Here is a 230,686-nt window from a genome sequence, read left to right as displayed (position 1 = left end):
CAAAAAGCCGTTCATAAGAACAGCTTTGTATATTTAATGAAGAACAATCAATCAGGTTATTTCCATTTAATATTGCAGCCCATACTTGGTCTCTGAATTTCTTCCTGAGGCTCTCCCGCTAAAAGATTTTCAAAAGCAATAATCAAATCTTCACCCGTCACATCCTTATTATTCCCCGGCCTTGAATCATCCATCTGCCCTCTGTAGATAAGATCAAGCTTATCATCGAAGAAAAAGAAATCCGGGGTGCAGGCTGCATCATAGGCTTTTGCAATCGCCTGGCTTTCATCATATAAATACGGGAAATCAAACTTTCTTTCAATCTGGAATTCAATCATCTTTTCAGGAGAATCTGCAGGATATTTTTCAACATCATTTGAGTTGATGGCTATAAATTCAATTCCTCTTTCATTATAATCTTCATACAGTTCATTTAACTTGTCGATGACATGAAGTACAAAAGGACAATGGTTACACATAAAGATTACTAAGGTACCTTTTTCTCCTTTCAGATCGTCCAGCGATTGCATTTCATTGCTTTTTGAAGGATTGGGCAGTTCAAAAAAAGGTGCTTTTGTGCCTAGATCAATCATATTTGAGGGCGTATTCATAACTTTTTATTTACTTACAAAGATAAAAGATTTTCTTGATTATTTGGATATGGAAGATGGATGCGGTAAGTTGGAAGTTATTAATTCAGCGTGACTATAAGCCTCATTAATTTTTACAATAATTAAAAGATAACAACTTAAAATCACCTTCAGCTCTCATTTTTCTAGCATCCGGCCAAATTAAAAATACGTTCAAAAGCCCTCTTTAAAAATTAAACTCCAAAATATGTTTGGAAGTTATATTAAAAAGTTTGTAGTTTTGCTAACACTGTTAGTAATATAAAATCATGGGCTTACATGAACGCCGACAAAGGGAAAAAGAAAATATACGTGCCAGTATCCTGGATGCGGCTTTTTCTTTGGCTAAAACCGAGGGCTGGGCTTCACTTTCCATGAGAAAAATTGCCGATGCTATTGAGTACAGTGCACCGGTAGTTTACGATCACTTTGAAAACAAAGAAGCTATTTTATATGAAATTTCATTGAATGGTTTCCATTGTTTACACATTGAATTGTTGAAAGCTCAGAGAGAACACGACAATCCTGAAGATCAGTTGAAAGCTATTGTAGATGCTTACTGGAAATTTGCATTTAAAAATAAAGAATACTATCAGCTGATGTTTGGTTTGGGAATGCAGTGTAGCGGAAAAGGAATGATGAAAGAAGAATTTTCATCTTTTCAGGATATGCTCTACGACTGCACGTATGAAATTATTAAGAAAAACGGATCCAATACTGATAATGCCTGTCACATGTCTCATGCATTATTTTCAGCGGTTCATGGATTAATTTCCATCATGATGATGCGTAATGATGATATTCCTTCAACGATGAATAAAACGACTTTGGATGAAACGGTTTCTGCTTTCATCAAGTCTTTATAATTTTTTTTTGAATTAAAAATTAACACTGTTAGGAATATTAACACTGAATTAATATAAATATTTCACTTTAAAAACATTAAAAAACTATCATGTAAAATTAGAATTATCTGTATTATTTGCAACTAAAATTAACACCGTTAGAAAAATTAACACATTAAAATCTAATCAACCTTTTCAAAATCATTATGAAAACAACTCTTTAAAGCAATATTAAAATTTCTGTATATATTTTTTAATAAATTATTAACACTGTTAGGAAATATAACAGATATTAAATTAAAAACTTTATTATTTTATTTAACACTTCATTAAAAATTTAAACTTAAAATGAAAATATTTGGAAAAACGAGGATTATCGTACTGATCGCAAGCATTATCCTTTTACAAAGTTGTACCCAAGCAGCAGAAGGATCAAACCCTGCTCCGCCACCTCCACAACTTCCGGTTTATACTGTTATCACTTCTCCTGCGACTGTTTATCAGGAATTCCCGACTGCTTTGGAAGGAAAAAACAATGTAGAAATAAGATCGCAGGTTGACGGTTATTTAGATAAAATCTATGTGGAGGAAGGTGCTTACGTAAGAGCCGGGCAGCCTTTATTTAAAATAGATTCAAGAAGTTACGGCGAGCAAATGAATATGGCAAGCGCTAATCTTCAGGTTGCCAACGCCAATATTCAGAAAGCAAAAGTTGAGGTTGACAGATTAGAACCACTTGTTGCTGCAAAAGTAGTTTCCGAGGTACAGCTGAGAACCGCAAAAGCCAACTACGCCGCCGCAGTTGCTGCAGCTTCACAGGCAAGAGCATCCGTTGGAAACGCAAAAATCAATGTAGGATTTACAACCATTACCGCACCGGTAAGCGGTTATATCGGGAGAATTCCGTACAAAAAAGGAAGCCTGATTTCAAGAACAGATCCTAATCCATTGACATTATTGTCTGATATCAGCGAGATTTACGCGTACTTTTCTTTAAGCGAATTGGATTTCATTGCTTTTCAGAATAAATATCCGGGAGCAACATTAAACGAAAAACTTAAAAATATGCCAATGGTAGATTTGGTCATTGCAGACAACAGCACGTATCCCGAAAAAGGAAGAATGAGCATTGTTGACGGACAATTCGATAAAACGACCGGAGCCATCAGTGTCCGTGCCGTATTCCCAAATCCAAATGGTGCATTAAGAACAGGAAACACCGGTAGGGTTCGTATGCCGCAATTATTTGATAAAACATTGGTTATTCCGCAGGAATCTACTTACGAAATTCAGGATAAAACGTATGTCTATGTAGTAGGAAAGGATAAAAAAGTAACGGGAAAACCGGTTACCATATCTGGAAAAACAGACAACTACTATTTTATTTCTGATGGATTATCTAAAGGAGACAAAATCGTATTCACCGGAATCGGAGTCTTAAAAGATGGTGTTGCCATACAGCCAAAAGCTATTTCTTCTGATAGTTTGTTGAAAGCAAGACCTTTGTAAAACCGCTTTTTGCTTTGGCTTTTCGCTTTTTGCTTCGATGCAATATTTAAAAATTACTAACTCAGAATCATTTTTTAGCCAGTGGCCAAAAGCTGATTGCTATAAGCAACTTAAAATTAAACTTCTTATGTTAAAACAATTTATAGAAAGACCGGTACTTTCAACGGTTATTTCCATCATACTCTTATTATTGGGTGCCTTGTCGCTCTTTAATTTACCGATTGCCCTGTTTCCGGATATTGCACCGCCGAGTGTTCAGGTGACTGCTTTTTATCCGGGAGCGAATGCGGAAGTGGTAGCCCGTTCTGTTGCAACTCCAATCGAAGAAGCAGTGAACGGAGTGGAAAACATGACCTACATGACTTCCAACTCCAGTAATGACGGTACCATGACCCTGAGCGTATTTTTCAAGCAAGGTTCCGATCCTGATAATGCTGCCGTAAACGTGCAGAACCGTGTATCAAAAGCCATGAGCCAGCTTCCACAAGAGGTTGTACAGGCGGGAATTTCGACACAGAAAGTACAGAACAGTATGATCATGTTTATGGGATTAACCAGTAATGATCCAAAACAATATGATGAACTTTTCTTACAGAATTATTTAAAAATCAACATCATTCCACAGATCCAGCGTATTCCGGGTGTTGCCCAGGCGCAGGTTTTCGGAACGAGAGATTATTCAATGAGACTTTGGCTGAAGCCGGACCGATTAGCTGCCAACGGACTTTCGCCTCAAGAAGTTTTAAATGCTGTAAAAGATCACAACTTAGAGGCTGCTCCGGGACGTTTGGGACAGGGAAGCAAGGAAACATATGAGTATATCTTAAAGTATAAAGGTAAATTAAACAAAAACGAAGACTACGAAAATATTGCCATTAAAGCCAACAGCGACGGTTCTTTCCTGAGACTGAAAGACGTGGCAAGAGTAGAATTCGGTTCTTATACGTATACTGCAGCCAACAGAGTGGATGGCAAGCCGGTTTCAGGGTTTGCGATTATGCAGACCGCAGGATCCAACGCCAACGAAATCCTGACTGAAATTGAAAAGCAGGTTGATCAGTTTAAAACTACCCTACCAAAAGGCGTTGAGCCCATCATCATGTACAATTCCAAAGACTTTTTGGATGCTTCAATCCATCAGGTAGTTGAGACGTTAGTGATTGCATTTATCCTGGTATTTATCGTCGTGTATATTTTCCTTCAGGATTTCAGATCGACATTAATTCCTGCAATTGCCGTTCCGGTTGCGATTATCGGTACGTTTTTCTTTCTACAGCTGTTTGGATTCAGTATCAACATGTTGACCTTGTTTGCGTTGGTACTCGCGATCGGTATTGTGGTGGATGACGCAATCGTTGTAGTAGAAGCCGTTCACTCGAAGATGGAACATACGGGAATGCCTGTGGAGCACGCAACCATGAGTTCGATGAGTGAAATTTCCGGAGCAATTATTTCCATCACGCTGGTGATGTGTGCCGTATTTATCCCGGTTGGCTTCATGCAGGGACCTGCTGGAGTTTTCTACAGACAGTTTGCTTTTACGCTGGCCATTGCAATTATGATTTCTGCGGTTAATGCATTAACACTGAGTCCCGCTTTATGTGCGATGTTCTTAAATGATCCTCAGGGTGAACACGGAGAACATGGCAAAAAAACTGGTTTCGGTGCAAGATTCTTCAACGCCTTTAATGTAAGCTTTAATAATTTAACCAAAAAATACATTTACAGCCTTAAATTTTTAATTAAAAATAAATGGGTAGCCGTTGGCGGATTGGTATTGATTACCGCAGCGAGTATTTTCTTAATTAAAAAAGCGCCATCCGGATTTATTCCTACCGAAGACCAGGGATTCATCCTGTATGCGGTGAATACCCCTCCCGGAAGTTCATTAGACAGAACCCACAGAGCCACAGAGCAGATTGACCAAATCATCAACGGTGAAAAGGCTAAAAATCACCTTTGGGTGGCAGACGGTCTGAACTTCATCAGTAACGCCAATGCATCACCCTATTCTGCCGGTTTTATTAAATTAAAAGATCATGACCAGCGTGGAGAAATAACCGATCCAGATCAGATTGCAGCGGGATTGACAGGGAAAGTTTCCCAAGTGAAAGACGCAAGTGCATTCTTCTTCAACTTCCCTACCGTACAGGGATTTGGTAACGTTTCCGGTTTTGAATTCATGCTTCAGGACAAAACGAACGGTTCTCTGGAAAATTTAGGAACAACCACTCAGGCATTCATCGGAGAATTGATGAAACGTCCAGAAATTGCTTTTGCTTTCACAACCTATGCAGCCGGAAATCCACAATTTACGATTGAGGTTGATAATGATAAGGCCAATCAGCTGGGAGTTTCCATTACAGAATTGATGCAGACGATGCAGATTTATTATGGAAGTAGCTTCGTTTCAGATTTCAACAGATTCGGAAAATACTACAGGGTGATGGCTCAGGCTGATATTCCTTACAGAACAGATGCCAATTCTTTAGAAGGAATTTATGTTAAAAATAAATCAGGAGAAATGGTTCCTGTAAAAACATTAGTGACCTTAAAAAGAGCTTTCGGACCTGAAACGGTAACAAGAAATAACCTCTTCAACGCAGTGACGATCAACGGAACGCCAAAACCTGGTTACAGTACCGGAGATGCGATTAAAGCTGTTGAAGAAGTGGCAGAAAAATCACTTCCGAGAGGATTCGGATACGAATGGACCGGGATTACCCGTGAAGAGATCAAAACAAGCGGACAGACCGCATTTATCTTTATGCTAAGTATTTTGTTTGTTTACTTCTTGTTGGCGGCTCAGTATGAAAGTTATATTCTTCCGTTTGCAGTTATTTTAACGATTCCGACAGGGATTTTCGGGGTATTTGCTTTCACGGGACTGGCTGGAATTGATAATAACATTTATGTTCAGGTTGGTTTGATTATGCTCGTTGGATTATTAGCGAAAAATGCGATCCTGATTGTAGAATTTGCCGTACAGAGAAGAAATGCAGGAAGGTCATTATTGGAATCTGCACTTCAGGCTTCAAGACTACGCTTAAGGCCGATCTTAATGACCTCATTTGCATTCATTGTCGGGATGTTGCCGCTTGTCTTTACGCAGGGTGCTTCTGCAAAAGGGAATCACTCCATTGGCTTCAGTACCGTTGGCGGAATGTTGACAGGCGTAGTATTCGGGATTTTCATTATTCCGGTAATGTTTGTGATCTTCCAGTATTTGCATGAAAAAATGCCGAGCAGAAAAAAGAAAAGACTTCAAAGACAAAAACTGGAAGCTGAACTTTTAGCTACTGCACATTAATAAAGAACAATTATAAAGATTTGAGAGTGTTTAAAATGCATTTGAACCATTAAGATTTTGATTAAGGAGTTAAGATTATTAAGATATGCTTCGCTTTAGCATAACGCTTATTAAATAAAATCTGTTTGATTTTTCTTAATTAAACTTAACTCCTTAAATGATTCTTAATGGTTCAGATCAACCAAAAGATTTAAAAATCATCCGGGGAAATTTGTGAAAAAACAAAAAGCAAAGCATTTCTCTTACTAAAGACAATTTTGCATCCACAAAAAAACTCTCAAAGTTTGTAATTCATTAAAATTAAATTATGAAAAAAGTAAAAAATATCATCATCACTTTCGGACTGGCTTTAGCATCGGTCTCCTGTGTGTCCAAACTGGCATACACGGAGCCTGAGCTGGACCTTCCCGAAACGTTTAAATATACTGCGACAGCAGATACCGCAAGTGTTGCGAACCTGGAGTGGAGACAGTTTTTCAGCGATCCGATGTTACAGTCATTGATTGAAAAAGGAATTAAAAACAACTATGATCTGCAGATTGCTTTAAAACAGGTTGCTTCATCTCAGGAAAAACTGAAACAGGCAAAATATCTTCAATATCCGGAGGTAGGTTTCGGGGTTGCTGCACAGATTTCAAGACCTTCCAAAAACAGCATGAACGGGCAAAGCCTGAATTTATTTTTAGGACAAAGCCATGTTGAAGATTACAATGCAGCGTTCAATCTATCCTGGGAAGCCGATATCTGGGGGAAAATAAAAAACCAGCAGGAAGTTTCAAGAATGCAGTACCTTCAGACGTATGAAGCAACAAAAGCCATTCAGACCCAAGTGGTTGCTGCCATTGCCCAGGGATATTACAATTTATTGATGCTTGATAAACAAATGCAGATTGCCCAATCTAATTTAGAATTAAGCAAAAATACATTGGCCCTTACAGAAAAATTATGGCAGAGTGGCGATACCACTTCTTTAGGTGTTCAGCAGGCAACAGCCCAGAAACAGTCCACAGAATTGTTGATTACGCAATTGGAACAGAATATTGCCATTCAGGAAAATGCATTGAGTATTCTGGTAGGGGAAAATCCGGGGAAAATCAGCAGAACAATTGAAATGTCTGAAACCTCTTTGCCACAGGATATTTCCGCAGGTCTACCGGCAGCCATGGTGAGCCGTCGTCCGGATGTCCGTCAGCAGGAACTGATGTTGCTTGAATCCAATGCAATCGTGGGAATTGCGCAGGCGAATATGTATCCTTCACTGAAAATTACAGCAAACGGTGGTGTTAACTCATTTAAAGTTGATAACTGGTTTCAGATTCCGGCTTCATTGTTCGGTTCTGTGTTAGGAGGTTTGACACAGCCTATTTTTCAGAAAAGACAACTGAAAACCGATTTAAATGTTGCTAAAATCCAGAGAGAGAAAAATGTACTGGCGTTCCGTCAGTCTGTTTTGAATGCGGTTGGTGAAGTTTCCGACGCACTGGTTTCCAACGAAAGCTTAAAAGTTCAGGAACAAAAAGCAGCAGAACAGGCTGCGACTTTAAAAAACGGAATTAAAAGTGCCGAAATGCTCTACAAAGGCGGAATGGCCAACTATTTAGAAGTCATAACAGCCCAGGGAAATTCTCTGCAGGCAGAGCTGAATCTGGCGTCCGTAAAAAGACAAAGGTTAAGCAGCATTGTAGATTTGTACCGGGCATTAGGAGGCGGTTGGAAGTAGTAAATTTAAATTATATTGTTAATGGAATGCGGTCTTTCGGGATCGCATTTTTTTGTTTGAATTAAATCTTTAAACGAATGCTTTTTCCGTTTTGTCATTCTGAACGAAACAAAGTGGAGTGAAGAATCTAACCTATTTGCAAAGATTCTTCCTTCGTCAGAATGACAATCTGCGAAAATTTTGAACCATTAAAAATATTTAAGGAGTTAAGTTTAATTAAGAAAAATCAAATTAGATTTTAATAAGCATTATTATACTAAAAGCAAAGCTCTTCTTAAATATTCTAAACTTCTTAATAAAAATCTTAATGGTTAAAAATAAACGCAAAGTTCTCCATAATAACCTGTGCAAATCTGTGAAATCCGTGGGTAATAAAAACTTATTTTAAAGCTTCTCCATTAATATACCCAATCAATCCATTAAAATCCTCCTGCGAATACCCCAACGGCAAATAATGAATATCATCTGCTTTTCTGTACCAGGTCAATTGCCGTTTGGCGTATCTTCTGCTGTTTTTCTTAATTTCGGAAACGGCAAAATCCAGATCCCATTCACCATCAAAATATTTAAATAATTCTGAATAGCCAACTGTATTCAAAGCCGTTAAATGCTTGAATTTTTCCAGGCTTTTCGCTTCTTTAAGCAGCCCTTTCTCCATCATGACATCCACCCTCCTGTTGATCCGGTCGTACAATTCTTCACGCGGCGCTTCAATTCCGATCCGGATCGTATTAAAATCCCTGGACTCTTGTGAAACAGCAATTTGTTCAGAATATTTTTTATTGGTCTGCCAGATTACATCAATTGCCCGTAAAAGTCTTCTGTGATTATGAATATCTACGACTGAAAAATATTCAGGATCGAGCTCTTTCAGGATTTCCTGAAGCTTTTCGATTCCTTCATCTTCAAAAATTTCCTGTAATTTCTTTTGATTTTCTTCATCCGCTTCCGGCAGGTCATTCAGACCTTCAATGACGGCTTTTTCGTACATCATGCTTCCACCCACCAAAATGACAGTATCGTATTTTTCAAAAAGTTCATGGAGCTTTTTTAAAGCATCTTCTTCATATTGCCCGATCGAATAATACTCTTCAACCGAAAGATTTCCTATAAAATGATGAGGTGCTTCCGCCAGTTCTTCTTCTGAAGGTGAGGCAGTCCCGATTTTCATTTCTTTAAAAAACTGACGGGAATCACAGGAAACGATCTCGGTATCGAAATGCTTGGCCAGATCAACAGCCAGTCTTGTTTTCCCGATTCCGGTAGGCCCAACAACAGAAATCAAATTTTTCTTTTTCACAGTGCTAATTTACGGAAAATTGATTTTTATGGTAACCGCAAAAGAGACAAAAGAAAATAGAGAAAATATTTAGTTTGTCAAAAGTTTACAAAAGCAGAATAAAAATTTTGCAAACTTTGAATATCTAAACACCTAAAAAATCTTTTGTCGCTTTTGCGGTAAAAATGGAATATAGTTAATACATACACTTAAATGTTTATCTTTGTAGAACAATAAAAAACTATGATTTTATCAATGACCGGCTTCGGTAGAGCCGAAGGTGTTTTTGAAGGCAAAAAGATTACCATCGATATTAAGTCACTGAACAGCAAAAGCTTTGATTTGAATATTAAAATTCCTTTACGATATAAAGAAAAAGAATTTGAAATCAGGAAAATCCTCAACGACAGGATTATCCGCGGAAAAGTAGACTGCTATATCAACCTTGAGAATCTTGAAGAATCTACGGATGTGAAAATTAATAAAAATTTAATTGATTCTTACATCAGTGAACTTCGCAACATCGCTTCAGACGGACCGGATTTTGAATACCTTAAAATGGCGGTAAGATTACCGGATGCCATTACTTCAAGACCCGATGAGCTTTCAGAAGGTGAATGGGAAGCATTGGCTAAAATTGTACATGCTGCCGTTGACCGGTTTGAAGAATTCAGAAAAACGGAAGGTAAAATCCTCCATGAAGAACTGGAAAGAAACCTACAAAATATCGAAAAGAGCCTTTCTGAAGTGATTCCTTTTGAAGAAGAACGAATTACTGCCGTAAAAGAACGTTACCAAAAATCTTTAAAGGAATTTGAAAATGTGGATGAAACTCGTTTCTACCAGGAAATGGCTTATTTCACGGAAAAGCTGGATATTTCTGAAGAGAAAGTAAGGCTCTCCCAACACCTGAAATACTACAAAGAAGTGATGGACAATGAAGATTTTAACGGTAAAAAATTAGGATTTATCTCCCAGGAGATCGGCCGTGAAATCAATACATTAGGTTCAAAAGCCAACCATGCACAGATCCAGAAACTGGTGGTAATGATGAAGGATGATTTAGAAAAAATCAAAGAACAAACTTTAAATGTGCTTTAATTCAAAGTTAGTGTTTAAAATTCAAGGTTTTTGACCAACTCTGAATGAAAAACATATTTTGAATCATGTAATAAACTTTAAACCCAAAACTAAAAACTTTGAACAATAAAGTTATCATATTTTCAGCACCGTCGGGAAGCGGAAAAACAACATTGGTAAAACATTCACTGGAAGTGTTTAAGGAGCTTCAGTTTTCCATCTCCTGCACCACAAGACAGCCGAGAGGAAGTGAAGTTCACGCGGTGGATTACCATTTTTTAACACCTGATGAATTCAGGCAAAAAATAGCGGAAGAGGCTTTTGTGGAGTTTGAAGAAGTGTATACGGATAAATATTACGGAACTTTAAAATCCGAAGTGGAGAAAATCTGGAATCAGGGGAAAGTAGTTATTTTCGATGTTGATGTGAAAGGCGGGATTTCCCTTAAAAAATATTTTGGAGAGCTGGCATTGTCGATTTTCATTGAACCGCCTTCCATTGAAGAACTGGAACGAAGATTGATCTCCAGAAACACGGACGATGCGGACACTATCAGAACCCGCGTGGCGAAAGCGGAAGAAGAAATGTCTTACGCAAAAGAATTTGACAAAATCGTGATCAATAATGATCTTGATGAAGCAAAAAAAGAAATAGAACGTTTAATAAAAAATTTTATTGGGAATTAAAGGATGGAAGCCTGAAGCTGGATGATGGAGGTTTGATGTATCATACAATTCAAACATTTCAAATTCTGATTTCTAATTTCTTACTTCTGATTTCTAATTTAAACACTGAGGTAAATATGAGTACCGAAACATTAGAAAAAGCCAAATCTGCAATTCCGGTAAGAGGATTTTTGGATATTAAAGATATTGCCATTCCTCAGGGAGAAGAGCTTGTAAAAGCAATTCTTGCATTAAAAAAAGAGAAAAATGCAGTGATTTTAGCGCATTATTACCAGCCCGGAGAAATTCAGGATATTGCTGATTTTCTTGGCGATTCGCTTCAATTGGCAAGACAGGCAAAAGATACCGATGCAGACATGATCGTCTTCTGCGGTGTCCATTTTATGGCAGAAGCTGCAAAAATCCTTAATCCTACAAAAAAAGTGGTTCTTCCGGACACCATGGCAGGATGTTCTTTAGCAGACGGATGCTCCGGAGAAGGATTGCGAAAAATGCGTGAACAGCACCCGAATGCTTTAGTCGCAACCTATATTAATTGCAACGCGGAGACAAAGGCTGAAAGTGACATTATCGTAACCAGCTCTAATGCTGAAACGGTAATTGAAGCGCTTCCGAAAGACCGCCCGATTATCTTCGCACCCGATAAAAACCTGGGACGATACTTATCCCAGAAAACAGGCCGCGATATGATTCTTTGGGACGGAAGCTGTATCGTACACGAAGCGTTTTCCATGGAAAGAATTGCGAAGCAGCTGGCCGACAATCCTGACGCCAAGCTTATTGCCCATCCGGAAAGTGAAGAGGCTGTTCTTAAACTGGCTCATTTTATAGGCTCCACTTCTGCCCTGCTGAATTATGTGGAAAAAGACGACTGCCAGAAATTCATTATTGCTACGGAAGAAGGCATTCTGCATGAAATGAAAAAACGGGCGCCTCACAAAGAGCTGATTCCGGCATTGGTATTTGATGAAACCTGCAACTGCTCGGAATGTTTCTATATGAAACGAAACACTATGGAAAAACTCTATTTGTGCATGAAATACGAGCTTCCGGAAATCATTATCGACGAAGAATTACGAGTAAAAGCATTAAAGCCTATCGAAGCGATGCTTGATCTTTCTAAAAGTATAAAATAACAACAAAAAGCCCCAACAAGTCAGACTTATTGGGGCTTTTTATTCTCATCGAATTCACAATTTAAAGATCATTAGGACCAGGAACATAACATTCAGAATTGATAAGAACACAGTTCCTGCAAAACTCCGAAAGCGCCCAATATTCATCACAGGTTAAGTTAGATCCCTGAGGACATTCGTTACAGCTTTTAGGACCTGCACCTCCATTCATCTGCTCTAGATTTCTTCTGCTTAATTTTTTTAAATTTTTCATAATAAATTGATTTTGTTTAGCTTATAAATATAATATTATTTTTGATAAATTATGATATCCTGAAAATAATAATGATGTTATAATTTTCTTGTTTCAAAATAATTTGTACATTTGTTCAAGTAACAATGATTTTTTTAAGAAACATAGCTGATATTTCTGCTCCGGATTTCTCGATTTCGGAAGGAATTCTTGTTTCTATTATTGCTACAACAACTACCACTACCCCATAACGGGGTAAATTTTCACATATCATTCACAGGCATGTACTCTTTTTCTGAAGAGTAAAATTCATTTTTCCTAACTCAAAATAAACATTATGAAAGTTTTAAAATTTGGCGGAACTTCTGTTGCCAATGCCCAAAATATACTGCAGGCTGAAGATATTATAAAGAAAGAATCCCTGAAAAGCAGAATTGTTGTTGTAGTTTCAGCGCTTCACGGCGTAACCGATCAATTGATAAAAGCAGCAGAATCAGCCTCTCAACATGATGAAAATTATCTTCAGCTTATTAAAAATCTTGAAAAAAAGCATTTGGATCTGGTTAAAGAATTAATTCCTGTTCTGGATCAAAGTTCATGGTTAAGCTTTGTTAAAAAACATTTTAACGACCTGGAAGATATTTGCAGCGGAATATTCGTATTAGGAGAATTTACCGATAGAATTAAAGACAAAGTTAGTTCTTACGGTGAATTTCTTTCATCAAATATTATTGCGGCAGGATTACAACACAAAGGACTGGATGTAATGTGGATGAATTCTGCTGAGTATATTCTTACAGACAGCAATTACACCAATGCAAAAGTACATTTTGAAGCCACAGAAAATAATCTGGTAAAATTTTTAGATAAAAATAAAAACCGGATTATTATCGCTCCCGGATTTATTGCCAAAGATGAAAAAGGCAACGCCACAACATTAGGACGAGGCGGTTCAGATTATACGGCTTCAATCATTGCTTCAAGCATCAATGCAGATGAACTTCAGATCTGGACAGATGTAAGCGGAATGATGACTGCCGATCCCCGGCTTGTTTCCAACGCAAAGCCAATACCTGAAATTTCGTATGCAGAAGCAATGGAACTTTCTCATTTTGGAGCAAAAGTTCTGTATCCTCCTACCATTCAGCCGGTCATGATGAAAAATATTGATTTAAGAATTAAAAACACTTTTAAACCAAATGAATCCGGAACATTAATTTCCCATCAGTTACAAAGATCCGATATTGAAAATCAGCAGATTGCAGTGGGAATTTCAAATATGAGCGACATTGCTCTATTAACTTTGGAAGGAAGCGGAATGATCGGAATTCCCGGATTTTCCGCAAAATTATTTCAATGCTTAAGCCATGAAAAAGTAAATGTTATTCTCATTACACAAAGTTCATCCGAACATTCCATTACAGTTGCTATTCATGAAAAAGATGTTTATAATGCAAAAAATGCTATTAATTCCGCTTTTGAAGATGATGTAAAACTCAACAGAATTGAGCCTGTGAAAATTGAAACCCATCTTTCAATTATTGCTTTGGTGGGTGAAAATATGAAGAGCAGAAGCGGTGTAAGCGCAAAAATGTTCGGATGTTTAGGGAATAACGGCATTAATATCCGTGCTATTGCACAGGGTTCTTCGGAGAAAAACATCAGTATCGTCATTTCAGAAAAAGATAGTAAAAAAGCCGTGAATGTTTTGCATGAAGAATTTTTCGAATCGGAAATAAAACAGGTTCATCTTTACATCTGCGGAACAGGAAACGTCGGAAAGAAATTAATTGAGCAAATCTTTGATCAGAACGAATATCTTAAAGAAAACCTTTTCATTAATTTAAAAATTGCAGGACTTTCCAATAGTCGTAAAATGATTTTCTCTGACAAAGGACTCTCAAAAAATGAATATAAAGATTTTAACCAAAATGGTGAAGAGGCTTCTCAAGAAAAGTTTGCCCTGGAAATTATTTCAAGAAACTTAAGAAATTCTGTTTTTGTAGATGTTACTGCAAGCTCGGAAGTTGCGGATATTTATGAAAAACTGCTAAAAAAGAGCGTGAATATTGTAGCTTGTAATAAAATTGCCGCTTCTTCCGATTTTCAACATTATAAAAATTTAAAAAATATTGCCCGAAACCACAACTGCAAATTTTTCTTTGAAACCAATGTAGGAGCCGGACTTCCCATCATCGGAACGATTAATGACCTGATAAGCAGTGGTGATAAAATAACTTCTATTAAAGCGGTATTAAGCGGGACTTTAAATTTTGTTTTTAACAATTATGATACAAAAAGGCCTTTTTCCGAAATTGTAGCACAAGCTCAAAAAGAAGGTTACACAGAACCCGATCCCAGACTGGATCTGGCTGGAACCGATGTTGCCCGAAAAATTTTAATTCTGGCAAGAGAAGCCGGCTATTCTTTAGAATTTAATGAAATTAAAAATGAAAGTTTCCTTCCTGAAGAATGCATGAAAGGTACCGTTGAAGATTTTTACCACGTCCTCGCCAAATATGAAAATCATTTTAAAAATTTATTTGAAAAGGCTAAAAATGATGGAAAAATTTTAAAATATGTAGCCGAATTTAAAGATGGAAAAGCAAAAGTCGGGTTACAGCATATTGACCCCGGAAGTGATCTTTTCCATTTGTATGGGAAAGATAATATTGTGATTTTTAAAACATTGAGATATTCCGAGCAGCCTTTGGTGGTAAAAGGTGCCGGAGCAGGCGCCGAAGTTACCGCAAGTGGAGTTTTCGCCGATATTGTTCGTTCTGTTTAAAAATTTAATTATGAAAAAAGTGAAATTACAAGCTCCTGCAACGGTTGCCAATTTGGTATGCGGATTCGATATTTTGGGAATGGCCATTCATGAACCGTATGATGAAATGGAAATCAGATTATTGGAAACCCCTGAAATTATCATCAGACATCTTGACGATTTCGGATTGCCGGAAGAACCTTCAAAGAACGTTGCGGGAGTCGTTTTATTAAAAATTCAGGAACATTTACATTTGAAAAATGGCTTTGAAGCCATCATTAATAAAAAGATAAAACCGGGAAGCGGGCTGGGATCAAGTGCGGCAAGTGCAGCAGGAGCAGCTGTGGGAGCCAATGCTTTGCTGGGAAATATTTTTAGCAGGGAAGAGCTGGTTTATTTTGCCATGTTTGGTGAAGAACTGGCTTCCGGCGTGAAACATGCGGATAATATTGCGCCCTGCATTTTTGGTGGAATAACTTTAGTGAAATCATCCCATCCTGTGGATATCATCCCGTTGAATGCTCCCGATTTATTCGTGACGGCAGTTCACCCGCAGGTTGAAGTAAAAACTTCCGATGCCAGACAGATTCTGAAAAAGAATATCCTTTTGAAAGATGCCATAGAACAATGGGGCAATATTGCGGGATTGGTAGCCGGAATTCAAAAAAATGATGTGGGGCTGATTGGTAGAAGTCTGAATGACGTGATTGTAGAACCGATCAGAAGTATTCTGATCCCGAAATTTAATGAAATTAAAGAAAAAAGCCTGAAGCTCGGAGCTTTAGGAGGAGGAATTTCAGGTTCCGGGCCATCGATTTTTATGCTTTCTGAAAAAGAAGAAACTTCACAAAAAATAGAAGAAATGATGAAATCTGTGTATGATGAAATCGTTATTGAAAGCTTCGTATATGTATCAAAAATAAATCCGACAGGAATCAAAATCATTGAAAATTAATTGAACAATGAAGTATTACAATTTAAAAGATAAAACAGAAGTTGTTGATTTTAAAACAGCTGCCATAAAGGGACAGGGAAAAGAGAAAGGTTTGTTTTTCCCTGAATTCATCCCGCAGTTTGATAAAGATTTTATTGAAAATTTATATCAATATTCCGATGAGGAAATTGCTTTTCAATGCATGAAGGATTTTGTGGGAGATACAATTTCATCTGATGTTTTGAAACAAATTGTTTCAGAAACCATCCATTTTGAAATTCCTTTAAAAAGAATTAACGAACAAATGTATTCACTGGAACTTTTCCATGGACCGACGCTGGCTTTTAAAGACGTCGGAGCTAAATTTATGAGCCGTTGTCTTTCCTATTTTATGAGCAATGAAAATAAAAAAGTAACGGTTTTAGCTGCCACTTCAGGAGACACCGGAGGCGCGGTTGCCCATGGATTTTACAAAACCAAAAATATTAATGTGGTCATTCTTTATCCTAAAAACCGGGTAAGTGAAGTTCAGGAAAAGCAATTGACGGCTCTTGGTGAAAATATTTCCGCTTTGGAAGTTGACAGTAGTTTTGATGATTGTCAGCGTTTGGTAAAACAGGCTTTTTCAGATGATGAAATAAGTTCAACCTTGTTTTTAACTTCGGCCAACTCGATCAATGTAGCAAGGTGGCTTCCTCAGCAGATTTATTACTTCTTGGCTTTGAAACAATGGAAGAAACTAGAAAAAGAAAATCCTGTTATCTGTGTTCCCAGCGGAAATTTCGGAAATATCTGCGCCGGAATCCTGGCTCATTTCAGAGGCCTTCCTGCTGAACATTTCATTGCGGCCTGTAATGAAAATGATGTGGTTCCACAGTATCTAAGAACACAAAAACTAGAAGCTAAAGAAACGATTGCTACCCTTTCGAATGCGATGGATGTAGGAAACCCCAGTAATTTCATCCGTATTCTTGAACTTTTCAATTATGAATTTAAGCAATTAAGGAACAAGATTTCAGGGTATTCTATTGATGATAAAAAAACATTGGAAACAATTAAGAAAGTATATGAAAAAGATCACTATCTGCTTGAACCTCACAGTGCGGTAGCGTACACCGCGATGGAACAGTATTTGAGCGAAAACCCCGGTAAAAAAGGCTTTATTCTGGGCACGGCCCACCCTGTAAAATTTCCTGATGCAGTGGAAAAAGCAACGCATGAAACAATAGACCTTCCTGAATCTTTAGAAAGCTTAATGAAAAAAGAGAAAAAAAGTATTGAAATACAACCGGACTTTGCAGAATTAAAGCGATTTTTGCTGTATAAAAATCAACAAGAATTATGAGCAAGATTTATCTTGAAGACGTAAAAATATATGCCTATCACGGGGTTTTACCGGAAGAAAACATCATTGGCACCTACTACCTGCTCAATGTGGAAATTCATACAGATCTTTGGAAAGCAGCAGAATCAGACGATCTTGAGGATACGATCAGTTATGCCGACATTAATGAAATCATTCATAACGAAATGAAAATCAAGTCTAAATTACTGGAGCATGTAGCCGGAAGAATCATTTCAAAAATCCACGAAAAATTCAAGGAAATTTCCTATATCCGACTAAAAATTACCAAAACTTCCCCGCCGATGAAAGGTGAAATGAAGGGAGCAGGCATTGAGCTGGAAAAAAGTTTTAAGCCCGATCATTAAAAATTTATTATTTTCGTTAAAAAACATAAGTATTGAAATTCATCAAGCTCCTATTTCTTTTAGCTGTTATAAGCATTTGCGGACAGACGAATACCGCCAGTCAGACACCTGCTTATAATTTTCCGAAGTTAAAATCCAGCATCACGATGCCGGTTACCATTCCCCTTTCCGAAATCAGCAACATGATTAATGCTTCCGTAAAAGAGCTTATTTATCAGGACGATTCTTATACCGATAACAACAATGACCAGTTCAAGGTAAAAGTCTGGAAAACACGCCCGATACGACTTGTAGGCGGCACTAACCAGAACATCCTGATTGAAGTGCCGTTGAAAATCTGGGCAGAAAAAGGCATCGGAACCCTCGGATTGTATACTTATCAAAACACGACTTTTGAAACGGTGATGTCTTTCAATACTTCCATCAGTTTAAAAAACAACTGGACAATTCTTACGCAGACCCGTCCCAATGGATTCAGATGGGTAACTAAACCTGTGCTTGATTTTGGAAAGATTGAAATTCCCATAACGTCGCTGGTAGAAAAAAGCCTTGTAGAACAGCAGAAGAAATTCTGCACTACGATCGACCAGCAAATGGCCGGACAGCTGAATTTCCAGAATTACGCTGTGATGGCTTGGAATGTTTTTGCAAACCCGTTTCAGATTTCCGAAGAATATAATACGTGGCTGAAGATTACACCGATTAATGTCCAGGTAACGCCGTTGCAGTTTTATGCGAATCAGATCAACACCAGTCTTGGGATAGATATTTACTCAGAAACTTTTACAGGTAATAAACCAATGCCTTCAGAGGTTGTAAAATCTGCTTCGGACTTTGCCTTTGCTGCTTCACTGGCAAATCAGTTCTTGCTTCAGACTACGGCTAATATTCCTTTTACGGAAGCAACCGCTATTGCCCGGAATATGTTCCTGAATAAAGAATATGATATACGAGGTTCTTCGGTAAAGATTAAAGATATAAAAGTGTACGGTGAAGACAACAGGGTGATGATAGAGGCGGAAACGGAAGGTTATGTTAACGGAACAGCTTTTATTTCGGGAGTTCCGGTATATGACGACAGCAAAAAGAAAATTGTGCTGTCCGAAACCAAATTCAGATTGAAAACATCCAATATATTACAGAAAACAGCTACCCTGCTGTTCCGCGGAAGAATTGTAAAAATGATTGAGGAAGAATATGGCATTCCAACCCAGGATCTGGAAAACAGTTCCCGGAGAAGTATTGAAGAAGCCTTCAACAAAGAATATTATAAAGGGCTGAAAATGTCTGGAAAAGTGTTTATTTTGCAACCGGGAAAAATCCTGATGAATCCATCCGGAATTACCGTCGTAATTGATACAAAAGCTACATTAAAACTTATAGTAAACGGAATTTAAAACTAATAAACGAGCATGAGAAAATATTTACGCGTAGTAGACAATAACAGAGCTACAAAATGGCAAAGATTTGCAGAGTACATTCTGGATAGAATCTTTATATAGGTCATTTTTTATGGAACTATTTTTATCTTTGGAATATTAAATGCCACTCTTTTTAATGAGAATATAGATGAAAGTTTTGAAGAGGAAAATACCAGTATGGATTTTGTTTTCATACTCATTTACCTTACTTACATATTCTCCTATTATTGTCTGATGGAATATTATCTGGGAAGAACACTCGCAAAATATATTACAGGAACAAAAGTTATCAGCATAGATGGAGAAAAACCGACATTCATGCAAATATTAGGTCGCACATTTTCAAGAATAGTACCTTTTGATGCCTTATCTTTTCTGGGCGAAAACGGATGGCACGACAGCTGGAGCGATACCCGCGTGATTGATATAAAAAAATATACGACTGAAACCCAGATGAAAAGAGAAATTGAAAACATCGGGGTGAAAGAAATCGCCTGAAAAATTTTTGTTGAATCAGATATTTTGTTATATTTGCACACCTAAAAATGGTAAAGACATGGTACTTTGGCCGAGCGGCTAGGCAGTGGTCTGCAACACCATCTACAGCGGTTCGAATCCGCTAGGTACCTCAAACCTCTCTAATCCCAGAGAGGTTTTTTGCTTCTTATACTTTTCGTTATCTAAAAATCAAGGATCACTATCAAACTATTAAATTTTCATAAATTTTTATCTTTATGATATAAAATTTAGTGACAAATCCCTAGCCGTAAGACTAAGGAAAAAAATATAGATCAATTGGATTGAGTGTGAAAATGAATCAAGTTTTTGTATTTTTGGAAAAACTAAAGAACTATGAAACTAACACTTAAAAGTCCCTATTTATTTTTCCCTAATTTTGAGAAAGAGCTACCGAATTTCACAGTTATTACGGGAAAAAATGGATCTGGTAAAACCAATCTATTAAAAGGAATAAAATCCCAAACTATTTCTAATGATATTACATCTAATGATTCCTTGATTACTCTATTAAACAACAATTCCTTTAATATAGCACAGGAGTCTTTATCAATGAATGATCCGGCCAGACATTATGATATTTATCAAATGTATAAAGGCAAGAAGACGGACTTTTTTCTTGAGCAAAAAGGACAAAAGGATTTTTTAAGAAAGACCGTTAACATTATTGCTAAAATGTCTGGTAAAAAAATTGACGAATTAACTGAAGATGATTTTATGAAATATACCCCAGTCAATAGTGCTAATATCAGAGGTGGTCTATACAATCTGGATTTTCTTTGGGATTGTTTGGAGTATGCTAACAAACTACATACAAATTCGTATAATGAATTTTTAAATACAAAGGGAAGAAACGTTTCCTTTCTTACCGATGAAGAATTTGCAGAAACTTTTGGTATTGCTCCCTGGGATTCTGTTAATAAAATGTTTGATTCTATGCAAGTAGAATATGAAATAGAAACTAGTGATGTAAGCGATTTAGATAATTTCCATGTATTTTTTGTACATAAAAAATCTAGAGAAAAAATGGTATTTAGTTCATTGTCATCTGGCGAGCAGGTTATTATTTTAACAATTCTGAGTATTTTCAATTTTAACTCAAATTTTAAAATTCCAAAGATATTGCTCATGGATGAATGTGATGCCTGGCTTCACCCTTCAATGATTAAAGATTTTCTAAAAGTCATTGAAGAAGTATTTGTAAATCAAAAAAACATAAAGGTTATACTAACAACACATAATCCAACAACCGTTGCTTTAAGTCCTGAGGATAGTATATATGTAATGGACCGCAATCAGGATGTGATAAAGAAAACAACAAAAGATGCTGCTTTAAAGATTCTGACAGAAGGGGTTCCATCATTTAGTGTAAACTATGAAAATCGAAGACAGGTTTTTGTTGAAAGCCAAAATGATGTTGATTATTATGAAAGATTATATCAAATTTATAATAAGGAATTGATTGACGAAATTTCCATAGCATTTATTTCTTCTGGAGAAAGCAGAACAAATAAAAATGGAACAAAGATTTCTAATTGTGAGCAGGTAATTAATATTTGTGATACTTTAAGAGGTAATGGCAATAGATTTATATTTGGTATCATTGACTTTGACAGCCATAATATCACAAATGAATATATAAAAGTTCTAGGAGAAGGAAATAGATATGCAATAGAAAACTATTTACTTGACCCTATCTTATTAGCAATCTTTATGTTAATTGAAGGTATAATACAACCAGATGAGCTTGGATTAAATACAAACGAAAATTATATAAGTTTTCAAAATTTTGACAATGACAGATTGCAGATTATTATTGATGCAGTATTAAATAAAATAAAAAAACACTGTAAAGTAGAAACTGAAGAAATGTTTAGCTGTGATTTGGTAAATGGACAAGTTGTAAATCTACCAAAATGGTTTCTACTATATAACGGTCATCAGCTAGAAATAGCGATTAAAAAAGCATTTCCGGAGCTAAATTCATATAATAAAGATGGAGATAAAACCTTGAAACTTGCTATTCTTAATAAAGTAATTGATATTTTCCCTGCACTTGCATCTGTAGATTTAATAAAAATTCTTCAAAACGTACAGGAATGAAATTGTTTATGTATTTCAACTTAGTGATCGATAAGGGAATTATAATTGCTTAATCTATAGAAACATAAAGACTGGCTCATACTAGTCTGTTTAATTTAAAAAGAGCAAGTTCGCTTCTGCTTTTCTCTTGAATTTAAATCTTTAAAATCTTTCCGACATATTTGTATAGCTGTTAAGAATTATTTTCTTATTCAATTAAAAAACCCCGGAATGATCCGGGGACTAAAAACTAATAACCATGAAAAACTCAAATTGATGAGCTGTATTTTTACAACTTTATATACGATACATTAATAAAGTTGGTTTTTTGGTGTGATAAAAAATGATAATAAAACAACAATATCCATCTTCCGGAGCTATTTAATGATAACTTAATAGTTAGCGTATAAGTTCTTGCACTGGCTTTGGCACTTTAAATATTCTGATATTATTTTAATAATATAAAAATGGGTAAGTAATTTTATGCAAGATATGATGTACTAAAAATCAAAAAATCCCCGGCCACGGCGGAGGATTAAAATGAAAAAATTAATATTTAAGTGATGGTGTTTCTTTAAAAATATTCTCAGATTTCTCCGAGAATATTGTAAGTTCCTTTAAGAATTTTTTAATAGTTGCGGTTAAGTATTCAACTACTATGCCAGTAAATATGGGAAAGTGTTAAAATTTTAATGAATATAAAATTTTATGATAATGACATTTATCTTTAAAATAAAAAAGCCCCTGAATAAACAGGGGCTAAAAAACTAATAACCATGAAAACTCAATTAAACATGAGAATCAATTGCAAATGTATACATAATTTTTATTATAAAAGATGATTATAATCTATTGTTTTTATAATCCGTATATTTTGTTTTATTACATTTGTAACAAAACCTATATGATGACATTTACTAAAGCTTTAAAACACAAAAAACTGATTCTTAAAAATTCAAGTGCTTTTACCAAAACTCTTTTCGATTATCTTATTATTCCTGCTATTGCAGAAGAGAGTCGGAAATTCCTTGATGATTTCAGAAAATCTCCATCATCGTTTACTGATGAGAGTTGTAAGCATTATAGCAGCAATTCCAGGTTTAAGATATTTTTATATTGTAAAAACCGGAATTAATCCGCACAGGATGGCATAGAAATAGTCTGGATATTAAAAATCCCCGTATTGCTACGAGGATAAAAACTAATAACCATGAAAACTCAAATTAAACATGAGTGACTGCAAATTTAAGAAATGTATTATTTTTTAAAAGCCTTTTAAAAGATTTATTTGTATCAATTAACAAATTTTATCAGTCATTTAAAATAACTTTAAGATGCGGTGATTCTCATGCCTCCTGTATTTAAGGGGGTTAAGATGCGATTTTCAAAATAAAATAACATATCTGAAAATTAAACAATCATTTAAAAAATGTTAAAATATAATAAAAAAGCTCTCATTTCTGAGAGCTTTGCTATATCATTTAAGGATGTTTTTATTCCTTAATAAATTTCTTCTGGGCAGTACCCTTTACATCATCAATATCAATAACATAAACACCATTGATCAACGTATGTACATCAATCTTATTGTTTAGGATAATCCCTGTCGATATGATTTGTCCTGTAGCATTATAGATTTTATAATTGGCTTTACCGCTGATATTTTTTACATTCAATACCGTTTTTACCGGGTTTGGATAAATCAGGATGTCTTCCTGATTTACAGGATTCGGTACAATCGGTTTAGAGATTCTTACGGTATAATCTTCTACTTCACCATTAGGAACAGTTGTACAGTTTACCGGAATTCCGTCTTTCTGAAGAGCAACGCGCATTACGACATATTTAAAGTCTGTAAGGCTGATAAACGCATCAATAGGCACAGAGAATGTTCCCGTTATCGTTTGCTCGTTATTAGGTCCTGAAACGAAAACTCTTTCATCGATATCAAAGTATCCGTTTCTGTTGAAGTCAATCCACACAGCAACCCCTGCATTAGTATTTCCAGAGATTTTTTTCTCAATGGTAATTTTATTATTAGGAGATCCCTGAATCAATTCAATGAATTTTGCCGTTACTCCTGTATAATCACTATAGTTGGAAGCTACGGATTGGTTTACCATTTCCGGTTTTCCGTTTGGCGTTACCGTTACTTTTGAAATATATTCAGAAGATGAAGTAGTAGCTGCCATCTGGCAATATACTATTGTAGGTGTTGTGAAGAGATACAATAATGTATAATTTCCTGTAGTACCACTACAAACATTTGCTACCTGCATTTCATATTGTGTAAGTTCCAAAAGACCTGTTAATGTAATGGTATTGGTATTGGATGTTACGGTTGTCCAGCTCGGAATACCTACTTTTCTGTATCTCAGCACATATGTTGCACCAGGGAAAGGATCCCAGGTAACCTGAGCCGTAGTTGTAGTAAGATTGGTAATCGTCAATCCGGGAGGAGCAATTTCGCATGTTCTTTCCGTAGTGAATACTTTAGGATTAGACCATGGGTTCATTGTATTTTCATTATCACACATATTGGCAATCTGTACTTCATAAGAAGTATATACATTTAATCCTGTGAGAGGGAATGTATTGGCAGGTGCTGCAGGCAAAGGGATATTTGCACTCCAGCCACCATTTCCGCTTCCTACGATTCTGTATCGGATAAAATAATGTGAGCTTGCTGCCAGCGGCGACCACGTAACTAAAGCCGAGTTCGTTGTAATATTACTGATGGTAACATTCGGAGGGGTAGGATCACATCTCGTAGTGAATGTATTATTGGAAGGCGTACCCTGATTACCGTTACATACTGCAATTACCTGTACTTCATATAATGTTGCAGATAAAAGGTTGTTTAATGTTGCTGTATTGGTAGGCTGCGGATAAGGAGCTGCCGCAACATTTGTTGTTTGCCAAGGCGCACCCGTTCCCTGCGGTCTGTAGTTGATGATATAACTTGCTCCACCGGTATCCTGAGGCCATGTTAATACTATTGAATTATGAGTAGGTGTTCCAAGCGTCACAACAGGAGTTGCCGTGCTGCAAACACGTACATTAATATTGTCAATTGCAACAGGAGGCTGTGTACCGCCAGATGAGTCATTTCTCCATTCAAAAACAAGACGCATGGTAGTTCCTGCAAAGCTTGAAATATTTAATGCCGGATTAAGAACAGTTTGCCATGTTGTCTGCTGATTATAATTGCCACCTACTTGTATTCTTCCTGTTCCTGCAGTGATCTGCGTTCCTGACGTAGGCATAAACGTAGCAGGTACAAGCCATACTCTCAGATAATCCCAGCTTGATTCTCCAGCCGCTTTCCAGTCAAATGAGAATGTAGCAGTAGTAGTATTTGCCGGAATTGCAATATCTCTATATGCATGAACCACACTTGATGATCCTGTATTGTAGGCATTAGTTGTTCCGTTTGTATTGGAAATATAAAGCGAATTTCCAGTATTTCCCGTTGCAGAGCCATATACCCATTTGTTAACCTGAGTTCCGTTGGTATATCCTAAATCACTTCCTGTAGTAAACTGTTGTATATAAGGAAGCGTGGCAGGAATCTGAGTTGTGGTAAAGCTTGGCCCCGCAACCCAGAAACTTCTGTCTGATCCCGCACACACCGAACGTACCCAGAAATAATAGGTTGTATTTGGCGTTAAAGGAGATAATGTTGCAGACGTTGTGGCTGAAGTTGAAGTCGGCGCAGTTGAGGCTATCGGAGGTACATTCGTTGTTGTAAGGTAAATCTGATATCCTCCTACAGGTGCTGGTGACGGAGCTGTCCAGCTTATAGATGCCGTATTAGAGCCTACGCTTGTTACCTGAACATTTATCGGAACTTTACATGTAGGAATACTTAAATTAATATTATCAATAGCAATAGGAGGTTGTGTTCCGCCTGAAGAGTCATTTCTCCATTCAAAAACAAGACGCATAACGCCTCCTGCAAAAGAACTGAGGTTAAGCCCCGTATTGAAATAATTTTGCCATGTTGTTTGTTGGTTCATATTCCCTCCTACCTGGATTCTTCCACCACCGGTGGTGATTTGGGTTCCTACAGTAGGCACAAAGCTTACCGGCACCATCCAAACTCTCAGATAGTCCCAGCTAGATTCACCATCTCCTTTCCAGTCAAACATTAAGGTAGCATCCGTTGTTCCCGCAGGAACAATAATATCTCTGTATGCATGAACAACACTTGATGATCCTGTGTTGTAAGCATTGGTAGTTCCATTGGTATTGGAAATATATAATGAGTTGGCAGGATTTCCTGTTGCAGAACCATATACCCACTTATTAACCTGAGTTCCGTTAGAAAGCTGCAGGTCGTTTGCAGTAGAGAAATTCTGTGTATAAGGGATTGTAGCCGGTATCTGAGTAGTCGAGAATGAAGGACCTGCTACCCAAACACTTTTATCACTGGTGCTGCAAATTGAACGTACCCACCAGAAATATGTAGTGGAAGTAGTCAACCCTCCCGGACTCACGGAAGTTCCTGCATTCGCAACTCCTGGTGTTGCAGCAGTAGGCGGTGTGTTAGTAGTACTCAGGTAATATTCATATCCTGATGCGGGTACAGGCGTAGGAGCATTCCACGTTAAAGTAGCACTGGTAGTTCCTACAGTTGGCACAGCCATACCGGAAGGCATAATACAAGTCGGAATACTGATATTAACATTATCAACCGCAATGGGCGGTTGTGTTCCGAAAATACCATCATTTCTCCATTCAAACACAAGTCTCATAGTTGATCCCGCATAAGTTGCGATATTCAGACTGGGATTACTATACGTTTGCCATGTAGATTGCTGATTAAACTCTCCTACCTGAACTCTTCCTGTTCCGGTGGTAATCTGAGTACCTACAGTAGGTGTAAATGTAGCCGGAACAAGCCATACTCTGAGGTAATCCCAACCGGATTCTCCTTCTCCTTTCCAATCAAATGAAAAATTGGCGATTGAGGATCCCGCAGGTATTGTGATATCCCTGTAAGCATGTACAACACTCGAGGAGTTGGTATTGTAGTTATTAGCGGTTCCATTATTATCCGAGATATAAATAGAACTGCCTGTATTTCCGGTAACAGCACCATAAAACCACTTGTTAGTCGCACTCCCGTTGAGGAGCGTGAAATCATTAGCAGTGTTAAAATCCTGTGAATACGGTAATGTAGCAGGTGTCTGTCCATAGGCATCCGGTATGGCGCCTAAATTTAACAAACACAGAAGAAGTACTATAAAAGTAGAAATTTTCTTCATAAGTTATCATTTAATATTAATCCTTGCAAATCTAATTCGTTTTTTGATAATATAAAGCATATAACAGCATGTTTTTTATAAAAAATACCGAACATGATGATATAAAATTTATCAAAAATAATATTATATTACTTTACACTTAACGATCTACTTACACTTTTATTATTAATAAAGCAGAATTATATGATTATGAAACAGTATTAAACATACTAAAAAAAAAGGATCTCCGTAAAGAGACCCTAAAACACAAATGATGAAAAAAAATTTTTATAGAATCAATTAATTTAATTCTGTAGTAAAGTTAAATATGAAACCAATCAATATTTATGATTGGAATCACAAAAAACCAATTCTTCTTATTTTAAAACATTTGAAATTAAATTATAAAAACAAAACTCCTCAAGGGTCGTGAGGAGTTTTAAAAAAAGGGTATATGGGGTCTAAAAAAGTGTCATTATCTCGCGGAATCCGTTCTGGTACCTGAAGAACTCTGAGTTCCCCTGTTGGATCCTGTATTCTGATTAGGGTTTGTAGCTTGGTTTCCTGTCCCGCTTCCCTGGTTCATTGTACTGTCTCTAACACTTGCTGTGGTATCCATTGCCGTTCCGGTTGTTGTATTATCAGGAGTCATTGTTCCTGTACCGGCAGAATCACTCATCGAGTTGTTTTCATTCTGCGTTTGCTCCTTTTTGCAGCTTACCGCAAAAAGACTTATTCCTAGCATTAATAGCATTACTTTTTTCATATAAAAATTTTTTGGTGTCTGATATTGGGTCAAAATTATATACAAAACCTAAATAATAATATGAGTGAGATCATAATATTGCAAAATACCTGAAATTTTATAAAATTTTCTCTGCAATACGTTAAACTATTCTTCCCAGATAATAGGAATATATATCGTAATATAGCCATCACCATCCACCTGATCATAAGACACTATCCCCGTAACAGAGCCATATCCTACCCAGCCACCCTGCCCTTGCATTGCCGTAAAGGTATAAGTCCCCTCAGGAATTCCTTCATAATATTGTGGTAATGTCTGAAAACCTCCACCTGCATACGTTTCGAAAGACTCACCGGTAATGGTATTGGTAGCAACAAAACTTCCCACGTCATAGCTGCCGGAAAGAGTTTTGGTACCATTCTGTGAGATCAGTCCATAACGGATCGTGTAAGTTTGAGTTTTAGAAATTTCTTTTTTAGCTACAGGAATATTTTTATCCTGAGCTATAAAATCATCGTTGGATGAACATCCGTTAAGCATCGCCAGTAATAGAGGCAGCATTAATTTAAAAGTTATATTTTTCATATTAATAAGATTTGGAGCGATAAAATTACCCATTTTATATTAATTCAACACAAAGAGAAAATTAATTAAAAGTTATATTTATAAAGCCTTTATTAATGCGTATTTAGCAAACATATCAGGATGTTTTTAATATTTTTTTTAAAATTTTAACATTACTTAACTGACTATTGGCGTCATAATTGAAAATACTATTGCGTCAAAGCTGGTCTTTGAGACCTATTAAAATTTGAATTATGAAAACTATAGTGTTAACAGGATTATTATCAGTATTTGCACTGACGGCCTGTAAAAAAGATGATCAGATAGCCGAAAAATCTCTGGAGCAGCAAAAGATGGAATTCCAGATGAGACAATTGGAAATAGAAAAGCAAAAATTAGCTATTGAAAAAGAAAAAATAGCTTACGAAACGCAAAAAAAAGCAGACAGTATTGCTGAAGTTGAGAAAGCTAAAACAGCTGCTGCCAATGCGAAGCCTCAGGTAATCAGAGAAACGCATACGGTTTACAGAGACAGACCTAGCTCAAGCTCTAGCAATGGATCTTATGCCAATAATGGAACAAGTGCGTCTCAGGGTACAACGCAGAAAAAAGGAATGAGTGAAGCTGCTAAAGGAACTATTATTGGTGCTGTCGGCGGTGCTGCTTTGGGAGCGATTGTTAACAAGAAAAGTCCGGGTGCCGGTGCCGCTATTGGTGGTGTAATTGGTGGTGCCACAGGTTACACTTTAGGTAGAGCGCAGGACAGAAAAAGCGGAAGAGTACAGCCACGTTAATTATTTTTTACGATAACATAGAAAGATTGCTTATTTTTAAGCAATCTTTTTTATGCTGTTAATGCTCCTTTCCACAGTCATTCTGATCCCCTCCTTTATGGGATGGGGACAGATAATACATTATGTATTAACACCTTACATCAAAGGAGTCGCGGGTTATGCTTTATCAGGAATTTTAGTATTGAGCATTATCTTCACTATACTTTCATTTTTTACGCCTTTAAATTTTTACGTAGAAATCCCCTCCATATTTATAGGTCTTTTATTTTTTTTTAAAGACCATTTGTATAAAAAGTTCCGCGCATTTTCTCAAAAAGATTGTATCATAATTGTTACCGCTTCAATAATCATTATCTTTTGCTCATCTTTCTATCCTTTTGTTTTGGACCATTACGGTTATTATGCCCCCACCATCAAATGGCTTAATGAATACGGAATGGTAAAAGGCATTTCAAATCTGGATATTACTTTGGGACAAATGTCGGTCTGGCACATATTTCAAGCTGGATTCTCTAATTTTTCAGATCCTTTTTTAAGAATCAATTCCATATTGCTTATTGTATATATCTTGTATATCATTGAAGAAAAGAGCTGGATACAATTATGCATTATTCCGGTTCTGCTGTTGTTTTCCCAATCGCCGAGTCCTGATTTACCGGTAATTGTATTTTCTTTAATTATTTTAAATGAAATCATGAAAGGAAATAGTTCAGCAGTTTCATTATTTGTCTTTTCATCATTTGTTTTCATAATAAAACCAACCATGATATGGCTTCCTATTCTGGGGTTTTTATATTCAACTTTTATAATTAAATCAAAGTTCAACAGTGTATTGCCAGGACTTGCTATCATTCTGTTTTTTTTTATTAAAAATATATACACCTTCGGATATCCCATTTTTCCAGTCGCTCTCCCGAATTTAGGAGTACACTGGCAGCCCAATCCTGAGATTCTCAAAATATCTTCCCGGTTTGCCATTCAGAAGACCTATGACATGCAATATTCTTATGAAGAAATCAGGAATTTTTCTGCTATAGATTATATTAGAAACTGGTTTCTTTTAGAGGGAATCAAATCAAAAATCAATATACTTTTTATAGTAAGCCTCCTCCTATTTATTGTTTTTGCCATCATTAAAAAGAACAAGATCATTACTTTAATTTGTGTATCTCTTATCATTAAAAGCATTCTTGTACTTTTGTTTTCAGCGCAGTACAGATTCTTCATCGATGTTTTTTTTGTAATTTTCTTAGTTTTTTTGGCAGGTTGCTTTAACAGGAAAACATCTCTTGCACTATTTTTTGTTCTGAACATGATTATCATCAGCTTTTTAATGATGCCTGATATTCTCAAAACTTATCTTCCAAATTTCAGGCCCGGAAGTTTTATGGGCAAATATGAAATAAAACAACTGTACAAACCTTCTGCCTATCATTACAATAATTTCAACTCTTACAAAATCGGTAATTTAAAGTTTAATGTTTCAAAAAATTATCCCTATAATTTTGATACGCAACTTCCCGCTATTTCTGAAAGTTATATTTACAGTAATATTAAAGCAGGAATCTTCCCACAGCTGGCAGATGAAGAAAATATACATCATGGGTTTATCTGGAAAAAATTAACCCCGATACAAAAAACAGAAGCGGAAAAAGTAATGTATTCCATAAAAAAAACCTATCAACAGAACAGATAACCTTCATTTCAAATCTGGATAAAAAGCCGTAAATTTGTAGTATGTTAAATACTTTAGGTAATCTTCTCAGCCTTACAACATTCGGAGAAAGCCATGGTTCCGCATACGGCGGAATCATCAACAATTTCCCGGCAGGAATTCAGGTTGATGTTGATCAAATACAATATGAACTGGGCCGCAGAAAACCGGGACAGTCTGCGATCGTAACTCAAAGGAAAGAAAGTGACACGGTGCAGTTTCTTTCAGGTATTTTTGATGGAAAAACAACAGGAACTCCCATTGGTTTTATCATCGAAAATGAAAATCAGAAATCAAAGGATTACGATCATATTGCACAATCTTACCGTCCGAGCCATGCCGATTTTACATATGATCAAAAGTACGGACTGAGGGATTATCGCGGCGGCGGAAAATCTTCTGCAAGAGAGACCATGAACTGGGTGGTTGCCGGAGCTTTAGCAAAACAGTTGTTATCCGACATCGAAATCAATGCTTACGTTTCTTCCGTAGGTGAAATTTTCTGTGAAAAACCTTACCAGGCCCTCGACTTTTCAAAAACGGAAAGTAATGAAGTACGGTGTCCTGATCCGGAAACGGCAGAAAAAATGATCGAAAGAATTAAAGAGATTAAAAAAGAAGGAAATACCATTGGTGGCACCATTACCTGTGTCATCAAAAATGTTCCGGTAGGAATTGGCGAACCGGTTTTTTCAAAACTCCAGGCCGAACTGGCCAAAGCGATGATGAACATTAATGCGGCCAAGGGATTTGAATACGGAAGCGGTTTCTGTGGTGCTAAAATGACAGGAAAAGATCATAATGATCTTTTTAACGAAGACTTTACTACCAGATCAAATCTTTCAGGGGGAATTCAAGGGGGAATTTCAAACGGAATGGACATCTATTTCCGCGTAGCCTTCAAGCCGGTAGCAACGATTTTGAGACCGCAGGAAAGTGTAGATAAAAACGGAAATCCGGTAATTGTAGAAGGAAAAGGGCGTCATGATCCTTGTGTGCTTCCAAGGGCCGTCCCGGTGGTGGAAAGCCTGGCAGCATTCGTTCTGGCAGATCTCTTCCTGATTAATAAAACAAGAAATATCAACAATTTTTAATATAAATAGTAATGAAAAATTACTGGGACCAAAGCATCTCTTTTGAAGAGTATGTGAAAACGGGAAGACAAAGATTAGAAAACCCTGCCAATCAGCAGGAAGCAGATTATAAACAATATTACGAACTGGGACTTCAAAGAATCGACAGAACCTTAAAGAAATATGTTCCGGATGAAAATCAGCTGAAAGAGCTTGAAGCCAAAAATTTTGATGGTAAAATACTGATCATCTCCGAAGTATGGTGTGGTGATGCGAGCGCTACGGTGCCGGCTTTGGTTAAATTTTTTGAGGGCAGAAATGAAGTGCGTATTTTCCTGAGAGACAGCGACAAAAGTTTAATCAGCCAGTTTTTGACAAACGGAACAGAATCAATCCCTAAAGTGATTATCATGGATAAAGATTTTCAGATTAAAAATTCATGGGGACCGCGTCCGAAATTCGGGACAGAATTATTAATGAAATATAAAGCTGATCCTGTGGCTTATCCTAAAGATCTTTTTTATAATGACCTTCAGATTTATTACGCCAAAAACAGAGGAAAGGATGCTGTTCAGGAAATTTTGGAATTGTTGTAATTTAATCGTTAATTTACCCGTTCATTTTTTTTAAGATTTGAAATGAAAAAAAATATAATTTACTTTGTTTTAATCGCTATCATTGCGGTAATCGCTTTTGTTCCGGGCGTGAAGGAAAAACTGCAGGATACTTTTTTTCCTATTGCCACCATTGAAAATGCAGTACATGTCACAGAAGAAGATTACGACATTGATTTGCAGGGAATCAATGTTCCGAGCACCAATCTCAAAACTTTTAAAAACAAAGCGGTGTTTCTGAATTTCTGGGGAACATGGTGTCCGCCGTGCAGAAAAGAATGGCCTTCGATACAGAAACTTTATGACACCCGAAAAGAACATGTAGACTTCGTGCTTATCGCAATGAATGATCAGGAAGATGCCGTAAGAAAGTTTTTGAAAGAAAATAATTATACTGTTCCCGTTTACATTGCACAAAGCCCCATTTCAGAAAAAATACTTCCGAAAGTGTTCCCAACAACTTACCTTCTTGATAAAGACGGAAGAATCATTATTAAAGAAGATGCTTCAAGAGACTGGAATACAGAATCTGTACACCAGTTTATTGATAATATTATCAAATAATTTTTTAACGTTCCATAAGACTTCATTGGTACAGAATTTGTGAATTATGTACCGTTGTAGAATTATTAAAATTAAACACAAAATGAAATATTCAAAATTAAGTCTGGCAAAAGAAGCCATCAATCACAAAGGTTTTGTGAAAAAAATTCCCGACATTTTCAGAATGGTAAGGATGTGGAGAAAAGGAGAATATCCAATGAGATCCATTGATATTATTCTTCCGCTTCTAGGGGTATTGTACATCATCTCACCAATTGATCTGCTTCCGGAAGTTGCCGTCCCTGTAATCGGAGTGCTGGATGATCTGGCCGTTTTATCGCTTACTATCCCGAAACTGATTAAAGAAGTAGATAAATTCCTTCTTTGGGAAGCCGAAAGACAATACAGTAAAGACAATACAAAAGTAATCAATGCTGAAATCGTAAAATAAAAACATCCTTTCGGGTGTTTTTTTGTGAATAAAATCTCTCTACTTTATTATAATTAATGATAAAAACTCACAATTCATTTACGAAGTAAAATTCACAATTGACTTTCAACATCATTTCCTTAAATTTGCAACATCTAATAAAAAATAATGGAAAGTAAAAAAGAATTCTTTTTAGAGTGTTATAAGCTTGGCATCATCAAATTCGGAAGATTTACATTAAAAAGTGGTATTGAAAGTCCTTTTTATGTAGACTTAAGACCATTGGCTTCAGATCCGAAAATCCTAAAAAACCTGGCCAATTATTTACTGGACATGCTTCCTTTGGATAATTTTGATCTGATCTGCGGAGTTCCTTATGCTGCCCTTCCTATGGCTACAGCAATGTCTCTGGAAAGTTATATTCCATTAATTATAAAAAGAAAAGAAGCCAAAAACTACGGTACCAAAAAGCTGATCGAAGGGATTTACCAGAAAGGACAAAACTGCCTTTTGGTGGAAGATGTAATTACTTCAGGAAAATCTTTAATTGAAACCATCGCTGAAGTTGAGCAGGAAGATATCAAAGTTGCCGATATTGTAGTCGTTCTGGACAGGGAACAAGGTGGAAAAGAGCTTCTTGAAAGCAGAGGATACAGAGTTCACACCCTTTTTAATATTTCAGAAGTATGTTCTATTCTCTGGGAAAATGGAGAATTATCAGATGATGAAGTGAAAAGAATTCAGGATTTCCTGCAGGGAAATCACATTCAGTTTGAAGAAGTCACAAGAGCTTCTTATGAACAAAAGCTCAGCACGGCACAGCATTCCGTTTCTAAAAAACTGTTGGAAACAGCATTGACAAAACAATCCAATCTTATCGCTTCTGCCGATGTTACCACTACTCAGGAATTATTGGACCTTGCACAAAAAGTAGGTCCTCATGTGATTGCTTTAAAAACGCATATCGACATTATATCTGATTTTGAGTATGAAAAAACAATTACTCCTCTGAAAGCATTGGCTGCAGAACATAATTTCCTGCTTATGGAAGACAGAAAATTTGCAGACATTGGTAATACCCAGGAATTACAGTTCACAAGCGGCGTATTTAAAATTACAGACTGGGCAGATTTTGTAACCTCTCAGGTTATCGGAGGGTTTGAATCTTTAGACTGTTTTAAAAATGTAGGTGTTGTTGCCATCATCGGAATGTCTTCAAAAGGTACCTTAACCACAAGTGCTTATCGTGAAGAAGCACTAAAGATCGCGGCTTCCCATCCTAATGTAATCGGTGGTGTTTCCCAAAACCCGCTTCCGGAAGAAATGCTGCTATTCACGCCGGGTGTAAATCTGGCAGATTCCGGCGACGGTAAAGGGCAGCAGTACAATACACCTGAACATGTATTCAAAACACTCCACACCGATTTTATCATTGTAGGAAGAGGTATTTACAAGGCTGAAAATCCGGCAGAAGCTGCCGTAATGTATAAAAATGAAGGATGGAAAGCCTACTTGAATTCTCTTGAAAAAAAACTAACTCAAAGTTAATTTAAATATTAGAGGACTTTCTGTAAAATAAGTTATATTTGAACCATATCACAGTTAATTGAGAAATATTTGCATTGGCCTTTTTTTGTTTCTGGGTGTTGTAGAAGTATCTGCACAGAAAGACAGTATTTATATAGAAGCAAAACTGTCATCAGACAAAAAACTGCTGCAAGTAAATGAGGAGCTGGTTTATTATAACAATTCTAAAGCTGCTCTGAGTACAGTAAAACTTTTAAACTGGGTATCTTCATATAATAAAAGAGGAACATCATTGGTTTACCGAAAGCTGGAAGACCGCAATACCGATCTTCACTTTGCAGAAAAAAAAGAGCTCGGGAAATTACTCAATTTAAAAATTCAGGAATCCGAACAGGAAATTCCAATCACTGCTATTTCGGAGGAAAATATTTTTTTACCCTTGAAAAAAGTACTGCAGCCCGGAGAACAGGTAAAATTAAAACTGCAATATGAAATTCAGCTTCCCGACAAAAAGTTTACGGGATACGGAACTTCAGATAAAAATGTAGCATTAAAATATTTCTTTATTGTTCCGGATCGTTTTGATCCGGACAATGTTTCCAAAAGAGATTATCATGACATCGAAGAATCCGTAAGCTTCAATACGTACTGGAGTATTAATTTTGATCTGCCTGTTAATTATTTTATCGAAAGTAATCTTCAGCAGTTTCAGATGAATTCTTTCAGGGGATATCTTGACTCTGATCCCGAATTTCTCATTTCACAAAATGAATATCCATCAATCATCATAAACAATGATGATATTAAAACTGAAATAAAGTTCGGATATAATTTAACACCGGAAGAAAAACAAAACCTGGAATTTTATCTGCCGCTTCACCTGAAATTTATCAAAGACAGGATAGGAACTATTCCTCAGAGAATTTTTATATCAGATAAATTCAGAGCTAAAGAAGATTTTTTCGGAAATAATGATATTACATTCTGGAAGTTCAGATTTCAGCTTTTTAATGACGCACAAAAAACCGATCTTGATTATTTCGGGATTGTGGCTAAAAAAGTATTGGATGAAAGCATTATAACCGATAAACAGAATGATCACTGGTTTAAAAACGGACTGAAATCTTATCTTGAAATTCAATATTTGAAGAAATTTTATGGTGATACAAAACTCCTTGGCAGCTTACCGGAAACCAAAATTTTCGGGATCAAACCGCTAAAGCTGTTTTACGCTTCGGATGTAAAGCTGATTGAGCGCTACGGGCTTACTTACCAATACATCATGTCCCAGAACCTTGATCAGAAAATTGATGAAAAGTATACAGTTCTTAGCAACTTTAATGATATGGCCATCAGCAGTTTTGAAACCGGAACCTTATTCAATTATTCGGCGGATAAAATGGGTTATGAGAATTTTGACAGCCTGGTTCAGAAATTCATTGCAAAAAATACAGACAAGCAGGTTAATCCCGATGATTTTATAAAAGAATTAGCCGAGCAGGATAAGAGAACAACTTATCTGGCTGGCTTTTTACAACACAAAAACAGGGTAAATTTTAAACTTAAAAGGTTTCGGAAAGAGGGGGATTCTCTCCATATAAAAATTAATAAAAATACACCAGCCAATATTCCCGTAAAACTACAGACAGAATCTAAAGAAGGAGATACAAAACAATACTGGGTAGAAACGGAAGAAAACGAAAAAACAAAAACGTTTTCAATTCCTGCCGAAAATATCAACAAAATCACCCTGAATGATGATTACATTTTCCCGGAAGCCAATTACAGGGACAATTTTCTCTATGCTAAAGGATTTTTTTCCAATATGAGAAAAATCAAACTGAAGCTGATTAAAGATATTCCAAATCCGGAATTCAATGAAATCTATATCAGTCCGAGGGTTCGTTTCAGCAATACATATGATAAATTCCTGATTGGGTTCAACTTTAAGAATCAGTCTTTTTTTGACCAAAAATTCTTATATTCTTTTACACCGACATACAGTACAGGAACAGGTAAACTTACCGGATCCGGAGCTGTTAACTACTCTTTTCTCCCGGCAGAAAGCATCTTTAGAAGCATTACCTTCGGAGTTTCAGGATCATATTTTCATTATGATTATGATCTGGCTTACAGCAAAGGTTCTGTTTATTCCAATTTTAATTTCAGAAAAAATCCAAGAAGTACCGTAAGCAGAAGTGTGGGAATTTCTTACAATTATTTTGAGAGAGACCTCAGCCCATTGATGATTGCCAATAATGATTATGACAAATACAATCTTTGGAGTGTGGGTTACGGATACAACGACAGCCAGAGCATTCATGAGAAAAGCCTTGGGGTAAACACCCAGTGGATGGAAGATTTCCACAAAGTGACTGCAGAAGGTTTTTACCGTTGGGAATTTGCTCCTAGACAAAAACTAAGCGTCCGTCTTTTTGCAGGATATTTTATTAAAAACAATACGAGGAATAATACTTTTAATTACGGAATTTCCAGAGTTTCGGATTATTCTTTCTCCTATAATCTGTTAGGGCAAAGCGCAACCGGAGGTATCCTTTCACAACAATATATTCTGGCTGATGGGGGGTTCAAATCTTTCATTCCGGGAACCGTCAACAAGTGGATTACTTCTGTAAACGTAGACACCAGTGTCTGGAAAATTTTCCATATTTATGCTGATGCGGGTATATACGACAATAAAAATCAATCTACCAAATTTATTTGGGACAGCGGTGTAAAGGTGCGTGTCATTCCGGATTTTCTTGAAATCTATTTTCCGATACAGTCATCACTTGGTTTTGAACCTGGATTTAAAGATTACGGAAGGCGCATCCGATATACGTTGATTCTTAATCTGAGTTCAATTATCAATGCAGCAAGACGCGGTTGGTATTAATTAAACTTTACAATAAAAAATGCCTCAGAGTTAATCCGAGGCACTGATGTTTTTTAGATTCTATAAATTAATCTTTCAGGATTTTCTGTGAAACCGGTTCGTTATTAACAGTACCTGTTACAATATAACTTCCTTTTTGCAGCTCATCAACATTTAATGAACCATTTTCTCTAACGGAAGCTGTTTTTACAACCTGCCCCATCATATTGTATACTTTTACGTCTTTGACATCCGCTCCAAAAACAATTTCGCTGTTTTTCACGAAAGTATTCTTGATGAAATTAGGGCGCACCGCATTAGCAGATATATCACTCACCGCTAAGGTTCCTCCCTGCGGAGTAGGCAATCCAATGGTGAAATCCACATTATTGTTGTTGGTATCGCCTGAAACTCTGGTAATGGAATTCAGAATAGTTGGTGACGGTGCAGCTCCTGCTCCTTCATACTGATTAGCTGTTCCGTATCCTACAAAATCCAAAACATTGGAAGCCGTAGGACCCGTAACCTGCGTTGCATTGCTTGCCAGCGCAACTTTTCCGGAGGTAAGCCCTATCCCTAGTCCTGCACCTACAATCGGACCGGAACCATCGAAGTTCAATACAACATTAACCACAAGGTTGGGGTTAACAAGATTGATCAATCCTCCGCCGTCACCGCCTTCCTGGATGAGATAAGTTTGTCCCGGAGGTAAAGTGATGGTTGGTAATGTGTGATACTGTGTAAATGCTCCTGTAGCGGAACCGTACTGAATGGTTGCACCCGTTAAGGTTGCTGTTGAATTGCCAATGTTTTTCAACTCTATGAAATCATTTGTTAAAGTGGCACCTAAAATCCCACCGCCTGTATAAATTTCATTAATTACAATCTGTGCGTACGAAAACGCTGTCATCGAGACAAGCCCGATAAAAGTAAATGCTTTTTTCATAATCAAGTGATTTATGGTTCAGCAAAACACCAACAAAATAAATGCCAAATAATCACTCATATACCACATTTTTTGTGAAAAAAGTATAAATATGGTATTTATTTAACAAAAAAAAGACTACTTCAGAAAGTAGTCTTTGTATATTGTAAAAGATTTTATTAGTCTTTTAAAATCTTTTGAGAAACTGGCTTATTATTTACCGTACCTGTTACAATATAATTTCCTTTTTGTAGTTCAGCAACGCTTAAAGACTCGTTTGCCTTTACAGATGCTGTTTTAACAACCTGCCCATACATATTATAAACCTTTACATCATTTGCCTGAGCACCAAATGTAATTTCTTCATTTTTCACAAAAGTATTTTTAATGAAGTTTCCTTTGGTTCTAGATAAATCAGCAACAGCTAAACTACCTGAGTTTGAATTTTGAGGAGTAGGCGTACCCGCAGTAAAATCAGCACCATTATTATTGGTATCCCCTGAAGTTCTTGCAATAGAAGTTGTATTAGACGGTGCTGGCGCAGCAGCAGATCCTTCATAATAACTAGCAGTAGAACCGTAACCTAAAAAATCAATTACATTAGAACTTGTTGCGGATGTAGGTGCCGTGCTATCAGTCGTTAGAGCAAGCTTTCCTGCTGTTCCTGATAAATTAATAGTTCCTACCGCATCTGGTGACGGTAGATCAGTTCCCGCAGTACCGGCACTTCCTTCCTGAAGAAGATACGTTTGGCCCGGAGCTAATGTTATGGTAGGCAATGCATGATTACTGTTTCCACCGTTAAAAGTACCGGCTGCGGAAGCATACTGCAAATATGCACCCGTTAAAGTTATAGAAGTTGAACCAATGTTTTTTAATTCTACAAAATCATACTTGTATAAAATAGCAGAATTGCTTCCACCACCAGCTCCATAAATTTCATTAATTACAATTTGTGCATTTGCAAAAGCAGATACAGCAATTATACCCAAAACTGTAAAGATTTTTTTCATGACTTCAAGATTTAATTATTAATAATTTACAGGCCAAAATTACATCAATTTTTCGTCACAATACAATATTAGAGTTAATTTTTTGTTAATAATACTAAAACCCTTTATATAAACTATTTTTAAGTATTTTTACCGATTATTTCTAAAGGCTTGCGGAATTATATTCTGATATTCGTGTTGTTTTTAATGGGCATATTCTCGGGAAATGCACAGATATTCACATGGAAAAATCCTAACCTTCCGCAGGATAGCCTCAAACAGGACAGCATTATACAAGACAGCATTCTCGCTGCAAGATTTGAGCAGGACATTTTTGCCAAAGACACCATGGATTTTGTGAAAACCAGCAACAGAATTATTGTGGATGAAGCTGTTCTTGCGAGGAATGACAAGAAAAGATTTTTAGGAGAGCTAAATTCTAAAGGTTCCATTATAAGAGGAATTACTTTCGGGAACAACCAGGGACAGTCGGTACAAAGTTCAATGGACCTTCAGATTTCCGGGAGACTTTCTAAAGATGTAACTATTCTTGCGAGCATCTCTGATCATAATTTGCCTATTCAGGCAGACGGATATACCCAAACCCTTGAAGAATTCGACAAGATTTACATGCAGCTTAATATTAAGGATAAATCCATCCTCAGAGCCGGACATCTTGATCTTGTTGAAGCCAAAAACTATTTTGCAAAATATCAGCGGCGGAGCATGGGAATTGAGTTCCAGACGGAATTTGGTAAAGATAATAAAACATTTGCTGATGTTTCCATGGGTGTTGCGCGAAGTGAATTCCACAGAATCCGTTTTCAGGGTGTTGAAGGAAACCAGGGACCTTACCGTCTGACAGGAAAAAACGGCGAACAGTTTATCACCCTGATCTCCGGATCAGAACAGGTTTTTATTGATGGTATTCTTATGAAGCGCGGAGAAAACCAGGATTATATCATCAATTATAATACAGGTGAAGTAACCTTTACCAGCTTCCGTCCTATTTTCCAGCAGAATTTTATTACGATTTCCTATAATTATACCAATAGGAATTATTCAAGATATTTATTCACCGGAAAAGTTGAGCATAAAAGAGAAAAACTAAAACTGGGGCTTAATTGGTTCATGGAAAATGATAATAAAAATGCTCCGCTGGCACTGAATCTTTCTCAGGAAGACCAACAAATCCTTGCCAATGCAGGAAACGATCCGAACCTGATGTATGCTCCCTCCGGCGTGGCGACAGAATATGATGTCAACAAAATCCTTTACCGCCAGGTGCAGGATCCTTCCGGAAATTATTACCAGTTTTCAACAGACGCCACACAGACTCTTTATACCGTATCATTTACCTATTTCGGGGCAAATCTCGGTGATTATAAGATAACACAAACTACCAATAACGGAAGAGTTTTTGAATATGTAGGGCCTAACATGGGTGATTACCGTGCCGTAAGAAAACTTCCTTCTCCCGAAAAATCCCAGGTCTTTTCCTTCAATTCCGAATATGCATTAAAAGATGGGAAAATTGGAGCAGATATTTCATTAAGCAACTATGACGTCAATCTTTTTTCTTCTAAAGATTCTGATCAGAATATTGGATACGCATGGCGAATTTTCGGAAATAAAACCTTTACCAAAAACAACTGGAAAGGAACTCCTAATTTTGAATATCAGTATATCGATAAACAGTTCCATATTTTAGACAGGATTAATGATGTTGAATTCTCCAGAGATTTCAACCTTGCACAGGAATTCAGCGGAAGAACACAAAACAGGTTTATCTTTAGCTTTTTAAATAAATGGAATAATAAATCCACACTTAATTACAGAATTAATTACCTTGATGAGCAGGATTCTTATAAAGGGATAAAAAATGATCTCGATTTTGGCTGGATCAGCGGAAAGTTCTTCACCAAAGGAAATTTATCTTATCTTAACACCAATGCGGTACTTCAGGATACAAAATTCATAAGAGGAGGTGTATCAACAGAATATACCTGCAAGAAAGGAAGCTGGGCTTTGGGAGGAAGCATGGAACATAATGAAAAGAAATACAATGACACACAGCTTATGGATGTCACAAGTTTCAGCTGGAGAGAAATTTTCGTACAGAAAAAAATCGGCGACAGTGCCCGCACAAAATTGCTCACTAAAATGTACATGAGAGACAACGACTCGGTGCGCGACAACAGACTTCAGAACATGAACAATATTTTAGGATTCATGGCTGAAAGCCAAATCATTAAAACAGAGAAAACAACACTGAACGCACTTCTCCACTACCGTAAGTTTTTCTATCAGAATCAGGAGTCGGATGCTTCCAGAAACAATGATTTTGTGGTAGGAAACATTCTTTATAACCAACAGCTTTTCAGAAACGGAATGAGACTGCAGGCTTTCTATGAACTTGGAAACGGGCAGGAAGCACAAAGAGAATTCCAATATATAAAAGTAACTGACGGACAGGGTATTTATAAATGGACAGATTATAACGGGGATGGCATTCAGCAGCTTGATGAATTTGAAATTGCAGAATATTCTGATCTTGCGCAGTATATCAGGATTTACACGAATTCCGTAAGATATGTTCCTTCCAATAAAAATAAAATACAGCTGGCGTTATTTGTGAATCCTTCTGTTGTTTTTAATTCTGAAAATAAATTCCTGAAACGCTGGAACTTTAATATTTCACTGAATTCCCAGAACTCCTTTTACAAAAGGGAGAAAGTTCTGGTATTAAATCCTTTTGAAAAAAATGACGATCAGATCCTCAAAAACCAGAACATTTTGGCTTCCGCACAGTTCAGCCCTACTGAAAAATCCGGATGGAACGGAAATTATCGCTTTATATCCAACGACAATCTCATCAATGCCAATTTCAGTAATGAAGAACGCGAGCAAATCTCACACTTTTTAAACATCGGATATTGGTTTAATAAAGAATTCAGGATCGACTGGGAAAACTCCGTCCATGATATCCGAAACTCTTCACAATTGTTTGCCACCAGAGACTACCGTCTGAATAATTTTGAAACAAAACCGAAAGCAACTTATAAATTTACAGACGCTATTCAGGCTGAGCTTTCTTCTGCCTTCCGCCAGAAAGACAGAGTGGATGGAGAGGAACTTTTAAAAGCATTTGATATCACCGGAACCATACAGTGGGAACGGAGAAAAACATCGATCAGGGGCAATTTTTCATTTATCAACAACGATTTTACGGGAAATAATTTCAGTATTGTCGGAAATCAGATGCTGGACGGTCTGAAGCCAGGAAAAAACCAGGTTTGGAGTGTTTTCATTCAGCAGGCGCTTAATTCTTTCATTCAGCTCAACTTAAATTACGAAGGAAGAAATTCCGGGGACAGAACCATTCATATCGGAAGCATGCAGGTAAAAGCAAGTTTTTAATTCAGAAAATTTATTATTTTAAACAATTTATTTGGCAAGATTAATAAACTTCATCATTAGTCCTTTAAAAGTTAATTTATTTAATTGTCGTTGCATTTTAAATTAAATAATTCTCACCATAAGCACTATAAAATTATAAATAAAACAAACAAACCACCCCTATTTAAAATAATTTTATATTTTTGCTAAAATAATTTAAAAAAAATACATATGAAAAAATTTTTATTTATGACCTGTGCATTGATGACCCAGGCCTTAAGCGCACAATTACTATTAAATGATGACCTCAGTACTTTAACGACAAGCCAGCTAAGCGGACAGGGAAGCTGGACAAACAGCTCAAGCACAAACGGAGGCGGTGCCTGTGCCGGATTTGGATGCACCAATACCCAAGTAGCGGCTTTTTCTCAAAGTTACTCCAATTACGGTTCGGCTATCAATTCTGCAAGGACAATTCCGAATCAGGATGCTGTGGGAAGAAACTTTACACCTATGGCTATGCCTGCTGATGGCAATACGTTTTACTTTTCTTTTCTGGTAAATGCAAGTACAGTTCCTTCAACAACGCCTGGAGATTTTATAAGGGTATTGAGCGGAGGCTCATCCAATACAGCAATCAGGATTCTCTTTCAGAACGCTACCGGAGGATTTAGGGTAGGCGGATCAAAAAATACAGGTACCAATACCTATTCCACTACGGTTTTACCACTTAATACAACGCATTTAGTCGTGGTTAAATATACCTATAATCCAGGAAGTACAACAGATGATGTAATGTCGATATACCTCAATCCTTCATCTGCAGCAGAACCTGGAACAGCAGATCTTACCATCTCCAGCGGAAATGATTACGCAAGTACCCTGAATCTTGACCGCTTTTTTATAAGAACAAATACCACCAGTATTCCTACATCAAATATTACATTCTTTAAGGCAGCTAAGACTTATAATGAGCTATTCTCAACAGTTTTGGGAACATCTGAATCTCTAAAGAGCAAAAAAGAAGTACTAATTCTTGAAAATCCTGTAAACGGATCACTCAAAATAAAACTACCGGAATATTATAACAGTAAGAAAACAACAGTTACAGTTTTCGATACTGCCGGAAGAAAAGTCATTGCCGAGGACTATTCTGAAAACATTAATGTTTCTTATTTACAGAAAGGTTTTTATACAGTAGAAATATCAGACGGCAAAGAAAGATTTTCCTCTAAGCTCATCAAAAAGTAATTAATTTTTAGAACATCATAACTGATAATAAATCCTTTACTGAGAATAAAGGATTTATTTTTTTGAAAAAGTTGTAAATTTGCAGCATGATTAAAATTGGCAATATAGAACTGCCGGAATTTCCGCTTTTACTGGCACCGATGGAAGATGTAAGCGATCCGCCTTTCAGAAGATTATGCAAAATGCATGGTGCAGATTTGATGTACTCTGAGTTTATCTCTTCGGAAGGGTTAATTCGTGATGCGATTAAAAGCAGAAAAAAACTGGACATTTTCGACTATGAGCGTCCTGTAGGAATCCAGATTTTTGGCGGAGATGAAGAAGCAATGGCCATGTCGGCAAGAATCGTAGAAACGGTAAACCCAGATCTTGTTGATATTAATTTCGGATGTCCTGTAAAAAAGGTAGTCTGCAAAGGCGCAGGAGCAGGAGTTTTAAAAGACATTGATTTAATGGTTCGCCTTACAAAAGCGGTTGTACGCTCAACAAGTTTACCGGTAACCGTTAAAACACGTTTAGGCTGGGACAGCACTTCCATCAATATCGATGAAGTAGCCGAACGTCTTCAGGAAACAGGGATCAAAGCCTTAACAATTCATGCAAGAACGCGTGCACAGATGTATAAAGGGGAGGCTGACTGGGAGCATATTTCAAGAATCAAACAAAATCCTAATATTGAGATTCCTATCTTTGGTAATGGTGACATCGATTCCCCTGAAAAAGCGTTGGAATACAAACAAAAATATGCCTGCGACGGTATTATGATCGGAAGGGCGGCCATCGGTTATCCGTGGATTTTTAATGAAATTAAACATTTTTTTAAAACAGGAGAACATCTTCCGGCACCTACGATTGAAGACCGTTTACTGGCAGTTCGCCAACATGCAGAATGGAGTGCAGAATGGAAAGGCGAAAGATTGGGTCTGGTTGAAATGAGACAGCATTACAGCAATTATTTCCGGGGCGTTCCTCATTTTAAAGATTTCAGGAAGAAATTTTTAGAAGTATTTACTTTACAGGAAATGGATGCGTTAATCAAAGAAACGCAGGAATTCTATATGGAATATTTAGCTCAACAGGCATAAAATAAAAAAACCATCACTAAACTGATGGTTTTTATTTTAAGTGATATTTTTAAAAATTAATATCCTTCCGAAGCCGACTGGTTTTTAATCAAAGCCAACGCAGAGGAAGTTCCGATTCTTTTGACTCCCATGTTGATCATTTTTTCGGCGTCTTCCGGAGTTCTTACGCCACCAGCTGCTTTTACAGGCAGTTTTCCTGCATTATCCAGCATGATTTTTATCCCCTCAAATGTTGCACCATTTGGTTTTCCGTCTTGGGTTTCATAAAAACCTGTTGAAGATTTCACAAAAATTTTAGACCATTCATTTTCAGGAAAATGCTCTTCTGACCAAGTGGAGATACTTTTGGTAAGATCAGCGATTTGCTCATCCGTTAAAGCTGCAATTTCAATAATCCACTTTGCTATTTTATGGTGTTCCAGACATAGCTGAGTGCATTTTATAAACTCATCTTTTACCAGATCCAAATCTCCTTTTAAATAAGCATTGTAGTTGATCACAAAATCCAGCTCATCTGCTCCATCCGCAATCGCTTTTTCAGCTTCTGCAAGTTTTTCGTCTACAGAATACGTTCCTTCATGAAAACCGATAACTGTTCCTACTACAACATCTGAATTCCTTTCAAGAATATACTTTTTGATTTCCGAAACATAATTCGGACGGATCATTACGGCAAAAATACCGTTATCAATTGCCTCCTTTGCCAGATCTTTATCTTTCTGTAATGTTTCTTGTTCTGAAAGTCCCGACTGTGAAGGAGTTTTCAGGTAGGTTGAATCCAAATATTGTGCAATGTTCATGATGTTTATACTTTCAGTTGTCTGTAAATACCCTGTTCCAAAGATATGAAAGTTTCTGTTCTTGTAACCCCTTTCAGTTTCTGAAGTTTACTTAAAATCTGCATCAGGTGGTCATTATCTTTACAGAGTACCTTCAGGAAAATGGTGTAATTTCCTGTGGTATAGTGCGCTTCCACTACCTCATTAATTTCCTTTAAGGCTTTAACCATGTCAGGATAATGACTTGGTTTGTCGAGGAATACACCAATGTACGAAATAACTTTATATCCTATCTTTTTAGGATTAAGAAATGAAATTGAATTTTCAATCACCCCTGCCTGCTCCAGTTTTTTAATTCTCTGGTGAACCGCAGTTGTGGAAATCCCTACTCCTTTGGAAATATGAGCAAGTGATGTTTTGGAATTATCCATCAGCATGTAAATAATTTCCTTGTCGATTGAATCCAATTGATAGCTTGTGTTGTCTGAATTTTTCATTCTCTACTTAAATTTATGTTTTTTCACATTTGTTTATACTTTACCTAGCGAAACGTAGACCGGGAAATGATCACTGTAACCGCCAAGATACCTTGTTCCGGCATAAGTACGGAACGGCCTTCCCTCAAAATTCTTGTCACGGCAGCTGATTTTTCCGGGTTTAAATATTCCGGCATTTTGAAAAGAAAGCATATTATCTTCTTTAAAAAAAGATTCAGATAATAGGATCTGATCAAACAACAGCCCGGATTTGTAATGAAAAGTAGAATAATTTCCTGTAGAAAACAACTGCTGAAAAGGATTTTCCAAGACCTTTTCGTAGGAATTGTCATAGAGAATTTTTACTAAATTTTCATCATCTGGGTTTTCGTTGAAATCTCCGCACAGAATTACGTTTTCATCAGCATTTATGAGATCCAGAATCCGTCTTTGGATTTCATTGAGTATAAAAATCCTTTTGGGCCTGTTAATATCTTTTTCGCGTTTAGAGGGAAGATGGGCGATAAAGACATTGATAATCTCTTCTTTATACTTCAATACTGAATAGAGTACATCTCTTGTTGTATCGTAGTTTTCTATGTTTTTGTTTTCATTTTCAAAGAAGAAGGTAATAGCTTCAGAGTCTATTATTTCAACTTTATTTTTATCATACAGCATTGCAACATCAACTTTTCTTTCATCTCTGGAATTGTAATGTACAATACCATATCCTGAATTGAACGGCTGCATCCGTATGAGATCTTCCAGCACCTGCTTTCCGGAAACTTCTGAAAGACCTATAATAAAGGGAAGCGTACCATTTTCTTCCTTTATCAGCTGAAAAACGTGTGCAATTTTATAGAGCTTATTTTTATATTTTCTTTCGTTCCAATTCCGTAATCCTGAAATTGTAGGATCAAGTTTATGCCTTGGTTCCGGATCTGGCAGGAATAAATTTTCAACATTATAAAAACTGAACAGTTCCATCAACACGCTTTTCTAATTATTAAAATTTTCATTTTAACTTTCAGGATGTAAATTTATTATTTTATTTAATAAATCATTAATTATTTCGCAATTTTTTTTCATGAATTTTATATTTAAATAATTAAAATTCATGAAAAAATCTTAAGACATAAAACCATTAAAAGTTAAAAATTTAAATATTATTATTTATTTCAGAACATTATTTTATATAATTTAACAACCAAAATTAAATTAAATAAGAATAAAATAAACCGTATATCAGAAATACAATTAATTTTTTAACCAATCCATAAATATAAACAAAAAATATTCCTATGTTGCATTATAAGCTTAATATAAAATCTTTAAATAGTAATAAATTCTATAATTTGGCTTTTTTAAAGTAAATCGGGCCGTTTTTCTTGGGTAATTCTTACGGCTTCATCATGACGCCATTCTTCGATTTTCGCAAAATTACCGCTCAAAAGAATTTTTGGTACTTCCAGGCCTTTATAGACTTCAGGTCTTGTATAAATGGGAGGAGAAAGCAGATCATCCTGAAAACTGTCTGTTAAAGCACTTTGCTCATCATTCAGAACACCTGGAAGCAAACGGATTACCGAATCTGCAAGCACGCATGCGGCAAGCTCACCACCGGTAAGCACATAATCTCCGATGGAAATTTCTTTGGTAATATGAAGATCCCTAACGCGCTGGTCAATTCCCTTATAATGACCACATAAGAAGATAAGATTCTGTTTAATAGAAAGCGTATTGGCAATTTTCTGGTTTAAGGTAACACCATCCGGCGTAAGATAAATAACTTCATCATATTGTCTCTGAGACTTTAGTTCAGAAATACAGTTATCCAGCGGTTCCACCATCATCACCATTCCTGCTCCGCCGCCATAAGGCTCATCATCAATCTGCCGGTGTTTATTGATTGCCCAGTCTCTCAGGTGATGAAAATGCACTTCCACCAGTCCTTTATCCATGGCTCTTTTTAAAATAGATGTTTTAAAAGGGCTTTCCATCAGTTCCGGAAGCACACTTATGATATCAATTCTCATTGTAAAGTTTCGTTTTTCTTATTCGGCGAAATTATTAATCGCAAGGAAGAATCTTTGTTGAAATAGCTCCACATCCAGTTGAAGAATACGGCAAGCTTATTTCTGACGCTCAAAATTAACATTAAATGTAAGAACATCCAGAAAAACCACGCCAGAAATCCCTGAAATTTGATAAAGGGCAGATCTACAACCGCTCTATGCTTACCAATTGTAGCCAGGGAACCTTTATCTTCATATTCGTATTCTTTCCAGTCGGAGGTATTTTTTTTAAGAAGGTTTTTGCCTAAATTTCTCGCCTGGGTAATTGCAACGTTTGCCACCTGAGGATGCCCCTGAGGATATTTCGGAGTTTCCATATAGGCAATATCTCCTATGGCAAAGATGTTGTCGTAGCCTTTAATTTTGTTGTACCGGTCGGTAATATATCGGTTTCTGATCAGTTTTTCCTGAGGAAAGCCATCAATAACATTTCCTGTAACGCCGGCTGCCCAGATCACGTTATTGGAAGGGATTGTCTTTCCACTTTTCATATACACTTTATCGCCATCGTAATCAGTAACGTATTCCTGACTTAAAAATGTAACACCGAGATCTTTTAAATATTCTTCCGACTTATTCTGTGCTTCGGGGCTCATTACGGCAAGCGGCTTTTCCGTAGAACTTACCAGAATAATCTCAAGATGATTAAAGTTCATATACGGATAGTCTCTAGGAAGAATTTCTTTTTTCATTTCGGCAAAAGCACCCGCCAGTTCTACACCCGTGGGACCGCTTCCTACGATGACAATATTCCAGTTCCCGTCATCACTGCGGCTTTTTTCCAGGATCAGTTTTTCAAAAGTCATCAGAACATGATTTCTGATACTGATGGCCTCCTGGGTATTTTTCATTCCGAAAGCTTTACTTTCCAAATCTTTATTTCCGAAAAAATTGGTTTTACAGCCTGTGGCGATTATGAGTTTATCATAGCTGAAGTCTGCTTCATCGGTAATTACTTTATTATTGACGGTATCAATTTCTTTTACTTCCGTAAGCCGGAACTGTGTATTTCTGGAACGCTGAAAAATTTTCCTGAACGGAAAAGAAATATTGGATGGCTCAATCCTTCCGCACGCTACCTGATAGAAAAGAGGCTGAAACATATGATGGTTTACCCGGTCTAAAACAAGTACTTTTTTGTTTTTATTATTTAATGTTTTCGCAAGTTGCAGCCCCGCAAAACCTCCTCCTATAACGATGATCTTTTCGCGTGTTTCCATAGTACACAAATTTACTGATTTTATTTTAGCATTTCGCAGCGAAAAAAGTTAGTTTTGCAAAACTTTATGCCACATAAAAAGTACAGCAAAAAAACCGCCAAAAAGGTTCATGCAACTCGTAGGAAGAACTATTTTTTCCGACGCAAAGCGCTGTTGGCAATTCTCTTGATTGCACTTGCAGGAACAGGATTTTATCTAAAAAAGACCGTAAGCTATTATTATGCTATGTACTTTAATAAATTCGTACACCGAAAGCTTCATAATACAGAATCTGAAACAGTAAGAATACAAAAAATCATATCCGACAACCTTGATAAAACATACGGTTTTGACATATCCCACTACCAAAATAAAGAAGACATCAGCTGGGACAGCCTGAGCATCGGAAACAAAACCATTCCGCTGGAATTTGTTGTAATGCGCGCCACTATGGGAAACCGCAATGCCGATAAACATTTTGATGATTTCTGGGAAATAGCAAAAAAGCAGGAACTTATCCGCGGTGCGTATCATTTTTACAGAGCAGACGAAGATCCTGTGAGGCAGGCCAATAATTTTCTTGAAAACGTAAAACTGGAAAGCGGTGACCTCCCTCCTATCCTTGATATTGAAAAAATCCCGAAGCGCAAGACCAATGAAAAACTTGTTGAAGATCTTAAAGTATGGTGCAGAATTGTAGAGGAAGCCTACGGGAAAAAGCCTATCATTTACACCTATTATCATTATTACAAAGATTTTCTTAAAGGCGAATTTGATGACTATCCGCTTTGGCTGGCTAATTATAATGACGTTCCTGCCCCTTCCCCTGATTCTGAATGGGATTTCTGGCAGTTTACAGAAAACGGAATCGTTCATGGCATCAACACTAAAGTGGATCTGGATATTTACAATGGAAGTTTGTGGTCTTTGAAGAGTCTTACTCTGGATTAATTTTATTTTTTAAACAGCCTCCTTTTATTTTTAAACCTGTTCTAAAGCCAATTGCAAATATTACATCTTGTAAACGGGATAAAGCCGTTCCTATGATACAAAGACTGAGATGAAGGTAAAAAAAATCATTTAAAAGGTTTTCTTTGAATCCATTCTATTTTTGGAGAAATAGCAGGGAAAAGAATTTTCATGAAAGGATTAATCATGAAATTATTATGTTTAATAAGACCAAAAATTTCAGTCGGCTCAGCTCCGACGGTTGATTTTATTTCTAAAGCTGTCCTGCCCAAAATAATTCTTTCAAACTGATAAGTAATTCCGAATTCAACCATATCCAAAAGCATATTGAGATAGATCTGCTTTTCTTTCTGAAGTTCTCTTTGATAGCCTAGAAAGTAAGTGTCAACATCATTATTGTTGATCAGCAAAGTATAGAACCCAACAAGTTCGCTTCCTGAAAAATAGCCGAAAATTCTAAATTTATCATCAAGATTTTCCTTCATTTTTCCAAAGTGATTTTCAGCCAGGAAGAATGTATTGAATGCAGCGTTATCAGCTACGTTATGATAAAGAATATTCATTTCACGATGGTATTTTTGCACCGAATTTAAATCCAGTTCACGTTTTTCAATACCTTGCAGTTTCTTTCTTGCAGCTCTTACTCTTGATCTGTATTTTTTTGAAAAATCATTAATATAATCATCAAATGTTTTCCAGTGTTCTCTTATCTTCAATTTCATATTAGGCTGTACGGAAAACCGAAAATAGGTACTATATTCTTTCCTTGCAAACTGCTCCGCAAAAGGCTTCTGATAATCTTTAAAAATAATTAAAGACGTTTTCCTTATTTCAGTCTGCATGACATCAACGGCTTTATGTAAAAGCATCAGAACATCTTTTGCCGGAATTTTTGAAAAATCAAAATAAAATCCGTTCTGGCCGGTCAGCATATTATTTCCGAGGATCATTACATCCTTAATAAACAGGGAGGTAAATAGACTTTTAATATACCATCCGGAATCATTTTTCAATGACTTTCTAAATCCAATAAAATCAATGTACTGAAACAAGGCACCCCCAATAAGTTCATTTTGTTTAAAAAATCCCACCATAAAGCACTCCATATTAGAAGGCAAAGAATCCTGAAGCGCACGAAAATATTCTTGCGAAAGCATGACATTATGGTTCCCGATCGTTGAAGACCAACGCTCCGGAACATCATTATCTGAATGGTATATTTTTAAATGATATGACATAAAAAGGCTACGCAAAAGTAGCCTTATAATTTAATCCTTTGTAATTATTTTTGTGTTACCCAATGAAAGCCGTCTAAAGCGTACCATCCACAGATAATTCCACCCATAATAGTAAGTGTGAGCGTCCAGTATCCCGTATTGATCATCGTATATTTCCATGATTTTCTTTCAAACATTGCATTAATGGCAATAACTGGGAAAACGAACATAAAGCCTGTCATAAAAGAGTGCAGTGCGCCGTGACCAAAAGATCTGTATGACATCCCATAATCCTTCATAAATGCGTGATAGGATTCATTGGCATTCATCTCATCACCACCAATCATTCCTAGAGCACCAAACTGATGAATGATTACAAAATGAAGAAAATAGGCTATAAATAATGATAAAATGATCGTAAAGACAAATACACCCATCATTTGTCCTTTCATTTTTTCCTGAGATAATCCTGCTTCTTTCATCCAGACCGTTCCGAAAATTTTAGGATGATACCATATAAAACCCGTAAGAAGAGGAATAATTGAGGCTGCTAATACTGCCCAAAAGTTAATTTGCACCATTGTTTAATTTTTTATAGTTACAATGATGAATTTACAATAAAAATGAATTAAAAACGCATTTAAACTAAAAAAAACTTTAAAAATATGAAAATACTATAAATAAACACTTATTTAATTAAAAATAATACAAAAACCTATGTCAATTTTATTAATTTGAATTTTATAAAGCTTTATTGGTTAGTAAAAAATTATATCGGAAACCAGCAAAAGTTTTATGCCTTTAATTTTTGTACTTTTGCAGCTCATTTTTTTATTATTAAAATCCATCATGAATTACGTTTCTGCAGAAAACCTTACAAAATCTTACGGCATCAAAGTTTTGTTTGAAAATATTTCCTTTCACATTAATGAAGGCGACAAAATTGCCATTGTTGCCAAAAACGGAAGCGGAAAATCTACCCTGTTGAAAATTTTAATGGGAAAAGAGATTGCAGACAGCGGCGCGGTAATGATCAATAAAGATATTCAGGTGGTATTATTTGATCAGGAAATTGATTTCGATCCGGATCTTACGATAGACGAATTCATGATGACACTTGATTCTGAACCTATTTTAGCGCTAAAAAATTATCATCAATCACTCCATTCCACAGATCATGATTTTATTGAAAAAGCACTTGCCGGGATGGAAGCTCATAAAGCATGGGATCTGGAAAACGAAATGAAGCAGATTCTTTCCCAGCTTAAAATCACCGATCTTGATGCCAAAATGGGAATGCTTTCCGGAGGACAAATCAAACGGGTCGCTTTGGCAAAACTTTTAACTGAAACAAGAGCAGAACACCGCCATACCTTGTTAATCATGGATGAGCCTACCAACCACCTCGATGTGGAAATGGTAGAATGGCTGGAAAACTACCTGAATAAAGCTAAAATTACCCTACTTCTCGTAACCCACGACAGATATTTCCTGGATAGCGTCTGCGATATCATCTGGGAAATGGAAGATAAAAACCTGTATGTTCACAACGGCTCTTATGCTACCTACCTGGAAAACAAAATGATCCGGGAAGACAACCTGAATGCAACCATCGACAAAGCCAATAATCTTTACCGAAAAGAACTGGAGTGGATGCGCCGTCAGCCGAAAGCAAGGACGACCAAATCCAAATCCAGAATTGATTCTTTTTACGAAACAGAAAAGGTAGCCAAGACAGACACTAGAAAACAAGGTCTTGAACTTGATTTTGAAATGAAAAGGCTTGGTAATAAAATTCTCGAACTTAAACATATTGATAAAAGCTTTGGAAGTAAAGTTTTGCTGAAAGATTTCAGCTATCAGTTTCAGAGAGGCGAAAAAGTAGGCATTGTGGGAAAAAACGGGGCAGGAAAATCTACTCTTTTAAATATTATCCAGGGACTTGAAAAAGCAGATCACGGCGAAATTGAGACCGGAGAAACCATTCATTTCGGATATTTTTCACAGAAAGGATTGGCTTATAAAGAAGATGAAAGAGTCATTGATTTCATCAAAGAAGTTGCGGAATATTATCCTCTTGCTAATGGGAAAAGTCTTTCGGCATCACAGTTTTTGAGATTGTTTTTATTTGATGACCAAACGCAGTACTCTCCTATTTCAAAACTTTCGGGTGGTGAAAAAAGAAGACTTCACCTGATGTATATTTTATATCAGAATCCCAATTTCCTGATCTTTGATGAACCTACCAACGATCTTGACCTCCCCACCTTAACAGTTCTTGAAAATTTCCTGCAGCAGTTTCAGGGTTCATTAATCATTGTTTCTCACGACAGGTATTTTATGGACAGGATTGTAGATCACATCCTTGCGTTTGAAGGAGAAGGAAAAATTAAAGATTTTATTGGAAATTTTTCGGAATACAGAGAAGCAAAAAGCAAAGATTCTACGGAAAAGTCTGTTATACAGAAACAACAGGAACCTTCCAAAGAAAATATACCTTTAACACCAGATTCTTCCAATACAGCAAAAAAGAAAAAGCTTTCTTTTAAGGAGCAGCGCGAGCTTGAGACTATTGAAAAAGAAATGCCCGAACTGGAAGATCAACGCAAAAAAATTCTCGATCAGCTTAATAATGAATCTGATTATGAGAAAATTTCAAAGCTATCCGCTGACCTTGAGAATATCTCGGAACAACTGGAAAACCATGAAATGAGATGGCTTGAATTACAGGAAATTCTGGGAGAAGGTTAAGAGTTTGAGAGTGAGAGCGTTTTAGAGTAGAGGTGTTTCTAAAATTCCTGTTTGAGAGTGAGAGAGTAGTAGTGTAAAAGTGTTTTTTTTGAAAAAAATAAGATATTTCTATATTAAATACTCTCAAACCCTATAACTCTAAAACTCTACAACTCTAAAACTCTACAACTCTATAACCCTAAGACCCTACAACTCCTTATAAGTAAACTACTTTTTCAGCCTTTGAACTCTCCAGTGCTGCATCAATAATTTTCATATTCCTGATGATTTCTTCTGCCGGAGAAGGCAATGCATATCCGAAAACGATGAACTCATAAATCTGCTGGTAATAATTCATATAATTTCCCGGCTCACTGAAAGTGACCGTTCTTTCTGTATCCTTATTTTCATTTAAAAAATTAAGAATTCCGTCCGGTTCTCTTAGGGGCTGTGTCCATTCACTACCATATTCCGGAATAGCTCCGGCTGCCAGTTCATTTTCCTGATTGTCCGTTCTTTCCTGAAGAAAGCTTCCTTTTTCTCCGTGAATGGCGTATGCATAATGCGCCTCTTTTGTAAAAACCGAAGATTTCAGCCTTACTCTGAGATTGTTCTGATAACACAAAACGATTTCAAAATAATCATTGGCAAAATCTTGTCCTTTCATAGAAAATACATCAGCGAACAACTTTTCAGGAAGACCAAAATACTGAGTTGCCTGATCTATAAGGTGTGAACCGAGGTCATGCAGCGATCCGGAGCCTGTAGCCTCAGGATTTTCTTTATGCGCTTTTCCGCTGGGCTCTGTACGAAATCTATCGAAACGTATTTCCGCTTCTTTAATATTCCCTAACTTACCTTCATTCATAATTTTCTGAACCTGGAGATAATCCCGGTCAAATCTTCTGTTCTGATAAACGCTAAGGAACAGGCTTTTCTCTTCAGCGAGTTTTACCAGCTCCTCGGCTTCAGCAACATCCACCGTAAAAGGCTTTTCAACAATTACATTTTTACCGGCTTCCAGCGCCATTTTTACATATTGAAAATGAGTTTGAACCGGCGTGTTTACCACTACCAATTCGATATCCGCATGTTGCAGCATTTCTTCTACAGAGCGGTAAATAATTGCTTCAGGATATTTTTCTTTAGATTCTTCTCTGCTTCTTTCTACAATAGCCGACAAGAAAAACCCAGGATGCTCTTTTAAAAAAGGTGCATGAAATATTTTCCCACTCATTCCGAAGGCACAGAGTCCCGTTTTAACCAATTGCATAATTTATTTTTTACCAAAGTTATTCATAAACATCCAATTTATTTAAGAAATCGTTCAACACATTTCTCAAAAAAATGACAAAAATCACATCTTAATTTTTATTAATTCTAAATAATAATATACTTTTGCAATTATTTAAATTCAATCTAAATAGCATAAACTATAATGAAAAAGCAGCTAGTAACTTTAGGGATATTATTCACAGCCGTATCCTTAAGTGCACAAATGAAAAACACTGAAGCTGATACCGTCAGGATCCAGAGTATTGAAGACGTTAATCTTCATAAAACAGGAAATCCTAATAAGGCAAGACCATTATCTACAAAGTCTAATCTTACAATAATGGAAACTCCGCAACCTATCGCTATTGTGACGCATGAAATTATTGAGCAGCAGCAGGCAAAACAATTGAGTGATGTTATTAGAAATGTAAACGGGATCTATTTAACTTCAGCAAGAGGCGGATCTCAGGACAGCTTCGGAGGAAGAGGTTTTACTTTTGGAAATGATAATATTTTTAAAAACGGAGCAAGAGTAAATAGTGGTGTTTTTCCGGAAGTTACAGGACTTGAAAGAGTTGAGGTTTTAAAAGGAGCCAATGCCATGCTGTACGGAAATGTGGGACCAGGCGGTATTATTAACATGATTACGAAAAAACCAAGATTTGAATTTGGGGGTATGGCAGGATTCAGTGCAGGGAGCTGGAATTCATATAAACCAACGATAGATATCTACGGTCCATTATCAAAAAATATTGCCTTCAGAGTAAACGGAGCTTATGAATATGCCGAAAGTTTCAGAGATCTGGTAGAATCAAAGAAAAATTATTTTAACCCTTCCTTTGTTTTTAATCTTAGTGATAAAACGCAATTGATTGTTGAAGGTGATTATTTATACCATACTTTCACACCGGACTTCGGAATAGGAAGTGTCACAGACAACGCAACAGGGGTATCCAGGCTGGCAACAGAAGTCAGCAGAAACCAGTTTTTCGGAACAAATTGGCAGTATCAGACCAACCAGCAGGCAACAACTGATATCATATTAAATCATCAGTTCAATAAGGCGTGGTCATTAAATGCAGTAGCATCTTATCAGAATTATACCAAAGATTATTTTTCTACGGAGCGTGTACAGTGGTTGTATGATTCATCAAAAAATAATTTCAATCCGAGCTGGAGCAGACCATTGGGAAGAAGTTATAATGAACAAAATTATACTTCATTACAGATTAATGTAAATGGCGAATTCAATACAGGAAGTTTTAATCACAAAGTTTTATTAGGTACCGACGGCGATTATGGCCAGGCAGATACATACGCTTATAAAATCGATGCCAATACTCCTGTTGTGTTATATTTAAATAATCCTTCTTCCTGGACAAATGAAGGTCCCATGCCTACTACTACAAGATCTTCCAGAAACAGGATTGACACAAAACGATATGGCTTCTATGCCCAGGATCTAATCAGCATTACCAAACAATTAAAAGTATTGGCAGGTTTACGCTGGTCCAGTATCCAAAATGAAGATACAAAAGTTAAAAACTTTGCAACAAATCTGGAAACTCCAACACCAAACAGCGGCACCAAAGAAACAGCCTTTTCTCCAAAAGTAGGTTTGATTTACAATCCTGATGAAAATCTTTCTGTTTTTGCAACCTATACCAATTCATTTGCGCCAAATAGCGGATTCGATGAAGCTGGCTATGCATTAAAAGCATCTACAGTAGATCAATATGAAATAGGTATTAAAAAAAATCTATGGAATAATGCAATTGGTGTAAACCTTACGGGTTACCAAATTATCAACAGAGATACTTATACTGCACCATATCTGCCTTCCGGAACGGTAGCATTGTACAGAGTTTATGCCGGAAGTGTAAGAAGTACAGGGCTGGAATTAGACATCACAGGAAATCCTACAAAAAATCTATCTTTAATCGGAGGACTTTCTTATAATAAAACAATTTACACAGATACTCCGGACAACGGATTTGTTGAAAACCAAAGACTTGTAAGAACTCCTGCCCTCACCGCTAATGCATCTGTCTTCTATACATTTACAGAATTTGCCAAAGGACTGAAAATAGGAGCAACAGCATTTTATACCGGCGACCGAAAAGCCGGATGGAATGATGTAAAAGGCCAGAAACAAGCAACAAGAATGATTGATGTTGATGGCTTTACAACAGTTGATATAAGTGTTGGCTACGAATGGAAGAAGTTCATGATTCAGGGAAGAGTCGGAAACCTGTTTGATGTCGTAAACTATAATGTTCATGAAAATTATTCGGTAAACCCGATCACTCCAAGAAATTACTATTTCACATTAACTTACAGGCTTTAAAAAACTAACAATAAATTTTTTCATAGAAAGTGGAAATTGCATTTTGCAGTTTCCACTTTGAAATTTAAAACAAAAACTACAGTATGGATAAGATTAAGGACACCAGAAGTTTCATGAGAATTACCCACCGTTACCTGGGCTATTTCCTTGCCGGAATCATGGCAGTATATGCAGTAAGCGGTGTTTTGCTGATATACAGAGATACCGATTTTCTTAAAAAAGAAAAAAAGTATGACAAGGTAATTGAGAAAAATCTCGATGAAAAAGCACTCGGCAAAGAGCTGAGAATAAAAAACTTCGAAATTGAAAAAACGGAAGGAACTGTCTTGAAATTTAAACAGGGTACTTATGATGCAGCAACCGGACAGGCAAAATACTCAAAAAAGGAACTGCCATTTGTTCTTGATAAAATGACAAAGCTTCACAAGGCTCAGTCGAAAGACAGGCTTTCTCCATTAAACACTTTCTTTGGGATTTCACTGTTCTTTTTTGTGATTTCGAGTTTCTGGATGTTTAATCCAAAAACAAAAGCTTTCAAACGCGGAATGATTTTTACGGCAGTAGGGCTTGTGGTATCAATTCTATTATTACTATTATAATTTAGCAAAAAATACATACCACACTTTTATTCTTTTTAAAATTTTAATTAAAGCTGGCAAATTCACCAAACATTGATTAGTTGGCACATTTATTGTTTTTCAGAAAGCACAAATGATAAACAAATATTAAAATAATAAATTATGAAAAAGCTAATTTTATCAGGGATACTAGCGGTAGCAGGTTTAGCTACAACCATGAATGCACAAATTCAAAAAGGAAACTGGATGGTAGGAAGTAGTTTACTTTCTAGTAACTTCGGATTAAATACAGGTGGAGGATACAACATCGCTATTCAGCCAAAAGGAGCGTATTTCATTGAAGACAACGTAGCATTAGGAGGTTATGTAGATTTGGGCTTCAATAAGGTTACCAACGGCAGCCCAACGGAATTCACTTACGGAGTTGGTGCTTTGGGACGCTATTTCCTTTCACCTGGAGAAAAAGGTGTTGATAATCTTCTGAATCACGGACGTTGGTTTTTTGAAGGAAATGTAGGAATCGGAGGAAGATCTGTTGAAAACGGAGATTCTACTACAGGATTAGATTTCGGAGTAGGTCCAGGTTATTCTTACTTTATTACCCCGAATATCGGTCTTGAAGGATTAGTAAAATACAGAGGAAGAGCAGGCTTCGGAAATGAAGGATTGAATTCCAACATCACCTTTAATGTAGGTTTCAGTATCTATATTCCGACTTCAAAGGCTAGACAGGTAGCTAATGATGTTGCACAATAAGAATCACTTCACACACATTATATACACTTAAAATTGAAATCGCCGCGGAAAAAATTTTCCGCGGCGATTTTCGTACAAATTAAAACTAAACTATAAAAAATCAAATAAATCATATATTAGGCTGAGGCGTATACCTCAGATAAGGCTTAATTTCTTTTATGCCTTTCGGGAATATCTTCTTCGCATCTTCTGTTGAGATGCTTGGCGGAATAATGACATCGTCCCCATCCTGCCAGTTCACCGGGGTAGCCACTTTATGAGAGTCTACAAGCTGAAGAGAATCAAGCACTCTCAGGATTTCATTAAAATTTCTCCCTGTAGAAGCCGGGTAAGTAATAATCAGCCTTACTTTTTTTTCAGGATCAATAATCAGGAGTGACCTTACCGTAGCAGTAGCTGAAGCATTAGGGTGAATAAAATCGTACAGCTCGGAAATTTTACGGTCTTTGTCGGCTATAATCGGAAACTGTACCTCTGTTTCCTGGGTTTCATTAATATCTTTAATCCAGTTTTGATGATCATCTACTCCATCTACGCTTAAAGCAATTACCTTCGTTCCGCGTTGATCGAATTCCGATTTGAGTTTCGAAGTGTATCCCAATTCCGTTGTGCAAACCGGTGTATAGTCTGCAGGATGAGAAAACAAAATTCCCCAGGAATCTCCTAAGTACTCATAAAAATTAAGATCTCCAAAAGACGTTTCCGCCTGAAAATCCGGTGCTGTATCTCCTAGTTTAATTGACATAATATTTTGCTCTTATTAGTCTACAAATTTAGTAGAGTTTTTGGAACTGGCAAAATTTTTGTTTAAAAAAAATGAATTATTTAAAATTTTATTATGCGTGAAAGCAGTTTAAGCTATATTGATGTTGTTTATAATGTACTGGAAAACTGGTATCTGAAGTTTGCAGAAATTACGCCAAAACTTATTGTAGGGATTATTGTATTTTCTTTGTTTGTTTTGACCAGCAAATATTTAAGCTTAATTTCGGTTAAAATATTTCATAAGCTCTTTCCGAAAAGTAAAAAAGAAAGTTCTTTAAGAACACTTATAGGTGTATTCCGCTTCCTGATTATGTTGATGGGAACCTTCATTGCTTTGGAAATCATGGGTTTCAGCGGTTTCTTATGGAAGTTTATCGGAAGTCTCGGAGTCGCCGGGGTAATTGCCGGAGTTGCGTTAAAGGACCTGGTTTCCAGTATATTTTCCGGGATGCTGATTGGTATTGATAAAGCTTTTAAAGTAGGAGATTACGTCACCATAGGAAATAACTCGGGAACGGTAACCGAAATTGGTTTTCTTACAACAAAAGTTATTGCTGATGACGGCAAGAAAGTTTATATTCCCAATCAGGTTATTTTTAATTCTCCCTTTTATAATTTCACAGCATCTCCGCAAAGAAAAATATATCTTAATTTCGAAATTCCGGCCGATCAAAATGTTGCAAAAGCTCAGCAATCCGTTCTTGAAGTAGTGAGAAGCCTTGAAAATGTAGACCACCCTGAAACCGCTACAGCAATTCTTACCGACCTAAAGCAGGGTGTTTTCAATCTTCAGGTAAAATTTCCAATGGTTTTAGGAGCAGACATGATGCTGCTGAAAAGCATTGCTTATTTTGAAATAAAAAAAAGACTGGATTCGGAAGGCATCCAGCTCGTAACTCCAACAAGCATCAGCATTACCGATACCAATAATATGATCAGTAAAAAGCAGGACTAAAAAAAAGCAACCTTTGTGAGGTTGCTTTCTTATTGTATTGATGAATTATTTTTTAATAATCAATTTTTCTGAAATTTTCTCACCATTTTCAAGGATTAGCGAGATCACATAGTTTCCATTCATTAGACTATTTACATTTACCTGAGTTGCCCCTTTGAAACTTCCCGTCTGCAGCAGCCTTCCGGAGGCATCAAATAACTTAAAGTCTGCTTTTTCAGAAGTATTTTTAAGCTTGATATTTACCACATCATGGGAAGGATTCGGATAGATTGAAAAACTTTTCACCTGCGTTTCTGCAGTTGAAAGAACCTGTACAATAGCAAAAGAAGAAGTATTAAGTGCGTAATAAATATTATTAACTGCTTTCACCATAATCCTTGCGGAAACAACATTTTCATTTGGCAATGTTACATTAGCAGAACCTGTGTTTGGGACACTTGCTGCAAGAACGGTATTGAATGTCAACCCGCCGTCTTTAGACAAGAGAATGGTTACATTTTGCGTATTGATCGATCCTGTATTTGTTCCTGCAACATTCCAGGTTACAGGAATGCTTGTGTTTCCAGAAAAGCTTCCGCCACTTGCCTGCGAAGTTACGGTGAACGGCCCGTCATTAGTAACGGTAACCGTCATTACATCTCTTGCAGCCTGATTTCCTGTTGCTTTATTATCATTCACTACAAGTGAAAAATTTAATGTTCTGGCAACACTTGGAGTAACTTCCCATTTCGGAACCAGATTGTTAGCCAACACAGAACTTAATGCTGGTAAATATCTCGAAGGCGAAGCCGTAGGAGTTAAAGACCGGTATACCGGGCCTGCCGTTGCAGTAGATACAGGAGGCTGCGTATTATTGGTATTATCGTACTGCTCCCACAGATAAGTCAAAGGATCTCCGTTAGGATCTGTTCCCGTACCTGTTAAAACGAAAGCAGTCCCTTTCGGAATAATATAGTCGGCTCCGGCATCAGCGGTAGGCACGCCGTTGCCATTGGATATTTTACTTGCGCAATCACTGGCTCTTTGCAGAACAGCATACATTTCTAAAATACTTGCCGCATGGAAATAAGCATCACTGTTATTCTGAACATTATTGTTGGCTCCGCAGATTCCCGCGTACGCCATGATGGTGCTGCCACTTCCCGGCTCAAACGCTGTTGCGTTGTTAAAATTCCCGTTACACGAACCACTGGACGCCCTGAACGTATGATTGGCTCCAAACTGATGCCCCAATTCGTGCGCCACGTAATCAATATCAAACGGATCCCCGATAGGAGCTCCGGAACCGGTAACACCTCTGGCTTTATTACCGGAAACACAAACGACCCCCAAGCCGGCCAGCCCTCCACTGTTTGTTCCAAAAACATGTCCTATGTCGTAGTTTGCAGAACCAATAATATTGGTTGTGTTGGTCTGGTTTTCATTGATCATGGTACCTGGGGCTCCATTGGTAAAAGGATCAGTAGCAGCGTTTGTATAGATCAGCTGATTATTATTGGCTACCATGACCATGGTGGTAGAAATTGTTTTTTCATACACTCCGTTTACCCGCGTCATCGTTGTAGCCATTGCTGCCATTGCAAGCGGAACGGTCCCTCCGTGAAAGGCCGTATATTCTCCTGTTGCGGAAAGTGCAAGTCTGTAGGTTCTGAACTGCCCGTCTGAAACTAACGGTGCTTTGTTTGCAAATCCGTTATTGTTCAGTTCATCCAGTTTATCTTCAACATGACATTCGAAAAGACGGTTATTGGTAGGTAAATCCTTTCTTTTGTATAAGATAAATGCAGAATTGTCTTTCGTATAACTGTCTAAATAACTGATATCCCAAGTATCAAAGTACATTACACTGATTCCTGTTGAAGGAGTTACATTGAAACGGATCGTATTCTCAGGATGATTTTTCTGCCACCCTGTATATGATCTTATCTCGGGAAATTTTGCCTGCAGTTCAGGTTCCATTACAGAAGCTTCCTGAACGATGTAATCCCGAATATTGCCATCTGAATCCGGAAATTTAATAATTACACTTTCATTTCCGGAAAAACGCTGCGGTGCTTTTTTAAGATCTGCTTTAATTTTCTCCAAATCAACCTGGTACAAAGAAAAAGTGTTTGGATTTGTCCATCTCGGGTTGAGATTTTCCCTGCTGATTTTCGGATCTTTTAGCTTCGACCAGTAATTTTGCTGTCCAAAAGCCTGTGCTGCAATCAACAAGCACGAGAAGATAAATGTTTTACTTTTCATATAGTTGCATATTATTATTGAATAATGACTTCTTTTATATCTAATTTTTCATTTAACTTTAATAAAATATTAGGGGTAATCCTGCTTGCTTTACTCAAATCCGGATTTTCAAATTCTTTGACCTTTACATACAATACATTTTTGTGAAATGATACTGAATCTATTAAAACATCGTTGGAATTCTTTAACACAGGCTTAAGGATAAGATACGTTTCATTTTCAACTATTGCAGGTATGGGTGAAAATCTGTTACCGGTATTTTTTTGATGAATGATTCTGAAAACCTCATCCATTTTGTACTGATTATCAATAACTAAATAGTTTTCAGAAGTTATGGTAAATGAGTAATGATTTTTATCCTCAAAAGAAACTGATTTCTGCATCGCATGATCTATACCTATCTGGGACCGACAGCTAAGAAATAAAAAGAGAAAAAAGTATAGAAACGGTCTCATTTTTAACATCCTTTATTGTAAATATAATAATTTTAAGATGAATATTTTATAGTTTTTATTGAAATTATTTCAAATCATTTGTAAAAAAAAACCGTTTCACAATTGAAACGGTTTTATATTGAGTAAGAAAATTCAGATTACGCTAAAACTTCTTTTACTTTATTGGCTGCTTCTTCAAGAGTGATTGCAGAGTGAACCGGAAGACCGGAATCATCAATTAATTGTTTAGCCTCAACAGCATTTGTTCCTTGTAATCTTACGATCAACGGAACAGGAAGGCTTCCCATTGCTTTGTAAGCATCTACAACTCCCTGAGCAACTCTGTCACATCTTACGATACCACCAAAGATATTAATCAGGATTGCTTTTACATTCGGATCTCTTAAGATAATTCCGAAAGCAGTCTGTACTCTCTGCGCATCAGCAGTTCCTCCTACGTCAAGGAAGTTGGCAGGATTACCCCCTGATAATTTGATGATATCCATTGTTGCCATTGCAAGACCTGCTCCGTTTACCATACAAGCAACGTTACCGTCTAGTTTTACGAAATTAAGCCCTGCCTCACCTGCTTCAACATCCATTGGATCTTCTTCTCTGGTATCTCTAAGCTCAGCTAAGTCTTTGTGACGGAATAATGAGTTGTCATCAAGCGTTACTTTCGCGTCAACTGCAATGATTTTATTGTCTGAAGTTTTCAATACAGGATTGATTTCAAAAAGAGAAGCGTCAATTCCTGTATAAGCATTATATAAAGCCGTGATAAATTTTACAAATTCTTTGAATGCATTTCCTTCAAGACCCAGATTAAAAGCGATCTTTCTTGCCTGGAATCCCTGAAGACCTAAAGCAGGATCAATGATTTCTTTGTGGATAAGGTGAGGCGTCACTTCCGCAACATGCTCGATATCCATTCCTCCTTCTGTAGAATATACTACGGTATTTTTACCTTCGGCTCTGTCTAAAAGGATCGAAACATAAAATTCTTTTGTTTCAGACTCTCCCGGATAATATACATCCTCAGCAACCAATACAGAGTTTACTTTTTTACCTTCAGCAGAAGTCTGCGGAGTGATCAGCTGCATCCCGATGATGTTCTGGGCGTTTTCCTTAAGCTTATCCATGTTCGGAGAAAACTTTACACCGCCTCCTTTACCACGGCCACCAGCGTGAATCTGCGCTTTCACCACCCATCCCTGAGCTCCGGTTTCTGCAGTTAGCTTTTCAGCGGCAGCTACAGCTTCATCTACGTTGTTTGCAACAAAACCACGTTGGATAGCTACTCCATACTTTGATAAAATCTCTTTTGATTGATACTCGTGAAGATTCATATTATTTTTATTATTTTATTTTAATATTTAAAGGTTGACAAATTTAATAAAAATGAATAAGGCAGGAAAGTATTTTATTGATGTTTAAAGTCACTTTATTGCAAAATCTGCTATTTTTTCTTTAACAGGAACTCAAGAGGGACAGCAAGTCTTTTATTCCATGCCTCTTCGCTATGGTTTTCTCCCGGAAAATAAAGGGTTTTCCAGTTGGAATCCGTGAAACCTGCTTTTGCCATAATTTGGTCTGCTTTTTTCTGAATATCCGGATAAAGTGCATCCAGAGTCTGATCGCCACAGTCGAAATAGATGGTATGATTTTTAGATCCCGGAAGGTTTTTACTCAGGTATTTTAAGACCGAATCTGGAAAAGGATTATTCTCCAGAGTGAAAGTACCCGGCCAGTGTGTTGAAAGGCAGGCTGCCCCGCCAAAAACATCCGGATATTCACAGATGGCATACATCGAGATCAGCCCTCCCATGCTGCTTCCCGCAATAAAAGTATGTTGCCTATCCTTGTAAGTTGAATATTTTTTATCGATAAACGGCTTGAGTTCTTTCACCAAAAATTTCAGATAATTATCTGAGTTGGGAGAAAAAACCTGATCGGACCTTCCTGATTTTTTCAATTGGGATTGCACCGTATCTTTCTCTGTTGCAGTAAGACTCTCAAAAGGTTTTTGTGGAAAATAATCAAAATGCCTCAGCTTTGAATCGTTCCAAATTCCCACCACAATGGTATTCTGAATTTTACCGTTGTCGATAAGTCGGGAAATAACATCGTCCACATTCCATGACTGTTTATTCCACGTTGTCTCCGGATCATACAGCATCTGGCCGTCCTGCATATAGAGCACCGCATATTTTCGGGATGAAGAATAGTTTTCCGGAAGCCAGACATCCACATTTCTAGGTGTTACGTACTGAGATCTAAAATCTGCTACTCTTTCAATACTGCCGCTTACAACCTTCGGAATCTGCGCATTGTTTTTTACAAAAAGAAAAAATAAACTAATAAGCATTAATATTTTTTGCATCACTTTACAATTTGTACAAATATAAATGTTAGCCTATAATATTTAATCCTTTTTCTTTGCTACATCTATTGTCACATTGGCATTGATGACAAATCCATGGTTGTTCTGGAAAATATTCCGGCTGTTAATCTGTCTTCCGAACTGGAGGGTCTGATTAAGATATCCTGCTTCCAGCCTGAGATTTTTATCAAAACGATAGCCCAGCAGAATACCAATTCTGTTCTGATCAAAAACATTGGCATTTACATTTTTGCCGAAGCCGATGAAAATTTCATCATACAATGCCGCGTAAGGTGTTTTATCTTTAATTTCCCCTCCTTTAAGCGGAATCTGAAAGCGGATCATGTACCGCATCCTGTGCAGCAAAGGAAAATCGTCTTCGGAAGTTACTTCCGGCGAAGTGTATCTTCCCACGAAACGCTGTTCCAGCATAAAGCGGTGAGAAAAATCTACCAACCCTTCTTTGTGTGATAATTGCACCATTTCAAAAATCCTGTGTTCGGTAAAATCCCTTCCCAAACCATTGATAGGAATTTCTCCGTAAGGAAAAGTTTCGATCCACGCATATCCAACCCTGAATAATATTCTGGGATTAAGCTGATAATTTACCCCAACCCTTAACAGACTCTGCTGCCAGTCTGTAATAAAATTATCTCTCCGCCACTGGTATTCTGTATGAAGACCCCATTTATCATTAAACTTGATCGTTCCGAAGAAATTGTACCAGCCGATATTTCCGGAAGTGTCCATCCTATTGTTTTGCGCGACAGCAAAAAAGGAAATAAAAATGGTTGCAAGGAACTGCAATTTAAATACATTTATTTTCATCATTTTTAATTTTACTCAAGGTTCACCTGATTATTTCAAGAAAGGGAAAATCTATATAAAACAGTGAATTAAAACACTTACTGTATAAATTCTATGAAATAATGATTCTTAAAATCTTAAAAGTGTTCCGTACTGAGTATTGAGCCTGTCTATATCACTGGGCATAAAAAGGTTGTTGTTGAGGTAAATATTTTTAAGGTTGTTAATCTTTTGTTTCGGAAAGTCAAATTCCTTAAGCTCGTTGTCATTAAGGTACACTGCTTCCAGATAATTCAGTTTCCAGAAATTGGGAGGAAGTTTTTTGAGACCGTCATTTTCAATATGCAGCACTTTTAAATTTTTCATTTTGCTGATAAGGTCTATATTTCTTGAAAGATCAATATTTTTTTCATCATTCAGGAAAAGCTCTTCCAGTTTGGTAAGTTTTGTAAAGCCAGATGGTAAGACTTTAAAATCGTTTCCGCTAACGTCTAATACTTTGAGGCTTTTAAGTTCGGAAATCCCTTCAGGCAAAAACATAAGTCCTTCATTTTTCAGGCTCAGGTATTCCAGGTTTTTGAATTTGGACCAGAATCCTTTTGGAAAATCAATTTTCTGATTACTGAGATCGAGTCTTTTTACTTTTTCGGGATTTCGGAGCGCTTCCTGTATTGAAGTATATGTTTCCGTATCTTGTGCCGTCGTTTTATTTTGTGAAAAACCTTTACTAAGGATACTCATACACAAAAAAATGAATAAAAGTATATATGTTTTCATTGGATATTTTTTTTGATATTAAACAGATTAAGTGAAGTTTACTAATAAATTGATTCTCATGTTCATTTTCAAAATCCGACATAAGCAGGAGTTTCGCAGCCGGATTTGAATTTTTAGGTCTATTTTGCTTCCGGATTGTAAGGCAAAGAAGATTTATGAACAATAATTCTCAGTTTTCCGTCTTCCCCTTTCCTGAAAACCCATGTTTTATCCACCATTACTTCATTGCCATCTTTATCAGTTACCCAGACATTCCCCATTGTAATGGCTACCGAGCCGTAAATTTGAATTCCCTGATTATCATTTCCTGCATTTTCATATCTTGCCTTTACCCACGGCTTTAACGCAAAACCTTTATCGTTCGGATAATTGGGATCTCCGCCTACAAAATAAGCCAAAGCTCCTTTTTTGTCGTTTCTAAAAGTCTGATCTCCATAAGCTAAAGTCGGCTTGAAGAATACTTTGCCATAATCGTAGTTATATGCATCGGAAAGCACCTGTTCCGCAAACTTTCTATAATCACCACCCTCTTCTTTTATTTGACCTATTTTTACCAACGCATCACACCAGGCTTGCTGCGCAGCATTTACTTCATCATAAGTAATAATATCCTGTGCACCTTCTTCTACATATACCAGCCCTAATTCATCTATTACTTTCTGTACTTTTTCGCTGGCTTGAGTTGTATTCTCAGCAGGCGGGACAGGAGTTTTCTCAGTTACTTTATTACAGGAATACATCACACCTAATAATGCTAAGCTTCCCAAAAATAATCTCGCTTTTTTCATAATTGTACTATTTAAAATTGTTAATATTTTTTTTAAACCTCCATTAACATTTAATTTAAATTTTTAGCGGGATTTGGTCATTATCCCCTAAAATAAAAGAATAATTAATGTTTGCTAAAGTTTCAATTGTATTGGATTTAATAAAAAGCGGGCTTTTTAAAATATATGAAGCAAAATTAAATATGAAAAAACTAACTCAAGCCCGCTTAAATTTTAAAGTGATTATTTATTTTTAGGTTTGGGAAGATTTAAAAGTGTCTCTTCTATAAACCCTACTTTTCCTGTTTGTATGTCGTATACCGCTCCTACAATTAATATTTCACCATCTGTATATATTTTGATGCAGGATAGGATCAAGATCGTGCAGTGAATTTACCTGCTCTATTACATTTTGGCGTACAGCATTATTTACGGGACCTCCATGCAAATGGGATGTCTGGAATGTGAAAAAGCCACGAGCAAAACAAATATTTTTCCCATTTTTAAGTGTTTTTTGGCCTACTTCTTAATACGGTGTTCGGCTAGTCCGTTTACTTATATTTCCCATATTATAATAAATTGAATATGTTATATTTTTAATAAGATCTATACTATTCATTATAGTACATCTCAATCCCAACTTTTCCATTATAATATTTAAGTTTAAACTCATAAATTTTCCATTTCAAAATAGCAACATCGTTGATAAGGACCTTTAAATAAGGAAAACATATATAAAATTTAATCTATTAAGTATTTTTATAAAAACAAATACCATGCCAATTGATAGTAATACTATCAAAAAATATATTATAATCATTTTTGGTATAAGTTTTGCTAAAAATAATAACAACGCTGCTACAATAAGAAAAAATTAAAAATGGAATTTCAAGTAAAATTTAAAGTCAACGAAACCTTATATCTTAAAAACCCGGAAAACAGTGAGATCGGTAAATCTATCGTGAAAAATTCTATTGACCTGATTTACGAAACCGGTTTTGAAAGCTTTACCTTTAAAAAATTAGCACAGAAAATCAGTTCTACGGAAGCTACGGTTTACAGGTATTTTCCGTCTAAACATAAATTACTCACTTATATTTTAAATTGGTATTGGTCTTATATTGAATTTATTTCTAAACTAAGGCTGCAGGAGATTAAAGAACCTCAGCAAAAGATGGAGAAAATCCTGGAGATTATCACCCATAATGATACGACTCAAGACAGCATTGAAGACTACGATCTCAGCAAACTGCACAGTATTGTTATTGCAGAAAGCAGCAAATCATATCTTGTAAAAGAAGTAGATGAAATCAATCAGGAAATGGTTTTTAGTCCTCTTAAAAGTTTGTGTAATTTCTTTGGAGAAGTAATCACCCAGGCAAAACCGGATTTTCCCTACCCTAAGTCTTTTGCAAGTACTTTACTTGAAACAGCGCACGATCAGCAGTATTTCAGTGAACACCTCCCGAAACTTACGGATAACCACACCACAAGAACAGAACACAAAAAGTATGTGCTGGATTATCTGCGTTTTATTACTTACAATCTTATAAAATAATAGCACACCGATGGAAAATTCTCCTAAACAATACGGTTACAATCTTTTCAAATATATCACAAAAGAAAAGAAAGACGTCACCAATATTTATTTTTACGCTATATTAAACGGCCTCGTTCAGCTTAGTGTTCCACTGGGAATACAGTCTATTATCAGTTTTGTTATGGGGGCTACCATGGCAACATCCATTTATATTCTGATTATTTTTGTTGTAATCGGAACCTGGCTGGTAGGATATTTCAGACTTAAGGTGATGCAGATTATTGAAAAAATCCAGCAGAAAATTTTTGTGGAATTTTCCGTTGCTTTTACCGAAAAGATCCCTAAAGTTAATCTGTCCAGTACCCGAAAATATTACCTTCCGGAGCTTGTCAACCGTTTTTTCGACACCCAAAACCTGCAGAAGGGAATTTCTAAAATTTTACTGGAAATCCCAACTGCACTGATACAGATCATTTTCGGTCTTCTTCTCTTATCCTTTTATCACCCTTGGTTTTTGATCTTTGGAGCACTTGTCGTATTGAGTGTCGTGCTTATTTTTAATTTCACGATGGAAAGCGGGATAAAATCCAGCATTGAGGAAAGCGATAAAAAATATGAAACGGCAGCATGGATAGAAGATCTGGCAGCATCGGTAAAATCTTTTAAAATAAATTCCGAAACGGAAATTCATCTTAAAGGAATTGATGAACGGGTAACAGGATATCTTCAACACAGAACTTCCCATTTTAAAGTTCTTGAAATTCAGTATAAGACAATTATTGCTTTTAAAGTTATTGTCACCCTGGCTATGCTTGTGATCGGCACTTACCTTCTTGTAAACCAAAAGCTTAACATCGGGGCATTTATCGCTACGGAGATTGTTGTATTAAGTATTATGGCAGCTGTTGAGAAGCTTATTATAAGCTTGGAAAGCTATTATGATGTCATTGCTTCTCTTGCGAAACTTAATAAAGTGACAGAACTTGCCGAAGAAAAAAACGGAGAAATTGTTTTTGCCAACCAGAATGAAGGTATTGAAATTGAATTTAAAAACGTCGACTTTTATTTCAACAGCAATGTCCACATACTTCAGGATATCAATTGTGTTATCCGGGAGAATGCCATAACGGTAATTTCCGGCGAGCTGGGGTCAGGAAAATCACTTCTGCTGAATATGATGGCCGGGTTTTACGAACCGCCTGCCGGAAGCGTTTTATTTAATAAAATTCCATTAAAAAATATTGATAAAGAGAAACTCCGGACAGAAATGGGTGTGTATTTTGAAGATATGAGAATGATCCAGGGAACTGTTCAGGATAATATTTTAATGGGGAATGAAAACATCAATATGGAAGATGTAATGGAATTATCGGAAAGAATTGGTACCGAAAATATCTCCAGTTACTTCACAAGCGGTTTCTTTACCGAAATTAGTGAAACAGATCCCGAAATTTCATTCAGTTCCAAGAAAAAAATCCTGCTCCTCCGCGCATTAATCGGAGAGAAAAAACTGCTATTGCTTGAAGATCCAGTTGACGGAATGAACGAGTTTTTCAAGAACAAAATGCTGCAGTACCTAAAGGATATCAGCTATAAAACTACCATTGTGATTGTTTCTCAAAATTCCGAAATTATTGATTTCGCAGATCACCATCTGCACCTGAAAAACGGAACTTTAAAAACTTTATCTTAAAAATACAGGTATGAAAATTCAGTCTTTTGATAAAATATATAATATTCACAAAAAATCGTACGTAAAAAGATGGTTTTTATCATTCTTCATTTTGGCGATTATTGTACTGTTTCTTCCATGGACCCAAAATATCAAGGTCGTGGGGAATGTAACTACCCTTTACCAGGAACAACGTCCGCAACAGCTAAACTCCCCTATCCCCGGGAAAATAATCAAGTGGTATGTAAAAAACGGGGATTATGTTAAAAAAGGAGATACTATTCTGCAGCTTTCTGAAGTAAAGGATGATTACTTTGATCCATTACTGGTCAAAAGAACAGAACAGCAGGTAGAAGCAAAAAAAGGAGTACGGGATTATTACGAAGCCAAAGTAGGCGCCACCAACAATCAGCTTCAGGCGCTTACCACGGCGAAAGATCTTAAGCTGAACCAGATCGATATAAAAATCAGCCAGCTCAAAAACAAGCTCGCAGGCGAAGAAGCAGAACTTGCCGCTGCAACCAATGAGCTCAAGCTTTCTGAGGACCAATATATTAGACAGAAAAAAATGTATGATGAAGGACTGGTTTCCTTAACACAGTTTCAGCAGAGAAACATATCTTACCAGAATGCGATCGCTAAAAAAACCGCTTCCGAAAATAAGGTGGCCCAAACCCGTCAGGAAATCTCTACTATGGCCATTGAACAGAATGCCGTAATCCAGGATTACACTGAAAAGCTCAGCAAAACCGAGGGTGAAAGGTTCCAGAGCATGGGACAGATTGAAGGCAGTGAAGGAGATATTGCCAAGCTGGAAAACCAGGTTGCCAATTATAAATTCCGCCAGGGGCTTTACTTTATTGTTGCTTCCCAGGACGGACAGATTGTTCAGCTTAATAAAGCCGGAATCGGGGAAATACTGAAAGAAACAGAAAGTATCGGGATTATTGTTCCAAAAATGGTGGATTATGCGGTGGAAATTTATATTAAGCCTGTTGATCTTCCGCTGATCAAAGAAGGCCAGCGCGTGATGTGCATTTTTGATGGTTTTCCGGCAATCGTATTTTCCGGATGGCCGGATTCAAGCTACGGAACTTTTGCAGGAAAAGTAATTGCCATTGAAAATAATATCAGCGCCAATGGTCTTTTTAAAGCGCTGATTGTGGAAGATAAAACCCAGAAAAGATGGCCTCCGAAAATCAGAATGGGTACCGGCGTCCAAGGAATTGCTATCCTGAATGATGTTCCGGTCTGGTATGAACTTTGGCGAAATATCAATGGTTTCCCTCCCGATTATTATGAAGTTAAAACTGCAAAAACCGGTCAGAATGAAAAGCAGAAATAAAGTTATATTTCTATTTGCCCTACTGTTCTGCGGAATACTTTCAGCGCAGGATTCATTGAAGATGTCTGCAAAAGAATTTATTTCTATTGTAAAAAATTACCATCCTTTAGCCCTAAAATATCAGCTTCAGAATAAAATTGCAGCATCAGAAATTACCAGTGCAAGAGGAAATTTTGATCCGGTACTTGGCGGAAAACTTGGAGAAAAAAATATTGACGGGATACAATACTACAGGCAAAGGAATATTGAACTCGGTATTCCTACATGGTATGGGATTGATCTTACCGCAAGCTACAATTACCTGGATGGAGAAAAGCTCAATAACAGCGATACCAAAGGTGGGCTGTATCAATTCGGGATTACTGTTCCATTGGCTAAAAATCTTTTGTATGATAAAAGAAGAGCCATGCTGGAACAGGCAAAATATGCCCTGAAAATGACCGAAGCAGAACAGACCGTTCTTACCAACGATCTTCTTCTTGAAGCTGAAAACACCTATTGGGAGTGGGTAAAGAATTTCGAAATTTACCAGCTACAGCGCAGCGCTGTTTTAATTAATGAACAACGTCTTGAGCTCACAAAAAAGACCTTTAATTTTGGGGAAAGACCTGCCATTGATACCATAGAAGCAGCCTCACAGCTGCAGAGTTTCCGTCTTCAGGAGCGGGATGCTTTTCTGAATTTTGTGAAAAGTACTCAGGATCTTCAGCTTTTTTTATGGAAAGATAACCGAGAGTTTTATGACCTTACGGCTATGATTTATCCTTCCGACAGAATAAACAGCAGTGAAGCTTTCAGTAATTTTGAAATGCTGATACAGCAGGTGGAAAATCAAAACCTGAACAATCATTTTTCATTGCAGTACTACTTTCAGAAACAGAATATTCTGGAAAGTGAAAGACGGCTAAAATGGCAAAGCTTCTTACCCAAGCTGGATTTTACCTATAATTTCTTTAATAAAGAAAATTACCGGGCAGATTACCTCCCGCTTTTTGACAATAACTTCCAGTACGGACTGAAGCTGGAAATCCCGGTTTTCCAAAGAGAAGCAAGAGCCAATTACCAGATTGCAAAACTTAAAATAGAGCAGAATACACTGGATACCCAAGTGAAAAGAAGAGAATTGGAAACAAAGATCCTGACTTATAAAAATGAAGTTATTAACTATCATTCACAGATTGATATTGCAAAGGATAACCTTACCAATTACCAACGGCTTCTACAGGCTGAAGAGATCCGCTATAACAACGGTGAAAGTTCGCTGTTTCTCATCAATTCAAGGGAAAATAAAATGATAGATGCTCAGGAAAAATTTATCCTCCTGAATAATAAATTCCTGAAAAGCTACAATAAATTAAAATGGATGAAGGAAAATTTTTTAAAGTAAAAAAATCCGTTTCACAATCGAAACGGATTTTTTAGTTTTAAATGTAAGAGATTAGAACAAAAAGTAAGCTACAATACATTGCTTTAAATCAAAATCACTCTACGTTTTACCATTAATTTGCAGGAAAAGGAATCAGCGGTCTTATTTCTACAGAACTTTCGGGATATTTCAGAACCGGACAGGTTTTGCTCCATTCTTCAACTTCCACAATGCTTTCCGCTTTACAGATGAGAAAACCGACAACCAAAACACTGTTGGATTCTTTGTAAGGATTACTGATATTGGCATTATTGCTTATAACCGTTCCGTTATATTCAATTGGTGCAGTATGAACCAGCTTTCCCTGCATTGCAATATTCCCAATCCAGGATTGCCATTTAGACATATCTTCTGCCATATCTTGTGATGTTGCTAAATAACCGTTTTCGGAACTCGCATTTCTGAATAATAATAAATACTCTGTCATTTTTTTAATTTTTATTGTGAATAATGAAACAAAATTCAGCAATAAAAATTCTGTGAACGATGACAAAAGTCTACATTTTCAAAGCTTAGATTTTAAGCGACTGAAAACATCTTTATTAATTCCTAAATAAGATGCGATAAGCTTGCTGGAAAGTCTCGTCATCAGCATCGGACGATATTTCATCAACCATTTTATGCGATCCAAAGCCGATAAAGCCACAAAAGTGTTGATGCGGTAAACAGAATTTGCATAAGATGCTTCCAGAATTTGTTTATACATTTTATCAAACTGCGGAACGGTTTCCATCATTGTCTGAAAAGCCTTTCTGTCAATTGCAAAAAGCTCACAAGGTTCAACGGCTCTTATATTTTCTATTGCCGGATTGCCACTTCCAAAACTCTGAAGTTCGGAACACCAGTTATCTTCGGTTACAAGATCACGCGTTGTTTCGTTAAAGTCTTTATCGTAAACATAAACCTGAAGACAGCCCTTAGCGATGAAATACACATATCTGCAAATTTCACCTTGCTGCAGAATCTGCTCGTTTCTTTTAGCGGTAATATGCTTAAATGAAGAAAGCACCGTTTCCAGATTGTCGGGATCATCTCCAAGTCTTCCTGTAATATGTTTGCGTAAAACTTCAATCATTCAAATCTTAACTTTTCATTTTCACGAAATAGAAAATCAGCAAAGTCCAGCTCAGAATCATCAGTAATCCTCCAAGCGGAGTGATCGGTCCGAGGAATTTCAGGTTCATCCCAAAATAATCCTGCATACTTAAACCATAGATGCTGAATGAAAACAGTATTGTTCCGAAAATCATCAGCCAGGAAATCCAGTTTTCGGTTTTCGTTTCAAATTTTAAAATGTAACCGACAATTAATAAGAAAAAGGCGGCGTACATTTGATAGCGTACTCCCGTTTCAAAACTTTCCAGTCTTTCCACAGAAAGGATTTTCTTTAAAGCATGTGCGCCGAAGGCTCCCAAGATCACGGACAGCATACCGTATACCGCTCCAAAAATTAATGTTATTGTTTTCATATTATTTACTTTCAAATTAGTAATTACGAATCTAGACATTGATGTTTTGCAATTACTTAATTTTATCTTTTTGAATATATTAATTTTATAAAGTCAAGTTTGAATTGTCTAAAAATTTCTTTATTAAAATTTCGTTTCAAACCCTTTCTTTAAAGCATTTAACTCTGGTTCGGTTAGCTTTTTACTATTAATCTGTTCCCAAATATTTTGAGCTTTCGAAAAATCTTTTATGCCGATTTTTCTTACAGAAGCTCCCCACATTAAAATTGAAAAGTCTTTTTTGTTGTACATAACTCCATCAAAAGCTATAAACGCTCCTTCATGCTTTTCAAATCTACTTTTAAAATCAAGTTTTCCTCCTTCTTTTGATTCGGTTCTGATATATTCTTCTACATTATTTTTTTCTGTATTTTTTTCGTTCTCAATTTCTGCTAAAACATTTTTCTTTAATTCTGCAATAATTTTGTCATATTGAAGTACCTCAAAATCCATATTATTAAATTTCAAAACGTTCTTACTAATTTCGGCTTTTGAATTTTTGAGATTCAAAATTTCATTTGCTCGATGTTCGGTAATTTTTCCTTTCAGTTGAGATGGTATTTGAAAACTTAAATCTTTACTTGGAATCACTACATTATAAAAAAAAGAATCATCTTCAGTTTTGGGAATCAGCATTGCCATTCCAAGAACATTTCCTTTATCAACAATCATAAAAAAATATGATGGCAATTTGGTTGAAAAATTTATATAGTCTTCCGGAGTTGGTTTTCATTAATAAAAACAGAAGAAGATTTATTTTCTATATTATTTTCTATTGTATAATAATTTGAAATGATTTCAACATTTTCAAACTTAATATCTTCAATTCTTAAACTATTAAAAACAGGATTTCCATTTTTATCGGTTTGTGAAAATAATTTAGGACTTACTAAAAAAAATAAAATTGCTATTAGTGATACAATTTTTTTCATTGATGATTTTTATTATTTCTCATAACAAACCAATATAAATTAAATATTAAAAGCGTGGTTAAACTTACTTGTTTCTTAACTTCTCCAATTCCGCAATTACTTCGTGGTGGCTTACTGTTTTATCTTTAAAATACGTCACAAAATATTGCTTTTCCTCTTCAGTTGCATTAAACTGATTCAGAATATTGAAAAGATGCATTTTCATATGTCCTTTCTGAATTCCGGTAGTAATCAAAGAGCGCAATGCTCCGAAATTCTGCGCCAGACCGGATACCGCCATGATGCTCATTAATTCCTGAGCAGAAGGTTTTCCCAACAACGCGAGAGAAAACTTTACCAAAGGATGAAGATTTGTTAAACCGCCTACAACGCCTACCGAAATCGGAAGATCAATCCAAAATCTGAATATCCCGTTATCTGTTGTACAATGTGTTAAAGAAGAATACTTTCCGTTTCGCGCAGCGTAAGCATGTGCACAGGCTTCCGTTGCACGGAAATCGTTTCCGGTAGCAATAACTACTGCATCTACCCCGTTCATGATTCCTTTATTATGCGTGGTCGCACGGAAAGGTTCAATTTCAGCAATCGTTACCGCCTGCTTGAACTTCCAGGCAAATTCTTCGTTGGAAATGCCGCTGTCGTCTTTCAGATCTTCAATTTTGCAGGAAACTTCAGCCCTTACGATACAATCAGGAGTGAAATTGGAAAGAATATTCATCACAATTTGCAATGAATCTTTCTCTTCTTGTGTAAAATCTTCATTTTCCGCCACTTCCTGCTTCAATGTTTTTCCGAACTGCTCCAGGCAAGAATTGATAAAATTGGCTCCCATGGAATCTACGGTGTCGAAGCTGGCCTTCAATTGGTAATAATTCGGCATTTCAGAAGTTTTATCAATTAATTTGATATCTAAAATTCCGCCGCCGCGTTTCCGCATATTCGCAGTAATATCTTCCGTTGCTTCAAGAAGCTTTTTCTTCAGCCTGAAGTTGAAGAAATGTAATAATTTGTGGGATTCTACGTTGAATATAAAGTGGGTATGGCCGAGTTTTTCGGTGTTGATAATGGTTGTTTTAAAACCTCCTTTATCAATCCAGAATTTTGCTGCTTTGGAGGCTGCCGCAACCACAGAACTTTCTTCAACAGCCATGGGTAAAGCCAGTAATTTCCCGTCAATAAGGAAATTTGGCGCAATTCCGTAGGGCATGTAAAAGTTGGAAATGGTATTTTCAGAAAACTCCTCATGAAGCTTCTGAAGTTCGGCATTGTTATTCCAGTATTGCTGTAAAATCTGTTCGTAACTGCGATCGTTACTAAGGTATTCTGAGATGAGCCAATCGATTTTTCTTTGCTTGGAAAGTTTGGAAAAACCTTCTACCGGTTGATGATTCATAGTTTATCTTTAAAGAATTGTAAATATAGTGATTTTGTAACTTTCCGCTGTTGATAACTTCAATCGAAAAAGATTGACATTTATCAATTTTGGAGCTAATTTTGAACCGTTCATCTTATCCAACTTCAAGATAATCAATTTAAAATATGAATTTCGACCGTCTGAAAGAAAAGCTTGAAATCCTTGCGGATGCAGCCAAATACGATGTTTCCTGCTCCTCAAGCGGAGGCACAAGAAAAAACAAGAAAGGCGCTTTGGGAGACAGTTCCGCGAGCGGAATCTGCCATACGTATACTGAAGACGGACGATGTGTTTCACTTCTCAAAATTCTTTTAACCAACCATTGTATTTACGATTGTGCCTACTGCGTTTCCCGAAGTTCAAATGATATCAAAAGAGCAGCTTTCACAGTGGAAGAAGTAGTTGATTTGACGATCAATTTTTACCGTAGAAATTATATTGAAGGATTGTTTTTAAGTTCCGGAATTTTCAAAAATGCAGACACCACGATGGAACGTTTGGTTCGTGTCGCCAAAAAGCTCAGACTTGAAGAGAATTTTAACGGCTATATTCACCTGAAATCAATTCCCGGCGCCAGTGATGAGTTGATGCAGGAAGCAGCATTGTATGCAGACAGATTATCCGTAAACCTTGAAATTCCTACCGAAAGCGGGCTGAAACTTCTTGCACCTGAAAAGAACAGGCAGGATATGATTAATCCAATGCGGTATATTCAGAAAGGGATTGATCAATATAAAGATGAAAAAAAGATTTTCAGAAAGGTTCCCAAATTTGCTCCTGCCGGACAATCTACCCAGATGATCGTGGGGGCTACCAACGAAAACGACCTACAGATCATAAAAGTAGCGGATCATTTTTATAAAAACTTTAATCTGAAAAGAGTGTATTATTCAGGATATGTGCCGGTTTTGGAGGATAAGCGGCTGCCTTCCTTAACAACAGAAGTTCCGATGCTTCGGGAAAACAGGCTGTATCAATCCGACTGGCTGATGCGGTTTTACGGCTTCAAAGCAGAAGAAATCCTGGATCCGAATATGCCTTTCCTTGATCTTGAAATGGATCCGAAAATGAGCTGGGCGCTTAGACATCTGGATCAGTTTCCCGTTAATCTTCAGACTGCGGATTATCAGATGATTTTAAGAATTCCGGGGATTGGCGTGAAAACCGCAAAAAAGATTGTCAGCGCAAGACGTTTTCAGGTTCTTACAATGGATCACCTCAGTAAATTAGGCGCAGCGGTAAATCGCGCACGGTATTTTATTGATTTTAATGCAGGAAATGCTTATCTGAGATATTTAACGGATAAAAATTTCAGGAAATTATTGATCGGCGGAAGCTCATCTAAGTTTCATAATCAGTTTTCTCAACAGCTGACTTTATTTTAATTTACGTTAAAACTTTGGTCCATATTTGCTAAATATGGATATAATTTGTAATTTCGGAAAAAGAACAGCAATGAATGTCAGTTTTACGAAAAAACAGGAAGATTATATCGCAGAGCAGATAAAATCCGGAGATTTTCAGAATGCCAGTGAAGTGGTACGGGATGCGTTACGGCTTCATGAGGTATATCGCCACAAAGTAATTCAGGATTTAAAAGCTGAAATCGAAAAAGGCTGGAACAGTAATCCGAGCCAGCGGTCGGTTAAGGATATTATTCAATCCAGGAAAGAAAAACAATAATGCCTGGAAGCGTATATATCTTATCGGAAGCCGCGGATAAAGATCTGGAAGACATTTTTGATTATACCATAGAACACTTCTGATTTGAACAGGCTGAAAAATATCTTTTGGAAATTGAAAAGATTTTTAACGATTTATATTTACATCCGAAATCAGGCAAAATACGAAACGAAATAAAAAAAGGGTTGTACAGTTTTCCTAAAGACAATCACATTATTTTCTACAGAATTTTAGAGAATCACATTTATGTTGTGCGGGTACTCCACGGAAGCATGGATATTCCCAATTATGTCTGAAAAACTATCTCAACCATATATTGCTCCATTTTTTACATTAAAAAATTGCTACATTAAAAAATGACTACCCTACTCTACGACGGCAGTTTCGACGGACTTTTCACCGCAGTATTTGAAGTATTTGAGTACCGTTATAAAGACGTGGAAATTATCAGCAGGGAACGGTTTCACCAGGAAAATATATTCGCTGAAATTCATGAAGTGATTACACAAAATGACAAATCAGAAAGGGTTTTAAATAAACTCGAAAAAAATATTGGAAACCAAGGCATCCACGAACTGTTGAAAGTGTACTTGTCCGAAGATCCTGAAGCGGAACAGCTTATTTTATCTGCCGTAAAACAATCTATCAAATATCCGGATGAAAATATCCTTCAGAATTATACTGATGAAGCAATTTTAAAAATTTCCAAAATATGCAAATCCGTCAGTCGTGAACGACACAGAATGACTGCTTTTGTGCGTTTTGAAAAAATGCAGGATGATGTTTTCTTTGCTAAAATCGATCCTGATTTCAATGTGCTTCCGCTGATCAGGAAACATTTCAAAGACCGATACCAGGATCAGAAATGGATGATCTATGATTTACGCAGAAATTACGGACTTCTGTATAATCTGGAAACCTGCGACTTCTTTTATCCTGACGAGAAAATTGACCTCAATAAATATGAACAGAAATTCCATGATCAGGAAAAAAACTACCAGACGCTGTGGCAGCGGTATTTTACGAAAACCAATATTGTGGAAAGAAAAAATTTAAAACTGCATCTTCAGCATGTCCCTAAACGGTACTGGAAATATTTGACGGAAAAGTGGTAGCGATTCAGCTTGCAATACATCTGATTATGAAATTATTTATATCTTTCAGATAAATCTTTAGCATGAAAAAAATTATTTCAGGATTCATTTTTTTATTACTGTTCAGCAGCTGTAGCGAGAAAAAAACGGCGAATAACATTTTAGCCCCAATAAATGAAGATTCTCAAAATATTCAACTCAAAATCAATAAAGATAAAAATACCATTAAAGAAAGATTTCCAGCTCCGGAAGGATATAAGTGGATAGGAGAACAGCCCGGTTCTTTTGAATATTTTATTGAGCAATTTTCTTTAAAACCTTACGGAAGTCCAATTCTTAAATATGACGGCAATAAAATCAAAACCCAACATCTTCATGAAGCTATTTTTGATCTTGATATCGGAAACAAAGATCTTCAGCAATGCGCCGATGCAGTCATTCGCCTAAGAGCAGAGTATTTATTTAAGTCTAAAAATTTTGATGCAATACAATTCCATTTTACCAGTGGCGATCTGGTCTCGTGGAATGATTATAAAAATGGTATCAGAGCTCTCGTGAACGGAAATTCTGTCAATTTCAAAAAGACTGCGGAATTTGATGATTCTTATACGAATTTCAGAAATTATCTTGACCTGATTTTCAACTATGCCGGAACCATTTCTTTACACCATGAAACATCAGCTGTTATTAAAAACAGCGATCTCAAAACCGGAGACATCCTGATTACACCCGGAAGTCCGGGTCATGTGGTTTTTATTTCGGGAGCGTGCAAAAATAAAGATGGCAAAAAACTGTATCTTCTGGGAGAAGGCTTTACACCTGCACAGTCGGTTCATGTTCTTTCCAATCCTTTTGATAAAAACATTTCCCCATGGTATGCGCTTGATGTTGATGATCCGGAAATTGCAACAGCCAGATATATTTTCAAACCTGTAAATTTTAGACGTTTTAAATAATGTATATTCAAAACTCTTCTTAAGTTACTGTTATTATCTGAACTTGTTTTTGTAAATTTGTGTTCGAAACTTTTTACTAGATGAAAGAGAGTGCAGTAAAAAAAATTGCCGTTCTTACCTCTGGAGGTGATGCTCCGGGGATGAATGCAGCATTAAGGGCGGTAGTGAGAACCGCAAATTATTATGACATCGAATGTTACGGAGTAAGAGAAGGCTACAACGGCCTTATAAACGGAGATTTCCTTAAGATGGGTCCCCGTTCCGTAAAAAATATAATCAATCAGGGCGGAACTATTCTGAAATCTGCCAGATCCATGGAATTTAAAACCAAAGAAGGTCGCCAGAAGGCTTATGATCATTGCGTAAGACTTGGCATTGACGGTTTGGTATGTATCGGCGGAGACGGAACCTTTACAGGGGCCAAGATCTTCAATGAAGAATTTGGGATCAGGGTAATTGGGGTTCCGGGAACCATTGACAACGATATCTTCGGAACAGACAATACGATTGGCTATGACACCGCTTTAAATACGGCAATGGATGCGATTGATAAAATCCGTGATACGGCGACATCCCACAACCGCGTTTTCTTTGTGGAGGTAATGGGCCGTGACGCAGGATTCATTGCGCTGAACAGCGGACTCGCAACCGGGGCGCTTGATATTTTAATTCCTGAAAGAAAGGACAGTATTGATGAACTATTCACCAATTTCAGAAATGCTGAAAAAACAGGAAAAGCTTCGAGTATCGTGGTAGTAGCAGAAGGTGAAAAATTAGCAAACGTTTACGAACTGGCGGAAAAAACAAAAAAGGATTTTCCGGATTATGATATTCGTGTGGCTATTTTGGGACATATGCAGAGAGGAGGTTCTCCAAGCTGCGCAGACAGAGTTTTGGCAAGCAGACTGGGCTACGGTGCAGTAACCGGATTAATGGAAGGAAAGACCAATGTAATGGCCGGAATGCGTTCTAATGACCTGGTATACACTCCGATTGAAGAAGCCATCAAAAAACATAATGAAATCAATAAAGACCTTCTTTTGATTTCGAAAATTTTAGCAATCTAATATTTTAATATAATTTAAAACAAACTATTATGTCAACAATTAAAGTAGGTATCAACGGGTTTGGTAGAATCGGACGTCTTGTTTTCAGAGCAATGACAGAAAGAGATAACATTGAAGTGGTAGGAATCAACGACCTGATCAACGCAGAATACATGGCTTACATGTTAAAATACGATTCTGTACACGGTATTTTCCCGGGTGAGGTTTCTGTTGAAGGAAATGACCTTGTGGTAAACGGAAAAAGAATCAGAGTAACTGCCGAGAGAGACCCGAACAACCTCAAATGGAACGAAATCGGTGCCGATTATATCGTTGAATCTACAGGTTTATTCCTTGATAAAGAAAATGCTGCAAAGCACATCAACGCCGGTGCTAAAAAAGTAATTCTTTCTGCGCCTTCAAAAGATGATACTCCAATGTTCGTAATGGGGGTAAACCATACTGAACTTACTGACGATATCAAAATTTTATCAAACGCTTCTTGTACAACCAACTGTTTAGCGCCTTTAGCTAAAGTGATTCACGATAACTTCGGAATCGTGGAAGGTCTGATGACTACCGTACATGCTACAACGGCAACTCAGAAAACAGTTGACGGTCCTTCCATGAAAGACTGGAGAGGTGGTAGAGCAGCTTTAAATAACATTATTCCTTCTTCTACAGGTGCTGCAAAAGCAGTAGGAAAAGTAATTCCTTCATTAAACGGAAAGTTAACGGGGATGTCTTTCAGAGTACCAACTGTTGATGTTTCTGTAGTAGATTTAACGGTAAGATTGGAAAAAGCGACTTCTTACGATGAGATCTGTGCAGCAATCAAAGCTGCTTCGGAAGGTGAATTAAAAGGTATTTTAGGATACACTGAAGATGCGGTAGTTTCTCAGGATTTTGTAGGAGATAAGAGAACTTCCATCTTCGATAAAGACGCTGGTATCATGCTTTCTCCAAACTTTGTAAAACTTGTTTCCTGGTATGATAATGAAATGGGTTACTCAAACAAGCTGGTAGATATGTTGATCCATGCTGCTTCATTATCTAACTAATATAGTTTTTTAGCTTAAATACAAAACAACCTTCCGATTGGAGGTTGTTTTTTTTCTATGAAATCATTACTTATTAAATATGGCTGCAAACAATTTAGGGCTAATTGCAATACCAAATCCCCACCATCTTCTTTTATTGTATATCCAATTCTTTCCAATGGTTGATGTACCGAAATCCCATCCTAAAGGAACATATACAAAGGAAATATCATTATAAGTATAAGAAATTGTAAAACCACTAGATATGAACATTTGTTTAGAATTTTTACCTTTCGGAAGATATCCGCGTGTTGAGATTGAATCTAATTCTTCAACTGCCGGTGCAGCCCAAAAGCCTAAACCAAACTTATGAGAAGATTTTTTACCTGTTGAAAAATATCTATCTAATTGATATTTAGACAACTCTAGATTCATCCCGATATTTGTCACACCTGAAGTAGCCAGACTATTCACTTTTTCTCCGTCTAAATTAATTGCAGGACGTACTTTAAATGGCACTGTAATAATAGAAATAGGTATTGGTTTCCAATGATTAGAAGATAAAATATAACTTTTATTTGGTACCGGAAGCACTTCTCCTCTTTCAAGTATTACTTTTCTCTTAACATATTTATTATCATAATCATAACCAGAAATAGTTAAAAGATTATCAGTGGATTCAACTTTAACAGTTTCATGAAGTTCAAGACCATTTCTACGATCAAGGTATTCCTTTAAAGAAAGTACACTTTCTGGATTAGTACTGTTTTTAGTTTTAAAAATAATCTGAATAATTTTATTTTTCCCTACATTTAAATCATTTTTACTACGCCCCGTTATATCATTTTTAACATCAAGTTGTAAAAAAATTTTCTCGTCATTATTAATCAATAATTCATCATTAATTCTTAAAAAAATTGTTTTATTTTCTTCTAAAGATTTTAAAAGTAATTTGCTTTTAACAATAGAATAATTATTCCGATAAATATCAGTTAATCCACTTTCAAGCACATTAATACTTAACCAATCATTTTCCCAATTACTTGAAGCAGTATTAACAACCTCAATATCAATCGGTATTACACGATCTTTCTGTTTCTCAATTTTATATTCAACTTTATTCTTGACAAAACTGATACTATAATTTTGATCTTGACTAAAGCACCAATTTGAAATAATCAAAGTGACCAATAATAAATTTGTTTTCATAGTAACTAATTTTTTTATACAAATTTTCAAAATCCATAAACACCAAGAAATTACCCTTTTGTAGTATTTTTAACCCGCGCAACTGACAAATCTCACCTTCTACTTTCGGCGTAAAACTTGTACTTTTATGAGTAATGGAAACCACTATTTTACAGCCTCGTTATAAACACTCCCCGCATTTCAAAGACTTCTGGACAAAAGGAAACGGAAAACAACTGATTGATTTTACCGGCGCTGAAGTGAGCTTTAAAGATTTTGAGAAGTTCTCGCCCTACTATTATCATGTGGATGAAGCTGGAGATCATGTCGTGGAAGATATTTATTTTACTAAAAGTTTTCGTGAAGCTTCAAAGGAAGTCGAACAGTATATCCGGAATGGCGTTTCTGAAAATGATGATATTCCTGAAAGTGTTAAAAACATGTTTTTGCAAACACAGACTATTCCGGAATGGCTGAATTACGACTTATTAAAAAGCGGTGCAGAACTTTGCATGAGAGCCAATCTGGATTCCCTGATATCTCTTCGGGATTACTGTCTGATGGGCGGTTATGATTTTGCCTATCTGAACAAGCCACTTATCATAACCGAAGCTTTAAAAAAAGGCGCAGTAAAAAGGCTTTCAGAAACACTTGATTTTTGGGTAAATGTTACCCGATATAATGCACTTGAAGTTCACAAAAAAGGCTATGAGTTTGCCATTAAAACAAGACTGATCCATTCCTACGCAAGGCTTTCCATCAGAAAACACTACAAAAACTGGGATATCAAAAACTGCGGCGAACCCATAAATTCATGGGACATGATGGCAACCTATATCGGATTCAGCCTGGTTTTCCTGCATAGTTTGCATAAACTTGGAAACACTTTTTCAGCACACGAAGAAAATGGACTTTTTCATCTGTGGAAATATGTAGGTTACCTGTTGGGAATTCCGGAAAAACTATTGCCAGACAACAAAAAACAGGCTACCGAATTTTTCTATATGTGGACTTCCGTTCAGCCGCCGGCTGATAAAGATTCCGTTTTGCTGGCCCACTCTTTACTGAATGAATCGCTGGAAAATCCGATTTTAAAGTACAAATTCCAAAGAAGAAACTTACGCTATCTGCATATTTCCTGTACTTGGTTTTTACTAGACGATGAAGTCTGCAAAAGACTTGAAATTCCTGAAGTAAGCAATAAAAGAGTATTTCCCGTTACCAAAAAGCTGATCAATAGAATTTACAATAAACTTGTGAGCCGAGATCAGAGAATCCGGAAAGGGAATAAAGGCCAGTTGAAAGTCTTAGGAGATTATCTTAGCATTACCAACAATTCTAATTTCCATTAGGTAAACAACTGATAATGTTAATCATTTAAGTATTTAAGTGAAATATTTTTTAGTAATTCAAAAATAAGTTGCACGCATTAAATTTTATCATTTTTTAACTATAAAAACTACTTTTAATGGTAGATAATATTAGTTTTTGACCTTAATTTTTTGTATTTTTGATCAATTATTTAAACAACAGATGAGTAATATAGACGACAAGAAAAAAGCACTCGCACTGGTGCTTGATAAACTAGATAAAACATACGGAAAAGGAACGGTAATGACATTGGGCGACAGTTCTGTGGATAATACTATTGAAGTGATTCCTTCCGGATCTCTGGGATTAGACATCGCTCTTGGAGTTGGTGGTTACCCTCGAGGAAGAATCATCGAGATCTACGGTCCTGAATCTTCCGGTAAAACAACTTTAACGCTTCACGCTATTGCAGAAGCTCAGAAAGCTGGCGGAATTGCGGCGTTTATTGATGCAGAGCATGCTTTCGACAGAACTTACGCGGCGAAATTGGGAATCGATCTTGAAAACCTCATCATTTCTCAGCCGGATAACGGAGAGCAGGCTTTGGAAATTGCTGATAACTTAATCCGTTCCGGAGCTATTGATATCGTGGTAATTGACTCGGTTGCAGCGCTCACCCCAAAAGCAGAGATTGAAGGAGAAATGGGAGATTCTAAAATGGGTCTTCATGCAAGATTGATGTCTCAGGCACTAAGAAAACTAACAGCAACGATTTCAAGAACAAAATGTACCGTGATTTTCATTAACCAGTTAAGAGAAAAAATCGGGGTCATGTTTGGAAATCCTGAAACAACAACCGGTGGTAACGCTTTGAAATTCTACGCTTCGGTAAGAGTGGATATCAGAAAAGCAAGTGCACCAATCAAGCAGGGAGATGAGGCCATCGGAAGCCGCGTTAAAGTGAAGATTGTGAAAAATAAAGTAGCACCTCCTTTCAAACAGGCAGAATTTGATATTATGTACGGTGAAGGAGTTTCCAAAACAGGGGAAATTCTGGATCAGGCTGTAGAACAGGGAATTGTAAAGAAAAGCGGATCATGGTTCAGCTATGAAGACACCAAGCTCGGACAAGGCCGTGATGCGGTTAAAGATGTATTGAAAGACAATCCTGAACTAGCGGAAGAACTTGAAAATAAAATCAAGGAAGAATTAAAAAACAAATAAATTTAATTTAAAAATATTCAAAGGCAGTCTTTTCAGACTGCCTTTTTTACTATCAACATCATCAACCTGAAAATTAAATTATACTTTGCAAACTTTAACTTTTCACTTCTAACTTCTCACTTCTAACCTCTCACTTTTTACATTTTGCATTTTACTTTAATGCCAAAATGTCAGTTTCTGCCGAACGGTATTTTTTTTGAGAAACAAAACAAAAATTAAAACTAAATATTATGACTAAAGGAAATATTAATGTATCGGTGGAAAATATTTTTCCCTTAATTAAAAAGTTTCTTTACAGTGACCACGAAATCTTCTTAAGAGAGTTAATTTCCAACGCAACAGATGCAACTCTAAAACTAAAACACCTCACAGGTATCGGAGAGGCAAAAGTTGAATACGGAAATCCGAAAATTGAAGTAAAGATCGATAAAGAAAACAAGACCCTTCACATTATCGATCAGGGAATCGGGATGACAGGCGAAGAAGTTGAAAAATATATCAACCAGGTAGCCTTTTCCGGAGCTGAGGAGTTTTTGGAAAAATACAAGGACACTGCAAAAGATGCCGGAATTATCGGGCATTTCGGGCTTGGATTTTATTCTGCCTTTATGGTTGCAGAGAAAGTTGAAATTGTAACGAAATCCTATAAAGATGAACCGGCAGTTCGATGGATCTGCGACGGCAGTCCGGAATTTACATTAGAAGAAACAACTGATAAAACTGAAAGAGGGACGGAAATTATTCTTCATATCGCAGAAGATTCAACAGAATTTTTAGAAGAAGGCAAAATCCGTGAACTGTTGCTCAAGTATAACAAATTCATGCCCGTTCCTATCAAGTTCGGAACAAAGACCCATACACTACCTTTACCGGAAGACGCTCCTGAAGATGCCGTTGCAGAAACGGAAGAAGTTGACAATATCATCAACAACCCGACTCCGGCATGGACAATCGCTCCAAGCGAGCTGACCAATGAAGATTACATGAAATTCTATCATGAATTGTATCCGATGCAGTTTGAGGAACCCTTGTTCAACATCCATTTAAATGTTGATTATCCGTTCAACCTGACCGGAATTTTATTCTTCCCTAAATTAAACAACAACTTAAATATTGAAAAAGATAAAATCCAGCTGTACCAGAATCAGGTTTTTGTAACGGATGAGGTAAAAGGGATCGTTCCTGATTTCTTAATGCTGCTACGTGGAGTGATTGATTCTCCGGATATTCCGCTGAATGTTTCCCGTTCTTATCTTCAGGCAGACGGTGCAGTAAAGAAAATTTCTTCATACATCACCAAGAAAGTAGCCGATAAGATGTCTTCTCTGATCAATGAAAACCGCGAAGATTATGAGAAAAAATGGAACGATATTAAAGTAGTTATCGAGTACGGAATTATAACAGAAGAAAAATTTGCTGAAAAGTCTGATAAATTCACCCTCTATCCTACTACCGACGGTAAATATTTCCTGTGGAATGAGCTGGAAGAGAAAATCAAGCCTAATCAAACGGATAAAGACGGCAACCTCATTGTTCTGTACGCTTCTAATGCTGACGAACAGCATAGTTATATTCAGGCTGCAAAAGATAAAGGCTATGAAGTACTTCTTTTAGACTCACCGATTATTCCTCATGTGATTCAGAAACTGGAAACATCCAAAGAAAAAATTTCTTTTGCAAGAGTAGATGCCGATCACATCAATAACCTCATCAAGAAAGACGAGCCTGTTATTGCTAAATTAAATGAAACGGAAAAAGAATCATTAAAGAAATCTGTTGAAGAGGCAATTACTGATAAGAAATTTACTGTTCAGCTTGAAGACTTGGACAGCACGGACGCACCATTCACCATTACTCAGCCGGAATTCATGAGAAGAATGAAGGATATGCAGGCAACCGGTGGTGGCGGAATGTTCGGTATGGGAGGCTTCCCGGAAATGTACAACCTTGTGGTGAACGCCAATAGTGAATTTGCCGGACAAATTCTGAAAGCAGAAAATGAAGAAAAAGCAGGACTTATTCAATATGCTTTGGATCTGGCAAAGCTTTCTCAGAATCTATTAAAAGGAAAAGAGCTTACCGATTTTATCCAGCGAAGCTATAAGCAACTGGAAAAATAATCTGATGATTTAAGGGTTTCGGGGCGACAAAGTCGCCCCGAAACTTTTTATTATTATACAGTCGGATTACCATCCGACCTTGATATAGGTCACCACTTCGTGGCTCCGATTGATTGGCATTAATTTTTTCGATTGGATTCGCATCCAATCCTACTATTGGTCGCCACTTCGTGGCTCCACAAGCTGAAAAGAATCCCGATTTTTCTAAATCATAATTCCTGCATTGGATCCCAAAACAATTTTTTAAAATCTTTGATCCTGAAATTTTCAACAACAATTCCTTCGGCTTCGAGTCTTTGCTGAAATTCCGGCACCGACAGAGTTCCTGAGCTTGAAATCACACGATGGGCGGGAATATCCGGCGGACATCCTCCCATTGCCTTACCCACATGCCGTGAGTGGTTGGGAAATCCCACTGCTTTCGCGATCGCTCCGTAGCTCGTTACTCTTCCTTTGGGAACTAATTTCGTGATTTCCCAAACCTGTTGTTTAAAAACTTCATTCATATAAAGGATTCATAAAGTCAAAATTAAGAAATATCATCTCAATTCTATTTAATTTGTGGTATTCTTATCATAGATCAAGATCAGAGCGGTTTTTAGTCTGTAATTTTATTACAAGAAAAAATTCAGAAATTATGGCGAATTTAAAAGGAAAAGTAATAATTGTTACAGGAGCCGCAATGGGATTGGGTTTGGCAGCAGCAGAAGTGCTGGTGTCAAAAGGAGCCGATCTCACTCTTGTCGATTATAATGATGAAGCACTAAATAAGACCAAAGAAGAATTAGTATTGAAATTCCCGGATAGAAAATTTCTCACAGTTGCAGCAGATGTTTCCGTGGAAGAGAATGTGAAAAATTATGTCTACCAGACCGTGAAAGAATTCGGAAAGGTTGACGGACTGTATAACAATGCCGGGATTGAAGGTAAACAGGCTCCGTTAGTGGATTACGATATTGATGTTTTTAAAAAGGTAATTGATATCAACCTTTTGGGCGTGTATTACGGAATGAAATATGTAATTCCTGAATTACAGAAAAACGGTGGCGGAAAAATTGTAAATGTAGCTTCTGTAGGAGGAATACGCGGCGTTTTGAATCAAACAGCTTATGTTGCTACCAAACATGCCGTAGCCGGGATGACCAAAAATGCAGCGTTGGAATATGGCAAAGACAACATCTTGACCAATGCCATCGCACCTGGAGCGATTCTTACGCCCATGGTTGCCGAGGCTTTCAGGCAAGTAAATCCTGATGATCCGAAAACGGCAGAAAAAGAATATGCTTCCAGAAACCCAACCAAAAGACTGGGAAATCCGGAAGATGTGGCTCATCTCGTAGCGTATTTGTTAAGTGATGAAAACGGATATGTGTCCGGACAGGTGATCGCCATCGACGGTGGTGAATCCAATATGTACGGAAATTCATAAATAGTGTGATGAAGTGTTAAGATTGCCTGCAGAAATGCGGGCAATTTTTATTTGCTTTCACCAACGCATGATTGCATAATTTTTGAATATCAACCTACAAATTGCTGCTATGAAAAAATCATTTTTCCGTTGGCTGAACAGGGTAAATAAAGTAGTGCTTCCCAAATTAAGTGATAAAGACCCCAACAAGCTGACAAAGATTCAAAAAGGAATCCTGGCGTATCGGTATTACGTGCTGGTGAATTCGCTGGACTGATTTGCGTGAGGGATATGGAGGGTGCGAGCGAAGCGAGCAGTCTCTCTGAGACCGGAACGAAGTGGAGCCTGCAGAAGCCCGACCTAAGCCTTTGGAATGGTGGGGAAGGGCACGCCATTATTAATATAAAATCGCTGATTTGCAGATTATGTTTTTTAAATAAAAACGTCCCAAAAATTGGGACGTCTATATAAGTGTAAGCTTTGAATTTCCAGTTCTGCTTATGAATTCTCTAAAATATAAGAGAACATCAACGGCGCACAGATAGTGGCATCACTTTCAACGATAAATTTCGGTGTGGTGATATCAAGCTTGCCCCAGGTGATTTTCTCGTTTGGAACTGCTCCTGAATAAGAACCGTAAGAAGTAGTAGAATCTGAAATCTGACAGAAATATGACCAGAACGGAATATCATGCATTTCCATATCCTGATACAGCATTGGCACTACACAAATTGGGAAATCACCGGCAATACCTCCTCCGATCTGGAAGAATCCCACTCCTTTTCCTGATGAATTTTTCGTATACCAGTCTGCAAGATAAGCCATATATTCAATCCCTGATTTCATGGTAGAAAACTTCAGTTCTCCCTTGATGCAGTAAGAAGCAAAAATATTTCCCATTGTAGAATCTTCCCATCCCGGAACAACAATCGGCAGGTTTTTCTCTGCTGCAGCGATCATCCATGAGTTTTCTCTCGGAATTTCGTAATACTGCTCCAGCACTCCCGAAAGGATCATTTTATACATATATTCGTGAGGAAAATATCTTTCTCCTTTGTCATCCGCATCTTTCCAGATTTCAAAAATGTGTTTCTGCAGTCTTCTGAAAGCTTCTTCTTCAGGAATACAGGTGTCCGTTACCCTGTTCAGTCCTCTTTCCAGCAGATCCCACTCTTCCTGCGGCGTAAGGTCTCTGTAGTGAGGAACTCTTTCGTAGTGAGAGTGCGCTACAAGATTCATAAGATCCTCTTCCAGGTTTGCTCCTGTACAAGAGATAAAGTCTACCTTATCCTGACGGATCATTTCTGCCAGAATTTTTCCTAATTCTGCCGTAGACATTGCACCCGCCAAAGTAATCATCATTTTCCCGCCATCCTTAAGATGCGCCACATATCCTTTTGAAGCATCTACCAATGCCGCTGCATTAAAGTGCAGATAATACTTTTCTATGAATTCAGTAATCGGTTTGCTCATTTAATTATTTTTTGCAAAGATAAAACTTAAAAACGGAATGTAGCGGCTGCACTCAAAGAAACTCTGTGCAAACCTTCTTTTTGATCTTCATCAAAATCATAAGTAACACCATTAATTTTCATTTTGTTGAGTGTTCCGGCAGTAAGACCAAGTTTTGGTCCGATCAAAATATTTTTTGTGATCTGGTACTGATAAGCTAAATTAAGTTCGGCACCAAGATTAGATCCCGTTCCCTTTACATTCGCTGTTTTGGTAGTGTAGGAGATAACTCCCAAACCAACATCAACAAACATTTTATGTCTGGTCTGTTCAGTAAAATTGGAAATCATCACAGCAGGACCGAAAAAATTAATCTGATCTTTTGTGGTAACCGGAACGGAAACAGGCATATTATTTACATACCCTAAAATATAACCATCGCTGGAAGCACTGAAATTGGAATATTTTATTCCGACAGATAAAATTGGATTTACCTGATAGTATGCGGAGATATCGAAATTCATTCCGCTTTTCAGCCCCTTTACATAATCTTCTTCCTCTCTGGAAAGTCCCGGAACTGTTTTAGCCGTTCTCCAGGCATATCCCACCGAAGGAATAATTGAAAATTTCTGTGCAAATGAAAGCGCCGATATAGAAATGAATGCGGCAACAATAAGTTTTCTGATCATTAGTTTACTATTTTGCCGCAAAAGTATAGCAATAAAACGAATTATGAAAGGAAAATTTCAACCCTGATCAGCACTATGATTCTAGTTAAAAATTAATACCTGAATTTTCGGTTATCCTTTTTCTCAGAAAGTTTCTTTTTAGTGTCCAGCCTTTTCTGCTTCTGTGCTTTTGAAGGTTTTGTAGCAAGGCGTTTTTTAGGTATAATCAAAGCTTTATCAACAATTTCGAGAATTTTTTCAACGGCCTTGTTTTTATTCATCAGCTGGGTTCTGGTTTCAGATACTGTTAAAAATAAAAATCCATCGGCGTTGATCCTGTTGTTAAGCTTATGATGGATACGCTCTTTTTGTTCATCACTAAAAAATCCGGACTCGGAAACTTTCCAGAGAACCGTAACGGAAGTTTCCACTTTATTGACATTCTGCCCTCCTGCACCGCTGCTACGTGAGGTTTTAAAGCTAAGCTCTTTTGAAAAGTCTTTCATAATTTATCAAATTAAATAACCTACTGAATATTTTTCAATGCAATCCTGTTGATCTTTCCGTTTGGCGTTCTCGGAATTTTTTCAATAAAAATAATTTCTTTAGGCTTATAAAAACTTTTCTCAAAAGGTATAGCTGTAATTTTATTGATGATGCCCTGAGACTCCTGTCCTTCTATAACCAATATCAATTTTTGTCCCAAACGTTCATCTTCCCTTCCAATAAAAACTATCTCATTGGGAATTTCTTTCTTCACCAAAGCTTCCAGCTGTTCCGGAAAAATTTTAGCACCTCCTGAATTAATGACGTTATCTATTCTACCTAAAAACCTGAACTGCTTATCATTTTTAATTTCAACTAAATCATTAGTCTGTAAAACTTCAGCATTAAGGTGAGGCGCAAAAATTCTCAGGCAGCCTCTTTCATCGGTAGAAATATCAACATTTTCAAAAGCGGTGAAAAATGCTTCCGAGACAGGATAAATTTGTTTCAACGCTATATGAGAAAGCGTTTCCGACATTCCATAAGTTTCAAAAATCCGTTGAGATCCTTTTGTTCCGAGTGTATTAAAAATTTTCTTTTTTAAACTTTCTGAAACGGCTGCTCCACCAATAATTATATTTTTTATCCAATGTAAATGATCCAGAGAATTTTCCACCTGAAGAGGTGTCATAGCACAAAAATCTATTTTATCCTGAAGGTTTTGAAAAGGTCTTGTGGAAGGGTCTGTAATGATGAGTTTCATATGCCTTACCAGAGACCGGACGATCATCATTTTCCCGGAAATGTATTCAACCGGAAGACACAGTAATGCGACATTTCCTTCCTTTAACCCTAAAAAATTGCAGGTCATTTCTGCGGAAGCCATCATTTTAGGCTTCTTAATTTCAAAAATCTTGGGAATTCCGGTGGAACCGGAAGTCTGCACCGATACTGTTTTCTTGTAGGAAAACCATTCTTCCAAAAAAGCTTTGACTTTTTTTTCAAATTCGGTTTTGGATGGTAATTGATTCAGATTGAGATTTTTGAAGTCTATCAGCATAATTATCATGAATAAAGGAAGCGTAAATTTATAAAAAACTTCAAAAAGTTCTTGCAAATAATGAAAAAAGCTGTAAATTTGCACCACTCAAACAGAGAAAGACTCATGGTGTAGCGGTAACACTACTGATTTTGGTTCAGTCATCTGGGGTTCGAATCCCTGTGAGTCTACATAACAGGAGAAATGTTTATCATTTTTCCTGTTTTTGTTTTAATGTTAATAGGGAATTTATAGAGGTTGGTTATTGCCAGTCATTCTTATTTTGAGAAAGTACATAACCGATTATTTTTCGCTTGCTTCGATCCGAAATTCTTTACACTTTACATAATTATCTGCCATTGTTGGCAACAGACATTTTTCCTATTTATTTAACTTTTCTAATTCGGGTAGCTCACTTTTATATTTTTCAACATCCCAAATTAAATTCCAGTTTTTAACATAGTCCGACATTAAACCTAAGCCAACTTCTTTTCTTCTTTCATCAACATGGTCAGGATCAATTAAGGGTAAAACATATTGAGTTTTATTATCCGGATTGGTTCCTATTTGACTTCCGTATATTTGTTTTCTACCTTCTCGAATTTCTATTCTGTCAATTAACAAAGCTAACGACCCTGGATTTGCATTTCCTTTTATTACAGCGTCTTTCATCATGGGTAAATATTTTTTTTGCGTTTCCAAATCTGAATGTTGAATTACAAGAAATAACGCACTATTGGCTTGTGCGCCTACTTTGTCTTTACCAACCCAACCTTTTTCATCTAATATTTTTTTTACTTTTAATAAGTTAATAGAGTCTTGCTGAATTGTTATTTTCCAAAGATCATTCATTTCTTTAGAATCCTGACCGAATTTTTTTTGAGTTTCATTCATTTGAATTCTATATTTTTGGTCTTCGTCAAGAATTGTTAATAATTCGGCCTGCAAGGGTTTGTCATAATTTGCTTCTATCAACGCTATTTTTTTTTCTAATTTTTCAATTGCTTTTCCCCATTCCTTCTTTGAATGTAAATTTTCTAAGTCACTATCTGAATTTAAGTGCTTTAAATTTGTCCAGCCATTTTCTATTGACAAGTTCAACCATTTAAATGCTGTTTTTGTATTTCCTGCCAAAGAAGATGCGCAGGCACCATTATACAAGTGACTTGGATTTTTGCTTTCAATTTTAAAAGCTTTATTATATAAATCCGTAGACATTTTATAATCTTTTGCTTTATATAATTGATCAGCTTCACTTATTAATTTCGAATATTCTTGTGCATTAATGCTTGTGCATAAAAATAATAACAACAAAATATAAATATTGTTTCTCATTTTCCTGTTTGTATTATTGTTATTGATAACTCAACGGGTAGTTTATTTTTAATACTATTTATATCATCAATTATTTCTTCCGGACTTCCCGGTAATGGTTGCCGATATTAACAGCGATGGAAATCACCAATCCTCTCACAAATGACCAAAACAAAATTTCATTGACATTATCTTTGGTAAAATCATAATCATTGTAAAAATTAATATCGATGTAAAACAAAACAATCGTCATTGCCAAAGCTCCCAACAAAACAACTCCTGCCCTTTTTAAATTCATTTTGAAATTAGTTTAATTATAATTATTTACTGAAAATCATCCGGAATGGATATTCCTTTTTTATTTATGTATTCCAGCAGTCCGTTGTATTTTTCTTCGTAATCATTCGTTCCGCATTTATCGGAAATGCTGCAAATCTCGGAAGGCTTTATGCCTAAAATATCAGAAATTTTCGTAAGAATTTCCAGATTGATCTTTACTTTTGAATTTTCAATATCAGAATATGCTTTTTGCGATATTCCCATCTCAAAAGCCATATATTCCTGTGTTAAATCCTTACTTCTGCGGATTTTCCTAATGTTTTGACCACATATTTTCATGCCATGCCGTTTTAGTAGTTTTCGGTATATTTTAGAAGGATATCTATTAGCCTTAGACAAAGTTAGTGAATACCTTTGGCAAAACATTATTACGCTACATGATATTTTTATTTGTTAAGACTTAGGTTAAAAATTTACAGTAAAACTTTTGTTTTAAGATAAGAATTATCACTTCAGGACAACACCTTAGGAATTATGGAGACGCAAAAATTTAATTATGACAATAATATTGTCAGAGCATTTCTCTATGCTACAATTGCATTCGGTCTGGTTGGTTTTTTACTTGGTCTTACCGCTGCACTGATGCTTTTTTACCCGGAACTTCCGGAGTTTTTATTTGGAACAGATGACAGCACCATTAAAAGTCTGGCTTCAGGAAATATTCAGGGCTTAATTAATACCCAAGGAGCTTTAGGCTTCGGAAGGATCAGAATGCTGCATACCAGCGCTGTTATTTTTGCCTTTGTATGTAATTCTTTTTTCTGCGGGGCCTATTACAGCATGCAGCGTTTGCTGAAAACAAGAATGTACAGCGATACTTTATCCTGGCTACACTTCTGGACATGGCAGATCATGATTGTTTCCGTAGTGATCACCTTCCTGATGGGGATCAATACCTCTAAAGAATACGCAGAACACGAATGGCCTATTGATATTTTAATTACCATTTCCTGGGTAATCTTCGGAATCAACATGTTTGGTACCATTGCCAAACGTAGAGTAAGACATCTTTATGTTGCCATCTGGTTCTATCTGGGAACATGGATCGCCGTAGCGATGCTTCACATCTTCAATAATCTGGAAGTCCCATTATCATTCACTTCATGGAAATCATATTCTATATACGCAGGAGCTAAAGATGCTTTAGTGCAGTGGTGGTATGGTCACAATGCTGTTGCATTCGTACTGACAACGCCGGTTTTGGGTCTGATGTATTATTTTTTACCAAAAGCTGCGGACAGACCGGTGTTTTCTTATAAATTATCCATTATCCACTTCTGGTCACTGATCTTCGTTTACCTTTGGGCAGGACCTCACCACCTTCAGTACACCGCGTTACCAGCATGGGCGCAGGCAGTAGGAACAGGTTTTTCTATCATGCTAATCGCACCATCTTGGGGAGGTATGTTGAATGGATTGTTAACGCTGAGAGGCGCGTGGGATAAAGTAAGAGAAAATCCAATCCTTAAATTCTTTGTGGTAGCGGTAACCTGTTACGGTATGGCAACGTTTGAAGGGCCGTTATTGGCAACAAAATCTTTAAATAAAATAGGACATTACACCGACTGGGTAATCGGTCATGTGCACATCGGAGCATTGGGCTGGAACGGTTTCATGGCATTCGGAATTATTTATTACCTGATTCCGGTAATGTGGAGAACATCCCTTTGGTCTAAAAAACTTGCCAACTTACATTTCTGGCTGGGAACGTTGGGAATCATTTTCTATGCGGTTCCAATGTATATTTCAGGTTTCACCCAAGGATTAATGTGGAAGCAGTTCAATCCGGACGGAACCTTGGTTTGGAAAAACTGGCTGGATACGGTAACGGCAATTATTCCGTACTACAAAATGAGATTCTTAGGAGGTCTGTTTTATATTTCAGGTGCCATTTTAATGGTTGTAAACGTAATCAAAACCATTAGAGCAGGTTCATTCCAGAAAAACGTACCTGCAGAAGCTCCGGCTTTAGCCAACATCGGAAGCGCCAGAAAAGAAGGCGAAGGTTTACACCTCTGGATTGAAAGAACTCCGAGAATCATGGCTATTCTGGCTTTCATTACCGTGGCAATCGGTGGTCTGGTGGAAATCATCCCTACTTTAACATTAAAACAAAGTGTGCCGACGATTACTGCCGTAAAACCATACTCTCCGCTGGAACTGGAAGGAAGAGATTTATATATCAGAGAAGGATGTAATGCCTGTCACTCCCAGATGATCAGACCGTTCCGCGACGAGATTGTACGATTCGAAGGTAAAAACGGACAGTATTCCAAAGCAGGAGAGTTTGTTTACGACCGACCGTTCCTTTGGGGATCAAAAAGAACAGGACCGGATTTGCACCGAGAAGGAGGAAGAAATCCTGATTCATGGCATTTCAAACATATGTATAATCCAAGAATTACTTCAGCAGGTTCTATCATGCCTCGTTTCCCATGGCTGGTTACCAACAAACTGGACAAAAAACAAATGGTTGACAAAATGAAACTGATGAAAAATTATTTCGATGTTCCTTACACAAAAGCCGAGATCGATTCCGCCAACCAATGGGCAGACAACCAGGCAAAAGGTATTGTTAAAAGAATTTATTCCGAAGCGGCAGATGTGAAGCAGCAGATGGAAAAAGACAGAGCAGCAAAAGGAGCATCCTTCGTTCCGCTTGAGGACAGAGAAATCGTAGCTATGATTGCATATTTGCAAAGATTGGGAACAGATATTAAAACCACTCAGATTCAAACCGCAAGTGCAGATAATTAAAATGAATTAGTAATGAAACCAAGAACCCCCATTTCAGTATACATCGTTGTTACCTTAGGTTTAACGATCATGGCGTTCGAAATGTTCGCACACGATTCAGGATATTTTTCGTCTCCTTTTTTCTGGGGACTAATACTGATTGCCATTATCCTGCTTCTGATCATGAATTCCATTGGAGACCTCATCGAAAATCAGAATTTCAGCAAGCTTTCGGATGAAGAAAAAGCTTTATATATCAAAGAAAAAAGCACACCTTATTTTCAGAAACTATGGAATTCAGCTTTCAAAAAACAGTCTGCTACAGAGGAGAAAGACATCCTTATTGATCATGGATTCGACGGGATTACAGAATTGGATAATGCACTTCCAAAATGGTGGATCGGCCTTTTCTGGTTCGGATGTATTTTCTGTGCCGTCTATCTTACCGCGTTTTCATTCACCGAATATGCACATCCCGACGCAGAATTAAATCATGAAACCAAAACCATGCTTGCTTCCATCGCAGAATATGAGAAAACAGCTCCGCAAATTAACCTTGAATCTGCAAAATACAGCGCAGATAATGTAGCCGAAGGAAAAGAACTTTTTAAAACCAACTGTGCAACCTGCCACGGAGATGGAGCAAAAGGAGGTATCGGCCCGAATCTTACCGATAAATACTGGATCAACATAAAAGAAAAAAGCTTATTTAAAAATGTGTTCTGGATGCTTGAAAACGGATCCCCGAATAATCCTACGATGCGGCCTTTAATCAAAGAAGGAACCATCACCGGAAGAGATGCCGAAAAAATTGCAGCATACATTTACCACATCAACCAGGAAACCGCTCCTATTACGCCGGCTCAGGGTGGTGCTGCGCCTCAGGGCCAGGAAGTACAATGGGAAAACGGAAATGACTAAAACTTTTAATCTCAACATATTATCTTAAACCATGCCAAGCCCCCTTTTTATTAACTGAACTAACATTTATAAATTCATTTTTGCTAACCTTTTCAATTATGAAATGAACAAAAAGGGGGCTTTTTAAACACATAAATCCGGGCTTTGACTGTCAGCATCAACTATTCACTTGACACTCAACTAAACTAAATTCCATTAGATTGGCAGTCAAGGCAGGATTTTTGCATACGCAAAGGGTACCACAACAGATGAGCAGTACGATTAGTATTGCTATATTTGTTTTAAACCCAATCACTCTTGAAACTGAAAATCAACAAAAGAAAACTCTTTCGGCGTTTTGTCATTACCATTATATCTATTTTGGTATTTATTGTATTACTTATTCTTAGCTTAAGGCTTCCCGCCGTTCAGAACTTCGTTAAAGACAAACTGGTTGTTTACCTAGAAAAAAAAATCAAAACAAAAGTAAGCCTGGAAAGGGTTTACATAGGATTTCCGAACAGCCTTGTTATGGAAAATCTTTATTTAAAAGGTCAGAATATCGATACCCTACTCGCCGTAAAAAAGCTGGATGTAGGCTTGAATATGATGAAGCTGATCAGTTCTACCGCAGACATCACATCCGTTGAGCTGGAAGGCGCCCGCGCGAATGTGGTGAGGAAACCGGACGGCACATTCAATTTCGATTATATCCTTGATGCATTTGCAACTACCGACAAAGAAGAAAGTCCTTCAAAACCTTTTATTATTTCTTTAGATAAAATCAAGCTTAAAGACATTGGGGTTACCTTCAATGATCAACAGTCGCGTAATGATATTAAGGTCTACTTCAAATCTTTTGATACGAGAGTAAAAACTTTTGATCTTCAGAATAATTCTTATGCCGTTAATGATATTAATCTGGACGGCTTGAAACTTAAACTCAAGCAGGATCTCGTAGAAGAAGTTTCCAAAAAAGTTGAAAAGAAAGTAGATTCGCTTAACAATAAAAAGCCGATGCAGATCGGATTAAAAGGAATAAAACTCACCAATTTCGATATCGATTACGGGGACGACAATACCAAAACCTTTGCCAAAGTTTTGTTTAAAGAGCTCAGTACAAAGGTCAACAAACTTGATCTTGAAAATAATGCCTATGATGTAGACAATGTATTTCTTTCCGGCGCCAACATCAATGCCAATCTTTATCTTCCCTCTAAAAATGCCAATCCAAAAAATGATGAATCTAAAGATCCTAAAACGTCCGAACAGCAGAAAGCACTTAGTCTTTTGTTGGGAAAACTTGTTCTTAATGACGTAAAAGTAGCTTATAACAATACTGCTATTGCGCCTACCAGACAGGGAATGGATTTTAACCACCTGAATTTTTCAAAGCTTAATGTGGAGGTAAGAAAATTCAAAATGCAAAATAACACTTTTGCAGGATCGGTAAATTCTGCTGAAATTCAGGAAGCAAGAGGATTAGATATCCGTGAATTCAACACCGATTTCGTATACAACGAAAAAGAAGCTTATTTAAAAGATCTTTACCTGGAAACTTCAAGAACGATTTTGCGTGATGAGGTGGTTTTAAATTATAATTCTATTGAACAGCTCTCTTCAAATCTTGGAGCTGTTAAAATTTCAGCAAATATTAAAGATTCAAAAGTAGGTTTTGCGGATATTCTGAATCTGGCTCCTAATTTAAGAAATACTTCACCATTTAACAGATATCCAAATGCTGTTTTAAATGTTAATGCCAATGTAAAAGGCAATGTAAACGATCTTCTGATCAACAATCTTAAAGTATCAGGTATTGATCAGCTGAGAGTAGCAGCATCAGGAAGAATTAAAAACGCTACCAATCCCGATAATTTATATTACGACCTCAGAATTGCCGAATTATCATCTTCAGCAAAAACGATTTATAATCTCGTTCCGAAGAATACCATTCCTTCCAATATTGCCCTACCTTCGAATATGAGCATTAAAGGGACCGCAAAAGGAACAACTAAAATTGTAGATGCCAACCTGAACCTCTACTCTACTTTAGGAAATGCATCTGTAAATGCAAAAGTGGATATGCGCAGAAAAAACCGTGAACTGTATGATGTAAAGGCCAATCTTCAGGGATTACAGATCGGAAAAATTATTAAAAATAAAGACATCGGTTCTGTTTCTGCGCAGATTTATGCGAAAGGCGAAAGCTTCGATTTCAAAAATGCCAATGCAGACCTGAGAGGACATGTTGCATCCGCAGTGTACAAAGGTTATCGCTATCAGAACATGAATCTTACCGGAAAAATACGACATGGCGCTTACAATATTGTTTTAAATTCCAAAGATCCTAATGCCAACATGCAGCTTACGGCATCCGGAGTGTATAACGAAAAGAATCCTACAGTAAAGGTAAACGGAAATATATTGAAACTTGATCTTAACAAGCTGGGATTCTATAAAGACCAGATGATTCTTGCAGGGAAAATAGACGGAGATTTTACCAATTTAGATCCGGATCATCTGAACGGATATCTGAATTTAAAAGATTTTGCCTTTTCGGATACCAAAGAAATCTATCCTGTTCAGGAAATCAATCTGAAAGCATCGTCCACTGCAGATTCTACCAATATCATTTTCAATTCGCAGATTGCTGATGTGGAGCTGAGAGGAAAATACAGGCTTACCCAGATATTTGGAGCTTTAAGCCAGACCATCAACCAATATTATCAGTTTCAAAAGCCTGCAAAAAATCAAAAAATCGAGGCCGGACAGTTTTTTACCTTTAATGCTAAAATTAAAAATGACGACCTCATCAGAAAATTTGTACCGGAGCTGAAAAGTTTTGAAACCATCAATATTACAGGAAATTATGATGCAGATTCTCAGAAAATAGAAGTCGACGGACAGATTCCGCAGGTTTTATACGGTGAAAACTCTATTGAAAATGCAAGATTGCAGGTTACGAATGAAAATCAGGCATTGCAGTACAATCTGAATGTTGCATCATTGAAAAGTTCCAGTTTTGCATTAAATAAAGTAAATGTCGGAGGAAATATTGCCGAAAATACCATCAATTACAACATCACCACCAAAGATGCAAAAGATGCAACGCAGTTCCTGATTGCCGGTAATGCAAAATCCATGAACGATATTACGGAAATTTCCCTCAATCCGGATGGATTAAAACTCAATTACACCGACTGGAATGTAGCTGAAGGAAATAAAATCCAGATCAGCAATGCCGGTATTTTGGCGGATAATTTCAGGCTTTCTAAAGGAGGCAGCGAGATCCTCTTACAATCTGAAACGCAGTCTCCGAACGCACCCTTAAATGTTTCTCTAAAGGATTTTAAAATAGAAACCATTACCGAGCTTATTAAAAAAGACACCTTGCTGGCAAGAGGAAATATCAACGGAACGGCACAGCTGCGTGATCTTACAAAAAACATGACGTTTACTTCAGATTTAAATATTTCAGATCTTATTGTTTATGAAAATCCTGTAGGAAACCTTGCGGTAAAAGTGAATAATACTTCACCAAAAGTTCTCAATGCGGATATTGCGCTTTCCGGAAATAATAATGATGTAAAAATTGTAGGAGATTACAACACTTCTTCAAGCACCTTTGACCTGAATATGGCGATCAACCAGCTTCAGATGAAATCCGTACAGGGTTTTTCTATGAACGCCATCACCAACACGGAAGGTTATATTTCCGGAAACCTGAAAATCACAGGAACTTCTTCGCAACCGAATATTTTAGGCAAAGTAAAATTCAATGATGCCGGACTTGAAATTGCCAAAACAGGAAGTGATTTCAGAAAGCTGAATGATGAAATTGATTTTACAAGCCGCGGTATTGAATTTAACAATTTTAAAATCAATGACAGGGACGGAAATTCTATGAATATCGACGGACAGGTTCTTACCCAGACGTACAGGGATTTTGCCTTTAATCTTGACCTGAATGCTAAAGATTTCAAGGTCGTGAATTCAGAAAAATCCAACGAAGCCATAATGTATGGAATTCTTTCTATTGATGCCGCTTTACAGGTTCGCGGAAATTTAGACTTACCGAAAGTGGACGGACGTCTGTCTGTTGCTGACGATACCGATTTTACATTTGTCCTTCCGCAGTCCTCTCCCACTTTACAGGAAAGAGAAGGCATTGTTGAATTTATTGATCAGGATCAGGTCGCTTTAAATAAAACCATCAAGGCAGATTCTTCAAATTCTCAAAGCAGGATTAAAGGAATGGATGTGAACGTCAATATTGAGCTGAGCAAAGAAGCAAAACTTTCATTACTCATTGATAAAGCAAACGGAGATTTCGTAAAACTTCAGGGGGAAGCAGAATTGACGGGAGGAATCGATCCTTCAGGGAAAACAACTTTAGTAGGTGTTTATGAAGTGGAATCCGGAAGCTATGAAATGACGGTAAGTGTTTTAAAAAGAAAATTCGATATCCAGAAAGGGAGTACCATTACCTGGACCGGCGAACCGACTACCGCTACACTCGATATTACAGCCGTCTATAAAACAGAAGCCGCCCCGATTGATCTCGTAGAACAGCAGATCAGCGGCGAAGAAGCATCAACATTGAATCAGTTTAAGCAGAGAATCCCTTTCAATACCTTATTGAAAATGCAGGGTGAATTGCTGAAACCTGTTATTACGTTCGATATTACTACCGATGAGAAAAACAACGCAGTTTCTTCCAACGTTACCGATATTGTAGACCAGAAACTGGCGCAGCTGAGAACCCAGGAATCCGAGATGAACAAACAGGTTTTTGCTTTGTTGTTACTGAATAGGTTCATCGGTGAAAATCCTTTTGAATCCGGAGCAGGACTTTCCGGGGAAATGATGGCCAGACAAAGTGTAAGTAAAATTCTTTCACAGCAATTGAATAATCTTGCTTCTGATCTCATCAAAGGAGTTGACCTGAATTTTGACCTGGAATCCTCAGAAGATTATTCCACAGGAACCCAGAATACCAGAACCGACCTGAATGTTGACATCAGTAAAAAACTACTGAACGACAGGCTGAAAGTTTCGGTAGGAAGCAATTTCGGATTGGAGGGAGAAGCCCGTCAGAATGAAAATATGACCAACATCGCGGGAGACGTAACTGTAGATTATAGTTTATCCAAAGACGGAAGATATATGCTTCGGGCCTATCGTAAAAATGAATACCAGGTAGCGCTTCAGGGACAGATCGTGGAGACCGGATTAGGATTTATCATTACGCTGGATTATGACAAATTCCGCGATATTTTCCAAAGATCCAGAAAAGAGAAGAAGCAAAAGGAAAGAAGAAAAAACAACCAGAATCAAGCTGTAGAATTTAAATAAATGAAAAAAAACTATCATACCTACTTCAAATATGCATTAACATTCGGGATGGCTTCTGCGGTAGTTTCGTGTAATACGAGATATCTGAAGGAAGGCGAAATGCTTTATACGGGAGCGGAAATAAATATCGAAAATGATACGATTTCCAAGAAGGAGAAAAAAAATCTTAAATCCGCTTTGGAAGACAATCTCACCCCTAAGCCCAATTCCAGTTTTTTAGGTTTAAGGCCAAAACTTTTTTTCTATAATATTGCCAAAGAGCCTAAAAAAGAAAAAGGATTCAATTACTGGCTGAAGTATAAAGTGGGTGAAAAACCCGTGCTGCTTGGTGATGTAGACCGTGAATTTAACAAAGATATCATTGAAAATTATTCTGAAAACCAGGGATATTTTAATGCTAATGCTACTTATGATACGGTTTCCCGTAATAAGAAAGCAAAAGTAATTTACACATTGCGTCCCGGAGCAAGATATCTTATCAGCGATGTGAAATTCCAGCAGGATTCAACACTGGTTAACAGAGAAATTCAGAATCTTACTGATAAAACTTTACTAAAGAAAGGACAGCCTTTTGACCTGGATGTAATAAAATCCGAAAGGGAACGCATTGACAATGGTTTGAAAGAACGCGGTTTTTATTATTTTCATCCCGACAATATTATTGTTCAGGCAGATAGCACGATAAGCAAAAACCACAAGGTAGAGCTGAATGTAAAACTGAAAGACAACACTCCGGATCTTTCCACCCAGCAGTTCAGTATAGACAAAGTAGTTGTTTTCCCGAATTATAACATCCGGGATGTAAAAGAAGGAAAATACAGTGTGCCGATGAATCCGGATTCTCTTCAGAAATATGCTCATGAAGACATTTACGTTATCGATCCCGAACATAAATTCAAACCGAAAATTTTTGACCGTGCTTTGTATTTCAAAAGAGGAGATCTTTACAACCGTACCAATCATAACCTTACGTTGAACAGACTGATCAGTTTAGGGGTATTTAAATTTGTAAAAAATGAATTCGAGGTTTCAGATTCTTTGCAACATAAATTTGACGCCTATTATTTATTAACTCCGAGGGAACTTCAATCGCTCCGCCTGGAAGCGCTGGGAAGAACCAACTCTGCCAATTACGCAGGAAGTGAGCTTAACCTCAACTGGACACACCGCAACTTTTTCAGAGGTGCGGAACAGTTCAAAGCATCGGTGTACGGTGCATTTGATGTGCAGATCGGCGGGCCGGAAAACGCCAAAAATATTTTCAGGGCAGGATCGAATGTACAGCTTTCCATTCCGAGAATTGTGGCGCCATTCAGATTTAATTCTTCCAGTGCTTTTGTTCCTAGAACGAACATTACGCTGGGCTATGAATTCCAGAACCGTACGGAATATTACACGTTAAATACCTTTACTGGCTCTTTTGGATATGTATGGAAAGAAAATGCAAGAAAGGAACACGATCTGAAAATCCTGGATATTACTTACGTTTCTCCTGCCAATATAACTCCGTTATATGATTCAATTTCGCAAAAAAGTGATGCAATGAGAAGAGTAGTTGAACGCCAGCTTATTTTTGGCCCAACATATTCATACACCTATACCAACACCATGCTGCCGAAAGCGAATACGATTTATTATAAAGGAACCCTTGATCTGGCAGGAAATATTACAGGCTTATTGACCGGCGCGAACGTAAAGAAAGACAAAGAGAAAAGCATTTTCGGAGTCCCTTTCAGCCAATACGCCAAAATTGAGAATGACTTCAGGTTTTATCATAAATTCAATGAAAAAACATCCCTTGCGACCCGTGCTATTGCCGGCGTTGCCTATCCTTACGGAAATTCAGAATATATTCCTTTTTCAAGGCAGTTCTTTTCCGGGGGAAGCAACAGTGTGAGAGCATTCCGTGCAAGAACGTTGGGGCCGGGAAGTTTTGATCCCAGAACCATTGAATCCGGATATTATTTTGATCAGTCCGGAGATATAAAATTGGAGCTGAATGCAGAATACCGAGCTAATTTATACAAATTTTTAAATGTTGCCGTCTTTGCAGATGCAGGAAACGTTTGGCTGGTAAATGAAGATACAGACAGGCCTGGCGCGAAATTTTCCAAAGAATTTTTAAGTGAAATTGCCGTGGGAGCCGGAGTTGGTCTGAGACTTGATTTCTCTATTTTAATTCTGAGACTCGACCTTGCAATGCCATTGAGAGTGCCTTATTATGAAAGAGGCGACCGCTGGACTTTTGATAAGATTAATTTCGGAGATTCCAGCTGGAGAAAAGATAATCTTATTCTGAACATTGCAATCGGGTATCCTTTCTAAATTTTTATACATGATAAAAAGAATAAAATTTTTCTGGGAAGCACTGCGCGAAACATTTAAAAAATGGAATGAATCTTCGGCATCCAATGACTCTGCAAGTCTGGCTTATTATGCTATTTTTTCCATTCCGGGTCTGCTGATCATTATTATCTGGATCGCCGGCAACTTCTTTGGTGAAGAAGCGATACGCGGACAAATCTCCAGCCAGATCAGCGGTATTATGGGACAGGACGCAGCCAAGAGTGTTCAGGATATGATTGCGGGAGCTTTGGTGGATAAGGAAAATATTTTTATGAAAATTATAGGAATCGGTTCTTTGGTATTCGGTTCCACCACCTTATTTTTTCAGCTTCAGCGCTCGCTGAACAGTCTTTGGGATGTGCAGCCTGCTCCTAAAAAAGCATTCGTGAAATTTCTTCTGGACCGGGCCAACTCATTGGGTATGATCCTTATTTTAGGCTTTTTGCTGATGATTACTATGGTACTTTCTTCTTTGATCAGTCTTCTTAATAACTGGATTACCAATTATTTCGGGGTAGAAACCTATGTGCTGGTAGAGCTGATCAATTACATAATTGGATTTGTTGTTACCATGATCCTTTTTGCTTTAATGTTTAAGGTTCTTCCGGATGTGGAAATCAGCTGGAAACCGGTTTGGAGAGGTGCTTTTCTTACCACTGTTTTATTTACATTGGGAAAATTCCTGCTGAGCCTGTATTTCGGAACGGCAAAACCAACCTCGGCATTCGGTGCGGCGGGGACGGTAATCCTGATTATGATGTGGATCAATTATTCCTGCATGCTGATTTTCTTCGGGGCAGAATTTACTAAAATATATGCCCTGAAAAGAGGGTTCAAGATCATTCCTTCCAAACATGCGAAATGGAGTGATGCTAAACTGTATGAAGAAAGTAAGATTGAGAAAAATCATCCCGAGGTATAACTCTAGGAAGGACACTTTTCAGGAACTTCTGGCAGAGCTTATGGTAAGGTAACTCCATTAGAATGAAAAGGCGCGCAGGAGTTGAATGAAAGATGCGCAGGTTTTATCCAGAACCTGCGCATCTTTTTATACATTACATGAAATTAATCATGTTGTTTACATTCTGTTTACCGTATTGATTCCCAAAAGATTCAGGGATTTCTTTATGGTTTTGGCCGTAAGATCTGATAAATTTAATCTCAACTGTTTTACATTTTCATCCTCCTGATTCATAATCGGATTGCTCTGGTAGAAAGAGTTGTAGGTTTTCACCAGGTCATACACATAATTGGCGATCAGCGCAGGGCTTAATACCTCTGCCGCTTTCTGAACGACAACTTTATAATTGGCCAGCTGCATAACCAATGCCTTTTCATATTCATTTAAAACCACGCCATCCACTGCTTTATATCCAAAATCAGCCTTAGCCAATAAAGATTGAATACGGGCAAAAGTATACTGAATGAAAGGGCCTGTATTTCCGTTGAAATCAATACTTTCTTCCGGATTGAAGAGCATTTTTTTCTTCGGATCCACTTTGAGCATGAAATATTTTAAGGCACCCATTCCTACGTTTTCGTAGTTTTCAGCTTTTTCCTCTGCTGTTAAAGTTTCAAGCTTCCCAAGTTCTTCTGCTGCTGTTTTTGCAATATTGTGCATTTCCTGCATCAGATCATCTGCATCTACAACGGTTCCTTCACGTGATTTCATTTTTCCGTTCGGAAGCTCCACCATTCCATACGATAAATGGTACAGCTGATCTGCCCACGAATATCCTAATTTTCCTAAGATTTTAAACAATACCTGGAAATGATAATCCTGCTCGTTTCCAACGGTGTAAATTAATTTCTGAATATCGTTCTGTTTAAAACGTTCCACCGCCGTACCCAAATCCTGGGTCATATACACTGATGTGCCGTCTGAACGTAGTAATAATTTTTGATCAAGGCCTTCATCCGTAAGATCGCACCATACAGAGCCGTCCTCTTTCTGATACAGGACTCCTTTATCCAGTCCTTCCTGAATCAGGTCTTTTCCTAAGATATAGGTATTGCTTTCATACTGAACCTGATCAAAATCTACTCCCAGTCTTTTATAGGTATCGGCAAATCCTTTGTACACCCATGAATTCATTTCATTCCAAAGATTTCTTACATGCTCATCGCCGTTTTCCCAATCGAGAAGCATCTGTTGAGCTTCTTTCATTAAAGGGGCCTCTTTTTTAGCCTGCTCTTCGGACATTCCCTGAGCCAGAAGCTCTGCAATTTGCAATTTATATTCCTGGTCAAATTTAACGTAATAATTTCCTACAAATTTATCACCCTTTATGCCGGTAGAATCCGGTGTCTCTCCGTTTCCGAATTTTTCCCATGCCAGCATTGATTTGCAGATATGGATCCCTCTGTCATTGATGATCTGGGTTTTAATCACATGATATCCGGCTTCTTCAAGAATCTGAGATACAGAAAAACCTAATAAATTATTTCTGATATGTCCCAGGTGAAGAGGTTTATTGGTATTCGGTGATGAATATTCCACCATTACTGTTGAATCCTTCTTTTCTACGGTATCAAAGTTTTCCGTTAAAGCGCTGAAATTATCAATAAAGAATTGATTTTTAACCTTAACATTCAGGAATCCTTTCACAACATTAAAACTTTCCAGAAGTTCGGTTTGTTCCGTTAAAGCCTGTCCCAGCTCTGTCCCGATGGTTTCCGGATTTTTTTTCAGTTGTTTTACCAAAGGAAAAGTAACAATGGTAAAATCTCCCTCAAACTCTGTTTTATTTTCCTGAACTTCCAGCATAATTCCTTTCAGTTGATAAACATTGAGGATGATTTCCAGAAGTTTTTCTTCTATTATATTTTTAATATTCATTATCTGTTATTTAAAAAACCTGTCGTTCTTATTCTCAAATGCAAATATACGAAATAAAAAAACCGCCCCGAAAGGCGGATTAAATATGAATGTTAACTAATGTGCTTACAATTAAAACTTGTCCCAGAAGACTTTAGTGGTTAGTAAATCTCCACCGATGGCTGAAGCTGCCGCGCTTACATTGCCACCGTTGGTCTGGTATTCACTAGCCGGATAGGTCATACGTAAAGGGACACTGCTGATTGTTGCTGCTGCGGCTGGCTGAAGAGCAGGAAAATCAAGTCTTCTCCATGTATTCCAGGAAACCAGAGGCTGATTATACATAGCTACCCAGGCCTGCTCTCCGATAGATTGCTTCCAGTTTGAAGAATTATAAGGGTGGGCTGCAAGGTAAGCTGCCGCACTTGATGTTACCCCCCAATCTGTAAAGGATGAAGTAATCGCATTAGCATAATTGGTTGCAGCACTTCCTCCGATACCCCAGCGTGCACTGGCTTCTGCCAGATAGAATGCTACTTCCGTATAACTCATAAGGATTCCCGGCGTTGTAGGAGTATAAGCAAAATCTCCAGGAGCTGAAAAGTTCGCAAATGAGGCAGGAAGACCAATTGCCTGTCCGATATAATTGCCTGTAGAACCTACAGGTTTAAAGTATTTCGCTATTCTTGCATCGCTATTGGTATTCATATAATCAACCAATGTTTTACCGCCAACGAAATCATTTCTGTTATTTGCTTTTACATTTTCGTAAATCGGACTATAATTGGGTGATCCGCTAAGATATTGCAGTAAACAATTGTCTGCAGAAGAAGTCATAACTCCGTTGTTAATAGCCGTAGTGGCTGTTTGCTGAGCAAGTGTAGGATTTGCGTCTGCAATACCTATTCCTAATTTAAGCAGAAGTGAATTACCGAACTTTTCCCAGGCTGCAAGATTTCCTGAATAATAAATATCTGCTGAAGAAAAACTATCCGATTCCGAATCTAATCCTCCGGTAACATCAAGATTTGCTATATCCTGCTGAAGTCTTGATATTAAATTAGCATAAACTCCTGCTCCGTCGTCATACACGGGAGCGACATTTGAACCCAGCTGATTTGCCTGAGAATAAGGAATATTTCCAAATGTATCTACTAACAACTGGTAACTATATACCTGTAGAATATCTATAATGGCCAGCTGATTTTTTTTAGTTGTAGGCCATGTAAGAGCCTCAGCGGGTACAGGCTGATAGTCATTTATTAATTTTTTTGCCTGCACTAAACTATTTTGTACATTCACATAATTATCAATGTAAATCTGGTTGGAAACATTTCTGTTGGTGAAGTTATAATTGCTTTCTTCCACATAAGTTGTTTCCTGCCAGTATTGCATAGTAAGCCTAAAGTTATTTTCATTAACGCTGGGCGTGTTCACATAATCACTCAGCTCTTTCTGGGCATTTGTTACCAAACTTGAAGGAATAGTAGTATATGCAGAGTGAGGATCTAAATTTATATCATCAGATTCGCAACTGATGAATAATGTACCTAATAATAAAGATATGATGATTTTTTTCATTTTTTCATTTTTTAGAAATTGATTTTTACATTGAATGAGAAGTTTCTTGTGGTAGGCATAACTCCGGACTGATATCCCTGAAGGTTACCTGAAGACAATCCCGCTTCCGGATCAGCATACGGTAAATTCTTATGGATAATCCAAAGATTACTTCCTATGATACTGAATGACATTCCCTGTATAAATTTAGAACCTAACGCTTCTTTTGATAAATTGTAAGTGATGGATGCTTCTCTAAGCTTTACATAACTTGCATCATACACAAATGCTGCTGCCGGAGGATCTGTATTCAAAACCTGGCTTGATAACGACTTATCTAATCTTACATTATTCGCAATATACTGTCCGGGATTATTAGGATCCGGAATAACTCCTGCCAAGATTACACCTCCACCATTGGCCAATGTATTTCTTACAGGATTTCCCAAATCATTCAGCCCCACTGAATCTGGATACAAACCTGTTCCATATCCGTAAGACTGATCTAGCGAAAATACGTTACCCCCTTCTTTCACATCAATCAGGAAGCTTAAAGAAAGATTTTTGTAGTTAAATGTATTTCTTAATCCACCGAACCATTTTGCCTGGTAACTTCCCAAATCATTATTGGTAGTGGTTGTTTTCAGGTAGGCACCGGTATCAGGATCAATCACTCTTTGTCCGTCCGGAGCATAGATGAAATCAGAACCGTAGATCGTTCCATATAATCCTCCCAGAGGCGCATTCAGGGTAACTCCCCCTTGTGAAGTATTGGTCTGCAATGCCAGATTATCCACTCCGTTTTTCAATTCTGTCACCGTCGTTTTCGGGTTTGACCAGTTTGCAACCAAATTCCATGAGAAATCCTGAGATTTGATGGGCGTTACTCGCAATGAAAGCTCGAAAGCTTCAGTTCTTAGATTCCCGATATTCTGTTTCTGTAATGTCGTTCCGGAAGCATAGGAAACAAGCACATTGGAAATCAGATTTTCAGAGTCATTTTTATACCAGGTTGCATCGAATCCGATCCTGTTTTTCAGGAATGAGGTCTCAAGCCCAAATTCCATACTCTTTAGCTTTTCTGCTACCAGATCCGGATTTTTCAACACCCCGTTAAACTGATAGATAGGCTGGCTTCCGAAAGGTGAGCCTGCTAAATAAGTATCTATTAACTGATTGGCATCGGTATCATTCCCAACAATAGCATAGTTGGCACGAGCTTTTGCAAAACTAAGCCATGGCGCTTTGATTAAGTTTGAAAGAACCACACTTCCTGAAACGGATGGATACCAGTACACATTATTGCCTTTTGACAATGCAGTTGTCTGATCTCTTCTTATGGTTCCTTCCACATAATACGTATTTTTAAAACCTAAACTCGCCTGTGCAAATACTCCTACCACCTGCTTACTTGTATCGCTGGTTTGATTAAGCGGTCTTTCTTTTGAATTTGAGATATCAAAGTAATTTGGCACGCTTAATCCTCCTACGGTAGAATGTATATCTGAATATGCTGCATTATAGCGGATATTTGCACCTAAAACTCCATTGAGGTTAATATCCTCGGTAAGATCTTTTTTATACGTTCCGATGAAATCATAATTTCTTTCTGAAAATCTGTAATTTCCTAAATTATACCCGGAAGGCTGTGCCGTATTAATGTTAAGTCCGAAAATATTCGGTACAGAACCGTTAGATTTTCTTTCCTCCGTAGTCATGCTATAGCTATCATTGCTTAATCTTACTAAAAAGTTTAGTTCATCAGATACATCATAGCTTAAAGAAACATTTCCGCTGAATCGATCTCTGTTATCAGTCTGATAATTTTTATACCGTTGGAAATAAAGATTGTCCCAGTATTGAGGTGCAAGATTAGTAGGACTGGTAATATTCCATGTATAGTTTTGCTCTGCAATATTGTATAAATCCTGCTGCTGTTTAATATCAACATTGGTAGGCCACCATTGTCTGAAACCACTCATTACGTTCCCGTTATACCCGGTATCATTTCTACCTTTTGTTCTCTGTGTAATATAGTTGGCGTACAATGAAGCCGTTAACTTATCTGTGATTTTATACGATGCATTACCTCCGAAACTATTTTTTATTAATGAACTGTTTGGCAGTATATCTGTAGCATCAAGATTGGTGTAGTTGATTCTGTAAGTTGATACATCGTTTGCCCCGCTCAAGGAAACACTGTTTGTAAAGTTCGTACCGTTTTTAAAGAAAGTGATCGGACCGTTTTTAGCCATCGTCCACGGTGTTGCTTTTCCATAGTTAGGAGAACCCGGAATGAATGAATCATATTGATATACTAACAGATTGGGATCATATTTTGGTCCGTAAGATGCATCACTGCCAAACCCTGCAAGCAGTCCTCCGTTATAACTCCCCCATTCATCCTCTCCAAAATATCCTTGTCCGTATTCAGTCTGGTATTCCGGGAAAGTTTTTTTATCAATGGAAGAAATGGTAATAGAGCTTGAATATTCTACGCCAATTCCCTTTTGATTTTTCTTACCTTTTTTGGTGGTAATGATAATCGCTCCGTTTGCTGCCCGTGAGCCATAGAGCGCTGCTGCTGCCGCTCCTTTCAGCACGTTGATTGTTTCTATATCATTCGGGTTAATATCCGATGCTGCATTTCCATAATCGACACCGTATCGGCCGGTAGTCTGGCTGGATGTATTGATGTTGTTATTGATAATCGGAACACCGTCAACAACAAACAGCGGCTGGTTGGTTCCTGAAAAAGATTTAAAACCTCTTAAAACCACATTAATGGAACCTCCAAAGTTGGTACTTTGTTTGATATCCATACCCGCCACCTGTCCAGATAAGTTATTTAAAAAATTGGGGGTTGGATTTTTGTTGACATCGTCACCTTTGACTTCCTGAGTAGCGTAACCCAAAGATTTTTTTTCTCTTTTAATTCCAAATGCGGTCACCACCACACCTTCGATGTCTTGCGTCCTTACTGTATCATTTTTTTGCTGTACCTGTGCAATAGCAAATGACGATGACAGTACGGATGCAAGTACACCCATTGTTAGTTTCTTCATATCTAATTAAATTTTGCTAAACAAAGTTTAAAAACTTTCTTAAAACAGCAAAAGAAAACAGACAAAAATTATTGATTTTTAAAAAAATACGAATAATATCATTTAATTATTTATATATTTTAGTTAATTAATTAATTTTTAACAAAAACTAATTAATTCATTGAAATAAAATTTACATAAATACCAATTTTTTGTAATTGTTATTTTCTATATCCATTTATTGTAAAAAAAATATCCATAATAGGTGATAAACAATAGGTTACAACATAATATATCACCAATAGCAGAAATACGAAAATACGAAATGCAATGTACTGCATATCAATTGTTTTATAAATTTTCTGAATTTTAACATTTAGAATCAAAAAAAAGCCACTGTAAACAGCGGCTTTTAAATTTTATAAATAAACGTATTTAGTTTTGATTCCAGAAAGGAGTAAACTGATTTTTCACAAAAACCTGCGCACTCGAAATATTTGGAACATTCGCTGAATTGGCGGCATATTCAGAGTTTGGATACACCAGTCTGTAAGGTTTATTAGGAAACTGTGCTGTTGTAGCCATTGGCGTAAACGGATAACCTGTACGATTGTATTCAATAAACATTTCAGTAGGGTTAATATTGGTCAACGCAATCCATTTCTGGGTCATAATAGCTTCAATTTTTTGCGTATCCGAACCAGTCCATCCCAAACCTGGTCTCGCATTAGCTGCTGTGACATAACTGGAAACCTGTGTAGCATTAGCTCCCAACCAGGCACCGTTTGCCGTTATAGCTGTAGCAAATTTGGCAGATGCGTTGATCGTACTAAAAATTGCAGGCCATCTCAATGCTGCCTCTGCCTGTAGCAAATTACTTTCAGCTCTTGAAAAAAGAACACCACCTCTTGCATTGTTAGCTGCAATTACATCACCCCAAGTCGAAATGGCAGTTGCTCCAGAAAAGTTACCTGTACCTAATTTTGAAGTATTCACATTGTTTACAGGTACTCCAGGCTGACCGGGAACGTTTCCTTGTCGCACACCTTTTAACCCGGTAAATGGATTACCACTTGCATCAACAGAAGCAACATTGGTAAATAATCTTGACCTTCTTGGATCTTTAAGCCCTGTAAACTTACTATAATTGCTGTCATTTAATATGACATTTCCTTCTAATGAATTAGCCATATGCTCAGAAACAACTACCACGGCGTAATTTGATACTTGTTGGCCTGAAGCATTTCTAGCCCAGTTTAAAATAAAAGGATTCATTTTGTCATCACTTGCTGAAGAATATCCAGGATTAACCGTTACTTCCTCGTCGATGAATGTCGCATTGGATAAACTCTGCAGTTTTGTATTTCTATACGTCGCCAGATCACCGGTTACTTTAGACATTCTAATCAATAATCTCAGTTTAATGGTGTTTGAAAGTGCTTTCCACTTATCCATATCACCACTAAAAACAACATCAGAAGATGGTTCTAAAGGATGAAAATCCGTTGAGCTTTGAGCATTATCAATTAATGTATTGGCCTCTTCCAGCTTAGATATTAAGCTTTTATATATATCCGTATCATTATCATATTTAGGAGTGGTGTTCTGTTGCCCCAGGAAGGCTTCACTGTAAGGAGCATCACCATACAGATCAACAATATACTGCATATAATATGCCTTCATAATTTTAGCAATGGCAATATAATAATCCTGCTCATGATTTGAATTCTTAAACCTCTCCATTTGGTCGAAGTTGGCAATTCTGGGATACAAACCTTCCCAAATTCCTCTGTAAAAAGTATTATCCACACTGGATAAACTGAACTCTCTCGAATAAGGACCTGCAATTGTATATGAGTTACCAGCCCAGCTGTTCATCATAAGATTACCAAACTGCATCATTGTTCCGGCCTGTGTTCTGTAAGCAGTAGTAATTGCACCCGGAAGCATCAGTTCCGGAGTGATTTCTTCTGCCTGAATTGCATTTGGATTGTCATTCACATCCAAATACTCATTACTACAAGATACAGCACTTAGGCTTAAAGTTGCAGCTAAAATTGTTATTAAAAATTTATTATTTTTCATTTTTGTCTATTAAAAAGTTACATTAAAGTTGAAACCAAAAGTTCTCATGCTTGGATATTGACCTGTAACAGCAACCCCAGCAGCATTACCTGTAGTATTGGCCGTTTCCGGATCGTTAAAGTTTCTGTTATCTTTAGCATAAATAAAGAATGGATTTCTTGCGTAAACACCTATAGTTAAAGAATTTACGAAAGTATTTTGTAAAATTGATTTTGGTAAATCATAGCTTAGCGCAATTTCTCTTACTTTTAAAGCAGTACCATCTACTACGAATTCTTCCCCTACAGATGTGTAAGCAGCTGTGGTAAAATAGTTCATTACTCCGAAGTAACTTGGATCATTTCCTACCGGCGTAGTATTGGCAACATATTGCCCGTTTACCAACTGTACGGAATTTGGAATTACGTATCCCTGAGACCTGTCAAAATCAGCAGTTTTCTCTAATGAACCCGTAGTACCTAAACTTGTTTTCGCCAGTGATACAAAACTGTTTCCTGTTCTGTAATCTGCAGTTGCGCTCAAAGTAATTCCTTTGAATTTGAATGAGGTATTAAATCCTAAGATATAATCCGGATTTACTTTCCCAAGAACTTCAAAATTTGTTGTAGACAAAGGATTTCCGTTTGCATTTACGATGATATTTCCATTAGGATCTCTCTGATATCTTGTTCCTTTAATTACCGGAAAGTTTTCACCTTTAACAGCAAATATCCCAACATTGGTAGTAGTAGAATTATACAAAGCTACTTCATCTGCACCATCTGCTAATGATAGGATTTCCGTATCATATGTTGAATATGACCCTCTCACTTTCCATTCAAAATCTTTGGTTTTAAACGGAGTGAAGCCAAGATCTATTTCATATCCCTGGTTTCTGCTGTTTCCGATATTATCCTGGAAATTGGTAATACCAGAAGCAGAAGAAGTAGTAATCGTTGTAATAAAGTTTTTGTTATCATTTCTGAATACAGATGCATCTAACGTAATTCTGTCTCTGAAGAACCCTAACTGTAAAGATGCTTCTTTTGAATAATAGAATTCCGGTTCAATATCCTGTGCAAAAATTGTAGTTGTAGGCAAATAAGATGAAAGCGAACCAAACGGATATCCTACGGGAAATGCTCCCACTCTATCTAAGCCATATAGACTAATTGTAGAACTGTTCCCTACTCTACTGTAGTTTACACTTACTTTCGCATAATTAAGCACATCTCCTTTAATACTTGCAAAGGCTTTGGTAGGAACAAATGAAGCTCCGAATGAATAATACGGATAACCTTTGTTACTGAATGGCAGCTGAACACCTTCAACAGTTACCGGGTTTACACTGGTTAAAGAACTTTTTTCATATCTGAATGTAGAGTTGAAAAATAGGAAATCTTTATAATCCAGATCTAAATTGGCAAACCATGCAAAAGATCTTTGCCTTGTATTATTATTGTTAAGATTATAAAACTGATCAGGCTGCAATACGTTATTAATATGATACCATCCCGGAATTTTCAAGTTTTCACCACCAACCTGTGTTGTAGAGCTTGAAGCATCCTGAATATTGTGTCCTACGTTGAATTTCAAACCAAGATCATCCGTTAGACTATAATCAAAATTCGCCATTAAGTCGCCATAATATCTGAAGCTTGAAGCAACGGTTTTATAATAATTGGATACAATAGGATCAAGTCCGTAATCCACAGGCGAAGTCCCGTCAATAGGAGTATTTGTACCATCATATACTCTGTCGAAAGCAAAAGCATTCAAATGACTTTCCTCAACACTTGATCCTGAAACTGCTGTTCCGGAATACGTAAATGAGATATGGTCATTCAATTTATACTCCATATTGATCAATCCTGTAAAGGTTCTGTCTTTAACATCAGTTCTGTCATTATCAATAGTCCAGTAAGGGTTAACAGTATAAATACTGTAACTGGCATCCGGAAGTGAGTTTCTGAATTGTCTTATATCAACATTCGTAGGAGTCTGAAGCAACTGGCCATACAGGTTAGAATTTGTGTTGGATATTCTTCTGTCCAGATAATTTACGTTCCCGTCAATTCTGAATTTACCTAATTGCTTTCCTGCTTTAAAGATAAAATTATTTCTTTTCAGATTATCTCTATCAACAACGAAATCATTTTCAGCTCTGTTTACAGACAAGAAAACATAAGAATCTGATCCGCCTGCTGTTACAGACAATCCGTTTTGAATTAAAACTCCAGTTTTAAAGAATTTAGATATTCCGTCTTTTTTATAATCAAATGTTTCTCTAAACCAGGAATTGTCAGCCTGAGGCATCCCTACAAGTAATGATTGTCCTCCTAAAACAGTTGAATAAGATGGTCCCCAGTTTGTATTTTCATAAGGCGTCCAGTTGGCACCGCCATAATCCGTAGTATCAAAAGTATCGCCTGGATATCCCTGCCCATAAATTTTTTGTCTGATCGGCAGTTTGAAAACACTTGAAAAGTCTATGGAACTGGTAAGATTAAACTGTAATTTCTCAGATTTGGTTCCTCTTTTGGTTGTCACTACAATAACCCCGTTACTTCCTCTTTCACCATATAACGCAGCTCCCTGCATTCCTTTGATAATGTTCATGTTATCAATAATTTCAGGCGGTATATTTTGTAGAATGTCTAATGTAGAGATTACCCCGTCAATAACAACCAACGCCTGATTGTTTCCGGAAATGGATCTTGGGCCTCTCAAGACTACTCTCGTAGAGGAGTTTACTGAATTATTTGTGGTGTTAATTTGTAAACCGGAAACCTTACCTGCTAAAGACTGAACAGCGTTAGGGTTATTAGCCTGCGTAATTTCAGCATTATTTACCACCTGATTGGTAGAAGTAATTGCATCTTGTCTTTTTTTCAAACCTAAAGCTCCTGTAACAACAACTTCACGAATATCCTGAGTTTTTAAAGAATCCTGAGCACTCAACATCGCAAACGACGATGTAAGAACTACAGCTAAAACACTCGTAGTTAATTTCTTCATATTTAATTTGATTATTCTTTTTTGTTCGTGCAAATATGAAAAACTTTCTAAAGGCAGCCAAGTGTTTTGTTAAAAATATTTAAATTTGCTTAGTTTTACGATTTTAGTTCTATAATAATATGGATTTACTTAAAAAATGGTCAATTTTTTACGTTGAAGCAGGGTGCGATGAGGTAGGACGAGGCTGTTTAAGTGGTCCGGTGGTAGCAGCAGCGGTTGTTTTGGATGAAAATTTTAACCAAAACATGGTAAATGATTCCAAAAAACTGAATTTTAAGACAAGAATGGATCTTGATCAGTACATCAAAGACAATGTGAAAGATTATGCGATTGCAGAACTTCCTGCCGGATTTATAGATGAACACAACATCCTTAATGCAAGCATCCACGCAATGCATCAGGCTTTGGATAAGCTCACCATACGTCCTGAACTTATTCTTGTGGACGGGAACAGGTTTCATCCCTACAATTTTATTCCCCATCAATGTATTGTAAAAGGCGATTCGAAGGTTTTATCTATTGCTGCGGCTTCTATTTTAGCGAAAAATTACAGAGATAAATTAATGATGGAACTTCACCATGAACATCCGGAATACGGATGGGATACGAATTTCGGATATGCCACCAAAAAACATCAGGAAGCATTAATAAAGTTCGGGCCAACAAAGTATCACAGAAGATCATTCCGTTTGGATTACAGCATTCAAGACGAGTGTTGATTAAATTTATTAAATAAAAAAAGAGAAGCAATTGCCTCTCTTTTTTAGTTTATTGAATTATTTCTTTTTATTTTTTTGCTGCTCCTGATATCTTTGCTGTTCCTGAGCTTTTTCCATCATTTCTCTCATTCGCTTCTGAAACTTTCCTTCAGCTTTCGGCTTTTCTTTATTAGCCTGAATCTGCGCATGGATTTTTTTCTCATCCAGGATAACATATTTAATCACCAGGATAATTAAAATGTTAATAGCATTCGATACAAAATAATACCAAGAAAGACCGGATGCAGAAGTATTCAGGAAGAATAAAAAGGTAACCGGGAAAATATACATTAATACTTTCATATTCGGCATACCTTCCTGTTGAGGCTGCTGCATATTCCCTGAAGTCATGATCGTATATATTAAAATTACAATCGTACATGCAATAGCGAAAATACTCAGGTGATCTCCCAGGAACGGAATTTTAAATGGCAATTTAATCAAATCATCATAAGCCGTTAAATCTTTCGCAAACCAGAATCCCTGTCCTCTCAAATCAATAAAATTCGGGAAAAATCGAAATAACGCGTAGAAAATAGGAATCTGAACCAACGCCGGCAAACATCCCGCCATTTGATTAACTCCGGCTTTACGATAGACTTCCATCGTAGCCTGCTGTTTCTTCATCGGGTCTGCATCTTTCAGTTTTGCATTCACCTCATCGATTTCCGGACGAATTACTCTCATCATGGCACTCAGCTTGTGCTGCTTGTACATGATTGGAGACAAGATCAATTTAACAATAATCGTCATCAGGAAAATTACCCATCCTGCTGTAAGTCCCCAGTCAGCAATGATATTATACATCGGAATGAAGAAATAGCGGTTCATCGCACCAATGAAAGACCAGCCCAGCGGAAGAATCTCGTCAAAGTTTTTATCATAAGACTTCAATAAAGGTAAATCCAATGGCATAAAATACCATGTAAAATCCTGGTTAAGCTCACTTCCCGTCATCTGTACAAAACCTTCATAGTTCAGTTTTTTAAGATATTCTCCTTCTTCAATTGTTTCCTGATTTCCTTTACTCTGGGTAAATCCTGTTTTAGATTCAATTACAGAAGCAAAGAACTGCTGTTTTACACCAATCCAGTTCAGGGTCTCTTTATCTTCTTCCATTGTTGTCCTTCCGTCATAATCATAATTTTTATAATTATTAAAAGCGTAGGAGAATTCCGAGTGAGACTGTTCCTGGGTTCTACCTTTTTCAAGATTTCTTACATTGTAGTCCCAGATAAAATCTGCTTTGTTATCCGAAGTAATTTTTGCAAGCCCCTGCGTTCTTACTTTAAAATCAAGCGTATATTTCGGAAGTAAAGTATAAATAAACTGAATAACAGCACCGTTGTAGTTAGCCGTCATCGTTACAGCATTTCCGTTGACCGTAGGAGAAAATACAAGATCTTTTGTATTGATTACTTTTCCTGTTTTGTCTTTGAACTGAAAACCGTAATTCGAGTTATTTTTTGTGATCAGGTAAAGCGGAAGGTCTGCTTTATCTGTTTTATGATCGTATGCTTTATACTCCGCAAGCTCCACTTTTGAAACCTGCCCTCCAAGACTGTTGAATTCCACCTTCAGCTCTTTATTGGAAATATTGGCTGTCTGAATAGCATTAGGAGTTACATTAGGATTGATATTGTTTGCCTGAGATGGTTTTACGGCATTTTTTACCTGCTCGGTTTTTTTTTGTTCAGCCTTTATCTGTTCTTCCTGGGATTGTTTATTCTGAAAATAAAACATAAAACCGAAAAGCACCAAACATAAAACCGCAAAACTGATAATCTGACTTTTATCGAGTCCGTTGTTCTGTTGCATTTTATTTTAATTAAATTTTTACCTGTTTAAATTTTAATGCATATCAAAATGACATACATTTTCGAGTCGACAAAAATACTGTTTTTTTATCAAAACTCTATACAATACTGTGTTACTATATAATAAACTCAGGCTGAGAATAATCAGTCTGAGTTTATAGATAACGTTTGTAATTTATGAATTACTTTATTTTAAATCTTAAGATTGATCTTATTTTGATGCACAAGCTTTAATGAAAGCCCTGAACAAAGGGTGCGGCGTTGCGACCGTACTTTTGTATTCCGGGTGATATTGTACGCCTACATAGAAAGGATGGCCCGGCATTTCAAGCGCCTCAACCAATCCTGTTTCAGGATTTGTACCCGTTGCCAGGAAGCCGTTTTTCTCGAATTCACCGATGTAATCACTGTTAAATTCATATCTGTGGCGGTGTCTTTCCGTGATGTTTTTAGCTCCGTAGATGTCATTTAGCTTAGAGCCGTTTTTCAAGGCACATTTCCAGGCTCCCAAGCGCATGGTTCCGCCTTTGTCTACTACATTTTTCTGTTCTTCCATTAATGAAATCACAGGATGTTCCGTGGAAGTATCAAATTCCATGGAGTTGGCTTTTGTATATCCTAAAACATTTCTGGCAAATTCAACGGTCATAATCTGCATTCCCAGACAGATTCCCAGCATCGGAACTTTATTTTCTCTTGCATACTGAGCGGTAAGAACCTTTCCTTCAATTCCTCTATCACCGAAGCCTGGCGCAACAAGAATTCCACAAACACCGGCTAATGTTTCTTTGATATTTTCCTGTGTTAAATCTCCGCTGTATACCCATCTGATCTTCACTTCCGTTTCCAAATCCGCTCCAGCATGTTTGAAAGCTTCTGCAATGGAAATATAGGAATCCTGAAGAGAAACGTATTTTCCAACCAATGCAATTTCAACTGATTTTTTAGGATTCTGGAATTTTTTCAGGAACGATTTCCAGTCTTTAAGATCCGCTTCTTTATCGCTTTTCAGATCTAATTCTTTAAGAACCACATCGTCAAAGTTTTGTTTCTGAAGATACATCGGAACTTCGTAGATCGTTTCCAAATCTTTACATTCGATCACATTATCCAAAGGAACGTTACAGAACTGCGCAAGCTTCGCTCTCTGATCTTTTGGTATCTTATGTTCGGTACGGCAAACAAGAACATCCGCCATAATTCCGCTCTCCATTAATTGACGAACAGAATGCTGCGAAGGTTTTGTTTTTAATTCACCACTGGAAGCAAGATATGGCAATAATGTCAAATGAATGACCATAGAATTTTTCTCACCCAACTCCCACTTCAACTGACGAACGGTTTCAATGTAAGGTAAAGATTCAATATCTCCTACCGTTCCTCCGATTTCCGTAATGATGATATCGTAGTTCTGTTTGGATAAAATTTTAATTCTTCTTTTGATTTCGTTGGTAATATGAGGAATTACCTGAACTGTTTTTCCGAGAAAATCTCCTTTTCTTTCCTTTTCAATGACTGTCTGATAAATTTTTCCGGTAGTAACGTTGTTGTTTTGAGAAGTAGGAGCATCAAGGTAACGCTCATAGTGACCTAAATCCAGATCCGTCTCCGCACCATCTTCGGTTACATAGCATTCTCCGTGTTCATAAGGATTCAAAGTTCCCGGGTCGATATTGATATAAGGATCAAGCTTTTGAATGGTTACGTTGAAGCCACGTGATTTTAGAAGAAGGCCCAGAGAAGCTGAAACGATTCCCTTTCCCAAAGATGAAGTTACACCTCCTGTCACAAAGATGTACTTTGTATTCTTTTTACTCATTAGATTAGGTTTGTGCAAAGTTAGGGGAAAAAGAAATACAAAGCAATTTTGTATTAAAATTTGAATGTGTATTTTTAGAGAAGATAAAATTTTACAATGGAAACTATCAATCAATTAGTTTATCTGAAATATGTAGAACTGATACCTGAAAACGGGTTATTATTAAAATTTGACAATTTACCAATTTGGAAAAATAATCGCTTTAATATTTATTTTACAGAACGTCATCATGATCATTACGAATGTATTTCTATTTATTTTAAAGAAAATGTCCTAAACTATCATATGATTTTTAAAAGCTTGATTGGAGAACAACTGTACATCGAAATTTCAAATCAGCTTCTTAATGTTTGGTATGCTGAATATTTCGACCACATTGAAGATAGAAATACGGCAGACTATCTCGAAGAAATTGAAGTTTTAAATTTTAGGTTTGAAAAAATGGAGAAAACCGCTCAGGATTGGAAAGATGAATATATCAATTTAGAAACCACCTATCTTGATCTGCTCGCAGGAAATAAATAAAAAAGGTTTCCAAAAACTGAAAACCTTTTCTCTAAACCAAATTTATATATGAAAATTATTGCTTCACCATTTCAAAATATAAGTTCACGTCAACGTCTTTTGCTACACCGGCTCCCGTAGGATCATATTTAATATTGTAATCCAAACGGTTTACTTTAAATGATGCCTGGAAACCCATCACTTCTTTACCCTGCTGGTTTTTGGTAACCCCACCGAAAGTAACAGGAACACTGATTTCTTTGGTAACATCTTTTATTGTCAGCTTACCTTTAACCACATAAGAATTGTTCTTTTCTTTAACAACCGAGCTTGTTACAAAAGTCATGGCAGGAAATTTTTCAGCATCGAAGAAATCTGCACTTTTCAGGTGATTATCTCTCATCTCTACACCGGTATTGACAGAAGCTACATTGACATTAAAGCTAAGTTCTGCATTATCAAGGGTGTTCCCTTTAGTAACAGCCTTACCGTCAAACTTGTCAAACCTTCCCTGCACAAAGCTGATTCCCATGTGTTTGATATTAAAATTAACGGACGAATGCATAGGATCTACCTGCCATCCGGTCTGTGCAAAGCCCACAACACTTAAAAGTGCAAATACAAAAGTTAAAAATACCTTTTTCATTAGATTTTTATTAAAATTATGGAGCAAAGGTAGGCCTGTTATTATAAACCACCATTGATCTATGTTAGTTTTTAGATTTTTTTTAAAATTAATTTTGAATAAAGTAGATGAATGAGATACATAATAGATAAAATGATCAATCCAATTCCATACATTAAAATCTTCAAAAGATTTTCATTATTTGAATTTGAAAAATACGCAAACGGATTATCTCCTGAGATCATTAAAAATAATAAATAAATAATTTCAAACAAGATTGCAATCCGCAGAATTGAATCAAAATGTCTCCTGAAAATAATCACCGTTACCAAACCAATTGCTGTAATAACAGAACAGAAAACAAGAATAAATAGTGAGTACATTCCGTAATCTCCTCCTGGAAGACGAAGGTGCCTTACAGCCCAATCAGTAAATTGTGCATGTAAAAGTGACATCACCACAAAAACCATCAAACTCAAAAAAATATTTTTCATGCCTGAAAATTAACTAAAATTCGAAAGAAAAATTCAAAAAAAATTTTGAACTTCGCAGTATGGCAAAACTTAAAACAGCATATTTCTGTCAGAATTGCGGAACACAATATTCCCAATGGATGGGACAATGCAAAAACTGCGGACAATGGAATACCCTGGTGGAAGAAGTGGTAGAAAAAACCTCATCAAAAACACCTCCGTTTTCAAAATCAAAACAGCACGTCATTAACATCATCGAAGTTGAAACTAGTGAAGAACCAAGAATTAAAACACCTTCCGAAGAGCTTAACCGTGTCCTCGGCGGCGGAATTGTTTTAGGATCCGTAACCCTTATTGGAGGAGAGCCGGGAATCGGTAAATCAACTTTGCTTCTCCAGCTGGCTTTAAAAATGAAGAAAAAAATCTTCTATGTTTCCGGTGAAGAAAGTGCGTCCCAGATAAAAATGAGAGCCGACCGTTTAACGGATATTCAGAATCCCAACTGTTTCCTTTTCACAGAAACCAATCTTGAAAAAATCCTTCACGAAGCCAAAAAGCTGGAGCCGGATTTCGTTATTATCGATTCTATTCAGACCCTTCAGTCTCAATTAATTGAAAGCTCTCCCGGAACCGTTTCCCAGATCCGGGAATGCTCGAATGAAATTATTAAATATGCTAAAGAAAATAATGTTCCGGTATTTTTAGTAGGTCATATTACCAAAGACGGACAAATTGCAGGGCCAAAAGTTCTGGAACACATGGTAGATGTCGTTTTAAATTTTGACGGCGACAGAAATCATCTTTTTAGATTATTGAGAGCCAATAAAAACCGTTTCGGATCCACTTCCGAGATTGGAATTTATGAAATGATTTCCCAGGGATTAAAAGAAATTAAAAATCCTTCTGAAATCCTGATTACCAAAAAATTCGAAGAACTTTCCGGGAACTCCGTTGCCGTAACGTTGGAAGGAAACCGACCGATGCTGTTGGAAATTCAGGCGCTGGTAAGTACGGCAGTTTACGGAACCCCGCAGAGAAGTTCTACCGGTTTTGACGCCAAAAGATTAAATATGCTTCTCGCCGTTCTTGAAAAAAGAGCTGGTTTCCAATTGGGTGCTAAAGATGTTTTTTTAAATATTACCGGAGGTATAAAAACCGACGACCCGGCCTTGGATCTAGCGGTTGTCGCCTCTATTCTTTCCTCTAATGAAGATATTGCCATTTCCGAACATTATTGTTTTGCAGGTGAAATTGGATTAAGCGGAGAAATTCGCCCAATTGCTCAGGCAGAACAGCGGATTACAGAAGCAGAAAAACTGGGTTATGAGAAAATTTTTATCTCTAATCTAAATAAATTACCCAAACGAAAATTCGGAATTAAAATAGAGGAAGTCAGCAAAATTGAGGATTTTCACGAACGATTATTTTAATAAAAATATATTTTGAAATGATTACATTTGTATATAAAAACATAACTTTTTAAATTAAAAACACTATGAGAAAAAAAATCAGTTTCGTAATTCTTTTCTTCAGCATTATTGTTTTTTCACAGAATAAATTATTTCAAAATAAGATAAGTGAAAACAACCTGATTCCCGAACAGAAAGTTAATAAAGACCTTGCCTCCACCTATCTTTTTACAAAATACTATTTGCAGGCTTCTTTTGATTTAAATTCTGACCTGCAAATTATTTTACCTACAGATAGAGAGATTGCCGCAAAATTCAGACGGATTTACAATTATAGCAATAAAGCACAATCGTATGTTTACACTATAGAAAACGAACCCGAGTCTGAACTAGTTTTTTCAAAATATGAAAATATTATTACAGGAATGTATTCTTCGGTTACCGGAGAAAAAGTAATTTTTCATCAAACAGAATCCAATGTTTTCGCTGTATCAGAAGTAAGCAGTGAAAAAATGATCAATCAGGATGCCAAAGATGATTACCTAATTAATACACCATCTGTTTCCGGAAAAATAAATTCTAATGTTTGCCTTGATACAACACCTGTTTGTCCTGTATCGAGGATTGATGTCTTGGCAGTTTACACTGACGCTGCACAAACAGCTTGGGGAGGAGCCGCTCAAAGCAACTCATTTATTGCAACAGCAATTACAAATTTTAATACTGCCTTGCAAAATTCGGGTGTTTCCAATGTCACGATCAATTTAGTTTACTCGGGAGCCATTGATTATACAGAGTCCGGAAGTCTTTCAACAGATTTACCAAGATTCGCCAATAACGGAGATGGTTTCATGGATAATGTTCACTCGTTAAGAACGATGTATGGAGCAGATATTTGTGCCTTAGTTACTTCTACTCCTACAAATACCTGTGGTTTAGGATATTTAAATTCAAATCCCGGAAATTATTCTGCAAATGCAGCTTTTTCAGCTACTGTTTTCAGTTGCGTTGTTTCAAATTATTCAATGGCACATGAGATGGGACATAATATGGGGTTAAATCATGATTGGTATGTAGATACTAATACCAACCCTTGCAGTCATCATCACGGATATGTCAACCGTACAGCTATCACATTAGGAACATCAAGTGTTTCATCGCAAAGATGGAGAACAATCATGGCTTATAACGATGAATGTTCAGCTTCAGGTTTTAATTGTGCAAGAATCAACCGATGGGCAAATCCGGTCGTAAATTATAACTCTGAGCCTACAGGAATTGCAATAGGAAACACTAATCCCTCAAATGAAGCATTTGGTTTTTCACGCTTTGCCTGTGTTGTTGCCAATTTTGTACCTAGTTCTACTTTAGCAACTACTGAATTAACTGCCAATGAAAAAGATTTCAGCCTGTTTCCAAACCCTGCGAAAGATATACTCAATATAAGAACAAAAGATAACGAAAAATATATTTTTAAGATTGTAAATATTGTAGGTCAAATTGTTTTAACAACAGATAAAAAAGAGATTAATCTGGAAGGTCTTCCTCCCGGAGATTATTTTTTGAACATTTATAATGATAAAAACTCTTTTATAGAAAGCAAAAAGTTTATTATCAAATAAATTTTATCTTTATCTCTTAATATCCTTCAAATATTTTAATTTTATTTGAAGGATATTAAATGATATAGCCTTAAAGTAAAACATGAACTATCTCGCTCATTCTTTTCTTACCTTTACAGACGGACAGATTGTCGGGCAGTTTCTGGAAGATTTTATCCGCAACAGAGACCGTTTTTCCTTCCCGAAAGACATTCAGGACGGAATTACTTTGCACCGCACGATTGACACTTTTACAGATGCTCATCCGGCAATTCATGAAGCTAAAAAAGTCTTTGCTCCATTGGTAAGATTATATGCTGGAGCATTTGTAGATGTAGCAATGGATTATTTTGTAGCGAATGATTTAAAGTTGAATTCCTTAGAGGGCTGGAAAAATCACTCTCAAAAAGTGTATCGCATTCTAAACGAAAATTATGAATTCCTTCCGGAAAATTTCAGAAGAATGCTTGAAAAAATGGAAGAAGGTGACTGGCTGTATAATTACCGTTTTGAAAAAAATATCGGTTACAGCATGAGAAACGTTTTGAACAAAGCAAAATATTTAGATACAGATATTCCCGTTCACGATGCTTTTTTGAAAAATAAAAATTTCCTTCAGGAATGTTATGATGATTTTTTTCCCGATCTCATGGAACATGCAAAAGGTATTAATGCTCTTTTACAGCTGGAAAATTAATTTTTAAAACTGTTGAAAAAGATATCGGTTTGGGTAGGTCAGTTTTTCACTTTTCCTGTTTCCGTTAACGATAATGTGTACAATATTGATCTGATCATCAAATAAATTATAAAGAAAACTCACCGCTGCCTCCACTTTTTTAGGATTGTCGATTTTTTCAGACTCAAGATAAATATTTACTGATTCATGGTCCTCTTCATAACCTACAAAACCAACATTTAAAAATTTATTATTCCCTTTGAGTTTAAAATATTCTGCGGAATAATTTTTTAATGCTTCATTAAGCTGACTTTTAAATTTCGGATCGTTAAAATGCAGCGATTTCCCGTATTTATTATTTAATCCGTTTTCAAGATCATCCAGGAAAAAACGGCCTGTAATTTCAAAAGTTTTTGATTTCTGATTATAATTGATTTCTACCGAACCAACATGATACGGATGTTTTGCCTTCACAAAGGAGAAAAAAATAAGAAGAACAGAAAATAAAAAAAGAAGTTTTTTCATTGTAGCAGATCAAGTATTTTATGCGGATCCTGCCGCATATCGAAGAAGAGAAGGACTTTGATTAGCGTATCATTTTCTTGACGGAAAAACATTCTTACGTGCTTTTTGCCGATTAATGCTGAACGGATATCTTTTGAATATTTTTGATACAAATTGAATTGACCATTTTTCAAATTATTGGAAACCCTTCTGATATCTTGAAGCAAGATAACAATTTCACGATTACTCCAAATCGTTTCGAGAAATATAATTTGATCCCGTAAAGTTTGTTTGCTATTTCTGAGAATTCAATCTGCATATTTCTTCATCAACATATTTAAAAAACTCTTCTTCCGATATCATATCCTTATCTTCCAGACGGTCTGCATAATCGGCCAATTTATCAATAAACCATTTTGGGGTTCCATCTTCATAAAACTCTTCATTATCTTCTACAGAAACAGATTTAATTCCTTTTATATTTTCTAAAAGCTTTTTTATAAATGCAAAATCTGCCGTATTATCCAGTTCTATATTGACAATCATAACATTTAATTTTACACAAAGTTAAAATAAATTTTGTATCATCGCATTTCAAAAATAATATTGGAAAAATGCAGGATTTTTTATTCTATCTGAACCTCGGCTGGGAACATATTATTTCTTTGGATGCTCTCGATCATCAGCTTTTTGTGTTGGCACTAATCGCAGTATATTCGTTTAATGATCTTAAGAAAATTTTGATTCTCATCACCGCCTTTACCATCGGCCATTCAATAACATTAGCATTAAGCACTTTTGATATTATCCGGATAAATTCGGATTGGGTGGAATTTCTGATTCCGCTGACGATTGTTTTAACTTCTCTGAATAATATTGTCTTCAGAAATAAAAAGAAATCTCAAAACAATGCCAATTATTATTTAGCTTTAATTTTCGGACTCATCCACGGAATGGGTTTTGCGAATACCGCAAGAGTAATGATTGCCAAAAGCCAAAGTATTGCCATCCCTTTATTAGGCTTTAATATCGGACTGGAGCTGGGACAGATTGCTATTGTTTTCGGAATTCTAATTATCCTGTTTATTCTACTTAAAGTTTTTAAAGTTAATCAGAAAGACTGGGTGCTTTTCGTATCTTCAGGGGTCTTTGCTTTATCATTAAAAATGACATTGGAAAGAATTCCTTTCTAAAGCTGAAACATTTTCAGTTTTTCATCTACTTATTGCTATATTTGAAAATCTTTTAAAAAAAATCGGTTATGAAACTAAAAGTTGTCATACTTTCTCTTTCTGTATTCACATATACAGGTTTCACCGCACAAAATATTCAGAATAATCCGGGGAGCAACCACGGAAATAAATTTGAACAGCTCGGAACCATCCTTCCCACTCCCAATATTTACAGAACCGCTTCAGGAGCACCTGGTCATGGATACTGGCAAAACAGAGCCGACTATAGTATTACCGCCTATCTTGATGAAGATAAGAGAAATCTCAAGGGCTCTGAAACCATAACCTACTATAACAATTCTCCGGATGATCTTGATTATATATGGCTTCAGTTAGATGAAAATCAACAATCAAGTGTAAAAAAAGCAGACTTTCCATACTCTTCCACTCTTCCGAAAGCTTCAAACGATCAGCAATTGCGCCCTACCGACCTGCCAGTTTCTGATAACGGATATGGCGTAAATCTCGAAAAAGTAACGGATGCTTCAGGAAACCCCTTAAAGTATACGGTAAACAAAACCATGATGCGTATTGATTTACCAAAAGTATTAAAAAAAGGTGAAAAGCTGGTTTTCAAAATAGACTGGAACTATAACATCCCGAACAGAATGAAAATGGGAGGCCGTGGTGGTTACGAAAACTTTCCTGAAGACGGCAACGATCTTTACACCATGACGCAGTGGTACCCGAGAATGTGTGTGTACAGCGATTTCCACGGGTGGCAAAACCATCAGTTTACGGGAAGAGGAGAATTTGCGCTCGTTTTCGGAAATTTTAAAGTTTCCATGAATGTTCCTGCAGATCATATCGTTGGCGGAACGGGAGAATGTAAAAACTACGATCAGGTTTTAACACCTGAACAATTAGCCCGTTACAATAAATCCAAAACCTCGGCAGAGCCTGTAGAAATCGTGACGCTTGATGAAGCTAAAAAAGCAGAGAAAAACCATTCGAAGCAAAGAAAAACATGGACCTTCGAGGCGAATGATGTAAGAGATTTCGCCTGGACTTCTTCCAGAAAATTTGTATGGGACGGAATGGGCGTGCTTATTCCCGAAAACAACAATAAAGTAATGGCAATGAGCTTTTACCCGAAAGAAGCATATAATTTATACAGAAAATATTCAACCAAAGCAGTAGCGCATACCATTAAAACATATTCGGAATTTACGATTCCTTATCCGTATCCGGTTGCCCAGTCCGTGGAAGCTGCAAACGGTATGGAATACCCAATGATCTGTTTCAACTATGGAAGAACAGAAAAAGACGGAACGTATTCGGAAGGGATTAAAAATGGTATGCTGGGCGTTGTAATCCATGAGGTGGGTCACAACTTCTTCCCAATGATCATCAACTCAGACGAAAGACAATGGAGCTGGATGGATGAGGGACTGAATACTTTTGTAGAATATCTTACCGAGGAAAGATGGGACAATAAATTCCCGTCCAAAAGAGGGCCGGCATGGACCATTGTGGATTACATGAAACTTCCGAAAGATCAATTGGAACCCATCATGTCAAATTCTGAAAACATCATTCAGTTTGGCCCGAATGCCTATTCAAAACCAGCCACCGGATTGAACATTCTTCGCGAAACCATCATGGGAAGAGAGCTTTTCGATAAAGCTTTTAAAACCTATGCTAAAAGGTGGGCTTTCAGGCATCCTGAACCTGCAGATTTCTTCAGAACAATGGAAGATGCAAGCGGTGAAGACCTGGACTGGTTCTGGAGAGGCTGGTTCTACGGAACAGATCCTGTGGATATTGCTATCGACAAAGTAACCATTGCAACTCCGAATCTGGAAACGCCTGCCAGAGAAGCCAAAGAAACAAAGTATAAAGTCGACAAGCCTGCTGTAAATGATTTTGAAGATATTTCAAAAATCAGAAACAGAGAAGATAAAAACATCACGTTCTACGTAGAAAAGGATAAGGAAGCCCAGGATTTCTATTACCGTTACGACAGAGGTCAGGAAAAAGTTGACAACAATAAGGAATACACCTTCAAAGTAGAAGGTACCGAGCCGTTAACGCAAAAAGAAAAAGATAAGTTTAAAAATATCACCGCTTACCAAATTGATTTTGTGAATAAGGGTGGACTTGTAATGCCCATTATCCTTGAATTTACCTTTGAAGACGGAACAAAACTTACCGATAAATCTTCCGCGCAGATCTGGAGAATGAACGAGCAGAAAGCATCCAAAACGTTTTATTTTGACAAAAAATTAAAATCCATTCAGCTAGACCCGATGAGAGAAACGGCTGATATTGATACTTCCAACAATTTCTGGAGCAACGATGGTGGAAATGCCCAGGTTTCCAAATTTGAATTATTCAAGCAGAAAGAAGGCGGAAATACCAGAGGTGCTTCCAACGGAAAAGTAAACCCGATGCAGGCTGCAGGAAAGAAATAAACTTATCCTCATAATATAAAAAGAGGCTGTTTCTTACATCGGGAACAGCCTCTTTTTTGTTTTTAAAGAATAGAAAAAGTTGCTATGATGGTACTTTTCTCATCCAGTGAATTCGGATTAGTTACCGTAATCCCGTATTCTCCGGGAGGCTTATCTTTTAAAGTAATAAGATATGAGTTTTGGCCATATTTCTTTCCTGTAAAGTTCAGATAGTGCAGTTTATTTGTTTTTGTAGTTCCAAACGTATTTACAGATGCCAGTTCAGCCCTTCTGAATTTTTTGCTTGAATCGAATTCAAAAATTTTAATTATTGCCATTGGATCTGTATTGTTATCTACCGCTCGTACAATAAACTGGATATCATCACCGGCTCTTAATTTTGTAGCAGAACAACAACCTTCAATTTGCAATTTAGATTTCACACTCCCGAAACCTGTGATCACCATTCCTGCGTTCATTGCTGAACGCGTCTGTGTCATATGTTTTTCTAAAAGCACCGTACTTTGGTCGGGCTTTAATAACATACACTCACCAATAAATTCCGGTTCGACAGTAGTCTGAGCATAAATACTCATGCCGCAAAGAGTCATTGACGCCATTAATAAAATTTTCTTCATTTAAAGCTGTTTTTGATAAATTTATCGCAAAAATATAATTTATTTTCAAATACAAATCACATTTGTTTAAACATATTTCATTTGAAGTAAAATTTATTTTTCTGCCAAAATTTCCGCTCCTTCAAAATTAGTCTGCCAAAATTTTGTTTTCCTTCTCTTGGCATACAATTAGCGAGTTACAAGACAGAAATAATTAAAAAATTAAATATATTATGTCAGTAAACTTTAAACCATTAGCAGACAGAGTTTTGATAGAGCCGATCGCTGCAGAAACTAAAACAGCTTCAGGTATTATTATTCCGGACACCGCAAAAGAAAAGCCGCAGGAAGGTACCGTAGTGGCAGTAGGTCCTGGTAAGAAAGATGAGCCTACAACTGTTCAGGTAGGTGACAAAGTTCTTTACGGAAAATATTCAGGATCTGAATTAAAGCTGGAAGGAAAAGATTATTTAATTGTAAAAGAAGGAGACTTACTTGGCATCATCGGGTAAGATTTTGTTCTGAATTTAAACATTAAGAAATTTAGATAATTAAATCTTAAAGGCCCGTTAAGGATATCTTCGATATATAAGCGCCCTGCTTAATTTCACCAAAGGTAAAATCCTTAAAAATCCTTTCTGTAGAACTATTTTCTTAAATTCTTAATGTTGATATAAAATTTAAACAAACTAAGATTAAATTAAAATCAAATTATTAAAAAACAAACCGCGAATTGCTAAAGCCAAAAGCTAAAAGCAAATCGCCAAAAGCTAAACAATATGGCAAAAGAAATAAAATTCGATATTGAATCAAGAGACGCTTTAAAAAGAGGGGTTGATGCATTGGCTAATGCAGTAAAAGTAACATTAGGACCAAAAGGAAGAAATGTGGTGATCGAAAAATCTTTCGGGGCACCTCATGTAACGAAGGACGGGGTTTCTGTTGCAAAAGAAATCGAACTTGAAGATAAAGTTGAAAACATGGGTGCTCAGATGGTGAAGGAAGTGGCTTCCAAAACCAATGACATCGCGGGTGATGGTACTACTACCGCTACCGTTTTGGCTCAGGCTATCGTAAGAGAAGGTCTTAAAAACGTAGCGGCAGGAGCTAACCCGATGGATCTTAAAAGAGGAATCGACAAAGCGGTAACAGCAGTTGTTGAAAACCTTAAATCCCAGTCTAAAACTGTTGGTGATTCTACGGAAATGGTGAAGCAGGTGGCTTCCGTATCTGCGAATAACGATGAAACGATCGGTGCTTTGATCGCTGAAGCTTTCGGAAAAGTGGGTAAAGAAGGAGTGATCACGGTAGAAGAAGCGAAAGGAATCGATACAACGGTAGACGTTGTAGAAGGGATGCAGTTCGACAGAGGATACCAGTCGCCGTATTTCGTGACCAACCCTGAAAAAATGCTGGCTGAATTAGAAAATCCATACATCCTTTTGGTTGAGAAAAAAATCTCTTCCATGAAAGAATTGCTTCCTGTTCTTGAGCCGATTGCTCAGGGAGGTAAGTCTCTATTGATCATCTCTGAAGAAGTAGAAGGTGAAGCATTGGCTACTTTGGTAGTAAACAAATTAAGAGGTTCTCTTAAAATTGCTGCCGTTAAAGCGCCTGGATTCGGGGACAGAAGAAAAGCAATGTTAGAAGATATCGCCATCTTAACTGGCGGACAGGTAATCTCTGAAGAACAAGGTTTCACAATGGAAAACATATCTTTGGATATGCTGGGAACTGCTGAAAAAGTTTCTATCGATAAAGATAATACAACGATCGTAAACGGTGGCGGTGAAGAAAGCAAGATCAAAGGTAGAGTAAACCAGATCAAAGCGCAGATGGAAACCACTACTTCTGATTACGACAGAGAAAAGCTTCAGGAAAGACTGGCTAAATTAGCCGGAGGGGTTGCCGTACTTTACGTGGGTGCTGCTTCTGAAGTGGAAATGAAAGAGAAAAAAGACAGAGTTGACGATGCCCTTCACGCGACAAGAGCTGCCGTTGAAGAAGGTATCGTTGCAGGAGGTGGTGTTGCTTTGGTAAGAGCCATCGCTGCTTTGGAAAACCTTACAGGAATTAATTCTGACGAAAGCACAGGGATCAAAATCGTGAAAAGAGCGATCGAAGAGCCATTGAGACAAATCGTTGCCAACGCAGGTGGTGAAGGTTCTGTAATCGTTGCGAAAGTAGCAGAAGGACAAGGTGACTTCGGGTACAACGCAAAAACCGACGAGTATGTCAACATGCTTGAAGCAGGAATCATCGACCCTACGAAAGTAACAAGAGTTGCCCTTGAAAACGCAGCTTCCGTATCCGGAATGTTATTAACCACAGAATGTGTGATCACTGAAGTGAAAAAAGACGAACCGGCCATGCCAATGGGCGGAGGAATGCCAGGAATGATGTAATACGGTCTGCGACCGAGACAATTTAATATACTAACCGTTCTGATTTTCAGAGCGGTTTTTTGAATTAGATTATATGTAAAAAAATATTTTTAATGATTTATTTAATATCTTTGAAATAGATAAAGTGAAACAAACCTTCGTCAATGTAGCTATTTTAACTGGATATACCAAAGTTTGTTCGCTTATATAAGTTTGCAATAATTAAAAAATATATGGATATAAATTTAATATATATGATTCTTGGAGTTGTCGCTACAATAATAGTTGGATATTGGGGCATCAAATTCACTGATAATCAGAAAACAACTACAAATTTGCTCTTTTTTGAGAATAGCTGCATTTCCCTATTTAAAAATGTTGTAAAAGATTTGGAAGAGGTTGAAATAAAATACAAAGGAAAAAAAATAGATGAAAACTTACTAATTTATAAAGGAACGTTTTTTAATTCAGGTAACACAGACATAGATAAAACTATAATTCATCAACCTCTTAAAGTAAAATTACCTGAAAACTATGAATGGAAAAAAATAAAAATAATTGACCAATCAATGGACGTTAATATTTCATTTAATCACACAGAAAGTCATTTGACTTTCCATTGGGATATTCTCAAAGAAAATGAATTTTTTACTTTTGATTCAGTAATCGAATATAAGCCACAGACTGAAATTAATGAAAAGTCAGAAACTATAGATATCACAAGACATTTATCTCGTAATATTAGTTTTAGTCATAGAATTACTAACTTAAAATCAATACAAAAGGAAGAACTTCCTGCGAAGCCTATTGGAAAATTTGGATTGATTTTTTTAAGTGTTTATTTATTAGGAATAGTTTGTATAGGTCTCTACTTTTCTGCTGGTCAGTTTATATTTCCAAATTATAATGTCTCTTATGAAATAAAAAGCGACTCAACAAAATTTTATTCATCAATTGAAGCTAATGGTTTAAATGAAATATTACTTACTGATAATAATGAAAATGAAATCATTAAAAATATTGGATCCGATAAAAAAATTGGACTTACAGGGAATGTAAAAACACTTAGACAAAATTTATCGTATTGGGGATTAATTGGGGGTGGTATATTAGCTCTCTTAATACTCTTATTATTTATACTAATGATTTATAGCTATATAAAAGATAAAAAATTATATAAGAAAGTAAAATTAATAGCTGATAAATATGATGAAAAAACTTTTCCGATAAGAAAATCTTCTAGATTATTATTTCCTTTTGAATAAAAAAGCACTGCCATAACAAGTTTCATTAGGCTTGGAAAGCCAACAATGCTCTGTTTCGCAAAGTCTCCTGATTTCGAGCAATAAATAAAAACATAGCCACTTCCAAAAAGCGGTTTTTATTTTGTATTATTTTTAATTATATTTGAGAAACTAATTAATAAAAACCATGAAAGAACTTAAATCAAATTCTTATTTTTCCTTCCAATTTTTATTTTAATTATGCATAAAGATATTCGACAATTTTAGAAAATTTCTAAATATTGGAACTTAATTATTAATCGGTCTCTATGATTATAATTAACAAAATTAAGTGGAAACGATTTTAAACTAAATATAATTTATAAACTTAATCCAAATTAATATGACAAAGAAAGATATAGAGGAGTTATTAGAACATTGTTCTAATAAGATAGAAGAGATAAAAAAATCAGAAACAATCTCTAAAGTAGATGTAAAAAATATATTAGAAAACTTAAGAAGTTCACTTGAATATTGCGCGCAGTATATCAATTATACTGTTTATAATAAAAAATCCAAAATATACTTTCCTTATGGTAAAACTGAAGACCAATTTAAAAAAAGTATTAATCGAAATTTTCTTTCTTTAAAGAAAAAGAATCCAAAAATTTATAAGTTTATAGAAGATTTACAACCACATATTTTAAATGATAACTGGTTAGTTATTATGTGTGAGGCAACAAATGAAGCAAAGCATAATAACGCCTTAAATATAGAAAATCAAATAGATGTACATAAGAAAATAACAGTTGATATACCAGGAGTCATTTATATTCCTGATGCTCGGGCAGTAACATTTAAAGGTAATTATATAGATGATAAACCAATTGATGATTTTGTTATAAACAATGACACTATTGAAATTACTAAAAAAGGATTAGTAACGCCTCAATTCAATTTTGAAATAGTAGAGAATAAAACATTCTTACTTAAAGACTATCAGTGTGATTTAATACAACTTTTAGAAAAAAGTCTTAAATCAATTCGAGAATTTTCAAATAACTTATACAATAATATTAATTAATTTTTTGATTCCCACGCTAGCGCGCGCATCCCGCTCGTGCCAACTTAAATCTTGAAGCAAAATCACTTCACATCCACCAACTCCCCCAAAGAAATTTCCAAAGCATTCGCTAATTCCAGCAAAGTATAAAGTGTAGGATTTACTTTTCCGTTTTCAAGCTTTTCAATCGCTTGTCGGTCTTTATTGCACGCACGTGCGAAATCAGACTGGCTCCAACCCTTCTGTTCACGAAGCATGATAATTCGTTTACCAAATTCTTTTTTTAACTGATCTCTGGTCATGATCCAAATGTCAGCCAATTCGATGACAAATTTGTCATATAGTAAGTTGACAAATCAAAAAATTATTTTATATTTGCTCAATAAATAAAACGTTGAAAAAAACACAAATTCTATATATTACCTTGGCTGGTACAGGCAGGAAGTTCAGAAATGATCGGGGCTTCCGCCTTTACAGCCGGTAAACAACAAAAAACAGCACCACGATGAATTCAAGAAAAATTAAAATTCACAGACGTTACCAGCAAAGCAGCCATCACCTCATCACCGTCCCGGAAATCCGGCTTAGAGGGAAATGGCTTGATGCGCTGGGTTTCGGGGAAGGCAAAACGGTACACATTCGGCAAAAGAAAAACAAGCTTACCATTACGGTTTCCAAATAGCATATAGAAACTGTATTTCATCATAAACACATCTGCTCGTAACCCCCTGCAAATAGTACCCTAATGGGTTATTGATTCACTTTTCTACCAGCTCTAATTTTACAAAAACAAAACGGGGATGCTAAAAACCGAAAACAGAGTAAGCACAACTAAAAATCAGAGCTATGAAAAACTTATTGATCGCAACTACATTATTCACGAGCTGCATTGCCTATTCTCAATGCAATTTTGACCAGACAGCATTTGATGGTATTGCAACAAAGTATCAAAATGACTTTACAACTTTAGAAAAAAGATCGCAGGACATTGCGAAGGACGCTCCGGATCCCAGCAATCCGGAAGCTACCGTAAATATGGACTTTGATATTAAAATGGTCCGGAAAGACTTTTCATGCAGCATACCGCAGATTACCATGAAGGATAAAAAACTATCATTCGACACACCGCAGGTTACCATGAAATTGAAATCCATAAAATTTAAAAAACCTGTAACGAAGATGGTCATCAAGAAAACAGGACAGTATCCGGTTATTGAAGGGTGGACTGTAAAATGGAAAGACATCAAAACTTCAGTACCGGAAGTTACCATGGAAGAACAGGAAATTAAAACAAAAATACCTGAAATAAAAGTTGAAACGACCGATATTATAACCGCCATCCCGGAAATAAAAATGGTGAAAAAGGACATGTCTCTCAATTTGCCATCGGTAACCGTAAAAAAGATATCAGCAGAAGTAAAAAAAATAGAGGATCGTGCAAAAGGTGTTTCTTTGGAGAGTGAAAAGCTCCAGGAATCTCAAACTGAAGAATTTGCGCAGGCCATCCATAAAAGTTTTGAATGTCAGCGAACAGATCTGATTGTTTCCAGGACAAATCTGGAAAATGAATTCTCAACTTCTGTTTCAGAAATTGAAAACAGTATCTCCCAATTAAGATCGAATGGCTTAAATCCTGAATCCATAAAAGGCGATCAGGGGGAAGATATTAACCTTATTGCGATCAAAGACGAATTGCTTTTAAAAAAGAAAGAAGCCTTTGAGCAGATTGATGCCGCCATAGAAAAAATGAATACGGAAGAAAAAAATGCAATCAATATGCTGGCAAAGAAAACAGAAGCTTAACGGCGTATTACCGAAACATTTTAACATTACTACTAACCGTTCTGATTTTCAGAGCGGTTTTTTATAAATAATTTAAAGGACTTCGGTTTAATTCCAGAAATATCCGAATTTCGCAATGTATAAAACGTGTACCCTTCGCAAATAAAAAGTGCTGCCTTAAAACAAAAACCATCTTTTGCGCTTTATGGCGAAAAGATGGTCATTCATTTTGTAAACTTCTGAATTTTGAAGCCGAAAATTAATTTTGCTGCTGAATCGGGCGAACTTCTACTTTTCCATTCTCTTCAAAAATAGGACACCCTTTTGAAATCTCTACAGCCTCATCAATGTCATTTGCATTAACGATAAGGTATCCTCCAACCATTTCTTTGGCCTCAATAAAGGGACCGTCTGTAACAACTTTATCTTTTCCGTTTACCTGTTTGCCCGTAGTTTGAAGAGGTTCTCCTCCGGCAAGGATTCCTTTCTGGCCGAGACCCTGCATCCAGGTTGTCCATGATTGAATGTATTCCACTGTTTCTTTGGAGTCATTTGCATTGTGAACGTGTGTCTCCCCGCCTCTGAATAAAAACATAAATTTTTCCATTTTGATTTGAATTTTTTTTGTTGCTTTTTTTATTTTAGTACTGCAAATATTAAATGTTAAATTTATTTTCACAAGTAGGGCGATAAATAAATGTAAGTATGAAAAATAATACTATAGCTGAAAACCAACAGGATATACAAGAAAAAAAATTCATTTTTGATGAAAATTCCTGTCCTGTTGCGGCAACGATGCAGGTGTTGGGCGGAAAATGGAAATCAATTCTCATCAATGCCATCTATCTTACAGCACCTGCAAGATTTGGTGAGCTGAGACGCAGTGTAACAGGAATAACCCAATCCATGCTTACCTCTCAATTGCGGGAGCTGGAACAAGACGGTATTATCAGCCGAAAAATTTACGCAGAGATCCCGCCAAGAGTTGAATATACCCTCACCGATTTTGGGCTGAGCCTTTCGCCAATTATGCTGGCAATGGCAGAATGGGGAAAGCAATACCGGCTTAAAAATGAAACAAAAGACGAATCGTAAGGAATTATGAAGTGATGCATTAAAGGCAAGCCTAAATCTTCCCTATCCGGTTGGTATTAACCACAGAATGTGTGATCACTGAAGTGAAAAAAGATGAACCGACTATGCCAATGGGCGGAGGAATGCCAGGAGTGATGTACTCATCACTGATGCTATAAATATATTAAACCGTTTTGCTAAAAGCAAAGCAGTTTTTTATTATAAAAGATCCAACGGACTTTTTATTTGAAACCTTACCACATTAATGTGGGTGTAAATTTCTGTTGTTTTTATATTACTATGTCCTAAAAGTTCTTTAATAATTCTAATATCTGTCCCGCTCTCCAAAAGGTGAGTTGCATAAGAATGCCGCAACGTGTGAACGGATGCAGGAGATTTGACACCCGATTTTTTTAGTGATGACTTCATAATCTGTTGAACGCTACGCTGAGAATACTTCTCTTTTCCTCTACCTTCAAACAAATATATTTTAGGGTTATAAACTCTGTAATAATCTCTCAGTAGATCAATAAGTTTAGGAGAAATCATTACTACTCTTTCTTTATTTCCTTTTGTCTGTCTGATCATCAAAATATTCTGATCTGTTTTAATATCGGAAATTTTAAGTTCTAATAATTCGCCTAATCTGAGACCACAAGAATAAATGGTTGTAAGAATAGCTTTATGCTTTATGTTGGAAGTAGAATCTAAAATCTTTTTCACCTCCTTTTTAGTTAAAAATTTTGGTAATTTAGTTTCACTTCTATGAGGGTAAAGATGTTTTAAATTGACTCTTCTATGAAAAATTTCCTGATAAAATTTCACAATCGTGGAAATCATTGCTTTTTGATAAGATGATCCCACTTTTTTCTTTTCAACGAGCCAGATAATAAAATCTTCCAATTGCTTTTGTGTGATCTCTTCCGGTTGAAACTTTGCGGAGAATTTTAAAAAATAAGACAAATGAGAGGTATAGGTTTTAATACTGCTTTTTGCATACCGCTGAAGACGCAATATCGTAGCAAAATCTTCTACATAATTTTTATTCATTTAAAGTTTGTGCGTTTATCCAAATATAATAAATTTTAATTTTATGATTAGCAAATAGATAACTAAAAAATAAAACAACATTAGCGCAATTGTGTATAGTACATATTGGCGCATTGTGTAAATTTGGATGTTGGCGGTAATTTAAAACAACCCTCAATATGACAACAATATGAACTCACCACTTGACAATTTCACTAACATTATTGTCCTCATAATCTCAATATTGGCGACAATAATTTCTATTCTCGTCTTCTTGAGACGAGGAAAAGTTCGTTTTGGAAAAATCTTTTTAGATTTTGGAAGTAATGTAGACCAAGAGACAGAAAAAATCCTTCTGCAACTACCATCAAAAGACACCTCTACAAACTTAGACGATAAAAAATACGCACTTCTAAGACAATATCATTCACAAGGATTGGCACAATCAAAAATTAGCTTTTGGTTTAGTTTAATATTTGCATCAATCGGTTTTGTAATTATCGTAATCGGCATTTTGACTTTTCAAAAGGAAAGCTCATTGTATAAGCCAGTCATAAGTATTATTTCAGGGACAATTATTGACGCAGTTGCCGCTTTGTTTTTTGTACAATCTAATAAAGCAAGAGAACTAATGACAGAATTTTTTGACAAGCTTAGGGCTGACAGAAAATTTGAAGAAGCATTAACTCTTGCAGACCAAATTCCTGACAATCATTTAAAAAGCAAACTGAAAATATTACTGTCAATGAACTTTGCGGACATCAAGACATCAGATGCAATACTTACCCTTATTCTTGATGGTATTGAAAGAAACAGTGCTAAACCAAACATTACCGAAACATAAACTATCGCCAACATCGTTAGCAGAAATTGTATAACAAAAATTTCATATTAAACTTAAATGGAACAAAAACTGGAGGAAAATTTAGATAAACCGAAATCAAAATTAAAAAGAATTGACCACCTTTATATAACTCACGAGATTCAACATTTCTTACACTTTGACAAAGGAATATTCATAACAATAAAAAATCTTTTGATAAAACCAGGAAAAACTATTCGCGAATTTCTATTTGAAAATAGAGATAAATATGTTAAACCTGTATTTTTTCTACTTGTTTCAGCGGTTATTTTCTCTTTAATCATTCAATTTTTTCACCTCAAGATAGAATTTTTCAATATTAACTCTATTGAAGAATTAAAAGGAAAAGTGAGATCTAAAGAAATTGGAGAATGGACAAATAAAAATATTGGATATGCTCAATTAATAATGGGAATTTTTATTGCTTTTTGGATAAAGCTATTCTTCAAAAAATTCAAATATAATATCTACGAAATACTAGTTCTTCTGTCTTATGTTCTAGGAGAAGCACTTTTAATACTTGGACTTTTTATTTTTATTGCGAATATCTTCAAAAGTGAATTTATTGCAACCGTTGGAATAATTATTTATTTCGTTTATATCGTTTGGGCGATTGGGCAATTTTTTGGAGAAACAAAACCTATAAATTACCTCAAATCAATCCTTGTATATCTTTTTGGAAACGCAACCTATTTGATTGTATTACTGCTTATTTCTTACTTACTGAAATTCATTTTATTGAGATAAAACAACTTCTGCTAACAAGGTATTGCCAAAAGCAGGGCTGAAGTAATTCTATTGAACTTTTTTACTATATTTGAACTATGGTACTTTTATTGAGCTGGAAGCAAAAATCCCCGCCTTCGGCAATATCCGAACCGTTACCTGCTATATTAACACTACAACACAAATGACACACAATTATCCAAATCCTTGGGACTTTCACAACACTTACAAGACACTTGTTTCGCCAGACAATTATCATAAAGTTGTGTATTACGACCTAAATGAAATTGCAATGGGAGCTCCAATCGGTGGACAATGTTTTTTAGAGACTTCGGACAAGAAAAAAGTAAAAATAAACGATTGGTGTGGTGGACCTCCCGCATGGGAAAAAGACGGACAATTATTAGCAATACCAATTTGGACACGAAAGTTTTTAAAAGGAACTGTTCAACAAATTGGTGTATTAGACACAAGGAATATGGAATTGAAAATATTCAAAAAGACGTTCAGAGTTCTTGACATTCGTTCATTTGAAAAAACTACAATCTATGGATATGACAGCCCAATTCATAAGACCGAAAGACTTAATTTTGACATTGAAAAAGAGCGAGTAGAAACGTTAATTAAACTGACAGCATAAAAAATACAGCAGGTAACAACCGTTAGCATTTTAACGACAGACACTTTATGACAGATAAAGAAGAAATATGGATATTAAAAGGCTATGAGACATTTTCTGAGTTTGGAGAGAAAGGATTAAAAGTTGAACAACTTGCGAAAGCAGTGGGCATCAGTAAATCCTCATTTTATCATCATTTTTCTGACTTAGATATTTTTGTGGACAGACTTCTAAGATTTCATTTATCACAGTCTGTAATAATTGCAGGTAAAGAAAAAATAGCCAAGACAATCAACTCAGATTTGATAAATATTTTGTTGGAACACAAAACAGACTTATTGTTCAATAGACAACTTCGTATAAACTCAAACAAGTTGATTTATCAAGAAACCTTGACGAAATCTAACCAGATTATTGGTAAAGACTTCATTAGCCTTTGGTTGACAGATACAAATTCAAACCTTAATTTTCAACAAGCGGAAGGACTTATTGGATTGGCACTAGAGAATTTTTTCTTGCAAATAAACTTGGATAGTTTCAATAGACAATGGTTAGAAGCTTACTTTGAAAATTTAAAACGCATTACACGGAGTTTTGATTAGTTATTGTACGGTAGCGTCTAAAATTTCCGTTGAACGACTAGTAATTTTACGAAATTTTAAAATTATGAATTTCAATAACACTTTCAAAAAACTACTAATAGTTCAAGCTGTTGGACTATTGGTTTACACATTTTTCGCCTTTCAAGCGGAAGGAGCTAATCTTTTTGGGATATTTTTAAACAACATCAAATCATTGACTTGGAATGGGCAATTTAATCTTGATTTTAGTTGTTATCTTTTATTATCGGCTCTTTGGATAATGTGGCGAAATAAATTTACTGCTTCGTCCTTTATTATTGCAATTGTGGGAATGATAATAGGAATAATGATTTTTGCACCTTATTTATTTTGGTTGCTAATGAAAGAAAAAGGCGACTTGAAACGAGTATTAGTTGGCGAAAGATAAAAAACTACTGCTAACATCGGTTTGGCAATAGTGGGTTGACAGTTGTAAACTCAATATTTATATTTCTATTGGGGATTTGTGCCAATGTTGGGCTGACGTTTTTCAAATTCCCAACCATCGCGAATACGTAAACCGTTAACCGTTGGCAGTAATTTTAAAAAGACATTAAAAATATACATTATGTACAGAAAGATTAGTGACTTTATAGAAGATTGGGAACAGGAATTCCAGTCTACCAAAAACCTAATTGCTTTATTAAGCGACAATGAACTTAACTTTTCGCCAAGTAAAAATATTAGACCAATAGGAGATTTAGTTTTCCACATCGTTGGAACACCCGGCACATTAATTACTGAAATGGGTTTCTCAAATAATATGCTTAATTGGTATAGTGATTCAATCGAATCAATTGAAAGATTAATTGAAAACTTTGTAAAATCGAATATTGAATTAATAGATATTATTTCCAAATGGACTGATAACGATTTAGAAAAAGAAGTGTCTGTCTTGGGAGATTCATATAAAAAAGGTTATATTCTAAGTACATTGCTTATAGGACACCAAGCACACCACAGAGGACAGCTTACTATTTTAATGCGTTTAAAAAATTTGAAATTAATAGAAATGTACGGACCCACTTACGAAACTTGGGTAGAAATGGGCGAAGAGCCTATGAAATAAAAAACTACTGCCAGCAAGGTATTGCCAAAAGCGGGACTGCACGGCTTCGATTGGACATTTGTGCTAAAAATCCCCGCCTTCGGCAAAGCCCGAACCCGTTAGCGGTAATGGAACGAAACCTCAACAGACTACAAACTTTGACAAAATAAATGGAGCAGATTAGACAGGTGATGAAAAAAATGATTAAGGTCTCGGAAGACGAACTAAACGGCTTCCTTGACAAAGCCATTACTAAGACTTTTAAGCGACAGGAAATTATAAGCCGACCAAACACAGTTCCAAACGAAATTTTCTTTATCAATAAAGGTATCATCAGAGTTTCCATTACAGACAATGAAGGAATTGAACACACCATACATTTTGCATTAGAAAATCAATTTATTGCCGACTATTCAAATTTCATTCAGAGACTGCCATCAATTTATACCTTGCAAACTTTGGAAGAAACCGAAGTAATTATTTTGCCTCGTTCTACAATTGAATGGGGTTACAAAAACCTAACGGACGGACAAAAAATGGGGCGACTTATCGCCGAGTATTATTTTATTTATCAAGACGACAGAATTAAAAACTTATATATTAGAACACCAAAAGAACGGTATGACAATATAACAAATGTTTTTCCAAACATCCACAACCGAGTGCCACAACATATGATTGCCTCTTACTTGGGTATTACACCCATACATTTGAGCAGACTTAAAAAAACCGTTTAGAAAAACTATAAACATTTGTTATCGTTTAGCACCTATTAAACTGCCGAATTTTGCATTATAATTTAAACAAAATTGTAATGACAAAATTCATTTTGACTTTGGCGATTTTCGTCACTTCGTTTTCTGTTTTAGCACAGCAAAGTAATTCAGAAAAAATTAATTGGCCGGCCAATTATGAGCCTTCAAAAAGTAAATTCTATGTTCATAACGAAATAGAAATAAATGCCAAACCCGAAATTGTTTGGGCATATCTCATTGATGCTTTAAAGTGGCAATCTTGGTACAAAGGAGCTAAAAATGTTTCTTTTATTGAGCCAACTGACACCGTTTTAAATTCAAAATCAGTTTTCAAATGGGAAACTATGGGATTGAAATTTCAATCTGCGATTAAGGAATTTGAACCCAACAGACTTTTGGCTTGGGAAAGTAAAAAGAAAAGTATTCAAGGCTACCACGTTTGGTTAATTATTGCTACTGAAAAGGGTTGTAAAGTAATCACAGAAGAAAGCCAAAATGGTTGGCTTACCTTTTTTGAAAAGACTTTTCAAGGGAAAAAACTAAAAAAGCTACACGATATTTGGCTTGCAGAATTGAAAAAGAAATCAGAAAACCAAAACTAACCCAAAATGAAAGAATACATTTTAATTACAGGAGCAAGTTCAGGTATTGGTTATGAAATGGCAAAACAACTGGCAACTAAAAACGTTAATTTACTTTTAGTAGCGAGAAGCGAAGATAAATTACAAAAACTTCAAAAGGAATTAACTGTACTACATCAAATTGAAGTAGAATATTTCCTTTATGATTTGTCTGAGCCTAATTCTGCACAAGATTTATATAATCACATCAAACAAAAGAATTATTTGGTAACAGGCTTGATTAATAATGCAGGCTTTGGCGATTATGGAAATTTCACTGAAATGCCCTTAAAAAAGGATGAAGAAATGATAGCTGTAAATATTACTGCATTGGTTGGGCTTACAAAGCTTTTTGGTGCTGATATGACAAAACAAGGGAAAGGAAAAATTATGAATGTAGCTTCACTACTTTCATTTTTGCCCTTCCCTTACTATTCAGTCTATTCAGCAACCAAAAGTTTTGTATTAGCTTTTACTGAAACAGTTGCAACCGAATTGGAAGGAACAGGAGTAATTGTTACAGCACTTTGCCCAGGAACAGTTGAAACACCATTTCATACAAACGCAATGAGAAAGACAAATGCAATGAGTGCCAACAAACCAATGCCAGCAGATATTGTTGCAAAAGCAGGTGTAGAACTTTTTTTAAACGGAAAAGGCAAAAAAATTGTTGGGATTATGAATTGGGTTTTGAGTAATTTACCAAGAGTAACACCAGACAAAATAATGATGAAAATTAAAAAGAATTTAGCAAGTATTAAACATTAAAGGACAACCCGATCTCGCGGATTTGTAATCTGTGAGAATCCACGTATAGACAAGACAAAACAATACACATTTAAAAAGAAATAAGCTCACAACTAGCACCCTGAAACTGCATTTGGTTTCCCACAACTTGCGGGAGACTTCCTGCAACTGCATTTAGTCATAAACACATCTGCTTGTTACCTCCTGCAAATAGTACCCTAATGGGTTATTGATTCACTTTTCTACCGGCTCTAATTTTACAAAAAACAAAACGGGGATGCTAAAAACCGAAACAGAGTAAGCACAACTAAAAATCAGAGCTATGAAAAACTTATTGATCGCAACCACATTATTCACGAGCTGCATTGCCTATTCTCAATGCAATTTTGACCAGGCGACATTTGATGTTATCGCTGCAAAGTATCAAAACGACTTTACTACACTGGAAAAAAGATCACAGGATATTGCAGACGACGCGCCGGATCCCAACATTATGGAAGCTCCAGTAGATATAACCTTTAAAATTGAAATGGTCAGAAAAGACTTTTCATGCAATATACCGCAGATTACCATGAAGGATAAAAAATTATCATTCGATACGCCGCAGGTTACCATGAAACTGAAATCCATAAAATTTAAAAAACCCGTAACCAAGATGGTCATCAAGAAAACAGGACAGTATCCGGTTATTGAAGGGTGGACTATAAAATGGAAAGACATCAAAACTTCAGTACCGGAAGTTACCATGGAAGAACAGGAAATTAAAACAAAAATACCTGAAATAAAAGTTGAAACTACCAATATTATAACCGCCATCCCGGAAATAAAAATGGTGAAAAAGGACATGTCTCTCAATTTGCCATCGGTAACCGTAAAAAAGATATCAGCAGAAGTAAAAAAAATAGAGGATCGTGCAAAAGGTGTTTCTTTGGAAAGTGAAAAGCTCCAGGAATCTCAAAATGAAGAATTTGCGCAGGCCATCCATAAAAGTTTTGAATGTCAGCGAACAGATCTGATTGTTTCCAGGACAAATCTGGAAAATGAATTCTCAACTTCTGTTTCAGAAATTGAAAACAGCATCTCCCAATTAAGATCGAATGGCTTAAATCCTGAATCCATAAAAGGCGATCAGGGGGAAGATATTAACCTTATTGCGATCAGAGACGAATTGCTTTTAAAAAAGAAAGAAGCCTTTGAGCAGATTGATGCCGCCATAGAGAAAATGAATACGGAAGAAAAAAATGCAATCAATATGCTGGCAAAGAAAATAGAAGCTTAATGGCATATTAGTGAAATAATTTAACACCACTACTAACCGTTCTGATTTTTCAGAATGGTTTTTTGTTTAGTTATAGATTTTGTAAGAATTATTACAACCACTGCCAACGCGAATGTCGCGCTCTTGCCTACCAACTAAAACAATTCATTCTCACTATTCAGGCGCTTTAAAATGAACAATCTCGCTGATTTGTAAGCCACGAGAAGGCAACAATACACATCCAGCAAAAGAAAAATAAGCTCACTATTAAGGGTTCAAAATATCACTCTGAAAACTGCATTTGGTTCCCGCAGTTTGTGCGAAACTTCCGTAGACCTCCGGAAGTTTAAAACAATTGAATTAAATATCGTTCTCAATTATTTCATCATCTTTTTATTTATCAAAGTCCTATTTTATTACTTTTGCTGCATAAATAAAACTGATAAAAACATCCAAACTATCGATGGAAGAAAATTTCAAGAATTATGAGAAAACAATTAAGAGAAAGCACAGAATCAGCTTTTCTCCAAAATACAAAGAAGAATTTAAAACATCCGTTAATGAGATCATCTTTATTGCAATTGCAGAAAAAGCCTTTGAAAAACTGGGGTGGGACATCGTTTATAAGGATGATTTCAACATAGAAGCAAAACGTACGGAAGCAGGCTGGATGAGTGGCCGCTGGACGGAAATCATTACCGCAACCTATACCAACGGGAATATTTCTGTAAAAAGTGAATCTTTGGGTAACGAAATCTGGGATGCAGGCAAAAATTCAAAACGAGTAAAGCTGTTTATCTATGCCTTTCAGGAAACCTTAAGAACCTTCGATCAGAAAGCCCTTCAGGAACTGGAAAAGGAAGCAGAGAGAAAAAATAACTGGGATGATTATATCATTCCGGATACTTTGCCAAAACCAGTACAGACAAAAAATCCTGACTTTGCCATTCCGTTATTTGGTGGTTTATTCATTTCCCTTATTCTAGGGTTTACATTGGCATTTCTTTCCGTAAAAGGGGTCTACTTAATCGGCTTATTTGAATTTCTGGTAGCAACAGCGCTTGTTTTTGCCATGAAATATTTCATAAAATTTTCAAACTATACGGATTTGAAAAAGCTACAGTATCTGTTAGCCAGTATGATCATATTGGTGTACGCTTCGAGTCAATATTTTCAGTATGAAATAATTCTTCGTAGCAACAATTTGGAAAGAATCGGATTCTGGAGATTTTTACAGATCAGGTTTTCTGAAGGTTTTACTGTAAACAAAACAAATTTGGGCTGGGCCGGCTGGATCATTATCTGGATTGTACAGTTAGGAATAACCGGCCTTATCACATATCTGAAAATAGTGGTGGTGCTTACAAAATATGTCCTTGAAAGAGTACCGGCTGAAGTAGTAGATTTTGCCTGTTATCATTTTATTAAAAATAAATCAGAAGAGGAAGTCAGAAGCGCACTTGCGGAAAAAGGATGGTCGGATAAAAAAGATCAGGATGAAATTTTTGATGCCATCGGAGGTCTGCAAAATGTTACGGTGTTAAATAGAATTAAATAGCTTGACATAGGTTGCAGTTTACTCTCACTCGTGCCAAACCAGTACACATAAAAAATAATCATTCATGGAAAAAACAGAATTGTATGAAGCCTATTTTCAGGATAGCAGTAACTATTACCTGGAGCAGTTGAACTATTATGAGAAGGGTAAAAAATTCAGGTTTAGTTATTCTTCTGTCATATTCGGATTATTCTGGTTTCTTTACAGGAAAATGTATCTGGAGTTTTTTGTGATTCTCATCATCTTTTATACCGAGACTCAGTTTGAAAATCATGTTTTAGCAGGACTGATCGGTACTGAGCAGACCAAATTGTTCAGCCTTGCGGTCAATATAATTCTTACGGTCACACTGGGGATTATCGGAAATAATTTATACCTCAAAAAAGCAAAAAGAATGGTAGAACAAGCCCAAATAACATTCGCCGACCCCGAACAGCAAAAAGAATTTCTTGCTAAAAAAGGGGGCACCAGCATTTTATTCGTAATGACTGCTTTTGGCTTGTTCGTTCTTGCTGTTATCATGCAATCACAATAAATACGCTCGAATAGCTTTGTAATCTGTAAGAATATCTATTGTAATTTATTAATATTGTAAAAATATTTGTAAGAAATAATTCGGTAATTCCTATTGCCAATAATGAATCAATCCTTAAATTTAGACGCTTCCAGCAATTAATCAATACCATATGAGACAACTGTTTTTAGTGATGCTGTTTTTTATGAATTATAATATATACTCTCAAAGCATATTAACCGTTCTGAATTTCAATAAAAAAAATGAATTCAACTCTGAAAATCCAGTTTTAGAAACAACAACCCAAACAACTTTTTTTAATACAAACCGTATTGAACGGAAGAAAGATGTGCAAATTTATAATGAAAAGAACGAAGTTACTTCTGAACTTAGATATGATGAAAACGGTGATCTAAAACAACGCCTAACAAGAGTATATGACGGTACAGGTACGCGATGTCTAAGCAGGAAGATAGAAAACTGGCATCCTTTATTAGGACATTCTTATGACACTTATTATTATGGTTATGATAATAAAGGTTTTCTTAATAGTATTATTGAAAAAGATCAAAATGGTAAAATAGTCCGAAAAACAATTATCATTAACAATGATGAGGGAAATCCAACAGAACTTATGCTTTTAATTGGAAATCAAGTTCAAGGAAAAGAAATTGCAAAATATGACTACGAAAAAAATGAAGTAACAATTCAATACTTCAATAAAAATGATGAAATTATTAATTCTCAAAAATCTAAGATTGAATTCTCAAAGAGTCAGCCGGGAGATATTGTAAATGAGCACGGAGATGTGATCAAATCCATAAAATTTGAAATGAGAATCAAGTATGACAAGTTTGGTAATTGGATCAAAAAAGTTTATTACAGATTTGTTAATGGAAAAGCTATAAAAGAATCTGAAAGTACAAGAGCAATTAAATATGGTAAATAATCAAATACCCTGCTGGCAATAAGCATTTAACCCATGCCTACCAACACAAGTTCCGCTACTCTATCAAAACAATTTAATTTCCCACATTCAGGCGCTTCAAAATAACCGAGTGCAAATGCTCTTCATGAATGCCACCCAATCTCCCAACACTGCGATGACGAGAAGGCAGAAACTTTATAATTATAAGAAATCATGTTAAAAAAACTTCTCAAATTCTTTGTCATTTCTTTCATCGTTATTTCTGTGATTATCATGTTCAGTACTCCTATTATTGTAAAATATTTAACGGGTAGGGCAAGAATAGTGGGAAAGCCCGCTCAAGCTGAGATTTTTATTGATGAAAAGGAAAAATCAGATGCAAAACTTTTTATTTCCAATTCAAATTTCGAAGGAACTCAGAAAAGGGATTACCTAATTTTATACCTGGACGATGTAAAAGATTACAACGGAATCCCTGTATTAATCATTGATAAAGAGCATAAAGTTCTCATGTTTCCCAATTCAGGCAAAGAAGATTACGATATCATTTTTAAGAATTTATTTCAAAGTGATTCTGGTGCCAATGTGATGATTCCTGTAAACAATAAGGTGAAAGGTCTAGGATTTGAACCTGACTTAATATTTGAAGATAAGGTCATCAAATTCAAAATATCAGCTGAAAACAAAATCTATGATGTAACAATCAATATTTCATGAAATCGGTCCAGAGCAAAAAATTTGAGCATTTAGAATTTATAATCTTAAATTAATGAATATGCATAGGTTAATACAAAAACAAAGAATTCTGAAATATGGATAAACTTAAATTCAGACATCATCTCAGTGAAGCAACAAAACTTCTATTTGAATTGACAAAAACACTTTGCTATAACGATCTTCATGACAACTGCCAATATTTAATCACTCCAAACTCCCGAACAGTTGATGGGCATTTAAATGAAGAAGAAATACTCATCTTAAAAAAATGGAATCAATATGAAGGTGACCTTTTAACAGCCAATCAGATCATTGACCTTCTACACCATAACAATAAAGTACCTGTGTGGATTGATATGATAATTTATGAAGCAAGACCTGATCTAACCGTAATAAACTTGTTTTGCAGCAGGCGGCTCAGAGACGAAACCGAATTGATGCATCCGGGAATTCCTCCATTTCATGTGCTGGTTTCAATACCTCCGGACAATTTAAAAGCAGAAATAAACGAAAGATTTGATGTTAATTGGAAGAAGAGACGTGATGACAAACAAAAACCCAACGGAATTTTAAGTAGGTTGAAAAAATTGATAAAGAAGAACTGACTCCCACAGACATAAGCGTCGCGCTCGTGCCAAGCAACACAAGTTCAGCTCATACCGCTAACCTCATCACAACAATTTAATTTTCCCCATTCAGGCGCTTCAAAATAACCGAGCGCAAATGTTCTTCATGGGCATCTCCCCAATTTCCCAACGCTGCAATGACGGGAATTAAGGTCTGTCCGAAATCCGTTAGGCTGTACTCTACTTTTGGAGGAACTACGGGATAGATTTTTTTGGCAACCAATTCATGATCTTCCAGTTCTTTCAGCTGGATATTCAGTACCCTTCTCGTGGCATCGGGGATTTTCCGCTGCAGCTCGCTGGGACGCTGATGTCCCTGATGAATAAACCACAGCAAACGGATTTTCCATTTGCCGTACAGCACTTCGCCAATCAGATCCAAACCGCAGTTCAGGTTGGGTAAAATTTTCCTTTCATACATAAAGCAAATGTAAACCTATGTTCCAAATTGTGCAATAGGGGAAAAATTGTTCCCTATCCGAATCGTAATTCCGTACTTGTGAGGCGCGTACATAAGTCCCAACTTTGCCTAAACAAAACAGACAAAATGGAACAGCAATTTAATTTCAACAGTGAACTATCGGGCAAAATCGCCCTGGTAACCGGAGGTACAAAAGGAACCGGAAGAGCCATCGCAGAAAGGCTTTTGCAGGCAGGCGCAACGGTCATCATTACAGCAAGGAACGCCCCACAGGATGAAAACGGCAGCCTGCATTTTATTGCAGCGGATTTAAGCCAGGCAGAAGGCTCGCAAAAAGTAGTTGACGAAGTACTGGCAACCTATGGGAGGTTGGACATTCTGGTGAACAACCTCGGATCTTCAGAAACACCCGCCGGAGGTTTTGCCGCATTAACGGATGAAAACTGGGAATCAACCCTTCGGGCGAATCTGCTTGCTCCGGTTCGCCTGGACAGAGGATTTTTACCCCAAATGATCGATCGGAAAAACGGTGTAATCATTCACATCGCTTCAATTCAGGGAAAACTGCCGCTATATGACTCCACGCTGCCGTATGCCGCTGCGAAAGCCGGATTGATTAATTACAGCAAAAGCTTATCCAATGAAGTGACCCCAAAAGGAGTTCGTGTACTCACCGTTTCACCGGGATGGATCAATACATCAGCATCGGCAGCCTGGCTGGGCGAAATTGCAAGAAACGCCAACAGTACGCTAGAAGAAGCGCAGCAGGGCGTCATGGATGCATTGGGCGGAATTCCTTACGGAAGGCCTGCCGAACCGCAAGAAGTAGCAGAATTCGTAGGTTTCCTGGTTTCACCGAGAGCCGGTTATTTAACAGGAACCAATTATATAATCGACGGCGGAACCGTACCCACCATTTAATCAACTTAAAATTTTAATACAATGAATTTACCAGACGTAATAACAGAATTAGTAAAGGCACAAAACAACTTCGACAGTACCGCTTACGCCAATTGTTTTGCCGAAACAGCCGTAGTGTTTGATGAAGGAAAAACAAATAACGGAAAAACACAAATAAAAGACTGGATCGATAAAGCCAATAAAGAATATCAGGCAACAATGGAACCGTTAGAATATTCAGAAGCAGAACATACCTTGAAAGCGGAAGTTGCCGGTAATTTTCCCGGAAGTCCGGCTGTTCTGACCTATTATTATGAATTTGAAGATGGATTGATCCAGTCACTGAAAATCGTGTAAAACCGTTTTTTAAACTATTAATAACATTGAAAAGTATGGCTGAAGTTTGCACTTCAGCTTTTGTTCTTTTGGTAAAATTTTGTACATTCAAACCTGACGGGTTTTGAAAACCCGTCAGGTTTAGCGGAAGTTAAAACATTAATATTCATCACCATACTCACCGTTAGCGCTGGCGACTCATACACCAATCGCTATTAATACTACTTTAACAGGAACAATATTGTAATTTTGTTTAAAATAGACACCATGAAAAAAACCTTTGAATTCCTTAAACGGCTTGAAAAAAACAACAATCGCGAATGGTTTGCATCCCACAAAGAAGAATACGAATCAGCGGTAAAAGAAAACAAAGTGTTTTTCAATAAGGTGCATGCTGAACTTCAGAAATACGACCATATAAAAGGAGTTCATATTTTCAGGATTTACAGGGATGTTCGGTTTTCAAAAGATCAGACACCTTACAAGACCAATTTCGGAGCCGGGTACTCCCGTGTTAAACCCATGCTGAGAGGTGGATATTACATTCACCTGGAACCCGGTAACAGCTTTGTAGGCGGCGGATTTTGGGGACCGGATGCCAAAGATCTGCTCCGCATCCGTAAAGAATTTGAGATCAGCACACAGGAAATCGAAAAGATCACTTCAGACAAAACATTTATCAGATATTTTAAAGAAATTCAGGGAGAAGCGGTGAAAACAGCGCCCAGGGGTTTTGATAAAAATCATCCTGCCATTAGCCTGATCCGGAAAAAGCAGTTTGTCGTGATGAGAAAATTTACCGATGATGAAGCCGTATCGGAAGGGTTTCTGAAAGAAGCAGTACTCACCTTTCTGGCCATGCGCCCTTTCTTTGATTATATGAGTGAAGTTCTTACAACGGATCTGAATGGCGAACCTTTAATTTAAGCTTTATTTGATATTTCAGTGACTACTCAGAAACATTTAAATTTAATCTTCAAAAAAGAATACATGTTTGTAATTAGTTATATTAGACAAACAATAATTATGAAATACTTTATCAGCCTGGTACTACTGTGTTTTTCCATCGCATTATTTTCACAGGAACTTTACAATCCCAAATACATTTCTTCGAAAGCCACACCTACTGACTCTCTAAAGAATACAGATGATATTAATCTTTTTTACTTAAAGCCGATACAATATATCGGTAAGTTTCAAAAAGAAATAGTTCTGGAGTATACTGATTCGAACAGATACAGCAAAATTCTCGAAAACAATTACAGAAGTAAAAATTTCAAAGATCTGAATAAAGAATTTATGACGAGGAAATATGAGAATATTATCATTTCTGTTGATACATCGCAGAAAACTCCTTTAGAAAAGATAGATATCGACACCCTGAAAATTTCTTCTGAAGAGTACAACGCGAAAATGGACAGTCTTTATTACGGAAAACAAATCACACATCCGATTCCGTACATTAAAACCTATTATAGCGGCTTCCCGGTAACCATTCATAATTTCGGAAATAAAGAAAGTATCATAGGCTTTGGAAATAATGTAGTGTTAGAACTGGAAGCACTAGATAAAGAAAATAAATGGCAGAAAATTTATCCGTATCGTTATTATAGCTGTGGAACGGGTATTCAGTTTTTTGTGTTAAAACCTAATGAAATTGCCACCGTCTTTGAGCCCCGCCTGAGCGGTGATTTTCATACATGGTTCAGATACAGATTAGGAAATATCATTTCCAATGAATTTGAAGGAAACATTAATTACAATTATTTAATACACAGTCAGGCCCACTAAGAGTTCCAAATTACTTCTTACCAATCTGATCTCAGCTTATTTTCCCATGTAAAAACAAATTCTTAAGTTTACAGGTTACTCAATTCAAAACACACCACAATGGAAAACAAAGAGCATGAAATTCCTGACAATGGCCCGTTCTATCACGGAACAAAAGCTGACCTGAAAATAGGGGACCTGCTTACTGCCGGGTTTGAATCCAATTATTATCCGGAGATCATGATGAACCACATCTATTTCACCGCTTTACAGAACGGCGCCGGCCTTGCCGCAACGCTGGCAAAAGGTGATGGGAAGGAACGCGTCTACATCGTGGAACCCACCGGAGCATTTGAAAATGATCCGAACGTAACCGATAAAAAATTTCCCGGTAATCCTACCCGTTCCTATCGCAGCACGGCACCCCTTAAAATTGTGGGCGAAGTAACCGAATGGATTAGGCTTACCGATGAAGAAATCCAAAACTGGAAGGAAAGAATCGCAAAACTGAGGGAAAATCCCGATGCGGAAATTATCAATTAATCACAACAATTCTTTAATGTTATGAAAAAAATAATTCTGGACCTTGCTGTATCATTAGACGGATTTATTGAAGGACCGAACGGGGAAATCGACTGGTGCATCATGGATGATGACATGGATTTTGATGGCTTTCTTGAAAATATCGATACTATATTGTATGGGAGGGTAAGCTATGATTCCTGGGGAAATTATCATCCGGGAGAAGATGCCGGAGAAGAAGAAATACTGTTCTGGAAAAAGATTCATGCTAAGAAAAAAGTAGTATTCTCCCATCATCAAAGAGAAGATCAGAATGCAGTTTTCACTGATGATATTGAGAAAACAGTACACGAGATAAAGCAGCAGGCAGGAAAAGACATCTGGCTGTATGGTGGCGCAGGACTCATCAGAACATGTATTAAGCTGAACCTGATAGACATGTACAGAATCTCCGTTCATCCGGTTGCCTTAGGAAACGGAAAACCTTTATTTGAAGAATTAAAGGAAAGATTATATTTGAAGCTGATCAAAAGCAATGTTTTCAGATCCGGAGTGGTACAGCTGATCTATGAACCTTCATATCAAAACGATGGAAAATAAAAACAATGAGAGAATCTTCAGTATGGCTTTCGCCGGAGTTTATCCCCATTATATTGCAAAAGCGGAAAAGAAAGGCAGAACCCGCAAAGAGGTGCACACCATCATTTTCTGGCTTACAGGTTATGATGAAAACGGCCTTCAGAAAATCCTGGAAAATAAAACAGACTTCCGCACTTTCTTTGCGGAGGCTCCGGGAATCAACCCCAAAGCATCACTCATTAAAGGCGTTATCTGCGGTTACCGCGTGGAAGAAATTGAAAATGAACTGATGCGCAATATCCGCTATCTCGATAAGCTCATCGACGAGCTGGCAAAAGGTAAGAAGATAGAAAAAATCCTGAGGACAGAATAAGACCTATCCCATAACCTTAACAACATGACATATTTGAGGACAGCATTATCTTTCGGCTCATTATTCAGCTGCAGCGCATACGGCAGCTATTCTGAGAACGGAAGTTTATTTCAGGTTTAAATTTCTCATTGGAAACAAGTTATATCAAAAAAATAATTCCGGAGCAAAAGTTTTTTTGAGTATATTCGTTAAAAATTTAAGTATGAAAATAAATTTATTCTTGCTGCTGATGGCTTCAGGTGCCATGTCAGCACAAACAACCATTACAAAAGCTTTTAACGATCCTGTAAGTGGAGAAACCGCAAACTATTTATCCGTAACAGGAACACCGGATAACTCGGCAACGGGTTCTAATGTAACCTTTAACAATGCTGCCCTGGGATTTGGCCCGGCTGCCGTTACCAGTTATTCAACACCTACTTCAACAGAAATTACCACCTTCCCGAATTCTACCTTAAAAATGGCAGCCCCCGGAAATACGGTGTATTACAAGCAATCTGCCTCCAAACTGGAAATTACAGGATTAATCACTGCCGATGCAACCCTGAATCTTTCCGCAAACAACGGGACTTTTATTTCCTATCCTGCAGCTTTAGGATACTCCGAGACGGATCAGGCGCAGGGAACATTCAGCACTACTGCGTCCAACGGGTTATGTAAAGGAACGGTAACTATTTCTGCAGATGCATCAGGAACCCTTATTTTGGGCGCTTCTACCTATAACAACGTCCTCAGGATAAAATCCGTACAGAATTTTAACCTGCACCTGCCTACCGATACCAACTTTTTGTTCCCGATCGGAACGATTGTAAATACTTCGTATTCCTATTATAACAGCACTTATAAGTTTCCTTTGCTGACTACCATTCAGACCGTAACCAATGTTCCGGTGGCGGGAATTAATAACCAGACAACCAATGCCGCACAAGCTTTAAATATTGCTAACCTTGCCACAGAGGAGTTTAAGGCTAAAGAAAAACTGAAAATCTATCCTAATCCGGCTCAGGAATTTATTGTGTTGCAAGGAGGAACAGAAGAGTATACAACAGCAAAAATCTATACGCCGGATGGCAGGCTTGTGAAAACTTCCGCTATTACATCCGGAAAAATTCAGGTTTCAGATCTTCCTTCCGCTTCTTATTTTATTGAAGTTTCAACAAAAGATAAGAAAACGGAAACCTCAAAATTTATCAAAAATAAATAAGCCCGAATAATAAATCCGCCGGGAACTCTGAGCGGATTTATTGTTAAGATCAAATACGTCTTTTAATCTGCCCACAGCAGACACACCTGTAAACCGCTTGTAAACAGAATCTTATTCAGAAAACAAAACGGTTTACCCAATTATTTTGCCCGCTTTTTGCTTGTACCTCAATACTTCAAATCTAACATATAAAATCATGAAAAAATTCTTACTCATCATCCCCTGCTGTATGCTGATCACAGTAAACGCACAGAAAGCTCCCACCCCGCCGTCGGAAAAAATGAACATCATTAAAACCAATGTTACGGCATACGCATTCCGAAATATTAACCTTACCTACGAAAGAGTTATTAACAGATGGTTTTCCGTGAATATGGGTTTTGGCGCCATGCCGGAAGGAAAAGTTCCTTTTATCAATTCCTTTTTAAACGATGAAGACGAAAAAAGATTTCAGAACTTCGAAGCCAAATCTTTTAACTTCACCATAGAGCCTCGTTTTTATCTTGGTGCAGGATACGGAAAAGGATTCTATGTGGCTCCCTATTACCGCTATTCGAAAATTACCTCCAATACCTTTGACTTTTACTACGATTATACCTTCAGCGGAACGACCTTTCAGATTCCTCTCAAAGGCTTCGGAAATGCCAACGGCAACAGTGGCGGTGTCATGGTAGGCGCCCAGTTTTTCCTCACCAGAAGCCGCAGCCTCGTCCTCGACTTATGGATTGCAGGTGCCCACAACGGAGCCGGGAAGGGAGACTTTACGATGACCAGTGATATTCCCCTTACTCCCGATATGCAGGCCGAACTGAAAAGGCAGATCGAAGATCTTGATATTCCCTACGTCAATTATACGGTGGAAACCAATACCAACGGAGCCCGCGTTATTATAGACGGCCCGTGGATCGGTTTCAGAACAGGACTGTCCCTCGGGTACCGTTTTTAAAACAGATCAGAGTCTAAACCTACAGCAGAAGCCAGCACTTCTGCTTTTCTTTTTATCCTGCGCCAAAGCAATAACCAATCCGAATCATAAAATACTTATCTAAATCTGCGTAATTGCATAATCCGCGGGAGACAAAAACATAACAACACATCCGCAACCCGGGTTTAATATTTTTTTAACCTGCTAAACTTTTCTGTAATGACGGGAGACCCTAACTTTGCACAAAACTTACCTTATGAAGCAAGGATTAGCAATAATAACGCTGCTTTTTTCACTGTCCCTTTTCAGTCAGCACGGAAGCACGGACACCGCACAGGTGGTGATCCCCAACCGGTATAATACTCTTGAAGCCCGGGCAAAACCCTATGTCATTATGATCTCTGCAGACGGATTTCGTTATGATTACGCAAAGAAATACAATGCGGAGAGCCTTCTGAACTTATCAGGCGAAGGAGCGCGGGCAGAAGCCATGATTCCCGCTTATCCCAGCATTACCTTCCCCAATCACTGGACCCTGATTACCGGGCTTTACCCCTCTCACCACGGGCTTATTGATAATTATTTTTATGATTATAAAAGAAAGGAACCGTATGCGATGAGTGATAAAACCAATGCCGAAGATGGCAGCTGGTACGGAGGCCTTCCCCTTTGGGGACTGGCAGAGCAGCAGGGGATGCTTTCCGCATCTTTAATGTGGGTGGGCTCGGCAAGCGATGCCGGAGGAACACGCCCAACCTATTATTATCCCTACCACGAAAAATTTTCCCCGCAGGAAAAAGTTGACAAAGTAATCAACTGGCTGAAGCTTCCCATAGACAAAAGACCCCATTTTATTTCGCTTTATTTCCCAGAAGTGGATGCAGGTGGGCATCATTTCGGGCCCGATGCAAAAGAAACAGAGGATGCCGTTCACCAAGTGGATGCGGCTATAGGTGCACTCGTACGAAAAGTAAATGAATTGGGCCTCAAGGATATCAATTTCATTTTTGTTTCCGACCACGGAATGATAAAAGTAGACGGCAGCCATCCCCTGGAAATCCCGCAGCTGCTACTGGATAAAAACAGATTTGATATTTATAATTCCCAGACTTTATTAAGAGTATACGTTAAAAATCCGGCTGAAGTTAAAAGCGTTTACAAAGAATTGCAGCTTCATAAAACCTCAGATTATGAAGTGTATCTTGATAAAAAGTTTCCCCGATCCCTGCATTTCTCTGCAAAAGATGATTACTATGGCAGGATAGGACAAATTCTCCTGGTTCCCAATGCTCCTAAGATATTCCTGGAAAAAGGTAAAAAGCCCTCTGCAGGAAAGCATGGCTATAATCCGGCAGTGGTTCCTGAAATGAAAGCTACCTTTATGGCATGGGGTCCGGCATTCAAAAGCCATATGACAGTTGGTGAATTTGAAAATGTGAACGTCTATCCGGTTATTGCAGATATTTTAGGCTTAAAGATCCGCCAGCCCGTGGACGGAAAGTTGAAAGTGCTGAAACAGATAATAAAATAAACCCGTTGTGAATTTTGATTTATTTAACTTATTGATTAAAAATTACTTGTTATGGCTGTCCAGTTCACTCCGTCACTGATCCATAAAATTGTTTTTGTCTGATCATTTGAGTTCATATTATAACTGCTTGTGCTTCCACTACTGCCACCATTAAACATAAGCCCTGCTACAGTAGTTACAGTAATGGAACCGCTAGTGTTAATATTTCTTGTGTATATTATGGCTCCTGCATTTGTCACCGCAGAAGGGAGAACAAAATTTGTGGTTGCTGAAACAACCGATCTATTGACAACCGTTCCTGATATTGAAATAGTTTGTAAACCACTGGAGATAATCCCGTTTACCGTTAATGTTGTATTTGGAGAAGCGGTTCCTATTCCTATTCTGTCATTTGCTGCATCCACTGAAAATGTTGTACCATCAACTGAAAACCCGTTGGTTGCTGTAGAAGTAAAAGCCAATGTGTTGGCGCCCTGTGTTACGGTAGTATTACCGGACAGTGAGCCGCTGTCTTTGTATATTCCCCCTGAGCCTGTTGCAAGGTCTGCATTAGCTACCGTTCCGTCTAAAATCTTGGCAGACGTTACTGCGTTGCCTGCAATTGCCGGAGAAGAAGCGGTTCCGGACAAATCCCCCGCTAATTGCACGATACCTTTAGCTGTTGCAGTAGCATCTCCGGATGCGGTATTGATAATCTTCTGCCATATGGAACCATCAAAGAAGTAGTATCCTTCTGCCGTTATATTAGCAGTTTTTCCGGCTGGTGAAGCCGTTGCAGAAGTTGCATAAATAATAAGTCCTTTCTGATCTGAACTGTATTGAGCATCTCCCGCCTGGATCTGATCACCGGAAAGCCTTGGAACAATTAATCCCTCCGGCTTGCTGCCATTCGTAGTTTTAGCGGTAATATCAAGAGTAGCTTTAGGCATACTATTATTTATCCCTACCTGTGCGAATGCGATAAGACTGAATATTGATAGAGTAATAGCTAGTAAATTTTTCATTGTTTCGTTATATAAATTGTTGTTAGTTGTCGATAAATAATAGAATTTCTACCGAAATACAGAGAAATTAATAAGCTGACAAGATCATCAAACGTGTTTTATTGTGTATATATACATAGCGTTTTCGGTCTGATTAATGAACAAATATAAATAAATAATTAATTAAGACAAAAATTATAAGTTACTGTTGCATAAACCTTTACTTTTAGATTTAGTTTTAGCAGAAAACAATATAATATCTCACCATTATTTCATCTTACATCATACCATTTGCTTTGTATAAAAAACTCTCTATATATCTGAAACAATATTATGCTGCCTTAAAAAAACAGCTACTCACGGGTTTCGGCAATATCTCCAATCAATGATCCAGCTACGGAACAGCATTGAAGACCAGTAGTCCCAAGCCTGAAGTTTACCTGCGCTCACAATCTGCGTTGAAGAACATTTTTAGATAAATTTAAATTGATTGATATTTGTATCATCATGATTAATCACCGGATTTCATATAAAATTATTACATTTAATGAAAAGATAATTTTTTTGTCTGATGACAACACAGCAGGATAAAAGTATTTATACTTTTCACACTTCTTTCGGAACCATTTCAGCATTAAAGGAAAACGGCGTGATCAAAGCGAAAAGCATCCGCTATGCGCGCTCGGAAAGATTTAAAAAACCCAGACCTTTAGAATATGCAGAGACTCAGGAGATTTCTGATAAAACTCCCGTATGCCCTCAAAATGTAAGCCCTCTGCTGGACAGGCTGATTCAGAAAACAGATGTGGAACAGTTCGAAGCGGATGAATCTCCGCAGTTTCTTACCATTACACGCCCCGAACATTTTAATGAAAAGGAAAAGCTTCCCGTTATCGTCTGGATTCATGGCGGTTCCTACGAAATCGGATGCGGTGATCTTCCCACGTCTGATCCTTCCGTCTGGGTAAAGGAACAGCATATCGTTATCGTTTCTGTTTCGTACCGGCTTGGGCTTTTCGGATTTTTGGGAGGTAGTGAAGAAAGGCCGGCCAACCTGGGCTTGTATGATATGATTGCCGCTCTCCAATGGATAAAAAAATATATCTGTGACTTTGGCGGAGATCCTGAAAATATTACCCTTTTCGGACAATCTTCCGGAGGTGATGCGATTGCTCATCTGATGATTGCGGAAGAAACTGACGATTTATTTCAAAGAGCTATTATCCATAGTGCTCCACTGGGATTCAGGATCAATAGGCAAAAGATGTCTCATGAGTTTTTCCTGAAGACGGATATTTTAAAAGACGAGCCGGATGCGCTTAAGATGGTAGCAGGCTATAGCAACTTTTTGCCTTCTTTCAGAAAATACGGATTGAAGACCTCCATGCCATTCTGCACGCAATACGGCTATCCTCCGTTATGCCGGGAGGAAGAAACCGTGCAAAACTGGAAACAAAACGCCAAGAAGTATGATGTTTTAATCGGCTCCAATCAGGATGAAACGGCTTTCTACGTGAAAACCTCGCAAACAGGTATTTATACTTATCTGCCTCATAGAATTCTGAATAAGATTGTAAGAAAAACCACAGAGTCCATCTATGAAAAACCAGCCAAGGATTTTGCAGAAAATCTTGCAGCCGGTGGCGGAAATGTTTACCAGTTTGTGATTCGTTCTACTCTAAAAAATAATTACATCGGCGCATCTCACTGTGTAGATCTGCCTCTGTTATTTGAAAACAAGGAAGCCTGGCAATCTGCAGAGTTGCTGAAAGACGTTCCGTGGGAATATATTCAGGAAAACGGAAAAAAGCTTCGGGCGCTCTGGGCAGAATTTGCCAGAACCGGTGCCATTTCAGAAAATTCCGAAAGACCTGAAATCCTTAAGCTGCGAAAGGTTTAGAGCTCGTTTAGATTTTAGGATTTCTACTTAATGTTGTTTCATCAAATAAATAAGGTTCATTCTTAATTTTAACATTAAAAAATTTCGTTTATTAAGCTTTAAAAAATAAGAAATCAATACATTGATTTGAATTAAGCTAATTGAGCAATTAGACCTTAATCACTTTAATGTTAAAAATATATTCAGAATTTATACAAGCCCTTAGACTTAATTTAAACACAAATGACACTGTTCGTAAAATCAATGTCATTTGTGTCTAAAAATAATTACTCTTCAAGCCAGATACTCACATTTCCGGCCGGCACAGGGAAATTTCCCCATCCGTTTTCATCGATCGTAATTTTATTTTCAAATCTCCCCAATACATCATAGAAGGTTTTACCGATGTATCTTTCGCCCATTTCCATAGGTTTTTCGTACGCCTCTTTATTGCTGAGTACAACCGCACATCCCGAATGTTCATCATCTCCTTCACGAACCCATCCGAGACAATTGGCGTCTTCAAAATAATCCCGCTGTTCTCCGTATGCATGATTTTTTCTTGCTTTCAGCATCTCTTCGATACCGTCTACCTTATCCAGAAATATTTCCTGGTCATTACCCTCCCTGTCTTTATCAACATAATGTGCTCCGTACAAATCCGGGTAAAATACACATGGATATCCGTCCTTACGAAGTAAGATTAATGCATACGCCAACGGTTTAAACCATTGTTCTACCGGTGCTTCAAGATCCTGTAGAGGCTGCGTATCGTGATTATCAACCAGGCTCACTGAATGCAGCGGATCGGCTTGGGTAAGCGTTTCATCGAAAATTCTGCGCAAATCATAAGAATCCCCTTCATTGGAAGCGGTATGAAAATTATTCTGTAAAGAGCTATCGAAAAGGCTCATACAGCCTTCTGTTACGTCAATATATTTCTGAAGAAGACTCAGATACCCAGGAGCCCAGTATTCTCCTACTGCAAAAATATTTTTACCGGAGTTGGAACGCAGCAGCGTAAGCCATTCTTTATAAAAATCAAATGAAATATGTTTCAGGGCATCCAGCCGTACGCCGTCAAAATCTGTTTCATCAAAATACCATTTTGCCCAGTTATTGAGCTCTTCCCGTACAAAAGGATTTCTATGTTCTACATCATTAAACATAAGATAATCATAATTTCCTTTTTCATCATCAATCATCTCTTCCCAGTCGGTTCCGTATTCATTTTTGATTTTAAAAATATGGGAATCCATGCCTTCTGCATAGTCAACCCCACTGAAACAGGTATAATTCCACTCAAAATCCGAATATTTTTTTCCGCGGCCCGGAAAAGTGAATTTGGTGTACGACTGAATCTCGATCTCGTCGGAAATTATTTTATCCCGGTTTTCTTCATCAACCTTTACAGCCTTGAACGTTTCAAGCTCGTCTCCTCCGCCTTTATGCCCAAGAACAATATCAACAATGACCTTGATATTTTGTTCTTTTAAAGCTTTGATGGCCTGTATGTAATCTTCCTTTGTTCCGTATTTTGTGGGAATGGTTCCTTTCTGATCAAACTCTCCCAGATCATAAAGATCATATGCATCGTAACCGATGGAGAGACCCCCTGTAACTCCTTTATAGGCGGGAGGAAACCATACTGATGTAATTCCTAATTCAGCCAGATATTGTGCGTTTTTTTCTGCTTCTTTCCACAGTTTTCCTTCTCCTTCGGAATACCAGTGGAAAAATTGAATCATCGTTTCGTTCATAAAAATTGTAAAATTTGGTTACTACAATTTAATGAAAATATTCGAGATTATTGGTCTTCAAATTCTTTGAACGGAATTTTTAGTTGAACCGACACCAGTTTCTTCTCTTCGGTATTGAGCTGGGAAAGGGATAAACCGAGCAATCGAACAGGTTTATCGAACGGACGAAGCTCCCAAAGCTGTTTTCCGGTATTGAAATATTGTTCCGCGGAAGAGAAATATTCTTCCCGTGTAATGCTTCTTGTAAAAAGGGAAAAATCTTTGTATTTAATTTTCAGGGTCAGCGTGCGGCCGAGAATATTATTTTTCTGAAGGCGGTTCTGGAGCTCCTCACTAAGGCTTTGCAGTTTTTCGTTGATCTGCTGTTCATCAAAAAGATCTTCAAAAAAGGTTCTTTCTACCGCTACGCTTTTCTGGATCCGATGAGGCTTCACTTCAGAATGATGAATTCCCCGAACGACATTATAGTAATAAGCTCCTGATTTCCCGAACATTCTTGTAAGGTCTTCAACAGATCTTTTTTTCAGATCTTTCCCTTTGTAAATGCCTAAACTAAACATTTTATTCGCCGTCACCTTTCCTACTCCGTAAAACTTTTCCACCGGCAATTCTTCCAGAAAGGCTTCTACCTTATCCGGATGAATGGTTTTTTGGCCATTCGGTTTATTAATATCCGACGCTACTTTAGCCAAAAATTTGTTGATGGAAATTCCTGCAGAAGCCGTTAATCCTGTCTGTTCAAAAATCTTCTGGCGGATTTCCCTGGCAATCTGGTTGGCAGATTCTATCCCCTTTTTGTTTTCCGTGACATCCAGATAAGCTTCATCTAATGATAAAGGTTCTACCAGATCGGTATATTCATAAAAAATCTCCCTTATTTTTCTTGAAATTTCTTTATACCGCTGAAACCTTGGTGAAACAAAAATAAGATGCGGACACTTTTCCTTAGCGGTTTTACTCGGCATAGCAGACCGTACCCCAAACTTTCTGGCTTCATAGCTTGCCGCGGCCACAACACCGCGATGCTCTCCCCCCACAGCAATCGCTTTGCCTTTTAATGCAGGATTATCATGCTGTTCTACAGAAGCATAGAATGCGTCCATATCGACATGAATAATTTTGCGCTGGGAAAAAGAAGAATCCATACCGCAAAGATATGGATTCCTGTATTTTAATTATTTTTCTTTTGTCTTGAAACAAAAGAAACAAAAATTCAAGACTTGGAAACTCCGACTAAAAATAAAATCTGTTCTCTAAAAATTCTAAAACTCGCGCGAATCAAAACCTGTTCTTCGTTTCGATTGATCTGGCGCGCTCAAACAGTAGAATTTTCTTAACGTTCACAGATCTTATTTTCTTAACGTCTTCATTTCCTATGTCATTTTATTTTAGTAAGCGTTCAATTGTTGCCTGGATATCGGGATCTTCTGGCGAGATGGCGTAATATTTTGCAATATTAGACTTCTGATCGATCACCATGTATCTCGGGATCCAGTTAAGGTCAATATAGTTGTTGAAATCATTTTTCCAGCCGGAAGCGAACCAGTAATTTTCTTTGTCTTTCATATCAAATCGTTCCAGGCTTTTGTCGAAACCCTCTTTTGAACGGTCTAATGAAAGAAACACAAAATCAATATTTTTATTGTTATCTTCTAATTCTTTGGCTTTTGGAAGGGCTTTCAAACAATCCCTGCACCAGCCTGCCCAAAAATCAAGCACCAAAACTTTTCCTTTATGCTGATCCAGGATTTGCTGTATAGTGACCGTTTTACCCTCTTCATTTTCAACTTTCTGAATTAATGCTTCTTTGGAAAAACTTGTTTTAAGAACTTTGGGAGCCTGCTGTGAGCAGCCCAAACCAAAAATTCCTATCGTAAATAATAAAAACAGTTTCTTCATTTTTTAAAAATCATTTCTGCAAATCTAAACAATGAAAAACAATTTAAAGAAGATTTTTATGAATTAAGAAAAATCCGAATATTGAGAATTTCTATTGATATTAATTTAACATCGTTATTCATATTCCCTAACCAAACCTTTCACTATAGCAATTACTTTAGGCATCGCTTTATTGGCAGCATTAAGAACTTCTTCGTGGGAAACGGAAAATGCAATATCGGGCCCGCCCAGATCTGTAATGACGGAGATTCCGAAAACATCCATTCCCATGTGTCTGGCTACAATAACTTCAGGAACGGTGCTCATTCCTACCATATCACCACCAATGGCTTTTATCATTCCGTATTCTGCAGGTGTTTCAAAAGTAGGTCCCTGCAACGCTACATAAGTTCCCGTATGAAAATTGATATTATTTTTTGAGGCAATCTTTTCGGCCACGGAAATCATCTTTTTGTTGTACGGCTCGCTCATATCGACAAATCTTGGCCCGAAAGAATCTATATTTCTTCCGCGCAGCGGATGCTCAGGCATCATGTTGATATGATCTTTGATGATGGCGATATCAGCAATTTTATATTCAGAATTTACACCTCCGGAAGCATTGGAAAGAATAAGATTTTTTATGCCTAAAAGATGAAAAACCCGGATAGGCAGCACAACATTTTCAATCGAGTGACCTTCATAATAATGAAAGCGGCCACTCATCATCAATACTTTTTTGCCTTCCAGCATTCCGTAGATTAATTTTCCACTGTGGCCGGCAACTGTTGTTTGTGGAAATTCAGGAATTTCAGCATATTGAATAGTATGAATTGTTTCTATCTCATCCTGAAGCTTCCCCAATCCCGAACCTAATACAATGGCAAAATCAGGCGTATCATTGATAACGTTCTGTATGAAGGCTGCTGTTTTTTTAATTTTTTCTAACATAGTCCAGAATGATTTGGTTAAATTCTTCCTTCTTATCAATAATTACATTGATGGGCCAGTAATAGATAATATCTCTGAGATAATCAAAGGTTTTAAGACGTACGTAATCTTTTTCGGTGGTTAGGATCAGTTTATATTCCCCTAGTTTTTTGTACTCTGCCACAATATTTTTAATATCCGCTTCCGTAAAGTTGTGATGGTCCCGGAATTTAAGGTGCTTTACTCTCTGCGAAAATTTAGCAAGATGATTCAGTAAAGGTTTCGGATTGGCAATTCCTGTGATGAGAAGGATATCGTAATAATTCAGGTTATTATCCGGAAGCATTTTCTCCTTTCCGTATACATTTTCGTCGTAGCCTATAGATGAAAAAAATACTTTCTGACGTCCTGAAGGCCTTATTCTTGAAATATAATATTGCTTGGTTTCTTCGGTAAGCTCGTCGGGACATTTGCTGACCATAATGATGTCTGCTCTTTTTGCCCCAGCTCTTGATTCGCGCAAATCTCCTGCCGGAAGAAGGTGATCTTTAAAGTAAGGATCATTAAAGTCGGTCATCATGATGGTAAAGCCAGGCTTTATAGCTCTGTGCTGCATGGCATCATCCAGCACCAGAACATCAAGATCCATATCAGAGATTACTTTTTTGGCGCCGGGAACTCTTTCTTCGGAAACGGCAATAACAAAGCGGTTCTTAAAACGTTCGAACAGCTGCATGGCTTCGTCGCCCACCATTTTATAATTGCTTTCATAATTGGTAACGGCATAGCCTTTCGTAAGCCTTCCATAACCTCTGGAGAGAACTCCCGTTCTGTAATGTTTTGACAAAAATTGCGCAAGATACATTACCATAGGCGATTTTCCGCTTCCGCCTACGGAAAGATTACCGACACAAATGATCGGTGTTCTGAATTTTGTCGATTTAAAAATTCCCAGATCATACATTGTGTTTCGGATACCCGTTACCATGCGATAACCTAGAGAAAAGGGATAAAGGTACCATCTTTTCATACCTTGCAAAAATAGGAATTTTCATATGGATTTGGCTTACTATGGTACTTACTTTTCGTGATTTATTTAAATAATTATACATTTATTCAATCTCAATTTCAAATTGCAATTATTTAACATTAAGATTTTAAAAAGGTTTAAGGGTAAAGAAGGAAAAATCTTTGATATTTTATAAGAAGCAACGTTAATAGTTTTAATTGTCAACCTTACGATTTTCCTCAACATCCTGCATCCTTGCTGAAAATTTCAGAAAAGTTTAAAACGGTTCTTAAATTGTGTTGATGATTATCATTTAATTAAAGTAATTTTGTGTACTTATTTTATTACAGTGAGGTATTTTATAGAATTTTCCTACAACGGCAAAAATTATTTCGGCTATCAGATTCAGCCGAATGCTGTTTCCGTACAGGAAGAAATGGAGAAAGCACTTTCTATGTTATTGAGGGAAGAAATTAAAATTACCGGCGCAGGAAGAACAGATACCGGGGTACATGCGAAAAAAATTTTCGCTCATTTTGACACGGAAAAAGCTTTGGATCAGGACCTGACAAGAAGATTAAACAGTTTTCTTCCACCGGATATTGCGGTGAAAAGGATTTTTCAGGTAAGCGATGATTTCCATGCGAGATTTGATGCTACGTACAGAACCTATGAGTATTATATTTCCCTGGAAAAAAATCCGTTTACGGAAGATTCTGCATGGCAACACTGGAGAAGACCGCTTGATATCAATCCCATGAATGAAGCGTGCAACATTTTATTTGAATATGAAGACTTCACCAGCTTTGCCAAACTCCATACCGATAATAAAACCAACCTCTGCAAAATCTATAAAGCAGAATGGGAACAAAACGGAAGTGAATTGAAGTTTACGGTTTCAGCCAACCGTTTCCTAAGAAATATGGTACGGGCAATTGTAGGAACGATGGTAGACATAGGTGCCGGAAAATTAAAGCCCGAAGACCTCCGAAAAGTTATTGAAAATAAGAACAGAAATTCGGCGGGAACTTCTGCTCCGGCTCACGGCCTGTACCTGGTGGATGTGGGGTATAATTTTGATTGATTGTTCTAAAAATTAATAATGTAAACCTTCAAGGTTTTTGAAACCTTGAAGGTTGGACGAATCGGAAAGCTTTTGTTTTAGAATCGTCAAAATGACAATCGAGATATTTTTATTTAATTAATTTAAAAAACTAAAACCATGGGTGAAATCGAAAAACTTGCTTTTGCACTCAGTCATTTTGCCGGGCTTACAGAAGAAGATTTCAAACTTTCTGCAGATTTCTGGCTCCCGAAAAGCTATAAAAAAGGTGAATTCTACAATCTTCGCGGAACGGTGTGCACGTATTTAGGATTTATTGTGGATGGTGTTTTCCGTTCGTACACCATTGATGAAAAGACGGGCGATGAGAAAAATGTTTTCTTATATTCAGCGAATGGTTTTGTGGTTTCTTTTAAAAGCTTTATCAATCAGATCCCTTGTGATTACCACACACAGGCGTTAACGGATGCTTCTATCATTTATATCAGATATACAGATTTGCTTGGACTGTATCACCAGTCGCACCGGTGGGAAAAGTTTGGAAGACTTCTGGCCCAAGAAGCTTTTAACGTAACCATGGGCAGAATTGAGGGTTTTATATTTAAATCCGCCGAAGAACGCTATTTAGATCTTATCAAACAGCACCCTGATATTTTTAATAATGTTCCGCTGTATCATATTTCCTCTTATCTGGGCATTCAGGGACCCTCTCTCAGCAGAATCCGAAAAAGAATTTCGGGAAAGTAGTACGATTTTAACCAAGGTTAAAATTATCCTCATTTTATTCGCGGAACTTTGTCTCATAATTTTAAAACCAATTAAAAATAAAAGTTATGAAAACAAAAACTATCGTATTTATTCATGGATTATTTGTGAACAATACAAGCTGGAAAGAATGGAAAAGTTATTTTGAAGCGCAGGGCTACACGGTACATACTCCTGCCAATCCCGGACACAATGGAGATCCGAGAGATTTGAAAAAAAACATTCCTGCAGATTTAAAGAATGTTGGATTTGATGATGTGATTGCCCATTTGTCCGAATTTATTGATACGCTTCCTGAAAAGCCAATCGTGATCGGCCATTCATTCGGCGGACTGATGGTTCAGAAGCTGATCGATATGGGCAAGGCTGTTGCCGGAGTAAGCATTGACGGCGCTCCGCCAAAAAACATAATGGCTCCTTTTTCTACGGTAAAAATAGTGTGGCCTGTAGTGAATTTCTTTAAAGGAAATACTGTGTTTATGGGCTCTAAAGAATGGTATCACAAAGCATTTTTTAACAATTACACCAAAGAAGAAAGCGACCGGTTATACGAAACGGTTGCCGCACCGGAAAGCAGAAAGTTTGCAAAAGATCCTTTATTCAAATCTTCCGCAAAATTAGATTTAAAGAAGCCTCACGAGCCTTTATTATTCATCGGAGGAGAGAATGACGCTATTTTCCCTGCAGAATTTTCCCGCAAAATAGCACAATCTTATCAGGATAAAAACAGTATTGTTGATTTTAAAGCATTTCCGGGAAGAAGCCACTTTATCGCAGGTGAGAAAAACTGGGAGGAAGTCGCACAGTATGTTTCGGAATGGCTGAAGAAAGTAAATTAGATTTCAACAGACCTTGAAGGATTATGCCGGATCAATCATCTATACCATAAATGACACCGATCTGAAATTTTCTATGACTATTTCCATAGCTTGTAAAGCTTGTCAATTCAGAAAGTCTTATTTTTGCAAAGAATTTTTAATATCATTCTTTCTTCAATTCGTACAATGAAAAAACAAGATACCTGGAGCATCATCAAAAGGCTGTTCTTTATCGGAATGAAATTCCGTTCCTGGTTCATCCTAACCCTGATTATCTCCATTCTACTGGCTATGGTTTCTACCTACAGGCCATACCTTACCATGGAAGTGGTGGACAACGACATCACCAAGCTGAAAGACAAAGCTTTAATGATGAAACACATCTACATTCTGGTAGGTCTGGTTTTCGCAGAAACTGTTTTAAACTTTTTCCTTGTTTATTTTTCCAATTATATCTCACAGAATGTGATCCGGGATATCAGACAAAGACTTTATCACAAACTTATTTATTTTAAAACTTCGTTCTTTGATAAAACACCCATCGGGCAGCTGGTGACAAGAGCAGTAGGAGACGTTGAAACCATTGCCACCGTGTATACAGATGGTTTCCTGATGGTTTTCGGAGATGTCCTGAGAATTCTTTTTGTGTTGGTAATGATGTTCAGTACCAATGTTCATCTCAGCTACATTACGCTGGCCATTCTTCCTTTAATGGTTGTTATTACACGGTTTTTTCAGAAAAGACTTAAAAAGGCTTTCGGAGATGAGAGAAACTGGACATCTAACCAAAATTCATTTGTTCAGGAAAGACTCGCAGGAATGTCGATCATTCAGGTTTTCAACAGGCAGGAGTCTGAATTTAAAAAGTTTGATGAAATCAATATTACGCTAAAAGGCGCATTACTGAGAACGGTTTTTATTTTTTCCTTATTCTTTCCGGTAGTTGAATTAATCTCTTCGCTTTTCATCGGATTTATCCTCTTTTATGGAGGCTATATCACAATCAGTGCCGGAGTGGTTATAGCATTTATCCAGTATATTTCTATGCTGATACGTCCTTTAAGACAGATTGCAGACCGGTTCAACAATATTCAGCGAGGTATTGTAGGAGCAGAAAGAGTATTGGGATTGATGGATGAGGAAAACTCGATGCCAAATACCGGAACCGTACAGAAAGATCATTTTGAAGGAAAAATTGAATTCAGAAATGTACATTTTGCTTATGACGACAAACAGGAAGTATTAAAGGGAATTGATTTTAAAGTAAATCCGGGAGAAACTGTCGCTATTGTGGGTGCTACCGGAGCAGGAAAATCCACGATTATCAGCCTGATCACCAGATTGTATGACATCAACTCCGGAAATATACTGATTGATGATGTGGATCTTAAAGACTATGAACTCTACTGCCTCCGAAGTCATATCGGTGTAGTATTACAGGATGTTTTCCTGTTTCACGGAAGTATTTTTGAAAACCTTTCGTTTGGTGATAATTCCATTACGCTTGAGCAGATCAAAGCCGGAGCAAAGGAAATTGAAGTTGATGAGTTTATTGAAAGCCTTCCGGGCGGATATGATTATGTAGTGAGCGAAAGAGGTTCATCCATTTCTCTCGGTCAAAGACAGCTTTTATCTTTTTTGAGGGCTTATCTTTCAGATCCTAAAATCCTTATTCTTGATGAAGCGACCTCATCTATTGATCATGAAAGTGAGAAGCTGATCCAGCGAGCCACGGAAAAGATCACAAAGAACAGAACGTCCATTATCATTGCACATCGACTTTCCACCATTGAAAAGGCGGATAAAATCATCGTTATGGAACACGGTAAAATTGTGGAAGAAGGAAAGCATCTTGAACTTCTGGATAAAAACGGATATTATGCTACCTTATATAAGGCTCAGCTGAGACATGAAATTGAACTGGAAGAAGAGGATAGCAAGAAATAGTTTTAATTACTATATATAGAATAAGGGTTAGAATCGCAGGCGATTTTAACCTTTTTGATTTTAATTCATGTTTAATTCTTCTGTAGTATTCGATCGATACGCCAGATGAAAAGGCATTACCTGCAGGTCTTTTTATATCACAAGATTTTTTGTTTAATTTTTTCGCTTAGAAAAAACACTATGCAATTCATGAAAAATTTATCAAAATGATTTTAAAATTATTGATTTATTGCCAAAATACCAATCAATTCTTATTTTTATATCTAAAAATTCATTACCTTTATACTGATTTTCATTTACACCCCCGAATTTTGGTAGGGTGTTTGATATAAAAGTATAGTTTTAATTAAAATCCAAAAATAGATGAAAAATATCCAAGACGAATTTCAGGTTTTTAAAGATGAATTGAGAAAGTTGAATATTGAGGTTCAGAAAGTGGTAAAAGTTGGAAATGGCAGTATGGATTTCCATGAAGTTTTTTACAAATCGCCGAGATATGAAGATGTAAAGAGTGTATATGTCCAGAGACATAATCTGGATAATATCCTCCAAAAATTTAAGCAAGCCTATCATTAATAGAACCCGCGGCTCAGATTCTCTGAGCCGCGGGTCTTTTTAGGTATTTCGTTTTAATCCTTATCAAGAGAAGATGTTTTCTTCGTGTCTGCCATTCTTGAGTAAACGATCAGTGAAAAGAAAATACAGCCGGTAATATACCAATAAAAATAATGCTCTACATGCTGCTGTTTAAACCATAATGCCAGATATTCTGCCGTTCCTCCGAAAACCGCTACGGTTAATGCATAGGGAAGCCCCACTCCCAAAGCTCTTACTTCAGACGGGAAAAGCTCTGCCTTTACGACTGCATTGATAGAGGTATAGCCACTTACAATAATTAGCGCAGCCATGATCAGAAAAAAAGCACCCCAAATGGAAGTGGTGGTACTTAAAGCGTTCAGCAGCGGATAAGTGAATGCTGTTCCCAGAATTCCGAATCCCAACAACAAAGGCCTTCTTCCTATTTTATCCGACAAGGCTCCGAAAACAGGCTGCAGACAGGCAAAAATGAAGAGTGAAATAAAAGAGATCAATGTAGATTCTTCTTTCGTAAGATGAACAGTATTTACCAGAAATTTTTGCATGTAAGTAGTATAAGTATAGAATGCAAGCGTTCCGCCTAAAGTGAGACCTACCACTGTCAGTAATGCTTTAGGGTGTTTCAGTAATTCTTGTATGGTTCCTTTTTTATTTTCGCCCATCTCTTTTTTACTTTCAAAAGCTTCCGTTTCGTGGAGATTTGCTCTCAGATACAATGCAATCACGGAAAGTAATGCCCCAATAACGAAAGGAATTCTCCAGCCCCAGTTTTCAAGCTGGCTTTCTGTAAGCAATAATTTCTGTAAAATCAGCTGGATTCCGAGTGCGATGAGCTGTCCACCAATCAAGGTTACATATTGGAAACTGGAATAAAATCCGCGTCTGTTTGGAGTCGCCATTTCGCTGAGGTAAGTTGCAGAAACGCCGTATTCTCCTCCTACGCTAAGGCCCTGCAGAAGTCTTGCTGTTAATAAAAGCAAGGGAGCCAGAACTCCTATTGTATCATAGGTTGGTGTTAATGCAATCAACAGTGATCCGAAAGACATGAGCAATACTGAAAACGTCATGGCTTTTTTTCTTCCGATCCGGTCTGCAATACTTCCGAAAAGCCACCCACCCACAGGACGCATGAGAAAACCAACGGCAAAAATTCCCGCTGTATTCAGCAGTTGTGCCGTCATATCAGAATGGGGGAAGAAAGAGTTTGAGAAATAAATGGCAAATGCTGCGTATGCATACCAATCGTACCATTCAACAAGATTTCCGATGGATCCGCCTACAATAGCTTTGATTCTCTGGACGGTGGTGATCTGATTCGTTTTCATACCGGAAAGATATTTCTTTTTCGATATATGTAAAAGATGGTTGGAAATTTTTTGTAAAATATTATGAAGATTATCTGCAATTATCAGCACGGAAGTAAACCGGAGTAAATATTTTGCTGATGCTATAATGAAGTTGGGGACGGCGGCTGCGCCGCCGTCCCCAACTTAAAATGAACTTAAAGAATTTTTTTTATTCTTTAATCAATTTTTCAAAAGCAGTTGATCCGTCATTTAAAGTGATTTCCAAGTAATACGTTCCAGATTTCAAATCGGAAATATTGATTTCTTTTCCGTCCGTTTTAACGGTTCTGATTTTTCTTCCCGCAGATTCGAAAATATCAACAGATTTTATCTTTTCTGCATTTTTAAAGCTTATCATTTCTTTTGCAGGGTTTGGATACAAAATAATATTTTTGCTTTCCGCTGCTACTTCGCCGGTTGCCAATACGGATGTTCTTGTAAGGGTTGCATAGTCCCTCAGTGAACTGTGATTTCCTATAGTCAAATTCCCGGCTCTTCTGGCATAGAATATTTCAATGCTGGTATTATCGTTGGTAAGAGCGAAATCTCCCGCCCCACCTGCTAAGCTTCTTGTTGCTATAATTGTCCTGGTGCTTCCTGATACAGTGTTTGAAGTAACCGTCCAGTCTTGAGAAGGATCAGCAGTTGGAGCAACTCCTAAGCCATTAAATGAGTAATCTCTGTTGGCTGAAGAATTATAAATAAAGCCGTCTGCACCAGATTCCATTCCATTGTTTCCGAAACCTATTCCCAACATTGAATTACTGTCTCCCGTTAAAGTCAAAGTAACTGTTGTAGGATTGGTAACGATTTTTACCGTCATCGAAGCGGTGGGTAAATTCACCGTACCCGTCGAGAAAAACTGTGCTCCGAGCGAAGATGCCAGAGCCATTGATAATGTGAGTAGAATTTTTTTCATAAGTTAATTTTTTAAGAGATTAATTATTTCTTTATTGTTGGTCTGCAGAGCATACTCAAAAGGAGTCATTCCCTGTGAATCTTTTATGGTTTTATCGGCCTTGTATCTCAGAAGGAGTTCTGTCAGTTCTTTATTTCCGAATTTTACTGCCCAAAACAAGGGAGTTGCACCGTTGGCATCCGGAATATTGGGATTGGCGTTTTTCTTCAGAAGATATTCTACAAGATCCTTGTTATATTTTACTGCAAGTCCTGAAAGGGCAGTTCCGTCCCCGCTTCTGTAATTTACATCCTTAACATGATCTATCAGAAATTTGGCAACCTCAACATTTCCTCTGTAGCATGCGAGAATGAGTGGTGAGAATCCGCTTTCATTGGTTTGGTTAATGACATCCGGATTCTGTTTCATCAGTTCTTTTACCTCTTCAACAGTTCCGGTACGAGCAATATCAAAAATGGATTTTGTGTTGTCCTGAGCAAACGTCAAAGTAAGTCCCAGGAAAATACTTAACAGTATGATGATCTTTTTCATTGTTTAACCAAGACATAATTATATTCAACATTCACGGTTTCCGCTACTTTTTTCATCACCATTTTAGGGATGGTTACTTTATGGTCTGCCGCTTTTACCGTAAATCCTCCCGACATATAAATTTTTCCGTCTTTAGCATACATCGTTGCGGTTGATGTATATGCTTTTGCCACTCCGTGGAAATTAAGAGTTCCCTGAACAGTAAATTTCTGAGGTGATGCCGTAAGTTTCGACTTATCAAAATTTACAATTTTACCGGTAAAGGTGGTCTTCGGATATTTAGCCGTTTCTGCATAGCTTTCATTAAAATGCTCTTCCATAAGTTTGGTTTTAAAATGAAAGTTTTTAACAACTGAAACAGAAGCGATATCTCCGTTATCGGTATTGAGAACAACAATATTATTGTCGTCTTGTGCAAAAACATCTTCAAAAAGAGGAACCGAGGCTTCAAAAGTCACTTTTCCTGTTTTGGACATGTATTTTTGGGCAAAAAGAAAGTTACCCGCTATCATTAAAACAATTAATACGATCAGTTTTTTCATAATATATTTTTAGTTTTCGGAAAGGCCGTCGGCTTTCCATTTGGTGATGATATTAATTTGTGCAGGTGATAAACTCCCACCCTGCGGCATTTTCAGAGGATCTCCGTTGGGTCTGCTGATTCGGTCTATAATATTGTCGATATTATTTTTCACCTGATTATAATTGGTTAAAGCCTGAGCACCGGGAGAATGACAGCTTACACAGTTGGCATCAATAATTGCTTTAACATCTTTGTTGTAGGTAACATTTTCGGCAATAGGAGTAGTATCAGAAATCTCTTCATAGGTTCTGCTTTCACAGGCAATTAATAATATTGCTGATAAAATGATATAAATGCACTTTTTCATATTAAAAAACTCTATAAAGATTAAACCCAAAGAAAATCTGTCCTTTCTCCCACTTTCCTGTAGCATTGGTGAGATAGCCGATATCAGAATTGATCTGCGAATTGGTAAACAATAGCTGGAAAACATGGCCTCCTGTCTCAATATCCATTCCTAGCGAAAGAGGATTTTTATAAAAGCTATGGTTATCAAAATTCACGAAATATTCTGCGTTAATGGATATTCTTTTTGAAATCTTGTATCTTCCTCCAATACCTGCCAGAAACTGATCTTTATCTTCTATTGTAGGTTCGTAAAGATTTTTATGAACGTAAGATGGAGTTAGCTGTAATGAAAAATCATCATTAAATCTTCTGGATATCAAGGCTTGGGTAAGATATGAAAGCCTGTCTCCAAATTTTAGATGCGGATAATTGTCGGTACTCAGATCTGTATTTACGGCTATCACATTATAGCCCACAACATCAACAGGAAAATTATCATTCTGCTTCAGCAGTCTGTATTTTGCACCGCCTTCAAAAGTTTTCTGATTCGTTTCTCTGGATAGATTGAATGAGAGCCAGTCTGTGGCTCCATAAATAACACCGAGTTTGGTAGAAGCATCATCCAGCCCGAAAAAGTCTTTGAAGCCTCTGCTTACATCACCAAAACGGTGTGCCACAATGAGGTACCATTCTTTTTTTGCAGGAAGTTTGGTAGATTGTCCGGTTACAATCTGTAACGCCTTAAAAGCAGGTTGGGAAGTATCGGTATTTTTCGTTTGAATGGTGTCAATATCTTTCAGCAGATCCTCCTGTGCAAAGGTGAAACCTGAGATCAATACCGACAAAAATAGTAAGGTTTTTGTCATACAATTTCTATTAAAGTTTAGTATGACAAACTTATATACTTATGTTATCAAAAGTGCGTGATAAAAGTCACCGACCGGATTGTTTTTATCAATCAAATTGTTAAATTAATTAAATATAATTTATTAGCCTTGTATAACATTTTCATTCGTAGGCACTTTTATCCCTTCCTTGGTTTGTGAAATTTCACCTTCATTCTCAATTTTTTTCAAAACACGGCTTACTACTTCTCTGGAGGTTCCCAGATTGCTTGCTATTTCACGGTGGGTAAGTTTTATAGGATTGCAGCCGGTGATTGAAATCTGCTGCCGGATATAATTTAATACTCTTTTATCAAGTCTGTGAAAAACAGCATCATTTACCATACTCATGACGTCTGAAAATCTTTTGTCATATTCATGGTAAAAAACACGGTTGATTTCCGGATATGCAATCAGCCAATCGTGGATTATTGATACCGGAACAAGCATGATTTCAGAATCTTCTTCCGCTACGGCATATACCCTGCTGATATAATCTGTAAAAATAGATGAAAAAGTCATCAGACAGCTATCATTGGTTCTGATATAATAATAGATAAGTTCACGGCCGTCATTTAATGTAAAAACCCTTACAGACCCTTTGATAAGAAAGGGCACAAATTTGTTTTTCTGACCTTCGCGAATAATTTCAGTCTTTGCCTTTACCTCTGTGACGACTGCATTTTTATTAAGTTCATTTAAAAATTGTTCTCCTAAAAACCCAAATTTATTACGAACAAATTGATTGTTTACCATATCTTAATTACCATATCTGGAGCAAAGATATAAAATTGTTACCTGATTTTTTATTTTTTTGATCTATTAACAAGATTTATAAATTAATGGAAAATTACAAAGGATATATTATCCTAATTAATACAAATGCATCAAATAGAAGATTTATACCATTTAACAATAATCACGTATTAACATAAAAAAAGTGCTCCATTAAATGGAGCACTCCCTATATGTTTATGAGTAAATCTTAAGCGTTTACGTTGTTTCCTCCTAATACGAAAGGTTCAACTTCTTTGATTTCTCCGAATTGCTGCTCATAGTTAGCAATATTCTGTTGAAGAGCAGAAAGTACTCTTTTAGCGTGAAGTGGAGCAAGAATCACTCTTGATCTTACTTTCGCTTGTTGTACACCCGGCATTAATTGGATGAAATCTACTACAAACTCAGATGGAGAGTGGTTTACCAATGCTAAGTTCGCATAGATACCAGCTGCTACCATTTCGTTTAATTCGATGTTGATGTTTCCGTCTTGTGGATTTTGATTGTTGTCCATTTGTTATAAATATTTTTTTATTCGAAATTTTGAGGTTGTGAAAATATAAAAATAAATCCAAACCTCAAATTTCCGAATCATTAATTTTAGTTAAGATCTTCGAATTCTTTCTTAGAACCGACGATTACATTCTGATATTCTTTAAGACCTGTACCTGCAGGAATTCTGTGTCCTACAATTACATTCTCTTTAAGACCGTTCAGATCATCAATCTTACCAGCAACCGCAGCTTCATTAAGAACTTTAGTTGTTTCCTGGAACGATGCTGCAGACATGAATGACTTCGTCTGAAGAGCCGCTCTGGTAATACCCTGCAATACTGGTGTAGCAGTAGCCGGTAAAGCTTCTCTTACTTCAACCAAAGCCTGGTCTTCACGCTTCAATTTAGAGTTTTCGTCTCTCAATTCTCTTGCAGTAATCATCTGACCCGGTTTGAATACTTTAGAATCTCCGGCGTCAACAACTACTTTCAGCCCGAATACTCTGTTGTTTTCTTCCAAGAAGTCGTATTTGTGTTCAAGAGCGCCTTCAAGGAACTGAGTATCACCTCCGTCAACGATTGATACTTTTGTCATCATCTGTCTTACGATGATTTCGAAGTGTTTATCATCAATTTTTACCCCTTGTAAACGGTAAACCTCCTGAATTTCGTTTACTAAATATTCCTGAACCGCAGTTGGACCTTTAATTCTTAAGATATCGTCCGGAGTGATAGATCCGTCAGAAAGTGGTGAACCAGCTCTTACGAAGTCATTCTCCTGTACCAAAATCTGGTTGGATAATTTAACCAAATAAATTTTTCTTTCCCCAGTTTTAGCCTCAACGATCAATTCTCGGTTACCTCTCTTGATTTTTCCATAAGAAACTACCCCGTCGATTTCTGTAACCACCGCTGGGTTTGAAGGGTTTCTTGCTTCGAATAATTCGGTAACTCTCGGAAGACCTCCGGTGATATCCCCTGCTTTTGCAGATTTTCTAGGGATTTTGATTAAGACTTTACCCGCCTTAATTTTTTCACCATCATTTACCATTAAGTGGGCTCCTACCGGTAAGTTGTATGCTTTTTGCTCAACACCTTTAGAATCTACCACCTTCAAAGTAGGTACGGCTTTCTTATTTCTTGATTCAGAGATTACTTTCTCTTCGAATCCTGTCTGTTCGTCAATTTCCAACTGGAATGAAACCCCCTGGATGATATCTTCATATTCTACCTTACCAGCAGTTTCTGCAATTATAACGGCGTTGTACGGATCCCATCTACAGATTACATCACCTTTCTTCACTTTATCACCAGGTTTTACTGATAATATCGAACCGTAAGGTACGTTGGCAACCATTAACGGAGTTCTGGACTCATTATCGGCCACCAATCTGAATTCCGTTGAACGTGAAACTACAACCTCAGCAGTGTTGCCATTTTCATCTTCAGAAGTAATGGTTCTTACTTCATCCATTTCAACAATACCGTCTCTTCTTGCAACGATTGATGGGTTTTCGGAAACGTTTCCTGCAGTACCCCCCTGGTGGAAGGTTCTCAACGTAAGCTGAGTTCCCGGTTCCCCAATAGACTGTGCTGCAATTACACCTACCGCTTCACCCATGTGAATCATTTTACCTGTTGCCAAGTTTCTACCGTAACATTTCGCACAGATCCCTTTCTTAGCTTCACAAGTTAATGGTGAACGAACCTCAACAGCTTCTAATCCTGCCTCCTCGATTCTCTTAGCTAATGCTTCAGAGATTACCTGGTCGGCTTCAGCGATTAATTCATCACTTTCAGGATCATAAATATTATGTAAAGATACTCTACCTAAGATTCTTTCAGAGATTCTTTCAACAATCTCATCATTTTTCTTAAGCGCGGTAACTTCTGTACCTCTTAAAGTTCCACAGTCGTCTTCTGTAACGATAACGTCCTGTGCAACGTCTACCAATCTTCTCGTTAAGTACCCAGCATCGGCCGTCTTAAGAGCGGTATCCGCAAGACCCTTACGAGCACCGTGGGTAGAGATAAAGTATTCCAGGATGGAGAGTCCTTCCTTAAAGTTCGCAAGGATTGGGTTTTCGATGATCTCCGCTCCGGTAGAACCGGCTTTCTGCGGTTTCGCCATCAAACCTCTCATCCCTGATAACTGACGGATCTGTTCCTTGGAACCCCTTGCCCCAGAGTCAAGCATCATGTATACTGAGTTGAAACCGCCTTTGTCAGTTTTCATTCTGCTCATGATCATCTCCGTTAATCCCGCGTTGGTGTTTGTCCAAACGTCGATTACCTGGTTATAACGTTCTGTGTCGGTAATAAGACCCATATTATAATTGGCTCTAATTTCGTCTACAGCTTCAATTGATTGTGCAATCATCTGCTTTTTCTCAACAGGAACTACGATGTCTCCTAATGAGAAAGAAAGACCTCCTTTGAATGCATTTGAATATCCTAAGTCTTTCATTGCATCCAGGAACTTCACAGTTGTAGGGAAATCTGTATCAGCAAGGATCTTACCGATAACGTTTCTTAATGATTTCTTCGTTAAAAGCTCATTAATATACCCAACCTGTTTAGGTACAATCTGATTGAACAAAATTCTACCCACAGAAGTTTCGATCAGTCTTGTAACGATTTCTCCGTTTTCTTTAACAGGAAGTCTACATCTTACTTTAGCATTTAAAGATACTCTGCCTTCCGCATAAGCGATTTCCGCTTCTTCAGGAGAATAGAATGCAAGACCTTCACCTTTTACTTTCATATCTTCCGTAGAGCTTAATTCTTTAGTCATGAAATAAAGACCAAGAACCATGTCCTGAGAAGGTACGGTGATTGGAGAACCGTTTGCAGGGTTCAGGATGTTTTGAGAACCTAACATCAATAACTGAGCTTCCAGGATCGCCTCAGGACCTAACGGTAAGTGTACCGCCATCTGGTCACCGTCGAAATCGGCGTTGAATGCTGTTGTTACCAACGGGTGAAGCTGAATTGCCTTACCTTCGATCATCTTAGGCTGGAAAGCCTGAATACCCAGTCTGTGAAGCGTAGGTGCTCTGTTCAATAGAACAGGGTGACCTTTCATCACATTTTCAAGGATATCATATACGACAGGTTCTTTTCTGTCGATGATTCTCTTTGCAGATTTTACGGTTTTTACAATTCCTCTTTCAATCAGTTTTCTGATGATGAACGGTTTGTAAAGTTCAGCAGCCATATCTTTAGGAATACCGCACTCGTGAAGCTGTAAGTTCGGACCTACAACAATTACCGAACGCGCAGAGTAATCTACCCTTTTCCCTAATAGGTTCTGACGGAAACGACCTTGCTTCCCTTTCAATGAATCTGAAAGAGATTTCAATGGTCTGTTTGATTCAGATTTTACTGCTGAAGATTTTCTTGTGTTATCAAATAGTGAATCTACAGATTCCTGAAGCATACGCTTCTCGTTTCTCAAGATTACTTCAGGAGCTTTGATCTCCAATAATCTCTTCAAACGGTTGTTTCTGATGATTACTCTTCTGTAAAGGTCATTTAAATCGGAAGTTGCGAAACGTCCACCATCCAACGGAACCAATGGTCTTAGTTCCGGAGGGATAACTGGAAGCACACGCATGATCATCCACTCAGGCTTGTTGATCATTCTTGTATTGGCCCCTCTCAATGCTTCTACAACGTTCAATCTTTTTAAAGCCTCAGTTCTTCTTTGTTTGGAACCTTCATTGTGCGCTTTATGTCTTAAATCGAAAGACAATGCATCAAGATCGATTCTTTTTAATAATTCCTCAACCGCTTCAGCACCCATTTTGGCGATGAATTTGTTTGGATCAGAATCATCAAGATACTGGTTCTCAATCGGAAGCGTTTCCATGATATCAAGGTACTCTTCTTCTGTCAAGAATTCCATATTTTCGAAATCAGAACCGTCTAATTTTTTAGCAATACCTTGCTGGATCACTACATATCTTTCGTAGTAGATGATCATATCCAATTTCTTGGAAGGAATTCCTAAAAGGTAACCGATTTTGTTTGGTAAAGAACGGAAATACCAGATGTGAGCAATTGGCACAACAAGGTTGATATGCCCGATTCTCTCTCTACGTACTTTTTTCTCCGTAACTTCAACTCCACAACGGTCACAAACGATCCCTTTGTAACGAATTCTCTTGTATTTACCACAAGCACATTCGTAATCCTTTACAGGACCGAAGATTTTTTCACAGAACAACCCGTCTCTTTCAGGTTTATGTGTTCTGTAGTTAATAGTTTCCGGCTTAAGAACCTCCCCTCTCGATTCCTGAAGAATCGATTCCGGAGAAGCTAAACCGATGGTTATTTTATTAAATCTACTTGATTTATTTTTATTTGACATTTGTTAGATTTTAAATTTTAGATTTTAGATTTTAGATTAATTTCCGAATGTTTCCATTCAGCATTTATAATTTAAAATTTAAAATTATTCCTCTAGTCTTACGTCTAATCCAAGACCTTGTAGCTCGTGAAGTAGTACATTGAATGATTCCGGAATACCTGGTTCAGGCATGGATTCACCTTTTGCAATCGCTTCATAAGTTTTCGCTCTACCAATTACGTCATCCGACTTCACGGTAAGGATCTCTCTCAGGATATTGGATGCTCCGAATGCTTCAAGAGCCCAAACCTCCATCTCCCCGAATCTCTGACCTCCGAACTGAGCTTTACCTCCTAACGGCTGCTGAGTAATCAATGAGTATGGACCAATAGAACGTGCGTGCATCTTATCATCCACCATGTGTCCTAATTTCAACATGTAGATTACCCCTACTGTCGCCGCCTGAGTAAATCTTTCTCCGGTACCACCATCATAAAGATACGTGTGACCGAATTTAGGAAGACCCGCTTTTTCAGTGTATTCAGTAATCTGATCAAGACTTGCTCCGTCGAAGATCGGTGTAGCGAACTTCAATCCTAATTTCTGTCCAGCCCATCCAAGAACGGTTTCATAGATCTGTCCGATGTTCATACGCGAAGGTACCCCAAGCGGATTCAATACGATATCTACCGGTGTTCCGTCTTCAAGGAATGGCATATCTTCTTCACGAACGATTCTCGAAACAATACCTTTGTTACCGTGACGACCCGCCATTTTATCCCCTACATTCAGTTTACGTTTCTTAGCGATGTAAACTTTAGCCAACTTCATGATCCCTGCAGGAAGTTCGTCTCCGATTGAGATTGCGAATTTCTCACGGTTCTTAACCCCTTGGATATCGTTGTATTTAATTTTATAATTGTGAATTAATTGTTTGATTAATTCATTTTTATCGTTGTCCACAGTCCAGTCTGAACCGCTAACGTTTACATAGTCTTCAACTGAAGTCAATAATTTGTGAGTGAACTTCACTCCTTTACCGATGATTTCTTCATCAAGGTCATTTTTCACGCCCTGAGAAGTTTTACCGCTTACGAGTGTGTTTAATTTTTCAATTAAAGTATTTCTCAAATCATCAAACTTAGCCTTGTAAGTGTTTTCAATTTCTTCAAGCTTAAGTTTTTCTTCAGTTCTCTTCTTTTTATCTTTGATGTTTCTTGAGAACAATTTCTTGTCGATCACAACACCTCTTAATGAAGAATCTGCCTTCAATGAAGCATCTTTCACATCACCGGCTTTGTCACCGAAGATCGCTCTAAGAAGTTTTTCTTCAGGAGTCGGGTCAGATTCACCTTTTGGAGTAATTTTACCAATCATGATATCTCCAGGCTTCACTTCAGCACCGATTCTGATCATACCATTCTCATCAAGATCTTTGGTAGCTTCTTCAGAAACGTTCGGAATATCTGCTGTAAGCTCTTCCATACCTAATTTGGTATCACGAACTTCCAGAGAATATTCATCTACGTGAATTGAAGTAAACCAGTCTTCACGAACCACTTTTTCGTTGATCACGATCGCATCCTCGAAGTTGTAACCTTTCCAAGGCATGAACGCAACCACTAAGTTTCTACCAAGAGCCAATTCTCCTTTTTCGGTAGCATAACCATCGCAAAGCACCTGTCCTTTTTCCACTACGTCACCTACTCTTACGTTTGGTCTTAGGGTAATGGTTGTACTCTGGTTGGTTTTTCTGAACTTAGTAAGGTTATATGTTTTAGTAGCAGACTCGAATTGTACTAAATCTTCGTCTTCGCTTCTTTCATATTTAATAACGATTCTGTCAGCATCAACGTACTCTACTGTACCTGTACCTTCAGCGTTAATCAAAATTCTTGAATCTCTTGCAACCTGCTGCTCAAGCCCTGTACCTACTACCGGAGCCTGTGGCTTCAATAAAGGAACCGCCTGACGCATCATGTTTGATCCCATCAATGCACGGTTTGCATCATCATGCTCCAGGAAAGGAATTAATGAAGCTGAAATACCTGAAATCTGGTTTGGCGCCACATCAATAAGATTAACCTGAGAAGGTTCAACAACAGGATAATCACCATCCAGCCTTGCAATAATTCTATCTGTTAAGAAGTCACCATTATCACTCAGTTCAACGTTTGCCTGAGCAATCACTTTATCTTCTTCATCTTCAGCATTTAAGTAGATAGGGTCAGCATTAAGATCAATCTTGCTGTCTGCTACTTTTCTGTACGGTGTTTCGATGAAACCAAGTCTGTTGATTTTAGCATAAATACCTAAAGATGAAATCAAACCGATGTTTGGTCCTTCCGGAGTTTCAATCGGACAAATTCTTCCGTAGTGCGTATGGTGAACGTCTCGAACCTCGAAACCTGCTCTTTCTCTTGATAAACCTCCAGGCCCTAGTGCAGAAAGTCTGCGCTTGTGCGTGATTTCTGAAAGCGGGTTGGTCTGGTCCATGAACTGAGAAAGCTGGTTGGTACCGAAGAACGAGTTAATTACTGATGTTAACGTTTTAGCATTAACAAGATCAAGCGGCGTAAAGATTTCGTTATCTCTAACGTTCATTCTTTCCTTGATCGTTCTTGCAATTCTTGAAAGACCTACGCCAAATTGTCCTGCCAACTGCTCACCAACCGTTTTAATTCTTCTGTTGGATAAGTGGTCGATATCATCAACCTCAGCTTTAGAGTTTACCAATTCGATTAAGTGTCTAACGATCGCAATGATATCTTCTTTTGTAAGAACCTCAGTTGTAGTAGGGATATTTAATCCTAACTTTTTATTCAGTCTGTAACGTCCAACTTCACCTAATGAATATCTTTGCTCAGAGAAGAATAATTTTTCAATAATTCCTCTTGCCGTTTCCTCATCTGGCGGATCTGCGTTTCTTAACTGACGGTAAATATATTCTACTGCCTCTTTTTCAGAGTTAGTAGGGTCTTTCTGTAATGTATTCTGGATGATAGAGAATTCGTTGCTGTTTTCTTTGTGAATTAAAATAGATTTCACACCAGCATCCAAAATAAGATCTAAATGTTCTTTTTCAAGAATAGTTTCTCTATCCAAGATGATTTCGTTTCTTTCAATAGAAACTACTTCACCTGTATCTTCATCTACGAAATCTTCAAACCATGTGTTCAAAACTCTCGCAGCTAATGTTCTTCCTTCCACTTTTTTAAGGGCAGCTTTAGAAACTTTCACTTCTTCAGCAAGGTCGAAGATCTGAAGGATATCCTTATCAGATTCATAACCGATTGCTCTTAATAAAGTTGTTAATGGTAACTTTTTCTTACGGTCGATATACGCGTACATTACGCTGTTGATATCGGTTGTAAATTCCATCCAAGATCCTTTGAAAGGGATAATCCTTGAATAGTACAATTTGGTTCCGTTTGCGTGGTACGTCTGTCCGAAGAATACACCAGGTGAACGGTGCAACTGCGTAACGATAACTCTTTCAGCACCATTGATGATGAAAGATCCACTAGGTGTCATGTAAGGAACCGGCCCTAAGTATACATCCTGAACCACCGTTTGGAAATCTTCGTGTTCAGGGTCTGTACAATACAATTTAAGCCTTGCTTTAAGAGGAACTGAATAAGTTAATCCTCTTTCCACACACTCATCGATTGAATAACGCGGAGAATCTACCAGATAATCCAAGAATTCCAACACAAACTGGTTTCTGGAATCCGTAATCGGGAAGTTTTCCTGAAAAGTCTTGTAAAGACCTTCATTCGTTCTGTCTTCAGGAAGCGTATCAAGCTGGAAAAATTCTTTAAAAGACTCGATCTGGATATCCAGGAAGTCAGGAGTAATAATTTTTCCTTTTGCTGATGAGAAATTAATTCTCGGCGTTCCCTTAGTTGTTGCTGTTGTTTTACTCATAAAACTTTTAAGAAAGGGTTAAAAAATATTTTGATTCATTAAAAAATATCAGGAACTGAAAAAGAGAATAGAGAAAAGATAAAAGACTTCAAATGTTGGCGCTATTAGAAATTGTCTTTATTCTTTTTCTTTGTTCTTAAGATCTGATCCTAACTGCAACACTGGTATATCTTTTCACAGCGTAATGCAAAATATTTTTTTACTTTTGAAGCGGAAAGCCATAATATCTATATGCAACAAAGCCCTTTCATTTTGATGAAAGAGTTGATTTATAGTATTTTATAGATTTACAAACAAAATTTTCGCGCCAAAAGAGACTGCAAATGTACGAAAAGTTATCCACATTTACAATTTTTTTATAGATCTTAGTTTAAATAACTTTATTCATTAACAAGAATCTCTTTACCACCCCGTCAAATATTATTTGATTTTTTGACACCTCCAGAAGAGGGGAATTTTATTCTGGAAATGGCTCTGAATTGAAATTGTTATTTGTACTATCGTTATCGTGATTATTGAAACTACAATGTTACAACCATAGCCCTGAAACGACATCCTTTTTGGTTTGGTGTAGGCTTCGACAGGCTCAGCCTGCGTGTTGGAGAAACAAAAAAGATACAGTGGAAAGCGGGATCAAGCTCCTTAACAAAAAAAAGCCCGGACAAATGTCCAGGCTTTGTATTTATAGGTAATTGAATTATTATTTCAATTCTACTTCAGCACCAGCTTCTTCTAATTGCTTCTTAAGAGCTTCAGCTTCGTCTTTAGAGATACCAGTTTTGATTGGAGCAGGAGCACCATCTACGATATCTTTAGCTTCTTTAAGACCAGCACCAGTTAAATCTTTTACTAATTTAACGATTGCTAATTTAGAAGCACCTGCAGACTTAAGAATTACGTCGAATTCAGTTTTTTCTTCAGCAGCTTCAGCAGCACCTCCACCTGCAACTACAACTGCAGCAGCAGCTGGCTCAATTCCGTACTCATCCTTAAGGATAGCAGCTAATTCGTTTACGTCTTTTACTGTTAAGTTTACTAGCGTTTCAGCTAAATTTTTTAAATCTGACATTGTTGTAATGTTTTTGTTGATTATTTATTTAATTTTTTGAGTGTAATTATTCAGCAGCTGGAGCTTCTCCTTCTGCAGCTGGAGTTTCCGGAGTTTCAGTAGCAGGAGCTTCTTCTGCTGCAGGTGCAGCTTCTTCAGCTTTAGCTTCTACGGTCTCAGGTTTGTTTTGAAGAGCAGAAACAACTCTCTGGATTGGAGACTGAAGTAATCCGATGATTTCACCGATCATTTCTTCTCTAGACTTGATGCTTACCAAAGTATCAAGGTTATTGTCACCAAGGTAGAAAGTTTCCTGTACGAAAGCTGATTTCAATGCAGGTTTTTCTTCTTTCTTTCTGAAGTCTTTGATTAATTTTGCAGGAGCGTTAGCTGTTTCAGCAATCATTAATGCAGAGTTCCCTTTGAAAGTTTCGAACATTTCAGAGAAATTCACTCCATCAATCTGCTCCATTGCTTTTTGCAAAAGTGTGTTTTTCACTACTTTCACTTTGATATTTTGCTTGAAAGCCTGTCTTCTGAATTCAGAAGATCTAGCGGCGTTCAACCCGTCCAGATCAGCTACATATACTACTTTAGCATCCTGAAGCAAATCTTTGATCTCTTGTATCGCTACAACTTTTTGGTCTTTTGTCATTGTCTTAGGATTTAGTATTAGTTAATAGCTTTAGTATCGATTGCAATACCAGGACTCATTGTAGAAGATAAATAGATAGACTTCACATAAGTACCTTTAGCAGCAGTTGGCTTCATTTTGATCAAAGTAGAGATCAATTCCTGAGCATTTTCCTTGATTTTGGCAGCATCAAAAGATACTTTACCAATACCAGCGTGGATAATTCCGTATTTGTCTACTTTAAAGTCAATTTTACCAGCTTTTACTTCAGTTACCGCTTTACCAATTTCCATTGTTACAGTACCTGATTTAGGGTTTGGCATAAGACCTCTTGGTCCTAATACTCTACCTAATGGTCCTAATTTACCCATTACAGCCGGCATTGTAACGATAACGTCAACATCTGTCCAGCCTTCTTTGATTTTTTGCAAGTACTCATCAAGACCTACATAGTCAGCACCAGCTTCTTTAGCTTCTGCTTCTTTATCCGGAGTTACTAAAGCCAATACTTTAACATCTTTACCAGTACCATGAGGAAGAGATACAACACCTCTCACCATTTGGTTTGCTTTTCTTGGATCTACCCCTAATCTTACAGCGATATCTACAGAAGCATCAAACTTTGCAGTGTTTACTTCTTTTACAAGCGCTGCACCTTCTTCAAGGTTATAGATTCTTCCTTTTTCTACTTTGCTTAAAGCTTCCTTTTGCTTTTTAGTTAATTTTGCCATTTCTTTAAGTATTAAGCGTTAAAAGTTGGTTTAGTTCCTGTTACTCTTAATCCCATAGATCTAGCAGTACCTGCAACCATAGAAACTGCAGAATCCATTGTAAAGCAGTTAAGGTCAGTCATTTTATCTTCAGCGATTTTCTTCACTTGATCCCAAGATACAGAACCCACTTTGTTTCTGTTTGGTTCTCCGGAACCCCCTTTGATTTTAGCCGCATCCATCAACTGGATTGCTGCAGGAGGAGTTTTGATTACGAATTCAAAAGATTTGTCTTCGTATACTGTAATTACTACAGGTAAAACTTGTCCCGGCTTATCTTGAGTTCTTCCGTTAAATTGCTTACAAAACTCCATGATGTTCACACCTGCAGAACCCAAAGCTGGACCTACTGGTGGAGAAGGGTTAGCTGCGCCACCTTTCACCTGAAGCTTTACCATTTTAAAGACTTTTTTAGCCATTGTTTGTTTTTTAAATTTGAATAATTAATGAGTTTGGAAGCATTTATTATTCAGCAGGTTATCCATTCTCACATTAGATAATCCTACTTTTCGGACTGCAAAATTATAAAATATTTTTTAAATAGCAAACAGAATATCATCATTTTACATGATTTATAAAAAAATCCATTCAATAATTTGAATGGATCCGATTTTACAAAAATATTTATATTAGAAATCTAATGTGATTGAAGCTCTTGCTGCTGCGCCCATAATCGGTCTTGCCATAATAACCGTGCTGCCTGACTGCTGTACAGATGGCGATCTTGGATCTCCTTCGGTAATTCCTATAACATTAAAGATATTGGTCCCGTCAACAGCAAAACGAACTTTGCCCAACTGATAAGACATTCCCGCTCCCACTTCACCAAATGCAGGCAATGTATCTTCATTCGTCTGGTCCTGAAAACGTTTCCCGTAATAATTATAGCTTATATAGGTTCTCCATGATTTTGTAATGTTAACTGCCGGAGAAATATTGAAATATACTCTGGGCATTCTTCTTACAACATTACCTTCCAGTACACTGCTTCCTCCCAATCCTGTATATTTCGGATTCTGAATAGTCCCATTGAATGTGATATCAATTAAATTATTAACCAACTGGGCAGAACCTTCTATTTCCACACCATAATTTCTGGTATCGGCAAAAGTATTTTCCGAACTTCCGTCTGAAAAAACATCTGTAAACGAAAGATTTTTAAGCGTTGAATAAAATGGGATGACACCTATTGCAAATCTGCCCGTATAATATTTATACCCGGCTTCAATCTGATTGGTTGTCACTGGTTTTAAAGGCTGATCCGGATTGGGGTTTGAAAAGTAATTGTAATAAGCTTCTTCATTTGGCGATCTGAATCCATGAGAAAATCTTCCGTATACTGCATTATTAGAATTGATCTTATAGTTTGCTGCTAAGGTATATGATAATTTGTCAATGTCATATTTCCAATAATTGTATTGATTTCCCAGAACGCTCATGTTATCATCCGCAGTTGTTGTTGCGAAACCATGCACACCGTCTGTTGTTAAACCTGAATTATTAAGATTAGCGGAAGTTGTATTTACATAATAACCATTGTAATAATCACGGCTGTATCGTGCACCCACATTGATATTAAGGTTATCGGTAATATTATAATCCAGATTAGCATAAAGATCATTCAGACTTCCCTGTGTTTGTGTATCTCTTAAGAGAAAAGACATTTGAGTGACTCCGTTATAAGTTTTAGAATATCCAATATCATTAGGATTCAATGAAGTATCAACCAAATTCAATAATTGCGGCTTATCAGTAGCGGTTGTAAGGATATTACTCCAGTTCCAATATTGATTAGACTTCCAGTTAGATTTATAAAAGCCTGCTGTCAAAGTTCCTTTGTCTAATTTATAGCTGAACTGAAGGTCATTGACAAAATTATCCATTTGCTTATCTATAGCCCAGAAGCCAAGTTGCTGAACATATTGCGGATTAACCGACTGACCGTTTTCTACGAGTGAGTACTGATAGTTACCTCCTGTTATGCCTTTTCCTAATGCAAATTCGGCAGCTGTTTTCGGTGTTCCGGCCGGGAAAATTCCGGTGTAGTTCATATCAATATTGGTATACCTTATCTTGTTGAGTACTGAAAAATTACCGCCGAGATCATACTTTAATTCCGCTCCAATTGCATCTACTTTAGGATGAATACCGTCCTGAAGATTTCTTTTAAAGTAACCGCCTCCCGGCTGAGGAATATTCAGCTGACTGATCGAATTATAGCTGTACGTTCCATAATTGGCATCAAAGCCGGCAAATTCAGTAATATCATTTCCATTTCTGTTAAGCGGAATTGGCAGGAAGAATGTATTTCTGTCATCCAGCTTTTTATAATAAATTTTAGCATAACCTTTATCAAAAATATATTTCAGGTTCATGCGGAACTGTCCTCCATTATTGGCCTTAAATCCTGTATTTCTCAGCCCGTCATCTGTTCTGTAAAAACCTCCTACATTGAAAAATAACTTATCCTGAATGAGAGCACCGCCGAGGTTAAAATCGGTTCGCATAAGTCCATAAGTACTGGTTTCCAGCTTTGCAATACCTTTAAAATTGTTTGTTCCTTCTTTAGAAATAAAGTTAATTAATCCTCCTGGAGAATTGGTGGCAAAAATAGAACCTGACCCCCCTCTTAGTGCTTCCAGCCTTCCAGTGGTATTATCAACGCGAAAAAAATTATCTGCATTGGCAAACTGTAACGCGCCATCTTCGAAAACAGGCAGTCCGTCTTCCTGAACCTGTACAAATTCATATGCACCTGCCGAAGGAATCCCTCTTGAAAAAAGATTATTGCCAACCTCACCACCTGAAGTTTCTACCGCAAATCCGGGGACTCTTTGTAACAATGCTGCCGCACTGATTGGATTTTGCTTTTGTATTTCTTTCGCCGTAAATGTGGAGATTGCTGTGGATGATTCCAATTTGGCTTTCGGTTTGGAGTTTCCCGTAATAACGACCTGTTCTATGTCACTTGATTTCACACTGTCTTTCACAGTTTCCTGTCCGTAAAGATTTTGAAAGTAAAGTGTTGCAACACCTACTGCTAAATAAATAGTTCTTTTTTTCATATATTGATTATTAAAGTTTATTATTTACTTCTTTTCAGCTTACTGTAGACTCCATTGGTCCATCCGAATCCGTCCTGATTCGGATATTCTCCACCCCCTGCGATACTGTGGACATCCATAGCATTATATTTTTCCATTAATTTCCCCGTATTTTCATAAACACGTTCTACGTTGCTGCACCAGTTGTATTTTATCTTTGATGCTATATCATTGAAATTGTAATTCTTCATAGCTATAAACCCAATCCACTGATAGGGAGCCCATGCATTCGGGAAATCCCATTGTTGCCCGGATTCCTTTGTTGTAGTAACCAACCCGCCTGGTTTTAAAAATTTATTTACAAGATTTTCAGCGACATATTCCGCCTGATGTCTGGTAGAAAGTCCAAAAAACAATGGATACAAGGTTGCAATATGTTCTGAAGATGTAACCTTATTATCTTGGAGATCAAAATCTTTATAAATACCTTTTTCATGGTCCCAGAAATATTTTTGAATATTGAATTTCCTTTTCACGGCATACTCTTCATACATTTTTTCAAGTTCCCGATCACCTTTTAGTTTTGCTGTTTTGGATAATGTAGCCTCAAGATGCCAGAGAAGGCAGTTAAGATCTACCTGAACCAGATCCAGCGTATGAATATTTTGTATGGTTTCACCATCTTTAAACCACCTGCTGGAAAAGTCCCAGCCGGATTCACATGCTGCTCTGATATTGCGAAAAAACTCTGGATTTCCTGATATTTCAGCATCTTTTACGTCTATGATATAGCTTTCCGGACGCGGTTTATTTTCATTGTCATAATATCTGTTCAGAATATCTCCGGATTTTGTTTTCACTACTCTTTTTACCGCACAGCCATTATCTGTTTCTTCCAAGCCATCCATCCAGAAATCATATTCTTTTTGCATAGTTTTGAAATACTTTATATAGATATTTTTATCATTTGTCATTTCGTACATCAGATCCAGCATCATGGAAAAATACGGTGGCTGAGAACGGCTTAGGAAATAGCTTCTGCTGGCATTGGGAACAAATCCGAAGTTTTCTATGAGGTATGAACAGTTTTCTACTATATTTTTCATCATCTCCAAGCGTCCCGAGCATTGCAGACCAAGCATAATAAAATAGCTGTCCCAGTAAAAAAACTCATTGAATCTCCCTCCCGGAACAATATATGGCTTCGGAAGCATCAGTAAAGTTCCTTTGTTTTCAGAAGCAACTTTGGTAAGTTCATCCCAGAGCTTTTCTATATGTTCATCTATTGCAAGTGCTTTTTTGGAGAATTTCATCTCATCTTTTACGGATTCTAAAACGATAAAATTCTGCAGGATAAAATCTTTAAGAACAAAATCCGGCGAATTTTTTTTCTTTTCATACATTTTTATGATTTCGCTGATATTGTATTTTGGAACCAGATCTGCCATCATTTTCTGATCTTCAAAAATTTCCGACTTCTGTACTGTTTCAAATAATGTATAAATATCTTTTAGGTCTAAATAATTCTTCATTTTGATTTTTTAGCGGTTTTGGTTTGCCTGTTCATCATGATTACAAAAAATAACAACAGCATCAATGGAATAAATGACAGATAAAAAGCATGACTTCCCCCGAATTTCTGAAAAACGACTCCGGTGATCATAGAACCCAATGTACCGCCGATTGCTGAAAAAACAACTATGAGTCCTGACATGGCGCTTTGAAGATATTTCGGTACCGATGCTAAAATCACAGAATTGATACTCGGATATATGGGTGCGAGGAATATGCCCATCAAAGGAAAAATGTATACTGCCAATGGTGCGTTGAACCAACTTACATTCTCATCAAAACTTACATCTTTTGTAAGCGGCAAGATCAAAATGATACTTAATGCAAACCCTACAATACAAAAAGACACTACATAGATCCATCTGAATTTCCTTGAAAAAAAACCTGAAAGAAATCTGCCCAGTGCAAAGGCACCTGCCAAGACAGCACCTGCCTGAACTGCCATAGAGGTGGGAAGTTTGAGGATTTCCCTGTAGAAAGTCGGGGTCCATGTCTGGAAGCTCTGTTCCACAAGCACAAAAAGAAAAGCACACACAAGAAAATACAGAACACTACGAAGATTAAATAATCCTATACTGTTTTTAATATCTTCTTTCAAATCAGAGGTATTACTTTTAGCATCATCCTCATTAAACTTTAAGAACAACGTGAATATAAAAGAGATTAATGAAATAGTTCCTAAAAGCCAATAGGTGTTCAGCCAGCTTTTAGACCGGGGATTTGCATCATCAATAAAAAGGCTGAATAAAAGATTTCCCACCAGAACTCCAATCATAAAGAAACCTTCCAGATATCCCATAATGCTGGAATGTTCTTTTCCGTCTTTAGAAATAAGGCCAATGGTTGTAAAAACTGAAATTTTTATCAGGGCAAATGAAATCCCTACGACACAGAACAACAATTTAAAAAACCAAAAGGCATTAGAAAAAGGCATTATAAAACACATGGCCGTAACTAATGCCAATGCTATCATCATTGATCTTTTCAGACCGATTTTTGGCAGAAATGACGCCAGCAAAAATGAACAGATTGCAATGGGCAAGTCTTTAAAACCTTCCAATACGCTGGCACTGGACTTAGAAATACCAAAATTCTGCTGCATCTGCAAAATAACTGTACCAACAGAATTAAGCAGTATGGCAAACAAAAAATAATTCAGAAACAGGACCGTTTTTATATTTAACTTATTCATCGATACAAAATTATCAGGAGATCACTTGTAGACATTTAACTCTTTAAATCATTTATGACACTATATTAATATAAAATTATATATTTGATAGTTTTTTAACATAATCTAATGAAAGTTAGTTACGAGAATATTAATAATGACCCGGATTGTTCATTTAGAACATTATACATCAATTTACCGGTAAGTATGCTGAGATGGGAATATCATTACCATCCCGAAATTGAATTAGTATGCGTGGTGTCTGGCAACGGCAGCCGCCATGTAGGATATCATAAAAGCAATTTCAGGGATGGCGATCTTGTTTTGATTGGTTCCAACGTTCCTCATTCCGGTTTTGGATTTAATTCCATTGATCCCCATGAAGAAATTGTGATACAATTTTCTGAAGAAATTATACAATTTCCTGTAAAAGTAAAAGAGTTGAATGATATCAGGAAAATGATAGCATTGTCAAAATTCGGTATTATGTTCAGTAGTGAAACAAAAAACAGGCTGCTTCCGATGCTTTATGAAATTCTGGAAATGAAAGATGAAAAAAAATACTTTCAATTGTTGAGAATACTTGCAGAGCTTTCCGTTGATAAAAACCATCAGCTTCTCAATAAAGAAGCTATGCCGCACACTATTATAACAAAAAATAAGGAGAGATTACAGACAATTTTCACTTACGTAGAAAAGAATTATGATAAAGATATTGATATTGTTGAAGTTGCAAATCTTACCAATCTCACATTACCATCATTCTGTAACTTCTTTAAAAAGACTACAAAAATGACTTTCACAGAATTTTTGAATCGATACAGAATCGATAAAGCCTGTACTATGATCCTGCAGGGAAAAAGCATTTCAGAATGTTGTTACAATACCGGCTATAATAATATCTCCTATTTTAACAGAACATTTAAGAAGTATGTAGGGAAGACACCCACCGAATTTAATAATGAGCTGATTATATAAATAAAAAAAGCACTTGATAAAGTGCTTTTATGTTTTATACTTTTTCTACCTGAACGTAGCTGAGTTCCATCGGGGTTTTTCTACCAAAGATCAAAACCGAAACTTCAATTTTCTTTTTATCTTCAAGAATTTTCTCTACAGTTCCGTTGAATCCGTTGAATGGTCCGTCAATAACTTTAACGTTTTCACCCACTACATATGGAATTTCAACATCGCTTGCAAATTCAGAAAGCTCATCCATTCTTCCCAGCATTCTGTTTACTTCAGACTTTCTCATCGGAACAGGGTCGCCGCCTTTTGTTAAGCTTAAGAAAGAAATAACACCAGGAATATTTTTAATAACGTGAGGTATTTCACCCATCAAATCAGCTTCAATCATCAGGTATCCAGGATAGTAAGGTCTTTCTTTAGGAACTTTTTTACCGTTCCTGATCTGAATAACCTTTTCCATAGGAATAACTACCTGAGTAACGTACTGCTCAAACCCTAAACGTTTGATTTCTGTCTCAATGTAGTTTTTCACTTTATTTTCCTGTCCGCTGATTGCTTTCAGCACATACCATTTCAATTCGCTCATTATGGGAAAATACTTTTATTATTAATTGAACAAGTTGATAAGCATTCCTATTATGTTGCTGATTGCTTTAGAAAACAACTCGTCAACACCAAATGTAAACAGAGCCAAGATTACTGTCGCTACAGTCACTACAATTGTAGAAGACTGCAGGTCAGACCATTTTGGCCATTCAACTTTATGTCTGAATTCGTTATAAGAACCTTTTAAAAAATTGATTAATGAACTCATAATTGTTATTTGCACGGGCACAAGGATTCGAACCCTGATCAACGGTTTTGGAGACCGGTATCCTACCATTGGACGATGCCCGTAGTTAAAAAAAGCTTCCGTGAAGAAATTCCTTACGGAAGCCTTTATATTGTAATAGATGATTAGTCTAAGATTTCAGTAACCTGACCTGAACCAACTGTTCTACCTCCTTCTCTGATCGCGAATCTAAGACCCTCGTTAAGAGCGATTGGCTGTAACAATTCTACAGTGATCTCTAAGTTATCACCAGGCATTACCATTTCTACACCTTCAGGTAAGAAGATTTCACCTGTAACGTCAGTAGTTCTTACATAGAACTGAGGACGGTATTTGTTGTGGAATGGAGTGTGACGTCCACCTTCTTCTTTAGAAAGGATATAAACAGATGCTTTGAATTTTTTGTGAGGCTTCACAGAATCTTTCTTAGCGATTACCATACCTCTCTTGATGTCAGTTTTTTCAATACCTCTCAACAATAGACCTACGTTATCACCAGCTTCACCTCTGTCTAGGATTTTTCTGAACATCTCAACCCCTGTAATTGTAGAAGTTAATTTTTCATCACCCATCCCTACGATATCTACAGGATCACCAGTGTTGATGATACCAGCTTCGATTCTACCAGTTGCTACAGTACCTCTACCAGTAATAGAGAATACATCTTCGATTGGCATCAAGAATGGCTTATCAGTATCTCTGATTGGCTCTTCGATCCACTCATCAACAGCATCCATTAATTGCTCAACAGACTTAAACCACTTATCATCAGAGTTACCTTCAGTAGCAGCAGTAAGTGCACCAAGAGCAGAACCTTGGATTACAGGAGAGTTATCACCATCAAATTCATAAGTAGATAATAAGTCTCTAAGCTCCATTTCAACAAGCTCTAATAACTCAGCATCATCCACCATGTCAACTTTATTCATGAAAACAACGATTCTTGGTACGTTTACCTGACGGCAAAGTAGAATGTGTTCTCTTGTTTGAGGCATTGGTCCGTCAGTCGCAGCACATACCACGATAGCTCCGTCCATCTGAGCAGCACCTGTTACCATGTTCTTTACATAATCCGCGTGACCTGGACAGTCAACGTGAGCATAGTGTCTTTTCTCAGTTTCGTATTCGATGTGAGCTGTATTGATAGTAATACCTCTTTCTTTTTCTTCTGGAGCAGAGTCAATTGCAGAGAAGTCTTTTTTCTCAGCAAGACCTTTGCTAGCTAATACAGCAGAAATAGCAGCTGTAAGAGTAGTTTTACCATGGTCAACGTGACCAATAGTACCAATGTTCAAGTGTGGTTTGTTACGATTAAACGTTTCCTTTGCCATGATTTAAAATTATTTATTTATTGTTTTTCAAATTTTCGGTGTGCAAATATAATGAATTTTTAAATACCAAAACCTTTTTCTTGAAAAAAGTTTCAATATTCAAATCCAATGAAGTACAAACCTTATATTTCAATGTATTGAGATTGCAAATTTACACAAATTTCTTAATTGAAAAAATCCTTGTGAAGCTTTTCACCAAATTATAAACTATCTGTTTAATTCTTAATCATATAAATCCCGATCTAAAAAAAACTTAACATAATAAAAACCATCATTCACATTTTATCGTAGATGAAAATACGAACTTAAAATATTAATATTATGAGAAAACTATTACATTTACTTACTGCGGTATTCAGCTTTATCATCCTGTTTTCGTGTGATGACTCGGAAGATATGATGCCCATGGACATGACCGCTCAGGGACCGGATCTGATGGTATACGGAATTACCTCAAACAACGAGCTGGTATCTTTTAACGCCAATAATCCTAAAAATTTCTCCTCCAAAGTATCCGTTACAGGAGTAGTTTCCGGTGAAAAGCTGATGAGTATAGATTTCAGGCCAGCAACGGGAGAGCTTTATGCCTTGTCGAATGCAAGCAAGCTGTACATCATCAACACATCCAGTGCGTCTGCAAGAATGGTGGGTACAACAGCTTTTTCACCTGCAGTCTCAGGAAGTATTGCTTCAATAGATTTTAATCCAACGGTAGACAGGATCCGTTTAGTAAGCAATACAGGTCAAAATTTAAGGCTTCATCCTGAAACAGGCGCTGTAGCAGCAACCGACCAGAATATCAACGGAGGCGGAACTCCATCAATTACCGGAATTGCCTATACCAACAGCAAATCCGGAGCTTCAACTACCGTTCTTTACGATATTGACGCAGCTTCCGGAAAATTATTTAAACAAGATCCTCCCAATAATGGAGCATTAGTGGAAATAGGAAGTTTGGGTACCTCCTTTTCAGGACAGGCTGCCTTTGATATTAAATATGACAACAGCGCAGCTTTATTAGCTTTAAACAACAACCTCCATATAATTGACCTTAATAATGGAAAGGCAACGAATATAGGAATGCTTCAGCAGCCAATCATTGATCTTGCCATTCCTACGGAACCCGTTGCTTATGCGGTGGATAATTCTAACAATCTCCAGATTTTTAATCCTAACAGTCCGATGCCTGTTTCAAAAGCCATTTCAGGACTTCAGAGCGGCGAGAATATTCTCGGGATTGATTTCAGACCGCTGAACGGACAGCTTTATGCTTTAGGAAGTTCCAGCAGACTTTATACCATTAATTTAGGAACAGGAGTCGCAACAGCAATAGGAACTTCTCCTTTTCCAACATTACTTGCAGGAACGGATTTTGGATTTGATTTCAATCCAACCGTTGATAAAATCAGAGTCATAAGCAATACGGGACAGAATCTTCGTTTAGATCCTGTTACAGGAGGAATTACTGCTGTAGACGGAATTCTCAACCCGGGAACTCCAATGGCCGGAGCTGCTGCCTACACCAATAATTTTGCCGGGGCAACATCAACAACGCTATTCGTTATTGATCACAATACAGATAAATTGTATCAGCAGAATCCGCCTAATAACGGAACATTAGTAGAGACCGGTTCTTTAGGAATCAATATTAGCAGTTCGAATGGCTTCGATATCGGAAGCATGAGCCAGAAAGCGTATCTGCTGGCAACCGTAGGAGCAGCGACGAAAATTTACAGCATCAATACGTCAACAGGTGCCGCAACTTCAGTTGCAGATTTCCCGAATTCCGTGAGAGGCTTTGCGGTGGGATCAGGATTTTAACCTCATAATAATTATTTCAATAGCAGTCAGGGCGGAAAACAAAGTTTTCCGCCCTGACTTTTGAATATAAAATGAAAGATTTAGATCTGCTGGGATCTTTTTGTTCTGTTGAATATCCAGAAGATGATCGGGAATATCAATAAGGTGAGAACGGTAGCCGTTATTAATCCTCCGATAATTACAATTGCCAAAGGTTTCTGCGATTCTGAACCGATGCCTGTTGATAAGGCTGCAGGCATTAACCCGATGGATGCCATTAAAGCCGTCATGATCACAGGACGGGTTCTTGACTTTACTCCCTGTAAAATGGCATTATCCAGATGCAATCCGTTTCTTACGTTCTGATGAAATTCCGTGATCAGGATTACCCCGTTCTGAATACAGATCCCGAGAAGGGCAATCATTCCTACACCGGCTGAAATTCCGAAATTAATTCCTGTAATATGAAGTGCAATAATTCCGCCGATGAGTGCAAAAGGTACGTTGGCCAATACGAGTAAGGAATCTTTCATATTTCCGAAAAGTACAAACAAAAGGAAAAAGATTCCGAGGATACTTACAGGGACCACCTGTGCCAGTCTTTTTGAAGCCCGCTGCTGGTTTTCAAACTGACCGGTCCACCCTACTGTGTAACCATCCGGAAAGTCTATTTTAGAAACCGCTTTCTGTGCATCTGCAATCGTACTTCCCAAATCACGGTCGCGGATAGAGAATTTGATGCCGATATATCTTTTGATATCATCTCTGTAAATAAAAGCCGCTCCGTTGTCTTTTTCAATTGTGCTGATCTCTTTTAGCGGAATTTTCGTACCATCCTGTGTAGGAACCATTAATGCGGCAATATCATTTTCATCTTTTCTGTACTCCTGGGAATAACGGAGACGAATTGGGAACTTCCTTTCGCCATCGAACATTTCCGAAGCCGTTTTACCTCCAAAAGCCATTTCAAGAACAGATTGCGCATCATCCGGCATGACTCCGTAGGCGGCCATTTTATCCCTGTCGAGTACAACACTTACTTCCGGCTGTCCAATATTTTTAATGATTCCGGCATCTTTTACGCCCTGAATATCTTTAACTTGTTTAAGTACTTTTTCGGCCAGAATATCAAGGGTCTGAAGATTGTCTCCATAAATTTTAATTCCGTTTTCCGCTTTGAATCCTGCTACTGCTTCGGCAACATTATCGGATATCGGCTGGGAATAATTGAACGTAATCCCCTGGTAATTTCTGAGTTTTTTATCAATTTCTTCAATGAGCTCTTCGTAGGTAATTTTCCGTTTCCAGTTTTCTTTAGGCTTCAGGTTGACAGCAAACTGCACGAAACCGAAACCATTCGGGTCTGTACCGTCATTACTTCTTCCCGTTTGAGCAAGGACATCCGTAACTTCAGGGAAGCTCATAATATCTTTCTTGAGAAAATCTGCTGTTTTTAAGGATTCTTTTAAAGATGAGCTCATCGGCATTTCTGCAGTGATCCATAACGAACCTTCGTTGAGCTGCGGCAAGAATTCCGTTCCTAAAAATTTGCCAGAAAATAAGGTCAGCCCTAAAAATGCCAGCGAAACCATTAAACTTAATTTTTTATGTCTGAATGTAAAATTGAATCCCTTTAAAACAATTCTGTCCCAGAAATTCACAAACGGATTGTTTTTTTCCTTTACATTTTTATTTAACAAAATATGAGAAAGTACCGGAACCAGTGTTAAAGTAAAAATCAGGGCACCCATTAAAGCAAAACCTAAAGTAAATGCCAATGGTGAAAACATTTTCCCTTCCACTTTCTGGAAGGAGAAGATCGGAATTAGGGAAGTAATGATAATCAGTTTTGAGAAGAAAATTGCTTTTCCTAATCCAGTTCCGGTTTGCTTGATCCAGCCGGCTTTTGCTAATTTATTAAACCTTTCTTCACCATATTTATGTGCCTTGTGGTCGAGCATTACAAAGAGTCCTTCCACCATGACGACGGCCCCGTCGATGATAATTCCGAAATCTACCGCTCCCAGCGATAATAAATTGGCGCTCATTCCAGCCATTTTCAGACACAAAAATGCAAACAATAACGATAACGGAATGATGATGGAGACAATCAATGTAGTTCTCCAGTCGGCCATAAAGATCAAAACAATTACCGTTACCAGGACAATCCCTTCAATAAGATTGTGCATTACGGTGTGTGTTGTAAAATCCATCAGGTTATCACGATCGTAAAAGGTGACCATTTTGACATCTTTAGGGAGAATTTTTTCATTAAGCTCTTTAATTTTAGCTTTAACGCCCACCAGAACTTCACGGGGATTCTCGCCTTTTCTCATTACAACAATTCCTTCTACGGTATCTTCCTGGTGATTCAGTCCGGCCTGCCCTACCCTCGGCATTGAACTTTCATGAACTTCGGCAACATTTCTCACCAAAACCGGGTTTCCGCTGTCATTCTGTATGGTAATATTTCCAATATCTGCAATTGATTTTACTAAACCAATTCCGCGAACGACATAAGCCTGCCCGTTTTTTTCGATCACGTCGCCTCCTACATTCAGGTTACTTTTGGTAACTGCATCATACACCTGAAGCGGCGTGAGATTGTATTTATCCAATGCTCTCGGATCAATACTTAATTCAAACACTTTATCCTGGCCTCCGAAAACGTTGATGTCTGCGACTCCGGGCACCCCTCTCAACGCACGGTCAATCACCCAGTTTTGTAAAGTCAGCAGTTCCCGGGAATCTTTGGTTTTACTCTGTAAAGTATACCGGAAAATCTCTCCGGTCGGTCCGTACGGCGGCTGTACTTCGGGATCCACCTCATCCGGAAGGCTTACCGTCCTTAATTGGTTGTTCACCTGATTACGGGCAAAAGTATCATCTACGCCATCATCAAAGAGAATTTTAACAATAGAAAGCCCAAACATGGTAGTGCTCCGAACGCTGGTTTTTTTCTGAACCGGACTCATTGCCAGTTCGATAGGTGTTGTTACAAAACGTTCAACTTCTTCAGCACTACGCCCATTCCATTGAGTAATGATAACAATTTGGGTATTGGTAACATCGGGAAAAGCTTCAATGGGCATGTTTTTGAAACTAATGAATCCAGCCACTGCAAGAACAGCTACCCAGATAAAGGTAAATGCTTTATTTTTTAATGAAAAGGCAATTATATTTTTAATGAATTTATTCATGATGGATTTTTTTTGACCTGAAAAGTCATTGAATTTTTTTTAAACCATTAAGGATATTTAAGGGGTGAAGAATTATTAAGGGGAACTCATAATCGAGTTTAAAATATCTTTAGATATTTCTTAATTCAACTTAACTTCTTAATTATACATTATTAAAAACCTTAATGGTTTAAATAAATTAACTGTTTAGTGAGCGGTAAATCAGCAACTGATTATTGGTAACCACCTGCTCTCCTTCTGATAGTCCTTCGGAAACATACGTAACATCACCTACCTGTTTCAGTACTTTTATTTCACGAACTTTCACATCCGTTCTTGATTTGTAAATAATCACAAAACATCTGTTGTCATCAAAAATTACTGCTTTGGAGGGTACGGTAAGCGCCGTAGTATTTTCCGAGCTGGTTACTTTAATGGTTGCTTTACTTTCCGGGATCAGCAATCCGCTTTGGTTATCAAGCACCACCCTTGCCTGCATGGCATTGGTTTCCGGATCGATGATTTTAAAGATTTTATCTATTTTTCCATCAAAAACTTTATCCGGGTATGATAATGTAGAAACCTGGGCTTTCATTCCAAGACTGATTTTATCGATATCAGATTCATTCACATTCATAATCGCCCATACGTTGGTTGTATTGGCCACATCGAAAATATTATCGCTTCTGTCGCTTCTCAGCTGCATGTCTTTATTGATATTTTTCTGAACAATATATCCGCTGATGGGTGCTACGACGCTGTAAATATTTCCTTTTTTAACATTATAAACCGTACTTACTGCATTTGCACGCTGCAGCTGGTCCTGGGCTTTCTGCAACTGGCTTTTTGCTTCCAGTACATCTCTTTCAGTATTTAATTTACCTTCATACATTTCTTTTGCTACGCGAAGATTATTTTGTGCGACCACCATATCCGTTCTTGCATCGCTTACATCCTTCTGAATTTCTGCCATTTCGGTGCTTCTGATTGTAGCCAATACTTGTCCTTTTTTTACATAATCTCCAAGTTCTACATTCACACTTAAAACATTTCCGCCCACCAAAGGATAGACATCGATGTAGCTGTTTTTATCTGCTGAAATTTTACCGTAAAAGTTGTAATCGTCTTCTATATATTTTTTTTCAACTTTTGCTAAATCGATTGAATTCAGCATTATGTTGCTCAGCTCAAAGCCTTTTTTCGCCTGCGGTTTTGCTTCTTCTCCCTTTTTGGTGCAAGATAAAACGGACAGGACAATCATTACCGGAATTATATATTTTTTCATGTTTAATAGAAGATTTTTGTTTGCACAAGTTGATTGAGTTGTTCTGCAGACTGCATGATTCCGTTTTTCATATCATAGATCTGAAGTGCCGTTTCTCTGTAGCTGTTCATAAAGTCTACAAATTCAATAAGACTTACATTTCCTTTCCGGAAGTTATTCAGCATACCATTGTAAACCAGTTCCATATTATTAAGATCATCCGGTTTTATCTGTGAAAGCTGATCGTATTGTGTTTTCCACATTTTGTATGCAGCCTGAACTTTTGTTTCTAAGTTAAGTTTTTGAAAATCTGCACTTTTCTGGTTTTGCTGTATGGCAAAATTTGCTTTTTCAACATTTCCTTTGTTGGATTTCCATAAAGGCAGGGGAATACCTACTGTAAGATTTATTTCATTTTTAAAAGTTCCACCGTTCTGGTCCCATGCAGCTCCTAGATTAAGATCCGGAACGTTTAAGGATTTCTGCCATTGTGCATACAGCTTACTGTTGTCAATTAGTTTCAGGTTGTACTGATAATCGGCATTATTTTCAACCGCTTTTTTCTGCAATTCCGTTTCATCACCGAAGGGCTGTGCTGCCAGAATATCATGTGCCTCCGAATCCGAAAGTTTTGGTTCCATGTCTTCGGTGATTCCTGTTAAGACTTTAAGACTCTGCTCAAATTCAAGAATATTTTTATTGATAGCAATTTTATCATTATTTAATTGTATAACAACGCTTTGAAGCCTTACTTCGTCCTTAAGCGAAACATTTCCCTTGGCAGACTGAATCTTGTACGCTGCCAGAAGATCACTCATGTATCCCAGCTGCTTATTTGTATTTTCAAGCTTAAGTCTTTCGTAATAAAGGTTATAGTAAGTGGTATGAAGCTGCGTCCGAAGGTCTACAAGAAGCTGCGAAAACTGAAGCCGGGCAAGCTCTTTGTTTGATTTAGCAAAAGCAATTTCGTTCTTCTTTTTTCCGCCCATGTAAATTAGCTGTGTGATTTCAGCGCCCTTTGCCCGGCCAATATCAAAAACTTTCCGGTCTTCAGGATTATAGGCATTGATTTGTCCGCTCAACTGCGGGAGTTCCCAGATTTTAGCCTGCAAAATATCTGCGTCGGCCATGTTGATGTTGTACTGTTCGGCGAGCAGTTGTAGATTGTTCTTCTGAAAAGCTTCTTCGCAATCCGAAAGCGACATTTGCTGTTGTGCCGCCATCACCGAGGAAGCAACAATCAACAGCCCTGCAATTCTGTTCATTTTTTTATTTTATGATACAAAGTTGCTTTTATGGTATTAAAATGCTCTTAAAGAATGCTTAAAAAAAAATTAAAATGGGTTTTAGGCTAATATAAATGCATTATAAATCAGTCTAAATGGGTTAGCCGAAAAAGTTACAAAAGCATTTTAAACACATGAGTCACATTAGGTTTTAAGGATAAAGCTTTGCGCATATTTTAAAACACATAAGTTTTAAAAATCTTTGATTTTTCTAGTGTATCTAAAGATTATGAAATTCTTTTGTGAAAATCCGTATAATCCGTGGAAAATCTAGCGAAGATGCCGTGACAGCTTGCCCTCAGGATGACAATGCTGGAATTTTTTAAAGATTTAAAGATGCTTAAAAATTACTTATGAAAAATAACACTGAATTTATTCAACAAATCTCCGGGAGCGGTATAATTAATTTCGGCACCGTGGTATTCCAGAACTCTTTTTACAATCCGAAGCCCAAGACCTGATCCGGAAGTGTTCTGGGAATTATTCCCTCTCATAAAAGCTTCAAAGAGTTTAGGCTGCTCTGCTTTGGGAATTGTATTTCCGTGGGAAATGACATCCACAATAAGCCGGCTTTCAGTTTCCGTGATCAGAACGTCAACTTCCGTATCATCGGAATAAATGGCTGCATTTTTAAATAAATTAATAAAAACAATATCCAATAGCGACTGTACTCCTTTAATGGTAAGCAGTGCGTTTTCTGAAGTATTTTCGGAGATGAGAAAATCCATCTTAAGCTTCGGATAACTTTTTTCTACCGCTTCAAAAGACTCAAAAATAACCTCATCGATCCTGACTTCTTCGTAGATGCTCTGGATATTTTCTTTGTCGAACTTCGTTAACAGGAGCAATGAATTGGTAAGATCCGATAACTGATAAACATCTCTTTTAATCTGTTGAAGTGAAGATAATGTTTCCGGAGAATGTTGTCCAAATTTAATTAAATTTTCGAGCTGAAAAGCCATTCTGGTAAGCGGAGTACGGATTTCGTGTGAGGCGCTCGCCGTAAAATCTTTCTGTGACTGAAATACATCATCCAGTCTTTTGATCATGGTGTTGAATGATTTCGCAAGAACATCAATCTCATCATTGGAATCGCGTACCGGAATTTCCGTTGTCAGTTTATGAGCCGTTACTTCCGAGATCTCCTTATTAAGATCTTCGAGAGGTTTCAGAAACTGCCCCATAAAGTAATAGCTGAAAAAACCGATAAACAACGTACTCATCACATAAGCTGTAATCAAAAGATACTTCAGGTACTCCAGTTTTGAATTTCCGTTGGTATCGTAAGCACTGGTAAGAATGTAATAATTTTGTCCATTAATGTTTTTAAGGGCAGCATAAATTTCAGGAACCGTTTTCTCAGAATAGATTACCTTTTTTTCATCAAGCTCCTTTAGCAACGCATTATCCCAGGTTACATTCCGGTCTTTAATGGTACTGTAAATTAATTCTTTATTACCATTGAAAATCAGAATGGTTTCATTCAAAAGAATATTGTCTGAGTTTTCATTAAAAAAAACGGGCGCTTCCTCTTCGAAGTCTTTGGATTTTGCAATAAAGTGCGAGGTAAATTCAAGCCTCTGCCTGAATCTTTCTTTAAATTCATCTTTCCTGAAATCATTAAAAGAGATATAAATCACCGCCATCACAATACCGAAAAGCAATGAAAAAGCAATACTGAGATTAAGGGCAATTTTTCGTTTTAAAGACATCTTACAGCGGGCTTAGATAATATCCGAATCCGGAACGTGTATGAATAAGTTTAATTTTAAAATCTTTATCTATTTTTTTTCTTAAAAAGTTGATGTAGACTTCCACCGTATTGGTATTGGTGTTGAAATTATGTTCCCAGACATGCTCTGTGATCTGCTGCTTTGAAACCGTTCTCCCTTGTGCTTCGGCCAGATAAACGAGCAACTGAAACTCTTTTAGCGTAAGAGCGATTTCATTTCCTGCACGGAAAACTTTCTGTTCGGTTTTATTGATAATAAGATCATCTACCCGTATAATATCCTGATCACTGTTTTCGGAGGGAGATTTTCTTCTCAAAAGAGAATTCATACGCAGCAACAACTCTTCAAACTGAAAGGGTTTTACGAGATAATCATCCGCAAGTCTTGTAAAAGCGTCTTTTTTATCCGAAAGATCTCCATATGCAGAAATGATAATAATCGGTGTATTTTTATCGAAAGAACGGATGGTCTGGCAGACATCCAGCCCGTTGATTTTAGGAACATTGATATCCAGAAGATATAAATCATACGAACTGTTTTTGATCTGACGAAGAAAGGTTTCTCCATCGTAGATTTTATCACAGGTAAAATTATTTGATTCTAAAAACTTACACAGTTCTGCAGAAAGAATAAGATCGTCTTCCAATAATAGAATATTCATCGAAAATTATTTTATACGAATGTAAAGAAAATTTTCATGACCGTAAAGGAATTCAAATTTGCAGGAAGTATTTTAATTGAATTTTAAGGTAGTGCTGGAAGAGGGAGGCTGGGTGCTGGAAGTTTTTGCCCAATATCGATAGCGTAAAAAATTAAAAATATTATGGAATTTCTGCAATCAGGTGCTCGATTAGTTTGTGCTTACTGGTCATTCCATAAATAGAACTTTACCTATTCTCCCAAGTTTATGTTTGATCCTCGCTAACTGATTTTTAAACATAAAAAAATCCCGAATAAATCGGGATTAGAATGAGAGCCAACTACGGGACTTGAACCCGTGACCTCTTCCTTACCAAGGAAGCACTCTACCGCTGAGCTAAGTCGGCAACAATCAAAAAAATCACACTAAAAGCGTGATTTTGCTGGAGCGGAAGACGGGGGTCGAACCCGCGACATTCAGCTTGGAAGGCTGACGCTCTACCAACTGAGCTACTTCCGCAATTTTGTTTCCAAAATTATTGGTAACGCTGTGCAAACTTAAGGAAAATCCTTTATTCATGCAACTTTTTTTTCTAATATAAAATGTGGGGAGAGCAGGATTCGAACCTACGAAGCCGAAGCAACTGAGTTACAGTCAGTCCCATTTAGCCACTCTGGAATCTCCCCAGATATTTTATAGTAAATGAGCCTCCAGAGGGATTCGAACCCACGACCCCGAGATTACAAATCACGTGCTCTGGCCAACTGAGCTATGGAGGCATTTAACAAATGGACTGAAAGCTGTGAGAAAATCTACTCTACATCATTTCAGCAGTTAAAAAAAAATCACCCTACAATAAGTGTGATATTTCTGAGCGGAAGACGGGGGTCGAACCCGCGACATTCAGCTTGGAAGGCTGACGCTCTACCAACTGAGCTACTTCCGCAATTTTGTTTCCAAAATTATTGGTAACGCTGTGCAAACTTAAGGAAAATCCTTTATTCATGCAACTTTTTTTTCTAATATAAAATGTGGGGAGAGCAGGATTCGAACCTACGAAGCCGAAGCAACTGAGTTACAGTCAGTCCCATTTAGCCACTCTGGAATCTCCCCAGATATTTTATAGTAAATGAGCCTCCAGAGGGATTCGAACCCACGACCCCGAGATTACAAATCACGTGCTCTGGCCAACTGAGCTATGGAGGCATTTTATAAAAAAGAATTCAAAAGATCACTGTTCCTTTTTGCGAGTGCAAATATAGAACGGATTTTTTGAATTCTCAAATTTTTTAATAATTTTTTTTGACTTTTTTTGCTATGCCATTTCCTTTTTCTTGATTAGTAGCTTTTTAGCAGCATCAACGCATAGGTCTAAGCTTTCTTCAAAAGTTGTTGTTGTCTTTTTTACCACGATATCGTCTCCCGGAACCGCTAAAATAATCTCGGCCGTTTTGTTGGCCTTATCCGAGTTATTTTCCACTTTTAAAAACACTTTGCAATCCTGGATTTTATCATAAAATGTATCCAGTTTGCTTACTTTTTTCTCGATGTGTGACTCTAGTGGTTCGTGTGGAGTTAAACCAATTGATTGTACTGTGATCTTCATAATTCGTCATTTTTTGAGGCCCTTGGGTGAGCCTGATTAAAAACTTTTTTCAATTGTTCGATATTGGCATTCGTATAGACTTGAGTACTTGCAAGGCTGGAATGTCCTAATATTTTTTTTACTTTAGAGATCTCTGCCCCATGATCCAAAACGTGTGTAGCAAAGCTGTGACGGAGGATGTGAGGACTTCTTTTTTCCTTTGTTGTTATAAGACTAAGGTACTTATTAACCACCACATAAACAAATTTTTCGGTGAGTTTTTTACCTTTTCTGTTGACAAAGAAGTATGATTTAAATTCTGTTGCCGGTTTGCGTGTTTGTACGTAACTTTTTAAAACTGCTGCCAGATTTTCGGAGATCGGAATAATTCTCTGCTTGTTTCCTTTTCCGATAATTTTGATTTCGCCGGCATTCAGATTTACATTTTCAAAAGTCATACCACAAAGCTCCGACTTACGGATACCGGTCTGGTAAAGTACTTCCAGAATACATTTTTCGAGAAGATCCTGAACATCCGTAAATACCTGATCGCTCAGGTTTTGCATTTCCTGTTCAGACATGGGAATTTGTTTTTCGGGATAGAATTTCAGGGAAGAAATATTTTCGGTGGGAGAAATTTCGATATCCCCGATTTTTAAAAGAAAAAGATAAAAACTTCGGAGAGAGGAAAGCTTTCGGTTGATGCTTCTTTTGGAGATATTGTTCTCACTTAATTCAACGATAAAATTCCGGATGATTTTTTTATCAGCTTTGGAAATATCTTCTGAAGCTTCGGTTTTAAGGTAAAAAAGACAAAAGTCTTCAAGATCTTTTCTGTAACTTGTAATCGTATGAGGTGAATACCTCTTTTCGAGTTCTAAATATTCTAAGAATTTGTCCAGCATCATTAAAAGTATAAAAACAAAAATTCACTCTTCAAATATAACTATTTAAAGAGTGAATTCGTATGCGAACTAAGAAAATTTCTTAAGCCTGCTCTTCTTTGCTAAGCGCTCTCTGTTTGTGAGCAGCTTTCAATCTAGCTTGTCTTAACGTTACAGAAGGCTTGATAAACTGTTGTCTTGCTCTAAGCTGACGAACTGTTCCTGTTTTATCAAATTTTCTTTTATATTTTTTTAATGCTCTGTCGATGGATTCACCATCTTTAACTGGAATTATTAACATATTTTACATCTCATTTTGGATTGCAAAAATACTAATTTTTTATAAATCTGCAAATTTTTATCCGAATTGTTTGATCCTCATTTATCTTTCAATGTACCATACGAATAGAAAATATTCAAAATCAGAACGATATTTAAATCATATTACAATTATTTAATTGATTTTTGTAAATAAATTTTAATTAAATTTGCCGAAAAACTAACATTAAATAAAATGGCCCCTTTTTCTTTACCAATTGTTTCCGGCAAAACTTAGCTTTTGCTCTATTCCTTTATTTATTCAATGATCCTACATATTCACCTTTAAAACTTGTAACCAGGGTATGATAAAAAGATTACTGTTTTCTTTGCTATCCATTTTTTATATTTCACTTTCCGCTCAGGAAGATTGTATTTCAGCAATCACTGTGTGCGGGAATTCCAATATCAATTACACCCCTTCCGGAGTCGGAAATGAGTATGAAGATCTCGGCGGATGCTTATCTTCCGGGGAACACCATTCAGTGTGGTATAAATTTACCATTGCCACCAGCGGAACACTTACTTTCAACCTTACTCCTACCGGACCTGTTGATTACGACTGGGCGATTTACGGCCCGAACACAACATGCGGCAGCTTGGGTGCTCCTATAAGATGCAATGCTTCCGGAACTCTTGCAAGCACGGGGATGAACATGACCAACACGAACACCACTTCTGGTGGAGGCAACACGAATCCATATTGTAAATATATGGATGTCAATGCTGGAGAAACCTACTATTTATATATAGACAACTGGTCTACCACCGTTTATACATTTAATCTCACCTGGGGCGGAACGGCTACCTTCGAATCCCCTTTCAGTTCCGCAAATGCACCCAATCCTTTTATTGCGCCAGGCGTACCGGGACCCACTCCGAATTCGCCAAGAGTTATATCAATCTGCAATACCAATACTCCTTTTGATTTCTCTACCTTATCTCCCGGAATCATCAATGGAAACACAAACTTTGTTGTAAGCTATTATGATAACGCCAATGATGCAGCAACCGGAACCAACCCGATCACGACTCCCACTCCTGCAACAATCGGTACTTTTTATTACTATAATATTAATTACAATAACCCAAGCAATCCGGCAAGCAGTCTTAATGCCTGTAAGCAGACGGGGTCTTTCATTTTTGAAGCCAGCAATTTAACAGCTTCCATTACCGCTTCATCCATGACATTATGCCCGGGAGGGAATGTTACTTTAACATCAGGCAGCACAACAGGAAATACGTGGTCTACAGGCTCTACGAGTCCTTCCATCGTAATTACTACACCCGGAACCTACACGCTGACAATAACGAACGGCAATTGTACAAGTCCGCCGGCATCCGTAACCATTACAGCCGCTTCGGATCCCAATGTACAGATTAACGGCAACCTGTTACTATGTGATACGCCTACACAACTTACCGCCACTTCCATAGGAACCGGAAACATCTATACCTGGTCTACAGGCGCCACCGGAAGCAGCATTTCAGTGACCACGGCAGGAACTTATACAGTAACGGTTAAAACCCCTGCGAATTGTACCTATCAAAAATCGGTTACGGTTACCCAGGGAATTGTTCCGGTTGTTCAGAATGCAAGCCTTAGTATTTGTTCCGATACTCCGACTGCCACTTTTAATTTAACATCAGTCCAAAATAATATCAGCACCACTGCCGGAGTAACCTTTGATTATTATCTTAACCAGGCCGATGCGGTGGCAGGAAACACCAACACGATTGCCAATCCGACAGCACATTCTTCCGGAAACGCAACTATTTATGTCCGGGTAAAATCAAGCACCTGTTCGAAAGTGGCTAACCTGCAATTGATCGTCAACCAAAAACCGCTTGCGGCAATTACCGCTTCTGCAACAGTTATCTGTAATAACGGAAATATTACGCTAACTTCTAACTACGCTACCGGAAATACCTGGTCGACAGGCCAGACTACGCAAAGCATCACGGTAAATGCTCCCGGAGTGTATACGTTGACCAACAATAACGGATTGTGTACAAGTGATACAACTTCCGTTACCATCAGCAGCAGCCCGAATCCAAATGTTCAGATTACCGGAAACCTAACCTTCTGTGAAGGAGCTTCAACCGTCTTAACAGCTTCTGCAACCGGAACCGGAAATACCTTTTCCTGGTCCAACGGTACAGCCGGAGCTACCAACACGGTAACTGCATCCGGAACCTATACTGTTACAGTAACCACTGCTTTAGGATGTCAATACCAAAGTTCCGCAACGGTGACTATGGATCCTGCGATTACCATAAACATTGCCACACCATCTGAAATCAACTGTACCAATACACAGGTTACCCTTAATGCATCCGCTTCAACCTTTCCGCCGGGTTCAACGTTCCTGTGGACAGCAGCCGGCGGGGGAACGATTGTTTCCGGAGCCAATACATTAACGCCGGTTGTGAACAATGCAGGAACCTATACCCTGAAAATTACCAGTCCGCTAGGTTGTACCAAGCAGTCTGCTGTAACGGTGGTAAAAAACATTGCGCCTCCAACGATTACATTAAACGCCTCATCCATCAATATCTGTAAAGGAGATTCGGTGGTGCTTACCGCTTCAGGTGCTGCCACGTATACATGGACCGGACTTACTGGCAATGGAAATACCCAAACCGTTTCTCCTGCCACTACTACCACATACACGGTAACAGGAATCGGAAGTAACGGCTGTCCTGCCCAGGCAACTACTTCGATTACGATTAATGTTGTTGCTGCGATTTCAGCATCATTGCCGAATGTGGAGATCTGCCAGGGAGACAATGCCATTCTTGATGCCGGCTCCGGCCCGAATTATTCCTACAGCTGGAGTACGGGAGCAACCACCCAAACGATAAGCACCGCCCTTCCGGGAACGTATACGGTGACCATCAACAACGGATCTTGTTCTAAAGTACTTACTGCGGTAGTTACTTATATTAAAACTCCTGAAATTACAGGGATTACTTATGAGAATGGCTTTTTAACCATCAACGTTAAAAATCCGGCCGGTGATCCCCTGGAATATTCTATTGACGGCGGTGTAACATGGCAGGCCTATAATATTTTCAAGAATGTTTTGAGAAATACGCAATATTCCATTAGGGTGAGAAAGAGAGGGATCTTATGTGATAGCCACACGGAATATTATACGTTCTTAATGAACAACACCATTACCCCAAACAGTGACGGAATCAATGACAACATCGATTTCAGCGTTATCAGCAAGTTTGGGAATTTCAAAGGAAGTATTTTTGATAAATATGGTAAAGTTGTTTTCGAGGTAAGTTCTAAAAATCCGGTATGGAATGGAAAATATGTCGGAATGCCGTTGCCAACCGACACCTACTGGTACAGCTTATCCTGGTCCGACCAGATTACGAAACAGCCTGTACAATTATCCGGCTGGATCTTATTAAAGAACAGGGAGTAACAGCGCTCCTTCAAAAAGATTAGCGTATGTTAATTATATTTAAATAAAAAGCCTTATTTTTGCATACTCTATTCATGGGGTTGACTGGTTTCGACAGCAAGACCAATGGGTAAGTAAGCATGCAGAGAACCGTAGCGCGATCTCTATAATCCCTTGCTACACAATTTTAACTGGCAACGAAGAGTTCGCTCTTGCAGCTTAATATCGAAGTATAGTAGATCAAGCGTTTTCCCGAAGATGTTAGTAGGGAAGCAAGATATCCCACAAATGCTCTGTTCTGCGGCATTTGATTCTGGGATATAGGAATGCGGAAATAAGGCTTTAGACGCTTCGGCTAAAGCTCGAAAACCTCAGAAGATAAGCTGAATGTTGGGTGTCTGCTCTCTGCATTCAGTCGAAAATCAATAGCAGAATAAGCATGTAGAAAGCTTATGTATTGCTTGTTTGGACGAGGGTTCGAATCCCTCCAACTCCACTTAAAATAAAAAGAGAAAATGCGTTTGTATTTTCTCTTTTTTGTTTTTCATCCAAGCGTTACACCCAAATTTCAACTGTCTTTTTTTTAGAATACAGTTTCCATATATTTGTTTTAAAACATACATCTCAAAAATGAACAGACTTATACTAATTGGGAATGGCTTTGATATAGCACATAAGATTAAGACCTCATACAAAGATTTTATACTTGATTATTTAAAAAACGTCTTTAACTCGGCTAGGGATTATGAAAAGTATGAAGATGAGTTTATAACAGTGATAAAAAACAATCGATTTGATAAACAATTAAATACAAACCCATATATAAGTACTTGGGAATTAAACAACTTTTATGGCTATATACAGAGTGACAATTCGCTTGGAATTACCGTGACTGGAAGACCCATTTACAAAGAAACCCTTGAATATACATTAAAGCTTAAAAACAATTTAATATCAATACTTCTTTCTTCCTGTAGAGAATCCAACTGGGTTGATATAGAAAATGAATATTACAAAATTCTTTGTGAGTTATCGTCAAAAAGTAAGATACAAGAAATTATCGAACTAAATAAAGGCTTTGAGCTTCTACAAAATTTACTCTTTAATTACTTAAATAGAATTGAAAAACAACATTCGTCTGAGAAGTACGATGTATCAAAAAGTTATTTATTAAGCCAATTAACAGAACCAATAAAACATAATCTTGCACCTCAAAGCAAAAAGACCGTTCGTGGGATAAATATAAATACAAATAACGCTCCCACACCTAATAATATTTTGTTCTTAAATTTCAATTACACTTCTACTATTGAAACTTACATAAAAGAGATCCGAAAAACAATACCAAACACAAATGTTATCTATATTCATGGGAAGTTAAATGATATCAATAACCCAATGATTTTTGGATATGGTGATGAAGACGAAACTAATTTTGAATTACTAGAAAAATATGATGAATGTTTAAAATACATAAAAACATATTGGTATCTAAGGACAAATAATTATGAAAATTTTTTAAAGTTTATCGATTCCGACGAGTTTGAAGTGTATGTAATGGGACATTCATGTGGAATGTCTGATAAAACAATGTTAAGTTCAATCTTTAATAATTCAAATTGTAAAAAAATAAAAATTCTTACCTATGATAAATCATTTGGAAGTAGAGATTTGACTATTGATACAACAAATTATATCGAAATGACGTACCAAATTGGAAGATTATTCAATAATAAAGCTGATCTAAGGAAAAAACTTATTTCATTTCAAACAAAGGATTTATTAAAAATTGAGGTTCGTCCAGTATCTGCAATTGATGCTTAACCACAAAATATTACTTGCAAATAAGACACTACCTATAAAGTTTTATAGATATATTTGCAATAAACAATAAATAACCATGTTAGAAAAAATACTTTTTAAACAAGGAGGAATCTCTATTTTCACTGATGAAATTGATGAGGATAAAAGAATAGAAACTATCAAATCAAGAATAAAAGAAATGTTCAATATGAAGAACATTAATTTTCTTTTTGGCTCAGGAACAAGTGTTGGAGCAATACCAACAATGAACGGCCTTTATGATTCTGTTGTTGCTAGGCTTAAAAGTTACACAGAACATTTAAAAGAATTTAAAAATATTGAAAAAAGAATAAAAAATAAAAAAAATTTAGAAGACATATTAGGTATTCTTTATTCTTATAGAATCTACCAAAAAAATAATTTTGATGAAAAGGAAAATGAAAAAAATGATGAACTTAAAAAATGCAGTGAACTTATAGATCTTATAGAAGATCAAATATTCAATGAAATAAATATTAAAATAAATGATTCTAAATATCAATCTTATTTAAATCTTTATCAGACTTTTTATCTCAAATTAGCTTTAAGAAATAAAGATTTATCTAGACTTAATATTTTTACTACAAACAATGATTTATTTAATGAGCATGCTTTAGATAGCGTAAACATACATTATATTAATGGTTTCTCAAGAGGTGTCAATAGATATTTTAATCCTGCATTATTCAACTATACGTATTCAAAAAGAATGGATACCAGTATTGAAAAGTTTGAGCCAGTTGAAAACATGGTTTATCTATATAAGATACATGGCTCTATAAATTGGATTGAGGATAATACAAATTCTAATTCATTTTTTAATATTAAAGAAATTAACGAACCCAAACGGGAAAAAGATATTGAAAACATTCTTATATACCCAACTCCCACAAAACAAAATAAAAGTCTCGGAAGTCCATATGTTGAGTTATTTAGGGAATTTCAAAAAAAATTACTAGAGCCACATTCTATTTTGTTTGTAATTGGTTATAGCTTTAGCGACGAACATGTCAACAACATAATATATCAAGCTCTAGCTACAAATTCCACTATAAACCTTGTAATCTTCGGAGAAATTAACAATAAGATTGTCGAAATTGCAGATAATAGAATAATAAATATCTATGGAGAGTATAAAGGTGAGAAAATAAATTATTTTAGTTATATTGTTAATAATCTTTTACCCAATATTGACGCTTTTAAATCTCAAGACAATTTATTAAATGAATTTATAAACTCTATAAAGGTTAGATAAATGAATATTGGTAAAGTAATCTCAGTAGAGTATGATAAATTTAAAGTTAAATTATTTCATACAACAAAAAATTCCACAGTTAATATTGGCGGTCAAATTTATTACTTTGGAAACATTGGCAGCTATTTAAAAACAAATAATGCAATTGGGGAGTCAATATTATGTGAAGTTGTTGCTGTATTAGATCACAATACGGACAGCAAAACTTACTCAAATTTTAATTTAGATAGCTCAAGGGAATTAATTATCAAACCTATTGGCACATTCAACGAACTAGGGGTTTTCAATATTGGAGTTGGTATATTTCCCTCTATTTATGCAGATGTAAGTATCGTTACCATTCATGACGTAAAAAATATTTTATCTCCAAAATTGTATGATAAAACGGGAAATTATATTCATGATTCAATTGAACTAGGCATTTCAAAAAATTTAATAAATTATACTGTTAGCGTTGATATTAATTCTTTTTTCAATATTCACACTGCAATATTAGGAAATAGTGGAAGTGGAAAATCTAACACAATATCACATATATTTCAACAAGTTTTCAGAAAAAAAGATTATTCTGCTATAGGAGGAAAAATTATAATGTTTGATGTTAATGGTGAATATAAAAGTGCATTCTCAACAAATTTATTTTCTGATAAAACTTTAAAATATTATAGACCAAATTCAAAAGACGAATCTAACTTCGTTTTACCATACTATTTAATGAACTTAGATGAATGGCTTGCTTTCTTAATGACTTCAGACAAAACTCAAAAGCCATTTTGGGATAAAGTTTTACAGGAGTGTTATAAGTTCTATAAAATGTTTGATGCTTCAACTTCTAGCCAAGAAGATTATTCAAATTATTTCAAATGGAAAATAAGAAATATTCTTTCTGATGTTGTTAGTAATATTGAATCTGATACAACAAAAATGACTGCCGCTAGAGGTGTTATAATTAAATCTAGAGAAATTATTACAAGTTTAGAAAAAAACTTTGATCATCAAGACATAATCGACTTCCTAGATGAAGCATTGGAAGGCACTAATATAGTTTATGGAAATAATGATGGAAGACTTAGTAAATTCATAACAGATTTAGAAATTGATGAAGAAAATGCTCAAAAAATAAATGACTTTAAATTAACTAGTGGAGAATTTTATGATTTTAAATTCTTAAAAATAGCTACTGAGCTTGTTTTATTAGAAGAAGAAGGTAAAGGCAACCATAGGATAAGAGAATTTACCTCTACAATGTTAACACGACTTGATTATTTTTTGTTTAATCCTGATTGTGCATTTATGAAATCCGACACAAAATTTTCTAATGAAAAAAATTATTTAGAAAAGGTTATAGGTATAGGCAACAATGAAGAACATCAATTAATAATCATTGATACAAGTGAAGTTGGAAATGATATACTTGAACTTACTACAAGTGTTATAAGCAGACTATTATTTGATTACAGAAAAAGCCAAGAAGGCACTAAACGTAGAGAAGCGCCAATTCACCTTGTTTTGGATGAGGCTCATAGATATATAAAAAAAGATACTGAATACATCATTAAAGATAATATTTTTGAAAGAATAGCAAGAGAAGGACGTAAATTTTCTTTTTTCCTTATTATTTCTTCTCAAAGACCATCCGAACTTTCACAAACTGTTTTATCACAATGCGGCAACTATTTAATACACCGCATCCAAAACGAAATAGACATGAAATATATATATTCTGTTTTGCCATATTTTTCTGATGATTATGTGGCTAAAATAAAACAAGCTGTTCCTGGTGAAGTGTTAATATTTGGAAATTGTGTACCAATGCCACTCCAATTAAAAATAATCAAGCCCGAACCTGATCCAAATAGTCAAAACTGTGTTATAAACGAACAATGGTTTATTGAACTAAAAAAATAAATAGCATAAAATATTTATTACGTTTTTCTAATGTATGCCTATTATGCTGCTTTATTAGTGTTTTAAATTATTATAATAAAACATATAAAACTACCTTCATTAAATTAACTATTAACCTACCACACCCCCTACCGTACAAACACCTAACCCAACAATTGGTCATTTCCACGCTATTCCGGATGATATTTTCTGCGTTACTTTGGAATACAAAACAACTATAAAAAACAATCATCATGGAAGCAAACACAAGCTACAACGCAAATTCTACAGGACAATTACAATTAGGAGGAGGTGCTCAGTTCTGGGTATACCTTTCTCCGCAAAATGACACGGCAAAAATGATCGGACAGTGGAGAGTAACGTTTTCACAGGGAAACTGGAAAGACATGATCTCCAGTGAAGATCCAACCAAGCAACTTCAGACTCCGGGCCTTTCAGGAATTTTTGATATTAAAGTAGAATTATTAAGCGGTTCTACCGGAACATGGAGAGAAATCCCGGCTCAGGAAGGAAGCAGAAACGAAATCGGATGCAACTCCAACTGCGCTTCAATGGTAGGAATCGTGGCCGACAGCACCCACCCGGCTCCGGGAGCCATCAACGCGCATTTCTGGACAACGTGGGATGCTATGTGCAAAGCATAATCGCTGTCCTCTGAAATACAATCTATCACCACTCTATATCCTTATATAAGAGGGGACGATTTTATCAACCTGATGAGACTGTTTCAAAGTGTCATTCTTGAGTGCAATGAAATGAAGAATCTAAAGATTTAATTTCTAACAGATTCTTCGTGCCTCAGAATGACAAATCCAATGATTTGGATTTGAAACAGTCTCATTCTTATTTTGCTTTATTCTTTTTAATTTTTCTGAATTCCCAGGGTGAAATAGCTTTTGTATCACTCCACAAACCCAGCTTTTTCTGTTTTGCTTCGTCCTGAAGTTTTTGCAGCTCCGTATTTTTGGAAGCTTTAAAATACCACCATCCGAATCCGGCTTTCACAATTTCCTTTGACAAATATTTATCACCATCATAAAAATCCCGGCAACTCCTCTTCCATAGCGGTCCTTCCCTATTTTATAAAAAACAACCGTCTTTCCAAATACCTGATTGGCTGTAAATTGTCTGGCATTGCTTCCGAAGGCCTGTCCGTTTTCGGGGCAGTCGACTTCCGCAAGCCGTAATGTCTGTTGGGATTTGTCGGCCAGTAAAACCACCACCGTATCGCCGTCTTTTATTTTGATGATCTTTCCTTTGACCTGCGCTGATACTGATGCCGCCGCGAATATGAATATCCCGTAAATAATTTTTCTCATTTCATGTAAAGTAAGGTGCAAAACTAATGATAATCTGCTGTACATTTTAAAAACGAACCGCATAACAATTCAAAATTCCCGTCAAATTTATTATCCAAAAAATATCAATTTTTTACACTTAAACAAGATCACGAGACAACAAAATATAAACCCCTGAAAACTAAAAGACTAACCCGGAACACAACAAAATACATCCCTATACACCACAAAAAGCACGAAAAAAATGTTTTATCGTAAAGAATTTTATATATTTGCACCATCTAACAATTAAAAAAAAAATTTACTATGTCAGACATTGCATCAAGAGTAAAAGCTATCATCGCTGATAAGCTTGACGTTGAAGAAACAGAAGTAACTCCTGAAGCTAGCTTCACAAACGATTTAGGAGCTGATTCATTGGATACCGTTGAATTAATCATGGAGTTTGAAAAAGAATTCAACATTCAGATCCCTGATGATCAGGCTGAAAAAATTACTACTGTAGGACACGCTATCGCTTATATCGAAGAAGTAGTAAATAAATAATATTCTTCAACAAAAAAGAAAATTAAACTAAGTTTATGGAATTAAAAAGAGTAGTTGTAACCGGTTTTGGAGCAATAACACCGATTGGAAATAATGCAAAAGAATACTGGGAAAATCTTGTGAAAGGTGAGAGCGGTGCCGCTCCGATTACTCTTTTTGATGCCACAAACTTTAAAACAAAATTCGCCTGCGAAGTAAAAAATTTCGATCCGCTGCAATATTTCGATAAGAAAGAAGCTAAGAAAATGGATAGAAATACACAACTCGGGCTGGTAGCTGCGAGAGAAGCAGTACAACATTCAAGAATTATTGAAGACAGCGTAGACAAAAACAGAGTCGGCGTGATCTGGGGCTCCGGAATCGGAGGTCTGGAAACCTTTGAAACCGAAGTTTTAGGATGGGCCAATACGGAAATTCCGAGATTCAACCCTTTCTTTATTCCTAAAATGATCGCAGATATCACACCAGGGCATATCTCTATAGAATATGGTTTCCACGGTCCCAATTATACTACGGTCTCTGCGTGCGCCTCATCGGCCAATGCTTTAATTGATTCCAAAATGCTGATCCAGCTTGGTAAAGCAGACGTGATTGTTTGTGGTGGCTCCGAAGCAGCCGTTACCGCAAGCGGCGTCGGCGGATTCAATGCAATGATGGCATTATCTACAAGAAACGATGATCCTAAAACCGCTTCAAGGCCTTTTGACAAAGACAGAGACGGATTTGTACTGGGTGAAGGTGCAGGATGTATCATTCTTGAAGAATATGAGCACGCTGTAAAACGTGGTGCAACAATTTATGCAGAATTAAAAGGCGGAGGTCTGAGTGCAGATGCACACCACATGACCGCACCGCATCCTGAAGGTTTAGGCGCTTATCTCGTAATGAAAAACTGCCTGGAAGATGCAGGGCTAACTGCTGATGAAGTAGATCATATCAATATGCACGGTACTTCTACTCCATTAGGAGACATCGCAGAATCCAACGCTATTTCAAAATTACTGGGAGAGCATGCTTTCGACATTCAGATTAATTCTACAAAATCAATGACCGGCCACCTGTTGGGTGCTGCAGGAGTTATTGAAGCGATTGCTGCGTTAGGAACGATTATTCATGGTATTGTTCCTCCTACCATCAACCATTTTACGGATGATGAAAATATCGACAGCAGGCTGAATTTCACATTCAACGAAGCTGCGAAGAAAGACGTAAAAGTAGCCATGAGCAATACTTTTGGATTTGGTGGGCACAACGCCTGCGTTCTGTTTAAGAAAATCTAAATTTACTGAATGGAGTTACAGAAATACTTTTCTAAATTCCTTCTCAAAAAAAGAAAAAGAAAATTAACGGAGAGAGATTATTTTCTCAGTATCGAATTAAATAAAATTCTGGGTACTGAGGTGCAAAATGTTGCGCTCTACCGTGAAGCTTTTTCTTTGAAAAACTCTTCTAAGAATAAAGACAGCAATTATGAAAGGCTAGAATTTTTAGGAGACTCTGTTTTGGGCACAATCATTTCATGCCACTTGTTTCAGACGTATCCTCAGGCTAATGAAGGCTACCTGACCCAAATGAAATCCAAGATTGTGAATAGGAAAAATCTTAATAAATTAGGAGAAGACCTAAAACTTACCGACCTTTTGCAAAAACAGGCTTCTGTAGCATTAGGGGAAAACATTTCCGGAAATTTATTTGAGGCCCTTATTGGTGCCGTTTACCTGGATTTTCAGTATGAAATATGCCGGAAAATTATTTTGGAAAGGCTCCTTACGCCTACTGAAATGAATAAGCTTGAAAATAAAATTGTAAGCTATAAAGGCCTTCTGCTCGAATGGAGCCAAAAGAAAAAATTAAATATAAAGTACGAAACCTGTGAAGAGATACAGGTGAACAAGTCGATTGTATTTCGCTGCCACGTGTGGCTGGGAGAAGAAAAAATCGCCAACGCTACGGAAACCTCCAAGAAAAAGGCGGAAGAGAAAGCAGCACAAAGAGCATTTTATATTTTAAACAAAAAAGAAAACATACTTGGAAATTCAAAAGCTTTATGATCTAGACGAAACAGAATTTGAAGATGTTACCATAGGACTGGTAAGATTAGCCAAAAATGTACCCGATCATGAGTTTTTCTTTACCGTAAATCAAAAGAACGATCTTAATTTTAAACGGATTGATGACCTCATCTATCACGGATTTTATTATGATTACTTTTTTCCAAGATTTGAAGCATATCACAAGTTTACAAAAACATGCTTCACTTTCATCTCCAACCGATCTTCGGAAAGTAAACAAAAAAAATTACAGACCGAGCTCTTTACAGGAGAAGAAAATATTAAATTTTTATTAAATAATCAGGTAGAAGTACAATATATTTTGCATAGTTCGGAACAGTTTCCTGATTTTTCCGTAATTTTGCTCCCTGAAAATCTTGTATTTCCCATTCAAGATTATACACTAGGTTCTGAAGAAGAACTTTATCAAATTATCCAGTATTATGAATAAGTATTTAAAGAAGACAAAAATTATCGCAACACTTGGTCCGGCTTCATCGTCGAAGGAAGTAATGTTAGGGTTAATGAAAGCAGGTGTTGACATTTTCAGAATCAATTTTTCACACGCAGATTACGACTTAGTTCGTTCAAATATTGAAATCATCAGAGCGCTTAACAAAGAATATGGCTACTCTGTTGGTATTTTAGGAGACCTTCAGGGCCCGAAACTGAGAGTTGGGGTTGTAAAGGAAGGCTCTTACCTTAATCCAGGGGACATTCTTACTTTCACTAATGAAAAGATTGAAGGAGATTCCACAAAAGTTTATATGACCTACCAGCAATTTCCTCAGGATGTAAAAGTTGGTGAAAGAATCCTTATTGATGACGGTAAACTGGTGTTGGAAGTTACGGAAACCAACCTTATTGATACGGTGAAAGCTAAAACAATTCAGGGTGGACCGCTAAGCTCTAAAAAAGGAGTTAACCTTCCGAATACCAACGTTTCTCTTCCGGCATTAACGGAAAAAGATATTCAGGATGCTAATTTCATGCTGGATCAGGAGGTTGACTGGATCGCGCTTTCTTTCGTGCGTCACGCTCAGGATATTATTGATTTGAAAGAACTTATATCAAAACACCCGAACGGAAAATTCAAAACGCCGATCATTGCTAAAATTGAGAAACCGGAAGGGGTTAAAAACATCGACGAAATTTTATTGGAATGCGACGGCTTAATGGTTGCCCGTGGAGATTTAGGAGTTGAAGTTCCGATGGAAGAGGTTCCGGCAATCCAGAAAACGCTTGTAGAAAAAGCAAGGTTCTATTCCAAGCCGGTTATTATTGCCACGCAGATGATGGAAACCATGATCAACAGCCTTACCCCAACAAGAGCGGAGGTAAACGACGTTGCCAACTCTGTATTGGACGGTGCCGATGCGGTAATGCTTTCAGGAGAAACCTCCGTAGGAAGATATCCGGTACAGGTGGTGGAAAACATGACCAAAATTGTAAAAAATATTGAAACGACTCACTTTTACCAGCACAAAAATGAGCCGATAGAAAAAGATTTCAACTGTATTGATGAAAGATTCATCACCAACAGAGTTTGTTTGGCAGCGGTAAGAATTGCAAAAACAACGAATGTTTCTGCTATCGTTACACTAACGAGTTCAGGATATACGGCATTTCAGCTTTCCGCACACAGACCAAATTCCCATATCATCGTATACAGCGGTAACAAAAGAGTAATTACAATGCTGAATCTTCTGTGGGGAGTTCATGCCTATTATTATGATATGAAGAAATCTACTGATGAAACGATTATTCAGGTAAATATGCTTACCCACAATTACGGATATATTGAGGCCGGAGATTTCGTAATCAACATCAATGCTACTCCATCCTACGAAGGCGGAAAAACAAATACATTGAGATTAACCACCGTTTAGTCAAACGGTTTTATCATAAAGCAAAACTCCCGATTCAGTCGGGAGTTTTTTATTTCTTTTCTAATAATGGTAGAACAATTCTTTTGATGGTAGAACTATCGTCTTTCCACTCAGGATATTCTTTATTATCCTTCCAGGAAGTTACCAACTGTACTTCTCCTGATTTATTTAAAACAATATACTTTGACATATCCGTCACCAATTCAAATTGGCTTGGAGTAATTTCTTTAAGGAAATCCTTATACTTCCTTCCATTCCTTTTTTCTTTGTCTTTGAGAATTACAATTTTTGCATTGGGATGTCCTTCCAAAATATAATCAACTGCTGAT

Annotated in this window: 198 protein-coding genes, 10 tRNA genes, 1 other RNA gene and 2 pseudogenes (1 of these 211 only partly in view); 112 read left to right on the top strand and 99 right to left on the bottom strand. The window is 37.0% G+C overall.

Annotation, left to right across the window (positions count from 1 at the left end; all coding sequences use genetic code 11):
- Positions 1-56: 56 nt before the first annotated feature.
- On the bottom strand, positions 57-611 hold the full coding sequence (locus tag BUA76_RS04905; RefSeq protein ID WP_072883683.1) for a thioredoxin family protein: 555 nt from the start codon (positions 609-611) through the stop codon (positions 57-59).
- Between the two features lie 287 nt (positions 612-898).
- On the opposite strand from BUA76_RS04905, the gene BUA76_RS04900 reads away from it, so the two are divergent.
- The 4 genes from BUA76_RS04900 (at position 899) to BUA76_RS04885 (ending at position 8,013) form a co-directional block, all read left to right on the top strand.
- A complete protein-coding gene (locus BUA76_RS04900) occupies positions 899-1,495 on the top strand; it encodes a TetR/AcrR family transcriptional regulator (RefSeq protein WP_072883682.1) in 597 nt (198 codons plus the stop codon).
- Between the two features lie 327 nt (positions 1,496-1,822).
- Positions 1,823-2,983, top strand: a complete 1,161-nt coding sequence (locus BUA76_RS04895; RefSeq protein ID WP_072883681.1) for an efflux RND transporter periplasmic adaptor subunit — start codon at positions 1,823-1,825, stop codon at positions 2,981-2,983.
- 127 nt (positions 2,984-3,110) lie between these two features.
- The gene (locus BUA76_RS04890) at positions 3,111-6,293 is read left to right on the top strand and encodes an efflux RND transporter permease subunit (RefSeq protein WP_072883712.1); all 3,183 of its coding nucleotides are present in this window, start codon (positions 3,111-3,113) and stop codon (positions 6,291-6,293) included.
- A 307-nt stretch (positions 6,294-6,600) separates the two neighbouring features.
- On the top strand, positions 6,601-8,013 hold the full coding sequence (locus BUA76_RS04885) for an efflux transporter outer membrane subunit (protein ID WP_072883680.1): 1,413 nt from the start codon (positions 6,601-6,603) through the stop codon (positions 8,011-8,013).
- A gap of 379 nt (positions 8,014-8,392) precedes the next feature.
- Here BUA76_RS04885 and miaA read toward each other — a convergent pair whose 3' ends face one another.
- Positions 8,393-9,313, bottom strand: a complete 921-nt coding sequence (miaA, locus tag BUA76_RS04880; protein ID WP_072883679.1) for a tRNA (adenosine(37)-N6)-dimethylallyltransferase MiaA — start codon at positions 9,311-9,313, stop codon at positions 8,393-8,395.
- A gap of 222 nt (positions 9,314-9,535) precedes the next feature.
- Here miaA and BUA76_RS04875 point away from each other — a divergent pair, with 222 nt between their 5' ends.
- The 3 genes from BUA76_RS04875 to nadA all read left to right on the top strand — a co-directional run bounded on the left by BUA76_RS04875 (position 9,536) and on the right by nadA (position 12,194).
- Positions 9,536-10,393 (top strand): YicC/YloC family endoribonuclease, encoded by an 858-nt coding sequence (locus tag BUA76_RS04875; RefSeq protein ID WP_072883678.1) that lies wholly within the window; start codon positions 9,536-9,538, stop codon positions 10,391-10,393.
- A 98-nt stretch (positions 10,394-10,491) separates the two neighbouring features.
- Complete coding sequence (gene gmk / locus BUA76_RS04870) at positions 10,492-11,058, top strand: guanylate kinase (RefSeq protein ID WP_072883677.1); 567 nt, start codon at positions 10,492-10,494, stop codon at positions 11,056-11,058.
- A 116-nt stretch (positions 11,059-11,174) separates the two neighbouring features.
- On the top strand, positions 11,175-12,194 hold the full coding sequence (gene nadA, locus BUA76_RS04865; protein WP_072883711.1) for a quinolinate synthase NadA: 1,020 nt from the start codon (positions 11,175-11,177) through the stop codon (positions 12,192-12,194).
- Between the two features lie 61 nt (positions 12,195-12,255).
- Here nadA and BUA76_RS04860 read toward each other — a convergent pair whose 3' ends face one another.
- Positions 12,256-12,447 (bottom strand): hypothetical protein, encoded by a 192-nt coding sequence (locus tag BUA76_RS04860; RefSeq protein WP_072883676.1) that lies wholly within the window; start codon positions 12,445-12,447, stop codon positions 12,256-12,258.
- Between the two features lie 316 nt (positions 12,448-12,763).
- Here BUA76_RS04860 and thrA point away from each other — a divergent pair, with 316 nt between their 5' ends.
- From thrA to BUA76_RS04820, 8 genes are all read left to right on the top strand, one after another.
- Positions 12,764-15,214: a bifunctional aspartate kinase/homoserine dehydrogenase I gene (thrA, locus tag BUA76_RS04855; RefSeq protein ID WP_072883675.1), complete on the top strand. Its 2,451-nt coding sequence runs from the start codon at positions 12,764-12,766 to the stop codon at positions 15,212-15,214.
- A 10-nt stretch (positions 15,215-15,224) separates the two neighbouring features.
- Positions 15,225-16,148, top strand: coding sequence for a homoserine kinase (locus BUA76_RS04850; protein WP_072883674.1), 924 nt, complete (start codon positions 15,225-15,227; stop codon positions 16,146-16,148).
- A 7-nt stretch (positions 16,149-16,155) separates the two neighbouring features.
- Positions 16,156-17,472 (top strand): threonine synthase, encoded by a 1,317-nt coding sequence (thrC, locus tag BUA76_RS04845; RefSeq protein ID WP_072883673.1) that lies wholly within the window; start codon positions 16,156-16,158, stop codon positions 17,470-17,472.
- Positions 17,466-17,837 (top strand): dihydroneopterin aldolase, encoded by a 372-nt coding sequence (gene folB, locus BUA76_RS04840; RefSeq protein ID WP_072883672.1) that lies wholly within the window; start codon positions 17,466-17,468, stop codon positions 17,835-17,837. The genes thrC and folB overlap by 7 nt, the downstream gene beginning before the upstream one ends.
- 32 nt (positions 17,838-17,869) lie before the next feature.
- On the top strand, positions 17,870-19,234 hold the full coding sequence (locus BUA76_RS04835) for a DUF4403 family protein (protein WP_072883671.1): 1,365 nt from the start codon (positions 17,870-17,872) through the stop codon (positions 19,232-19,234).
- A 108-nt stretch (positions 19,235-19,342) separates the two neighbouring features.
- Positions 19,343-19,756, top strand: a complete 414-nt coding sequence (locus tag BUA76_RS04830; protein ID WP_083573160.1) for an RDD family protein — start codon at positions 19,343-19,345, stop codon at positions 19,754-19,756.
- 60 nt (positions 19,757-19,816) lie between these two features.
- A tRNA-Cys gene (locus BUA76_RS04825) sits at positions 19,817-19,887 on the top strand.
- A gap of 223 nt (positions 19,888-20,110) precedes the next feature.
- Positions 20,111-21,877 (top strand): AAA family ATPase, encoded by a 1,767-nt coding sequence (locus tag BUA76_RS04820; RefSeq protein ID WP_072883669.1) that lies wholly within the window; start codon positions 20,111-20,113, stop codon positions 21,875-21,877.
- 1,472 nt (positions 21,878-23,349) lie between these two features.
- Here BUA76_RS04820 and BUA76_RS04815 read toward each other — a convergent pair.
- The 3 genes from BUA76_RS04815 to BUA76_RS04805 all read right to left on the bottom strand — a co-directional run bounded on the left by BUA76_RS04815 (position 23,350) and on the right by BUA76_RS04805 (position 28,438).
- Positions 23,350-27,126 carry a fibronectin type III domain-containing protein gene (locus BUA76_RS04815; RefSeq protein WP_072883668.1) on the bottom strand — a complete coding sequence of 1,259 codons (3,777 nt, stop codon included), beginning with the start codon at positions 27,124-27,126 and terminating at the stop codon, positions 23,350-23,352.
- 454 nt (positions 27,127-27,580) lie between these two features.
- Positions 27,581-27,871: a hypothetical protein gene (locus BUA76_RS04810; RefSeq protein ID WP_072883667.1), complete on the bottom strand. Its 291-nt coding sequence runs from the start codon at positions 27,869-27,871 to the stop codon at positions 27,581-27,583.
- A 126-nt stretch (positions 27,872-27,997) separates the two neighbouring features.
- Positions 27,998-28,438 (bottom strand): hypothetical protein, encoded by a 441-nt coding sequence (locus BUA76_RS04805; protein WP_072883710.1) that lies wholly within the window; start codon positions 28,436-28,438, stop codon positions 27,998-28,000.
- Positions 28,439-28,671: 233 nt separating this feature from the next.
- Here BUA76_RS04805 and BUA76_RS04800 point away from each other — a divergent pair, with 233 nt between their 5' ends.
- The 8 genes from BUA76_RS04800 to BUA76_RS04765 all read left to right on the top strand — a co-directional run bounded on the left by BUA76_RS04800 (position 28,672) and on the right by BUA76_RS04765 (position 38,008).
- On the top strand, positions 28,672-29,211 hold the full coding sequence (locus BUA76_RS04800) for a YMGG-like glycine zipper-containing protein (RefSeq protein ID WP_072883666.1): 540 nt from the start codon (positions 28,672-28,674) through the stop codon (positions 29,209-29,211).
- A 52-nt stretch (positions 29,212-29,263) separates the two neighbouring features.
- The gene (locus tag BUA76_RS04795; protein WP_072883665.1) at positions 29,264-30,907 is read left to right on the top strand and encodes an LIC_10190 family membrane protein; all 1,644 of its coding nucleotides are present in this window, start codon (positions 29,264-29,266) and stop codon (positions 30,905-30,907) included.
- Between the two features lie 41 nt (positions 30,908-30,948).
- The gene (gene aroC, locus BUA76_RS04790; RefSeq protein ID WP_072883664.1) at positions 30,949-32,019 is read left to right on the top strand and encodes a chorismate synthase; all 1,071 of its coding nucleotides are present in this window, start codon (positions 30,949-30,951) and stop codon (positions 32,017-32,019) included.
- Between the two features lie 11 nt (positions 32,020-32,030).
- On the top strand, positions 32,031-32,594 hold the full coding sequence (locus BUA76_RS04785; RefSeq protein WP_072883663.1) for a thioredoxin family protein: 564 nt from the start codon (positions 32,031-32,033) through the stop codon (positions 32,592-32,594).
- Between the two features lie 42 nt (positions 32,595-32,636).
- Positions 32,637-33,176: a TlpA family protein disulfide reductase gene (locus BUA76_RS04780; protein ID WP_072883662.1), complete on the top strand. Its 540-nt coding sequence runs from the start codon at positions 32,637-32,639 to the stop codon at positions 33,174-33,176.
- An 82-nt stretch (positions 33,177-33,258) separates the two neighbouring features.
- Complete coding sequence (locus BUA76_RS04775; protein WP_072883709.1) at positions 33,259-33,606, top strand: YkvA family protein; 348 nt, start codon at positions 33,259-33,261, stop codon at positions 33,604-33,606.
- Between the two features lie 147 nt (positions 33,607-33,753).
- Complete coding sequence (gene pyrF, locus BUA76_RS04770; protein ID WP_072883661.1) at positions 33,754-35,133, top strand: orotidine-5'-phosphate decarboxylase; 1,380 nt, start codon at positions 33,754-33,756, stop codon at positions 35,131-35,133.
- Positions 35,134-35,191: 58 nt separating this feature from the next.
- On the top strand, positions 35,192-38,008 hold the full coding sequence (locus BUA76_RS04765) for a gluzincin family metallopeptidase (RefSeq protein ID WP_072883660.1): 2,817 nt from the start codon (positions 35,192-35,194) through the stop codon (positions 38,006-38,008).
- A gap of 67 nt (positions 38,009-38,075) precedes the next feature.
- On the opposite strand, the gene BUA76_RS04760 is transcribed toward BUA76_RS04765, so the two are convergent.
- Positions 38,076-38,933, bottom strand: a complete 858-nt coding sequence (locus BUA76_RS04760) for a lamin tail domain-containing protein (RefSeq protein ID WP_072883659.1) — start codon at positions 38,931-38,933, stop codon at positions 38,076-38,078.
- A gap of 158 nt (positions 38,934-39,091) precedes the next feature.
- Positions 39,092-39,925 carry a lamin tail domain-containing protein gene (locus BUA76_RS04755; RefSeq protein ID WP_072883658.1) on the bottom strand — a complete coding sequence of 278 codons (834 nt, stop codon included), beginning with the start codon at positions 39,923-39,925 and terminating at the stop codon, positions 39,092-39,094.
- A gap of 186 nt (positions 39,926-40,111) precedes the next feature.
- On the opposite strand from BUA76_RS04755, the gene BUA76_RS04750 reads away from it, so the two are divergent.
- The 3 genes from BUA76_RS04750 (at position 40,112) to dusB (ending at position 45,639) form a co-directional block, all read left to right on the top strand.
- Positions 40,112-43,324: a hypothetical protein gene (locus BUA76_RS04750; protein ID WP_072883657.1), complete on the top strand. Its 3,213-nt coding sequence runs from the start codon at positions 40,112-40,114 to the stop codon at positions 43,322-43,324.
- Between the two features lie 210 nt (positions 43,325-43,534).
- Complete coding sequence (locus BUA76_RS04745) at positions 43,535-44,554, top strand: T9SS type A sorting domain-containing protein (RefSeq protein ID WP_072883656.1); 1,020 nt, start codon at positions 43,535-43,537, stop codon at positions 44,552-44,554.
- A gap of 86 nt (positions 44,555-44,640) precedes the next feature.
- Complete coding sequence (gene dusB, locus BUA76_RS04740; RefSeq protein ID WP_072883655.1) at positions 44,641-45,639, top strand: tRNA dihydrouridine synthase DusB; 999 nt, start codon at positions 44,641-44,643, stop codon at positions 45,637-45,639.
- Between the two features lie 56 nt (positions 45,640-45,695).
- On the opposite strand, the gene deoC is transcribed toward dusB, so the two are convergent.
- The 5 genes from deoC to BUA76_RS04715 all read right to left on the bottom strand — a co-directional run bounded on the left by deoC (position 45,696) and on the right by BUA76_RS04715 (position 50,189).
- Positions 45,696-46,442, bottom strand: a complete 747-nt coding sequence (gene deoC, locus BUA76_RS04735; RefSeq protein ID WP_072883654.1) for a deoxyribose-phosphate aldolase — start codon at positions 46,440-46,442, stop codon at positions 45,696-45,698.
- Positions 46,443-46,444: 2 nt separating this feature from the next.
- Positions 46,445-46,915 (bottom strand): Lrp/AsnC ligand binding domain-containing protein, encoded by a 471-nt coding sequence (locus BUA76_RS04730; RefSeq protein WP_029295841.1) that lies wholly within the window; start codon positions 46,913-46,915, stop codon positions 46,445-46,447.
- Positions 46,916-46,948: 33 nt separating this feature from the next.
- Positions 46,949-47,881: an endonuclease/exonuclease/phosphatase family protein gene (locus BUA76_RS04725; protein ID WP_072883653.1), complete on the bottom strand. Its 933-nt coding sequence runs from the start codon at positions 47,879-47,881 to the stop codon at positions 46,949-46,951.
- A 377-nt stretch (positions 47,882-48,258) separates the two neighbouring features.
- Positions 48,259-48,930, bottom strand: a complete 672-nt coding sequence (trmD, locus tag BUA76_RS04720; protein ID WP_072883652.1) for a tRNA (guanosine(37)-N1)-methyltransferase TrmD — start codon at positions 48,928-48,930, stop codon at positions 48,259-48,261.
- Positions 48,927-50,189 carry an NAD(P)/FAD-dependent oxidoreductase gene (locus BUA76_RS04715; protein ID WP_072883651.1) on the bottom strand — a complete coding sequence of 421 codons (1,263 nt, stop codon included), beginning with the start codon at positions 50,187-50,189 and terminating at the stop codon, positions 48,927-48,929. The genes trmD and BUA76_RS04715 overlap by 4 nt, the downstream gene beginning before the upstream one ends.
- 66 nt (positions 50,190-50,255) lie before the next feature.
- On the opposite strand from BUA76_RS04715, the gene BUA76_RS04710 reads away from it, so the two are divergent.
- A complete protein-coding gene (locus tag BUA76_RS04710) occupies positions 50,256-51,119 on the top strand; it encodes a glycoside hydrolase family 25 protein (RefSeq protein WP_072883650.1) in 864 nt (287 codons plus the stop codon).
- Positions 51,120-51,244: 125 nt separating this feature from the next.
- On the opposite strand, the gene BUA76_RS04705 is transcribed toward BUA76_RS04710, so the two are convergent.
- A complete protein-coding gene (locus BUA76_RS04705; RefSeq protein WP_072883649.1) occupies positions 51,245-52,375 on the bottom strand; it encodes a peptidogalycan biosysnthesis protein in 1,131 nt (376 codons plus the stop codon).
- Positions 52,376-52,419: 44 nt separating this feature from the next.
- On the bottom strand, positions 52,420-52,935 hold the full coding sequence (locus BUA76_RS04700) for a DUF1761 domain-containing protein (RefSeq protein ID WP_317041284.1): 516 nt from the start codon (positions 52,933-52,935) through the stop codon (positions 52,420-52,422).
- 268 nt (positions 52,936-53,203) lie between these two features.
- Between BUA76_RS04700 and BUA76_RS04695 the strand changes: the two genes are divergently transcribed.
- Positions 53,204-55,105 carry an ABC-F family ATP-binding cassette domain-containing protein gene (locus BUA76_RS04695; protein WP_072883648.1) on the top strand — a complete coding sequence of 634 codons (1,902 nt, stop codon included), beginning with the start codon at positions 53,204-53,206 and terminating at the stop codon, positions 55,103-55,105.
- Positions 55,106-55,301: 196 nt separating this feature from the next.
- Here the strand turns inward: BUA76_RS04695 and BUA76_RS04690 are convergent, their stop codons facing one another.
- Positions 55,302-56,357, bottom strand: a complete 1,056-nt coding sequence (locus tag BUA76_RS04690) for a Gfo/Idh/MocA family oxidoreductase (protein WP_072883647.1) — start codon at positions 56,355-56,357, stop codon at positions 55,302-55,304.
- A gap of 165 nt (positions 56,358-56,522) precedes the next feature.
- Between BUA76_RS04690 and BUA76_RS04685 the strand changes: the two genes are divergently transcribed.
- The 3 genes from BUA76_RS04685 to BUA76_RS04675 all read left to right on the top strand — a co-directional run bounded on the left by BUA76_RS04685 (position 56,523) and on the right by BUA76_RS04675 (position 60,040).
- The gene (locus BUA76_RS04685) at positions 56,523-58,706 is read left to right on the top strand and encodes a TonB-dependent siderophore receptor (protein WP_072883646.1); all 2,184 of its coding nucleotides are present in this window, start codon (positions 56,523-56,525) and stop codon (positions 58,704-58,706) included.
- 83 nt (positions 58,707-58,789) lie between these two features.
- Entirely contained in the window at positions 58,790-59,305 is a 516-nt protein-coding gene (locus tag BUA76_RS04680) for a hypothetical protein (protein ID WP_072883645.1), read from the top strand.
- 141 nt (positions 59,306-59,446) lie between these two features.
- Entirely contained in the window at positions 59,447-60,040 is a 594-nt protein-coding gene (locus tag BUA76_RS04675) for a hypothetical protein (protein ID WP_072883644.1), read from the top strand.
- 109 nt (positions 60,041-60,149) lie between these two features.
- Here the strand turns inward: BUA76_RS04675 and BUA76_RS04670 are convergent, their stop codons facing one another.
- The gene (locus BUA76_RS04670; protein ID WP_072883643.1) at positions 60,150-60,785 is read right to left on the bottom strand and encodes a peroxiredoxin; all 636 of its coding nucleotides are present in this window, start codon (positions 60,783-60,785) and stop codon (positions 60,150-60,152) included.
- Positions 60,786-60,878: 93 nt separating this feature from the next.
- Here BUA76_RS04670 and BUA76_RS04665 point away from each other — a divergent pair, with 93 nt between their 5' ends.
- Positions 60,879-61,760, top strand: a complete 882-nt coding sequence (locus BUA76_RS04665) for a mechanosensitive ion channel family protein (protein WP_072883642.1) — start codon at positions 60,879-60,881, stop codon at positions 61,758-61,760.
- 45 nt (positions 61,761-61,805) lie between these two features.
- Here BUA76_RS04665 and BUA76_RS04660 read toward each other — a convergent pair whose 3' ends face one another.
- The 7 genes from BUA76_RS04660 to BUA76_RS04630 all read right to left on the bottom strand — a co-directional run bounded on the left by BUA76_RS04660 (position 61,806) and on the right by BUA76_RS04630 (position 69,193).
- Positions 61,806-64,004 carry a reprolysin-like metallopeptidase gene (locus BUA76_RS04660; protein WP_072883641.1) on the bottom strand — a complete coding sequence of 733 codons (2,199 nt, stop codon included), beginning with the start codon at positions 64,002-64,004 and terminating at the stop codon, positions 61,806-61,808.
- A gap of 14 nt (positions 64,005-64,018) precedes the next feature.
- Complete coding sequence (locus BUA76_RS04655) at positions 64,019-64,387, bottom strand: hypothetical protein (RefSeq protein WP_072883640.1); 369 nt, start codon at positions 64,385-64,387, stop codon at positions 64,019-64,021.
- A 209-nt stretch (positions 64,388-64,596) separates the two neighbouring features.
- A complete protein-coding gene (gene sucC, locus BUA76_RS04650; protein ID WP_072883639.1) occupies positions 64,597-65,787 on the bottom strand; it encodes an ADP-forming succinate--CoA ligase subunit beta in 1,191 nt (396 codons plus the stop codon).
- Positions 65,788-65,897: 110 nt separating this feature from the next.
- Entirely contained in the window at positions 65,898-66,821 is a 924-nt protein-coding gene (locus tag BUA76_RS04645) for an alpha/beta hydrolase (protein WP_072883638.1), read from the bottom strand.
- Positions 66,822-66,863: 42 nt separating this feature from the next.
- Positions 66,864-67,652 (bottom strand): DUF2490 domain-containing protein, encoded by a 789-nt coding sequence (locus BUA76_RS04640; RefSeq protein ID WP_228408460.1) that lies wholly within the window; start codon positions 67,650-67,652, stop codon positions 66,864-66,866.
- Positions 67,653-67,757: 105 nt separating this feature from the next.
- Positions 67,758-68,405, bottom strand: a complete 648-nt coding sequence (locus BUA76_RS04635) for a leucine-rich repeat domain-containing protein (protein WP_072883637.1) — start codon at positions 68,403-68,405, stop codon at positions 67,758-67,760.
- 119 nt (positions 68,406-68,524) lie between these two features.
- Entirely contained in the window at positions 68,525-69,193 is a 669-nt protein-coding gene (locus BUA76_RS04630) for a hypothetical protein (RefSeq protein WP_083573158.1), read from the bottom strand.
- 859 nt (positions 69,194-70,052) lie between these two features.
- On the opposite strand from BUA76_RS04630, the gene BUA76_RS04625 reads away from it, so the two are divergent.
- From BUA76_RS04625 to BUA76_RS04610, 4 genes are read left to right on the top strand one after another with little or no spacing between them, the layout of a single operon-like run.
- On the top strand, positions 70,053-70,730 hold the full coding sequence (locus tag BUA76_RS04625) for a TetR/AcrR family transcriptional regulator (protein ID WP_072883636.1): 678 nt from the start codon (positions 70,053-70,055) through the stop codon (positions 70,728-70,730).
- A 10-nt stretch (positions 70,731-70,740) separates the two neighbouring features.
- On the top strand, positions 70,741-72,405 hold the full coding sequence (locus BUA76_RS04620; RefSeq protein ID WP_072883635.1) for a peptidase domain-containing ABC transporter: 1,665 nt from the start codon (positions 70,741-70,743) through the stop codon (positions 72,403-72,405).
- Between the two features lie 10 nt (positions 72,406-72,415).
- Positions 72,416-73,729 carry an HlyD family secretion protein gene (locus BUA76_RS04615; RefSeq protein ID WP_072883634.1) on the top strand — a complete coding sequence of 438 codons (1,314 nt, stop codon included), beginning with the start codon at positions 72,416-72,418 and terminating at the stop codon, positions 73,727-73,729.
- The gene (locus BUA76_RS04610) at positions 73,713-75,116 is read left to right on the top strand and encodes a TolC family protein (protein ID WP_072883705.1); all 1,404 of its coding nucleotides are present in this window, start codon (positions 73,713-73,715) and stop codon (positions 75,114-75,116) included. The genes BUA76_RS04615 and BUA76_RS04610 overlap by 17 nt, the downstream gene beginning before the upstream one ends.
- Positions 75,117-75,228: 112 nt before the next feature.
- Here BUA76_RS04610 and BUA76_RS04605 read toward each other — a convergent pair whose 3' ends face one another.
- The 6 genes from BUA76_RS04605 to BUA76_RS04580 all read right to left on the bottom strand — a co-directional run bounded on the left by BUA76_RS04605 (position 75,229) and on the right by BUA76_RS04580 (position 78,988).
- Complete coding sequence (locus tag BUA76_RS04605; protein ID WP_072883704.1) at positions 75,229-75,582, bottom strand: YciI family protein; 354 nt, start codon at positions 75,580-75,582, stop codon at positions 75,229-75,231.
- Positions 75,583-75,660: 78 nt separating this feature from the next.
- Entirely contained in the window at positions 75,661-76,230 is a 570-nt protein-coding gene (locus tag BUA76_RS04600; RefSeq protein ID WP_072883633.1) for a Crp/Fnr family transcriptional regulator, read from the bottom strand.
- Positions 76,231-76,237: 7 nt separating this feature from the next.
- The gene (locus BUA76_RS04595; RefSeq protein WP_072883632.1) at positions 76,238-76,624 is read right to left on the bottom strand and encodes a DUF423 domain-containing protein; all 387 of its coding nucleotides are present in this window, start codon (positions 76,622-76,624) and stop codon (positions 76,238-76,240) included.
- Between the two features lie 123 nt (positions 76,625-76,747).
- Positions 76,748-77,335, bottom strand: a complete 588-nt coding sequence (locus BUA76_RS04590) for a hypothetical protein (RefSeq protein ID WP_072883631.1) — start codon at positions 77,333-77,335, stop codon at positions 76,748-76,750.
- A 32-nt stretch (positions 77,336-77,367) separates the two neighbouring features.
- Positions 77,368-77,595 carry a hypothetical protein gene (locus tag BUA76_RS04585; protein ID WP_072883630.1) on the bottom strand — a complete coding sequence of 76 codons (228 nt, stop codon included), beginning with the start codon at positions 77,593-77,595 and terminating at the stop codon, positions 77,368-77,370.
- A gap of 64 nt (positions 77,596-77,659) precedes the next feature.
- The gene (locus BUA76_RS04580; RefSeq protein ID WP_072883629.1) at positions 77,660-78,988 is read right to left on the bottom strand and encodes a hydroxymethylglutaryl-CoA reductase, degradative; all 1,329 of its coding nucleotides are present in this window, start codon (positions 78,986-78,988) and stop codon (positions 77,660-77,662) included.
- Positions 78,989-79,134: 146 nt separating this feature from the next.
- Between BUA76_RS04580 and BUA76_RS04575 the strand changes: the two genes are divergently transcribed.
- The 7 genes and pseudogenes from BUA76_RS04575 (at position 79,135) to gap (ending at position 84,849) form a co-directional block, all read left to right on the top strand.
- Positions 79,135-80,394, top strand: a complete 1,260-nt coding sequence (locus BUA76_RS04575) for a putative DNA modification/repair radical SAM protein (RefSeq protein WP_072883628.1) — start codon at positions 79,135-79,137, stop codon at positions 80,392-80,394.
- A gap of 34 nt (positions 80,395-80,428) precedes the next feature.
- Positions 80,429-80,692, top strand: coding sequence for a type II toxin-antitoxin system ParD family antitoxin (locus BUA76_RS04570; RefSeq protein WP_228408459.1), 264 nt, complete (start codon positions 80,429-80,431; stop codon positions 80,690-80,692).
- Positions 80,693-80,793: 101 nt separating this feature from the next.
- Positions 80,794-80,988 (top strand): annotated as a pseudogene (locus BUA76_RS19370) (type II toxin-antitoxin system RelE/ParE family toxin); the annotation flags it as partial.
- A gap of 60 nt (positions 80,989-81,048) precedes the next feature.
- The gene (locus BUA76_RS04560; protein ID WP_072883627.1) at positions 81,049-81,807 is read left to right on the top strand and encodes a TIGR03915 family putative DNA repair protein; all 759 of its coding nucleotides are present in this window, start codon (positions 81,049-81,051) and stop codon (positions 81,805-81,807) included.
- Positions 81,808-81,869: 62 nt separating this feature from the next.
- Positions 81,870-82,742, top strand: coding sequence for a DUF4846 domain-containing protein (locus BUA76_RS04555; RefSeq protein WP_072883626.1), 873 nt, complete (start codon positions 81,870-81,872; stop codon positions 82,740-82,742).
- 80 nt (positions 82,743-82,822) lie between these two features.
- Entirely contained in the window at positions 82,823-83,809 is a 987-nt protein-coding gene (gene pfkA / locus BUA76_RS04550) for a 6-phosphofructokinase (protein ID WP_072883625.1), read from the top strand.
- A 29-nt stretch (positions 83,810-83,838) separates the two neighbouring features.
- Positions 83,839-84,849: a type I glyceraldehyde-3-phosphate dehydrogenase gene (gene gap, locus BUA76_RS04545; protein ID WP_072883624.1), complete on the top strand. Its 1,011-nt coding sequence runs from the start codon at positions 83,839-83,841 to the stop codon at positions 84,847-84,849.
- A 66-nt stretch (positions 84,850-84,915) separates the two neighbouring features.
- On the opposite strand, the gene BUA76_RS04540 is transcribed toward gap, so the two are convergent.
- Positions 84,916-86,037 carry a hypothetical protein gene (locus BUA76_RS04540; protein ID WP_072883623.1) on the bottom strand — a complete coding sequence of 374 codons (1,122 nt, stop codon included), beginning with the start codon at positions 86,035-86,037 and terminating at the stop codon, positions 84,916-84,918.
- Positions 86,038-86,171: 134 nt separating this feature from the next.
- Here BUA76_RS04540 and BUA76_RS04535 point away from each other — a divergent pair, with 134 nt between their 5' ends.
- From BUA76_RS04535 to htpG, 3 genes are all read left to right on the top strand, one after another.
- Positions 86,172-87,368: an oxygenase MpaB family protein gene (locus BUA76_RS04535; RefSeq protein ID WP_072883622.1), complete on the top strand. Its 1,197-nt coding sequence runs from the start codon at positions 86,172-86,174 to the stop codon at positions 87,366-87,368.
- Between the two features lie 181 nt (positions 87,369-87,549).
- A complete protein-coding gene (recA, locus tag BUA76_RS04530; protein ID WP_072883621.1) occupies positions 87,550-88,551 on the top strand; it encodes a recombinase RecA in 1,002 nt (333 codons plus the stop codon).
- A gap of 230 nt (positions 88,552-88,781) precedes the next feature.
- The gene (htpG, locus tag BUA76_RS04525; protein ID WP_072883620.1) at positions 88,782-90,671 is read left to right on the top strand and encodes a molecular chaperone HtpG; all 1,890 of its coding nucleotides are present in this window, start codon (positions 88,782-88,784) and stop codon (positions 90,669-90,671) included.
- A 209-nt stretch (positions 90,672-90,880) separates the two neighbouring features.
- On the opposite strand, the gene BUA76_RS04520 is transcribed toward htpG, so the two are convergent.
- Positions 90,881-91,177 (bottom strand): MGMT family protein, encoded by a 297-nt coding sequence (locus BUA76_RS04520; protein WP_072883619.1) that lies wholly within the window; start codon positions 91,175-91,177, stop codon positions 90,881-90,883.
- Positions 91,178-91,308: 131 nt separating this feature from the next.
- On the opposite strand from BUA76_RS04520, the gene BUA76_RS04515 reads away from it, so the two are divergent.
- On the top strand, positions 91,309-92,100 hold the full coding sequence (locus BUA76_RS04515; protein ID WP_072883618.1) for a glucose 1-dehydrogenase: 792 nt from the start codon (positions 91,309-91,311) through the stop codon (positions 92,098-92,100).
- Positions 92,101-92,209: 109 nt separating this feature from the next.
- Positions 92,210-92,356, top strand: coding sequence for a hypothetical protein (locus tag BUA76_RS19170; protein WP_178337299.1), 147 nt, complete (start codon positions 92,210-92,212; stop codon positions 92,354-92,356).
- Positions 92,357-92,577: 221 nt separating this feature from the next.
- Here BUA76_RS19170 and BUA76_RS04505 read toward each other — a convergent pair whose 3' ends face one another.
- The 4 genes from BUA76_RS04505 to BUA76_RS04490 form a co-directional block, all read right to left on the bottom strand.
- Positions 92,578-93,552 (bottom strand): deoxyhypusine synthase family protein, encoded by a 975-nt coding sequence (locus tag BUA76_RS04505; RefSeq protein WP_072883616.1) that lies wholly within the window; start codon positions 93,550-93,552, stop codon positions 92,578-92,580.
- Between the two features lie 26 nt (positions 93,553-93,578).
- Positions 93,579-94,220: a hypothetical protein gene (locus tag BUA76_RS04500; protein ID WP_072883615.1), complete on the bottom strand. Its 642-nt coding sequence runs from the start codon at positions 94,218-94,220 to the stop codon at positions 93,579-93,581.
- 92 nt (positions 94,221-94,312) lie between these two features.
- A complete protein-coding gene (arfB, locus tag BUA76_RS04495; RefSeq protein WP_072883614.1) occupies positions 94,313-94,705 on the bottom strand; it encodes an alternative ribosome rescue aminoacyl-tRNA hydrolase ArfB in 393 nt (130 codons plus the stop codon).
- A 20-nt stretch (positions 94,706-94,725) separates the two neighbouring features.
- The gene (locus tag BUA76_RS04490; RefSeq protein ID WP_072883702.1) at positions 94,726-95,745 is read right to left on the bottom strand and encodes an AMP-binding protein; all 1,020 of its coding nucleotides are present in this window, start codon (positions 95,743-95,745) and stop codon (positions 94,726-94,728) included.
- 99 nt (positions 95,746-95,844) lie between these two features.
- Between BUA76_RS04490 and BUA76_RS04485 the strand changes: the two genes are divergently transcribed.
- Positions 95,845-95,915: transfer RNA gene (locus BUA76_RS04485), tRNA-Gln, on the top strand.
- Between the two features lie 190 nt (positions 95,916-96,105).
- Here the strand turns inward: BUA76_RS04485 and BUA76_RS04480 are convergent.
- The 3 genes from BUA76_RS04480 to BUA76_RS04470 all read right to left on the bottom strand — a co-directional run bounded on the left by BUA76_RS04480 (position 96,106) and on the right by BUA76_RS04470 (position 97,656).
- The gene (locus BUA76_RS04480) at positions 96,106-97,059 is read right to left on the bottom strand and encodes a DUF6624 domain-containing protein (RefSeq protein WP_072883613.1); all 954 of its coding nucleotides are present in this window, start codon (positions 97,057-97,059) and stop codon (positions 96,106-96,108) included.
- Positions 97,060-97,129: 70 nt separating this feature from the next.
- Positions 97,130-97,336 (bottom strand): hypothetical protein, encoded by a 207-nt coding sequence (locus BUA76_RS04475; protein WP_072883612.1) that lies wholly within the window; start codon positions 97,334-97,336, stop codon positions 97,130-97,132.
- 26 nt (positions 97,337-97,362) lie between these two features.
- Entirely contained in the window at positions 97,363-97,656 is a 294-nt protein-coding gene (locus BUA76_RS04470) for a helix-turn-helix domain-containing protein (RefSeq protein ID WP_072883611.1), read from the bottom strand.
- Between the two features lie 195 nt (positions 97,657-97,851).
- On the opposite strand from BUA76_RS04470, the gene ccoN reads away from it, so the two are divergent.
- From ccoN to BUA76_RS04445, 5 genes are all read left to right on the top strand, one after another.
- On the top strand, positions 97,852-100,134 hold the full coding sequence (gene ccoN / locus BUA76_RS04465; RefSeq protein ID WP_072883610.1) for a cytochrome-c oxidase, cbb3-type subunit I: 2,283 nt from the start codon (positions 97,852-97,854) through the stop codon (positions 100,132-100,134).
- A 12-nt stretch (positions 100,135-100,146) separates the two neighbouring features.
- The gene (locus tag BUA76_RS04460) at positions 100,147-101,034 is read left to right on the top strand and encodes a cbb3-type cytochrome c oxidase N-terminal domain-containing protein (protein ID WP_072883609.1); all 888 of its coding nucleotides are present in this window, start codon (positions 100,147-100,149) and stop codon (positions 101,032-101,034) included.
- Between the two features lie 297 nt (positions 101,035-101,331).
- The gene (locus BUA76_RS04455) at positions 101,332-106,368 is read left to right on the top strand and encodes a translocation/assembly module TamB domain-containing protein (protein WP_083573156.1); all 5,037 of its coding nucleotides are present in this window, start codon (positions 101,332-101,334) and stop codon (positions 106,366-106,368) included.
- The gene (gene tamL / locus BUA76_RS04450; RefSeq protein WP_072883608.1) at positions 106,369-108,693 is read left to right on the top strand and encodes a translocation and assembly module lipoprotein TamL; all 2,325 of its coding nucleotides are present in this window, start codon (positions 106,369-106,371) and stop codon (positions 108,691-108,693) included.
- Positions 108,694-108,703: 10 nt separating this feature from the next.
- Positions 108,704-109,636, top strand: coding sequence for a YihY/virulence factor BrkB family protein (locus BUA76_RS04445; protein ID WP_072883607.1), 933 nt, complete (start codon positions 108,704-108,706; stop codon positions 109,634-109,636).
- A gap of 156 nt (positions 109,637-109,792) precedes the next feature.
- Here the strand turns inward: BUA76_RS04445 and argS are convergent, their stop codons facing one another.
- From argS to BUA76_RS04420, 5 genes are all read right to left on the bottom strand, one after another.
- A complete protein-coding gene (argS, locus tag BUA76_RS04440) occupies positions 109,793-111,553 on the bottom strand; it encodes an arginine--tRNA ligase (protein WP_072883606.1) in 1,761 nt (586 codons plus the stop codon).
- A gap of 111 nt (positions 111,554-111,664) precedes the next feature.
- Positions 111,665-113,113 (bottom strand): SusD/RagB family nutrient-binding outer membrane lipoprotein, encoded by a 1,449-nt coding sequence (locus tag BUA76_RS04435; RefSeq protein WP_072883605.1) that lies wholly within the window; start codon positions 113,111-113,113, stop codon positions 111,665-111,667.
- Positions 113,114-113,124: 11 nt separating this feature from the next.
- Positions 113,125-116,157, bottom strand: coding sequence for a SusC/RagA family TonB-linked outer membrane protein (locus tag BUA76_RS04430; RefSeq protein ID WP_072883604.1), 3,033 nt, complete (start codon positions 116,155-116,157; stop codon positions 113,125-113,127).
- A 414-nt stretch (positions 116,158-116,571) separates the two neighbouring features.
- Positions 116,572-118,221, bottom strand: coding sequence for a SusD/RagB family nutrient-binding outer membrane lipoprotein (locus tag BUA76_RS04425; RefSeq protein WP_072883603.1), 1,650 nt, complete (start codon positions 118,219-118,221; stop codon positions 116,572-116,574).
- A gap of 9 nt (positions 118,222-118,230) precedes the next feature.
- The gene (locus BUA76_RS04420; protein WP_072883602.1) at positions 118,231-121,218 is read right to left on the bottom strand and encodes a SusC/RagA family TonB-linked outer membrane protein; all 2,988 of its coding nucleotides are present in this window, start codon (positions 121,216-121,218) and stop codon (positions 118,231-118,233) included.
- A 119-nt stretch (positions 121,219-121,337) separates the two neighbouring features.
- On the opposite strand from BUA76_RS04420, the gene BUA76_RS04415 reads away from it, so the two are divergent.
- Positions 121,338-121,937 carry a ribonuclease HII gene (locus BUA76_RS04415; protein WP_072883601.1) on the top strand — a complete coding sequence of 200 codons (600 nt, stop codon included), beginning with the start codon at positions 121,338-121,340 and terminating at the stop codon, positions 121,935-121,937.
- Between the two features lie 57 nt (positions 121,938-121,994).
- On the opposite strand, the gene yidC is transcribed toward BUA76_RS04415, so the two are convergent.
- Positions 121,995-123,794, bottom strand: a complete 1,800-nt coding sequence (gene yidC / locus BUA76_RS04410) for a membrane protein insertase YidC (protein ID WP_072883600.1) — start codon at positions 123,792-123,794, stop codon at positions 121,995-121,997.
- Positions 123,795-124,004: 210 nt separating this feature from the next.
- On the bottom strand, positions 124,005-125,612 hold the full coding sequence (locus BUA76_RS04405; RefSeq protein WP_072883599.1) for a CTP synthase: 1,608 nt from the start codon (positions 125,610-125,612) through the stop codon (positions 124,005-124,007).
- Positions 125,613-125,708: 96 nt separating this feature from the next.
- On the opposite strand from BUA76_RS04405, the gene BUA76_RS04400 reads away from it, so the two are divergent.
- Positions 125,709-126,137, top strand: coding sequence for a hypothetical protein (locus tag BUA76_RS04400; protein ID WP_072883598.1), 429 nt, complete (start codon positions 125,709-125,711; stop codon positions 126,135-126,137).
- Positions 126,138-126,192: 55 nt separating this feature from the next.
- On the opposite strand, the gene BUA76_RS04395 is transcribed toward BUA76_RS04400, so the two are convergent.
- Together BUA76_RS04395 and BUA76_RS04390 are read right to left on the bottom strand one after the other, a co-directional pair.
- Positions 126,193-126,762, bottom strand: a complete 570-nt coding sequence (locus tag BUA76_RS04395) for a YceI family protein (protein WP_072883597.1) — start codon at positions 126,760-126,762, stop codon at positions 126,193-126,195.
- A gap of 71 nt (positions 126,763-126,833) precedes the next feature.
- Positions 126,834-127,235, bottom strand: a complete 402-nt coding sequence (locus tag BUA76_RS04390; RefSeq protein ID WP_072883596.1) for a hypothetical protein — start codon at positions 127,233-127,235, stop codon at positions 126,834-126,836.
- A 59-nt stretch (positions 127,236-127,294) separates the two neighbouring features.
- On the opposite strand from BUA76_RS04390, the gene radA reads away from it, so the two are divergent.
- The 3 genes from radA to BUA76_RS04375 all read left to right on the top strand — a co-directional run bounded on the left by radA (position 127,295) and on the right by BUA76_RS04375 (position 130,921).
- Positions 127,295-128,644 (top strand): DNA repair protein RadA, encoded by a 1,350-nt coding sequence (radA, locus tag BUA76_RS04385; protein ID WP_072883595.1) that lies wholly within the window; start codon positions 127,295-127,297, stop codon positions 128,642-128,644.
- 65 nt (positions 128,645-128,709) lie between these two features.
- Entirely contained in the window at positions 128,710-130,245 is a 1,536-nt protein-coding gene (locus BUA76_RS04380; protein ID WP_072883594.1) for a zinc-dependent metalloprotease, read from the top strand.
- Positions 130,246-130,327: 82 nt separating this feature from the next.
- Entirely contained in the window at positions 130,328-130,921 is a 594-nt protein-coding gene (locus tag BUA76_RS04375; RefSeq protein ID WP_072883593.1) for an acyl carrier protein phosphodiesterase, read from the top strand.
- Positions 130,922-130,924: 3 nt separating this feature from the next.
- Here BUA76_RS04375 and BUA76_RS04370 read toward each other — a convergent pair whose 3' ends face one another.
- Together BUA76_RS04370 and BUA76_RS04360 are read right to left on the bottom strand one after the other, a co-directional pair.
- Entirely contained in the window at positions 130,925-131,425 is a 501-nt protein-coding gene (locus tag BUA76_RS04370) for a DUF6702 family protein (RefSeq protein WP_072883592.1), read from the bottom strand.
- Positions 131,426-131,698: 273 nt separating this feature from the next.
- On the bottom strand, positions 131,699-131,950 hold the full coding sequence (locus tag BUA76_RS04360; RefSeq protein WP_072883590.1) for a hypothetical protein: 252 nt from the start codon (positions 131,948-131,950) through the stop codon (positions 131,699-131,701).
- 68 nt (positions 131,951-132,018) lie between these two features.
- Here BUA76_RS04360 and BUA76_RS04355 point away from each other — a divergent pair, with 68 nt between their 5' ends.
- Entirely contained in the window at positions 132,019-132,597 is a 579-nt protein-coding gene (locus tag BUA76_RS04355; RefSeq protein ID WP_072883589.1) for a HupE/UreJ family protein, read from the top strand.
- Positions 132,598-132,665: 68 nt separating this feature from the next.
- Positions 132,666-135,050: a M1 family metallopeptidase gene (locus BUA76_RS04350; protein WP_072883588.1), complete on the top strand. Its 2,385-nt coding sequence runs from the start codon at positions 132,666-132,668 to the stop codon at positions 135,048-135,050.
- 62 nt (positions 135,051-135,112) lie between these two features.
- On the opposite strand, the gene BUA76_RS04345 is transcribed toward BUA76_RS04350, so the two are convergent.
- Positions 135,113-135,667, bottom strand: coding sequence for a hypothetical protein (locus tag BUA76_RS04345; RefSeq protein WP_072883587.1), 555 nt, complete (start codon positions 135,665-135,667; stop codon positions 135,113-135,115).
- 212 nt (positions 135,668-135,879) lie between these two features.
- Here BUA76_RS04345 and BUA76_RS04340 point away from each other — a divergent pair, with 212 nt between their 5' ends.
- The 4 genes from BUA76_RS04340 to BUA76_RS04325 all read left to right on the top strand — a co-directional run bounded on the left by BUA76_RS04340 (position 135,880) and on the right by BUA76_RS04325 (position 140,337).
- Complete coding sequence (locus BUA76_RS04340) at positions 135,880-136,158, top strand: co-chaperone GroES (RefSeq protein WP_040997294.1); 279 nt, start codon at positions 135,880-135,882, stop codon at positions 136,156-136,158.
- Positions 136,159-136,425: 267 nt separating this feature from the next.
- A complete protein-coding gene (gene groL, locus BUA76_RS04335) occupies positions 136,426-138,051 on the top strand; it encodes a chaperonin GroEL (RefSeq protein WP_072883586.1) in 1,626 nt (541 codons plus the stop codon).
- Between the two features lie 212 nt (positions 138,052-138,263).
- A complete protein-coding gene (locus BUA76_RS04330) occupies positions 138,264-139,295 on the top strand; it encodes a hypothetical protein (RefSeq protein ID WP_072883585.1) in 1,032 nt (343 codons plus the stop codon).
- A gap of 361 nt (positions 139,296-139,656) precedes the next feature.
- Entirely contained in the window at positions 139,657-140,337 is a 681-nt protein-coding gene (locus tag BUA76_RS04325; RefSeq protein WP_072883584.1) for a hypothetical protein, read from the top strand.
- 62 nt (positions 140,338-140,399) lie between these two features.
- Here the strand turns inward: BUA76_RS04325 and BUA76_RS04320 are convergent, their stop codons facing one another.
- Positions 140,400-140,636 (bottom strand): helix-turn-helix domain-containing protein, encoded by a 237-nt coding sequence (locus BUA76_RS04320; RefSeq protein ID WP_228408457.1) that lies wholly within the window; start codon positions 140,634-140,636, stop codon positions 140,400-140,402.
- Positions 140,637-140,821: 185 nt separating this feature from the next.
- Between BUA76_RS04320 and BUA76_RS04315 the strand changes: the two genes are divergently transcribed.
- A complete protein-coding gene (locus BUA76_RS04315) occupies positions 140,822-140,998 on the top strand; it encodes a SymE family type I addiction module toxin (protein ID WP_072883582.1) in 177 nt (58 codons plus the stop codon).
- Between the two features lie 164 nt (positions 140,999-141,162).
- A complete protein-coding gene (locus BUA76_RS04310) occupies positions 141,163-142,119 on the top strand; it encodes a hypothetical protein (RefSeq protein WP_072883581.1) in 957 nt (318 codons plus the stop codon).
- A gap of 238 nt (positions 142,120-142,357) precedes the next feature.
- On the opposite strand, the gene BUA76_RS04305 is transcribed toward BUA76_RS04310, so the two are convergent.
- Positions 142,358-142,705, bottom strand: coding sequence for a YciI family protein (locus BUA76_RS04305; RefSeq protein ID WP_072883700.1), 348 nt, complete (start codon positions 142,703-142,705; stop codon positions 142,358-142,360).
- A gap of 98 nt (positions 142,706-142,803) precedes the next feature.
- Here BUA76_RS04305 and BUA76_RS04300 point away from each other — a divergent pair, with 98 nt between their 5' ends.
- Positions 142,804-143,193: a winged helix-turn-helix transcriptional regulator gene (locus BUA76_RS04300; protein WP_083573155.1), complete on the top strand. Its 390-nt coding sequence runs from the start codon at positions 142,804-142,806 to the stop codon at positions 143,191-143,193.
- Between the two features lie 198 nt (positions 143,194-143,391).
- Here BUA76_RS04300 and xerA read toward each other — a convergent pair whose 3' ends face one another.
- Positions 143,392-144,222, bottom strand: a complete 831-nt coding sequence (gene xerA, locus BUA76_RS04295; RefSeq protein WP_072883580.1) for a site-specific tyrosine recombinase/integron integrase — start codon at positions 144,220-144,222, stop codon at positions 143,392-143,394.
- Positions 144,223-144,391: 169 nt separating this feature from the next.
- Here xerA and BUA76_RS04290 point away from each other — a divergent pair, with 169 nt between their 5' ends.
- The 15 genes from BUA76_RS04290 to BUA76_RS04220 all read left to right on the top strand — a co-directional run bounded on the left by BUA76_RS04290 (position 144,392) and on the right by BUA76_RS04220 (position 155,778).
- Complete coding sequence (locus BUA76_RS04290; RefSeq protein ID WP_072883579.1) at positions 144,392-145,045, top strand: TRADD-N-associated membrane domain-containing protein; 654 nt, start codon at positions 144,392-144,394, stop codon at positions 145,043-145,045.
- Positions 145,046-145,102: 57 nt separating this feature from the next.
- Complete coding sequence (locus BUA76_RS04285) at positions 145,103-145,810, top strand: DUF3667 domain-containing protein (protein WP_072883578.1); 708 nt, start codon at positions 145,103-145,105, stop codon at positions 145,808-145,810.
- A 70-nt stretch (positions 145,811-145,880) separates the two neighbouring features.
- A complete protein-coding gene (locus BUA76_RS04280) occupies positions 145,881-146,429 on the top strand; it encodes a hypothetical protein (protein WP_083573154.1) in 549 nt (182 codons plus the stop codon).
- Positions 146,430-146,476: 47 nt separating this feature from the next.
- Positions 146,477-147,010 (top strand): TetR/AcrR family transcriptional regulator, encoded by a 534-nt coding sequence (locus BUA76_RS04275; protein WP_072883577.1) that lies wholly within the window; start codon positions 146,477-146,479, stop codon positions 147,008-147,010.
- Positions 147,011-147,074: 64 nt separating this feature from the next.
- On the top strand, positions 147,075-147,416 hold the full coding sequence (locus tag BUA76_RS04270; protein WP_072883697.1) for a hypothetical protein: 342 nt from the start codon (positions 147,075-147,077) through the stop codon (positions 147,414-147,416).
- Between the two features lie 180 nt (positions 147,417-147,596).
- On the top strand, positions 147,597-148,097 hold the full coding sequence (locus tag BUA76_RS04265) for a DinB family protein (RefSeq protein ID WP_072883576.1): 501 nt from the start codon (positions 147,597-147,599) through the stop codon (positions 148,095-148,097).
- A gap of 149 nt (positions 148,098-148,246) precedes the next feature.
- Positions 148,247-148,813 carry a Crp/Fnr family transcriptional regulator gene (locus BUA76_RS04260; RefSeq protein ID WP_072883575.1) on the top strand — a complete coding sequence of 189 codons (567 nt, stop codon included), beginning with the start codon at positions 148,247-148,249 and terminating at the stop codon, positions 148,811-148,813.
- Positions 148,814-148,890: 77 nt separating this feature from the next.
- Positions 148,891-149,433, top strand: a complete 543-nt coding sequence (locus BUA76_RS04255; RefSeq protein ID WP_072883574.1) for an SRPBCC domain-containing protein — start codon at positions 148,891-148,893, stop codon at positions 149,431-149,433.
- A 6-nt stretch (positions 149,434-149,439) separates the two neighbouring features.
- A complete protein-coding gene (locus BUA76_RS04250; RefSeq protein WP_072883573.1) occupies positions 149,440-150,219 on the top strand; it encodes an SDR family NAD(P)-dependent oxidoreductase in 780 nt (259 codons plus the stop codon).
- Positions 150,220-150,520: 301 nt separating this feature from the next.
- Complete coding sequence (locus tag BUA76_RS04245) at positions 150,521-151,477, top strand: hypothetical protein (protein ID WP_072883572.1); 957 nt, start codon at positions 150,521-150,523, stop codon at positions 151,475-151,477.
- 442 nt (positions 151,478-151,919) lie between these two features.
- Complete coding sequence (locus tag BUA76_RS04240) at positions 151,920-153,014, top strand: hypothetical protein (protein ID WP_072883571.1); 1,095 nt, start codon at positions 151,920-151,922, stop codon at positions 153,012-153,014.
- 64 nt (positions 153,015-153,078) lie between these two features.
- A complete protein-coding gene (locus BUA76_RS04235; protein ID WP_072883570.1) occupies positions 153,079-153,549 on the top strand; it encodes a DUF2628 domain-containing protein in 471 nt (156 codons plus the stop codon).
- Positions 153,550-153,700: 151 nt separating this feature from the next.
- Entirely contained in the window at positions 153,701-154,477 is a 777-nt protein-coding gene (locus tag BUA76_RS04230) for a hypothetical protein (protein WP_143149857.1), read from the top strand.
- A 192-nt stretch (positions 154,478-154,669) separates the two neighbouring features.
- Complete coding sequence (locus BUA76_RS04225) at positions 154,670-155,173, top strand: hypothetical protein (RefSeq protein ID WP_072883568.1); 504 nt, start codon at positions 154,670-154,672, stop codon at positions 155,171-155,173.
- A 95-nt stretch (positions 155,174-155,268) separates the two neighbouring features.
- Positions 155,269-155,778: a hypothetical protein gene (locus tag BUA76_RS04220; protein ID WP_072883567.1), complete on the top strand. Its 510-nt coding sequence runs from the start codon at positions 155,269-155,271 to the stop codon at positions 155,776-155,778.
- A 76-nt stretch (positions 155,779-155,854) separates the two neighbouring features.
- Here BUA76_RS04220 and BUA76_RS04215 read toward each other — a convergent pair whose 3' ends face one another.
- Positions 155,855-156,220, bottom strand: a complete 366-nt coding sequence (locus BUA76_RS04215) for a winged helix-turn-helix transcriptional regulator (protein WP_072883566.1) — start codon at positions 156,218-156,220, stop codon at positions 155,855-155,857.
- 126 nt (positions 156,221-156,346) lie between these two features.
- On the opposite strand from BUA76_RS04215, the gene BUA76_RS04210 reads away from it, so the two are divergent.
- From BUA76_RS04210 to BUA76_RS04165, 10 genes are all read left to right on the top strand, one after another.
- Positions 156,347-157,141, top strand: coding sequence for an SDR family oxidoreductase (locus tag BUA76_RS04210; RefSeq protein ID WP_072883565.1), 795 nt, complete (start codon positions 156,347-156,349; stop codon positions 157,139-157,141).
- Positions 157,142-157,162: 21 nt separating this feature from the next.
- Positions 157,163-157,477 carry a nuclear transport factor 2 family protein gene (locus tag BUA76_RS04205; RefSeq protein WP_072883564.1) on the top strand — a complete coding sequence of 105 codons (315 nt, stop codon included), beginning with the start codon at positions 157,163-157,165 and terminating at the stop codon, positions 157,475-157,477.
- Between the two features lie 246 nt (positions 157,478-157,723).
- Positions 157,724-158,383 carry a DUF2461 domain-containing protein gene (locus BUA76_RS04200; protein WP_072883563.1) on the top strand — a complete coding sequence of 220 codons (660 nt, stop codon included), beginning with the start codon at positions 157,724-157,726 and terminating at the stop codon, positions 158,381-158,383.
- A 99-nt stretch (positions 158,384-158,482) separates the two neighbouring features.
- Entirely contained in the window at positions 158,483-159,247 is a 765-nt protein-coding gene (locus tag BUA76_RS04195) for a hypothetical protein (RefSeq protein ID WP_072883562.1), read from the top strand.
- A 99-nt stretch (positions 159,248-159,346) separates the two neighbouring features.
- On the top strand, positions 159,347-159,769 hold the full coding sequence (gene arr / locus BUA76_RS04190; protein WP_072883561.1) for an NAD(+)--rifampin ADP-ribosyltransferase: 423 nt from the start codon (positions 159,347-159,349) through the stop codon (positions 159,767-159,769).
- Positions 159,770-159,790: 21 nt separating this feature from the next.
- Positions 159,791-160,348, top strand: a complete 558-nt coding sequence (locus BUA76_RS04185) for a dihydrofolate reductase family protein (RefSeq protein WP_072883560.1) — start codon at positions 159,791-159,793, stop codon at positions 160,346-160,348.
- A complete protein-coding gene (locus BUA76_RS04180) occupies positions 160,338-160,700 on the top strand; it encodes a DUF2200 domain-containing protein (RefSeq protein ID WP_072883696.1) in 363 nt (120 codons plus the stop codon). Before BUA76_RS04185 ends, BUA76_RS04180 begins: the two co-directional genes overlap by 11 nt.
- Positions 160,701-160,902: 202 nt before the next feature.
- Positions 160,903-161,904, top strand: a complete 1,002-nt coding sequence (locus tag BUA76_RS04175; RefSeq protein WP_072883559.1) for a T9SS type A sorting domain-containing protein — start codon at positions 160,903-160,905, stop codon at positions 161,902-161,904.
- Between the two features lie 196 nt (positions 161,905-162,100).
- The gene (locus BUA76_RS04170; RefSeq protein WP_072883558.1) at positions 162,101-162,850 is read left to right on the top strand and encodes a DUF3575 domain-containing protein; all 750 of its coding nucleotides are present in this window, start codon (positions 162,101-162,103) and stop codon (positions 162,848-162,850) included.
- Between the two features lie 235 nt (positions 162,851-163,085).
- Positions 163,086-164,360 (top strand): alkaline phosphatase family protein, encoded by a 1,275-nt coding sequence (locus tag BUA76_RS04165; RefSeq protein ID WP_072883557.1) that lies wholly within the window; start codon positions 163,086-163,088, stop codon positions 164,358-164,360.
- A 35-nt stretch (positions 164,361-164,395) separates the two neighbouring features.
- Here BUA76_RS04165 and BUA76_RS04160 read toward each other — a convergent pair whose 3' ends face one another.
- Entirely contained in the window at positions 164,396-165,364 is a 969-nt protein-coding gene (locus tag BUA76_RS04160) for a hypothetical protein (RefSeq protein ID WP_143149856.1), read from the bottom strand.
- Between the two features lie 550 nt (positions 165,365-165,914).
- Between BUA76_RS04160 and BUA76_RS04155 the strand changes: the two genes are divergently transcribed.
- Positions 165,915-167,243, top strand: coding sequence for a carboxylesterase family protein (locus BUA76_RS04155; RefSeq protein ID WP_072883555.1), 1,329 nt, complete (start codon positions 165,915-165,917; stop codon positions 167,241-167,243).
- A 266-nt stretch (positions 167,244-167,509) separates the two neighbouring features.
- On the opposite strand, the gene BUA76_RS04150 is transcribed toward BUA76_RS04155, so the two are convergent.
- The 5 genes from BUA76_RS04150 to lpxK all read right to left on the bottom strand — a co-directional run bounded on the left by BUA76_RS04150 (position 167,510) and on the right by lpxK (position 172,820).
- Entirely contained in the window at positions 167,510-168,982 is a 1,473-nt protein-coding gene (locus BUA76_RS04150) for an alpha-amylase (RefSeq protein WP_072883554.1), read from the bottom strand.
- Positions 168,983-169,029: 47 nt separating this feature from the next.
- Positions 169,030-170,127, bottom strand: coding sequence for a DNA polymerase IV (gene dinB, locus BUA76_RS04145; protein WP_072883553.1), 1,098 nt, complete (start codon positions 170,125-170,127; stop codon positions 169,030-169,032).
- A gap of 238 nt (positions 170,128-170,365) precedes the next feature.
- Entirely contained in the window at positions 170,366-170,881 is a 516-nt protein-coding gene (locus BUA76_RS04140) for a TlpA family protein disulfide reductase (RefSeq protein ID WP_072883552.1), read from the bottom strand.
- A 114-nt stretch (positions 170,882-170,995) separates the two neighbouring features.
- On the bottom strand, positions 170,996-171,811 hold the full coding sequence (locus BUA76_RS04135; RefSeq protein WP_072883551.1) for a purine-nucleoside phosphorylase: 816 nt from the start codon (positions 171,809-171,811) through the stop codon (positions 170,996-170,998).
- Positions 171,795-172,820, bottom strand: coding sequence for a tetraacyldisaccharide 4'-kinase (lpxK, locus tag BUA76_RS04130; protein WP_072883550.1), 1,026 nt, complete (start codon positions 172,818-172,820; stop codon positions 171,795-171,797). The genes BUA76_RS04135 and lpxK overlap by 17 nt, the downstream gene beginning before the upstream one ends.
- Before the next feature lie 328 nt (positions 172,821-173,148).
- Here lpxK and truA point away from each other — a divergent pair, with 328 nt between their 5' ends.
- From truA to BUA76_RS04105, 5 genes are all read left to right on the top strand, one after another.
- A complete protein-coding gene (gene truA, locus BUA76_RS04125; RefSeq protein WP_072883549.1) occupies positions 173,149-173,883 on the top strand; it encodes a tRNA pseudouridine(38-40) synthase TruA in 735 nt (244 codons plus the stop codon).
- Between the two features lie 138 nt (positions 173,884-174,021).
- Positions 174,022-174,609, top strand: coding sequence for a Crp/Fnr family transcriptional regulator (locus BUA76_RS04120; RefSeq protein ID WP_072883548.1), 588 nt, complete (start codon positions 174,022-174,024; stop codon positions 174,607-174,609).
- Between the two features lie 86 nt (positions 174,610-174,695).
- Positions 174,696-175,466 (top strand): alpha/beta hydrolase, encoded by a 771-nt coding sequence (locus tag BUA76_RS04115; protein WP_072883547.1) that lies wholly within the window; start codon positions 174,696-174,698, stop codon positions 175,464-175,466.
- A 165-nt stretch (positions 175,467-175,631) separates the two neighbouring features.
- Positions 175,632-177,392 carry an ABC transporter ATP-binding protein gene (locus BUA76_RS04110; protein WP_072883546.1) on the top strand — a complete coding sequence of 587 codons (1,761 nt, stop codon included), beginning with the start codon at positions 175,632-175,634 and terminating at the stop codon, positions 177,390-177,392.
- Between the two features lie 363 nt (positions 177,393-177,755).
- Positions 177,756-177,968, top strand: a complete 213-nt coding sequence (locus BUA76_RS04105; protein WP_072883545.1) for a hypothetical protein — start codon at positions 177,756-177,758, stop codon at positions 177,966-177,968.
- A 53-nt stretch (positions 177,969-178,021) separates the two neighbouring features.
- Here the strand turns inward: BUA76_RS04105 and BUA76_RS04100 are convergent, their stop codons facing one another.
- From BUA76_RS04100 to BUA76_RS04020, 17 genes are all read right to left on the bottom strand, one after another.
- Positions 178,022-179,314 (bottom strand): MFS transporter, encoded by a 1,293-nt coding sequence (locus BUA76_RS04100; protein ID WP_072883695.1) that lies wholly within the window; start codon positions 179,312-179,314, stop codon positions 178,022-178,024.
- Between the two features lie 190 nt (positions 179,315-179,504).
- Positions 179,505-180,254, bottom strand: a complete 750-nt coding sequence (locus tag BUA76_RS04095; protein WP_072883544.1) for a T9SS type A sorting domain-containing protein — start codon at positions 180,252-180,254, stop codon at positions 179,505-179,507.
- Between the two features lie 3 nt (positions 180,255-180,257).
- Positions 180,258-180,785: an ankyrin repeat domain-containing protein gene (locus BUA76_RS04090; protein ID WP_072883543.1), complete on the bottom strand. Its 528-nt coding sequence runs from the start codon at positions 180,783-180,785 to the stop codon at positions 180,258-180,260.
- Entirely contained in the window at positions 180,782-181,327 is a 546-nt protein-coding gene (locus tag BUA76_RS04085; RefSeq protein WP_072883542.1) for a YceI family protein, read from the bottom strand. Before BUA76_RS04085 ends, BUA76_RS04090 begins: the two co-directional genes overlap by 4 nt.
- A 9-nt stretch (positions 181,328-181,336) precedes the next feature.
- Positions 181,337-181,675: a c-type cytochrome gene (locus BUA76_RS04080; RefSeq protein WP_072883541.1), complete on the bottom strand. Its 339-nt coding sequence runs from the start codon at positions 181,673-181,675 to the stop codon at positions 181,337-181,339.
- 1 nt (position 181,676) lies between these two features.
- A complete protein-coding gene (locus BUA76_RS04075) occupies positions 181,677-182,522 on the bottom strand; it encodes a DUF5777 family beta-barrel protein (RefSeq protein ID WP_072883540.1) in 846 nt (281 codons plus the stop codon).
- Between the two features lie 123 nt (positions 182,523-182,645).
- A complete protein-coding gene (locus BUA76_RS04070) occupies positions 182,646-183,296 on the bottom strand; it encodes a Crp/Fnr family transcriptional regulator (RefSeq protein WP_072883539.1) in 651 nt (216 codons plus the stop codon).
- Between the two features lie 229 nt (positions 183,297-183,525).
- Positions 183,526-183,831, bottom strand: coding sequence for a DUF3467 domain-containing protein (locus BUA76_RS04065; protein ID WP_029295596.1), 306 nt, complete (start codon positions 183,829-183,831; stop codon positions 183,526-183,528).
- A gap of 86 nt (positions 183,832-183,917) precedes the next feature.
- Entirely contained in the window at positions 183,918-188,183 is a 4,266-nt protein-coding gene (gene rpoC / locus BUA76_RS04060) for a DNA-directed RNA polymerase subunit beta' (RefSeq protein WP_072883538.1), read from the bottom strand.
- 84 nt (positions 188,184-188,267) lie between these two features.
- Complete coding sequence (gene rpoB / locus BUA76_RS04055) at positions 188,268-192,089, bottom strand: DNA-directed RNA polymerase subunit beta (RefSeq protein ID WP_072883537.1); 3,822 nt, start codon at positions 192,087-192,089, stop codon at positions 188,268-188,270.
- 700 nt (positions 192,090-192,789) lie between these two features.
- The gene (gene rplL, locus BUA76_RS04050) at positions 192,790-193,158 is read right to left on the bottom strand and encodes a 50S ribosomal protein L7/L12 (RefSeq protein WP_029295588.1); all 369 of its coding nucleotides are present in this window, start codon (positions 193,156-193,158) and stop codon (positions 192,790-192,792) included.
- A gap of 46 nt (positions 193,159-193,204) precedes the next feature.
- On the bottom strand, positions 193,205-193,792 hold the full coding sequence (gene rplJ / locus BUA76_RS04045) for a 50S ribosomal protein L10 (RefSeq protein WP_072883536.1): 588 nt from the start codon (positions 193,790-193,792) through the stop codon (positions 193,205-193,207).
- A gap of 17 nt (positions 193,793-193,809) precedes the next feature.
- Positions 193,810-194,502, bottom strand: a complete 693-nt coding sequence (gene rplA, locus BUA76_RS04040; protein WP_072883535.1) for a 50S ribosomal protein L1 — start codon at positions 194,500-194,502, stop codon at positions 193,810-193,812.
- Positions 194,503-194,513: 11 nt separating this feature from the next.
- Complete coding sequence (gene rplK, locus BUA76_RS04035; protein ID WP_034702033.1) at positions 194,514-194,960, bottom strand: 50S ribosomal protein L11; 447 nt, start codon at positions 194,958-194,960, stop codon at positions 194,514-194,516.
- A gap of 210 nt (positions 194,961-195,170) precedes the next feature.
- Complete coding sequence (locus BUA76_RS04030; RefSeq protein ID WP_072883534.1) at positions 195,171-197,606, bottom strand: TonB-dependent receptor; 2,436 nt, start codon at positions 197,604-197,606, stop codon at positions 195,171-195,173.
- Positions 197,607-197,626: 20 nt separating this feature from the next.
- Positions 197,627-199,117 carry a trehalase family glycosidase gene (locus tag BUA76_RS04025; protein ID WP_072883533.1) on the bottom strand — a complete coding sequence of 497 codons (1,491 nt, stop codon included), beginning with the start codon at positions 199,115-199,117 and terminating at the stop codon, positions 197,627-197,629.
- Positions 199,114-200,349 (bottom strand): MFS transporter, encoded by a 1,236-nt coding sequence (locus BUA76_RS04020; protein ID WP_072883532.1) that lies wholly within the window; start codon positions 200,347-200,349, stop codon positions 199,114-199,116. Before BUA76_RS04020 ends, BUA76_RS04025 begins: the two co-directional genes overlap by 4 nt.
- A 108-nt stretch (positions 200,350-200,457) precedes the next feature.
- Here BUA76_RS04020 and BUA76_RS04015 point away from each other — a divergent pair, with 108 nt between their 5' ends.
- Positions 200,458-201,306, top strand: a complete 849-nt coding sequence (locus BUA76_RS04015) for an AraC family transcriptional regulator (protein WP_072883531.1) — start codon at positions 200,458-200,460, stop codon at positions 201,304-201,306.
- A gap of 34 nt (positions 201,307-201,340) precedes the next feature.
- On the opposite strand, the gene nusG is transcribed toward BUA76_RS04015, so the two are convergent.
- The 4 genes from nusG to tuf form a co-directional block, all read right to left on the bottom strand.
- The gene (gene nusG, locus BUA76_RS04010; RefSeq protein WP_072883530.1) at positions 201,341-201,883 is read right to left on the bottom strand and encodes a transcription termination/antitermination protein NusG; all 543 of its coding nucleotides are present in this window, start codon (positions 201,881-201,883) and stop codon (positions 201,341-201,343) included.
- A 21-nt stretch (positions 201,884-201,904) separates the two neighbouring features.
- Positions 201,905-202,111 (bottom strand): preprotein translocase subunit SecE, encoded by a 207-nt coding sequence (gene secE, locus BUA76_RS04005; protein WP_072883529.1) that lies wholly within the window; start codon positions 202,109-202,111, stop codon positions 201,905-201,907.
- A gap of 12 nt (positions 202,112-202,123) precedes the next feature.
- A tRNA-Trp gene (locus BUA76_RS04000) sits at positions 202,124-202,194 on the bottom strand.
- 60 nt (positions 202,195-202,254) lie between these two features.
- Positions 202,255-203,460 carry an elongation factor Tu gene (gene tuf, locus BUA76_RS03995; RefSeq protein WP_042721320.1) on the bottom strand — a complete coding sequence of 402 codons (1,206 nt, stop codon included), beginning with the start codon at positions 203,458-203,460 and terminating at the stop codon, positions 202,255-202,257.
- A 321-nt stretch (positions 203,461-203,781) separates the two neighbouring features.
- On the opposite strand from tuf, the gene BUA76_RS03985 reads away from it, so the two are divergent.
- A complete protein-coding gene (locus BUA76_RS03985) occupies positions 203,782-205,281 on the top strand; it encodes a DUF4394 domain-containing protein (protein WP_072883527.1) in 1,500 nt (499 codons plus the stop codon).
- Positions 205,282-205,361: 80 nt separating this feature from the next.
- On the opposite strand, the gene BUA76_RS03980 is transcribed toward BUA76_RS03985, so the two are convergent.
- From BUA76_RS03980 to rpsU, 15 genes are all read right to left on the bottom strand, one after another.
- A complete protein-coding gene (locus BUA76_RS03980; protein WP_072883526.1) occupies positions 205,362-208,460 on the bottom strand; it encodes an efflux RND transporter permease subunit in 3,099 nt (1,032 codons plus the stop codon).
- Between the two features lie 178 nt (positions 208,461-208,638).
- The gene (locus BUA76_RS03975; RefSeq protein ID WP_072883525.1) at positions 208,639-209,724 is read right to left on the bottom strand and encodes an efflux RND transporter periplasmic adaptor subunit; all 1,086 of its coding nucleotides are present in this window, start codon (positions 209,722-209,724) and stop codon (positions 208,639-208,641) included.
- Positions 209,725-209,726: 2 nt separating this feature from the next.
- A complete protein-coding gene (locus BUA76_RS03970; RefSeq protein WP_083573152.1) occupies positions 209,727-210,968 on the bottom strand; it encodes a TolC family protein in 1,242 nt (413 codons plus the stop codon).
- 368 nt (positions 210,969-211,336) lie between these two features.
- Positions 211,337-212,701 carry an ATP-binding protein gene (locus BUA76_RS03965; RefSeq protein WP_072883524.1) on the bottom strand — a complete coding sequence of 455 codons (1,365 nt, stop codon included), beginning with the start codon at positions 212,699-212,701 and terminating at the stop codon, positions 211,337-211,339.
- A gap of 1 nt (position 212,702) precedes the next feature.
- A complete protein-coding gene (locus BUA76_RS03960; protein WP_072883523.1) occupies positions 212,703-213,383 on the bottom strand; it encodes a response regulator transcription factor in 681 nt (226 codons plus the stop codon).
- Positions 213,384-213,696: 313 nt separating this feature from the next.
- A tRNA-Thr gene (locus BUA76_RS03955) sits at positions 213,697-213,768 on the bottom strand.
- Positions 213,769-213,805: 37 nt separating this feature from the next.
- Positions 213,806-213,881 (bottom strand) — tRNA-Gly (locus BUA76_RS03950).
- Positions 213,882-213,967: 86 nt separating this feature from the next.
- Positions 213,968-214,048: transfer RNA gene (locus BUA76_RS03945), tRNA-Tyr, on the bottom strand.
- 19 nt (positions 214,049-214,067) lie between these two features.
- A tRNA-Thr gene (locus BUA76_RS03940) sits at positions 214,068-214,141 on the bottom strand.
- Positions 214,142-214,235: 94 nt separating this feature from the next.
- Positions 214,236-214,308 (bottom strand) — tRNA-Gly (locus tag BUA76_RS03935).
- An 86-nt stretch (positions 214,309-214,394) separates the two neighbouring features.
- Positions 214,395-214,475 (bottom strand) — tRNA-Tyr (locus BUA76_RS03930).
- Positions 214,476-214,494: 19 nt separating this feature from the next.
- Positions 214,495-214,568 (bottom strand) — tRNA-Thr (locus BUA76_RS03925).
- A 109-nt stretch (positions 214,569-214,677) separates the two neighbouring features.
- Positions 214,678-214,968: an HPF/RaiA family ribosome-associated protein gene (locus BUA76_RS03920; protein WP_029295562.1), complete on the bottom strand. Its 291-nt coding sequence runs from the start codon at positions 214,966-214,968 to the stop codon at positions 214,678-214,680.
- A complete protein-coding gene (locus BUA76_RS03915; protein WP_072883693.1) occupies positions 214,965-215,852 on the bottom strand; it encodes a tyrosine-type recombinase/integrase in 888 nt (295 codons plus the stop codon). The genes BUA76_RS03920 and BUA76_RS03915 overlap by 4 nt, the downstream gene beginning before the upstream one ends.
- Positions 215,853-215,934: 82 nt before the next feature.
- On the bottom strand, positions 215,935-216,132 hold the full coding sequence (gene rpsU, locus BUA76_RS03910) for a 30S ribosomal protein S21 (RefSeq protein WP_007846872.1): 198 nt from the start codon (positions 216,130-216,132) through the stop codon (positions 215,935-215,937).
- Positions 216,133-216,454: 322 nt separating this feature from the next.
- Here rpsU and BUA76_RS03905 point away from each other — a divergent pair, with 322 nt between their 5' ends.
- The 6 genes from BUA76_RS03905 (at position 216,455) to BUA76_RS03880 (ending at position 225,217) form a co-directional block, all read left to right on the top strand.
- Positions 216,455-219,589 (top strand): T9SS type B sorting domain-containing protein, encoded by a 3,135-nt coding sequence (locus BUA76_RS03905; protein WP_072883522.1) that lies wholly within the window; start codon positions 216,455-216,457, stop codon positions 219,587-219,589.
- 76 nt (positions 219,590-219,665) lie between these two features.
- Positions 219,666-220,067, top strand: a transfer-messenger RNA (tmRNA) gene (gene ssrA, locus BUA76_RS03900).
- A gap of 131 nt (positions 220,068-220,198) precedes the next feature.
- A complete protein-coding gene (locus BUA76_RS03895; protein WP_072883521.1) occupies positions 220,199-221,392 on the top strand; it encodes an AbiH family protein in 1,194 nt (397 codons plus the stop codon).
- Positions 221,393-221,468: 76 nt separating this feature from the next.
- Positions 221,469-222,665: an SIR2 family protein gene (locus BUA76_RS03890; protein ID WP_072883520.1), complete on the top strand. Its 1,197-nt coding sequence runs from the start codon at positions 221,469-221,471 to the stop codon at positions 222,663-222,665.
- Positions 222,666-224,573: an ATP-binding protein gene (locus tag BUA76_RS03885; protein WP_072883519.1), complete on the top strand. Its 1,908-nt coding sequence runs from the start codon at positions 222,666-222,668 to the stop codon at positions 224,571-224,573.
- A 233-nt stretch (positions 224,574-224,806) separates the two neighbouring features.
- Complete coding sequence (locus BUA76_RS03880; protein ID WP_072883518.1) at positions 224,807-225,217, top strand: hypothetical protein; 411 nt, start codon at positions 224,807-224,809, stop codon at positions 225,215-225,217.
- Positions 225,218-225,416: 199 nt separating this feature from the next.
- On the opposite strand, the pseudogene BUA76_RS03875 reads toward BUA76_RS03880, so the two are convergent.
- Positions 225,417-225,892 (bottom strand): annotated as a pseudogene (locus tag BUA76_RS03875) (thermonuclease family protein).
- Between the two features lie 285 nt (positions 225,893-226,177).
- Here BUA76_RS03875 and BUA76_RS03870 point away from each other — a divergent pair.
- Genes BUA76_RS03870 through pyk form a run of 5 tightly spaced genes read left to right on the top strand, consistent with a single transcriptional unit; the run spans position 226,178 to position 230,357 of the window.
- Positions 226,178-226,417 (top strand): acyl carrier protein, encoded by a 240-nt coding sequence (locus tag BUA76_RS03870; RefSeq protein WP_002976354.1) that lies wholly within the window; start codon positions 226,178-226,180, stop codon positions 226,415-226,417.
- A 35-nt stretch (positions 226,418-226,452) separates the two neighbouring features.
- The gene (gene fabF / locus BUA76_RS03865) at positions 226,453-227,697 is read left to right on the top strand and encodes a beta-ketoacyl-ACP synthase II (protein WP_072883517.1); all 1,245 of its coding nucleotides are present in this window, start codon (positions 226,453-226,455) and stop codon (positions 227,695-227,697) included.
- Positions 227,698-227,706: 9 nt separating this feature from the next.
- Positions 227,707-228,468: a ribonuclease III gene (gene rnc / locus BUA76_RS03860; protein WP_072883516.1), complete on the top strand. Its 762-nt coding sequence runs from the start codon at positions 227,707-227,709 to the stop codon at positions 228,466-228,468.
- Complete coding sequence (locus tag BUA76_RS03855) at positions 228,446-228,919, top strand: IPExxxVDY family protein (protein WP_072883515.1); 474 nt, start codon at positions 228,446-228,448, stop codon at positions 228,917-228,919. Before rnc ends, BUA76_RS03855 begins: the two co-directional genes overlap by 23 nt.
- Entirely contained in the window at positions 228,912-230,357 is a 1,446-nt protein-coding gene (gene pyk, locus BUA76_RS03850; RefSeq protein ID WP_072883514.1) for a pyruvate kinase, read from the top strand. Before BUA76_RS03855 ends, pyk begins: the two co-directional genes overlap by 8 nt.
- A gap of 49 nt (positions 230,358-230,406) precedes the next feature.
- Here the strand turns inward: pyk and BUA76_RS03845 are convergent, their stop codons facing one another.
- Positions 230,407-230,686, bottom strand: partial view of a hypothetical protein gene (locus tag BUA76_RS03845; RefSeq protein ID WP_072883513.1) — the final stretch only. Its footprint extends 287 nt past the window's final position; only the last 280 of its 567 coding nucleotides appear in the window; its start codon lies beyond the right edge, outside the window — the gene reads right to left on this strand; the stop codon is at positions 230,407-230,409.

Source organism: Chryseobacterium takakiae, assembly GCF_900129385.1.
Taxonomy (GTDB): domain Bacteria; phylum Bacteroidota; class Bacteroidia; order Flavobacteriales; family Weeksellaceae; genus Chryseobacterium; species Chryseobacterium takakiae.
The sequence above is the reverse complement of the archived record's forward strand: the minus strand, read 5'-3'. Positions and strand labels throughout refer to the sequence as shown.

Bases quoted from the DNA above. Each gene is read 5' to 3' on its own strand.
- BUA76_RS04905 (WP_072883683.1), bottom strand. From the start codon at position 611: ATGAATACGCCCTCAAATATGATTGATCTAGGCACAAAAGCACCTTTT.
- BUA76_RS04900 (WP_072883682.1), top strand. From the start codon at position 899: ATGGGCTTACATGAACGCCGACAAAGGGAAAAAGAAAATATACGTGCC.
- BUA76_RS04895 (WP_072883681.1), top strand. From the start codon at position 1,823: ATGAAAATATTTGGAAAAACGAGGATTATCGTACTGATCGCAAGCATT.
- BUA76_RS04890 (WP_072883712.1), top strand. From the start codon at position 3,111: ATGTTAAAACAATTTATAGAAAGACCGGTACTTTCAACGGTTATTTCC.
- BUA76_RS04885 (WP_072883680.1), top strand. From the start codon at position 6,601: ATGAAAAAAGTAAAAAATATCATCATCACTTTCGGACTGGCTTTAGCA.
- BUA76_RS04875 (WP_072883678.1), top strand. From the start codon at position 9,536: ATGATTTTATCAATGACCGGCTTCGGTAGAGCCGAAGGTGTTTTTGAA.
- nadA (WP_072883711.1), top strand. From the start codon at position 11,175: ATGAGTACCGAAACATTAGAAAAAGCCAAATCTGCAATTCCGGTAAGA.
- BUA76_RS04860 (WP_072883676.1), bottom strand. From the start codon at position 12,447: ATGAAAAATTTAAAAAAATTAAGCAGAAGAAATCTAGAGCAGATGAAT.
- thrA (WP_072883675.1), top strand. From the start codon at position 12,764: ATGAAAGTTTTAAAATTTGGCGGAACTTCTGTTGCCAATGCCCAAAAT.
- BUA76_RS04850 (WP_072883674.1), top strand. From the start codon at position 15,225: ATGAAAAAAGTGAAATTACAAGCTCCTGCAACGGTTGCCAATTTGGTA.
- thrC (WP_072883673.1), top strand. From the start codon at position 16,156: ATGAAGTATTACAATTTAAAAGATAAAACAGAAGTTGTTGATTTTAAA.
- BUA76_RS04820 (WP_072883669.1), top strand. From the start codon at position 20,111: ATGAAACTAACACTTAAAAGTCCCTATTTATTTTTCCCTAATTTTGAG.
- BUA76_RS04815 (WP_072883668.1), bottom strand. From the start codon at position 27,126: ATGAAGAAAATTTCTACTTTTATAGTACTTCTTCTGTGTTTGTTAAAT.
- BUA76_RS04810 (WP_072883667.1), bottom strand. From the start codon at position 27,871: ATGAAAAAAGTAATGCTATTAATGCTAGGAATAAGTCTTTTTGCGGTA.
- BUA76_RS04805 (WP_072883710.1), bottom strand. From the start codon at position 28,438: ATGAAAAATATAACTTTTAAATTAATGCTGCCTCTATTACTGGCGATG.
- BUA76_RS04800 (WP_072883666.1), top strand. From the start codon at position 28,672: ATGAAAACTATAGTGTTAACAGGATTATTATCAGTATTTGCACTGACG.
- BUA76_RS04795 (WP_072883665.1), top strand. From the start codon at position 29,264: ATGCTGTTAATGCTCCTTTCCACAGTCATTCTGATCCCCTCCTTTATG.
- aroC (WP_072883664.1), top strand. From the start codon at position 30,949: ATGTTAAATACTTTAGGTAATCTTCTCAGCCTTACAACATTCGGAGAA.
- BUA76_RS04785 (WP_072883663.1), top strand. From the start codon at position 32,031: ATGAAAAATTACTGGGACCAAAGCATCTCTTTTGAAGAGTATGTGAAA.
- BUA76_RS04780 (WP_072883662.1), top strand. From the start codon at position 32,637: ATGAAAAAAAATATAATTTACTTTGTTTTAATCGCTATCATTGCGGTA.
- BUA76_RS04775 (WP_072883709.1), top strand. From the start codon at position 33,259: ATGAAATATTCAAAATTAAGTCTGGCAAAAGAAGCCATCAATCACAAA.
- pyrF (WP_072883661.1), top strand. From the start codon at position 33,754: ATGGAAAGTAAAAAAGAATTCTTTTTAGAGTGTTATAAGCTTGGCATC.
- BUA76_RS04760 (WP_072883659.1), bottom strand. From the start codon at position 38,933: ATGAAAAAAGCATTTACTTTTATCGGGCTTGTCTCGATGACAGCGTTT.
- BUA76_RS04755 (WP_072883658.1), bottom strand. From the start codon at position 39,925: ATGAAAAAAATCTTTACAGTTTTGGGTATAATTGCTGTATCTGCTTTT.
- BUA76_RS04750 (WP_072883657.1), top strand. From the start codon at position 40,112: ATGGGCATATTCTCGGGAAATGCACAGATATTCACATGGAAAAATCCT.
- BUA76_RS04745 (WP_072883656.1), top strand. From the start codon at position 43,535: ATGAAAAAATTTTTATTTATGACCTGTGCATTGATGACCCAGGCCTTA.
- dusB (WP_072883655.1), top strand. From the start codon at position 44,641: ATGATTAAAATTGGCAATATAGAACTGCCGGAATTTCCGCTTTTACTG.
- BUA76_RS04730 (WP_029295841.1), bottom strand. From the start codon at position 46,915: ATGAAAAATTCAGACAACACAAGCTATCAATTGGATTCAATCGACAAG.
- BUA76_RS04725 (WP_072883653.1), bottom strand. From the start codon at position 47,881: ATGGAACTGTTCAGTTTTTATAATGTTGAAAATTTATTCCTGCCAGAT.
- trmD (WP_072883652.1), bottom strand. From the start codon at position 48,930: ATGAGAATTGATATCATAAGTGTGCTTCCGGAACTGATGGAAAGCCCT.
- BUA76_RS04715 (WP_072883651.1), bottom strand. From the start codon at position 50,189: ATGGAAACACGCGAAAAGATCATCGTTATAGGAGGAGGTTTTGCGGGG.
- BUA76_RS04710 (WP_072883650.1), top strand. From the start codon at position 50,256: ATGCCACATAAAAAGTACAGCAAAAAAACCGCCAAAAAGGTTCATGCA.
- BUA76_RS04705 (WP_072883649.1), bottom strand. From the start codon at position 52,375: ATGTCATATCATTTAAAAATATACCATTCAGATAATGATGTTCCGGAG.
- BUA76_RS04700 (WP_317041284.1), bottom strand. From the start codon at position 52,935: ATGGTGCAAATTAACTTTTGGGCAGTATTAGCAGCCTCAATTATTCCT.
- BUA76_RS04695 (WP_072883648.1), top strand. From the start codon at position 53,204: ATGAATTACGTTTCTGCAGAAAACCTTACAAAATCTTACGGCATCAAA.
- BUA76_RS04690 (WP_072883647.1), bottom strand. From the start codon at position 56,357: ATGCAATTGGTTAAAACGGGACTCTGTGCCTTCGGAATGAGTGGGAAA.
- BUA76_RS04685 (WP_072883646.1), top strand. From the start codon at position 56,523: ATGAAAAAGCAGCTAGTAACTTTAGGGATATTATTCACAGCCGTATCC.
- BUA76_RS04680 (WP_072883645.1), top strand. From the start codon at position 58,790: ATGGATAAGATTAAGGACACCAGAAGTTTCATGAGAATTACCCACCGT.
- BUA76_RS04675 (WP_072883644.1), top strand. From the start codon at position 59,447: ATGAAAAAGCTAATTTTATCAGGGATACTAGCGGTAGCAGGTTTAGCT.
- BUA76_RS04670 (WP_072883643.1), bottom strand. From the start codon at position 60,785: ATGTCAATTAAACTAGGAGATACAGCACCGGATTTTCAGGCGGAAACG.
- BUA76_RS04665 (WP_072883642.1), top strand. From the start codon at position 60,879: ATGCGTGAAAGCAGTTTAAGCTATATTGATGTTGTTTATAATGTACTG.
- BUA76_RS04660 (WP_072883641.1), bottom strand. From the start codon at position 64,004: ATGAAAAGTAAAACATTTATCTTCTCGTGCTTGTTGATTGCAGCACAG.
- BUA76_RS04655 (WP_072883640.1), bottom strand. From the start codon at position 64,387: ATGCAGAAATCAGTTTCTTTTGAGGATAAAAATCATTACTCATTTACC.
- sucC (WP_072883639.1), bottom strand. From the start codon at position 65,787: ATGAATCTTCACGAGTATCAATCAAAAGAGATTTTATCAAAGTATGGA.
- BUA76_RS04645 (WP_072883638.1), bottom strand. From the start codon at position 66,821: ATGCAAAAAATATTAATGCTTATTAGTTTATTTTTTCTTTTTGTAAAA.
- BUA76_RS04640 (WP_228408460.1), bottom strand. From the start codon at position 67,652: ATGATGAAAATAAATGTATTTAAATTGCAGTTCCTTGCAACCATTTTT.
- BUA76_RS04635 (WP_072883637.1), bottom strand. From the start codon at position 68,405: ATGAAAACATATATACTTTTATTCATTTTTTTGTGTATGAGTATCCTT.
- BUA76_RS04630 (WP_083573158.1), bottom strand. From the start codon at position 69,193: ATGAAAAAAGCGAGATTATTTTTGGGAAGCTTAGCATTATTAGGTGTG.
- BUA76_RS04625 (WP_072883636.1), top strand. From the start codon at position 70,053: ATGGAATTTCAAGTAAAATTTAAAGTCAACGAAACCTTATATCTTAAA.
- BUA76_RS04620 (WP_072883635.1), top strand. From the start codon at position 70,741: ATGGAAAATTCTCCTAAACAATACGGTTACAATCTTTTCAAATATATC.
- BUA76_RS04615 (WP_072883634.1), top strand. From the start codon at position 72,416: ATGAAAATTCAGTCTTTTGATAAAATATATAATATTCACAAAAAATCG.
- BUA76_RS04610 (WP_072883705.1), top strand. From the start codon at position 73,713: ATGAAAAGCAGAAATAAAGTTATATTTCTATTTGCCCTACTGTTCTGC.
- BUA76_RS04605 (WP_072883704.1), bottom strand. From the start codon at position 75,582: ATGACAGAGTATTTATTATTATTCAGAAATGCGAGTTCCGAAAACGGT.
- BUA76_RS04600 (WP_072883633.1), bottom strand. From the start codon at position 76,230: ATGATTGAAGTTTTACGCAAACATATTACAGGAAGACTTGGAGATGAT.
- BUA76_RS04595 (WP_072883632.1), bottom strand. From the start codon at position 76,624: ATGAAAACAATAACATTAATTTTTGGAGCGGTATACGGTATGCTGTCC.
- BUA76_RS04590 (WP_072883631.1), bottom strand. From the start codon at position 77,335: ATGATTGTTGATAAAGGAAATGTTCTTGGAATGGCAATGCTGATTCCC.
- BUA76_RS04585 (WP_072883630.1), bottom strand. From the start codon at position 77,595: ATGAAAAAAATTGTATCACTAATAGCAATTTTATTTTTTTTAGTAAGT.
- BUA76_RS04580 (WP_072883629.1), bottom strand. From the start codon at position 78,988: ATGAATCATCAACCGGTAGAAGGTTTTTCCAAACTTTCCAAGCAAAGA.
- BUA76_RS04575 (WP_072883628.1), top strand. From the start codon at position 79,135: ATGAATTTCGACCGTCTGAAAGAAAAGCTTGAAATCCTTGCGGATGCA.
- BUA76_RS04570 (WP_228408459.1), top strand. From the start codon at position 80,429: ATGGATATAATTTGTAATTTCGGAAAAAGAACAGCAATGAATGTCAGT.
- BUA76_RS04560 (WP_072883627.1), top strand. From the start codon at position 81,049: ATGACTACCCTACTCTACGACGGCAGTTTCGACGGACTTTTCACCGCA.
- BUA76_RS04555 (WP_072883626.1), top strand. From the start codon at position 81,870: ATGAAAAAAATTATTTCAGGATTCATTTTTTTATTACTGTTCAGCAGC.
- pfkA (WP_072883625.1), top strand. From the start codon at position 82,823: ATGAAAGAGAGTGCAGTAAAAAAAATTGCCGTTCTTACCTCTGGAGGT.
- gap (WP_072883624.1), top strand. From the start codon at position 83,839: ATGTCAACAATTAAAGTAGGTATCAACGGGTTTGGTAGAATCGGACGT.
- BUA76_RS04540 (WP_072883623.1), bottom strand. From the start codon at position 86,037: ATGAAAACAAATTTATTATTGGTCACTTTGATTATTTCAAATTGGTGC.
- BUA76_RS04535 (WP_072883622.1), top strand. From the start codon at position 86,172: ATGGAAACCACTATTTTACAGCCTCGTTATAAACACTCCCCGCATTTC.
- recA (WP_072883621.1), top strand. From the start codon at position 87,550: ATGAGTAATATAGACGACAAGAAAAAAGCACTCGCACTGGTGCTTGAT.
- htpG (WP_072883620.1), top strand. From the start codon at position 88,782: ATGACTAAAGGAAATATTAATGTATCGGTGGAAAATATTTTTCCCTTA.
- BUA76_RS04520 (WP_072883619.1), bottom strand. From the start codon at position 91,177: ATGAATGAAGTTTTTAAACAACAGGTTTGGGAAATCACGAAATTAGTT.
- BUA76_RS04515 (WP_072883618.1), top strand. From the start codon at position 91,309: ATGGCGAATTTAAAAGGAAAAGTAATAATTGTTACAGGAGCCGCAATG.
- BUA76_RS19170 (WP_178337299.1), top strand. From the start codon at position 92,210: ATGAAAAAATCATTTTTCCGTTGGCTGAACAGGGTAAATAAAGTAGTG.
- BUA76_RS04505 (WP_072883616.1), bottom strand. From the start codon at position 93,552: ATGAGCAAACCGATTACTGAATTCATAGAAAAGTATTATCTGCACTTT.
- BUA76_RS04500 (WP_072883615.1), bottom strand. From the start codon at position 94,220: ATGATCAGAAAACTTATTGTTGCCGCATTCATTTCTATATCGGCGCTT.
- arfB (WP_072883614.1), bottom strand. From the start codon at position 94,705: ATGAAAGACTTTTCAAAAGAGCTTAGCTTTAAAACCTCACGTAGCAGC.
- BUA76_RS04490 (WP_072883702.1), bottom strand. From the start codon at position 95,745: ATGCTGATAGACTTCAAAAATCTCAATCTGAATCAATTACCATCCAAA.
- BUA76_RS04480 (WP_072883613.1), bottom strand. From the start codon at position 97,059: ATGAGAAACAATATTTATATTTTGTTGTTATTATTTTTATGCACAAGC.
- BUA76_RS04475 (WP_072883612.1), bottom strand. From the start codon at position 97,336: ATGAATTTAAAAAGGGCAGGAGTTGTTTTGTTGGGAGCTTTGGCAATG.
- BUA76_RS04470 (WP_072883611.1), bottom strand. From the start codon at position 97,656: ATGAAAATATGTGGTCAAAACATTAGGAAAATCCGCAGAAGTAAGGAT.
- ccoN (WP_072883610.1), top strand. From the start codon at position 97,852: ATGGAGACGCAAAAATTTAATTATGACAATAATATTGTCAGAGCATTT.
- BUA76_RS04460 (WP_072883609.1), top strand. From the start codon at position 100,147: ATGAAACCAAGAACCCCCATTTCAGTATACATCGTTGTTACCTTAGGT.
- tamL (WP_072883608.1), top strand. From the start codon at position 106,369: ATGAAAAAAAACTATCATACCTACTTCAAATATGCATTAACATTCGGG.
- BUA76_RS04445 (WP_072883607.1), top strand. From the start codon at position 108,704: ATGATAAAAAGAATAAAATTTTTCTGGGAAGCACTGCGCGAAACATTT.
- argS (WP_072883606.1), bottom strand. From the start codon at position 111,553: ATGAATATTAAAAATATAATAGAAGAAAAACTTCTGGAAATCATCCTC.
- BUA76_RS04435 (WP_072883605.1), bottom strand. From the start codon at position 113,113: ATGAAAAAAATCATCATATCTTTATTATTAGGTACATTATTCATCAGT.
- BUA76_RS04430 (WP_072883604.1), bottom strand. From the start codon at position 116,157: ATGAAGAAACTAACAATGGGTGTACTTGCATCCGTACTGTCATCGTCA.
- BUA76_RS04425 (WP_072883603.1), bottom strand. From the start codon at position 118,221: ATGAAAAATAATAAATTTTTAATAACAATTTTAGCTGCAACTTTAAGC.
- BUA76_RS04420 (WP_072883602.1), bottom strand. From the start codon at position 121,218: ATGAAGAAATTAACTACGAGTGTTTTAGCTGTAGTTCTTACATCGTCG.
- BUA76_RS04415 (WP_072883601.1), top strand. From the start codon at position 121,338: ATGGATTTACTTAAAAAATGGTCAATTTTTTACGTTGAAGCAGGGTGC.
- yidC (WP_072883600.1), bottom strand. From the start codon at position 123,794: ATGCAACAGAACAACGGACTCGATAAAAGTCAGATTATCAGTTTTGCG.
- BUA76_RS04405 (WP_072883599.1), bottom strand. From the start codon at position 125,612: ATGAGTAAAAAGAATACAAAGTACATCTTTGTGACAGGAGGTGTAACT.
- BUA76_RS04400 (WP_072883598.1), top strand. From the start codon at position 125,709: ATGGAAACTATCAATCAATTAGTTTATCTGAAATATGTAGAACTGATA.
- BUA76_RS04395 (WP_072883597.1), bottom strand. From the start codon at position 126,762: ATGAAAAAGGTATTTTTAACTTTTGTATTTGCACTTTTAAGTGTTGTG.
- BUA76_RS04390 (WP_072883596.1), bottom strand. From the start codon at position 127,235: ATGAAAAATATTTTTTTGAGTTTGATGGTTTTTGTGGTGATGTCACTT.
- radA (WP_072883595.1), top strand. From the start codon at position 127,295: ATGGCAAAACTTAAAACAGCATATTTCTGTCAGAATTGCGGAACACAA.
- BUA76_RS04380 (WP_072883594.1), top strand. From the start codon at position 128,710: ATGAGAAAAAAAATCAGTTTCGTAATTCTTTTCTTCAGCATTATTGTT.
- BUA76_RS04375 (WP_072883593.1), top strand. From the start codon at position 130,328: ATGAACTATCTCGCTCATTCTTTTCTTACCTTTACAGACGGACAGATT.
- BUA76_RS04370 (WP_072883592.1), bottom strand. From the start codon at position 131,425: ATGAAAAAACTTCTTTTTTTATTTTCTGTTCTTCTTATTTTTTTCTCC.
- BUA76_RS04360 (WP_072883590.1), bottom strand. From the start codon at position 131,950: ATGATTGTCAATATAGAACTGGATAATACGGCAGATTTTGCATTTATA.
- BUA76_RS04355 (WP_072883589.1), top strand. From the start codon at position 132,019: ATGCAGGATTTTTTATTCTATCTGAACCTCGGCTGGGAACATATTATT.
- BUA76_RS04350 (WP_072883588.1), top strand. From the start codon at position 132,666: ATGAAACTAAAAGTTGTCATACTTTCTCTTTCTGTATTCACATATACA.
- BUA76_RS04345 (WP_072883587.1), bottom strand. From the start codon at position 135,667: ATGAAGAAAATTTTATTAATGGCGTCAATGACTCTTTGCGGCATGAGT.
- BUA76_RS04340 (WP_040997294.1), top strand. From the start codon at position 135,880: ATGTCAGTAAACTTTAAACCATTAGCAGACAGAGTTTTGATAGAGCCG.
- groL (WP_072883586.1), top strand. From the start codon at position 136,426: ATGGCAAAAGAAATAAAATTCGATATTGAATCAAGAGACGCTTTAAAA.
- BUA76_RS04330 (WP_072883585.1), top strand. From the start codon at position 138,264: ATGGATATAAATTTAATATATATGATTCTTGGAGTTGTCGCTACAATA.
- BUA76_RS04325 (WP_072883584.1), top strand. From the start codon at position 139,657: ATGACAAAGAAAGATATAGAGGAGTTATTAGAACATTGTTCTAATAAG.
- BUA76_RS04315 (WP_072883582.1), top strand. From the start codon at position 140,822: ATGAATTCAAGAAAAATTAAAATTCACAGACGTTACCAGCAAAGCAGC.
- BUA76_RS04310 (WP_072883581.1), top strand. From the start codon at position 141,163: ATGAAAAACTTATTGATCGCAACTACATTATTCACGAGCTGCATTGCC.
- BUA76_RS04305 (WP_072883700.1), bottom strand. From the start codon at position 142,705: ATGGAAAAATTTATGTTTTTATTCAGAGGCGGGGAGACACACGTTCAC.
- BUA76_RS04300 (WP_083573155.1), top strand. From the start codon at position 142,804: ATGAAAAATAATACTATAGCTGAAAACCAACAGGATATACAAGAAAAA.
- xerA (WP_072883580.1), bottom strand. From the start codon at position 144,222: ATGAATAAAAATTATGTAGAAGATTTTGCTACGATATTGCGTCTTCAG.
- BUA76_RS04290 (WP_072883579.1), top strand. From the start codon at position 144,392: ATGAACTCACCACTTGACAATTTCACTAACATTATTGTCCTCATAATC.
- BUA76_RS04285 (WP_072883578.1), top strand. From the start codon at position 145,103: ATGGAACAAAAACTGGAGGAAAATTTAGATAAACCGAAATCAAAATTA.
- BUA76_RS04275 (WP_072883577.1), top strand. From the start codon at position 146,477: ATGACAGATAAAGAAGAAATATGGATATTAAAAGGCTATGAGACATTT.
- BUA76_RS04270 (WP_072883697.1), top strand. From the start codon at position 147,075: ATGAATTTCAATAACACTTTCAAAAAACTACTAATAGTTCAAGCTGTT.
- BUA76_RS04265 (WP_072883576.1), top strand. From the start codon at position 147,597: ATGTACAGAAAGATTAGTGACTTTATAGAAGATTGGGAACAGGAATTC.
- BUA76_RS04260 (WP_072883575.1), top strand. From the start codon at position 148,247: ATGGAGCAGATTAGACAGGTGATGAAAAAAATGATTAAGGTCTCGGAA.
- BUA76_RS04255 (WP_072883574.1), top strand. From the start codon at position 148,891: ATGACAAAATTCATTTTGACTTTGGCGATTTTCGTCACTTCGTTTTCT.
- BUA76_RS04250 (WP_072883573.1), top strand. From the start codon at position 149,440: ATGAAAGAATACATTTTAATTACAGGAGCAAGTTCAGGTATTGGTTAT.
- BUA76_RS04245 (WP_072883572.1), top strand. From the start codon at position 150,521: ATGAAAAACTTATTGATCGCAACCACATTATTCACGAGCTGCATTGCC.
- BUA76_RS04240 (WP_072883571.1), top strand. From the start codon at position 151,920: ATGGAAGAAAATTTCAAGAATTATGAGAAAACAATTAAGAGAAAGCAC.
- BUA76_RS04235 (WP_072883570.1), top strand. From the start codon at position 153,079: ATGGAAAAAACAGAATTGTATGAAGCCTATTTTCAGGATAGCAGTAAC.
- BUA76_RS04230 (WP_143149857.1), top strand. From the start codon at position 153,701: ATGAGACAACTGTTTTTAGTGATGCTGTTTTTTATGAATTATAATATA.
- BUA76_RS04225 (WP_072883568.1), top strand. From the start codon at position 154,670: ATGTTAAAAAAACTTCTCAAATTCTTTGTCATTTCTTTCATCGTTATT.
- BUA76_RS04220 (WP_072883567.1), top strand. From the start codon at position 155,269: ATGGATAAACTTAAATTCAGACATCATCTCAGTGAAGCAACAAAACTT.
- BUA76_RS04215 (WP_072883566.1), bottom strand. From the start codon at position 156,220: ATGTATGAAAGGAAAATTTTACCCAACCTGAACTGCGGTTTGGATCTG.
- BUA76_RS04210 (WP_072883565.1), top strand. From the start codon at position 156,347: ATGGAACAGCAATTTAATTTCAACAGTGAACTATCGGGCAAAATCGCC.
- BUA76_RS04205 (WP_072883564.1), top strand. From the start codon at position 157,163: ATGAATTTACCAGACGTAATAACAGAATTAGTAAAGGCACAAAACAAC.
- BUA76_RS04200 (WP_072883563.1), top strand. From the start codon at position 157,724: ATGAAAAAAACCTTTGAATTCCTTAAACGGCTTGAAAAAAACAACAAT.
- BUA76_RS04195 (WP_072883562.1), top strand. From the start codon at position 158,483: ATGAAATACTTTATCAGCCTGGTACTACTGTGTTTTTCCATCGCATTA.
- arr (WP_072883561.1), top strand. From the start codon at position 159,347: ATGGAAAACAAAGAGCATGAAATTCCTGACAATGGCCCGTTCTATCAC.
- BUA76_RS04185 (WP_072883560.1), top strand. From the start codon at position 159,791: ATGAAAAAAATAATTCTGGACCTTGCTGTATCATTAGACGGATTTATT.
- BUA76_RS04180 (WP_072883696.1), top strand. From the start codon at position 160,338: ATGGAAAATAAAAACAATGAGAGAATCTTCAGTATGGCTTTCGCCGGA.
- BUA76_RS04175 (WP_072883559.1), top strand. From the start codon at position 160,903: ATGAAAATAAATTTATTCTTGCTGCTGATGGCTTCAGGTGCCATGTCA.
- BUA76_RS04170 (WP_072883558.1), top strand. From the start codon at position 162,101: ATGAAAAAATTCTTACTCATCATCCCCTGCTGTATGCTGATCACAGTA.
- BUA76_RS04165 (WP_072883557.1), top strand. From the start codon at position 163,086: ATGAAGCAAGGATTAGCAATAATAACGCTGCTTTTTTCACTGTCCCTT.
- BUA76_RS04160 (WP_143149856.1), bottom strand. From the start codon at position 165,364: ATGAAAAATTTACTAGCTATTACTCTATCAATATTCAGTCTTATCGCA.
- BUA76_RS04155 (WP_072883555.1), top strand. From the start codon at position 165,915: ATGACAACACAGCAGGATAAAAGTATTTATACTTTTCACACTTCTTTC.
- BUA76_RS04150 (WP_072883554.1), bottom strand. From the start codon at position 168,982: ATGAACGAAACGATGATTCAATTTTTCCACTGGTATTCCGAAGGAGAA.
- dinB (WP_072883553.1), bottom strand. From the start codon at position 170,127: ATGGATTCTTCTTTTTCCCAGCGCAAAATTATTCATGTCGATATGGAC.
- BUA76_RS04140 (WP_072883552.1), bottom strand. From the start codon at position 170,881: ATGAAGAAACTGTTTTTATTATTTACGATAGGAATTTTTGGTTTGGGC.
- BUA76_RS04135 (WP_072883551.1), bottom strand. From the start codon at position 171,811: ATGTTAGAAAAAATTAAAAAAACAGCAGCCTTCATACAGAACGTTATC.
- lpxK (WP_072883550.1), bottom strand. From the start codon at position 172,820: ATGAAAAGATGGTACCTTTATCCCTTTTCTCTAGGTTATCGCATGGTA.
- BUA76_RS04120 (WP_072883548.1), top strand. From the start codon at position 174,022: ATGGGTGAAATCGAAAAACTTGCTTTTGCACTCAGTCATTTTGCCGGG.
- BUA76_RS04115 (WP_072883547.1), top strand. From the start codon at position 174,696: ATGAAAACAAAAACTATCGTATTTATTCATGGATTATTTGTGAACAAT.
- BUA76_RS04110 (WP_072883546.1), top strand. From the start codon at position 175,632: ATGAAAAAACAAGATACCTGGAGCATCATCAAAAGGCTGTTCTTTATC.
- BUA76_RS04105 (WP_072883545.1), top strand. From the start codon at position 177,756: ATGAAAAATATCCAAGACGAATTTCAGGTTTTTAAAGATGAATTGAGA.
- BUA76_RS04100 (WP_072883695.1), bottom strand. From the start codon at position 179,314: ATGAAAACGAATCAGATCACCACCGTCCAGAGAATCAAAGCTATTGTA.
- BUA76_RS04095 (WP_072883544.1), bottom strand. From the start codon at position 180,254: ATGAAAAAAATTCTACTCACATTATCAATGGCTCTGGCATCTTCGCTC.
- BUA76_RS04090 (WP_072883543.1), bottom strand. From the start codon at position 180,785: ATGAAAAAGATCATCATACTGTTAAGTATTTTCCTGGGACTTACTTTG.
- BUA76_RS04085 (WP_072883542.1), bottom strand. From the start codon at position 181,327: ATGAAAAAACTGATCGTATTAATTGTTTTAATGATAGCGGGTAACTTT.
- BUA76_RS04080 (WP_072883541.1), bottom strand. From the start codon at position 181,675: ATGAAAAAGTGCATTTATATCATTTTATCAGCAATATTATTAATTGCC.
- BUA76_RS04075 (WP_072883540.1), bottom strand. From the start codon at position 182,522: ATGACAAAAACCTTACTATTTTTGTCGGTATTGATCTCAGGTTTCACC.
- BUA76_RS04070 (WP_072883539.1), bottom strand. From the start codon at position 183,296: ATGGTAAACAATCAATTTGTTCGTAATAAATTTGGGTTTTTAGGAGAA.
- BUA76_RS04065 (WP_029295596.1), bottom strand. From the start codon at position 183,831: ATGGACAACAATCAAAATCCACAAGACGGAAACATCAACATCGAATTA.
- rpoC (WP_072883538.1), bottom strand. From the start codon at position 188,183: ATGTCAAATAAAAATAAATCAAGTAGATTTAATAAAATAACCATCGGT.
- rpoB (WP_072883537.1), bottom strand. From the start codon at position 192,089: ATGAGTAAAACAACAGCAACAACTAAGGGAACGCCGAGAATTAATTTC.
- rplL (WP_029295588.1), bottom strand. From the start codon at position 193,158: ATGTCAGATTTAAAAAATTTAGCTGAAACGCTAGTAAACTTAACAGTA.
- rplJ (WP_072883536.1), bottom strand. From the start codon at position 193,792: ATGACAAAAGACCAAAAAGTTGTAGCGATACAAGAGATCAAAGATTTG.
- rplA (WP_072883535.1), bottom strand. From the start codon at position 194,502: ATGGCAAAATTAACTAAAAAGCAAAAGGAAGCTTTAAGCAAAGTAGAA.
- rplK (WP_034702033.1), bottom strand. From the start codon at position 194,960: ATGGCTAAAAAAGTCTTTAAAATGGTAAAGCTTCAGGTGAAAGGTGGC.
- BUA76_RS04030 (WP_072883534.1), bottom strand. From the start codon at position 197,606: ATGAAAAAAAGAACTATTTATTTAGCAGTAGGTGTTGCAACACTTTAC.
- BUA76_RS04025 (WP_072883533.1), bottom strand. From the start codon at position 199,117: ATGAAGAATTATTTAGACCTAAAAGATATTTATACATTATTTGAAACA.
- BUA76_RS04020 (WP_072883532.1), bottom strand. From the start codon at position 200,349: ATGAATAAGTTAAATATAAAAACGGTCCTGTTTCTGAATTATTTTTTG.
- BUA76_RS04015 (WP_072883531.1), top strand. From the start codon at position 200,458: ATGAAAGTTAGTTACGAGAATATTAATAATGACCCGGATTGTTCATTT.
- nusG (WP_072883530.1), bottom strand. From the start codon at position 201,883: ATGAGCGAATTGAAATGGTATGTGCTGAAAGCAATCAGCGGACAGGAA.
- secE (WP_072883529.1), bottom strand. From the start codon at position 202,111: ATGAGTTCATTAATCAATTTTTTAAAAGGTTCTTATAACGAATTCAGA.
- tuf (WP_042721320.1), bottom strand. From the start codon at position 203,460: ATGGCAAAGGAAACGTTTAATCGTAACAAACCACACTTGAACATTGGT.
- BUA76_RS03985 (WP_072883527.1), top strand. From the start codon at position 203,782: ATGAGAAAACTATTACATTTACTTACTGCGGTATTCAGCTTTATCATC.
- BUA76_RS03980 (WP_072883526.1), bottom strand. From the start codon at position 208,460: ATGAATAAATTCATTAAAAATATAATTGCCTTTTCATTAAAAAATAAA.
- BUA76_RS03975 (WP_072883525.1), bottom strand. From the start codon at position 209,724: ATGAAAAAATATATAATTCCGGTAATGATTGTCCTGTCCGTTTTATCT.
- BUA76_RS03970 (WP_083573152.1), bottom strand. From the start codon at position 210,968: ATGAACAGAATTGCAGGGCTGTTGATTGTTGCTTCCTCGGTGATGGCG.
- BUA76_RS03965 (WP_072883524.1), bottom strand. From the start codon at position 212,701: ATGTCTTTAAAACGAAAAATTGCCCTTAATCTCAGTATTGCTTTTTCA.
- BUA76_RS03960 (WP_072883523.1), bottom strand. From the start codon at position 213,383: ATGAATATTCTATTATTGGAAGACGATCTTATTCTTTCTGCAGAACTG.
- BUA76_RS03920 (WP_029295562.1), bottom strand. From the start codon at position 214,968: ATGAAGATCACAGTACAATCAATTGGTTTAACTCCACACGAACCACTA.
- BUA76_RS03915 (WP_072883693.1), bottom strand. From the start codon at position 215,852: ATGCTGGACAAATTCTTAGAATATTTAGAACTCGAAAAGAGGTATTCA.
- rpsU (WP_007846872.1), bottom strand. From the start codon at position 216,132: ATGTTAATAATTCCAGTTAAAGATGGTGAATCCATCGACAGAGCATTA.
- BUA76_RS03905 (WP_072883522.1), top strand. From the start codon at position 216,455: ATGATAAAAAGATTACTGTTTTCTTTGCTATCCATTTTTTATATTTCA.
- BUA76_RS03895 (WP_072883521.1), top strand. From the start codon at position 220,199: ATGAACAGACTTATACTAATTGGGAATGGCTTTGATATAGCACATAAG.
- BUA76_RS03890 (WP_072883520.1), top strand. From the start codon at position 221,469: ATGTTAGAAAAAATACTTTTTAAACAAGGAGGAATCTCTATTTTCACT.
- BUA76_RS03885 (WP_072883519.1), top strand. From the start codon at position 222,666: ATGAATATTGGTAAAGTAATCTCAGTAGAGTATGATAAATTTAAAGTT.
- BUA76_RS03880 (WP_072883518.1), top strand. From the start codon at position 224,807: ATGGAAGCAAACACAAGCTACAACGCAAATTCTACAGGACAATTACAA.
- BUA76_RS03870 (WP_002976354.1), top strand. From the start codon at position 226,178: ATGTCAGACATTGCATCAAGAGTAAAAGCTATCATCGCTGATAAGCTT.
- fabF (WP_072883517.1), top strand. From the start codon at position 226,453: ATGGAATTAAAAAGAGTAGTTGTAACCGGTTTTGGAGCAATAACACCG.
- rnc (WP_072883516.1), top strand. From the start codon at position 227,707: ATGGAGTTACAGAAATACTTTTCTAAATTCCTTCTCAAAAAAAGAAAA.
- pyk (WP_072883514.1), top strand. From the start codon at position 228,912: ATGAATAAGTATTTAAAGAAGACAAAAATTATCGCAACACTTGGTCCG.